Annotated in this window: 222 protein-coding genes, 20 tRNA genes, 14 rRNA genes, 1 other RNA gene, 1 riboswitch and 3 other annotated features (1 of these 261 only partly in view); of the genes, 235 read left to right on the top strand and 22 right to left on the bottom strand. The window is 43.3% G+C overall.

The window, feature by feature from the left end; translation table 11 throughout:
* A 23S ribosomal RNA gene (locus AUO94_RS08725) occupies positions 1 to 1,059 on the top strand (it extends 1,874 nt beyond the left edge of the window).
* 139 nt (positions 1,060 to 1,198) lie between these two features.
* Positions 1,199 to 1,314: ribosomal RNA gene (gene rrf, locus AUO94_RS08720) — 5S ribosomal RNA — on the top strand.
* Positions 1,315 to 1,330: 16 nt separating this feature from the next.
* Here the strand turns inward: rrf (AUO94_RS08720) and AUO94_RS08715 are convergent.
* Positions 1,331 to 1,774 carry an IS30 family transposase gene (locus tag AUO94_RS08715; RefSeq protein ID WP_237150095.1) on the bottom strand — a complete coding sequence of 148 codons (444 nt, stop codon included), beginning with the start codon at positions 1,772 to 1,774 and terminating at the stop codon, positions 1,331 to 1,333.
* 69 nt (positions 1,775 to 1,843) lie between these two features.
* Complete coding sequence (locus AUO94_RS08710) at positions 1,844 to 2,209, bottom strand: helix-turn-helix domain-containing protein (RefSeq protein ID WP_058383844.1); 366 nt, start codon at positions 2,207 to 2,209, stop codon at positions 1,844 to 1,846.
* A gap of 212 nt (positions 2,210 to 2,421) precedes the next feature.
* Between AUO94_RS08710 and guaB the strand changes: the two genes are divergently transcribed.
* Both guaB and AUO94_RS08700 read left to right on the top strand, forming a co-directional pair.
* A complete protein-coding gene (guaB, locus tag AUO94_RS08705) occupies positions 2,422 to 3,885 on the top strand; it encodes an IMP dehydrogenase (protein WP_058383843.1) in 1,464 nt (487 codons plus the stop codon).
* A gap of 107 nt (positions 3,886 to 3,992) precedes the next feature.
* On the top strand, positions 3,993 to 5,351 hold the full coding sequence (locus tag AUO94_RS08700) for a serine hydrolase (protein ID WP_058383842.1): 1,359 nt from the start codon (positions 3,993 to 3,995) through the stop codon (positions 5,349 to 5,351).
* 41 nt (positions 5,352 to 5,392) lie between these two features.
* Here AUO94_RS08700 and pdxR read toward each other — a convergent pair whose 3' ends face one another.
* Entirely contained in the window at positions 5,393 to 6,787 is a 1,395-nt protein-coding gene (gene pdxR / locus AUO94_RS08695; protein ID WP_058383841.1) for a MocR-like pyridoxine biosynthesis transcription factor PdxR, read from the bottom strand.
* Positions 6,788 to 6,891: 104 nt separating this feature from the next.
* Here pdxR and pdxS point away from each other — a divergent pair, with 104 nt between their 5' ends.
* The 4 genes from pdxS (at position 6,892) to AUO94_RS08675 (ending at position 10,950) form a co-directional block, all read left to right on the top strand.
* Positions 6,892 to 7,776 (top strand): pyridoxal 5'-phosphate synthase lyase subunit PdxS, encoded by an 885-nt coding sequence (pdxS, locus tag AUO94_RS08690; protein ID WP_058383840.1) that lies wholly within the window; start codon positions 6,892 to 6,894, stop codon positions 7,774 to 7,776.
* Between the two features lies 1 nt (position 7,777).
* Positions 7,778 to 8,392, top strand: coding sequence for a pyridoxal 5'-phosphate synthase glutaminase subunit PdxT (gene pdxT / locus AUO94_RS08685; protein WP_058383839.1), 615 nt, complete (start codon positions 7,778 to 7,780; stop codon positions 8,390 to 8,392).
* An 11-nt stretch (positions 8,393 to 8,403) separates the two neighbouring features.
* Positions 8,404 to 8,610 (top strand) — a binding site (T-box leader).
* Positions 8,611 to 8,672: 62 nt separating this feature from the next.
* Complete coding sequence (gene serS / locus AUO94_RS08680) at positions 8,673 to 9,947, top strand: serine--tRNA ligase (protein WP_058383838.1); 1,275 nt, start codon at positions 8,673 to 8,675, stop codon at positions 9,945 to 9,947.
* 142 nt (positions 9,948 to 10,089) lie between these two features.
* On the top strand, positions 10,090 to 10,950 hold the full coding sequence (locus AUO94_RS08675) for an alpha/beta fold hydrolase (RefSeq protein WP_058383837.1): 861 nt from the start codon (positions 10,090 to 10,092) through the stop codon (positions 10,948 to 10,950).
* Between the two features lie 12 nt (positions 10,951 to 10,962).
* On the opposite strand, the gene tadA is transcribed toward AUO94_RS08675, so the two are convergent.
* On the bottom strand, positions 10,963 to 11,454 hold the full coding sequence (gene tadA / locus AUO94_RS08670) for a tRNA adenosine(34) deaminase TadA (RefSeq protein ID WP_149457279.1): 492 nt from the start codon (positions 11,452 to 11,454) through the stop codon (positions 10,963 to 10,965).
* 123 nt (positions 11,455 to 11,577) lie between these two features.
* Between tadA and AUO94_RS08665 the strand changes: the two genes are divergently transcribed.
* The 3 genes from AUO94_RS08665 to AUO94_RS08655 all read left to right on the top strand — a co-directional run bounded on the left by AUO94_RS08665 (position 11,578) and on the right by AUO94_RS08655 (position 13,837).
* Positions 11,578 to 12,438, top strand: a complete 861-nt coding sequence (locus AUO94_RS08665; protein ID WP_058383836.1) for a YitT family protein — start codon at positions 11,578 to 11,580, stop codon at positions 12,436 to 12,438.
* 95 nt (positions 12,439 to 12,533) lie between these two features.
* On the top strand, positions 12,534 to 13,172 hold the full coding sequence (locus tag AUO94_RS08660; RefSeq protein WP_058383835.1) for a deoxynucleoside kinase: 639 nt from the start codon (positions 12,534 to 12,536) through the stop codon (positions 13,170 to 13,172).
* On the top strand, positions 13,169 to 13,837 hold the full coding sequence (locus AUO94_RS08655) for a deoxynucleoside kinase (protein WP_058383834.1): 669 nt from the start codon (positions 13,169 to 13,171) through the stop codon (positions 13,835 to 13,837). Before AUO94_RS08660 ends, AUO94_RS08655 begins: the two co-directional genes overlap by 4 nt.
* 130 nt (positions 13,838 to 13,967) lie before the next feature.
* Here the strand turns inward: AUO94_RS08655 and AUO94_RS08650 are convergent.
* Positions 13,968 to 14,060 (bottom strand) — tRNA-Ser (locus tag AUO94_RS08650).
* 373 nt (positions 14,061 to 14,433) lie between these two features.
* Between AUO94_RS08650 and ffs the strand changes: the two genes are divergently transcribed.
* The 18 genes from ffs (at position 14,434) to rsmI (ending at position 33,757) form a co-directional block, all read left to right on the top strand.
* An RNA gene (gene ffs / locus AUO94_RS08645) (signal recognition particle sRNA large type) lies at positions 14,434 to 14,699 on the top strand.
* Positions 14,700 to 14,862: 163 nt separating this feature from the next.
* Positions 14,863 to 16,596 (top strand): DNA polymerase III subunit gamma/tau, encoded by a 1,734-nt coding sequence (gene dnaX / locus AUO94_RS08640; RefSeq protein WP_058383833.1) that lies wholly within the window; start codon positions 14,863 to 14,865, stop codon positions 16,594 to 16,596.
* Positions 16,597 to 16,620: 24 nt separating this feature from the next.
* Complete coding sequence (locus tag AUO94_RS08635; protein ID WP_410477420.1) at positions 16,621 to 16,944, top strand: YbaB/EbfC family nucleoid-associated protein; 324 nt, start codon at positions 16,621 to 16,623, stop codon at positions 16,942 to 16,944.
* A 12-nt stretch (positions 16,945 to 16,956) separates the two neighbouring features.
* Positions 16,957 to 17,553, top strand: coding sequence for a recombination mediator RecR (recR, locus tag AUO94_RS08630; RefSeq protein WP_008497656.1), 597 nt, complete (start codon positions 16,957 to 16,959; stop codon positions 17,551 to 17,553).
* A gap of 551 nt (positions 17,554 to 18,104) precedes the next feature.
* Positions 18,105 to 19,654 (top strand): 16S ribosomal RNA (locus AUO94_RS08625).
* 198 nt (positions 19,655 to 19,852) lie between these two features.
* Positions 19,853 to 22,785 (top strand): 23S ribosomal RNA (locus AUO94_RS08620).
* A gap of 77 nt (positions 22,786 to 22,862) precedes the next feature.
* Positions 22,863 to 22,978, top strand: a 5S ribosomal RNA gene (rrf, locus tag AUO94_RS08615).
* Together the 16S, 23S and 5S rRNA genes form the textbook arrangement of a ribosomal RNA operon.
* Before the next feature lie 148 nt (positions 22,979 to 23,126).
* Positions 23,127 to 24,569 carry an aminotransferase class I/II-fold pyridoxal phosphate-dependent enzyme gene (locus AUO94_RS08610; RefSeq protein ID WP_058386804.1) on the top strand — a complete coding sequence of 481 codons (1,443 nt, stop codon included), beginning with the start codon at positions 23,127 to 23,129 and terminating at the stop codon, positions 24,567 to 24,569.
* Positions 24,570 to 24,619: 50 nt separating this feature from the next.
* Positions 24,620 to 26,146 (top strand): exopolyphosphatase, encoded by a 1,527-nt coding sequence (gene ppx, locus AUO94_RS08605; protein WP_058386803.1) that lies wholly within the window; start codon positions 24,620 to 24,622, stop codon positions 26,144 to 26,146.
* Between the two features lie 77 nt (positions 26,147 to 26,223).
* A complete protein-coding gene (locus tag AUO94_RS08600; RefSeq protein WP_058386802.1) occupies positions 26,224 to 28,335 on the top strand; it encodes an RNA degradosome polyphosphate kinase in 2,112 nt (703 codons plus the stop codon).
* Positions 28,336 to 28,456: 121 nt separating this feature from the next.
* Positions 28,457 to 29,107 carry a dTMP kinase gene (tmk, locus tag AUO94_RS08595; protein ID WP_058386801.1) on the top strand — a complete coding sequence of 217 codons (651 nt, stop codon included), beginning with the start codon at positions 28,457 to 28,459 and terminating at the stop codon, positions 29,105 to 29,107.
* Positions 29,108 to 29,208: 101 nt separating this feature from the next.
* Positions 29,209 to 29,538, top strand: a complete 330-nt coding sequence (locus AUO94_RS08590) for a cyclic-di-AMP receptor (protein WP_058386800.1) — start codon at positions 29,209 to 29,211, stop codon at positions 29,536 to 29,538.
* A 94-nt stretch (positions 29,539 to 29,632) separates the two neighbouring features.
* Positions 29,633 to 30,625, top strand: a complete 993-nt coding sequence (gene holB / locus AUO94_RS08585; RefSeq protein WP_058386799.1) for a DNA polymerase III subunit delta' — start codon at positions 29,633 to 29,635, stop codon at positions 30,623 to 30,625.
* Between the two features lie 3 nt (positions 30,626 to 30,628).
* Positions 30,629 to 31,441, top strand: a complete 813-nt coding sequence (locus AUO94_RS08580) for a PSP1 domain-containing protein (protein ID WP_058386798.1) — start codon at positions 30,629 to 30,631, stop codon at positions 31,439 to 31,441.
* Between the two features lie 10 nt (positions 31,442 to 31,451).
* Positions 31,452 to 31,811, top strand: a complete 360-nt coding sequence (gene yabA, locus AUO94_RS08575; protein ID WP_008433090.1) for a DNA replication initiation control protein YabA — start codon at positions 31,452 to 31,454, stop codon at positions 31,809 to 31,811.
* A gap of 86 nt (positions 31,812 to 31,897) precedes the next feature.
* A complete protein-coding gene (locus AUO94_RS08570) occupies positions 31,898 to 32,635 on the top strand; it encodes a tRNA1(Val) (adenine(37)-N6)-methyltransferase (protein WP_058386797.1) in 738 nt (245 codons plus the stop codon).
* Positions 32,622 to 32,891, top strand: coding sequence for a GIY-YIG nuclease family protein (locus AUO94_RS08565; protein ID WP_058386796.1), 270 nt, complete (start codon positions 32,622 to 32,624; stop codon positions 32,889 to 32,891). Before AUO94_RS08570 ends, AUO94_RS08565 begins: the two co-directional genes overlap by 14 nt.
* Positions 32,888 to 33,757: a 16S rRNA (cytidine(1402)-2'-O)-methyltransferase gene (rsmI, locus tag AUO94_RS08560; RefSeq protein WP_058386795.1), complete on the top strand. Its 870-nt coding sequence runs from the start codon at positions 32,888 to 32,890 to the stop codon at positions 33,755 to 33,757. The genes AUO94_RS08565 and rsmI overlap by 4 nt, the downstream gene beginning before the upstream one ends.
* Before the next feature lie 238 nt (positions 33,758 to 33,995).
* On the opposite strand, the gene AUO94_RS08555 is transcribed toward rsmI, so the two are convergent.
* Entirely contained in the window at positions 33,996 to 34,280 is a 285-nt protein-coding gene (locus tag AUO94_RS08555; protein ID WP_269465414.1) for a transition state genes transcriptional regulator AbrB, read from the bottom strand.
* A 328-nt stretch (positions 34,281 to 34,608) separates the two neighbouring features.
* Here AUO94_RS08555 and metG point away from each other — a divergent pair, with 328 nt between their 5' ends.
* The 18 genes from metG (at position 34,609) to AUO94_RS08465 (ending at position 54,885) form a co-directional block, all read left to right on the top strand.
* Complete coding sequence (gene metG / locus AUO94_RS08550; protein WP_058386793.1) at positions 34,609 to 36,564, top strand: methionine--tRNA ligase; 1,956 nt, start codon at positions 34,609 to 34,611, stop codon at positions 36,562 to 36,564.
* 201 nt (positions 36,565 to 36,765) lie between these two features.
* The gene (locus AUO94_RS08545) at positions 36,766 to 37,533 is read left to right on the top strand and encodes a TatD family hydrolase (protein ID WP_058386792.1); all 768 of its coding nucleotides are present in this window, start codon (positions 36,766 to 36,768) and stop codon (positions 37,531 to 37,533) included.
* Between the two features lie 86 nt (positions 37,534 to 37,619).
* Positions 37,620 to 38,948: a resuscitation-promoting factor gene (locus AUO94_RS08540; RefSeq protein WP_058386791.1), complete on the top strand. Its 1,329-nt coding sequence runs from the start codon at positions 37,620 to 37,622 to the stop codon at positions 38,946 to 38,948.
* A 114-nt stretch (positions 38,949 to 39,062) separates the two neighbouring features.
* Positions 39,063 to 39,620, top strand: a complete 558-nt coding sequence (rnmV, locus tag AUO94_RS08535; RefSeq protein ID WP_058386790.1) for a ribonuclease M5 — start codon at positions 39,063 to 39,065, stop codon at positions 39,618 to 39,620.
* Positions 39,620 to 40,498: a 16S rRNA (adenine(1518)-N(6)/adenine(1519)-N(6))-dimethyltransferase RsmA gene (gene rsmA, locus AUO94_RS08530; RefSeq protein ID WP_058386789.1), complete on the top strand. Its 879-nt coding sequence runs from the start codon at positions 39,620 to 39,622 to the stop codon at positions 40,496 to 40,498. The genes rnmV and rsmA overlap by 1 nt, the downstream gene beginning before the upstream one ends.
* Before the next feature lie 163 nt (positions 40,499 to 40,661).
* Positions 40,662 to 40,925 carry a biofilm formation stimulator Veg gene (gene veg / locus AUO94_RS08525; RefSeq protein WP_006830753.1) on the top strand — a complete coding sequence of 88 codons (264 nt, stop codon included), beginning with the start codon at positions 40,662 to 40,664 and terminating at the stop codon, positions 40,923 to 40,925.
* Between the two features lie 148 nt (positions 40,926 to 41,073).
* Complete coding sequence (gene ispE / locus AUO94_RS08520) at positions 41,074 to 41,937, top strand: 4-(cytidine 5'-diphospho)-2-C-methyl-D-erythritol kinase (protein ID WP_058386788.1); 864 nt, start codon at positions 41,074 to 41,076, stop codon at positions 41,935 to 41,937.
* 57 nt (positions 41,938 to 41,994) lie between these two features.
* A complete protein-coding gene (gene purR, locus AUO94_RS08515; RefSeq protein WP_058386787.1) occupies positions 41,995 to 42,822 on the top strand; it encodes a pur operon repressor in 828 nt (275 codons plus the stop codon).
* Entirely contained in the window at positions 42,823 to 43,200 is a 378-nt protein-coding gene (locus AUO94_RS08510; protein WP_058386786.1) for a RidA family protein, read from the top strand.
* 235 nt (positions 43,201 to 43,435) lie between these two features.
* Positions 43,436 to 43,720: a septation regulator SpoVG gene (gene spoVG / locus AUO94_RS08505; protein ID WP_058386785.1), complete on the top strand. Its 285-nt coding sequence runs from the start codon at positions 43,436 to 43,438 to the stop codon at positions 43,718 to 43,720.
* 244 nt (positions 43,721 to 43,964) lie between these two features.
* The gene (gene glmU / locus AUO94_RS08500; protein WP_058386784.1) at positions 43,965 to 45,338 is read left to right on the top strand and encodes a bifunctional UDP-N-acetylglucosamine diphosphorylase/glucosamine-1-phosphate N-acetyltransferase GlmU; all 1,374 of its coding nucleotides are present in this window, start codon (positions 43,965 to 43,967) and stop codon (positions 45,336 to 45,338) included.
* A gap of 15 nt (positions 45,339 to 45,353) precedes the next feature.
* On the top strand, positions 45,354 to 46,316 hold the full coding sequence (locus AUO94_RS08495; protein ID WP_058386783.1) for a ribose-phosphate diphosphokinase: 963 nt from the start codon (positions 45,354 to 45,356) through the stop codon (positions 46,314 to 46,316).
* A 112-nt stretch (positions 46,317 to 46,428) separates the two neighbouring features.
* The gene (locus tag AUO94_RS08490; RefSeq protein ID WP_058386782.1) at positions 46,429 to 47,073 is read left to right on the top strand and encodes a 50S ribosomal protein L25/general stress protein Ctc; all 645 of its coding nucleotides are present in this window, start codon (positions 46,429 to 46,431) and stop codon (positions 47,071 to 47,073) included.
* 166 nt (positions 47,074 to 47,239) lie between these two features.
* Entirely contained in the window at positions 47,240 to 47,803 is a 564-nt protein-coding gene (gene pth / locus AUO94_RS08485; RefSeq protein WP_058386781.1) for an aminoacyl-tRNA hydrolase, read from the top strand.
* Positions 47,804 to 47,872: 69 nt separating this feature from the next.
* Positions 47,873 to 51,406, top strand: coding sequence for a transcription-repair coupling factor (gene mfd, locus AUO94_RS08480; RefSeq protein ID WP_058386780.1), 3,534 nt, complete (start codon positions 47,873 to 47,875; stop codon positions 51,404 to 51,406).
* A 122-nt stretch (positions 51,407 to 51,528) separates the two neighbouring features.
* Positions 51,529 to 53,133: a putative polysaccharide biosynthesis protein gene (locus tag AUO94_RS08475; protein ID WP_082707514.1), complete on the top strand. Its 1,605-nt coding sequence runs from the start codon at positions 51,529 to 51,531 to the stop codon at positions 53,131 to 53,133.
* Positions 53,130 to 54,593, top strand: a complete 1,464-nt coding sequence (gene yabN, locus AUO94_RS08470) for a bifunctional methyltransferase/pyrophosphohydrolase YabN (RefSeq protein WP_058386779.1) — start codon at positions 53,130 to 53,132, stop codon at positions 54,591 to 54,593. The genes AUO94_RS08475 and yabN overlap by 4 nt, the downstream gene beginning before the upstream one ends.
* Position 54,594: 1 nt before the next feature.
* On the top strand, positions 54,595 to 54,885 hold the full coding sequence (locus AUO94_RS08465) for an RNA-binding S4 domain-containing protein (RefSeq protein WP_058386778.1): 291 nt from the start codon (positions 54,595 to 54,597) through the stop codon (positions 54,883 to 54,885).
* Between the two features lie 49 nt (positions 54,886 to 54,934).
* On the opposite strand, the gene argF is transcribed toward AUO94_RS08465, so the two are convergent.
* The 3 genes from argF to AUO94_RS08450 are packed head-to-tail and all read right to left on the bottom strand — an operon-like array spanning position 54,935 to position 60,046.
* A complete protein-coding gene (argF, locus tag AUO94_RS08460; RefSeq protein ID WP_058386777.1) occupies positions 54,935 to 55,888 on the bottom strand; it encodes an ornithine carbamoyltransferase in 954 nt (317 codons plus the stop codon).
* Complete coding sequence (locus AUO94_RS08455) at positions 55,885 to 58,983, bottom strand: carbamoyl-phosphate synthase (glutamine-hydrolyzing) large subunit (RefSeq protein ID WP_058386776.1); 3,099 nt, start codon at positions 58,981 to 58,983, stop codon at positions 55,885 to 55,887. The genes argF and AUO94_RS08455 overlap by 4 nt, the downstream gene beginning before the upstream one ends.
* A complete protein-coding gene (locus AUO94_RS08450) occupies positions 58,976 to 60,046 on the bottom strand; it encodes a carbamoyl phosphate synthase small subunit (protein ID WP_058386775.1) in 1,071 nt (356 codons plus the stop codon). The genes AUO94_RS08455 and AUO94_RS08450 overlap by 8 nt, the downstream gene beginning before the upstream one ends.
* 239 nt (positions 60,047 to 60,285) lie before the next feature.
* On the opposite strand from AUO94_RS08450, the gene AUO94_RS08445 reads away from it, so the two are divergent.
* Complete coding sequence (locus AUO94_RS08445; RefSeq protein WP_237150198.1) at positions 60,286 to 60,750, top strand: FtsB family cell division protein; 465 nt, start codon at positions 60,286 to 60,288, stop codon at positions 60,748 to 60,750.
* Positions 60,751 to 60,866: 116 nt separating this feature from the next.
* Positions 60,867 to 61,289 carry a S1 domain-containing RNA-binding protein gene (locus AUO94_RS08440; protein ID WP_058386773.1) on the top strand — a complete coding sequence of 141 codons (423 nt, stop codon included), beginning with the start codon at positions 60,867 to 60,869 and terminating at the stop codon, positions 61,287 to 61,289.
* Between the two features lie 164 nt (positions 61,290 to 61,453).
* Here AUO94_RS08440 and AUO94_RS08435 read toward each other — a convergent pair.
* Positions 61,454 to 61,527: transfer RNA gene (locus AUO94_RS08435), tRNA-Met, on the bottom strand.
* A gap of 126 nt (positions 61,528 to 61,653) precedes the next feature.
* Here AUO94_RS08435 and tilS point away from each other — a divergent pair.
* The 26 genes from tilS (at position 61,654) to AUO94_RS08305 (ending at position 81,232) form a co-directional block, all read left to right on the top strand.
* The gene (gene tilS / locus AUO94_RS08430; RefSeq protein ID WP_058386772.1) at positions 61,654 to 63,051 is read left to right on the top strand and encodes a tRNA lysidine(34) synthetase TilS; all 1,398 of its coding nucleotides are present in this window, start codon (positions 61,654 to 61,656) and stop codon (positions 63,049 to 63,051) included.
* A gap of 25 nt (positions 63,052 to 63,076) precedes the next feature.
* Positions 63,077 to 63,628: a hypoxanthine phosphoribosyltransferase gene (gene hpt, locus AUO94_RS08425; protein WP_058386771.1), complete on the top strand. Its 552-nt coding sequence runs from the start codon at positions 63,077 to 63,079 to the stop codon at positions 63,626 to 63,628.
* Positions 63,629 to 63,749: 121 nt separating this feature from the next.
* Complete coding sequence (gene ftsH, locus AUO94_RS08420) at positions 63,750 to 65,768, top strand: ATP-dependent zinc metalloprotease FtsH (protein WP_058386770.1); 2,019 nt, start codon at positions 63,750 to 63,752, stop codon at positions 65,766 to 65,768.
* A 115-nt stretch (positions 65,769 to 65,883) separates the two neighbouring features.
* Positions 65,884 to 66,651, top strand: coding sequence for a type III pantothenate kinase (locus AUO94_RS08415; protein ID WP_058386769.1), 768 nt, complete (start codon positions 65,884 to 65,886; stop codon positions 66,649 to 66,651).
* A 17-nt stretch (positions 66,652 to 66,668) separates the two neighbouring features.
* The gene (gene hslO, locus AUO94_RS08410; protein ID WP_058386768.1) at positions 66,669 to 67,550 is read left to right on the top strand and encodes an Hsp33 family molecular chaperone HslO; all 882 of its coding nucleotides are present in this window, start codon (positions 66,669 to 66,671) and stop codon (positions 67,548 to 67,550) included.
* Complete coding sequence (locus AUO94_RS08405; protein ID WP_058386767.1) at positions 67,534 to 68,475, top strand: peptidyl-prolyl cis-trans isomerase; 942 nt, start codon at positions 67,534 to 67,536, stop codon at positions 68,473 to 68,475. Before hslO ends, AUO94_RS08405 begins: the two co-directional genes overlap by 17 nt.
* A gap of 131 nt (positions 68,476 to 68,606) precedes the next feature.
* A complete protein-coding gene (gene cysK, locus AUO94_RS08400; RefSeq protein WP_058386766.1) occupies positions 68,607 to 69,548 on the top strand; it encodes a cysteine synthase A in 942 nt (313 codons plus the stop codon).
* Positions 69,549 to 69,674: 126 nt separating this feature from the next.
* Positions 69,675 to 70,487: a dihydropteroate synthase gene (gene folP, locus AUO94_RS08395; protein ID WP_058386765.1), complete on the top strand. Its 813-nt coding sequence runs from the start codon at positions 69,675 to 69,677 to the stop codon at positions 70,485 to 70,487.
* The gene (gene folB, locus AUO94_RS08390; protein ID WP_058386764.1) at positions 70,487 to 70,852 is read left to right on the top strand and encodes a dihydroneopterin aldolase; all 366 of its coding nucleotides are present in this window, start codon (positions 70,487 to 70,489) and stop codon (positions 70,850 to 70,852) included. The genes folP and folB overlap by 1 nt, the downstream gene beginning before the upstream one ends.
* Positions 70,849 to 71,349 (top strand): 2-amino-4-hydroxy-6-hydroxymethyldihydropteridine diphosphokinase, encoded by a 501-nt coding sequence (gene folK, locus AUO94_RS08385; protein ID WP_058386763.1) that lies wholly within the window; start codon positions 70,849 to 70,851, stop codon positions 71,347 to 71,349. The genes folB and folK overlap by 4 nt, the downstream gene beginning before the upstream one ends.
* A gap of 168 nt (positions 71,350 to 71,517) precedes the next feature.
* Complete coding sequence (gene lysS / locus AUO94_RS08380; protein WP_058386762.1) at positions 71,518 to 73,002, top strand: lysine--tRNA ligase; 1,485 nt, start codon at positions 71,518 to 71,520, stop codon at positions 73,000 to 73,002.
* Between the two features lie 375 nt (positions 73,003 to 73,377).
* Positions 73,378 to 74,927: ribosomal RNA gene (locus AUO94_RS08375) — 16S ribosomal RNA — on the top strand.
* Positions 74,928 to 75,125: 198 nt separating this feature from the next.
* Positions 75,126 to 78,058: ribosomal RNA gene (locus AUO94_RS08370) — 23S ribosomal RNA — on the top strand.
* Between the two features lie 138 nt (positions 78,059 to 78,196).
* Positions 78,197 to 78,312: ribosomal RNA gene (gene rrf / locus AUO94_RS08365) — 5S ribosomal RNA — on the top strand.
* Positions 78,313 to 78,322: 10 nt separating this feature from the next.
* Positions 78,323 to 78,398 (top strand) — tRNA-Val (locus AUO94_RS08360).
* A 12-nt stretch (positions 78,399 to 78,410) separates the two neighbouring features.
* Positions 78,411 to 78,486, top strand: a tRNA-Thr gene (locus AUO94_RS08355).
* Between the two features lie 7 nt (positions 78,487 to 78,493).
* A tRNA-Lys gene (locus tag AUO94_RS08350) sits at positions 78,494 to 78,569 on the top strand.
* Between the two features lie 20 nt (positions 78,570 to 78,589).
* A tRNA-Leu gene (locus AUO94_RS08345) sits at positions 78,590 to 78,674 on the top strand.
* Positions 78,675 to 78,679: 5 nt separating this feature from the next.
* A tRNA-Gly gene (locus AUO94_RS08340) sits at positions 78,680 to 78,754 on the top strand.
* Positions 78,755 to 78,783: 29 nt separating this feature from the next.
* Positions 78,784 to 78,872, top strand: a tRNA-Leu gene (locus AUO94_RS08335).
* 31 nt (positions 78,873 to 78,903) lie between these two features.
* Positions 78,904 to 78,980: transfer RNA gene (locus AUO94_RS08330), tRNA-Arg, on the top strand.
* Positions 78,981 to 79,006: 26 nt separating this feature from the next.
* Positions 79,007 to 79,083: transfer RNA gene (locus AUO94_RS08325), tRNA-Pro, on the top strand.
* 6 nt (positions 79,084 to 79,089) lie between these two features.
* Positions 79,090 to 79,165 (top strand) — tRNA-Ala (locus AUO94_RS08320).
* A 235-nt stretch (positions 79,166 to 79,400) separates the two neighbouring features.
* A 16S ribosomal RNA gene (locus AUO94_RS08315) occupies positions 79,401 to 80,950 on the top strand.
* Positions 80,951 to 81,071: 121 nt separating this feature from the next.
* A tRNA-Ile gene (locus AUO94_RS08310) sits at positions 81,072 to 81,148 on the top strand.
* A gap of 8 nt (positions 81,149 to 81,156) precedes the next feature.
* Positions 81,157 to 81,232: transfer RNA gene (locus AUO94_RS08305), tRNA-Ala, on the top strand.
* On the opposite strand, the gene AUO94_RS17695 is transcribed toward AUO94_RS08305, so the two are convergent.
* Positions 81,203 to 81,334 (bottom strand): hypothetical protein, encoded by a 132-nt coding sequence (locus tag AUO94_RS17695; RefSeq protein ID WP_257721246.1) that lies wholly within the window; start codon positions 81,332 to 81,334, stop codon positions 81,203 to 81,205. The two genes, AUO94_RS08305 and AUO94_RS17695, sit on opposite strands and share 30 nt — an antisense overlap.
* 19 nt (positions 81,335 to 81,353) lie before the next feature.
* Here AUO94_RS17695 and AUO94_RS08300 point away from each other — a divergent pair.
* From AUO94_RS08300 to AUO94_RS17795, 3 genes are all read left to right on the top strand, one after another.
* A 23S ribosomal RNA gene (locus AUO94_RS08300) occupies positions 81,354 to 84,286 on the top strand.
* Positions 84,287 to 84,425: 139 nt separating this feature from the next.
* Positions 84,426 to 84,541: ribosomal RNA gene (gene rrf / locus AUO94_RS08295) — 5S ribosomal RNA — on the top strand.
* Between the two features lie 316 nt (positions 84,542 to 84,857).
* Positions 84,858 to 85,004: a hypothetical protein gene (locus AUO94_RS17795; RefSeq protein ID WP_156423935.1), complete on the top strand. Its 147-nt coding sequence runs from the start codon at positions 84,858 to 84,860 to the stop codon at positions 85,002 to 85,004.
* A gap of 29 nt (positions 85,005 to 85,033) precedes the next feature.
* Here the strand turns inward: AUO94_RS17795 and AUO94_RS17790 are convergent, their stop codons facing one another.
* On the bottom strand, positions 85,034 to 85,297 hold the full coding sequence (locus AUO94_RS17790) for a hypothetical protein (protein ID WP_169793168.1): 264 nt from the start codon (positions 85,295 to 85,297) through the stop codon (positions 85,034 to 85,036).
* Between the two features lie 484 nt (positions 85,298 to 85,781).
* Between AUO94_RS17790 and AUO94_RS08285 the strand changes: the two genes are divergently transcribed.
* From AUO94_RS08285 to AUO94_RS07860, 87 genes are all read left to right on the top strand, one after another.
* Positions 85,782 to 86,252, top strand: a complete 471-nt coding sequence (locus tag AUO94_RS08285; RefSeq protein WP_058386761.1) for a CtsR family transcriptional regulator — start codon at positions 85,782 to 85,784, stop codon at positions 86,250 to 86,252.
* Positions 86,253 to 86,264: 12 nt separating this feature from the next.
* Positions 86,265 to 86,798, top strand: a complete 534-nt coding sequence (locus AUO94_RS08280; RefSeq protein ID WP_058386760.1) for a UvrB/UvrC motif-containing protein — start codon at positions 86,265 to 86,267, stop codon at positions 86,796 to 86,798.
* Positions 86,788 to 87,879 carry a protein-arginine kinase McsB gene (locus tag AUO94_RS08275; RefSeq protein ID WP_058386759.1) on the top strand — a complete coding sequence of 364 codons (1,092 nt, stop codon included), beginning with the start codon at positions 86,788 to 86,790 and terminating at the stop codon, positions 87,877 to 87,879. The genes AUO94_RS08280 and AUO94_RS08275 overlap by 11 nt, the downstream gene beginning before the upstream one ends.
* Positions 87,876 to 90,338, top strand: coding sequence for an ATP-dependent Clp protease ATP-binding subunit (locus tag AUO94_RS08270; protein ID WP_058386758.1), 2,463 nt, complete (start codon positions 87,876 to 87,878; stop codon positions 90,336 to 90,338). The genes AUO94_RS08275 and AUO94_RS08270 overlap by 4 nt, the downstream gene beginning before the upstream one ends.
* A gap of 61 nt (positions 90,339 to 90,399) precedes the next feature.
* Positions 90,400 to 91,776: a DNA repair protein RadA gene (gene radA / locus AUO94_RS08265; RefSeq protein ID WP_058386757.1), complete on the top strand. Its 1,377-nt coding sequence runs from the start codon at positions 90,400 to 90,402 to the stop codon at positions 91,774 to 91,776.
* Between the two features lie 93 nt (positions 91,777 to 91,869).
* Positions 91,870 to 92,949, top strand: coding sequence for a PIN/TRAM domain-containing protein (locus tag AUO94_RS08260; RefSeq protein ID WP_058386756.1), 1,080 nt, complete (start codon positions 91,870 to 91,872; stop codon positions 92,947 to 92,949).
* A gap of 30 nt (positions 92,950 to 92,979) precedes the next feature.
* Complete coding sequence (gene ispD, locus AUO94_RS08255) at positions 92,980 to 93,675, top strand: 2-C-methyl-D-erythritol 4-phosphate cytidylyltransferase (protein ID WP_058386755.1); 696 nt, start codon at positions 92,980 to 92,982, stop codon at positions 93,673 to 93,675.
* Complete coding sequence (gene ispF / locus AUO94_RS08250) at positions 93,672 to 94,172, top strand: 2-C-methyl-D-erythritol 2,4-cyclodiphosphate synthase (RefSeq protein WP_058386754.1); 501 nt, start codon at positions 93,672 to 93,674, stop codon at positions 94,170 to 94,172. Before ispD ends, ispF begins: the two co-directional genes overlap by 4 nt.
* 40 nt (positions 94,173 to 94,212) lie before the next feature.
* On the top strand, positions 94,213 to 95,676 hold the full coding sequence (gltX, locus tag AUO94_RS08245; RefSeq protein WP_058386753.1) for a glutamate--tRNA ligase: 1,464 nt from the start codon (positions 94,213 to 94,215) through the stop codon (positions 95,674 to 95,676).
* A gap of 42 nt (positions 95,677 to 95,718) precedes the next feature.
* Positions 95,719 to 95,936: a binding site (T-box leader), on the top strand.
* Positions 95,937 to 95,988: 52 nt separating this feature from the next.
* The gene (gene epsC / locus AUO94_RS08240) at positions 95,989 to 96,651 is read left to right on the top strand and encodes a serine O-acetyltransferase EpsC (protein ID WP_058386752.1); all 663 of its coding nucleotides are present in this window, start codon (positions 95,989 to 95,991) and stop codon (positions 96,649 to 96,651) included.
* On the top strand, positions 96,648 to 98,051 hold the full coding sequence (gene cysS, locus AUO94_RS08235; RefSeq protein ID WP_058386751.1) for a cysteine--tRNA ligase: 1,404 nt from the start codon (positions 96,648 to 96,650) through the stop codon (positions 98,049 to 98,051). Before epsC ends, cysS begins: the two co-directional genes overlap by 4 nt.
* 1 nt (position 98,052) lies before the next feature.
* Complete coding sequence (locus AUO94_RS08230) at positions 98,053 to 98,472, top strand: Mini-ribonuclease 3 (protein WP_058386750.1); 420 nt, start codon at positions 98,053 to 98,055, stop codon at positions 98,470 to 98,472.
* Positions 98,469 to 99,224 carry a 23S rRNA (guanosine(2251)-2'-O)-methyltransferase RlmB gene (rlmB, locus tag AUO94_RS08225; RefSeq protein ID WP_058386749.1) on the top strand — a complete coding sequence of 252 codons (756 nt, stop codon included), beginning with the start codon at positions 98,469 to 98,471 and terminating at the stop codon, positions 99,222 to 99,224. The genes AUO94_RS08230 and rlmB overlap by 4 nt, the downstream gene beginning before the upstream one ends.
* A 4-nt stretch (positions 99,225 to 99,228) precedes the next feature.
* A complete protein-coding gene (locus tag AUO94_RS08220) occupies positions 99,229 to 99,738 on the top strand; it encodes an NYN domain-containing protein (protein ID WP_058386748.1) in 510 nt (169 codons plus the stop codon).
* Positions 99,739 to 99,809: 71 nt separating this feature from the next.
* Complete coding sequence (sigH, locus tag AUO94_RS08215; RefSeq protein ID WP_058386747.1) at positions 99,810 to 100,460, top strand: RNA polymerase sporulation sigma factor SigH; 651 nt, start codon at positions 99,810 to 99,812, stop codon at positions 100,458 to 100,460.
* 69 nt (positions 100,461 to 100,529) lie between these two features.
* Complete coding sequence (gene rpmG, locus AUO94_RS17025) at positions 100,530 to 100,676, top strand: 50S ribosomal protein L33 (RefSeq protein WP_078080010.1); 147 nt, start codon at positions 100,530 to 100,532, stop codon at positions 100,674 to 100,676.
* Between the two features lie 58 nt (positions 100,677 to 100,734).
* Complete coding sequence (secE, locus tag AUO94_RS08210) at positions 100,735 to 100,920, top strand: preprotein translocase subunit SecE (protein WP_058386746.1); 186 nt, start codon at positions 100,735 to 100,737, stop codon at positions 100,918 to 100,920.
* 103 nt (positions 100,921 to 101,023) lie between these two features.
* The gene (gene nusG, locus AUO94_RS08205; RefSeq protein WP_058386745.1) at positions 101,024 to 101,557 is read left to right on the top strand and encodes a transcription termination/antitermination protein NusG; all 534 of its coding nucleotides are present in this window, start codon (positions 101,024 to 101,026) and stop codon (positions 101,555 to 101,557) included.
* A gap of 164 nt (positions 101,558 to 101,721) precedes the next feature.
* Complete coding sequence (gene rplK, locus AUO94_RS08200; protein ID WP_006828906.1) at positions 101,722 to 102,147, top strand: 50S ribosomal protein L11; 426 nt, start codon at positions 101,722 to 101,724, stop codon at positions 102,145 to 102,147.
* 105 nt (positions 102,148 to 102,252) lie between these two features.
* Positions 102,253 to 102,951, top strand: coding sequence for a 50S ribosomal protein L1 (rplA, locus tag AUO94_RS08195; protein WP_058386744.1), 699 nt, complete (start codon positions 102,253 to 102,255; stop codon positions 102,949 to 102,951).
* 42 nt (positions 102,952 to 102,993) lie between these two features.
* Positions 102,994 to 103,142 (top strand) — a sequence feature (ribosomal protein L10 leader region).
* A 31-nt stretch (positions 103,143 to 103,173) separates the two neighbouring features.
* On the top strand, positions 103,174 to 103,674 hold the full coding sequence (rplJ, locus tag AUO94_RS08190) for a 50S ribosomal protein L10 (RefSeq protein WP_058386743.1): 501 nt from the start codon (positions 103,174 to 103,176) through the stop codon (positions 103,672 to 103,674).
* Positions 103,675 to 103,731: 57 nt separating this feature from the next.
* Positions 103,732 to 104,091, top strand: a complete 360-nt coding sequence (gene rplL, locus AUO94_RS08185; RefSeq protein ID WP_058386742.1) for a 50S ribosomal protein L7/L12 — start codon at positions 103,732 to 103,734, stop codon at positions 104,089 to 104,091.
* A 124-nt stretch (positions 104,092 to 104,215) separates the two neighbouring features.
* Positions 104,216 to 104,818 (top strand): class I SAM-dependent methyltransferase, encoded by a 603-nt coding sequence (locus AUO94_RS08180; protein WP_058386741.1) that lies wholly within the window; start codon positions 104,216 to 104,218, stop codon positions 104,816 to 104,818.
* Positions 104,819 to 105,032: 214 nt separating this feature from the next.
* Positions 105,033 to 108,587 (top strand): DNA-directed RNA polymerase subunit beta, encoded by a 3,555-nt coding sequence (rpoB, locus tag AUO94_RS08175; protein WP_058386740.1) that lies wholly within the window; start codon positions 105,033 to 105,035, stop codon positions 108,585 to 108,587.
* A 107-nt stretch (positions 108,588 to 108,694) separates the two neighbouring features.
* Positions 108,695 to 112,300: a DNA-directed RNA polymerase subunit beta' gene (gene rpoC, locus AUO94_RS08170; RefSeq protein WP_058386739.1), complete on the top strand. Its 3,606-nt coding sequence runs from the start codon at positions 108,695 to 108,697 to the stop codon at positions 112,298 to 112,300.
* A gap of 138 nt (positions 112,301 to 112,438) precedes the next feature.
* Complete coding sequence (locus AUO94_RS08165; RefSeq protein ID WP_058386738.1) at positions 112,439 to 112,687, top strand: ribosomal L7Ae/L30e/S12e/Gadd45 family protein; 249 nt, start codon at positions 112,439 to 112,441, stop codon at positions 112,685 to 112,687.
* 98 nt (positions 112,688 to 112,785) lie between these two features.
* On the top strand, positions 112,786 to 113,205 hold the full coding sequence (gene rpsL / locus AUO94_RS08160) for a 30S ribosomal protein S12 (RefSeq protein ID WP_058386737.1): 420 nt from the start codon (positions 112,786 to 112,788) through the stop codon (positions 113,203 to 113,205).
* A 44-nt stretch (positions 113,206 to 113,249) separates the two neighbouring features.
* A complete protein-coding gene (rpsG, locus tag AUO94_RS08155) occupies positions 113,250 to 113,720 on the top strand; it encodes a 30S ribosomal protein S7 (RefSeq protein ID WP_058386736.1) in 471 nt (156 codons plus the stop codon).
* Positions 113,721 to 113,771: 51 nt separating this feature from the next.
* Positions 113,772 to 115,850, top strand: a complete 2,079-nt coding sequence (gene fusA / locus AUO94_RS08150; protein ID WP_058386735.1) for an elongation factor G — start codon at positions 113,772 to 113,774, stop codon at positions 115,848 to 115,850.
* A 114-nt stretch (positions 115,851 to 115,964) separates the two neighbouring features.
* Positions 115,965 to 117,152, top strand: a complete 1,188-nt coding sequence (gene tuf, locus AUO94_RS08145) for an elongation factor Tu (protein WP_058386734.1) — start codon at positions 115,965 to 115,967, stop codon at positions 117,150 to 117,152.
* Positions 117,153 to 117,477: 325 nt separating this feature from the next.
* A complete protein-coding gene (gene ilvE, locus AUO94_RS08140; protein WP_058386992.1) occupies positions 117,478 to 118,377 on the top strand; it encodes a branched-chain-amino-acid transaminase in 900 nt (299 codons plus the stop codon).
* Between the two features lie 354 nt (positions 118,378 to 118,731).
* Positions 118,732 to 120,459, top strand: coding sequence for a biosynthetic-type acetolactate synthase large subunit (ilvB, locus tag AUO94_RS08135; RefSeq protein WP_058386733.1), 1,728 nt, complete (start codon positions 118,732 to 118,734; stop codon positions 120,457 to 120,459).
* Positions 120,456 to 120,968 carry an acetolactate synthase small subunit gene (ilvN, locus tag AUO94_RS08130; protein WP_058386732.1) on the top strand — a complete coding sequence of 171 codons (513 nt, stop codon included), beginning with the start codon at positions 120,456 to 120,458 and terminating at the stop codon, positions 120,966 to 120,968. Before ilvB ends, ilvN begins: the two co-directional genes overlap by 4 nt.
* Before the next feature lie 28 nt (positions 120,969 to 120,996).
* Positions 120,997 to 122,031 carry a ketol-acid reductoisomerase gene (ilvC, locus tag AUO94_RS08125; protein ID WP_058386731.1) on the top strand — a complete coding sequence of 345 codons (1,035 nt, stop codon included), beginning with the start codon at positions 120,997 to 120,999 and terminating at the stop codon, positions 122,029 to 122,031.
* Positions 122,018 to 123,559 (top strand): 2-isopropylmalate synthase, encoded by a 1,542-nt coding sequence (locus AUO94_RS08120; protein ID WP_058386730.1) that lies wholly within the window; start codon positions 122,018 to 122,020, stop codon positions 123,557 to 123,559. The genes ilvC and AUO94_RS08120 overlap by 14 nt, the downstream gene beginning before the upstream one ends.
* 30 nt (positions 123,560 to 123,589) lie before the next feature.
* On the top strand, positions 123,590 to 124,690 hold the full coding sequence (gene leuB / locus AUO94_RS08115) for a 3-isopropylmalate dehydrogenase (RefSeq protein WP_058386729.1): 1,101 nt from the start codon (positions 123,590 to 123,592) through the stop codon (positions 124,688 to 124,690).
* A gap of 18 nt (positions 124,691 to 124,708) precedes the next feature.
* Positions 124,709 to 126,127 carry a 3-isopropylmalate dehydratase large subunit gene (gene leuC / locus AUO94_RS08110; RefSeq protein ID WP_058386728.1) on the top strand — a complete coding sequence of 473 codons (1,419 nt, stop codon included), beginning with the start codon at positions 124,709 to 124,711 and terminating at the stop codon, positions 126,125 to 126,127.
* Between the two features lie 25 nt (positions 126,128 to 126,152).
* Positions 126,153 to 126,740 carry a 3-isopropylmalate dehydratase small subunit gene (leuD, locus tag AUO94_RS08105; RefSeq protein WP_058386727.1) on the top strand — a complete coding sequence of 196 codons (588 nt, stop codon included), beginning with the start codon at positions 126,153 to 126,155 and terminating at the stop codon, positions 126,738 to 126,740.
* Positions 126,741 to 126,888: 148 nt separating this feature from the next.
* Positions 126,889 to 128,211 carry a Na+/H+ antiporter family protein gene (locus tag AUO94_RS08100; RefSeq protein WP_058386726.1) on the top strand — a complete coding sequence of 441 codons (1,323 nt, stop codon included), beginning with the start codon at positions 126,889 to 126,891 and terminating at the stop codon, positions 128,209 to 128,211.
* A gap of 255 nt (positions 128,212 to 128,466) precedes the next feature.
* Complete coding sequence (rpsJ, locus tag AUO94_RS08095) at positions 128,467 to 128,775, top strand: 30S ribosomal protein S10 (RefSeq protein ID WP_006828927.1); 309 nt, start codon at positions 128,467 to 128,469, stop codon at positions 128,773 to 128,775.
* A gap of 47 nt (positions 128,776 to 128,822) precedes the next feature.
* Positions 128,823 to 129,452 (top strand): 50S ribosomal protein L3, encoded by a 630-nt coding sequence (gene rplC, locus AUO94_RS08090; protein WP_058386725.1) that lies wholly within the window; start codon positions 128,823 to 128,825, stop codon positions 129,450 to 129,452.
* Between the two features lie 29 nt (positions 129,453 to 129,481).
* A complete protein-coding gene (rplD, locus tag AUO94_RS08085; RefSeq protein ID WP_058386724.1) occupies positions 129,482 to 130,105 on the top strand; it encodes a 50S ribosomal protein L4 in 624 nt (207 codons plus the stop codon).
* Positions 130,105 to 130,389, top strand: a complete 285-nt coding sequence (gene rplW / locus AUO94_RS08080; protein WP_058386723.1) for a 50S ribosomal protein L23 — start codon at positions 130,105 to 130,107, stop codon at positions 130,387 to 130,389. The genes rplD and rplW overlap by 1 nt, the downstream gene beginning before the upstream one ends.
* A 46-nt stretch (positions 130,390 to 130,435) precedes the next feature.
* A complete protein-coding gene (gene rplB, locus AUO94_RS08075) occupies positions 130,436 to 131,266 on the top strand; it encodes a 50S ribosomal protein L2 (protein ID WP_058386722.1) in 831 nt (276 codons plus the stop codon).
* 60 nt (positions 131,267 to 131,326) lie between these two features.
* Positions 131,327 to 131,605, top strand: coding sequence for a 30S ribosomal protein S19 (gene rpsS, locus AUO94_RS08070; protein ID WP_006828932.1), 279 nt, complete (start codon positions 131,327 to 131,329; stop codon positions 131,603 to 131,605).
* 19 nt (positions 131,606 to 131,624) lie between these two features.
* Positions 131,625 to 131,966 carry a 50S ribosomal protein L22 gene (gene rplV / locus AUO94_RS08065; protein WP_008432509.1) on the top strand — a complete coding sequence of 114 codons (342 nt, stop codon included), beginning with the start codon at positions 131,625 to 131,627 and terminating at the stop codon, positions 131,964 to 131,966.
* Between the two features lie 3 nt (positions 131,967 to 131,969).
* Positions 131,970 to 132,626, top strand: a complete 657-nt coding sequence (rpsC, locus tag AUO94_RS08060; protein ID WP_008497438.1) for a 30S ribosomal protein S3 — start codon at positions 131,970 to 131,972, stop codon at positions 132,624 to 132,626.
* 1 nt (position 132,627) lies between these two features.
* On the top strand, positions 132,628 to 133,062 hold the full coding sequence (gene rplP / locus AUO94_RS08055; protein WP_006828935.1) for a 50S ribosomal protein L16: 435 nt from the start codon (positions 132,628 to 132,630) through the stop codon (positions 133,060 to 133,062).
* Entirely contained in the window at positions 133,052 to 133,252 is a 201-nt protein-coding gene (gene rpmC / locus AUO94_RS08050) for a 50S ribosomal protein L29 (protein WP_006828936.1), read from the top strand. The genes rplP and rpmC overlap by 11 nt, the downstream gene beginning before the upstream one ends.
* A 24-nt stretch (positions 133,253 to 133,276) precedes the next feature.
* Positions 133,277 to 133,540 (top strand): 30S ribosomal protein S17, encoded by a 264-nt coding sequence (gene rpsQ, locus AUO94_RS08045; RefSeq protein WP_008432511.1) that lies wholly within the window; start codon positions 133,277 to 133,279, stop codon positions 133,538 to 133,540.
* 47 nt (positions 133,541 to 133,587) lie between these two features.
* Positions 133,588 to 133,956, top strand: coding sequence for a 50S ribosomal protein L14 (rplN, locus tag AUO94_RS08040; protein ID WP_006828938.1), 369 nt, complete (start codon positions 133,588 to 133,590; stop codon positions 133,954 to 133,956).
* Between the two features lie 35 nt (positions 133,957 to 133,991).
* Entirely contained in the window at positions 133,992 to 134,303 is a 312-nt protein-coding gene (gene rplX / locus AUO94_RS08035) for a 50S ribosomal protein L24 (protein ID WP_058386721.1), read from the top strand.
* Positions 134,304 to 134,330: 27 nt separating this feature from the next.
* Positions 134,331 to 134,870 (top strand): 50S ribosomal protein L5, encoded by a 540-nt coding sequence (rplE, locus tag AUO94_RS08030; RefSeq protein WP_006828940.1) that lies wholly within the window; start codon positions 134,331 to 134,333, stop codon positions 134,868 to 134,870.
* A gap of 19 nt (positions 134,871 to 134,889) precedes the next feature.
* Positions 134,890 to 135,075 (top strand): 30S ribosomal protein S14, encoded by a 186-nt coding sequence (gene rpsN, locus AUO94_RS08025; RefSeq protein WP_006828941.1) that lies wholly within the window; start codon positions 134,890 to 134,892, stop codon positions 135,073 to 135,075.
* A 29-nt stretch (positions 135,076 to 135,104) separates the two neighbouring features.
* Positions 135,105 to 135,503: a 30S ribosomal protein S8 gene (gene rpsH / locus AUO94_RS08020; protein WP_006828942.1), complete on the top strand. Its 399-nt coding sequence runs from the start codon at positions 135,105 to 135,107 to the stop codon at positions 135,501 to 135,503.
* A gap of 30 nt (positions 135,504 to 135,533) precedes the next feature.
* Positions 135,534 to 136,073, top strand: a complete 540-nt coding sequence (gene rplF, locus AUO94_RS08015) for a 50S ribosomal protein L6 (protein ID WP_058386720.1) — start codon at positions 135,534 to 135,536, stop codon at positions 136,071 to 136,073.
* A 33-nt stretch (positions 136,074 to 136,106) separates the two neighbouring features.
* Entirely contained in the window at positions 136,107 to 136,469 is a 363-nt protein-coding gene (gene rplR / locus AUO94_RS08010) for a 50S ribosomal protein L18 (RefSeq protein ID WP_058386719.1), read from the top strand.
* Between the two features lie 21 nt (positions 136,470 to 136,490).
* Positions 136,491 to 136,991: a 30S ribosomal protein S5 gene (rpsE, locus tag AUO94_RS08005; protein ID WP_008497444.1), complete on the top strand. Its 501-nt coding sequence runs from the start codon at positions 136,491 to 136,493 to the stop codon at positions 136,989 to 136,991.
* 13 nt (positions 136,992 to 137,004) lie between these two features.
* On the top strand, positions 137,005 to 137,187 hold the full coding sequence (rpmD, locus tag AUO94_RS08000; protein WP_058386718.1) for a 50S ribosomal protein L30: 183 nt from the start codon (positions 137,005 to 137,007) through the stop codon (positions 137,185 to 137,187).
* A gap of 33 nt (positions 137,188 to 137,220) precedes the next feature.
* Entirely contained in the window at positions 137,221 to 137,661 is a 441-nt protein-coding gene (gene rplO, locus AUO94_RS07995; RefSeq protein WP_058386717.1) for a 50S ribosomal protein L15, read from the top strand.
* Positions 137,661 to 138,956 (top strand): preprotein translocase subunit SecY, encoded by a 1,296-nt coding sequence (secY, locus tag AUO94_RS07990; RefSeq protein WP_058386716.1) that lies wholly within the window; start codon positions 137,661 to 137,663, stop codon positions 138,954 to 138,956. Before rplO ends, secY begins: the two co-directional genes overlap by 1 nt.
* A gap of 61 nt (positions 138,957 to 139,017) precedes the next feature.
* The gene (locus tag AUO94_RS07985) at positions 139,018 to 139,671 is read left to right on the top strand and encodes an adenylate kinase (protein WP_058386715.1); all 654 of its coding nucleotides are present in this window, start codon (positions 139,018 to 139,020) and stop codon (positions 139,669 to 139,671) included.
* A gap of 398 nt (positions 139,672 to 140,069) precedes the next feature.
* Positions 140,070 to 140,288: a translation initiation factor IF-1 gene (gene infA, locus AUO94_RS07980; RefSeq protein ID WP_006828950.1), complete on the top strand. Its 219-nt coding sequence runs from the start codon at positions 140,070 to 140,072 to the stop codon at positions 140,286 to 140,288.
* Between the two features lie 37 nt (positions 140,289 to 140,325).
* Positions 140,326 to 140,439, top strand: a complete 114-nt coding sequence (gene rpmJ / locus AUO94_RS07975; protein ID WP_058386714.1) for a 50S ribosomal protein L36 — start codon at positions 140,326 to 140,328, stop codon at positions 140,437 to 140,439.
* A gap of 23 nt (positions 140,440 to 140,462) precedes the next feature.
* Entirely contained in the window at positions 140,463 to 140,828 is a 366-nt protein-coding gene (gene rpsM / locus AUO94_RS07970; protein WP_006828952.1) for a 30S ribosomal protein S13, read from the top strand.
* Positions 140,829 to 140,853: 25 nt separating this feature from the next.
* Positions 140,854 to 141,243, top strand: a complete 390-nt coding sequence (gene rpsK, locus AUO94_RS07965) for a 30S ribosomal protein S11 (RefSeq protein ID WP_006828953.1) — start codon at positions 140,854 to 140,856, stop codon at positions 141,241 to 141,243.
* Between the two features lie 130 nt (positions 141,244 to 141,373).
* A complete protein-coding gene (locus tag AUO94_RS07960) occupies positions 141,374 to 142,318 on the top strand; it encodes a DNA-directed RNA polymerase subunit alpha (protein WP_058386713.1) in 945 nt (314 codons plus the stop codon).
* 45 nt (positions 142,319 to 142,363) lie between these two features.
* Complete coding sequence (rplQ, locus tag AUO94_RS07955; RefSeq protein WP_008432531.1) at positions 142,364 to 142,738, top strand: 50S ribosomal protein L17; 375 nt, start codon at positions 142,364 to 142,366, stop codon at positions 142,736 to 142,738.
* A gap of 398 nt (positions 142,739 to 143,136) precedes the next feature.
* Entirely contained in the window at positions 143,137 to 143,985 is an 849-nt protein-coding gene (locus tag AUO94_RS07950) for an energy-coupling factor ABC transporter ATP-binding protein (protein WP_058386712.1), read from the top strand.
* Entirely contained in the window at positions 143,961 to 144,833 is an 873-nt protein-coding gene (locus tag AUO94_RS07945; RefSeq protein WP_058386711.1) for an energy-coupling factor ABC transporter ATP-binding protein, read from the top strand. Before AUO94_RS07950 ends, AUO94_RS07945 begins: the two co-directional genes overlap by 25 nt.
* Complete coding sequence (locus AUO94_RS07940; protein ID WP_058386710.1) at positions 144,830 to 145,627, top strand: energy-coupling factor transporter transmembrane component T family protein; 798 nt, start codon at positions 144,830 to 144,832, stop codon at positions 145,625 to 145,627. The genes AUO94_RS07945 and AUO94_RS07940 overlap by 4 nt, the downstream gene beginning before the upstream one ends.
* Before the next feature lie 11 nt (positions 145,628 to 145,638).
* The gene (gene truA, locus AUO94_RS07935; protein WP_058386709.1) at positions 145,639 to 146,382 is read left to right on the top strand and encodes a tRNA pseudouridine(38-40) synthase TruA; all 744 of its coding nucleotides are present in this window, start codon (positions 145,639 to 145,641) and stop codon (positions 146,380 to 146,382) included.
* 193 nt (positions 146,383 to 146,575) lie between these two features.
* A complete protein-coding gene (rplM, locus tag AUO94_RS07930) occupies positions 146,576 to 147,013 on the top strand; it encodes a 50S ribosomal protein L13 (protein ID WP_058386708.1) in 438 nt (145 codons plus the stop codon).
* A 29-nt stretch (positions 147,014 to 147,042) separates the two neighbouring features.
* Positions 147,043 to 147,435, top strand: coding sequence for a 30S ribosomal protein S9 (gene rpsI / locus AUO94_RS07925; RefSeq protein WP_058386707.1), 393 nt, complete (start codon positions 147,043 to 147,045; stop codon positions 147,433 to 147,435).
* 111 nt (positions 147,436 to 147,546) lie between these two features.
* A complete protein-coding gene (locus AUO94_RS07920) occupies positions 147,547 to 147,981 on the top strand; it encodes a VOC family protein (protein ID WP_058386706.1) in 435 nt (144 codons plus the stop codon).
* Between the two features lie 176 nt (positions 147,982 to 148,157).
* Positions 148,158 to 149,222 (top strand): Mrp/NBP35 family ATP-binding protein, encoded by a 1,065-nt coding sequence (locus AUO94_RS07915; RefSeq protein WP_058386705.1) that lies wholly within the window; start codon positions 148,158 to 148,160, stop codon positions 149,220 to 149,222.
* A 193-nt stretch (positions 149,223 to 149,415) separates the two neighbouring features.
* Positions 149,416 to 150,081 (top strand): KinB-signaling pathway activation protein, encoded by a 666-nt coding sequence (locus tag AUO94_RS07910; protein ID WP_058386704.1) that lies wholly within the window; start codon positions 149,416 to 149,418, stop codon positions 150,079 to 150,081.
* 508 nt (positions 150,082 to 150,589) lie between these two features.
* Positions 150,590 to 152,139 (top strand): 16S ribosomal RNA (locus AUO94_RS07905).
* A gap of 198 nt (positions 152,140 to 152,337) precedes the next feature.
* A 23S ribosomal RNA gene (locus AUO94_RS07900) occupies positions 152,338 to 155,270 on the top strand.
* Positions 155,271 to 155,347: 77 nt separating this feature from the next.
* Positions 155,348 to 155,463, top strand: a 5S ribosomal RNA gene (gene rrf, locus AUO94_RS07895).
* A 42-nt stretch (positions 155,464 to 155,505) separates the two neighbouring features.
* Positions 155,506 to 155,578 (top strand) — tRNA-Thr (locus tag AUO94_RS07890).
* A gap of 52 nt (positions 155,579 to 155,630) precedes the next feature.
* Positions 155,631 to 155,705: transfer RNA gene (locus tag AUO94_RS07885), tRNA-Glu, on the top strand.
* Positions 155,706 to 155,709: 4 nt separating this feature from the next.
* Positions 155,710 to 155,785: transfer RNA gene (locus tag AUO94_RS07880), tRNA-Val, on the top strand.
* Positions 155,786 to 155,805: 20 nt separating this feature from the next.
* Positions 155,806 to 155,889 (top strand) — tRNA-Tyr (locus tag AUO94_RS07875).
* 19 nt (positions 155,890 to 155,908) lie between these two features.
* A tRNA-Gln gene (locus AUO94_RS07870) sits at positions 155,909 to 155,983 on the top strand.
* 10 nt (positions 155,984 to 155,993) lie between these two features.
* Positions 155,994 to 156,066, top strand: a tRNA-Lys gene (locus AUO94_RS07865).
* A 31-nt stretch (positions 156,067 to 156,097) separates the two neighbouring features.
* A tRNA-Ala gene (locus AUO94_RS07860) sits at positions 156,098 to 156,170 on the top strand.
* Positions 156,171 to 156,240: 70 nt separating this feature from the next.
* On the opposite strand, the gene AUO94_RS07855 is transcribed toward AUO94_RS07860, so the two are convergent.
* Positions 156,241 to 157,320 carry a citrate synthase/methylcitrate synthase gene (locus AUO94_RS07855; protein ID WP_058386703.1) on the bottom strand — a complete coding sequence of 360 codons (1,080 nt, stop codon included), beginning with the start codon at positions 157,318 to 157,320 and terminating at the stop codon, positions 156,241 to 156,243.
* Positions 157,321 to 157,424: 104 nt separating this feature from the next.
* Here AUO94_RS07855 and AUO94_RS07850 point away from each other — a divergent pair, with 104 nt between their 5' ends.
* The 10 genes from AUO94_RS07850 to AUO94_RS07805 all read left to right on the top strand — a co-directional run bounded on the left by AUO94_RS07850 (position 157,425) and on the right by AUO94_RS07805 (position 168,892).
* Positions 157,425 to 158,306, top strand: a complete 882-nt coding sequence (locus AUO94_RS07850) for a LysR family transcriptional regulator (protein WP_058386702.1) — start codon at positions 157,425 to 157,427, stop codon at positions 158,304 to 158,306.
* Positions 158,307 to 158,321: 15 nt separating this feature from the next.
* On the top strand, positions 158,322 to 158,885 hold the full coding sequence (locus AUO94_RS07845) for a GNAT family N-acetyltransferase (RefSeq protein WP_058386701.1): 564 nt from the start codon (positions 158,322 to 158,324) through the stop codon (positions 158,883 to 158,885).
* A 70-nt stretch (positions 158,886 to 158,955) separates the two neighbouring features.
* Positions 158,956 to 159,864, top strand: a complete 909-nt coding sequence (gene rocF / locus AUO94_RS07840; protein ID WP_058386700.1) for an arginase — start codon at positions 158,956 to 158,958, stop codon at positions 159,862 to 159,864.
* Between the two features lie 471 nt (positions 159,865 to 160,335).
* Positions 160,336 to 160,899 carry an RNA polymerase sigma factor SigW gene (gene sigW / locus AUO94_RS07835; protein ID WP_058386699.1) on the top strand — a complete coding sequence of 188 codons (564 nt, stop codon included), beginning with the start codon at positions 160,336 to 160,338 and terminating at the stop codon, positions 160,897 to 160,899.
* A gap of 12 nt (positions 160,900 to 160,911) precedes the next feature.
* Positions 160,912 to 161,535, top strand: a complete 624-nt coding sequence (locus AUO94_RS07830) for a zf-HC2 domain-containing protein (RefSeq protein WP_058386698.1) — start codon at positions 160,912 to 160,914, stop codon at positions 161,533 to 161,535.
* Positions 161,536 to 161,637: 102 nt separating this feature from the next.
* Positions 161,638 to 162,474 carry a diadenylate cyclase CdaA gene (gene cdaA, locus AUO94_RS07825; protein ID WP_058386697.1) on the top strand — a complete coding sequence of 279 codons (837 nt, stop codon included), beginning with the start codon at positions 161,638 to 161,640 and terminating at the stop codon, positions 162,472 to 162,474.
* Complete coding sequence (locus tag AUO94_RS07820; protein WP_058386696.1) at positions 162,467 to 163,471, top strand: CdaR family protein; 1,005 nt, start codon at positions 162,467 to 162,469, stop codon at positions 163,469 to 163,471. Before cdaA ends, AUO94_RS07820 begins: the two co-directional genes overlap by 8 nt.
* Before the next feature lie 70 nt (positions 163,472 to 163,541).
* Entirely contained in the window at positions 163,542 to 164,891 is a 1,350-nt protein-coding gene (gene glmM / locus AUO94_RS07815; RefSeq protein WP_058386695.1) for a phosphoglucosamine mutase, read from the top strand.
* 1,122 nt (positions 164,892 to 166,013) lie between these two features.
* Positions 166,014 to 167,816: a glutamine--fructose-6-phosphate transaminase (isomerizing) gene (gene glmS, locus AUO94_RS07810; RefSeq protein ID WP_058386694.1), complete on the top strand. Its 1,803-nt coding sequence runs from the start codon at positions 166,014 to 166,016 to the stop codon at positions 167,814 to 167,816.
* Positions 167,817 to 168,073: 257 nt separating this feature from the next.
* Positions 168,074 to 168,892, top strand: coding sequence for an STAS domain-containing protein (locus AUO94_RS07805; RefSeq protein WP_058386693.1), 819 nt, complete (start codon positions 168,074 to 168,076; stop codon positions 168,890 to 168,892).
* An 80-nt stretch (positions 168,893 to 168,972) separates the two neighbouring features.
* Here AUO94_RS07805 and AUO94_RS07800 read toward each other — a convergent pair whose 3' ends face one another.
* A complete protein-coding gene (locus tag AUO94_RS07800) occupies positions 168,973 to 170,739 on the bottom strand; it encodes a putative bifunctional diguanylate cyclase/phosphodiesterase (protein ID WP_237150197.1) in 1,767 nt (588 codons plus the stop codon).
* A gap of 467 nt (positions 170,740 to 171,206) precedes the next feature.
* Here AUO94_RS07800 and AUO94_RS07795 point away from each other — a divergent pair, with 467 nt between their 5' ends.
* The 22 genes from AUO94_RS07795 (at position 171,207) to flgL (ending at position 189,773) form a co-directional block, all read left to right on the top strand.
* Positions 171,207 to 172,637 carry a purine-cytosine permease family protein gene (locus AUO94_RS07795; protein ID WP_058386691.1) on the top strand — a complete coding sequence of 477 codons (1,431 nt, stop codon included), beginning with the start codon at positions 171,207 to 171,209 and terminating at the stop codon, positions 172,635 to 172,637.
* Between the two features lie 466 nt (positions 172,638 to 173,103).
* Positions 173,104 to 174,255 carry a GAF and HD-GYP domain-containing protein gene (locus tag AUO94_RS07790; protein WP_058386690.1) on the top strand — a complete coding sequence of 384 codons (1,152 nt, stop codon included), beginning with the start codon at positions 173,104 to 173,106 and terminating at the stop codon, positions 174,253 to 174,255.
* Complete coding sequence (locus AUO94_RS07785; RefSeq protein WP_058386689.1) at positions 174,252 to 174,596, top strand: DUF3307 domain-containing protein; 345 nt, start codon at positions 174,252 to 174,254, stop codon at positions 174,594 to 174,596. The genes AUO94_RS07790 and AUO94_RS07785 overlap by 4 nt, the downstream gene beginning before the upstream one ends.
* Positions 174,597 to 174,598: 2 nt before the next feature.
* Complete coding sequence (locus AUO94_RS07780) at positions 174,599 to 176,431, top strand: adenylate/guanylate cyclase domain-containing protein (RefSeq protein WP_237150195.1); 1,833 nt, start codon at positions 174,599 to 174,601, stop codon at positions 176,429 to 176,431.
* A 103-nt stretch (positions 176,432 to 176,534) separates the two neighbouring features.
* Positions 176,535 to 176,990, top strand: coding sequence for a flagellar assembly protein FliW (gene fliW / locus AUO94_RS07775; protein WP_058386687.1), 456 nt, complete (start codon positions 176,535 to 176,537; stop codon positions 176,988 to 176,990).
* A gap of 3 nt (positions 176,991 to 176,993) precedes the next feature.
* Positions 176,994 to 177,218 (top strand): carbon storage regulator CsrA, encoded by a 225-nt coding sequence (gene csrA, locus AUO94_RS07770; RefSeq protein ID WP_058386686.1) that lies wholly within the window; start codon positions 176,994 to 176,996, stop codon positions 177,216 to 177,218.
* Positions 177,219 to 177,449: 231 nt separating this feature from the next.
* On the top strand, positions 177,450 to 178,601 hold the full coding sequence (locus AUO94_RS17730; protein ID WP_058386685.1) for a flagellin N-terminal helical domain-containing protein: 1,152 nt from the start codon (positions 177,450 to 177,452) through the stop codon (positions 178,599 to 178,601).
* 321 nt (positions 178,602 to 178,922) lie between these two features.
* Positions 178,923 to 179,057, top strand: a complete 135-nt coding sequence (locus tag AUO94_RS07760; RefSeq protein WP_058386684.1) for a flagellin — start codon at positions 178,923 to 178,925, stop codon at positions 179,055 to 179,057.
* A gap of 428 nt (positions 179,058 to 179,485) precedes the next feature.
* Positions 179,486 to 179,662, top strand: a complete 177-nt coding sequence (locus tag AUO94_RS17020) for a YjfB family protein (RefSeq protein WP_082707513.1) — start codon at positions 179,486 to 179,488, stop codon at positions 179,660 to 179,662.
* 155 nt (positions 179,663 to 179,817) lie between these two features.
* Positions 179,818 to 180,558 carry a glucosaminidase domain-containing protein gene (locus AUO94_RS07755; protein ID WP_058386683.1) on the top strand — a complete coding sequence of 247 codons (741 nt, stop codon included), beginning with the start codon at positions 179,818 to 179,820 and terminating at the stop codon, positions 180,556 to 180,558.
* A 312-nt stretch (positions 180,559 to 180,870) separates the two neighbouring features.
* A complete protein-coding gene (flaG, locus tag AUO94_RS07750) occupies positions 180,871 to 181,215 on the top strand; it encodes a flagellar protein FlaG (protein WP_058386682.1) in 345 nt (114 codons plus the stop codon).
* An 18-nt stretch (positions 181,216 to 181,233) separates the two neighbouring features.
* Positions 181,234 to 182,721, top strand: coding sequence for a flagellar filament capping protein FliD (gene fliD, locus AUO94_RS07745; protein ID WP_058386681.1), 1,488 nt, complete (start codon positions 181,234 to 181,236; stop codon positions 182,719 to 182,721).
* A complete protein-coding gene (locus AUO94_RS07740) occupies positions 182,721 to 183,110 on the top strand; it encodes a hypothetical protein (RefSeq protein WP_058386680.1) in 390 nt (129 codons plus the stop codon). Before fliD ends, AUO94_RS07740 begins: the two co-directional genes overlap by 1 nt.
* A gap of 16 nt (positions 183,111 to 183,126) precedes the next feature.
* Positions 183,127 to 183,504 (top strand): flagellar export chaperone FliS, encoded by a 378-nt coding sequence (gene fliS / locus AUO94_RS07735; protein WP_058386679.1) that lies wholly within the window; start codon positions 183,127 to 183,129, stop codon positions 183,502 to 183,504.
* Positions 183,505 to 184,264: 760 nt separating this feature from the next.
* A complete protein-coding gene (gene motA, locus AUO94_RS07730) occupies positions 184,265 to 185,062 on the top strand; it encodes a flagellar motor stator protein MotA (RefSeq protein ID WP_049693886.1) in 798 nt (265 codons plus the stop codon).
* Positions 185,052 to 185,816, top strand: coding sequence for a flagellar motor protein MotB (gene motB / locus AUO94_RS07725; protein ID WP_237150194.1), 765 nt, complete (start codon positions 185,052 to 185,054; stop codon positions 185,814 to 185,816). Before motA ends, motB begins: the two co-directional genes overlap by 11 nt.
* 10 nt (positions 185,817 to 185,826) lie before the next feature.
* Positions 185,827 to 186,252, top strand: a complete 426-nt coding sequence (locus AUO94_RS07720; RefSeq protein ID WP_058386678.1) for a flagellar basal body-associated FliL family protein — start codon at positions 185,827 to 185,829, stop codon at positions 186,250 to 186,252.
* Between the two features lie 70 nt (positions 186,253 to 186,322).
* Positions 186,323 to 186,748: a hypothetical protein gene (locus AUO94_RS07715; protein ID WP_058386677.1), complete on the top strand. Its 426-nt coding sequence runs from the start codon at positions 186,323 to 186,325 to the stop codon at positions 186,746 to 186,748.
* 38 nt (positions 186,749 to 186,786) lie between these two features.
* Positions 186,787 to 187,056, top strand: coding sequence for a flagellar biosynthesis anti-sigma factor FlgM (flgM, locus tag AUO94_RS07710; RefSeq protein ID WP_058386676.1), 270 nt, complete (start codon positions 186,787 to 186,789; stop codon positions 187,054 to 187,056).
* A 28-nt stretch (positions 187,057 to 187,084) separates the two neighbouring features.
* Positions 187,085 to 187,570 (top strand): flagellar protein FlgN, encoded by a 486-nt coding sequence (locus tag AUO94_RS07705; RefSeq protein WP_058386675.1) that lies wholly within the window; start codon positions 187,085 to 187,087, stop codon positions 187,568 to 187,570.
* A gap of 25 nt (positions 187,571 to 187,595) precedes the next feature.
* Positions 187,596 to 188,864, top strand: a complete 1,269-nt coding sequence (gene flgK / locus AUO94_RS07700) for a flagellar hook-associated protein FlgK (RefSeq protein ID WP_058386674.1) — start codon at positions 187,596 to 187,598, stop codon at positions 188,862 to 188,864.
* Between the two features lie 27 nt (positions 188,865 to 188,891).
* The gene (flgL, locus tag AUO94_RS07695) at positions 188,892 to 189,773 is read left to right on the top strand and encodes a flagellar hook-associated protein FlgL (protein WP_058386673.1); all 882 of its coding nucleotides are present in this window, start codon (positions 188,892 to 188,894) and stop codon (positions 189,771 to 189,773) included.
* 384 nt (positions 189,774 to 190,157) lie between these two features.
* Here the strand turns inward: flgL and AUO94_RS07690 are convergent, their stop codons facing one another.
* Both AUO94_RS07690 and AUO94_RS07685 read right to left on the bottom strand, forming a co-directional pair.
* Positions 190,158 to 191,000, bottom strand: a complete 843-nt coding sequence (locus AUO94_RS07690) for a flagellar hook-basal body protein (protein WP_058386672.1) — start codon at positions 190,998 to 191,000, stop codon at positions 190,158 to 190,160.
* A 14-nt stretch (positions 191,001 to 191,014) separates the two neighbouring features.
* Positions 191,015 to 191,851: a flagellar hook-basal body protein gene (locus AUO94_RS07685; protein ID WP_058386671.1), complete on the bottom strand. Its 837-nt coding sequence runs from the start codon at positions 191,849 to 191,851 to the stop codon at positions 191,015 to 191,017.
* Between the two features lie 222 nt (positions 191,852 to 192,073).
* A riboswitch (cyclic di-GMP riboswitch) is annotated at positions 192,074 to 192,160 on the top strand.
* A gap of 79 nt (positions 192,161 to 192,239) precedes the next feature.
* Here AUO94_RS07685 and flgB point away from each other — a divergent pair.
* From flgB to AUO94_RS07515, 34 genes are all read left to right on the top strand, one after another.
* Positions 192,240 to 192,641: a flagellar basal body rod protein FlgB gene (flgB, locus tag AUO94_RS07680; protein WP_058386670.1), complete on the top strand. Its 402-nt coding sequence runs from the start codon at positions 192,240 to 192,242 to the stop codon at positions 192,639 to 192,641.
* A 5-nt stretch (positions 192,642 to 192,646) separates the two neighbouring features.
* A complete protein-coding gene (gene flgC, locus AUO94_RS07675; RefSeq protein WP_058386669.1) occupies positions 192,647 to 193,102 on the top strand; it encodes a flagellar basal body rod protein FlgC in 456 nt (151 codons plus the stop codon).
* Positions 193,103 to 193,497: 395 nt separating this feature from the next.
* Positions 193,498 to 193,794: a flagellar hook-basal body complex protein FliE gene (gene fliE, locus AUO94_RS07670; protein ID WP_058386668.1), complete on the top strand. Its 297-nt coding sequence runs from the start codon at positions 193,498 to 193,500 to the stop codon at positions 193,792 to 193,794.
* A gap of 25 nt (positions 193,795 to 193,819) precedes the next feature.
* Positions 193,820 to 195,460 (top strand): flagellar basal-body MS-ring/collar protein FliF, encoded by a 1,641-nt coding sequence (gene fliF, locus AUO94_RS07665; RefSeq protein ID WP_058386667.1) that lies wholly within the window; start codon positions 193,820 to 193,822, stop codon positions 195,458 to 195,460.
* An 11-nt stretch (positions 195,461 to 195,471) separates the two neighbouring features.
* Positions 195,472 to 196,485, top strand: coding sequence for a flagellar motor switch protein FliG (gene fliG / locus AUO94_RS07660; RefSeq protein ID WP_058386666.1), 1,014 nt, complete (start codon positions 195,472 to 195,474; stop codon positions 196,483 to 196,485).
* The gene (locus AUO94_RS07655; RefSeq protein ID WP_058386665.1) at positions 196,478 to 197,275 is read left to right on the top strand and encodes a FliH/SctL family protein; all 798 of its coding nucleotides are present in this window, start codon (positions 196,478 to 196,480) and stop codon (positions 197,273 to 197,275) included. Before fliG ends, AUO94_RS07655 begins: the two co-directional genes overlap by 8 nt.
* Entirely contained in the window at positions 197,256 to 198,572 is a 1,317-nt protein-coding gene (gene fliI / locus AUO94_RS07650; RefSeq protein WP_058386664.1) for a flagellar protein export ATPase FliI, read from the top strand. Before AUO94_RS07655 ends, fliI begins: the two co-directional genes overlap by 20 nt.
* Positions 198,535 to 199,044 carry a flagellar export protein FliJ gene (gene fliJ, locus AUO94_RS07645; RefSeq protein ID WP_237150193.1) on the top strand — a complete coding sequence of 170 codons (510 nt, stop codon included), beginning with the start codon at positions 198,535 to 198,537 and terminating at the stop codon, positions 199,042 to 199,044. Before fliI ends, fliJ begins: the two co-directional genes overlap by 38 nt.
* A 4-nt stretch (positions 199,045 to 199,048) precedes the next feature.
* On the top strand, positions 199,049 to 200,368 hold the full coding sequence (locus tag AUO94_RS07640) for a flagellar hook-length control protein FliK (protein WP_058386663.1): 1,320 nt from the start codon (positions 199,049 to 199,051) through the stop codon (positions 200,366 to 200,368).
* Positions 200,369 to 200,384: 16 nt separating this feature from the next.
* Complete coding sequence (gene flgD, locus AUO94_RS07635) at positions 200,385 to 200,840, top strand: flagellar hook assembly protein FlgD (protein WP_058386662.1); 456 nt, start codon at positions 200,385 to 200,387, stop codon at positions 200,838 to 200,840.
* Between the two features lie 42 nt (positions 200,841 to 200,882).
* On the top strand, positions 200,883 to 201,671 hold the full coding sequence (gene flgF / locus AUO94_RS07630) for a flagellar basal-body rod protein FlgF (protein WP_058386661.1): 789 nt from the start codon (positions 200,883 to 200,885) through the stop codon (positions 201,669 to 201,671).
* A 23-nt stretch (positions 201,672 to 201,694) separates the two neighbouring features.
* Positions 201,695 to 201,910 carry a flagellar FlbD family protein gene (locus AUO94_RS07625; RefSeq protein WP_058386660.1) on the top strand — a complete coding sequence of 72 codons (216 nt, stop codon included), beginning with the start codon at positions 201,695 to 201,697 and terminating at the stop codon, positions 201,908 to 201,910.
* Between the two features lie 13 nt (positions 201,911 to 201,923).
* The gene (fliM, locus tag AUO94_RS07620; RefSeq protein ID WP_058386659.1) at positions 201,924 to 202,907 is read left to right on the top strand and encodes a flagellar motor switch protein FliM; all 984 of its coding nucleotides are present in this window, start codon (positions 201,924 to 201,926) and stop codon (positions 202,905 to 202,907) included.
* Positions 202,897 to 203,928, top strand: a complete 1,032-nt coding sequence (gene fliN, locus AUO94_RS07615; RefSeq protein ID WP_058386658.1) for a flagellar motor switch protein FliN — start codon at positions 202,897 to 202,899, stop codon at positions 203,926 to 203,928. Before fliM ends, fliN begins: the two co-directional genes overlap by 11 nt.
* 26 nt (positions 203,929 to 203,954) lie before the next feature.
* The gene (locus tag AUO94_RS07610) at positions 203,955 to 204,602 is read left to right on the top strand and encodes a flagellar biosynthetic protein FliO (RefSeq protein ID WP_058386657.1); all 648 of its coding nucleotides are present in this window, start codon (positions 203,955 to 203,957) and stop codon (positions 204,600 to 204,602) included.
* Complete coding sequence (gene fliP / locus AUO94_RS07605; protein WP_058386656.1) at positions 204,599 to 205,288, top strand: flagellar type III secretion system pore protein FliP; 690 nt, start codon at positions 204,599 to 204,601, stop codon at positions 205,286 to 205,288. The genes AUO94_RS07610 and fliP overlap by 4 nt, the downstream gene beginning before the upstream one ends.
* Positions 205,289 to 205,305: 17 nt before the next feature.
* On the top strand, positions 205,306 to 205,575 hold the full coding sequence (fliQ, locus tag AUO94_RS07600) for a flagellar biosynthesis protein FliQ (RefSeq protein ID WP_049693911.1): 270 nt from the start codon (positions 205,306 to 205,308) through the stop codon (positions 205,573 to 205,575).
* Between the two features lie 6 nt (positions 205,576 to 205,581).
* A complete protein-coding gene (gene fliR, locus AUO94_RS07595) occupies positions 205,582 to 206,361 on the top strand; it encodes a flagellar biosynthetic protein FliR (protein WP_058386655.1) in 780 nt (259 codons plus the stop codon).
* On the top strand, positions 206,362 to 207,450 hold the full coding sequence (gene flhB / locus AUO94_RS07590; RefSeq protein WP_058386654.1) for a flagellar biosynthesis protein FlhB: 1,089 nt from the start codon (positions 206,362 to 206,364) through the stop codon (positions 207,448 to 207,450).
* A 22-nt stretch (positions 207,451 to 207,472) separates the two neighbouring features.
* Positions 207,473 to 209,512: a flagellar biosynthesis protein FlhA gene (gene flhA, locus AUO94_RS07585; RefSeq protein ID WP_058386653.1), complete on the top strand. Its 2,040-nt coding sequence runs from the start codon at positions 207,473 to 207,475 to the stop codon at positions 209,510 to 209,512.
* Positions 209,509 to 210,609 (top strand): flagellar biosynthesis GTPase FlhF, encoded by a 1,101-nt coding sequence (gene flhF, locus AUO94_RS07580; protein ID WP_058386652.1) that lies wholly within the window; start codon positions 209,509 to 209,511, stop codon positions 210,607 to 210,609. Before flhA ends, flhF begins: the two co-directional genes overlap by 4 nt.
* Positions 210,602 to 211,471, top strand: coding sequence for a MinD/ParA family protein (locus tag AUO94_RS07575; RefSeq protein ID WP_058386651.1), 870 nt, complete (start codon positions 210,602 to 210,604; stop codon positions 211,469 to 211,471). The genes flhF and AUO94_RS07575 overlap by 8 nt, the downstream gene beginning before the upstream one ends.
* Before the next feature lie 35 nt (positions 211,472 to 211,506).
* Positions 211,507 to 212,265, top strand: coding sequence for a FliA/WhiG family RNA polymerase sigma factor (locus tag AUO94_RS07570; RefSeq protein WP_058386989.1), 759 nt, complete (start codon positions 211,507 to 211,509; stop codon positions 212,263 to 212,265).
* A gap of 30 nt (positions 212,266 to 212,295) precedes the next feature.
* The gene (locus tag AUO94_RS07565; RefSeq protein WP_237150192.1) at positions 212,296 to 212,724 is read left to right on the top strand and encodes a DUF6115 domain-containing protein; all 429 of its coding nucleotides are present in this window, start codon (positions 212,296 to 212,298) and stop codon (positions 212,722 to 212,724) included.
* Positions 212,725 to 213,162 carry a YaaR family protein gene (locus tag AUO94_RS07560; protein ID WP_058386650.1) on the top strand — a complete coding sequence of 146 codons (438 nt, stop codon included), beginning with the start codon at positions 212,725 to 212,727 and terminating at the stop codon, positions 213,160 to 213,162.
* 20 nt (positions 213,163 to 213,182) lie between these two features.
* The gene (locus AUO94_RS07555; protein WP_058386649.1) at positions 213,183 to 213,533 is read left to right on the top strand and encodes a PilZ domain-containing protein; all 351 of its coding nucleotides are present in this window, start codon (positions 213,183 to 213,185) and stop codon (positions 213,531 to 213,533) included.
* A gap of 365 nt (positions 213,534 to 213,898) precedes the next feature.
* Positions 213,899 to 214,633, top strand: coding sequence for a hypothetical protein (locus tag AUO94_RS07550; protein WP_058386987.1), 735 nt, complete (start codon positions 213,899 to 213,901; stop codon positions 214,631 to 214,633).
* Complete coding sequence (locus AUO94_RS07545) at positions 214,630 to 215,301, top strand: HAD family hydrolase (RefSeq protein WP_058386648.1); 672 nt, start codon at positions 214,630 to 214,632, stop codon at positions 215,299 to 215,301. Before AUO94_RS07550 ends, AUO94_RS07545 begins: the two co-directional genes overlap by 4 nt.
* A gap of 35 nt (positions 215,302 to 215,336) precedes the next feature.
* Positions 215,337 to 215,807, top strand: coding sequence for a hypothetical protein (locus tag AUO94_RS07540; RefSeq protein WP_058386647.1), 471 nt, complete (start codon positions 215,337 to 215,339; stop codon positions 215,805 to 215,807).
* Between the two features lie 248 nt (positions 215,808 to 216,055).
* Positions 216,056 to 216,880: a transporter substrate-binding domain-containing protein gene (locus AUO94_RS07535; RefSeq protein ID WP_058386646.1), complete on the top strand. Its 825-nt coding sequence runs from the start codon at positions 216,056 to 216,058 to the stop codon at positions 216,878 to 216,880.
* 83 nt (positions 216,881 to 216,963) lie between these two features.
* On the top strand, positions 216,964 to 218,127 hold the full coding sequence (locus AUO94_RS07530) for a saccharopine dehydrogenase family protein (RefSeq protein WP_058386645.1): 1,164 nt from the start codon (positions 216,964 to 216,966) through the stop codon (positions 218,125 to 218,127).
* Between the two features lie 30 nt (positions 218,128 to 218,157).
* Positions 218,158 to 218,814 (top strand): amino acid ABC transporter permease, encoded by a 657-nt coding sequence (locus tag AUO94_RS07525; protein ID WP_058386644.1) that lies wholly within the window; start codon positions 218,158 to 218,160, stop codon positions 218,812 to 218,814.
* 67 nt (positions 218,815 to 218,881) lie between these two features.
* Positions 218,882 to 219,640 (top strand): amino acid ABC transporter ATP-binding protein, encoded by a 759-nt coding sequence (locus tag AUO94_RS07520; protein WP_058386643.1) that lies wholly within the window; start codon positions 218,882 to 218,884, stop codon positions 219,638 to 219,640.
* Positions 219,641 to 219,703: 63 nt separating this feature from the next.
* A complete protein-coding gene (locus tag AUO94_RS07515) occupies positions 219,704 to 220,330 on the top strand; it encodes an NUDIX hydrolase (protein ID WP_058386642.1) in 627 nt (208 codons plus the stop codon).
* Between the two features lie 172 nt (positions 220,331 to 220,502).
* Here the strand turns inward: AUO94_RS07515 and AUO94_RS07510 are convergent, their stop codons facing one another.
* A complete protein-coding gene (locus AUO94_RS07510; RefSeq protein WP_058386641.1) occupies positions 220,503 to 220,859 on the bottom strand; it encodes a DUF3899 domain-containing protein in 357 nt (118 codons plus the stop codon).
* Positions 220,860 to 220,994: 135 nt separating this feature from the next.
* Here AUO94_RS07510 and AUO94_RS07505 point away from each other — a divergent pair, with 135 nt between their 5' ends.
* From AUO94_RS07505 to AUO94_RS07490, 4 genes are all read left to right on the top strand, one after another.
* The gene (locus tag AUO94_RS07505; RefSeq protein ID WP_058386640.1) at positions 220,995 to 222,635 is read left to right on the top strand and encodes a peptide ABC transporter substrate-binding protein; all 1,641 of its coding nucleotides are present in this window, start codon (positions 220,995 to 220,997) and stop codon (positions 222,633 to 222,635) included.
* A 173-nt stretch (positions 222,636 to 222,808) separates the two neighbouring features.
* Positions 222,809 to 223,738 (top strand): ABC transporter permease, encoded by a 930-nt coding sequence (locus tag AUO94_RS07500; RefSeq protein ID WP_058386639.1) that lies wholly within the window; start codon positions 222,809 to 222,811, stop codon positions 223,736 to 223,738.
* Positions 223,735 to 224,793 (top strand): oligopeptide ABC transporter permease, encoded by a 1,059-nt coding sequence (gene opp3C, locus AUO94_RS07495; protein ID WP_058386638.1) that lies wholly within the window; start codon positions 223,735 to 223,737, stop codon positions 224,791 to 224,793. The genes AUO94_RS07500 and opp3C overlap by 4 nt, the downstream gene beginning before the upstream one ends.
* Positions 224,794 to 224,806: 13 nt before the next feature.
* Complete coding sequence (locus AUO94_RS07490) at positions 224,807 to 225,838, top strand: ABC transporter ATP-binding protein (protein ID WP_058386637.1); 1,032 nt, start codon at positions 224,807 to 224,809, stop codon at positions 225,836 to 225,838.
* A 50-nt stretch (positions 225,839 to 225,888) separates the two neighbouring features.
* Here the strand turns inward: AUO94_RS07490 and AUO94_RS07485 are convergent, their stop codons facing one another.
* From AUO94_RS07485 to AUO94_RS07465, 5 genes are all read right to left on the bottom strand, one after another.
* Positions 225,889 to 227,094, bottom strand: coding sequence for an NRAMP family divalent metal transporter (locus AUO94_RS07485; RefSeq protein ID WP_058386636.1), 1,206 nt, complete (start codon positions 227,092 to 227,094; stop codon positions 225,889 to 225,891).
* A gap of 22 nt (positions 227,095 to 227,116) precedes the next feature.
* The gene (locus AUO94_RS07480) at positions 227,117 to 227,887 is read right to left on the bottom strand and encodes a LamB/YcsF family protein (protein WP_058386635.1); all 771 of its coding nucleotides are present in this window, start codon (positions 227,885 to 227,887) and stop codon (positions 227,117 to 227,119) included.
* Positions 227,884 to 228,864, bottom strand: coding sequence for a 5-oxoprolinase subunit C family protein (locus AUO94_RS07475; protein ID WP_058386634.1), 981 nt, complete (start codon positions 228,862 to 228,864; stop codon positions 227,884 to 227,886). Before AUO94_RS07475 ends, AUO94_RS07480 begins: the two co-directional genes overlap by 4 nt.
* A complete protein-coding gene (pxpB, locus tag AUO94_RS07470) occupies positions 228,848 to 229,546 on the bottom strand; it encodes a 5-oxoprolinase subunit PxpB (RefSeq protein ID WP_058386633.1) in 699 nt (232 codons plus the stop codon). The genes AUO94_RS07475 and pxpB overlap by 17 nt, the downstream gene beginning before the upstream one ends.
* A 232-nt stretch (positions 229,547 to 229,778) precedes the next feature.
* Positions 229,779 to 230,627, bottom strand: a complete 849-nt coding sequence (locus AUO94_RS07465; RefSeq protein ID WP_058386632.1) for a transporter substrate-binding domain-containing protein — start codon at positions 230,625 to 230,627, stop codon at positions 229,779 to 229,781.
* Positions 230,628 to 230,686: the final 59 nt, after the last annotated feature.

Here is a 230,686-nt window from a genome sequence, read left to right as displayed (position 1 = left end):
TGCTGGAAGGTTAAGAGGAGTGCTTAGCGCAAGCGAAGGTGCGAATTGAAGCCCCAGTAAACGGCGGCCGTAACTATAACGGTCCTAAGGTAGCGAAATTCCTTGTCGGGTAAGTTCCGACCCGCACGAAAGGCGTAACGATCTGGGCACTGTCTCAACGAGAGACTCGGTGAAATTATAGTACCTGTGAAGATGCAGGTTACCCGCGACAGGACGGAAAGACCCCGTGGAGCTTTACTGTAGCCTGATATTGAATTTTGGTGCAACTTGTACAGGATAGGTAGGAGCCTGAGATTCCGGAGCGCTAGCTTCGGAGGAGGCGTCAGTGGGATACTACCCTGGTTGTATTGAAATTCTAACCCACAAGCCTGATCGGCTTGGGAGACAGTGTCAGGCGGGCAGTTTGACTGGGGCGGTCGCCTCCTAAAGAGTAACGGAGGCGCCCAAAGGTTCCCTCAGAATGGTTGGAAATCATTCGTAGAGTGTAAAGGCAGAAGGGAGCTTGACTGCGAGACGTACAGGTCGAGCAGGGTCGAAAGACGGGCTTAGTGATCCGGTGGTTCCGCATGGAAGGGCCATCGCTCAACGGATAAAAGCTACCCCGGGGATAACAGGCTTATCTCCCCCAAGAGTCCACATCGACGGGGAGGTTTGGCACCTCGATGTCGGCTCATCGCATCCTGGGGCTGTAGTCGGTCCCAAGGGTTGGGCTGTTCGCCCATTAAAGCGGTACGCGAGCTGGGTTCAGAACGTCGTGAGACAGTTCGGTCCCTATCCGTCGCGGGCGCAGGAAATTTGAGAGGAGCTGTCCTTAGTACGAGAGGACCGGGATGGACACACCGCTGGTGTACCAGTTGTTCTGCCAAGGGCATCGCTGGGTAGCTATGTGTGGCCGGGATAAGTGCTGAAAGCATCTAAGCACGAAGCCCCCCTCAAGATGAGATTTCCCATTGCGCAAGCAAGTAAGATCCCTCAAAGACGATGAGGTAGATAGGTTCGAGGTGGAAGCGTAGCGATACGTGCAGCTGACGAATACTAATCGATCGAGGACTTAACCAACACACTGTATGCGAAAAACTTGCTTGTTTCACCCGTCGTTTATCCAGTTTTGAAAGAATAAGCCCAAGTTTTTGTAAAAAAAGCTTGAAAAACATCAGTACTACTGGTATAATAAATCTTGTCTTTCAAAACCAAATAGTCCAGTGATGATGGCAAAGAGGCCACACCCGTTCCCATCCCGAACACGGCAGTTAAGCTCTTTTGCGCTGATGGTAGTTGGGGGTTTCCCCCTGTGAGAGTAAGACGTCGCTGGGCACATGAAAAAAAGTCGTTACCGATTCCGGTAACGGCTTTTTTGTATGGAAAAATCAGGACATACTAAATGAATGACGATCAAGAGAAAGTATAGGGTCTCTTTCTGTATCATGCGGCTGAAGTCAGTTCCTTTTGGATACGTGCGCCGAATACGACCGTTACTGTTCTCATTCGTGACACGCTGACCAGAAACACCCGGATCCGAAAAGTAAAACGGGATCTCCAACGCTATCTCCACTTCGATCCAGCCGTGAAATTCCGTGCCTCGGTCGGCGGTAATGGATTTCACCACTTTTTTTGGCAGGTTTTTCAACACATGGATGATGGCCTGTGCGGTTTCACTTGTCGTTTTCGCAGCTAACTTATAGCTCCTCTCAAAACGGGTGGTACGTTCCGTCAATGTGAGAATCAGGCTCTTGTGCGACTTGCCGATGACGCTATCGATTTCCCAATGTCCCACTTGGCTTCGAGGCGCCAAACGTGCATGGATTTTTTTCAGACAAAGCAGCTTGCCTCGTGTTTCACCTCGTTATTCTTTAACTTTTTTGCGGATCAGTAGCTTTTGGGACAGGTTGAACAAGCCGAGAGCCGCGTACCGGTAACGCTCGAAACACGGATGGGAAAAGTTTTTTGATGCATTTTCCAGTACCGTCACGAGGCATTCTGGTGACCAGTCGAGCTTTAGTTTGGATAGGATATAATCGTCTAGTTCAGGTCTGGCCTCGTAATCAGCCTGTGCCAACAGAGCGTCGCAAAGCTTACAGCGTTTCACTTCATAGTGGATGGTGCTTTTGCTTCGTTCTAGCTGTTTCGCTATATAGGACAGTGATTTTTCTTTCAGGCAATAACACTCGATTCGCACACGTTCCCGTGATATCATTTGAGCATCGCTCATTTGGGGATACTCCTTTAGTTGATTCGCGTTAACTACGGTGTACCCACTTGAGCTGTTTTTGTTTTCTAGCCTTCTGACTTACTATGATAATCTACAAAAAAATTATATTTTACTATTCTAAATAATTTTTCTTTTAACAGTTTCTTGACACACCATATCTACGCTGATAACCTTACAATAATATTTAAAGGAAGCAGGAGGCGCGTCTACTTATGTGGGAATCAAAATTTGTAAAAGAAGGCTTAACGTTTGATGATGTATTGCTTGTACCAGCCCATTCGGAAGTTTTACCAAAAGACATTGATTTATCAGTTGAATTGACACCAACCCTTAAGTTAAAAATTCCAGTGATCAGTGCAGGTATGGATACAGTAACGGAAGCTAAAATGGCTATTGCTATGGCTCGCCAAGGCGGATTGGGAATTATCCATAAAAACATGAGTATTGAAGAACAGGCTGAACAAGTCGTTACTGTAAAGCGTTCAGAAAATGGCGTGATCACCGATCCTTTCTTCTTAACTCCTGAGCACCAAGTTTACGATGCAGAGCATTTAATGGGAAAATACCGAATTTCAGGTGTACCTATTGTTAACAACGAAAGTGAATTAAAACTTGTTGGAATTATCACAAACCGCGATTTACGGTTTATCCAAGATTATTCTTTGAAAATTAATGATGTAATGACAAAAGAGCAATTAGTAACTGCTCCTATTGGAACTACCTTAGAAGATGCTGAAAAGATTCTTCAGCAATACAAGATTGAAAAGTTACCAATTGTTGATAACCAAGGCGTGTTAAAAGGGTTAATTACGATAAAAGATATTGAAAAAGTAATTGAATTTCCTAATGCTGCGAAAGACCAGCACGGTCGTTTGTTAGCAGGCGCTGCTGTAGGCGTTACTTCAGACACAATGAAGCGCGTTGAGCATTTGGTGAAGGCTTCTGTTGATGTCATTGTACTGGATACAGCTCATGGTCATTCAGAAGGCGTTTTAGGAATGGTAAAGCAGATCCGGGCAACTTATCCAGAATTAACGATTATTGCTGGAAACGTAGCCACTGCTGCTGGAACAAAAGCATTGATTGAAGCGGGTGCAGATGTAGTTAAAGTTGGAATCGGTCCTGGTTCGATCTGTACAACTCGTGTTGTCGCAGGTGTTGGGGTTCCTCAGATTACAGCGGTATATGACTGCGCAACAGAGGCACGTAAGCATGGCAAAGCCATTATTGCTGATGGTGGAATCAAGTATTCTGGAGACATCATCAAAGCCTTAGCAGCGGGCGGACATGTTGTAATGCTTGGTAGTTTGTTGGCGGGGACGACTGAAAGTCCAGGAGATACTGAAATCTTCCAAGGTCGTCGCTTTAAAACCTATCGTGGTATGGGATCAATCGCTTCTATGGAAAAAGGCTCGAAAGACCGCTATTTCCAAGATGATGCAAAAAAATTAGTGCCAGAAGGAATCGAAGGTCGCTTGCCATACAAAGGACCACTTTCTGATACAATTCATCAATTACTAGGTGGTATCCGTGCAGGAATGGGTTATTGCGGAACTAAAGATTTACAGGTGTTACGTGAAGAAGCACAATTTATTCGTATGACTGGAGCAGGATTACGCGAAAGTCATCCGCATGATGTTCAAATTACTAAAGAATCTCCAAACTACTCCATTTAAGTTTATAAGACATCTTGCTCTTCATTTAATCGAAGAGCAAGATGCCTTTTTATGTTTTCGTTTTTAAGCATAATGAATGTGATAAAATAGCATGTGGAATCTTATAGATGGAGGTGTTCAAATACGTGAAGAATTTTTTAACTAAAGGACTACTTATAGCATTACTCGTCATACTTACTGTGCTAGCAATTGTTCCGCAGCAAGCCTATGCGGAAGACGCATTAACTATAATGGCCGAAGCCGCTATTTTGGTAGACGCTGAAAGTGGCAAGATTCTTTATGAAAAAAATGCGGAAGCGCCTTTAGGGGTAGCTAGCATGACCAAAATGATGACAGAGTATTTATTATTTGAAGCGATTGAAAATGGTAAGGTTACGTGGGATCAAGAGTATGAAGTGACGGATTACACGTACAAAATTTCTCAGGACATGCGTTTAAGCAATGTGCCATTTCGTGAAGACGGCTCTTACACCATTAAAGAAATGTATGAAGCGATGGCTATTTTCTCAGCTAACGCAGCAACAATCGGTATTGCCGAGACGATTGCAGGGACAGAAAGTAAATTTGTTGACCTAATGAACGATAAAGCAAAAGAAATGGGCTTAGAAGAAACGACTTTTGTCAATTCAACGGGCCTTAGTAATTCAAGCTTGATGGGCATGCATCCAGAGGGCACGAAAGAAACAGATGAAAACATTATGCCGGCGCGTTCAGTTGCCAAACTAACGAAACGCTTATTGGATGATTATCCAGAAGTGTTAGAAACGACTAAAATTCCGGTAAAATTATTTCGTGAAGGAACGGCAGACGAAACGCGTATGGAAAATTGGAATTCGATGCTTCCTGGGCTAATTTACGAATACGAAGGTATGGACGGATTAAAAACCGGCAGCACAGATTTTGCTGGTTATGCGTTTGCAGGGACAGCAAAGCGTGACGATACCCGGTTGATTGCTGTGGTTATGGGAGCAGTAGATAATAAAGGGGCCGGTTCGTATAAAGCTCGCTTTGATGCGACCCGTACTTTATTCGATTATGGTTTTGGTGAATTTACAACAGAAGAGGTTATTCCTGCAGGCTATCAATTTGAAGGTCAGAAAACGCTTGCTGTTGAAAAGGGATTAGAAGAAAAAGTAGCGATTGCGGTCAAAGAGCCAGTAAAGATGATGATTCCGATAGCGGATAAAGAATTGTATCGACCGGAATTACTGTTAGACGATTCAGTAGTTAAGAACGGCAAACTAGAAGCAGGTGTGGAAAAAGATTTAGTTGTAGGAACGCTACAGCTTAAGAAAACAGATGGCACGGAATATGGCTATTTGAGCGGCAGTACGGAAAAAGTTGAAATCGTGACTACTGAAGCTGTAGAACGTGCTAACTGGTTGTCTTTATCGATGCGCAGTACAGGAGAGTTCTTGTCTTCTTTGTGGGATGATGCAGGTAGTTTTGTAAGAGGGTTATTTTAATAATAAAAAAGCTGTTCATCCAAATAGATGAACGGCTTTTTTTATTGTATTTTCCAACAAGCCATCAATTCAATAATTCCTAAATGAATTTCTTCTTCGGATAGACCACCGAACCCGAGCACAATTTTTGGGTAAATTCCAGATTTTTTGTGGACATCATAAGAGTGTAGACCTGTGACACGAATGCCCGCTTGTTTAGCGCGTTGTACCAGTTCTTCTTCGCTTGACGAGGTTTGGATGGTTAGCACGATATGCATACCTGCTTGTTCACCGGAAACCGTGACGACCGGAGAGAATAAAGCGAGCGACTGACTCAGTTGTTTGATTTTCTTCTGATAGAGCTTGCGCATGCGGTTCAAGTGGCGCGAAAAATGACCATCTTTCATGAATTTGGCGACTAGTTGTTGATCATGTCTGGGTACCGATGAAGAGTAATGAAGAAACGTTTGCTGATAAGCCCGTAGCAGTTGTTTAGGCAAAACCATATAAGCGAGACGCAAAGAAGGCATGAGCGATTTAGAAAAAGTACTAATGTAAATAACACGGTCGCTTAAGTCCATGCTTTGTAGCGCGGGAATGGGGCGGCTAGTGTATCGAAATTCACTGTCGTAATCGTCTTCAATAATATAACGTTCAGGCTTAGCGACAGCCCAGTTCAGTAATTGCGCACGTTTGGTGGCACTCAAGACCGAACCTGATGGAAATTGGTGTGATGGTGTGACGTAAGCTACATCTACGTTAGATTCTTCTAACTGACTAACGTTGATGCCGTCTTGTTCGAGTTCAATCGGAATAGACTGGCGGTCGTGATGACTGAAAATGCTATGGGTCAATGCATAGCCAGGATTTTCATAGCCGTAAACCAGTTTTTTATTAAGTAGACGAATGAGTAAGGGCATTAATTGTTCTGTACCAGAGCCAATCACGATTTGTTCTGCATCACAAACAACTCCGCGAGACTGGTACAAATAACGGGCAATTTCTTGGCGCAAGGCGTCGTCTCCTTGAGGATGCCCAGATAGTAATAAGTGATGATTAGAGTCATCTAAAATGTCACGTGTCAGTTTGCGCCACGTTAAAAATGGAAAAGAACGTGTATCAATACTGGCCGAGTTGAAATCTATTTTGTAAGCAGTCGTTTCTTTGACGATAGGCTCGTCATGCGGAATATCCAAGTACGCCAGTTCTTCGACGGGTTGAGCATAAAATCCTTTACGTGGTCTAGATTCAATAAATCCTTCAGCGACAAGTTGAGAATACGCCAGTTCGACGGTCGTTTGACTAATTTGCAGATAATCTGCTAATTTGCGTTTGCTTGGTAATTTTGCCTCTATGCCGATTGTGCCGTTTATAATGGCTTCTTTTATTTCTTGATACAACTGTTTGTATAACGGGGTTTGTGACTGTTTTTGCAGTTGAAACATTAGCATATCCATGTGAATTCCTCCAACTGACCTGATTGAAATGATTGTAACTGAGTCTTTTTATATGGTCAATCTCTATTATACTGAATTTATTAATGAATAGGGGGAATTAGTAAATGACTCAACATGGAACAAATCGTGTAAAAAGAGGAATGGCTGAAATGCAAAAAGGTGGCGTGATCATGGATGTGGTTAATGCAGAACAAGCACGTATTGCAGAAGCTGCAGGCGCAACGGCTGTCATGGCACTTGAGCGAGTGCCTTCTGATATTCGTAGAGACGGTGGAGTTGCACGTATGGCGGACCCACGTATCACAGAAGAAGTGATGAAAGCTGTATCGATTCCAGTGATGGCAAAAGCGCGTATTGGTCATATTGTGGAAGCGCGTATTTTAGAAGCGATGGGTGTCGATTATATCGATGAAAGTGAAGTGCTGACGCCAGCCGATGAAGAATTTCATTTATTAAAAAACCAATACACGGTTCCTTTTGTTTGCGGGTGTCGCAATTTAGGTGAAGCGGCACGCAGAATTGGTGAAGGCGCTTCGATGCTACGGACAAAAGGCGAACCGGGCACAGGAAATATCGTCGAAGCGGTCCGTCATTTGCGACAAGTAAATGCAGAAATCCGTAAAGTGGTTGCGATGAGCGAAGATGAATTAATGACAGAAGCGCGTAATTTAGGAGCTTCTTATGAGTTTTTAAAAGAAGTTAAAAGTTTAGGGCGTTTGCCGGTAGTTAATTTTGCAGCTGGCGGAATTGCCACACCTGCAGATGCTGCGTTAATGATGGAATTAGGAGCAGACGGTGTGTTTGTTGGATCAGGTATTTTCAAATCAGACAACCCTGAACGATTTGCACGTGCGATTGTGGAAGCGACGACACATTACCAAGATTACAAATTAATCGCTGAACTGTCAAAAGACCTGGGCATTGCAATGAAGGGCATTGAAATTTCAACCATTGCTGCCGGTGAACGTATGCAAGAGCGAGGGTGGTAACATGAAACGAGTGGGAGTTCTTGCGTTGCAAGGAGCTGTTCGTGAGCATATCAAGTCGGTTCAAGCGTGCGGAGCGGAAGCGATTGCTGTTAAATGGCCGAAAGATCTTGAAAATTTGGATGGCTTAATCTTACCGGGCGGAGAAAGTACGACGATGCGCCGTTTAATCGATCGTTATGGCTTGATGGAACCGTTAAGAGAGTTTGCGCAAACAGGAAAACCGATGTTTGGTACATGTGCTGGGTTGATTTTGCTTGCTGAAACAGTCGTTGGTAGCGACGATGCGCATTTAGGTGTGATGGACGTTACAGTGGAACGAAATTCGTTTGGTCGACAAGTGGATAGTTTTGAAGCACCGCTTGCGATTAAAGGTATTGATGGACCTTTTGAAGCCGTCTTTATCCGAGCGCCCCATATTGTTAGTGTCGGAGAAGAAACCGAAGTGTTATGCGTGCATAATGGCAAAATTGTGATGGCGAGAGATGGCCAATTTCTCGGATGTTCGTTCCATCCCGAATTGACCGACGATCACCGCATTACCGCTTATTTTTTAAGCATGATTCAAGACAAGTCAGACCTTCTCTTGCCAAACCCATCAACTTATAGTAAAGTATGATTAATTTAAAAGACGAAACGTTGATGGGAATTAGTAAAATGACTGTTTTTCCAAAGAGAGCCGGTGGTTGGTGCGAACCGGTGAAAAACACATTTGAATCCACCCCGGAGTTGCATGGCGAAAAAAGCCATTGCCGGTTTTAATGCCGTTATGTGATGAAGAGGATTGGCTTTTGCCGATCAATCAGGGTGGCAACGCGGGTAGCTCTCGTCCCTTTACCAAGGGATGGGGGCTATTTTTGTTGTCTTTTTTTGTTATTAAAACTTGAGGAGGAAACGGTATGTTAGATATTCGTTTTGTACGTGCCAATTTTGAAGAAGTAAAAACAAAGCTTGCGAAGCGTGGAGAAGATATTTCCGTGCTTGATGATTTTGAAGGGTTAGATGTAAAACGTCGCGAATTGATTGCGCAAACTGAAAAGTTAAAAGCAGAGCGCAACGAAGCGTCTCAAAATATCGCAGCGATGAAACGTGCAAAAGAAAATGCAGACGAAGCCATTACAAAAATGCGTGAAGTTGGCGATCAAATCAAAGTGATTGATGAAGAGTTAAAAGCAGTTGAAGAAAGCTTGCACTATATTATGATGCGTGTTCCAAATATTCCGCACGATAGCGTGCCGTTTGGCGATTCTGAAGATGATAATGAAGAAATCCGCACATGGGGCGACAAGCCTGCATTTGACTTTGACGTTAAGCCACACTGGGATTTAGGAACGGATTTAAACATCATTGATTTTGAACGCGCAGCGAAAGTAACGGGCAGCCGGTTTGTCTTTTACCGTGGACTTGGTGCTCGCTTAGAACGCGCATTGATCAACTTTATGATGGACCTCCACCAAGAAGAGCATGGCTATGAAGAAATGTTGCCTCCTTATATGGTTAACCGCGAAAGCTTGACAGGCACTGGCCAATTGCCGAAGTTTGAAGAAGATGCATTCTTGATTGAGAAAGAGGATTATTTCCTCATTCCGACTTCTGAAGTACCGGTAACTAACTTTTACCGTGATGAAATTTTAACGGCAGATATGTTGCCACAAGCCTTTGCGTCTTATAGCGCGAATTTCCGCTCTGAAGCGGGTTCTGCAGGGCGTGACACACGTGGGTTAATCAGACAGCACCAATTCAATAAAGTGGAGCTCGTACGCTTTGTAAAGCCAGAGGATTCTTATGATGAACTAGAGAAATTGACCGGACATGCGGAAAAAGTACTTCAGCTTTTAGGGTTGCCGTACCGCGTATTGAAGATGTGTACCGCCGATTTAGGATTTACAGCTGCCAAGAAATACGATATTGAAGTATGGATTCCAAGCCAAGAAACATATCGTGAAATTTCTTCTTGTAGTAATTTTGAAGATTTCCAAGCAAGACGTGCAAATATTAAATTCCGTCGTGAAGCGACAGGCAAGCCAGAATTTGTTCATACATTGAACGGCAGCGGACTAGCCATTGGTCGTACAGTAGCAGCCTTGCTTGAAAATTATCAGCAACAAGACGGTTCAATCAACATTCCAGAAGTATTGCAGCCTTATATGGGTGGCAAAAAGACTATTGGATAAAGTAGCTTTCATTTTTTCTTCACGGCTTTTAAGCAGTGGAGCGATTTAATAAAAAGACTCAAAAGCAATTTTGCTTTTGAGTCTTTTTTTAGAGAAAAAGGGTAAAGAGAAGTTAAGGAATCTGAGCGAAGGAGTTGTTTTTATGGAAAACCTAAGCTTTCAAATTATAGAAACAAACGGTATCCATCTTCATATAGCTGTAGCGGGACCAGCAAATGGACCGTTAGTTATCTTGTTGCATGGCTTTCCGGAATTTTGGTTTGGTTGGAAAAATCAAATTCAACCTTTAGCAGAAAAAGGGTACCGGGTCGTGGCGCCTGACCAGCGCGGCTATAATTTGAGCGATAAGCCAAAAGGAATCGATAATTACACCGTGGATTATTTACGTGATGATGTGATTGGCATCATTGAGCACTTTCAAAAAAAGACAGCTATTATTATCGGACATGACTGGGGCGGAGCAGTAGCTTGGCATTTGGCAGCCACGCGACCCGAGTATGTGGAAAAATTGATTGTCTTGAACATCCCACATCCCAAAGCCATGCCAAAAGTACTCAAAAAAAATCCACTACAATGGATGAAGAGTGCCTACATTGCGTTTTTTCAGTTACCTAACCTGCCTGAGAAGGCTCTTGGCATGAGGGAATTTAAAGCTATGCAGCAAGGAATTGAACAGTCTAGCAAGCCGACTGCTTTTTCAAAAGACGAACTTGAACTATACAAAGCAGCGTGGTCACAGTCTGATGCATTAACAGCGATGCTCAATTGGTACCGGGCAATCCGGAGAGGCAGCTTTAGGCAAGTGCCGGATACGAAAATCAAAGTACCAGTCCGCATTATTTGGGGAGTGGGCGATCAGTTTCTGTCACCTATGCTGGCAAAGGAAAGCATGTCTTTTTGCGAAGAAGTCAATTTGGCCTTTGTCGGAGAAGCAACGCATTGGATTCAACACGAGCAACCGGAGATTGTTAATCACTTGATTGTTCAATTCATTAACGAATAAAAGCGGAAGACCCTATAACTGGGTTTTCCGCTTTTGCTTCTTGGCTTCTCGAAGATTTCGGAAAAACTGCGTTAGCAGCTGTCCACATTCTTCAGCAAGAACGTTTTCGGTTACTTGGCATTGATGATTAAAGCGCTCATCATTCAGCAAACGGTACAAGGAATCTACACTGCCCGCTTTCGCATCGCGCGCGCCATAAACAACGTGGGGAATCCGAGACTGCAAAATGGCACCTGCACACATGGGGCAAGGCTCTAACGTAACGTAAATCTTTGTGTCTTCGAGTCGCCAGTTGCCGAGATGCAGACAAGCTTCTTGTATAGCTAGTAGTTCGGCGTGTGTTACAGCGTTTTGTGTCGTTTCACGTAAGTTGTGTGCACGCGCAATAACTTGGTCTTTGTAAACAATAACAGCACCAATGGGTACTTCTCCTTTTGCTCCTGCTTTATTGGCTTCGTCAATCGCCATATTCATGTAATAATGATCTTTTTCCATCCCGTTCATGATGCATCGCTCCTTAAATCTAGTGTATCATTTTCTACCAATTAAAAAAGTCGAGCAGACAAAAATCATTGAACAGCGTAAACTAAAGAAATTAGCTACTAAACAGTGAGGGGTGTTCGAAGAATGAAACAACATAAAAAAGAAAAACCTCTTCATTTTACTCTACGATTTGTTTTTATTTTTATTGGAGCTACGTTGGCGGCGGCAGCTATTGAATTATTTTTAGTTCCGAATTCGATTATTGATGGTGGTATTATTGGCGTTTCTTTAATCTTGAACTATTTAACGGTTGTTCCTTTTGGCGTATTGATGGTCGCAATCAATTTGCCGTTCCTTTATTTTGGTTATAAGCATATTGGTCGTAACTTTTTTGTCTCTTCTATTTTTGCTATTGTGACCCTAGCGTTAATAGCAATTCCGATGCATAAAATCGAACCTTTTGTGGGAGATCCACTTCTTGCTACAATATTTGGCGGGTTACTTCTTGGTGTGGGGGTTGGACTGGTCATTCGGAACGGTGGCGCACTTGATGGAACCGAGATTCTCGGGATTTTATTGACGAAAAAATTACCGTTTTCCATTGGTGAGTTTGTTATGTTTTTCAATGTCTTTATCTTTGGATGGGCTGCTTTTGTTCTTGGACTGGAGCAAGCGATGTATTCGGTTTTGACGTACTATATTGCTTCTAAAACGATTGATGTGGTCATTCAAGGTCTTGAAGATACAAAAGCCGTACTAATTGTATCAGAAGAATACGAAGAAATTGGTTCAGCGATTAATGATCGTCTTGGTCGAAGCTTTACTAAGCTGCATGGTCAAGGAGGCTATTTGAATACTCCTAAAGATGTTATTTATGTGGTAGTTACTCGTCTGGAACTAACCAAGCTCAAACAAATTGTCACAGATGTTGATTCGAAAGCCTTTTTAACGATTATGGACACTCAAGAAGTTCACGGGGCAACCTTTAAAAAACCGATTCATTAATAAAGCCTTCGATTTTCTGCTCTACTTTTCGCTTGAGTGGTGTGTTAAAATAAATGGCATTGCAATTTACTTGAAACCAAAAAGGAGGACTTCGCATGCCGGTACCATTCATCACGGTAGAAGGTCCGATTGGTGTAGGCAAAACGTCGCTGACGAAAGCGCTCGCCGATCAAAATCAATTTCAGTTGTTAAAAGAAATTGTTGACGAAAACCCATTTTTAAATAAATTCTACGAAGATATAGAAGAGTGGAGCTTCCAAACAGAGATGTTCTTCTTATGTAATCGCTATAAACAGTTGGCGGACATCCAGAAGAAATTTATTTCAAAGCGGGAACCAGTCGTAGCAGATTATCACATTTTCAAAAACCTCATCTTTGCTAAGCGTACATTGCCAGCGGCAGAATATGCTAAATACGAAGCCATCTATAAAATTCTGACGGTGGATATGCCAAAACCGAACATGGTCATTTATTTACATGCTAGCTTGGATACCTTAATGAAGCGTATCAAGTTACGAGGTAGAGAATTTGAACAGATGATTACGCCGGAATACATGCAACAGCTAGCAGCTGACTATCACGAATTTATCGAACGTTTTGAACGCGAGCATCCGGAAATTCCTGTATTGCGCTTTAATGGAGATGAAATCGATTTTGTTCAAAACGATGACGATTTGCAGCTTATTTTGGATAAAGTGGATGGAACTTTACAAAAAAGGAGTTTGACTTTATGAATTTACGTGAAAAATATGGCATTCCACAGAATGCGGTAATTACAATAGCGGGTACAGTAGGTGTCGGGAAGTCAACGATGACTAAAGCTTTAGCGGATGCATTGCAATTCCGAACGTCTTTTGAAAATGTTGATACCAACCCGTATTTAGATTTGTTTTACAATGATTTTGAGAAATGGAGTTTCCATTTGCAAATCTATTTCCTGGCAGAGCGTTTTAAAGAACAAAAGCGGATGTTTGAATATGGCGGAGGTTTTATTCAAGACCGTTCGATTTATGAAGATACCGGGATTTTTGCGAAAATGCATTGGGATAAAGGCACGATGAACAATGTAGATTACGAAACCTACACAAATCTGTTTGAAGCGATGGTCATGACGCCTTATTTCCCGCATCCAGATTTATTGATTTACTTGGAAGGATCGATTGAGGATATCCTTTCACGTATTCAAGAGCGTGGACGTGCTATGGAGCAACAGACACCAGTAGATTACTGGCTAGAGATGCACCAGCGCTATGAGAGTTGGATCAATTCCTTTAATGGGTGCCCCGTACTGCGTTTAAATATCAATGACTACGATCTTCTGACAAATCCGGAGTGTTCGGAACAAATTGTTGAACGCATTGGTGGTTTTATGCAACAAGCTTCAATTCTTCGCAAATAAACAAATCCCTTGAGCTCAGGCTTAAGGGATTTTTCGTATTTCCCGGGAAATACGAAAGATACAAAAAAACCGGAAAGCCTAAGCTTTCCGGTTTGCTATATCGAAGTTATAAATTAGTTGGATTAAAAAATGGAGGAGGAAGAGGGATTCGAACCCCCGCGGGATTTGACTCCCCTGTCGGTTTTCAAGACCGATCCCTTCAGCCAAACTTGGGTATTCCTCCGTATCAGACAAGAACTAATTTATCATGGATGAACAATAGCTGTCAACCGTTTTTCAGTTCTTTTTAATTTATTCATCTAAAAATGTGAGATATGAGTAGTAGTACGGGTAAGGATTAATCGTTATTTCGTGTTTTACCTCTTCAGATTCCTAAGTATTTACGCAGTAGAGGTAACTTAATTATATGAGAAAAATCCAAGGAATCGTGATCGTGGTGCCCTGAACAACACGCTTTGTTGCAAGCGTTGGATAGACGCTGGTATCTTTGGTTTGGCTCATATCGTATTTCTACATCAATTGAGTTCAAAAGAAATTATCGTCAAAGGAAGGTTACGGATTGATTTTTTTGTGATTCATTTGTATACTAGTAAATGCCGTGCTAGGTGGGAAGATAGCGGTGTCCTGTAACCTGCAATCCGCTTTAGCAGGACTGAATTCCTTTCTGAGGCTGTTTGTATGTAAGGTCTGCCTCTTGCACGTAGTGTTGACATCTGGGTCCTGCGCAATGGGATCCCATGAACCATGTCAGGTCCGGAAGGAAGCAGCATTAAGTGGAATATTCCATGTGCCGCGGGATCGCCTAGATCGAGCCAGCGACAAGGGTAACGCTTATGTACAGCAGTCGAAGAAAGGTGCACGGCAATAATCGTAAATTCAAACCTGTCCGCTCTTGCAGCGGACAGGTTTTTTATTGTTCTGTTCGTAAAATCCGTGTATATGAAGCAGGGAAACGTTCAGAAAAAACGAGCTTTTATGCTATAATGATAGGATGAAAAACAGATTAGTTAAAAGGAGAGAATAAGTTGGCGTATCAAGCTTTTTACCGTGTTTACAGACCGCAGTCCTTTTCTGAAATGACAGGTCAAACGCATGTCAAACAAACCCTCCAAAATGCTCTCCTTTACAATAAGACAACACATGCTTATTTGTTCTCAGGGCCAAGGGGGACAGGGAAGACCAGTGCCGCTAAAATATTTGCCAAAGCATTAAACTGCGAACAAGCTCCTGCTTCGGAACCGTGCAACGAGTGTGCTTCTTGCAAGAGTATTAACGAGGGATCGAATACGGATGTTATTGAATTTGATGCAGCGTCTAATTCACGTGTAGAAGAAATGCGAGAAATCATTGAAAAGGTTCGTTTTTCACCAGCAAATTCGCGGTTTAAAATTTACATCATTGATGAAGTGCATATGTTATCAAACAGTGCCTTTAATGCGTTATTAAAAACATTAGAAGAACCACCAGAACATGTAGTTTTCATTTTGGCGACGACTGAACCGCATAAATTGCCACTGACTATTATTTCTCGTTGCCAGCGCTTTGATTTCAAATCACATACACAAATTGATATTGTGGCACGTATGGTCGAAGTCTTAACAGATGCTGAAATTCCGTACAATGAGCAAGTGCTTAAACTTATTGCACAAGCGGCTGCAGGTGGAATGCGTGATGCATTGAGTCTATTAGATCAAGTGGTATCGTTTAGTGGCGATGAAATGACGATTGAAGATGCTTTGTTAGTTACAGGTTCTGTTAGTCAGGATGTATTTTATGGCATTGCCGAAGCATTACTCGCTAAGGATGTCGGAAAATCGTTAACATTGTTAGAACAATTGGTACGCGATGGCAAAGATCCTGTTCGCTTGGTTGAAGATTTTATTACCTTTTATCGTGATTTGCTGTTGATCCAAACGGCTCCAGATCTTCATGATATGTTGGAGTTGGTCACGCATGAACCGCGATTTGAAGAGTTGGCCAATCGATTTGAACCGGCAACATTGTACACGTGGATTGATATTTTATCTAAAACGCAACAAGAAATGCGTTTTTCAAATCATACCAAAATCTATATGGAAACAGCTTTATTGAAAATGGCTCAAGCAGATGTACCGGTTCAAAGCGGGGCTTCTGCAGTATCGCCCGAGCTAGAAGCAAAAGTGATCCAGTTGGAAAATTTAGTACGCGAGCTACAACAACAGGTTAAAAATGGCGTAGCTAATGGTGCGCAAGCAGCACCGGCTGAGCAGAAAAAACGTCAGCGCGTTCAAAGTAGCTTTAAAATACCGACAGGACGTATTCAAGACGTCTTGAAAAATGCCACTAAAGTGGATATACAAGCGATTAAAACCAATTGGGCAACAGTCATGAGCCAATTGCAGCGATCGCATTCAGCTTTATTGAATGATGCGGAGCCAGTAGCAGCCTCAGCGGATGCATTTGTGTTAAAATTCAAGTATGATATTCATTGCCAGATGGCTTCTGACAATCAGACCTTTGCTGCTACATTTAGTCAATTGCTGGAGCAGTACGCAGGCAAAGCGTATACGCCGGTTTTTGTTCCGGACGTCAGTTGGCTGAAAATCCGTGAAGAGTTTATTAAGAAAAGTGGATTGAAGGCGGGCACTGAAGAAAAACAGTCAGAGTCTGAAGAAGAAAATCCGTTTTCGGGTGAAGGAGCAGTAGCGGAAGAAGATCCGTTTGTTTCAGAAGCTGAACGGCTTTTCGGAAAAGACTTTGTCGAAGTTCATGACGACTAAAATGAAAATTCTAAGGAGGAACTAATTATGCGCGGTGGAGGAAATATGCAAGGTATGATGAAACAAATGCAGAAAATGCAAAAAGAGATGGCAGTTGCCCAAGAAGAACTTGGAACTTTAAAGTTTGAAGGAACAGCAGGTGGTGGCATGGTTAAAGCTACTGTGTCCGGTCATAAAGAAGTGTTGGATATCGTACTTGATCCTACAGTAGTAGATCCAGAAGATATTGAAATGCTGCAGGACTTACTGGTTGTAGCAACAAATGACGCATTTAAAAAAGCGGACGATCACGCGAATTCCACAATGGGGAAATTCACGAAGGGCTTGAACATGCCAGGAATGTTCTAGGAGGCAATAACGATGCATTATCCAGAACCTATTTCGAAATTAATGGAGAGTTTTATGAAACTGCCAGGGATTGGGCCGAAAACAGCGGCCCGTCTGGCGTTTTTTGTGCTCGGAATGAAAGAGGACACAGTGCTTGATTTTGCTAAAGCCTTGGTGGATGCGAAACGGAACTTAAGCTTTTGCTCGGTGTGCGGCCATATTACGGATGTAGATCCATGTCATATTTGCCAAGATCAGCAACGTGACCGCACGACGATTTGCGTAGTACAAGATCCGAAAGATGTCATTGCGATGGAGAAAATGCGTGATTACAAAGGTTTGTATCATGTTTTACAAGGGGCAATTTCTCCGATGGATGGTATTGGTCCGGAAGATATTAACGTGCCGTCTTTGCTGAAACGTCTTCAAGATGAAGAAGTAGAAGAATTGATATTAGCGACAAACCCGACAATTGAGGGAGAAGCGACAGCGATGTATATCTCTCGACTCGTAAGACCATCAGGAATCAAAACGACTCGGATTGCACATGGACTGCCAGTAGGTGGCGATTTGGAATACGCTGATGAAGTGACTTTATCGAAAGCGTTAGAAGGGCGACGTGAGCTCTAATACAGCAACAGCTATCAGGAACTGCCAGTTTTCGCTTCTGAAAAAATGGAAAATATTCTGATTTATTATGTTCTTCATATAATTATTGAGAAAAGAAAGCTTGTTGGTAATAGAGAAGCAAAAGAAAGAAGTCGAGTAGAATGGCTTTTGATAGCTAGTTTTTCGATTTCTTTTTTTATGCTCTTCTATAGAAGGAAAAGATAATTCAAAGAAGAATGTTTTATAAATATAATTTTATTTGCCAAAAGTGTTGACAGTCTGAAGTTTATGCTTTAGTATCATAGGAGTCGTAAAGAACGACAACAATAACACAAACAATACAACAACTTGAACCTTGAAAACTGAACAGCAAAACGTCAACGAAAGACGTCACGAGCACTTCGGTGCGAGAACGGCTTTTGCGAAGTTTGCCTTATGGCAATCAGAGTGAAGTTGTTTTCCTTCTCGGTGTTCGTGACTACAACTTACTGATCAGCATCACGCAGATCAAAGCGAATCGTGCGTCTTCGGACGGCGATACGCCAGCAGTATTGAGCAATCAACACTACTCTATAATGGAGAGTTTGATCCTGGCTCAGGACGAACGCTGGCGGCGTGCCTAATACATGCAAGTCGAGCGGAACTTTGGGAGCTTGCTCCCATTGTTTAGCGGCGGACGGGTGAGTAACACGTGGGCAACCTGCCCTGCAGATCGGGATAACTCCGGGAAACCGGTGCTAATACCGAATAGTTTGCGGCCTCTCCTGAGGCTGTACGGAAAGACGGTTTCGGCTGTCACTGCAGGATGGGCCCGCGGCGCATTAGCTAGTTGGTGGGGTAATGGCCTACCAAGGCGACGATGCGTAGCCGACCTGAGAGGGTGATCGGCCACACTGGGACTGAGACACGGCCCAGACTCCTACGGGAGGCAGCAGTAGGGAATCTTCCGCAATGGACGAAAGTCTGACGGAGCAACGCCGCGTGAGTGACGAAGGTTTTCGGATCGTAAAACTCTGTTGTGAGGGAAGAACAAGTACCAAGTAACTACTGGTACCTTGACGGTACCTCACCAGAAAGCCACGGCTAACTACGTGCCAGCAGCCGCGGTAATACGTAGGTGGCAAGCGTTGTCCGGAATTATTGGGCGTAAAGCGCGCGCAGGCGGTTCCTTAAGTCCGATGTGAAAGCCCACGGCTCAACCGTGGAGGGTCATTGGAAACTGGGGAACTTGAGTGCAGAAGAGGAAAGTGGAATTCCATGTGTAGCGGTGAAATGCGTAGAGATGTGGAGGAACACCAGTGGCGAAGGCGACTTTCTGGTCTGTAACTGACGCTGAGGCGCGAAAGCGTGGGGAGCAAACAGGATTAGATACCCTGGTAGTCCACGCCGTAAACGATGAGTGCTAAGTGTTAGGGGGTTTCCGCCCCTTAGTGCTGCAGCTAACGCATTAAGCACTCCGCCTGGGGAGTACGGCCGCAAGGCTGAAACTCAAAGGAATTGACGGGGGCCCGCACAAGCGGTGGAGCATGTGGTTTAATTCGAAGCAACGCGAAGAACCTTACCAGGTCTTGACATCCCACTGACCGGTGTAGAGATACGCTTTTCCCTTCGGGGACAGTGGTGACAGGTGGTGCATGGTTGTCGTCAGCTCGTGTCGTGAGATGTTGGGTTAAGTCCCGCAACGAGCGCAACCCTTGATCTTAGTTGCCAGCATTCAGTTGGGCACTCTAAGGTGACTGCCGGTGACAAACCGGAGGAAGGTGGGGATGACGTCAAATCATCATGCCCCTTATGACCTGGGCTACACACGTGCTACAATGGACGGTACAAAGGGCTGCAACCCCGCGAGGGCAAGCCAATCCCAGAAAACCGTTCTCAGTTCGGATTGCAGGCTGCAACTCGCCTGCATGAAGCCGGAATCGCTAGTAATCGTGGATCAGCATGCCACGGTGAATACGTTCCCGGGCCTTGTACACACCGCCCGTCACACCACGAGAGTTTGTAACACCCGAAGTCGGTGAGGTAACCCTTGTGGAGCCAGCCGCCGAAGGTGGGACAGATGATTGGGGTGAAGTCGTAACAAGGTAGCCGTATCGGAAGGTGCGGCTGGATCACCTCCTTTCTAAGGATAAATTCGGAACCGAGCTTGGCTCGGGGTTGACGTTTTGCGTTCAGTTTTGAAGGTTCACCTTCAGGCGGCAACGCCTTTTTTTGTGACTTTCACTCTTGTTCTTTGAAAACTGGATAAAACGACATTGAAACAAATGCAAGTAATTCAAGTACGCGTGACGATTTCGTCACAACTTTTTAATTAACCAGTGGTTAAGTTAGAAAGGGCGCACGGTGGATGCCTTGGCACTAGGAGCCGAAGAAGGACGGCACTAACACCGATATGCTTCGGGGAGCTGTAAGTGAGCTGTGATCCGGAGATTTCCGAATGGGGGAACCCACTGCCTTTAATCGGGTAGTATCCATGTGTGAATCTATAGCACATGAGAAGGCAGACCCAGGGAACTGAAACATCTAAGTACCTGGAGGAAGAGAAAGCAAATGCGATTCCCTGAGTAGCGGCGAGCGAAACGGGATCAGCCCAAACCAAGAGGCTTGCCTCTTGGGGTTGTAGGACACTCTATACGGAGTTACAAAAGATAGGATTAGGCGAAGCGACCTGGAACGGTCCGCCGCAGCGGGTAACAGCCCCGTAGCCGAAAACCCTATCCCTCCAGAGTGGATCCTGAGTACGGCGGAACACGTGAAATTCCGTCGGAATCTGGGAGGACCATCTCCCAAGGCTAAATACTTCCTAGTGACCGATAGTGAACCAGTACCGTGAGGGAAAGGTGAAAAGCACCCCGGAAGGGGAGTGAAATAGATCCTGAAACCGTGTGCCTACAAGTAGTCAAAGCCCGTTAATGGGTGATGGCGTGCCTTTTGTAGAATGAACCGGCGAGTTACGATTGCATGCAAGGTTAAGCTGAGAAGGCGGAGCCGCAGCGAAAGCGAGTCTGAATAGGGCGACAGAGTATGCAGTTGTAGACCCGAAACCAGGTGATCTACCCATGTCCAGGGTGAAGGTAAGGTAACACTTACTGGAGGCCCGAACCCACGCACGTTGAAAAGTGCGGGGATGAGGTGTGGGTAGCGGAGAAATTCCAATCGAACCTGGAGATAGCTGGTTCTCTCCGAAATAGCTTTAGGGCTAGCCTCAAGATTGAGAATCCTGGAGGTAGAGCACTGTTTGGACTAGGGGCCCATCCCGGGTTACCGAATTCAGACAAACTCCGAATGCCAGTGATTTATGCTTGGGAGTCAGACTGCGAGTGATAAGATCCGTAGTCAAGAGGGAAACAGCCCAGACCACCAGCTAAGGTCCCCAAATATCCGTTAAGTGGAAAAGGATGTGGCGTTGCTTAGACAACCAGGATGTTGGCTTAGAAGCAGCCATCATTTAAAGAGTGCGTAATAGCTCACTGGTCGAGTGACACTGCGCCGAAAATGTACCGGGGCTAAACGGATTACCGAAGCTGTGGATGGATCTCGTTAGAGATCCGTGGTAGGAGAGCGTTCTAAGGGCGTTGAAGTCAGACCGGAAGGACTGGTGGAGCGCTTAGAAGTGAGAATGCCGGTATGAGTAACGAAAGACGGGTGAGAATCCCGTCCACCGAATGCCTAAGGTTTCCTGAGGAAGGCTCGTCCGCTCAGGGTTAGTCGGGACCTAAGTCGAGGCCGATAGGCGTAGACGATGGACAACAGGTTGATATTCCTGTACCACCTCCCCGCCGTTTGAGCAATGGGGGGACGCAGAAGGATAAGGAGAGCGTGCCGTTGGTTGTGCACGTCCAAGCAGTGAGGCGTGAAATGAGGCAAATCCCATTTCTAATACGTTGAGCTGTGACGGCAAGAGGGTTTACCCTTGAGTCCCTGATTTCACACTGCCAAGAAAAGCCTCTAGCGAGGCGGGAGGTGCCCGTACCGCAAACCGACACAGGTAGGCGAGAAGAGAATTCTAAGGTGAGCGAGTGAACTCTCGTTAAGGAACTCGGCAAAATGACCCCGTAACTTCGGGAGAAGGGGTGCTCTGGTAGGGTGAATAGCCCGAGAGAGCCGCAGTGAATAGGCCCAGGCGACTGTTTAGCAAAAACACAGGTCTCTGCAAAACCGTAAGGTGACGTATAGGGGCTGACGCCTGCCCGGTGCTGGAAGGTTAAGAGGAGTGCTTAGCGCAAGCGAAGGTGCGAATTGAAGCCCCAGTAAACGGCGGCCGTAACTATAACGGTCCTAAGGTAGCGAAATTCCTTGTCGGGTAAGTTCCGACCCGCACGAAAGGCGTAACGATCTGGGCACTGTCTCAACGAGAGACTCGGTGAAATTATAGTACCTGTGAAGATGCAGGTTACCCGCGACAGGACGGAAAGACCCCGTGGAGCTTTACTGTAGCCTGATATTGAATTTTGGTGCAACTTGTACAGGATAGGTAGGAGCCTGAGATTCCGGAGCGCTAGCTTCGGAGGAGGCGTCAGTGGGATACTACCCTGGTTGTATTGAAATTCTAACCCACAAGCCTGATCGGCTTGGGAGACAGTGTCAGGCGGGCAGTTTGACTGGGGCGGTCGCCTCCTAAAGAGTAACGGAGGCGCCCAAAGGTTCCCTCAGAATGGTTGGAAATCATTCGTAGAGTGTAAAGGCAGAAGGGAGCTTGACTGCGAGACGTACAGGTCGAGCAGGGTCGAAAGACGGGCTTAGTGATCCGGTGGTTCCGCATGGAAGGGCCATCGCTCAACGGATAAAAGCTACCCCGGGGATAACAGGCTTATCTCCCCCAAGAGTCCACATCGACGGGGAGGTTTGGCACCTCGATGTCGGCTCATCGCATCCTGGGGCTGTAGTCGGTCCCAAGGGTTGGGCTGTTCGCCCATTAAAGCGGTACGCGAGCTGGGTTCAGAACGTCGTGAGACAGTTCGGTCCCTATCCGTCGCGGGCGCAGGAAATTTGAGAGGAGCTGTCCTTAGTACGAGAGGACCGGGATGGACACACCGCTGGTGTACCAGTTGTTCTGCCAAGGGCATCGCTGGGTAGCTATGTGTGGCCGGGATAAGTGCTGAAAGCATCTAAGCACGAAGCCCCCCTCAAGATGAGATTTCCCATTGCGCAAGCAAGTAAGATCCCTCAAAGACGATGAGGTAGATAGGTTCGAGGTGGAAGCGTAGCGATACGTGCAGCTGACGAATACTAATCGATCGAGGACTTAACCAACACATTGTATGCGAAAAACTTGCTTGTTTCACCTGTCGTTTATCCAGTTTTGAGTGAACAAACACTCAACCAAATAGTCCAGTGATGATGGCAAAGAGGCCACACCCGTTCCCATCCCGAACACGGCAGTTAAGCTCTTTTGCGCTGATGGTAGTTGGGGGTTTCCCCCTGTGAGAGTAAGACGTCGCTGGGCACATGAAAAAAGTCGTTACCGATTCCGGTAGCGGCTTTTTTGTATGGAAAAAATTAATAACATAGTTAGGCTATTCAGGCTCCGACTCACCGTTCTTGGCTGGAGTTGCTATAATGAAAGTAATTAATCAATGTGAGGATGAAAATTTATGACGCAACGACGCCCAATCGTAGATGCATTAATCCAATTTCAAAAAAGACAGCCTGTTTCTTTTCATGTACCCGGCCATAAGCATGGGATTTTATCAGGATTACCAGAAGAAATCCAATCAGCACTGTCCTACGACGTGACGGAACTGTCAGATTTGGATGATCTGCATTATCCACAAGGCATCATTCAAGAAGCGCAGCTTTTATTGGCGGAGGCTTATGGAGCGAAAAGGAGCTTCTTGTTGGTAAACGGCTCGACTGTAGGAAATTTGGCCATGGTTCATGCAGCGTGTGAAGAAGGGGATGTCGTTATTGTTCAGCGCAATTCGCATAAGTCCATTTTTCATGCACTGGAGCTTGCATGCGTGCGTCCAGTTTACGTTTCACCACAATGGGACGAAGAGTCTATGACGGCCGCTGCGGTCTCTCTTAACGCAATAGAATCAGCGCTAGAGGAATATCCGGAAGCAAAGGCAGTCGTGCTGACCTATCCCAATTACTACGGAATTGTATCCCGAGAGCTTGCTGCTATTATTTCTCTGTGCCACGAGAAAAACATTGCGGTTTTAGTAGACGAAGCGCACGGTGCTCATTTTCAAGTAGGATTACCGTTCCCGACTTCAGCTTTAGAATTAGGTGCAGATGTAGTAGTCCAGTCAGCGCATAAAACCTTGCCAGCGATGACAATGGGATCATTTTTGCATATGGGTAGTGACCGCATAAATGTAAAAAAAATTCAAAAATATTTGCGAATGTATCAATCAAGCAGTCCGTCTTATTTGATCCTGGCTTCTTTGGATGATGCACGCTCATATCTTCAAAACTATTCGCAACCGGATATCCGAATGTTTAATGAAAAGCGCGATCGCTTTCTTAGCAGCTTGCGTATGATTCCACATCTAACAGTGGTGGAGTCCGGTGACCCATTGAAAATTATGATGCGAGTAGATCATCATAGTGGCTATCAATTAAAACAAAAACTAGAGCAAGTTGGAATCGAAGTGGAATTGGCTGATCTTTTTCAAGTGCTCCTAATTTTACCATTGTTAAAGCAGTGGCATACTTACCCGTTTGCAGAAATTCGTAGTCGTTTAAAAGAAGCTATATCAATGCTTGAAGATGAAGAAAGGCAAGAAACAAAATTAGGACTAACAAAATTCGTCGATGTAACGGTTCCGGAATTGTCTTTTGAAGAAATTGATGTGGCGGACCAAGAGTGGGTTTCGTATACACAAGTGATTGGTCGAATTGCTGCAGGTATGGTGATTCCATATCCACCCGGAATTCCACTCATAGTCGCTGGTGAAAAGTGGACATTGGCCAAAGTGGAAGAGTTGATGAATCATCTGGCTTCAAATGCGCAAATTCAAGGAGATCATCGTTTAGAGTCTAAGCAATTATCGGTACTTCAACAAGGAGATCCAGTAATAAGTAAGGGATAGAGGGTATACTGTACTATCATTTTAAATAGAGTAGGATGAGGGGGATTTTCATGGCTCAAGAAAAATACGCAATTATTGATATTGGTTCAAATACCATCCGACTTGTTATCTATACACGAGACAAAAGTGGTCGTTTTACTGAAAGTGAGAACGTGAAGGCCGTGGCTCGTCTCCGCAGCTACTTGAACGAAGAAAATATTTTAGAACAAGAAGGAATCGATATACTAATCAAGACCCTGAAAAGTTTTCAAGGAGTTACGCGCCATCATCAACTTGAAGCTATCAAATGTGTGGCTACAGCAGCAGTTCGTCAAGCAGTAAATCAAGATGACATTATAAAGGCAGTACAGAGCGAAACCGACTTTTCAATCCGTATCCTTTCTGAATTTGAAGAAGCGAATTATGGATACCTAGCAGTCGTCAACTCGACACCATTTACTAGTGGCATCACGGTAGATATCGGTGGAGGTAGTACAGAGATTACGTACTTTAAGAATCGCCAGCTGATTTACTTTTATAGTTTTCCATTTGGTGTGTTGTCCTTGAAAGAGCAATTTATTGAAGGGGATATGCCGACAAAAGAGGAATTGCGTGAGTTACGATCGTTTTTAAAAGAACAGTTTGATCAGTTAGAATGGCTAAATGACAAACGCTTACCGCTGATTGGAATTGGAGGAAGTGCTCGAAATTTAGCACAAATCCATCAGGAGCACATTGAATACCCATTTTCTGGCGTTCATCAATATGTCATGAGTAAAGACGATGTTGAGGACATTAACGAGTTGTTCAATTCTCTTGAGTTTTCGGAATTGCAGCGACTAGAGGGATTATCAAAGGATCGTGCGGATATTATCATTCCAGCTGTAGAAGTATTTCGTTACTTAATGGAATTGATTGATACAAAGCAGTTTGCTCTTAGTAGAAAAGGGTTGCGAGATGGTGTTTTCTATGAAGAGACGACCAAGGGCTTCGATTTATCCGTATTCCCAAATGTCGTGGAAGAAAGTTTCCATGAGCTGGCTGTCGATTATGACATTAATTTAACACATGCATTTCATGTCAGCACGAGTGCAATGCTAATTTCAAAAGAGCTAGAGAAATTGGGCTTGTTATCGTTGGACGAGCAGGATGACAAACGCTTAAAGTTAAGCAGCGCCTTATATAATTTGGGCAGTTACATCGATTCAGAATCGAGTCACCAGCATACATTTTATCTATTGAGTAACAGGACCATTGATGGCTTGCTTCATAAAGAACGAGTCATTATCGCATTGATGGCTTCGTTTAAAAATCGAAATGTCTTTAAGCGCAATGTGGCTCTTTACGAAGAGTGGTTTACCAAAGATGAATTAGCCAAATACACGCTGCTCGGAGCTATTATTAAAGTGGCTTATAGTTTAAATGCGACGAAACGAGACATTGTGGAGACGATCGCAGTAGAAGAAAAAGATGACGTGCTTGTTTTTTCTGTTCACTGTCGTGAAGACTGGAAACCGGAGCAATACCAAGTAGAAAAACAGAAAAAGCATGTGGAAAAACAACTGAAAAAATCAGTAGAATTTAAATTTGATAGCTAATCAATCGTTTAAAGGTGAATCTCATTTTAGTACAAGGGATAGTCTGAATAAAATATAAGTAAAAAGGAGATTCAAAATTGGAGACGCAGAAAAAAAAGAACGTCGAACTCAAAAATCCGGCTTATTATAATAATCGTGAGTTGAGCTGGCTTGCTTTTAATGAACGTGTTCTACAAGAAGCATTCGATAAAAAAAATCCTTTACTTGAACGGCTTAAATTTTTGGCGATTTTCAGCTCTAATTTAGATGAATTTTTTATGGTTCGTGTAGCAGGTTTGCAGGATCAAGTGAAAGTTGGATTTACGAAGCCTGAAAATAAAGCTGGAATGACCCCTAAGCAACAACTAAATGAAATCGCAAAAAAGACTCATCAGCTTGTCGAGTTACAATATGAAGCTTTACAAAACACGTTATTGCCAAAGCTTCAAAAAGAGCATGTGGAATTTGTGAAAACAGCAGACTTAGACACCAATCAGTTGGACGAATTAGAACGATACTTTGAAGAATATATTTTTCCAGTACTGACGCCTATGGCCATCGATGCTTATCGAACTTTTCCAATGCTGTTGAACAAAAGCATCAACTTAGCGGTGAGGTTGGAAGACGAGGAAAAAAGAGACGAAGAAGGACAGAAAATTGCCATCGTTCAAGTTCCTGCTGTATTAGAACGATTTGTCCGTTTACAGTCAGAGAAAGGCAGTTTAAAATTTGTTTTGTTAGAAGACGTTATTAGTTTCTTTATTCGCAAGCTTTTTCATGGCTTTAAAGTAGTATCGGTATCGGTGTTTCGGATTACCCGTAATGCCGATATGACCATTCACGAAGAAGGCGCGCGCGACTTGCTGAAGGAAATTGAAGAGGAACTCCGTAAACGAAAATGGGGAGCGGCTGTCCGTCTGGAAATTCAACAACCTGGATTTGATGACGTTATTTTAGACTACTTGACAGACGAGTTAGAGGTCGATAAAAAAGATGTCTACTTCATTGAAGGTTTTTTAGATGTAACGGTTTTTTTCAACTTTTATAAACAGATGGCCCCTACTTGGGAGCAGTTGGTTTTTGAAGGAAAGGTATCGCAGCTGCCGGTAGGAATGGAAACTGGCAAACAAATTTTTCAAAAAATTAGCGAGCAAGACGTTTTTCTTCATCACCCATACGAATCCTTTGAGCCCGTCGTTCAATTTATTTCAGAAGCTGCAGATGATCCGAACGTACTGGCGATCAAACAAACTTTATACCGTGTTAGCGGAGATTCACCAGTTATCAAGGCATTAAAAAGAGCGGCAGAAAATGGCAAGCAAGTAACGGTGCTAGTAGAATTAAAAGCGCGTTTTGATGAGGAAAACAATGTGCAATGGGCAAAAGAGCTGGAGAAAGCAGGATGTCATGTTATTTACGGCATGACTCACTTGAAAACCCACAGTAAAATCACGCTAGTAGTCCGAAAAAAAGAAGATAAAATTGAACGCTTTGTTCATTTAGGTACGGGGAATTACAATGACCAAACGGCTAAAATCTATACTGATATGAGTTTGTTCACGTCGAAAAGACAGTTCGGAATTGATGCGACTAATTTTTTCAACTATTTGAGCGGCTATACGGAAAAACCTGAGTTCCATTATTTATCGGTAGCGCCTTTTACAATTCGTACAGACATTATTGACTTGATTGATGCTGAAATCCGCTTTCAAAAAAAGCATGGAACCGGTCGGATTATAGCGAAGATGAACTCATTGACAGACAAACTCATTATTATGAAACTGTATGAAGCATCGAATGCTGGAGTGAAGGTCGAGTTAATCGTCAGAGGAATTTGCTGTTTACGACCAGGTATTTCAGATGTCAGCGAAAATATTCAAGTACGAAGCATTGTAGGGAGCTTATTGGAACATAGCCGCATCTATTTTTTCAATCATAACGGCAAAGAAAAGACGTTTTTATCCTCAGCTGATATGATGACGCGGAATTTGAACAACCGTATCGAAATTTTGTTTCCAATAGTTGATGAAACGATTAAAAAACAAGTTAAAACCATACTTGAATTGGGACTTGCGGACAATGTTAAAGCGAGAAGGCAGGATGCGACTGGTGTATATCATTACGTATCACGAAAAAATGATGAGCCGGCAATAGATAGCCAAAAAGAGTTATTCCGAAGAGCTTATCAAGTGGCAGAAGATGAAGAATAAAGCTGTTGTTTAGTTATATCGTCATTACTGGTCACTATAAAAGGAGTACTTTTTCGTGTATAGTATAAAGAGCTCAAAACAGCAACTGAAGATTAATTTCATGAAATAAGGTGAATAGGAAATGAGTTATTTGATCAATCTGGAAGGCGGAGAGGGATCAGGCAAGTCGACGGTCTTAAAAATGCTAGCAGATGCACTAATAGAAAAAGGATTTTCCGTTGTCTGCACAAGAGAACCAGGAGGCATTGATATTGCCGAACAAATCCGTGAGGTCATTTTAAATCGACAAAACACTGCGATGGATGCGCGAACAGAAGCTTTGCTATATGCTGCAGCGAGAAGACAGCATTTAGTTGAAAAAATTATTCCCGCACTTGAAGCAGGAAGCATCGTTTTATGTGATCGTTACATCGATTCAAGTCTCGCGTACCAAGGCTATGCACGAGGAATCGGGATGGAAGAAATTTTTGCTATCAACAAATTCGCCATTGATGCGTACATGCCAGATTTAACTCTTTACTTTGACGTTAATCCGAAAGTAGGGATGGCCCGTATTGAAAAGGATGCACACCGGGAAATAAATCGACTAGATGTAGAGTCGATGAAGTTCCATTATAAAGTAAGAGAAGGTTACCTTTTGCTATTGAGTCAAAATCCAGAGCGTATTCGCTTGATCAATGCGGAAAATGAGCTAGAGAACGTTTTTTCAGATGCATTAGAAACAGCTATACGATTTATAGAAGAACGGCAAACGGCAGTTGATCCTTCTTGAGGAGCAGCTGTTTTTTTGTCAAACAGCTGTAAAGATGTACAGCGCGTAGCTTTGTTCATGTTATACTTATATAGAAGAAAGATAAAAAGGAGTGGATACTGATGAAACTCGTAGTAGCAGTTGTACAGGATCAAGACAGTAACCGATTATCCAATGCGTTAACAAAAAATGATTTCCGGGCTACAAAGCTTGCCAGTACAGGAGGGTTTTTGCGCTCAGGGAACACGACCTTTTTAATCGGTGTAGAAGATGATCTCATACCGAAGTTATTAGACTTGATTCGTGAAAATTGCCGATCACGCGAACAGATGGTAGCACCAGTGTCACCAATGGGCGGAAATGCTGACTCATATATTCCTTATCCAGTGGAAGTTGAAGTCGGAGGCGCAACTATTTTTGTCTTGCCGATCGAACAATTCCATCATTTTTAATCGATAAAAGACACGTGAATTTCCTAGCACCATAAATAATACCCGTGCTCCAATCGGAACACGGGATTTTTTACAAAGTCTGAAGGTGAAATTGATGCAAAAAACAACCGATGAATTTTTGGAAATGCAACCGGTAGTTATGAAACGACTACAAGGTGCTTATTCAAAAGAACGTCTAGCACATGCTTATCTATTCGAAGGGCCTGCAGGTTCAGGTAAAAAAGAGATTACTCATTTTTTCGTTAAGCTGCTGTTATGCGAAATACCTATTCAAAATGTTCCATGTGAAACATGTCGAAGTTGCCAACTTTATAATTCAGGCAATCATACAAATGTTATATTCATCGAACCGGATGGTCAAAACATTAAAATCGACCAAATCCGTGAGTTGATTTTCAAGTTGAATAAAACGGGCTTGAATACAGGCCGTAAAATATACGTAATCGAGCAGGCAGATCGGATGAATAATTCTTCTGCCAATGCTTTGCTGAAATTCTTGGAAGAACCAGAGTTTAACGTCACGGCAATTTTGTTGACGGAGCGACTGAATGCACTGATGAGTACAATCCGTTCTCGGTGTCAGTTAGTCTCGTTTCGTCCGTTGTCGCGACCAAAGTTAATGGAGAAGTTAATGGCTGAAGGAATGACTGAATCGATGGCTGCAACTGTCAGCATGCTAACACAAAGCGAAGAAGAAGCATTTACTTTAAGTCAGGATGAACAATTTGCACAAGCTAGAAAAACAGTGTTGAAACTAGTAGAAGTCGCTAGTATCAACGTTCATGAAGCTCTTTTAATGCTTCAGTCTGACTGGTTGCCATTATTTAAAGAAAAAGAAGATGCCGAAAGAGGCCTAGACATGTTATTATTTGCATATCGGGACATCGCTTCGGTAAAAGCAGGTCTTGAGACTGCACGAACATATCCAGACATGGAAGAAACTTGGAAGCAGATGGCTCTCCAACGCTCCTTTACGGTATTGTCCAAGCAGTTGCAGGCTATATTACAAGCCAAACAACAATTGCCGCGCAATATGAACCGGACGCTGTTGATGGAGCAGTTAATGCTGAATCTGCAGGAGGGGTAGCAATTGTATAATGTGATAGGTGTCCGCTTTAAGAAAGCGGGTAAAATATATTATTTCGATCCAGCTGAATTAGGAATCGAAAAAGACGATTACGTCATTGTGGAAACAGCAAGAGGCGTAGAGTATGGGAAAGTAGTCGTGCCAACAAAAACAGTTGGAGAAAACGATGTTGTTTTGCCTTTAAAACAAGTGGTGCGCATAGCAACTGAACGCGATCGCCAACAAGTAGAGGAAAACCGATTAGAAGCAAGTCGTGCCTTTGAAATGGGCACTGAAAAAATTGAAGAACATCAATTGGATATGAAGCTAGTTGATGTTGAATACACGTTTGACCGCAACAAAGTGATTTTTTACTTTACAGCAGAAGGTCGTGTGGATTTCCGGAACTTGGTCAAAGACTTGGCTTCCATTTTCCGTACACGCATCGAACTTCGCCAAATCGGTGTTCGAGATGAAGCAAAAATGCTCGGTGGCATAGGACCTTGTGGTCGTATGTTATGCTGTTCAACGTTTTTAGGTGATTTTGAACCCGTATCCATTAAAATGGCGAAAGATCAAAATTTATCGTTAAATCCTTCAAAGATCTCAGGCTTATGTGGCCGTTTGATGTGCTGCTTAAAATATGAGAACGATGAATACGAAACAGCGAAAAAAGAAATGCCAGACGTTGGTACACGAGTAACCACACCAGATGGCGATGGTCGTGTTGTTGGCATGAATATTTTAGAACGAGTGTTAAAAGTTCGTTTAACTGAGCAGGAACAAACACTTGAATATACATTAGATGAGATAATGGGCCAAGGAACGAGAGCGTGAGGTGGTTTAAGTGAAGGAAAAGAATTTTTTGGATACGGTTATGGAGTTTGAACAACAACTTCAATCCATGCAAGAGCAATTCAGCGAATTAAAAGCAGTCGTAGCTCGGACGATGGAAGAACATCATGCGCTGCAATTGGAAAATCATCATTTGCGTTCACGCTTAGATGAATTTCATAAAGCAGTACCTGAAGTAGCAGCTGTAGATCCTGTAAAATTAAAAAAAGCTGTTATGGACATCGGTGAAGGTTACGATAACTTAGCGCGTTTGTATCATGAAGGCTATCATGTCTGTAATGTACATTTCGGCAGTTCCCGAAAAGGTGACGATTGCCTGTTTTGTTTGTCATTCTTGAACAAGCAAAACTAAAAAGAACGTATTATCCAAATTTTAAAGAGAAAGGCTTCCGACACTCCGTGTGGCGGCAGCCTTTTGTTATGCTAGGAGTTGAATAAATGTTAGTGGATGATGAACGACTTGATTATTTATTAGCGGAAGACTTACGGATTATTCAAAGTCCATCGGTGTTTTCGTTTTCGTTAGACGCTGTTTTATTGGCACGATTTGCTTATGTTCCGTTAAAACGAGGCACAATTGTAGATTTGTGTACAGGCAATGGGGCAATTCCTTTGTTTCTGAGCGCCCGTACAGAATCTCGGATTATTGGTGTGGAACTGCAAGAGCGCCTCGTTCATATGGCACGCCGCAGTGTCGCTTACAACGAGTTAGAAAGTCAGATTGATATTATTGAAGGCGACGTTAAAGATATGCCAAAACAATTAGGGTTTGAAAAATACGATGTCGTGACGTGTAACCCTCCTTATTTTCCAGCACACGAAATGAGTGATAAAAACATCAGTGAGCATATGGCAATTGCACGGCACGAACTATATCTAACATTAGATGAAGCCATTTTATCAGCGAGCCAATTGCTCAAGCAAGGCGGAAAAGCAGCATTTGTTCACCGTTCAGGCAGATTGATTGATTTGATTTCGGCAATGCGGGCAAATCGCTTAGAACCAAAACGGATTCGACTGGTCTATCCAAAAGCCGGCAAAGAAGCCAATACCCTCTTAATTGAAGGAATCAAAGATGGCAAGCCGGATTTGAAAATCTTGCCACCGCTTATTGTTTACGGAGAAGACGGGGAATACACTGAAGAAGTGCGTGAGTTATTGTATGGCGACAAATAAGCATTTTTTTTACGTTTTAGAATGTGCAGATCAATCGTACTATGCAGGTTATACTAATGATCTTGAAAAGCGACTAGCTGCACACAATGCTGGAAAAGGTGCAAAGTACACACGTGCTAAAGGACCGTCGAAGCTGATTTATCATGAATGCTTTGAGACAAAACAAGAGGCAATGAAAGCAGAATATGCCTTTAAGCAATTAACTAAAGGTAAAAAAATTCGTTATATTGCTGAAGAGAAGGAGAGCGGCAAATGAAATCTCAAAAAAGTTTTCAGCACAAAGAAGCAACACTGTATCTAGTAGCAACGCCTATTGGCAATCTAGAAGACATGACGATGCGCGCATTACGTATTTTAAAAGAAGTCGACATTATTGCAGCAGAAGATACGCGTAACACCAAAAACCTCTGCAATTACTTTGATATCCAAACAAAATTAGTTAGTTACCACGAGCATAATCAAGAAAGTGGCGGTTTTAAAATATTGTCTTATTTAGAACAAGGCAAATCTGTGGCGTTAGTTAGTGATGCAGGTATGCCCTGTATATCGGACCCAGGCGAAGATATTGTGAAACGAGCAGTTGCAGATGGCTTCCCTGTAGTGCCAATCCCAGGAGCCAATGCAGCACTCAGTGCGTTAATCGCTTCTGGAATTTCACCACAGCCGTTTTTATTTTACGGGTTCTTGTCACGCAATAAAAAGGATCGGCTAACTGAGCTGGAAGTACTAAGCCAAAAAGAAGAAACGCTTATTTTTTACGAAGCGCCGCACCGATTAAAAGAAAGCTTGAAAAGCATGCAAAAAGCAGTAGGTAACGAACGAAAAATTGTCTTGGCACGAGAAGTAACCAAGAAATTCGAAGAGTTTATAAGAGGCACAGTTGGAGAAGCTATTACATGGGCAGAAGAAAACGAAATTCGTGGTGAATTTTGTTTAGTCCTTGAAGGGAATGCCGACCCGGATCCTGTAGAAAACGTCAAATGGTGGGAAAACTTGTCCATTGAAGAACATGTTGATCAGTTGATGGAAACCAAAAGCCTGACATCGAAAGAAGCAATCAAAGAAGCAGCCATCGAGCGCCAATTATCAAAAAGAGAAGTATACCAGGCCTATCATACTTAGAAAAGCGCAAGCACCCATGTAGCTCTGCCGGGCGTAAGCCAGTCTGGCGAAGTGGCGTATTTTCAGCCGCACAGTCAGAATGGCTTACGACCCAAAGAGCTGGGTGCTGGAGTCTGGACAAAGAAAAGCGCAAGCACCCATGTAGCTCTGCGGGGCGTAAGCCAGTCTGGCGAAGTGCAAATACTTTCTATTTAGCAAATAAAAAACCGGATGCGCGGGCATCCGGTTTTTTTGAATATTACTTGTTTAAGTTGTTTTGAATTTCTTTTACTAACATTTCAGCGCCTTCAGAGCTTAAGATCAATTTACCGCCAACTAATTTCATGTTTTCGTCTGATACTTCGCCTGTCACTGCACACGTCATGTTGGGTAAATACTTTTTCAAGATAATCTTGTCGTCATCTACATATATTTCCAATGCGTCTTTCTCAGCGATTCCTAGAGTACGACGCAATTCGATTGGAATTACCACACGTCCTAACTCATCTACTTTACGAACAATACCTGTTGATTTCATAATAATAGTCCTCCTTTTAGTTTGTCAGTTAGATTCGTCAAAATTCGACATTTTCCACTTCTTGTAATAAATCATACCAACTACTGTCAATTAGGTCAATAAAAAACTATCGAAAAGATAATAAAAATTTATATTTAGTATTAATTTCATCTAGATTAGTTGAAAAAACGCTATTAATTAGACAAAGTAGCCCCAAAAGTAAAAAATTCCATTATAGACATGTTTAGTAACATGAAAACTTTACTTAAAAATGACTTTGTCGAATTGAAAGATTGTACAAAATTAGGGACTTGGTTAAAATAAGAACTATACAAAAAAACTGGAGGAATTTTTCGTGACTGCTAACAACACATTTTATTTGACTACACCGATTTATTACCCAAGCGGAAAATTTCACATTGGAACGGCGTATACGACAGTCGCTTCTGATGCCATGGCTCGCTATAAGCGATTGCGTGGATTTGATGTTCGATTTTTAACTGGAATGGATGAGCATGGTCAAAAAATCGAAGAAAAAGCGATAGAAGCAGGAAAAGCACCACAAGAGTTTGTGGATGAGATGGCAGAAGCTGCGAAACACGTTTGGTCGGTTATGGATATCACATACGATGATTTTATTCGCACGACAGAAAATCGCCATAAAGAAGGCGTGGAACGAATTTTTAAAACATTCCTCGACAACGGCGATATTTATAAAGGTCAGTATGAAGGCTGGTATTGTACACCTTGTGAATCGTTCTTCACGGAAAATCAGTTAGAAAACGGCAATTGTCCAGACTGTGGACGTCCGGTTCACAAAGTAAAAGAAGAATCGTATTTCTTTAATATGAAAAAATACGCTGCACGTCTTCTTGACTACTACGAAAACAATGTTGAATTTATTGAACCAGAATCGCGTAAAAACGAAATGATCAATAACTTCATCAAACCGGGATTAGAAGATTTATCGGTTTCACGAACTTCTTTTGACTGGGGCATTCCGGTTCCTGGGGATCCGAAGCACATTATTTATGTGTGGGTCGATGCTTTGTCGAATTACATTACGTCGCTTGGCTACGGTTCAAAAGACGATAGCTTATTTAATAAGTATTGGCCAGCTGATGTTCATGTAGTAGGGAAAGATATTGTTCGTTTCCACACGATTTATTGGCCGATTTTCTTAATGGCTTTAGATTTGCCATTGCCGAAAAAAGTTTTCGCACACGGTTTTATTATGATGAAAGACGGTAAAATGTCGAAATCCAAAGGCAATGTCGTCTATCCAGAAATGCTTGTTGAGCGCTATGGATTAGACGCCACACGTTATTTCCTTTTACGTGAATTGCCATTCGGTTCTGATGGTGTCTTTTCACCAGAATCCTTTATTGAACGAACCAATTATGATTTGGCGAATGACCTCGGGAATTTATTGAATCGTACCGTATCCATGATCAATAAATACTGCGATGGTGCTGTGCCACAAATCAATGGTTTGCAGACGGAATTTGATGCACCGTTACAACAAGTAGCTGAACAGACGGTAAAAGTCTATGAGCAACATATGGAAAGAATGCAGTTTAGTATTGTGTTGAGCGAAGTATGGACATTGATTTCGAGAACCAATAAGTATATTGATGAAACACAGCCGTGGGTATTGGCAAAAGATGAAAGCGCAAAAGAACAATTGGATTCAGTTATGGCTCATTTAGCAGAAAGTCTTCGCATGACTGCGGTTATGTTACAGCCGTTCTTGCCAAATGCACCTAAACAAATTATTGAACAGTTAGGCTTAACGGAAGACTATTTGACGTGGGATAGCTTACAAGGCTTTGGTAAAATTCCAGCTGGCATTCAAGTAGTGTCAAAAGGAACGCCAATCTTTCCCCGTCTTGAAGTAGAACCAGAAGTAGCTTATATTCGTGAACAAATGCGCGGTTCAGTAGTACCTGTTGCAGAAGAGCCGGCAATCGTGGAAGTTCCAGATGTACCAGAAATTGCGATTGAGGATTTTGCAAAAGTCGATTTACGTGTAGCGACTGTTACAAATTGTGAAGCTGTACCAAAAACTTCTAAGTTATTAAAGTTGCAGCTAGATATGGGTTACGAGCAGCGACAAGTGGTTTCAGGAATTGCAGAGCACTATAAACCAACAGATTTAATCGGAAAAAAAGTGGTCGTCGTAGCAAACTTAAAACCTGTAAAATTACGTGGTGAACTGTCCCAAGGAATGATTCTTGCTGGTGAGAAAGATGGATATTTAACTTTGGCATCGGTTGCAGAGCAGCTTCCAAACGGCTCAAAAATCAAATAAGACTACTAAAAAAGACCTGTTTTGACCCACTTTCACCGGTGGGTCTTTTTTTGGTTTTGTAGTGTTTTTTACCTAATATTACAGAGAAATAAATGATTTTGACACTAAACTAACATGTTTTGTTACTCAATTGTAATGTTGTTGTGAAGAAAGACACGGGAAGAACCATTAGAATAAAGCTTAATGTGAGGAGAATGATTGATGTTTATCGATACCCATGTACATTTAAATGCAGATCAATATGATGAGGACCTGGTACAAGTCATTGAGCGCGCACAAGAAAACCATGTGGAGAAAATGGTAGTCATCGGCTTCGACCGAAAAACGATCGAACGAGCCATAGAATTGGCCGAAACCTATGAATTCATCTTCGCAGTAGTTGGTTGGCACCCCGTTGATGCCATCGACTGTACTGAGGAAGACTTGGAATGGATTGAAGAGCTTGCAGCTCACCCGAAAGTAGTGGGAATCGGGGAAACCGGATTGGATTACTACTGGGATAAATCACCGAAAGAAGTACAACAGGAAGTTTTTCGTAAGCAGATTCGGTTGGCTAAAAAAGTAGAGCTACCGATTATTATTCATAACCGAGAAGCAACTGAAGACGTTTTGAGAATTCTCAGAGAAGAAAATGCAAAAGAAATTGGCGGTGTCATGCATTGTTTTAGTGGCAGTGTAGAAACAGCCCGTGAAAGTATAGAAATGAACTTTATGATTTCTCTTGGAGGACCAGTAACATTCAAAAATGCTAAAAAACCAAAAGAAGTCGCTGAATTAATTTCACTTGATCATTTAATGATTGAAACAGACGCCCCGTATTTGGCGCCACATCCACATCGTGGAAAACGAAATGAACCTTCTTATGTGCCGCTAGTGGCAGGAGAAATTGCACGATTAAAAGGAATTTCAATAGAAGAAGTAGCAAAAGCTACAACTGAGAACGCTAAAAGGTTCTACAAATTTTCTTAAAAAAAGATAAATGATGAAATTAGTATCTGTTGATAGCTTAAACGTGAATCTATATAATCACTCAGGTGAAGAAGGAGGAGTTATTTTTGTCAAACAAAACAAGTAATACCTATTCAACAAAATTATTCAAAGGTAAATCATTGGCGGTAACAATTGCAACTGTGTTGTTGTTCGCGGCGGTTTTAACTTTTGCTATATACGAAGGAACAAAAAATACAGTAACGGTAACAGCAAACGGTGAAAAAGAAGAAGTAAGAACACATGCAGAAACAGTAGGTGCCTTTTTAAAAGAACAAGACATCAAAACTGGAGAACATGATTTCGTTAGTCATTCAGCGGAAACAGTTATTAACAAAGACATGGCTGTTGAATGGGATGCAGCAGAACAATATGCTGTGACAGTTGATGGGAAATCAACCTCAGCTTGGACGACTAAAAACACGGTATCAGAAATTTTGGAAACAGCTAAAATTGAACTAACTAAACACGATAAAGTAACACCAGCGTTAGATGAACAAGTAAATGAGGATACAAAAATCTCAGTTGAAAAAGCATATGAAGTTACGATTCAAGACGGTGTTGAAGAAAAGAAAGTATGGTCAACTTCAACAACAGTGGCTAATCTCTTAAAAGAAAATCAAGTTACTTTAGGTAAACTAGATCGTGTTGAAAGCGAAATGGACGAATTGGTTTTACCGAATTCTGAAGTCAAAGTAGTTCGTGTTGAAAAGCTAACTGACGTAGTCGAAGGTTCTGTAAAATATGCAGTCGAAACTAAAAAAGACGAAACACTTCTTAAAGGCAGTGAAAAAATCGTTCAAAAAGGTAAAAATGGCGTAGTCAAAAAAACGTATGAAGTAGTAAAAGAAAATGGCAAAGAAGTAAAGCGCGACCTTAAAACAGAAAAAGTTGTTACAGAGCCAACGAAACAAGTAACAGCTGTTGGAACAAAAACGATGGTTGCTAGCGTTTCACGTGGTACTCAACAAAAAACAACACCTGTACAGCAAAAACAACAAGTAACGCCTCAAAAAGCGGTGGCTAAAACAGCTTCAACAGAAAAAGCAGCGCCTACTAAAACAGTAGCTGAAAAAGCAACACCTGTTCAAGCAGAGCCAGCTGGCGGAAAAGAATTTTATGTATCTGCGACAGCCTACACAGCTAGCTGCACAGGATGTTCAGGAATTACTGCTACAGGCATAAACTTAAAAACGAATCCAGGCCTAAAAGTAATTGCAGTAGATCCTAGTGTGATTCCATTAGGTTCTAAAGTATGGGTTGAAGGATACGGTAATGCGATTGCAGGCGATACAGGCGGAGCAATCAAAGGAAATAAAATTGATTTATTTATGGCTAATAAATCTGATGCTTTGTCATTCGGACGCAAGCAAGTAAAGGTTAGAATTCTGAACTAATCGATTGTTAGTTTAACTGCAAGCTTTCTTGGGATATTTCCCGGGAAAGCTTTTTACATGTTTATAGGCAAACGTGTAGAATAAACAAGAAGCTTGAAAAGAGGAAAATTATAAATGAAGATAAATGAGATTATAGTAGTTGAAGGAAAAGATGATACGGTAGCAATCAAACGTGCGGTTGATGCAGATACGATTGAAACAAATGGTTCAGCCATTACAGCAGAAACACTCGTACGAATCGCTCATGCACAGCAGAAAAGAGGCGTCATCGTTTTTACGGATCCGGATTATCCTGGAAGACGCATACGTGCTATTATTGAAGAACATGTGCCACTGGCTAAACACGCATTTTTGGCGAAAGAAAAAACCATTGCTAAAAACGGCAAAGGCCTAGGAATCGAACATGCCTGCGATGAAGATATTCGTGAAGCTTTGCACGCAGTTTATACGCCGCTACAGGAAGAGCGTGCAGTAGAAATTACGATGGAAGATTTAATTGATGCAGGTCTTGTGGCTCATCCAAAAGCAAAGCAGCGCCGTATTCAAATGGGCAATGACTTGCAGATTGGCTATACGAACGGCAAGCAGCTTCAAAAACGGCTCTATATGTTCGGTATATCCAAAGCTCAGTTTATTAAAGCGGTACAAGCGTTAACTCAGGAGGAAAACTAATGACTAAAGATATTGCCACACCTATTCGAACGCAAGAAATTATGGCGAAATATGGGTTGAAAGTAAAGAAAAGCTTAGGACAAAACTTTTTAATCGATCCGAATATTTTGCGTAAAATTGTTGGGCAAGCGAAATTGACCAAGAAGTCTGCAGCAATTGAAATCGGTCCAGGAATTGGTGCTTTAACAGAACATTTGGCAAGAGAAGCCGGAAAAGTATTAGCTTTTGAAATTGATCAACGATTATTACCGGTGCTCGAGGATACTTTATCGCCTTATGATAACATTGCCATTATTCATTCGGATATTTTAAAAGCAGATGTCCAAGCAGCGATTGATCGTGAACTGGAAGGGTACGATGACATCGTGGTCGTGGCCAACTTGCCCTATTACGTAACGACACCGATTATTTTAAAGTTATTACTCGAAAAGCTGCCAATTCGCGGCATGGTCGTTATGTTGCAAAAAGAGGTCGCTGAGCGCATTACAGCTAAACCAGGTACAAAAGCTTATGGATCACTTTCTATCGCTATCCAGTACTACACACAGGCTGAAATGGCATTGACTGTTCCTAAGTCTGTATTTTTGCCGCAACCCAATGTTGATTCGGCTGTTATCCGCATGACCAAACGCGACGTGCCAGAAGTCGTGGTAATTGATGAAGACTTCTTCTTTACCGTTACGAGAGGGTCGTTCGTACAACGCAGAAAAACCATTTTGAACAATCTTCAAGTTGCTATGCCTTTAGGTAAAGAGAAAAAAGAGTTGATTTTAACAGCATTAGCAGAAGCAGAAATTGATCCAACAAGACGTGGAGAAACGTTAACGATTAAGGAGTTTGGACTGTTGGCAGATAAATTGTATGCATATTTCGGATGAAATGGTTATTCTGTTACAAAATCGGCACAACTTCTTTCGGGTTAAAGAAATTTCGAATAAATAAATATTGACAGCGACTAAGGTTGGTTGATAAAATTATAAATTTGCTTGACAATTCCATCAAATTATGGTAGAATTATATCCATAGTGAGGTGTAGACAAAATGCCCAAAACTTTGGCGGATATTAAAAAATCGTTAGACCTACATTTAGGAAAACGATTGCTTTTGAAGGCAAACGGAGGTCGTAAGAAAACGGTAGAACGTGCCGGAATCCTACGCGAGACCTATCACTCCGTGTTCGTGATTGAGCTAGATCAAGAAGAGCATGCATTTGAACGCGTGTCTTACAGCTACGCAGACATCTTAACTGAAGCAGTAGAAATTACTGTGTACGAAGGAACTGAAGATGCACTTGTTGTGAAATAATTGAATTATATTTATAAGTTACTCCAAAACTTGCTACTGCTGATCTAAGCGGAAGGCGAGTTTTTTTGTTTCTATCGATACTTTACTTTCCATTATCTTGCGGTATGTTAAAATAGTGTTCATTAGAATATAAAAAGGAGGCAGTGGGATGCTCTACGTAAAAGCGCCTGCCAAGATCAATTTAACATTAGATGTTTTGCACAAACGTCCAGATAATTACCATGAAATTGAAATGATTATGACCACTGTGGATTTGTCGGATCGTATTGGACTGATGGGCACAGCCAAAGGCATACATATTCAATCAGCAGACCGGTTCGTGCCAGACGATTCCCGCAACCTCGCTTACCAGGCGGCGCAATTGATTAAAGATACCTTTAATATCAAAACTGGAGTTATCATTTCACTGGATAAAAAAATCCCGGTCGCTGCAGGCTTAGCTGGAGGCAGCAGTGACGCTGCAGCGACATTAAAAGGATTAAACAAACTTTGGCAGCTTAATCTGTCACTCGATGAACTGGCGGAACTGGGTGCTAAAATTGGTTCAGATGTTTCTTTCTGCGTTTATGGCGGTACAGCATTAGCCAAAGGTCGTGGAGAAATCATTCAACAATTACCGACGCCACCGAATTGCTGGGTCATTTTAGCAAAACCTACACTTGGCGTTTCTACAGCCGATGTTTATGGCGCATTCGATGTTCAAACCGCTCAACATCCAAATACAGGTGCCATGATTCAAGCACTTAACGACGGTGACTACGACGCTATGTGCGCTAACCTTGGTAATGCACTTGAAAGCGTTACGTTAAAGTTATATCCCGAAGTTGAACAAATTAAAGAGCAGATGAAGAAATTTGGAGCGGACGCTGTACTTATGAGTGGGAGTGGACCAACAGTGTTTGGTTTGGTGCACCAAGAAGCGCGTATTCCACGTATATACAATGGCTTGCGTGGCTTTTGCTCAGAAGTATACGCTGTGCGCTTGATTGGCGAACGGGAGCCACTTGCCTAAATACGGACATTTATGGTAAGTTTTCTATAAATCATTCGTGTTTAGGAGAGGGTAGTTTTGAAGTGGAAGCGCAGTGAACGGCTTGTTGATATGACGCATTTTTTATTGGAACATCCGCATAAATTGATTCCACTAACTTATTTTTCGGATCTGTACCAATCGGCCAAATCGTCTATTAGTGAGGATTTGGGGATTGTTAAAGAGACATTTGAAGAAAAAGGAATTGGCTTGTTGATGACAGTTCCTGGAGCAGCAGGTGGCGTGAAATATGTACCTAAGCTTCAAGAACGTGAAATCAGAGCAGTAATGGCTGATTTGATGGAAGAGCTAAGTCACTCAGACCGGCTATTGCCGGGTGGCTATTTGTACATGACCGACGTGCTAGGTAATCCGGAAATGATGAATCGTGTCGGTAAAGTGTTTGCTACAGCATTTGCTAAAGAAAAAATTGATGTCATCATGACGGTAGCTACAAAAGGCATTCCGATTGCCCATGCCATTGCGCGCCACTTAAATGTGCCCGTGGTAATTGTCCGTAGAGACAGTAAAGTTACTGAAGGATCTACAGTTAGCATCAATTATGTCTCGGGTTCTTCTCGTCGAATTCAAACGATGGTCTTGTCAAAGCGTAGTATGAAAAGCGGTCAACGCGTACTAATTACGGATGACTTTATGAAAGTCGGCGGCACGATGAATGGTATGAAAAATCTACTGGAAGAATTTGAATGCACATTAGCAGGTGTTGCTGTATTAGTAGAATCGGAACATTCGGATGAACGGCTCGTAGAAAAGTATTTATCTCTTGTTAAATTGCATGAAGTTAGCGAAAAAGAACGTACGATTGCATTAGAAGAAGGCAATTACTTTGAAAATGGGGGAATTTGAATGAATTACGTAGCGACAGATAAAGCGGCAGCCGCAATTGGACCATACTCACAAGGTGTGGTCTCGGGTGGAATTCTTTACAGTTCAGGTCAAATACCTTTAACAGCAGCAGGCGAATTGGTTGAAGGCACAATCTCTGAGCAGGCGCATCAAGTATTTTCAAACTTGAAAGCGGTTCTTGCAGAAGCCGGTTCTTCTTTTGGAGATGTCATTAAAACAACTGTTTTTATCAAAGACATGAATGACTTTGCAGAACTAAACGAGATTTATGCAACTTATTTTGGCGATCATAAACCAGCGCGTTCAACTGTTGAAGTAGCGCGGTTGCCAAAAGACGTAAAAGTAGAAATCGAAGTGATCGCAAAAGTTAACCAGTAAACTAGAATGAGTTATAGCAATGCAGGTCGCCTCGTTAAATACGAGGCGATCTGCATTTTTTCATAGAGAGAATAAAAAAATATGTTCAAGCGTGAAGTGTATGTCGTTTCGGTCATTAGTTCCATTAAGTAAATTTTCTAATAAGTTTTGCAATTTATGAAGGATAATAGTCCCTTTTAGCGAATACCCATAATTAGGGTTGAAATACTGCGGCTGAGAGGAGGGGGACGAGAGAATGGAAGTAACAGATGTAAGACTACGACGCGTACAAACCGATGGCCGAATGAGAGCAATCGCTTCCATCACGCTGGACGATGAGTTTGTTATTCATGATATTCGAGTAATCGATGGAAATGATGGCTTATTCGTCGCAATGCCAAGTAAAAGAACACCTGATGGAGAGTTTCGTGATATTGCACATCCCATCAACTCAAGCGCACGCACTAAGCTTCAAGAAGCTGTCTTAACTGCATATAAACAAAGCGAAAGTGAATCGGTATTGGAAAATGCCAACGTTTAACGGAGCTGAATCAAGAGCCTTCTACATTGAAATGGCTCTTTTTTTATTTGGCTTTTTTTTGTCATGGTATTGTCATGCTTTGGAACCTTGAAAAATCAAGGTTTTTCCGCTATAGTCAATAAGGAAAAGCAAATTTTTAATTGACATAGCCAGTGTGAGACTGGGTCTATCAATTGATAGAATAAATGAATGGATAGAACCAGTAACAAGAGTTCTTATCAAATCAAGAGTGGAGGGATAAGAAGTGGCAAATACATACGCAGTAATTTTAGCAGCAGGACAAGGCACACGGATGAAGTCAAAATTGTACAAAGTGCTTCATCCAGTCTGTGGCATGCCAATGGTTGAACATGTAACGGGCAATGTCGAGCAACTCGGAGTTGAAAAAATCGTTACTGTCGTTGGTCATGGTGCTGAAAAAGTTCAGCAGCAACTAGGTGACAAAAGTGAATATGCCTTGCAGGCAGAACAACTTGGAACAGCTCACGCCGTGCAACAAACAGCGTCATTGATTGAAGGTCTTAAAGGAACGACTTTGGTGGTTTGTGGAGACACGCCACTGATTCGACCAGAAACCATGCAGTCATTGCTTGATCAGCATGCCGAAACTGGTGCAAAAGCGACGATCTTGACGGCAATCGCTGATAATCCGACAGGTTATGGACGGATTCTCCGCAACGATGCGGGCATCGTCGAAAAGATTGTCGAGCAAAAAGACGCGTCTTTAGAAGAGCAACAAGTAAAGGAAATCAATACCGGTACTTATTGCTTTGATAACGAAGCGTTATTTGAGGCGTTGAAATTAGTTTCAAATGATAACGTTCAAGGTGAATATTATTTGCCTGATGTGATTGAAATTCTGCAAAAGCAAGGCGAAATTGTAGCTGCCTATGCAACAGATAGCTTTGACGAAACGCTTGGTGTAAACGACCGTGTGGCATTGAGCCAGGCCGAAAACATTATGCGCAAGCGAATTGCTGAAAAACATATGAGAGCTGGCGTTTCGATTATCGATCCTGCTACTGCTTATATTAGTGCACAAGCCCGAATCGGAGCGGATACGATTATTCACCCGAACGTGACAATTGATGGTTTAACACAAATTGGGGAAGATTGCATTATTTCTTCGAACAGCCATATCGTCAATAGCACCATTGGAGATCGTACAACAATTCGCAGTTCAGAAATTCATGACAGCAGCATTGGAACGGATACAGCTGTAGGACCGTTTGCGCACATTCGTCCTCAAACCGTTTTAGGCAACGATGTGAAAATCGGCAACTTTGTTGAAGTGAAAAAAGCAGAAATCGGCAACGATAGCAAGGTTTCTCATTTGAGCTATATTGGCGATGCTCACGTCGGCACAGGTGTTAATATCGGTTGCGGTACCATCACCGTGAACTATGATGGCAAAAACAAATTCCAGACTGTCATTGAAGATGATACGTTTATCGGCTGCAATTCAAATCTGATTGCACCTGTCACTGTAGGAAAAGGATCTTACATCGCTGCAGGATCTACTATTTCAAAAAATGTACCTGAGGATTCATTGGCAATCGCACGCGCGCGCCAGGAAAATAAAGAAGGCTATGCAAGTAGATTAAACGGAAGAAAATAGGAGGGTTCACACCTAATGGGCTATCAAAATGCAAACTCGAAATTGAAAATCTTTTCATTGAATTCGAACCAAGAGCTAGCTGAGGAAATTTCAGAACACGCGGGTATTCCGCTTGGAAAAAGTTCGGTGACACATTTTAGTGATGGTGAAATCCAAATTAATATTGAAGAAAGTATTCGTGGCTATGATGTGTTTATCGTCCAATCGACTTCCCAGCCAGTAAATGAGAACTTGATGGAGTTATTGATCATGATTGATGCAGTTAAACGTGCTTCTGCTCGTACAGTTAACGTCGTAATGCCTTATTACGGTTATGCGCGTCAAGATCGCAAAGCTCGTTCACGTGAGCCGATTACAGCAAAATTAGTAGCGAATTTATTGGAAACTGCTGGTGCAACGCGTGTAATCGTACTCGATTTGCATGCTCCTCAAATCCAAGGATTCTTTGATATTTTGATTGATCACTTAGTAGCTGTACCTTTGCTTTCTGACTACTTCCTAAATGAAAGTGGCATTGATCTTGAAAATGTCATTATTGTTTCGCCGGATCACGGCGGGGTTACACGTGCACGTAAAATGGCAGATCGCTTGAAAGCACCGATTGCCATCATCGATAAGCGTCGTCCGCGTCCAAACGTAGCGGAAGTTATGAATATCGTCGGTAATGTAGAAGGGAAAACGGCGATCATCATTGATGACATCATTGATACTGCTGGAACAATTTCAATTGCTGCTAGTGCGTTGATTGAAAGTGGCGCGAAAGAAGTTTACGCGTGCTGTACACACCCTGTTCTTTCAGGTCCTGCTGTACAACGTATTAACGACTCAGTAATCAAAGAATTGATTATCACTAATTCGATTGCATTGCCTGAAGAAAAGAAATCTCCTAAAATCAAACAATTGTCTGTAGCACGTCTATTGGCTGAGACGATTGTCCGTGTTCACGAACAAAAATCTGTCAGCACTCTTTTTGATTGATCAGCAGCAACAACTTTTCATGCTCTAGGTTTCATTAAGACAAGACATGGGTATATATATATTATGTACTTATCGTGACTACGTACTTTAATATAACTGGAGGCTGAAAGCAATGACTGTAAAAATGACAGCACAAAAAAGAGAAAGCAACAATAAGAATTCGGCGTTAACTGAACTTCGTGCAAAAGGCGATGTGCCAGGAGTAGTTTATGGCTTTAAAACGGAAACTACACCGGTGACTGTATCTGAAATTGAATTGATTAAAACTTTACGTGAATCTGGACGTAACGGTGTAATCAGCCTTGAAATCGATGGCACATCTAAAAATGTTGTGTTAAGTGATTATCAAATGGATGCTTTAAAAGGTAGCTTTAAGCATGTTGACTTTTTAGCAATTAATATGTCAGATGAGCTTGAAGTGGCTGTAGCAGTTCACTTGACAGGCGAATCAGCAGGCGAAAAAGAAGGCGGATTCATCACTCAGCCAAACCGTGAAGTGAATGTTCGTGTAAAACCTTCTGACATACCTGATGCACTAGAAGTAGATACTACTGAACTGGCGATTGGCGAAACAATCACAGTCGGCGATATCCGCGGAACGGTATCTTATGAAATTTTAGATGAAGACGACTTTATCCTTGTATCTGCAACAGCTCCGCGTACTCAAGATGAGTTGGATGAGCTGGAGACTGTATCTGATGAAGATGCAGAACCAGAAGTGGTTGGCAGCGAAGATTCTAAAGAAGAAGAAAAATAAAGTTAAATACAAAGAACGAGCAAGAGGTTGTCGAGAGACAGTCTCTTGTTTTTTTGTTTTTAAATTGTAAATTGGTTGTCCATCAAATCAAGGAGACCGCTTATGTTCTTCTTATCAAATGATTATGGTAAAATAGAAGTCACTGAAAAAGCAAAGGAAGATGGGTATGAAATTGATTATTGGCCTGGGAAATCCGGGGAAAGCATACGAAGATACGCGCCATAATATTGGTTTTAAGGTAATCGATTATTTAGCAAGTCAATGGAATACACCCTTGACGCAGTCTAAATTTAGAGGCATGTATTCTATTAGTCATCGACCTGAAGGCAAAGTGATGCTATTAAAGCCACTGACTTATATGAATTTATCTGGCGAGAGTGTAGGTGCGCTGATGGAATACTACGATATTGATATAAAAGACATTATTGTTATATACGACGACCTTGATTTGCCAGCAGGTCAATTACGATTGCGGCAAAAAGGGAGTGCAGGTGGCCACAACGGCATTAAATCACTGATTCAGCATTTAGGAACACAAGAATTCAATCGTTTGCGTATTGGCATTAGTCGCCCACCAGCAGGGATGAAAGTGCCAGATTACGTACTGCAGCGTTTTTCAAAAGAGGAAAGACCTGAGGTAGATGACGCCATCAAAAAAAGTGCGGCAGCTTGTGAAAACTGGTTATCTAAACCGTATCTCGAAGTCATGAATCAATTTAATGGAGCATAACCGCTTTGACGCATTCGGCGTTCAGAGCTTTTTTCTGTTTCTTGTATTTTGTTGAAAGGAGGAAGTTGAATGAACCATATTTTACAGATTTTTTCGGAGGATACCCACACACAAAAATTTATCGCTGATTTGAAGAAAGGGCAGGACCATCAGTTGATTTCTGGTTTGTCTGGTAGCGCGCGGCCTATTTTTTACCAAACCATTTGGTCTGAAATGGAAACACCGCTATTGATTGTGACGCCTAATTTATTGCATGCACAGCGCGTCTATGATGACTTGGTTCGTTTGATGGGTGAACAGCAAGTCCACCTTTACCCAGCGGAAGAGTTAATCGCAGCAGAGGTGTCTTTTTCAGGACCTGAACTGCGAGCTCATCGCATTGATACGCTTGATCATATGAAGAGTGTAGGCAAAGGAATCTACATTACACCAGTTGCGGGAATGCGTAAATTATTGCCAACGAAAGAACAATGGGATTATGCTACCTTGCGGATTGCTGAAGGGGAAGAACTCGATACGGACGAATGGCTGTTAAAGTTGGTGGCGATGGGCTATTCTCGTACTCCAATGGTAACGACCCCGGGCGAGTTTGCGCTTCGTGGAGGCATACTGGATGTTTATCCACTGAACTTTGAACATCCGGTGCGTATCGAGCTATTTGATACGGAAGTGGATTCGCTACGGCTATTCTCTGCAGAAGACCAGCGTTCACTCGAAAAAGTTCATTCACTGTGCATATTGCCTGCTAGCGAATTAGTGTTATCAAAAGACCAACGGGTCCAACTAGCTGGGAAATTGGAAACGAACCTTGCAGCTAGCTTAAAGAAATTAAAAGCTGACGATACGAAAGCTTTGATGCACCAGCATATTCAGCATGATATCAATCAATTAAAACAAGGCGAAACACCAGAACAGCTAGCTAAATATGCTTCCTTGATTGATACGCAATCAGCTTTTCTAGGCGATTATTTCCCGGGAAATGGACTGGTTTTTTTCGACGAACTCGGACGAATTCAAGAAATGACAGATACATTAGAACGCGAAGAAGGCGACTGGATTGTGTCATTGCTTGAAGAAGGGAAGTTTCTTCACGATGTTTCTTTAACGTATACGTTCCGTGAAATGATGACGAAATTGGAGCAGAAAGTAACGTTTCTGTCTTTATTCGTTCGGACATTTCCAATGGTATCGGTCAAAAAATCATTGGCCTTTTCTTGTAAGCCGATGCAGTCATTCCATGGTCAGATGCATTTGCTAAAAGCGGAAATGGAGCGCTGGGTTTTAGGGAAGTCGCAGATTTTTATCGTAGCGCAAGGCGAGGAGCGTTTAGAGAAAGTACGTTCGGTCCTTGCCGACTACGATATGAAAGCTGAAATCGCAGTTCCTTCGACAGAAATCCAAGGTGGTAACATTTATTTGGTTGATGGAGAGCTAGCGACTGGTTTTGAAATGCCGCTGCAACGATTAACTGTTATTACGGATTCTGAATTATTTAAGCAACAACCGAAAAAGAAAACGCGGTCTCAAAAGCTGACGAATGCAGAACGTATTAAGAGTTATTCCGAAATCAAACCGGGTGATTATATTGTTCACATCCATCACGGGATTGGTCGTTTTATCGGTATTGAAACTTTAGAAACCGGTGGGGTTCATAAAGATTACCTCCATATCGTTTACAAAGCCGACGATAAATTATTTGTACCGGTCGATAAAATTGACTTGATTCAAAAATACGTGGCTTCTGAAGAAAAAGAACCAAAGCTGCATAAAATGGGCGGCGCAGAATGGAAAAAGACACGTACAAAAGTGTCGGCTGCTGTTCAAGACATTGCGGATGATTTGATCAAGCTTTATGCAGAAAGAGAAGCGTTACGAGGCTTTGCCTTTTCTGAAGAGCAGGATATGCAGCGTCAATTTGAGGCGGAGTTTCCATACGAAGAAACTGTCGATCAATTGCGTTCAATCAATGAAGTCAAACGGGACATGGAAAACGAGCGACCGATGGACCGTTTGATTTGCGGGGACGTAGGTTATGGTAAAACGGAAGTGGCAATCCGAGCCGCGTTTAAGGCGGTACTCGATGGCAAGCAAGTGGCGTTTTTAGTGCCGACAACGATATTGGCACAACAGCATTTTGAAACGATGAGCGAGCGGTTCAAAGATTACCCAATTACAGTCGGCTTGATGAGTCGTTTCCGTTCTAAAAAACAGCAAACGGAAACCGTTAAAGGACTGAAAAATGGATCGATTGATGTTGTCGTTGGCACGCACCGAATTTTGTCGAAGGATATGCAATACAAGGATCTGGGCTTACTGATTATTGACGAAGAACAACGTTTTGGTGTTACTCATAAAGAAAAAATCAAACAAATGAAGACAAACGTTGATGTTTTAACGCTGACAGCGACACCAATCCCACGTACGCTTCATATGTCGATGATTGGCGTTCGAGATTTATCTGTTATCGAAACACCACCAGCAAACCGCTTTCCTGTACAAAGCTATGTAATGGAGCACAATGGCGGTCTCGTACGCGAAGCGATCGAACGCGAAATGGCGCGCGGTGGGCAAGTGTTTTATTTGTATAACCGTGTCGATGATATGACGCGAAAAGTGGAAGAAATTCAACAATTAGTACCAGAAGCTCGCGTTGGTTATGCTCATGGACAAATGAGTGAAACCGAACTGGAATCAGTCATTTTAGGTTTCCTAGATGGCGATTACGATGTCTTGGTGACGACCACTATTATCGAAACCGGCATTGATATTCCAAACGTTAATACCTTGATTGTTTACAATGCTGACCGAATGGGCTTGTCACAGCTGTATCAATTGCGTGGACGCGTCGGACGCTCGAGTCGTGTCGCGTATGCTTATTTTATGTATCAGCGTGACAAAGTGTTAACTGACGTTGCAGAAAAACGCTTGATGGCAATAAAAGAATTTACGGAACTTGGATCGGGGTTTAAAATTGCCATGCGTGATTTGACGATTCGCGGAGCAGGAAATCTGCTCGGTTCACAGCAGCACGGCTTTATTGATTCTGTCGGTTTTGATCTTTATTCGCAAATGCTGCAAGAGGCAATTGATGAACGTCAGACCGGTATCAAAAAAGAAGTAGTGCCTGAAATCGAGATTTCACTCGATATTGATGCGTACATTCCAGATTCCTATGTCAGTGATGGCTACCAGAAAATCCAAATGTACAAACGTGTCAAAGGTGTCGATACGGTAGAGGAAATGACTGAGCTGCAGGATGAGTTAATCGACCGTTTTGGGGACATGCCGAATGAAACGGACAGCTTGTTGCGCATTGCCCGCATGAAAGTATGGGCGCGCCAAGTAGGTGTCGAATCCATCAAACAAACGGGTAAAATTGTGACAGTTCGACTTAGTGAAAAAGGGACCGCTAGTATCAATGGCGGCAAAGTCGTAGAGGAATCTGCTGTATATGGGCGCGCCGTTGGTTTTAGTATGGCCGGTCAACAGTTAATGATGTCTATTGATGAAAATAAAACGAAAAAACAACATCCATTTGATGTGTTAGAAGGCATGATGAAATTATTACCAGAATCACTTCGAGAAGAAAAAGTGGTTTTGTAACTTCAGGCAATGAATTTTAGAGCGGATATTCCACCATATAGCTTCGTACTTGGCAATTGTCACCGGACTTATCGGCCGAATAATTAGAGTTAGTTCATATCAGTAAGAGGTGAGTGAGTCCTTTGAACAATGAAGGCACAATGAAAACATTTATGAAAGGTGCGGTCTTGCTGACGATTGCAGGGTTTATCGTTAAGTTGCTGAGTGCAATTTACCGAGTACCTTTTCAAAATCTTGTAGGAGACCAAGGCTTTTACATTTACCAACAAGTGTATCCGTTTGTTGCGATTTTTGGCATTTGGACTTCTTACGGTTTTGCCATTGCTATTTCCAAATTATTAGCAGACTATAATTCGCAATCACACAGAGCGATTCTTCGCATCGCTGCCATTTATGTAGCAGGCATTTCTGTCGTGATCTTCGTTGTCATGTTTTCAGGTGCCGAATTATTGGCAGGTTGGATGGGGGATCTGCAGTTAAATCCATTACTAAAAGTCGGTGCGTTTTCGGTACTATTGATGGCGCCACTGGCAGTGCTGAAAGGTTATTTTCAGTCCGCCAACAACATGGCGCCAGTTGCATATGCTCAAGTATTGGAACAAGGAATCCGTGTCACCGTTATTTTGGCTGGTGCTTGGCTGGTTGTCTCGAATGGGTTTTCCTTATACGTTGCTGGACAACTGGCAATGCTTGGCGCGGCCATTGGTGGACTTGGTGCAGTTATTTTACTACTGGTTTACTTTAACAGAGGTTTAAAAACGCAGAATCAGATGTTACCGGTTCGTGCTTGGCCCATTATTAAGGAAATGACGGCAGTGAGTTTGAGCGTCAGCATGAGCTCGTTAATTTTGGTACTGTTTCAGCTAGTGGATTCGTTTACGGTTTTTCGTCTGCTCGAGGAAAGCGGCATGGGACGGTTTGTTGCGATGGAGCAAAAAGGGATTTACGATCGAGGGCAACCGCTTGTACAATTCGGTATTTTAATCGCTACTTCACTAACGTTAGCGATTGTTCCCCTAGTCGCAAGAACTTCTAAAAAAGACAGTGGTCGACCAGCTGAAATGTACGCACGTTTAGCTTTTCGTGTCTCGTTTTTATTTGCGTTTGCAGCGGCAGTTGGGCTGACGTTCGTTATGCCATACGTTAATGAAACCTTATTTCAAACGCGTGAACGATCTGGAGCGTTAATTATTTTCAGTTGGCAAATCGTCTGGATGTCACTCCTACTCATTATGACAGCGATGCTTCACGGACTCGGTAAGGTCAGAGTTCCAGCTTTATTGCTAGTGACGGGAATGGTTGTGAAAGTTATCGGTAATTGGTTACTATTGCCTGTCTGGGGAGTAACTGGCGCGGCTGTTGCTGGAAACATTGGTTTGATGGTCGTAGTAATGGGCTTATTGCTTTATTTTAAGCGGGTATGGCCAATAACATTTGCGCCACTTTCCTATTATGGCTGGCTTTTCGGTGCTGCGCTGGCAATGTCTGTCGTAGTATTCGGCTGGTCAATTTTAGCTGATAACTATTTGTTTGATCACTTATCTAGTCGTTTCGGTGCTTTTCTAACAACGGCTACAGCCATTCCACTTGGTGCTTTAATCTTTATGGCAATCATCGGAAAAAGTCGAATCATCACAGAAAAGGAATGGTACATTATTCCGTTCGGCCGCAAACTAGCCAAATTACAATTAGCAATAAATTCAAAGAAAAAAGGTGAAAAGCGATGAATACAATTCACATTATTGGCCTCGGTGCAGGAGATTTAGACCAATTGCCGCTCGGTGTCTATAAAAAATTAAAAGCGGCAGTTGACTTATATGTACGAACCGAGGATCACCCTGTATTGACAGAACTTGTCCAAGAAGGCGTAGCGTTCACAAGTTTCGATGCGGTTTATGAAAAACACGATAGCTTTAGTCCGGTATATGCAGAAATTGCAGAAACCTTGATCGACTTGTCTGAAAAAGAATCAGTCATTTATGCAGTGCCAGGTCATCCATTGGTTGCCGAGCAAACAGTGCAAAATTTGATTGAGGCAGAAAAAGCGGGACGTTGCCAATTGGTTATTGAAGGCGGGCATAGTTTCTTAGATTCTTTGTTTGGTGCGCTTCGTATTGACCCAATCGAAGGTTTTCAATTGATGGATGGCACCGAAATGACCAGCGACCAAGTAAATATGACGCAGCATTTATTGATCGCACAAGTATATGACAGCTTTAGCGCCTCTGAAGTAAAGTTAACGCTGATGGAAAAATACCCGGATGAGTATCCAGTAACGATTGTGACGGCTGCCGGTTCTAAAGATGAAGTGCTACAGACCGTACCGCTTCATGAATTAGACCGCGTAGCAGAAGTGACGAATTTGACGACTGTCTACGTACCGCCAGCTGCACAACAAACGCAGCGCTTAAAAGAATGGCAAACTTTCCGCAGTATTGTTGCGAAACTGAGAAGCCCTGAAGGCTGTCCGTGGGACCGCGAGCAGACGCATGAGTCCCTAAGTCCATATTTGATCGAAGAAGCGCATGAGCTGCTTCAGGCAATTCAAGAAGGTGATGATGAAGCGATTGCTGATGAATTGGGCGATGTATTGCTGCAAGTGTTCTTGCATGCTCAAATCGGTCAAGATAACGGCTATTTCCAATTAGAAGATGTACTTGAAGCGGTTAGTGCGAAAATGATTCGTCGTCACCCGCACGTTTTTGGTGATGTTTCGGTTGACGATTCCGAGCAAGTTATCGCTAATTGGCAAGAAATCAAAGCACAGGAAAAACCGGCAGCAGATTCTGTATTAGAAGGCCAAGAGCGATTTAGTTCTTCTTTAACAACGTCATTTAATTATCAAAAAAAAGCAGCGAAGATCGGATTCAGTTGGCCGGATGCAGCAGCAGCTTGGGATAAATTTCAAGAAGAATTGAAGGAGTTCCAGCAAGAAATAGCGAATGGTTCCAAAGCTCGTCAATTAGATGAATTGGGTGATTTACTGTTTACCTTAGTGAATCTTGCACGATTCTTTGATTTGTCACCGGAAGAAGCGATGATGCAAGCGAATCAGAAGTTCAAAAGTCGTTTCCATTATGTTGAACAGCAAGTAACACAAGGAACCGGTGATTTTAGTGATTATTCGCTAGAGCAGTTAGCTGCATTTTGGAACCAAGCCAAATTATTGGCAAGAAAGGAAGACTGAAATGAGATTAGATAAATTTCTAAAAGTATCTCGGTTGATTAAACGCCGTACGTTAGCCAAGCAAGTAGCTGACCAAGGTCGCATACTAGTAAATGGCAATAAAGCGAAAGCCAGCTCAGTTATTAAAGAAAATGATGAACTGCAAATTCGTTTTGGTCAAAAAATCGTAACGGTACGTATTGATCGGCTGAAAGAAATAGCGAAAAAAGAAGAAGCTGTTACGATGTACACCATCTTAAAAGAAGAAAAGCTAGAAAAAGTTGAGCCTGAATTTATTGATGACGAAGCGTAAAAACAGAAAAAGCCTTAGGAATCCAATGATTCCTAAGGCTTTTTTCTGCTTATTTATCAGCCATCAATGCAACGAGAATTGCTTTTTGTGCATGCAACCGATTTTCAGATTGCTGGAAAATGACGGAGTGCGGACCTTCTAAAATAGCAGTGGTCACTTCTTCCTCACGGTGAGCGGGCAAACAATGCATGAAGATGTAATCGGTCTTAGCGTGTTTGACGAGGTTTTCGTTTACTTGAAAGCCTTGGAAATGTTGGAAACGTTCAATGGTTTCCTGCTCTTGTCCCATACTTGCCCAGACATCCGTATAAATGGCGTCACTTCCACTAACTGCTTGTTCTGGGTTGTCTGTAATTTCAATGGTTGAACCGGTGTATTGTGCGATCTGTTTTGCTAAAGCGATCATTTCTGGTTTTGGAGCATAGGCGATTGGAGAAGCAATGCTTATATCCATGCCGACTTTAGCGGCACCGATCATTAACGAGTTAGCTACATTATTGCCGTCTCCGATATAGGCCATTTTTTTACCTTTTAAGGTACCGAAATGCTCAAGTATCGTCATCAAATCAGCCATCACTTGGCACGGATGATAGTCATCAGTTAATCCGTTAATGACAGGAATTGAACTAAAATCTGCTAGTTCTTGAACGCTAGATTGATGAAACGTACGAATCATTAGCCCGTCTAAATAACCTGACAAAACACGTCCGGTATCAGCAATGGTTTCTCCACGTCCAAGTTGTGTGTCTTGTGAACTCAAGAACATAGCGTTGCCACCAAGTTGAAGCATACCAGCTTCAAATGAAACACGCGTACGCGTCGAAGATTTTTCGAAAATCATGCCCAGCACTTTGCCTTGTAACAGCGGTAAATATTTGTTTTCAGGTTTTTTTAATTCAATGGCGAGATTTAGTAAATCCATAATTTCATCTGTGCTGTAATCTTTCAAAGACAAGAAATTTTCCTGGATAATCGATGGTGCAAATGGGGTGGTCATTGTCATTTTGCAAGCACTCCTTTTGATAGTGAGAGAATGGATGAATAGGTTCCGTTAAAGGCAGCCACTGTTTCAGGACGTGTCCACACGTGGAGACGGTGAATGGCTGCTTGCTTCGCATTCGTGCTTTCCGGGTCAGGGGCAAAGTCGATATAAGCTTTTTTCGATTCCGTTTTCAACCAGTCCTCAAAAGGCATAACGGTCTCGGTGACAATACGAAAGCCCAGTGCTTGCCAGGTAGCGAGATCTACGTAATCGACTGACTGTTCTGCAACAAAAATCGTCCCACCGGAAGAGAGCTCCGCCAATTGAACGGAAGCGCCGTTTAAGGCTTTTGCTAAGGCAGTATCTAAATTTGGGCTTGTTCCAATCACTTCACCTGTCGACATCATTTCAGGTGACAAGATAGGAGAGAGACCCGGCAATTTAATATGAGAAAAGACTGGTGCTTTAACCGTATACTCGGGCTGTCCGTTATAGGTTTTTCCGATAGCTAGTTTTTCAAAAGGCACTCCGAGCAATAAAGCCGTGGCGTGTTGAACGAGTGGCACATCGGTCACTTTGGAGCTAATGGGAGCTGTACGAGAGGCCCGTGGGTTAATTTCCATGACAAATAATTGTTCGTTTTCGTAAACGAATTGAATATTGAATAAGCCGGTATAATCCATATTTCTAGCGACATGCGTCGCAGTGTCAGAAAGTTCTTGTAGTGCCTTTTCCGATAACGATACAGGTGGCGTTATCGCGATGCTATCGCCCGAGTGAACGCCGGTTCCTTCAACATGTTCAAACAAGGCAGAAATCCAGACATGTTCGCCATCGGTTAAGATGTCGGCTTCGACTTCTTTACCGGTAATAAAATGATCTACTAGTACAGGGAATGTCATCGTTGTTTGTTGCAACCATTTGGTAAGTTCGGTTTCGTTGTGCAAAACAATCATGCCGCGTCCACCGATAACATAGGATGGTCGCAGTAGCACTGGGAAGCCGAGGGCGCGAGCAGCTGGAATGACAGCAGCAGCATCAAGTGCTGTTTTACCAGGGATTGTCGGTAAGTCGATCGATTCTAGGAAGGCATAAAAACGATCACGGTCTTCCATTTGATCTAACAAATCAACTGTCGATCCAAGAACTGTAATGCCTGCTTCTTGCAAGGCCGCCGCAACGTTTAGTGAAGTTTGCCCACCGAATTGAAGAATTACTTGAGTAATGCCTTCAAAATCCAAGACATTGAGAATATCTTCGGGTGTGATGGGCTCAAAATAAAGAGCGTCTGCCACTTCGTAATCAGTGCTAACCGTTTCCGGATTGTTGTTAATCATAATGGCTTCGTAGCCTAGCTTTTGTGCAGCCAGAACACTATGCACACAGCAATAGTCAAACTCAATGCCTTGTCCGATTCGGATGGGTCCAGAACCCACAACTGCTACTTTTTTCTTGTGATGAGCCCGTGTAACGTCTGAAACGCCTTGCCATGTCGAATAAAAATAATTTGTATCCGATTGGAACTCAGCGGCACACGTATCGATCATTCGATAAGCGGGTGTTACTTGCCAAAGTCGGCGTTGTCCCCAAATCTCTGAACAAGGAATCGTCCATAAGTCAGCCAATTGCTGATCACTGAAACCGAGCTTTTTGGCCTTCAAAAGACGAGTGCGCGTCATGCTGTTCCAGTCCAATTGCTGAAGCTCTTGCCATTCTGTGACGATAGTAGCCATTACAAACAAGAAGTAGGGTGTGATGCCTGTAAGGTTATGAAGCGAGTCGGTGGACTTGCCGCGTAGTAGCAATTCGAAGAGTACGAACAAACGACGATCATCGGCTTTATTTGCTAATTCGCATAAATATTCTGTAGAAAATTCCGAAAGTGCTACCAGGCGAAAGCCATCAATTGGCAATTCAAGTGAACGAATCGCTTTTTGCAGGGCCGCTTCCATGGACCTTTCGATTGCCATTACTTCGCCAGTCGCTTTCATTTGAGTGCCGAGTACGCGATCCGCTTGTGGAAATTGATCGAAAGGCCAGCGCGGGATTTTGACCGCCACATAATCCAATGCGGGTTCGAAACTGGCGAATGTCGTGCCGGTTACTGGGTTTTTCAATTCGGCCAATGTATAGCCAATTGCTAATTTCGCAGCGATTCGAGCGATTGGGTAACCGGTTGCTTTTGAAGCGAGAGCAGAAGAACGGCTGACCCGCGGATTGACTTCGATTAAATAATAAGCCGAAGTTTCCGGGTGTAGCGCAAACTGCACATTGCAAGCGCCGATAATACCGAGGGCTTCAATAATGTGAATAGACGCGCTACGCAGCATATGGAAATCTTTGTCGTTCAAAGTTTGACTGGGTGCTACTACAATTGAGTCACCGGTATGTACACCAACAGGATCTAGATTTTCCATATTGCAGATAGTGATGCATGTGCCATCTACGTCGCGCATTACTTCATATTCGATTTCTTTATAACCGGCAATGCTGATTTCTACTAAACATTGTTTAATAGGACTGGCACTTAATCCTTGCTTGACCAGCTTGATGTAGGTTTTTTCATCTTCGGCAATTCCACCACCAAAGCCGCCGAGCGTATAAGCAGGACGCACGATGAGAGGGTAACCGGCTGAAGTCGCAAATGCTAATGCCCCTTCAACTGAATAAATGATGTCACTGTCTGGAACAGGTTCACCTAACTGCTTCATTAACGAGCGAAACTGCTCACGGTCTTCGGCTTGCTTGATGGCTTTCATGTCAGTGCCAAGCAAAGTGACGCCATATTGAGTCAGGATGCCCGAATCAGATAAAGTCATCGCCAAGTTTAAACCGGTTTGACCGCCAACTGTTGCAAGCAATCCATCGGGACGTTCTTTTTCAATAATGGCAGTAATGCTATCCAAAGTCAGTGGCTCAAAGTAGACTCGATCGGAAATGGATTTGTCGGTCATAATCGTTGCGGGATTATTGTTGATTAAAATGACAGAGATGCCTTCTTCTTTTAAAGCAACACAAGCCTGTGTACCCGAATAATCGAACTCTGCTGCCTGGCCGATAACGATAGCACCAGACCCAATGACTAACACTTTTTTGATTTGTTGCTGTTTAGGCATATAGTTTCGCTCCTTCTTGCTGGTGAATCACCGCCAAAAATTGCTGGAACAATTCAAGGTGATCAGTGGGACCAGGTGCTGCTTCTGGATGAAATTGAACAGTAGTTATGGGCAAAGTATCGTGAATGAGCCCTTCAATGCTGTCGTCGTTGACGTTCTTATAAAGTACAGAAAAAGGGATAGTGGTTAAACTATCGTTTTCGACCACATAGCTATGGTTTTGTGAACTCATGCTGACACGTTTTGTCTGCATGTTCATAACCGGATGATTGGCTCCGCGATGACCATAGACAAGCTTAGTTGTTTTCGCGCCAAATGCCGAAGCAAGTACTTGATGACCGAGGCAAATACCGAGACTTGGATAGCGCTCAGCCCAGTCGCGATAGATAGGCAACAACTGTTGAAGAGCGGCGGGGTCTCCGGGACCATTGGAGAAAAGTAAGCCATCAAGCTCTAGTGAATCAAGCTTTTCTGTCGGCGTTGCGTAAGGCACAATGGTTACTTTACAATCCAATTTCAGCAGCTCTTTTAAAATGGAGGATTTGTAATGAAAATCAATCAATCCTATATGGATAGAGCCACAGCCGATCGTTTGAATTTCTTCAGTTTCTTCAATAGGTGAAAAAAAGTGGGTTTTTATAGCTTGCCACTCTAGCTCAGACGAGGAATCGTGAATTAATTGCGACTGCATGGTTCCGGAGTCGCGAACATGTTGAATAAGGGTACGTGTATCGACGTCGCTGAAAATCGGAACTTCATGACTACTAGCAAACTCTGCAAGTGAAATCGCCCCATCAGGGAGTGGTCCTTCGTACAATCCTGAAACAATGATGCCAGCTACTTGAATAACGTCAGACTGTGCATACAGAGATTGAATTCCGTATTGACCAATAAGTGGAAAGGAAAATACAATGATTTGGTCTTTATAAGACGGATCTGTTAAAACTTCTTCATAGCCAGTCATGCCTGTGAAAAAGACGATTTCTCCTTGAATAGCAGAAGCTTTACCGTACCAATGTCCTTTAAATGCTGTCCCATTCGATAATGTCAATAAACCTGTCATTTATTCCCCTCCAAATTTTATTCATTGATTATGTATATTTATAAAATGAAAATTAAAAGTTAAACTAAAAATCATCCGTTAGAATAGATAAAAAGATAATGATTAGTATTATATGTCTGTATAAAAATTAAGTCAACTGTATTTTTATGATACCAAAAAATTGTGTTTCGCCGATTAATGGAGGAAAGAAGTGAAAATAGGGAAAATTATTGAAAAAGCTTATCATATCAAGGGATTTCATGTATAATAATGACAAAGTTAGTATGGAAGGAGAGCGGGTCATGAGTTTGAAGAGAGACAACAAGGCGGAAAAGCGCGAAGTCACCTCAATTCGCAATGACTATGTCCGTTCGGTAGAAGTAGAGGAAGCACGCAAATCGGCTCACAGAGTACGATTATTTAGAAGACTGTCAGTTTTTGGATTAATGATTCTGGTGGCTACGATTTGGATTGGTTCGACTATTTATGCACAAACACAAACAATCTCTGAAAAAGCACAACTTCGTGAGGAAGCACTGATGGAACTTAAAGAAGTTGAAAAGCAGCAAGATCAGCTACAAGAACAGATTTTGTTATTAAATGACGAAGAGTATTTAGCTAAGCTGGCACGTAAGGATTACTTTCTTTCAGAAGAAGGAGAGATCATTTTTACCACGCCACATGATGAAAATAAAGATGAAGAAAAACCAGCAGAAAAAGAGTAGTCAGTTGACACTCTTTTTTTGATGGTTATAATAAAAAGTGGGACAAGTCCCGCAAAATGACAGCGTGACCTAGAATTTTGGAGTCACCTTAATTTTTAAGGAGGAGCATTTTTTTTATGTCGATTGAAGTAGGCAGCAAGTTAGAAGGTAAAGTCACAGGTATTACAAACTTTGGAGCATTTGTTCAGCTTCCAACTGGTGCAACAGGCCTCGTGCATATAAGTGAAGTCGCTGACAACTATGTAAAAGATATTAACGATCATCTTAAAGTTGGCGAAATGGTAGAAGTGAAAGTCATGAATGTAGAAGCAGACGGTAAGATCGGCCTTTCCATTCGTAAAGCGAAGCCACAACCAGCAGGCGGCACAGAACGACCACAACGCCCACGCCCAAGCAATAATCGTTCATTTGAACGCGCTCCAAAAGAGAACTTTGAAACGAAAATGGCAAAGTTCTTGAAAGACAGCGAAGAAAATATGACGACTTTGAAGCGCGCTACTGAATCTAAGCGCGGCGGCAGAGGGGCAAAAAGAGGCTAACTTGCTAGCTGTTTTAATAGTATAGGGAAATGCTTCAACACAGCTAGAAATTGATATTGAAACGCTTCTCACCATGGGGAGCGTTTTTTTTATGTCTGGGTATTGATTTTTTGAAACAAAAAAAGCAGCACCCTTGAAGGGTACTGCTTTAAAGTAAACTATGATGGCGGCAGAGGGGATCGAACCCCCGACCTCACGGGTATGAACCGTACGCTCTAGCCAGCTGAGCTACGCCGCCTTGTTTAAACGAACATTCAATAGCATACTATTGAATGTTCGGTCTGTCAATTACTAATTCAAAACAATTTAGTCCACTTTCTCAATAAATGTATTAAAAGTGGAGATAGGCAGGTGAAATGAAGAAATGAAAAACTTTCAAGAGTTACTGATGCACTATAGTAAAAAGCATAAGTTATTTCAAGAAGGAGACAAGGTGCTTGTCGGTTGTTCAGGTGGAATCGATTCCATGGTGTTACTTCATTTTTTGAATGCACAAAAAGAGGAACTGGGTATTTCAGTTGTGGCAGTTCATGTAGACCATATGCTAAGAGGCGAAGAATCGCATCAAGATCATCTGTTTACACAAGCAACAGCTATGCGGTGGGGAGTTGAATGCTTTAGTCGAGCTATTCCGATTCTAAAAATTTTAGAAGAACAAGGCGGCAATAAGCAGCAATTGTGCCGATCCGAACGCTATGCCTACTTCTTGAAAATCATGAAGCAGACGGGCGCCAATAAGTTTGCTACAGCGCATCATGCAGACGATCAACTTGAGACAATCCTCATGTCAGGGTTGAGAGGCAGTCTTCAAGATGGTGCTTTTGGCATTCAAGCGAGCCGGCCTTTCGGAGACGGTTTTTTAATTCGTCCTCAATTGGCGGTAGATAAAGAGCGAATTTTAGCTTACGCCAATTTTTATGAAATTCCGTACCGAGAAGATTCGAGTAATAGTGAAATAACATATGCACGGAATCGCTTGCGCAAGCGGATTTTACCACTTCTCAAAGAAGAGAATAAAGAAGTCTCTCAGAATTTCGTAGAACTCGCTGAAGACATGCAGCAAGATCAGCAATTTCTTCAGGAGTTGACTAAAGACAAACTGCAACGGTTGATTCAGAGAAGAGATGGAGCAATTATGTTGTCTGCCAAAAGTTTCAGAGTTGAAGCGCGTGCTTTACAAAAAAGAATGGTTCTACTACTATTAAACTATCTATATAATCCGAAGCGAGTTCCTGTGACGAGACAACTGGTCGAACAACTGCAGGAAATGATGCAAAGTTCATCTGGCACTGTCTTTTTGCATTTGCCGCAAAATTATATAGCAACACGTCAATACGATTTAGTTGTCTTCAAACAGCAATCGCTAAGGCAACAGGATACACTCGCACCTATTGCTATTGAAGCGGACTGGACACCCGTTTACAGCGGATATCGTTACAAAATAATGCCTACTGCGCAATTTGGAAAAGTTGAAAACGCCGTAATTTGGTATTTTCAAGCACCAAAAGATTCTACATTCTTTTTGCGGAGCAGAGAACCGGGTGATCGGATTCAGCTAGCTGGGATGGATCAGCCAAAAAAACTGGCACGTTTAATGATTGATGAAAAAATCCCTACGCCTAGGAGAGAAAATTGGCCTGTCATTGCGACGGACACAAATGAACTGTTATTAGTGCCAGGCTTACGGTCATCTTCCGTAATTAGTCAGCATAAGCGCGGTGGAGATAATTGGGTACTAATTGAACAATTATATAGCATGTAAAACAAGGAATATTAGGAGGTCCACTATGTTACAGAACGATATTAAAGAAATATTGATTAGCGAAGAACAGCTACAGGACAAAGCACGTGAACTGGGAGCTATGTTAACAGAGGATTACAAAGATAAATATCCATTAGCTATTGGGGTATTAAAAGGTGCAATGCCGTTCATGGGAGATTTGATGAAGCGCATTGATGGTTTTGTTGAAATGGATTTCATGGACGTCTCGAGTTATGGGAATGCCACTGTTTCTTCTGGGGAAGTTAAAATCGTTAAAGATTTGAACGCTAGTGTCGAAGGACGCGATCTGCTAATTATTGAGGACATCATCGATAGTGGAAAAACACTTAGCTATTTAGTGGACCTATTCAAATACCGCAAAGCAAAATCGATTAAAATCGTTACCTTGTTGGATAAACCAACTGGACGAAAAGTAGATTTGAAAGCTGATTACGTTGGGTTTGAAGTGCCGGATGCATTTGTTGTAGGTTATGGACTGGATTTTGCAGAAAGATACCGGAATCTGCCTTACATCGGTGTTTTAAAGCCATCGATTTACGCTGAACAAGAAGAATAGACAATGATCGTTCACAGTCTGGGGATTTAACGGCGAGAATAAGGGCTTTTCGTTGTATGCTGAAATGTTCCTATGGTAGTATTTAGTATAGTTTTAGGGAAACTTTATGAGGAGGCGCGGGATGAATCGGATATTTCGATACACCATATTTTATTTACTGATTTTCCTAGTTATTATCGGGATTCTGGGTACTTTCAACAATAGCAACCAGCCGACTGAAAATATAGGATATAACGAATTTTTAGAAGCACTTGAAGATGGCAAAATTGAAGAAGTCAAAATTCAGCCAGATGCAATGGTCTATGAAGTGACAGGGAAAATGACTGGATATAAAGACGGTCAGTCGTTTGTTACGAATATTCCGCTAGAAAATGAAGCGTTGACTGCTGAAATTGATGCAGTTGCAAAAACGCAAGACGGTGTTGAAGTTGAATATGTGAAAGCTCCACAAACGAGTGGTTGGGTTTCATTTTTCACAGGTATCATCCCGTTCATTATCATCTTTATTCTTTTCTTCTTCTTACTTAACCAATCACAAGGTGGCGGAGGCGGCCGTGTGATGAACTTTGGTAAAAGCAAAGCGAAGTTATATGATGATCAGAAACAAAAAGTTCGTTTTAATGATGTAGCAGGCGCAGATGAAGAAAAACAAGAACTTGTCGAAGTTGTTGACTTCTTGAAAGATCCGCGTAGATTTGCTGACATCGGCGCTCGCATTCCAAAAGGAATTTTGCTTGTTGGACCTCCGGGTACTGGTAAAACCTTGTTGGCACGTGCTGTTGCTGGAGAATCAGGTGTTCCTTTCTTCTCTATCAGTGGTTCAGATTTTGTTGAGATGTTCGTTGGTGTCGGAGCTTCTCGAGTTCGTGATTTATTTGAAAACGCGAAGAAAAATGCACCTTGTATTATTTTCATCGATGAAATTGACGCAGTTGGACGCCAACGTGGCGCTGGCCTCGGTGGTGGACATGATGAACGTGAACAAACATTGAACCAGTTATTGGTAGAGATGGATGGCTTTGGTGTAAACGAAGGCGTCATCATTGTTGCTGCAACAAACCGTCCAGACATTTTGGATCCGGCTCTACTTCGTCCAGGTCGTTTTGACCGTCAGATTACTGTAGGTCGTCCAGATGTTAAAGGTCGCGAAGAAGTTCTTAAAGTACATGCGCGCAACAAACCGCTTGAAGAAAACGTTGATTTAAAAGCAATCGCTCAACGTACTCCTGGATTCTCAGGTGCGGATTTAGAGAATTTATTGAACGAAGCAGCACTCGTTGCAGCTCGTCGCAATAAACTTAAAATTGATATGTCCGATCTTGACGAAGCATCTGACCGTGTTATTGCGGGTCCTGCTAAGAAAAATCGTGTCATTTCGAAAAAAGAACGCAATATCGTGGCGTTCCACGAAGCAGGTCATACAGTCATCGGATTAACGCTTGATGATGCTGAAACAGTCCATAAAGTAACCATTGTTCCCCGTGGGCAAGCTGGCGGCTATGCGGTCATGCTACCAAAAGAAGATCGTTACTTTATGACGAAACCTGAACTGCTTGATAAGATTTCCGGTTTACTAGGCGGACGTGTAGCTGAAGACATCATGTTCGGTGAAGTATCTACCGGCGCTCATAACGATTTCCAACGTGCGACGGCAATTGCCCGCAGCATGGTAACGGAATACGGAATGAGTGACAAGATTGGTCCAGTTCAATTCGGTACAGCACAAGGCGGTAACGTATTCTTAGGGCGTGACTTTAACTCTGAACAAAACTATTCAGATGCCATTGCCTTTGAAATCGATCAGGAAATGCAACGAATCATCAAGGAGCAATATATTCGCACAAAAGAAATTCTGACTGAGAAGAAAGAACTTCTTGAATTGATTGCGACTACATTGCTTGAAGTGGAAACTTTAGATGCAGGTCAGATTTTGCATTTGAAAGATCACGGTACACTTCCTGAACGTGATTACGAAACATTAAACGGTGATTTCGGAGACGACAGCAAACCCGATTTGACTAAAGACAGTGACGTTTCGGAAGCTGTAGGTGCTCCGTCTGACCCTTCAGCAGGAGATTTACCATCTGCAGAAGGCGAAGCGGCTCCTGTAAGAGATTCGATTCAAGAAGAACGTAAATAACAAAAACAACAAGCTGGTTGCCCATTCCCTTTTGAGGGGACAGGCAATCAGCTTTTTGCTTTCTTTAAATTATGGTATGATGTTTTGGAAATTCGTCAACAAGTGAGGGTAAATGATGATACTCGTATTAGATGCTGGAAATACAACGATTGTTCTGGGCGTTTACGACCAGGATCAGCTATTGCACCATTGGCGTATGGCAACTCTTCGCCACAAAACAGAAGATGAATACGGAATGCAAATCAAAGCATTTCTAGATGAAGCAGGATTAACGTTTTCATCAATAAATGGTATTATTATGTCTTCTGTTGTGCCGCCGATTATGTCTATGTTAGAGCGTATGTGTCGAAAATATTTTCGGGTAACGCCGATGATTGTTGGACCTGGTGTCAAAACAGGTCTCAATATTAAGTATGACAATCCTCGTGAAGTCGGTGCCGACCGGATTGTCAACGCGGTAGCCGCCATTCACGAATACGGTGGTCCGTTAATTGTTGTGGACTTTGGTACGGCCAACACCTTCTGTTATATTGATGAAAAGCAGCAGTATATGGGAGGTGCCATTGCGCCTGGCATTAACATTTCAACAGAGGCGCTATATGCTCGTGCCTCTAAATTGCCGCGGATTGAAATCGCTACTCCAGATCATGTAGTAGGCAGAAATACCATTTCCGCTATGCAAGCTGGTATTGTCTACGGTTACGTAGGTCAAGTAGAAGGAATCGTGACGCGAATGAAAAAGCACAGCAAAGAAAAGCCGATAGTGATTGCGACGGGTGGTATGGCTTCTTTAATTGCTAGCGAAACAACAGTCATCGACTATGTAGATCCTTTTTTAACAGTAAGAGGACTGTATTTAATTTACAAACGCAACCAAGCGTAAAGAAAGGAACGATAAATGTGTCAGATTATTTAGTTCGCGGCCTCGGTTTTAATGGGAGCGTCCGTGCATTTGCGGTAGATAGTACGAAAACAGTAGGAGAAGCGCAGCGTCGTCACATGATGTGGCCAACCGCGTCAGCGGCATTAGGACGTGCCATGACAGGTGGCGTTATGCTAGGAGCTATGTTAAAAGGTGACGATAAAGTAACTATCAAAATTGAAGGTGGCGGACCAGTTGGCGCGTTGCTAGTCGATAGCAATGCCAAAGGTGGCGTTCGTGGATATGTCTCTAACCCGCAAACTCATTTCGATTTAAACGCACAAGGGAAATTGGATGTTAGTCGTGCAGTTGGTACAACCGGCATGATGTCAGTCGTGAAAGATTTGGGAATGCGCGATAATTTTACAGGTCAAACGCCAATTGTTTCGGGAGAAATTGCAGAAGATTTCACTTATTATTTTGCTACATCTGAACAAGTACCGTCGTCAGTTGGGCTGGGTGTATTGGTAGATACAGACAACTCAATTTTGGCAGCGGGTGGATTTGTTATTCAATTGATGCCAAATGTTGACGATGAAACAATCACGCAAATCGAAGAACACCTGGCCGGTATCGAGCCTGTGTCGCATATGATTCAGCGCGGCTTATCACCAGAAGAAATTCTTGAAGCGGTTCTTGGAGAAGGAAATGTTCAAATTCTTGATAAAATGCCGGTACATTTCGACTGCAATTGTTCCAAAGATCGTTTCGCAACAGCTATTCTAGGGCTTGGGAAAAAGGAAATCCAAGACATGATCGATGAAGACGGAATGGCAGAAGCGCAATGCCATTTCTGTTTAGAAACGTATCATTATTCCAAAGAGGAACTTGAGTCGTTTATTAATGAGCTCCAATTATAATAACCGTCGACCTGTATCACCGGCAGATACAGCGAAGCCGAAAAGACATTTAAAAACGAAGCCGGTACTGATGATCATAGGGATCTTGCTATTAGCTAATTTTTTGTGGTTTATTGCTTGGTTAATTCCAAATGGTACCGGAAAGGCAGAAGAAGTCGCTTCAGTTAACGGACAAGCCGTTACACGTGAGCAATGGCTGGCTTCTATGGAAGAACAGCATGGTCGCGAAGCGTTACTCGAGTTGGTCAACGAAAAAGTCATGGCAACAGCAGCTAAGGATTATGGAATTGAAGTAAGTGATAAAGAAATTGACTTGGAATTGGCGCTTCTTCGATCATCACAAGACGGTACGGAAACAGCGTTGTATGCAGCAGACGAAACGCGTCAACGCGAAAAAATAAAAGCGCAATTGATTTTAGAAAAAGTGCTGACAAAAGACGTCGTTATTGAAGATGATGAAATCAAGGCGTTTTACGACGATAATCAATCACTTTATGATGTTAAAAATTCATACCGTACGCAAATGATTGTCTTAAATTCATCAGCAGAGGCGGAAGAAACCATTGCAGAGCTCGAAAAAGGCTCTTCATTTGAAGCGACTGCTCGTGAACGTTCCATCGACAGTGCAACTGGAAACCTTGGTGGCGACATTGGTTATATTTCTAATGGCGAACCGGGGGTAGATGCCAATATTGCCAAAGCGGTTACAAAAGTAGAGGTAGGTGGATGGTCATCTCCGCTGGCGCTTGAAAATGGCAAAACAGCCATTATTTCTGTTACAGAAAAAGTAGATGGCCAAACGTTTTCTTATGAGGATGTGGCAGGTCACATTAGCCGTGAGCTAGCGCTTGAGCAATTGCCGCAATCGGTATCTCCAGAAGCTTTTTGGCAAGAGTTTGATGCTACTTGGTTTTACGGAGAATAGATTTTCACTAGACGTTTCGTGATGAAACGTCTTTTTTTATGAATTCACGAAGTTTGACAAAGGGTCTACAGTATTGCTAACATTAACTTTATTAAAGTCGACAAATTTACTAGGGATTAGGAGTGTTGGAGATGGCGAGAGTGGGAAATTCAATTACCGACTTGATTGGGCAAACACCAATCGTAAAATTAAATCGCTTAACGGGTCCTGAAGATGCTGATGTTTATTTGAAATTAGAATACTTCAATCCTGGTAGCAGTGTTAAAGATCGTATAGCGCTTGCAATGATTGAAGCGGCTGAGAAGTCCGGTGAGTTAAAAGAAGGTGATACCATCATTGAACCGACAAGTGGCAACACCGGAATTGGCTTAGCGATGATCGCGGCAGCGAAAGGTTATAAATCTGTGTTAGTGATGCCGGAGACAATGAGTATGGAGCGCCGTAATTTATTGCGTGCCTATGGAGCAGACTTGATTTTAACACCAGGTCCAGATGGTATGAACGGTCCAAATGGTGCGATTAAAACAGCTGAAAAAAATGCAGCTGAACACGGATGGTATATGCCGCAACAATTCAATAATGAAGCAAACCCGGAAGTGCACCGGTTAACGACAGGTCCTGAAATCGTTGAAACGATGGGCGATCAATTGGATGCTTTCATTGCAGGGATTGGGACAGGCGGTACGATTACGGGCGCAGGCCAAGTGTTAAAAGAAAAATATCCTGAAATAAGTATAGTGGCAGTAGAACCTACGGATTCTGCAGTTTTGTCAGGTGGTAAGCCAGGACCACATAAAATTCAAGGTATTGGAGCTGGCTTCATACCATCTGTGCTAAACACCAAAGTCTATGATGAAATTATCCAAGTAACCAACGATCAATCATATGCAACAGCTCGTCAAGCAGCGCGTGAAGAAGGCATTCTCGGAGGGGTATCTTCCGGTGCTGCCATCTACGCTGCACTTCAAGTTGCTAAACGATTGGGTAAAGGCAAAAAAGTATTGGCGATTATTCCGTCTAATGGAGAACGCTACTTAAGTACACCACTGTATCAATTTGACGAATCAAATTAAAAGATAAAAAGAGCAGGCCTATGCTGCTCTTTTTTTATGGGAAAAAACTGATCAATTGAGGTAAAATGAAGGCGTGCTTGCATTTTCAAGAAGCAATACATATTCCAAGTTTGGACGTGAACGTTTATGGAAATCAATTTTACGAATAAAACGCTCGTCATGGGTATATTAAATGTCACACCAGATTCTTTTTCTGATGGTGGTAAGTACGCGGGTGTCGAACAGGCATTGAGTCACGCTAAACAGATGGTAGAAGAGGGTGTGGATATTATTGACGTAGGGGGTGAATCTACACGCCCGGGCCATGTCCGGATTTCAGATCAAGAAGAAATTGAGCGGATTGTGCCAGTCATCAAAGCTTTACGAGAACATTTTGATGTATTGATCTCTGTCGATACGTACAAATCGCGTGTAGCGGATGCGGCTATTGCTGCTGGAGCCCATATTATAAATGATATTTGGGGGGCGAAGTTTGATCCGTTAATTGCGAGTGTGGCTGCTAAATGGAACGTCCCTATGATTCTTATGCACAACCGACATCATGCGTCCTATTCGAATTTCCGAGAAGACATGATGCAGGATTTAAGTGAAAGTATTGAAATTGCTTTAGCTGCCGGCGTGCGTAAAGAGCATATTTGGCTCGATCCCGGTGTTGGTTTTGCTAAAACAGTAACGCAAAACCTCCAAGCGATTCAGTTGGTTGAGCAAATGGTGGAATTGGGTTATCCCATTCTTCTGGGTACCTCAAGAAAGTCATTCATTGGAAAGATTCTAGACACCACTGTTGAAGAACGCTTAGAAGGTTCGCTCGCAACGATTTGTTGTGGCATAAGTCACGGATGTCACGTAGTTCGTGTGCACGATGTAAAAGAAACGGTGCGCACAGTTCGAATGATGGACGCGTTAACGGGCAAGCGCCCGTATAAGGAGGAGAAATAATGGATTTTATTCACGTAAACGATATGGAATTTTATGGTTACCACGGTGTATTTCCTGAAGAAACAAAATTAGGTCAACGATTTCGTATGACGGTTTCATTGGCAGTGGACCTTCAGCAAGCTGGAGAGACTGACGCTCTAGAACATACAGTGCATTACGGAGAAGTCTATGAAGCTTGCCGTTCAATTGTCGAAGGAGAGCCGAAGAAATTGGTGGAAGCTGTAGCGGAAAGTGTAGCTAGCCGAATTCTAACAGATTTTCCTTTAGTGCAAGGCGTTCGTGTACAACTAATCAAACCAGATCCACCGATTCCCGGTCACTATAAATCCGTGGCCATTGACTTAACGCGAGGAAAGTTCGCATGAACCAAAGTTATTTATCACTCGGCTCAAATATGGGTGACCGTTTCGAAATGTTAAGACAAGCTGTCTTGCAACTTTCAACATTCCCGTCCATTACAGTTACGCGCATTTCTTCTCTGTATGAAACGGATCCTGTGGGATATAAAGAGCAAGAGCCTTTCTTAAATATGGTTGTCCAACTCGAAACGGAATTAAATGCAGTCAAATTATTGGATGTTTGCCAGAAGATTGAACAAAATTTAAATCGTAAGCGCCTTATTAGGTGGGGGCCACGGACAATAGATCTTGATATTTTATTGTATAATCAAGATAATATAAAAAATGACAGACTTATTGTTCCGCATCCACGAATGGATGAACGGGCTTTCGTTATCGTGCCGCTACTCGAAATAAACCAGGAATTTAAAGTGGAAGATAATTTCGAAGTAGACGGTGTTCGTTTATGGAAGTCCTACAAAGACATTGAAATGTTTTTGCAAGACGTACGAATGGAGTTGTAACAGAAATTCCGTTCGGAAGAATTGGTGGACTCAAAAGCTTTTCGCAACACAGTAAAAAAGCTGCCACAAATTCGTGGCAGCTTTTTTATGTAGTATGGTAAGAAATTGTGTACAATAGAGAAATACATGAATGAGATTTAGTGTTAAACAGATAAAGGAGTGTAGGGCATGTCAGAAGAATTAAACGATCAATTGGTAGTTAGACGTCAAAAAATGCAGAACTTCCGAGACAACGGAATGGATCCATTCGGTGGACGATTCGAACGGACGCACTTGTCGCAAGAAATCATTGAGCAATATGGAGAGTTTTCTAAAGAAGAGTTAGAAGAAGCATCGTACGAAGTAGTTATTGCCGGACGAGTTATGACCAAGCGTGGAAAAGGGAAAGCTGGATTTGCCCATATTCAAGACTTAAAAGGCCAAATTCAAATTTACGTTCGTAAAGATGCTATTGGCGAAGAAGCTTACGAGTTTTACAATACAGTTGATCTAGGAGATATCCTAGGGATTAAAGGGATTGTATTTAAAACAAATGTAGGAGAACTCTCTATTAAAGCAAAAGAAGTGGAATTCCTTACAAAGGCATTACGTCCTTTACCTGAAAAATTCCATGGCTTAAAAGATATAGAGCAACGTTACCGTCAACGTTATTTGGATTTGCTGACAAGCGAATCTAGCAAAGAGACCTTTATCCTTCGTAGCCGCATCATTCAATCTATGCGCCGCTATTTAGATAACGCAGGATTTTTAGAAGTGGAAACGCCTATGCTTCATTCAATCGCAGGAGGAGCGGCTGCAAAACCATTCGTAACTCATCACAATGCGTTGGATATGGAATTGTATATCCGCATTGCAATTGAACTTCATCTAAAGCGATTAATTGTTGGTGGTTTAGAGAAAGTATATGAAATTGGTCGTGTTTTCCGTAACGAAGGAATATCAACTCGTCATAACCCGGAATTTACGATGCTGGAACTATATGAAGCTTATGCAGATTATAATGACATTATGGCTCTTACTGAAAATTTAGTTGCGCATATTGCCCAAGAAGTGCTTGGAACAACTACGGTACAATATGGAGAAGATGAAATTGACTTAGCGGTGGGCTGGAAACGACTACACATGGCTGATGCAGTGAAAGAATACACAGGTGTTGATTTCTGGAAACAGATGACGAAAGAAGAAGCTCAATCTTTAGCAAAAGAACATAGCATTGATATTAAACCTACAATGGAAGTAGGGCATATCTTAAATGAGTTTTTTGAGCAAAAAGTAGAAGAGCAATTGGTTCAACCAACCTTTGTTTACGGACATCCTGTTGAAATTTCGCCTTTAGCTAAAAAGAATCCTGATGATGAACGTTTCACTGATCGCTTTGAATTGTTCATCGTACGACGTGAGCATGCGAATGCTTTCACAGAATTGAATGATCCTATCGATCAACGTCAACGTTTTGAGGCGCAATTGATTGAGAAGTCAGAAGGAAACGATGAAGCTCATGAAATGGATGAGGATTTTATTGAGGCGCTAGAATACGGATTGCCGCCAACTGGTGGATTGGGAATTGGTATTGACCGTTTAATCATGTTGTTGACGAATTCTTCATCTATTCGAGACGTGTTATTATTCCCTCAAATGCGACCTAAAGAATAAGAGAGTGTTTCAAAAAAACCGGTTTAAAGGGGTTTAACCTTTAAATCGGTGATTTTTTAAAAAAGTACTTGTATCTATTTCGAAACGATGCTATACTATTTCTTGTCGCGTTTTTCATAATAAAAGATGCGAAGAAAACATTAACAAAAAAGTTGTTGACTTCTGAATGAGAAGTTGGTAATATTGAAAAGTCGCCATTACAGAAACGGCGAACAACTTGAACCTTGAAAACTGAACAGCAAAACGTCAACAAATAGCAACGGCCGCGCAAAACGGCCCGCGCAAAACTTACTGATCAGCATCACGCAGATCAAAGCGAATCGTGCGTCTTCGGACGGCGATACGCCAGCAGTATTGAGCAATCAACACTACTCTATAATGGAGAGTTTGATCCTGGCTCAGGACGAACGCTGGCGGCGTGCCTAATACATGCAAGTCGAGCGGAACTTTGGGAGCTTGCTCCCATTGTTTAGCGGCGGACGGGTGAGTAACACGTGGGCAACCTGCCCTGCAGATCGGGATAACTCCGGGAAACCGGTGCTAATACCGAATAGTTTGCGGCCTCTCCTGAGGCTGTACGGAAAGACGGTTTCGGCTGTCACTGCAGGATGGGCCCGCGGCGCATTAGCTAGTTGGTGGGGTAATGGCCTACCAAGGCGACGATGCGTAGCCGACCTGAGAGGGTGATCGGCCACACTGGGACTGAGACACGGCCCAGACTCCTACGGGAGGCAGCAGTAGGGAATCTTCCGCAATGGACGAAAGTCTGACGGAGCAACGCCGCGTGAGTGACGAAGGTTTTCGGATCGTAAAACTCTGTTGTGAGGGAAGAACAAGTACCAAGTAACTACTGGTACCTTGACGGTACCTCACCAGAAAGCCACGGCTAACTACGTGCCAGCAGCCGCGGTAATACGTAGGTGGCAAGCGTTGTCCGGAATTATTGGGCGTAAAGCGCGCGCAGGCGGTTCCTTAAGTCCGATGTGAAAGCCCACGGCTCAACCGTGGAGGGTCATTGGAAACTGGGGAACTTGAGTGCAGAAGAGGAAAGTGGAATTCCATGTGTAGCGGTGAAATGCGTAGAGATGTGGAGGAACACCAGTGGCGAAGGCGACTTTCTGGTCTGTAACTGACGCTGAGGCGCGAAAGCGTGGGGAGCAAACAGGATTAGATACCCTGGTAGTCCACGCCGTAAACGATGAGTGCTAAGTGTTAGGGGGTTTCCGCCCCTTAGTGCTGCAGCTAACGCATTAAGCACTCCGCCTGGGGAGTACGGCCGCAAGGCTGAAACTCAAAGGAATTGACGGGGGCCCGCACAAGCGGTGGAGCATGTGGTTTAATTCGAAGCAACGCGAAGAACCTTACCAGGTCTTGACATCCCACTGACCGGTGTAGAGATACACTTTTCCCTTCGGGGACAGTGGTGACAGGTGGTGCATGGTTGTCGTCAGCTCGTGTCGTGAGATGTTGGGTTAAGTCCCGCAACGAGCGCAACCCTTGATCTTAGTTGCCAGCATTCAGTTGGGCACTCTAAGGTGACTGCCGGTGACAAACCGGAGGAAGGTGGGGATGACGTCAAATCATCATGCCCCTTATGACCTGGGCTACACACGTGCTACAATGGACGGTACAAAGGGCTGCAACCCCGCGAGGGCAAGCCAATCCCAGAAAACCGTTCTCAGTTCGGATTGCAGGCTGCAACTCGCCTGCATGAAGCCGGAATCGCTAGTAATCGTGGATCAGCATGCCACGGTGAATACGTTCCCGGGCCTTGTACACACCGCCCGTCACACCACGAGAGTTTGTAACACCCGAAGTCGGTGAGGTAACCCTTGTGGAGCCAGCCGCCGAAGGTGGGACAGATGATTGGGGTGAAGTCGTAACAAGGTAGCCGTATCGGAAGGTGCGGCTGGATCACCTCCTTTCTAAGGATAAATTCGGAACCGAGCTTGGCTCGGGGTTGACGTTTTGCGTTCAGTTTTGAAGGTTCACCTTCAGGCGGCAACGCCTTTTTTTGTGACTTTCACTCTTGTTCTTTGAAAACTGGATAAAACGACATTGAAACAAATGCAAGTAATTCAAGTACGCGTGACGATTTCGTCACAACTTTTTAATTAACCAGTGGTTAAGTTAGAAAGGGCGCACGGTGGATGCCTTGGCACTAGGAGCCGAAGAAGGACGGCACTAACACCGATATGCTTCGGGGAGCTGTAAGTGAGCTGTGATCCGGAGATTTCCGAATGGGGGAACCCACTGCCTTTAATCGGGTAGTATCCATGTGTGAATCTATAGCACATGAGAAGGCAGACCCAGGGAACTGAAACATCTAAGTACCTGGAGGAAGAGAAAGCAAATGCGATTCCCTGAGTAGCGGCGAGCGAAACGGGATCAGCCCAAACCAAGAGGCTTGCCTCTTGGGGTTGTAGGACACTCTATACGGAGTTACAAAAGATAGGATTAGGCGAAGCGACCTGGAACGGTCCGCCGCAGCGGGTAACAGCCCCGTAGCCGAAAACCCTATCCCTCCAGAGTGGATCCTGAGTACGGCGGAACACGTGAAATTCCGTCGGAATCTGGGAGGACCATCTCCCAAGGCTAAATACTTCCTAGTGACCGATAGTGAACCAGTACCGTGAGGGAAAGGTGAAAAGCACCCCGGAAGGGGAGTGAAATAGATCCTGAAACCGTGTGCCTACAAGTAGTCAAAGCCCGTTAATGGGTGATGGCGTGCCTTTTGTAGAATGAACCGGCGAGTTACGATTGCATGCAAGGTTAAGCTGAGAAGGCGGAGCCGCAGCGAAAGCGAGTCTGAATAGGGCGACAGAGTATGCAGTTGTAGACCCGAAACCAGGTGATCTACCCATGTCCAGGGTGAAGGTAAGGTAACACTTACTGGAGGCCCGAACCCACGCACGTTGAAAAGTGCGGGGATGAGGTGTGGGTAGCGGAGAAATTCCAATCGAACCTGGAGATAGCTGGTTCTCTCCGAAATAGCTTTAGGGCTAGCCTCAAGATTGAGAATCCTGGAGGTAGAGCACTGTTTGGACTAGGGGCCCATCCCGGGTTACCGAATTCAGACAAACTCCGAATGCCAGTGATTTATGCTTGGGAGTCAGACTGCGAGTGATAAGATCCGTAGTCAAGAGGGAAACAGCCCAGACCACCAGCTAAGGTCCCCAAATATCCGTTAAGTGGAAAAGGATGTGGCGTTGCTTAGACAACCAGGATGTTGGCTTAGAAGCAGCCATCATTTAAAGAGTGCGTAATAGCTCACTGGTCGAGTGACACTGCGCCGAAAATGTACCGGGGCTAAACGGATTACCGAAGCTGTGGATGGATCTCGTTAGAGATCCGTGGTAGGAGAGCGTTCTAAGGGCGTTGAAGTCAGACCGGAAGGACTGGTGGAGCGCTTAGAAGTGAGAATGCCGGTATGAGTAACGAAAGACGGGTGAGAATCCCGTCCACCGAATGCCTAAGGTTTCCTGAGGAAGGCTCGTCCGCTCAGGGTTAGTCGGGACCTAAGTCGAGGCCGATAGGCGTAGACGATGGACAACAGGTTGATATTCCTGTACCACCTCCCCGCCGTTTGAGCAATGGGGGGACGCAGAAGGATAAGGAGAGCGTGCCGTTGGTTGTGCACGTCCAAGCAGTGAGGCGTGAAATGAGGCAAATCCCATTTCTGATACGTTGAGCTGTGACGGCAAGAGGGTTTACCCTTGAGTCCCTGATTTCACACTGCCAAGAAAAGCCTCTAGCGAGGCGGGAGGTGCCCGTACCGCAAACCGACACAGGTAGGCGAGAAGAGAATTCTAAGGTGAGCGAGTGAACTCTCGTTAAGGAACTCGGCAAAATGACCCCGTAACTTCGGGAGAAGGGGTGCTCTGGTAGGGTGAATAGCCCGAGAGAGCCGCAGTGAATAGGCCCAGGCGACTGTTTAGCAAAAACACAGGTCTCTGCAAAACCGTAAGGTGACGTATAGGGGCTGACGCCTGCCCGGTGCTGGAAGGTTAAGAGGAGTGCTTAGCGCAAGCGAAGGTGCGAATTGAAGCCCCAGTAAACGGCGGCCGTAACTATAACGGTCCTAAGGTAGCGAAATTCCTTGTCGGGTAAGTTCCGACCCGCACGAAAGGCGTAACGATCTGGGCACTGTCTCAACGAGAGACTCGGTGAAATTATAGTACCTGTGAAGATGCAGGTTACCCGCGACAGGACGGAAAGACCCCGTGGAGCTTTACTGTAGCCTGATATTGAATTTTGGTGCAACTTGTACAGGATAGGTAGGAGCCTGAGATTCCGGAGCGCTAGCTTCGGAGGAGGCGTCAGTGGGATACTACCCTGGTTGTATTGAAATTCTAACCCACAAGCCTGATCGGCTTGGGAGACAGTGTCAGGCGGGCAGTTTGACTGGGGCGGTCGCCTCCTAAAGAGTAACGGAGGCGCCCAAAGGTTCCCTCAGAATGGTTGGAAATCATTCGTAGAGTGTAAAGGCAGAAGGGAGCTTGACTGCGAGACGTACAGGTCGAGCAGGGTCGAAAGACGGGCTTAGTGATCCGGTGGTTCCGCATGGAAGGGCCATCGCTCAACGGATAAAAGCTACCCCGGGGATAACAGGCTTATCTCCCCCAAGAGTCCACATCGACGGGGAGGTTTGGCACCTCGATGTCGGCTCATCGCATCCTGGGGCTGTAGTCGGTCCCAAGGGTTGGGCTGTTCGCCCATTAAAGCGGTACGCGAGCTGGGTTCAGAACGTCGTGAGACAGTTCGGTCCCTATCCGTCGCGGGCGCAGGAAATTTGAGAGGAGCTGTCCTTAGTACGAGAGGACCGGGATGGACACACCGCTGGTGTACCAGTTGTTCTGCCAAGGGCATCGCTGGGTAGCTATGTGTGGCCGGGATAAGTGCTGAAAGCATCTAAGCACGAAGCCCCCCTCAAGATGAGATTTCCCATTGCGCAAGCAAGTAAGATCCCTCAAAGACGATGAGGTAGATAGGTTCGAGGTGGAAGCGTAGCGATACGTGCAGCTGACGAATACTAATCGATCGAGGACTTAACCAACACACTGTATGCGAAAAACTTGCTTGTTTCACCCGTCGTTTATCCAGTTTTGAAAGAATAAGCCCAAGTTTTTGTAAAAAAAGCTTGAAAAAACCAGTACTACTGGTATAATAAATCTTGTCTTTCAAAACCAAATAGTCCAGTGATGATGGCAAAGAGGCCACACCCGTTCCCATCCCGAACACGGCAGTTAAGCTCTTTTGCGCCGATGGTAGTTGGGGGTTTCCCCCTGTGAGAGTAGGACGTCGCTGGGCAATATATATCGGAGGATTAGCTCAGCTGGGAGAGCATCTGCCTTACAAGCAGAGGGTCGGCGGTTCGATCCCGTCATCCTCCACCATTTATTTCTTTTGCCGGAGTAGCTCAGTTGGTAGAGCAACTGACTTGTAATCAGTAGGTCGAGGGTTCGACTCCTTTCTCCGGCACCACTTTTTCGAGCCATTAGCTCAGCTGGTAGAGCATCTGACTTTTAATCAGAGGGTCGAAGGTTCGAATCCTTCATGGCTCACCATTTTAATTTTATATTGCCACGCGGGTGTGGCGGAACTGGCAGACGCACTAGACTTAGGATCTAGCGCCTTCGGGCGTGGGGGTTCGACTCCCTTCACCCGCACCATTTTTGCGGAAGTAGTTCAGTGGTAGAACGCCACCTTGCCAAGGTGGAGGTCGCGAGTTCGAACCTCGTCTTCCGCTCCATATTTATTTGCACGTGATACCGACCCTTAGCCGGGGTGGCGGAACTGGCAGACGCACAGGACTTAAAATCCTGCGGTAGGTGACTACCGTACCGGTTCGATTCCGGTCCTCGGCACCATCTTTTCACGAAATAGTGAATAGCATCATATGCGCCCGTAGCTCAATTGGATAGAGTACTTGACTACGAATCAAGCGGTTAGAGGTTCGAGTCCTCTCGGGCGCACCATATTTTTATACTCAGCAACTCAAGTTCGGGAAGTAGCTCAGCTTGGTAGAGCACTTGGTTTGGGACCAAGGGGTCGCAGGTTCGAATCCTGTCTTCCCGACCAAACAATGGGGCCTTAGCTCAGCTGGGAGAGCGCCTGCCTTGCACGCAGGAGGTCAGCGGTTCGATCCCGCTAGGCTCCACCAATTATTTAACTTTGAACCTTGAAAACTGAACAGCAAAACGTCAACGAAAGACGTCACGAGCACTTCGGTGCGAGAACGGCTTTTGCGAAGTTTGCCTTATGGCAATCAGAGCAAAGTTGTTTTCCTTCTCGGTGTTCGTGACGACAACTTACTGATCAGCATCACGCAGATCAAAGCGAATCGTGCGTCTTCGGACGGCGATACGCCAGCAGTATTGAGCAATCAACACTACTCTATAATGGAGAGTTTGATCCTGGCTCAGGACGAACGCTGGCGGCGTGCCTAATACATGCAAGTCGAGCGGAACTTTGGGAGCTTGCTCCCATTGTTTAGCGGCGGACGGGTGAGTAACACGTGGGCAACCTGCCCTGCAGATCGGGATAACTCCGGGAAACCGGTGCTAATACCGAATAGTTTGCGGCCTCTCCTGAGGCTGCACGGAAAGACGGTTTCGGCTGTCACTGCAGGATGGGCCCGCGGCGCATTAGCTAGTTGGTGGGGTAATGGCCTACCAAGGCGACGATGCGTAGCCGACCTGAGAGGGTGATCGGCCACACTGGGACTGAGACACGGCCCAGACTCCTACGGGAGGCAGCAGTAGGGAATCTTCCGCAATGGACGAAAGTCTGACGGAGCAACGCCGCGTGAGTGACGAAGGTTTTCGGATCGTAAAACTCTGTTGTGAGGGAAGAACAAGTACCAAGTAACTACTGGTACCTTGACGGTACCTCACCAGAAAGCCACGGCTAACTACGTGCCAGCAGCCGCGGTAATACGTAGGTGGCAAGCGTTGTCCGGAATTATTGGGCGTAAAGCGCGCGCAGGCGGTTCCTTAAGTCCGATGTGAAAGCCCACGGCTCAACCGTGGAGGGTCATTGGAAACTGGGGAACTTGAGTGCAGAAGAGGAAAGTGGAATTCCATGTGTAGCGGTGAAATGCGTAGAGATGTGGAGGAACACCAGTGGCGAAGGCGACTTTCTGGTCTGTAACTGACGCTGAGGCGCGAAAGCGTGGGGAGCAAACAGGATTAGATACCCTGGTAGTCCACGCCGTAAACGATGAGTGCTAAGTGTTAGGGGGTTTCCGCCCCTTAGTGCTGCAGCTAACGCATTAAGCACTCCGCCTGGGGAGTACGGCCGCAAGGCTGAAACTCAAAGGAATTGACGGGGGCCCGCACAAGCGGTGGAGCATGTGGTTTAATTCGAAGCAACGCGAAGAACCTTACCAGGTCTTGACATCCCACTGACCGGTGTAGAGATACACTTTTCCCTTCGGGGACAGTGGTGACAGGTGGTGCATGGTTGTCGTCAGCTCGTGTCGTGAGATGTTGGGTTAAGTCCCGCAACGAGCGCAACCCTTGATCTTAGTTGCCAGCATTCAGTTGGGCACTCTAAGGTGACTGCCGGTGACAAACCGGAGGAAGGTGGGGATGACGTCAAATCATCATGCCCCTTATGACCTGGGCTACACACGTGCTACAATGGACGGTACAAAGGGCTGCAACCCCGCGAGGGCAAGCCAATCCCAGAAAACCGTTCTCAGTTCGGATTGCAGGCTGCAACTCGCCTGCATGAAGCCGGAATCGCTAGTAATCGTGGATCAGCATGCCACGGTGAATACGTTCCCGGGCCTTGTACACACCGCCCGTCACACCACGAGAGTTTGTAACACCCGAAGTCGGTGAGGTAACCCTTGTGGAGCCAGCCGCCGAAGGTGGGACAGATGATTGGGGTGAAGTCGTAACAAGGTAGCCGTATCGGAAGGTGCGGCTGGATCACCTCCTTTCTAAGGATAAATTCGGAACCGAGCTTGGCTCGGGGTTGACGTTTTGCGTTCAGTTTTGAAGGTTCATTTTTAATGGCGACATTGAATTGATCTTCTATCAGTATTACAATTATACTCAAGAGGGCCTATAGCTCAGCTGGTTAGAGCGCACGCCTGATAAGCGTGAGGTCGATGGTTCGAGTCCATTTAGGCCCACCATTCTTCTTGGGGCCTTAGCTCAGCTGGGAGAGCGCCTGCCTTGCACGCAGGAGGTCAGCGGTTCGATCCCGCTAGGCTCCACCAATCATTTTGCAAGTAGAAATGATGACTTTGTTCTTTGAAAACTGGATAAAACGACATTGAAACAAATGCAAGTAATTCAAGTACGCGTGACGATTTCGTCACAACTTTTTAATTAACCATTGGTTAAGTTAGAAAGGGCGCACGGTGGATGCCTTGGCACTAGGAGCCGAAGAAGGACGGCACTAACACCGATATGCTTCGGGGAGCTGTAAGTGAGCTGTGATCCGGAGATTTCCGAATGGGGGAACCCACTGCCTTTAATCGGGTAGTATCCATGTGTGAATCTATAGCACATGAGAAGGCAGACCCAGGGAACTGAAACATCTAAGTACCTGGAGGAAGAGAAAGCAAATGCGATTCCCTGAGTAGCGGCGAGCGAAACGGGATCAGCCCAAACCAAGAGGCTTGCCTCTTGGGGTTGTAGGACACTCTATACGGAGTTACAAAAGATAGGATTAGGCGAAGCGACCTGGAACGGTCCGCCGCAGCGGGTAACAGCCCCGTAGCCGAAAACCCTATCCCTCCAGAGTGGATCCTGAGTACGGCGGAACACGTGAAATTCCGTCGGAATCTGGGAGGACCATCTCCCAAGGCTAAATACTTCCTAGTGACCGATAGTGAACCAGTACCGTGAGGGAAAGGTGAAAAGCACCCCGGAAGGGGAGTGAAATAGATCCTGAAACCGTGTGCCTACAAGTAGTCAAAGCCCGTTAATGGGTGATGGCGTGCCTTTTGTAGAATGAACCGGCGAGTTACGATTGCATGCAAGGTTAAGCTGAGAAGGCGGAGCCGCAGCGAAAGCGAGTCTGAATAGGGCGACAGAGTATGCAGTTGTAGACCCGAAACCAGGTGATCTACCCATGTCCAGGGTGAAGGTAAGGTAACACTTACTGGAGGCCCGAACCCACGCACGTTGAAAAGTGCGGGGATGAGGTGTGGGTAGCGGAGAAATTCCAATCGAACCTGGAGATAGCTGGTTCTCTCCGAAATAGCTTTAGGGCTAGCCTCAAGATTGAGAATCCTGGAGGTAGAGCACTGTTTGGACTAGGGGCCCATCCCGGGTTACCGAATTCAGACAAACTCCGAATGCCAGTGATTTATGCTTGGGAGTCAGACTGCGAGTGATAAGATCCGTAGTCAAGAGGGAAACAGCCCAGACCACCAGCTAAGGTCCCCAAATATCCGTTAAGTGGAAAAGGATGTGGCGTTGCTTAGACAACCAGGATGTTGGCTTAGAAGCAGCCATCATTTAAAGAGTGCGTAATAGCTCACTGGTCGAGTGACACTGCGCCGAAAATGTACCGGGGCTAAACGGATTACCGAAGCTGTGGATGGATCTCGTTAGAGATCCGTGGTAGGAGAGCGTTCTAAGGGCGTTGAAGTCAGACCGGAAGGACTGGTGGAGCGCTTAGAAGTGAGAATGCCGGTATGAGTAACGAAAGACGGGTGAGAATCCCGTCCACCGAATGCCTAAGGTTTCCTGAGGAAGGCTCGTCCGCTCAGGGTTAGTCGGGACCTAAGTCGAGGCCGATAGGCGTAGACGATGGACAACAGGTTGATATTCCTGTACCACCTCCCCGCCGTTTGAGCAATGGGGGGACGCAGAAGGATAAGGAGAGCGTGCCGTTGGTTGTGCACGTCCAAGCAGTGAGGCGTGAAATGAGGCAAATCCCATTTCTAATACGTTGAGCTGTGACGGCAAGAGGGTTTACCCTTGAGTCCCTGATTTCACACTGCCAAGAAAAGCCTCTAGCGAGGCGGGAGGTGCCCGTACCGCAAACCGACACAGGTAGGCGAGAAGAGAATTCTAAGGTGAGCGAGTGAACTCTCGTTAAGGAACTCGGCAAAATGACCCCGTAACTTCGGGAGAAGGGGTGCTCTGGTAGGGTGAATAGCCCGAGAGAGCCGCAGTGAATAGGCCCAGGCGACTGTTTAGCAAAAACACAGGTCTCTGCAAAACCGTAAGGTGACGTATAGGGGCTGACGCCTGCCCGGTGCTGGAAGGTTAAGAGGAGTGCTTAGCGCAAGCGAAGGTGCGAATTGAAGCCCCAGTAAACGGCGGCCGTAACTATAACGGTCCTAAGGTAGCGAAATTCCTTGTCGGGTAAGTTCCGACCCGCACGAAAGGCGTAACGATCTGGGCACTGTCTCAACGAGAGACTCGGTGAAATTATAGTACCTGTGAAGATGCAGGTTACCCGCGACAGGACGGAAAGACCCCGTGGAGCTTTACTGTAGCCTGATATTGAATTTTGGTGCAACTTGTACAGGATAGGTAGGAGCCTGAGATTCCGGAGCGCTAGCTTCGGAGGAGGCGTCAGTGGGATACTACCCTGGTTGTATTGAAATTCTAACCCACAAGCCTGATCGGCTTGGGAGACAGTGTCAGGCGGGCAGTTTGACTGGGGCGGTCGCCTCCTAAAGAGTAACGGAGGCGCCCAAAGGTTCCCTCAGAATGGTTGGAAATCATTCGTAGAGTGTAAAGGCAGAAGGGAGCTTGACTGCGAGACGTACAGGTCGAGCAGGGTCGAAAGACGGGCTTAGTGATCCGGTGGTTCCGCATGGAAGGGCCATCGCTCAACGGATAAAAGCTACCCCGGGGATAACAGGCTTATCTCCCCCAAGAGTCCACATCGACGGGGAGGTTTGGCACCTCGATGTCGGCTCATCGCATCCTGGGGCTGTAGTCGGTCCCAAGGGTTGGGCTGTTCGCCCATTAAAGCGGTACGCGAGCTGGGTTCAGAACGTCGTGAGACAGTTCGGTCCCTATCCGTCGCGGGCGCAGGAAATTTGAGAGGAGCTGTCCTTAGTACGAGAGGACCGGGATGGACACACCGCTGGTGTACCAGTTGTTCTGCCAAGGGCATCGCTGGGTAGCTATGTGTGGCCGGGATAAGTGCTGAAAGCATCTAAGCACGAAGCCCCCCTCAAGATGAGATTTCCCATTGCGCAAGCAAGTAAGATCCCTCAAAGACGATGAGGTAGATAGGTTCGAGGTGGAAGCGTAGCGATACGTGCAGCTGACGAATACTAATCGATCGAGGACTTAACCAACACATTGTATGCGAAAAACTTGCTTGTTTCACCTGTCGTTTATCCAGTTTTGAAAGAATAAGCCCAAGTTTTTGTAAAAAAAGCTTGAAAAAAACCAGTACCACTGGTATAATAAACCTTGTCTTTCAAAACCAAATAGTCCAGTGATGATGGCAAAGAGGCCACACCCGTTCCCATCCCGAACACGGCAGTTAAGCTCTTTTGCGCTGATGGTAGTTGGGGGTTTCCCCCTGTGAGAGTAAGACGTCGCTGGGCACATGAAAAAAAGTCGTTACCGATTTCGGTAACGGCTTTTTTGTATGGAAAAAATTAGAGCGCGATAAAAAATGGTAGTTGATAAGTTAAGTATGTTTATTGAAGAAAATGAAGAATGATGCCTTCATCTTTATTGGGTCTACTGATAGTACTTCAATAAGAAATGTAGCTGATATTTCGAAATAGAACAGTGACTAAAGAGTCTTGAAGCTGAATTGCTTCAAGGGTTTTTTAAAAATTGATTCCGTTAGTCAGTCATCGTAGAAATGATTAATCCATCTGCCTGCAATCCATCTTTACAAAGGAGTTCATTGGAATGTTCATTCAAGGCGCGCTGGGAAGGCGGGCCAATATCCGCAAAATAAATCGATATGTCGTACCGGTCGCACTATGGTTCCAATTGGAAAATTCCTTGCCACAATCAAACTTGATGGAATTAAACAAATTTCTTGGAACTCTTTGAAACCATTTATTCAACGGGGATTTAGTACCTCACGGCTTACGTCCTGCAGGTACCAAGGTGATGATCACTTTCGTCAGTCTTTCAACCCGTGTGATTACTGCACTTTTGTGGGGAGCGCCTGCAATGGTGTTGCCTCGGATATGCTCGAACTTTTTCTGGAACGAAGGATAATTGGCTTTTCTTTCAGAAATATGCCGTTGGAACGCCTTTTGCATCGGCGTTCCTGGTAGCCGTTGAGCTTTCGTTTCCCTTGTATTGGGTGCGGCAACATCAAGAAACCGCCTTTTGAACATGCGCTAGAGCGTGCGAATGGAATCATCTCTGCGTGGCCTAGAGTGACTTCTAGTGTTCAGTCCTGAGCTACCAAGTTTCTGATATAGATTTTTTATTACTTCGGTAAAGCAACTAAAAGGCGCCCACAGAGTTTCTTGTTTTTGGGACTAGGTTTAATAATCGCGGGTTGAGTGGCTCGGTTTCAGGAAATTGATGACATTGTAATTGGCTGCAGGAAGCGATTCAGACGTTTGGCAATTTGCGCCACAGGTAGGCTTCCATCACCGGTTCATCCGTGATCGCTCCTCCATTTTTCTTTGGTCGGAAAATACATAGTGAATTTACTACGAATGGCTTTTTTAGTTGTCGAACTTAAGTTTACAATCGGTGTGAGTAATCCTTTCGATACTTACTATTTGATATCTCTAAAAAGCTTGGTGTATAATTAAGTCAAATATAGTCAAAGTCAATTTCATCATATTATGTATTAAAGAGGTGAAGACGGTGCGAAACATTTCGGATGTAATTGAAGGTTATTTAAGACAAGTTATCGAATTAAGCGAGAGAGATCATATTGAAATTAAACGCAGTGAAGTTGCTGAAAAATTTCAATGTGTTCCTTCTCAAATAAATTATGTCATTAATACTCGATTCACTGTTGATCGTGGGTATTTAGTAGAAAGTAAGCGTGGCGGCGGTGGATATATTCGTATTAAGAGAATTAGACTTCATCAAAAATCAGACGTAATTGCAGAAGTAATACAGAGGTTGGAACATGGAGCTACTCAAGTAATGGCAGAAGACATTGTTTTTAGGCTACTGGATGAAGAGATTGTTTCTAAACGAGAGGCAAAACTAATTCTAAGCGCAGTAGATCGTTCAACTCTTCTGTTGGCTCTTCCGATACGTGATGAAGTCCGTGCACGGATTCTTATAGCGATGCTTTTTACAATTAAATATGAATCGAACACTTAAAGAGGTGAAAAGATGATTTGTACCCAGTGCGGAGAACGTTCTGCATCAGTAATAGTGAAAAAACAGCAGCTAGGACAGGTGATGGAGCTTCAGTTATGCCATATCTGTGCTGCTGAAAATCATAGTATCAATATTGCTTTTGAACAGGATCCATTAGCTATTCACCAACTATTATCGAATTGGTTCCCTAATTCGCAAGCGACTATTAGCAGGCCCAAAAAAGAAGTGGCTATTTGTCCTTCTTGTGGCTTTACTTTTTCACATTTTCTAAAGCTTGGAAAATTTGGATGTGCTTCCTGTTATGATACATTTTCGTCACAACTCAATGAAATATTCAAGCGATTTCATAATGGCAATACAGAACATACGGGAAAAATACCCGCTTCTTACGGATCAACGTTAAAAATTAAAAAAGAGATTGAAAAACTTCGAAAGCAAATGCAGGTATCAATTCAAGAAGAAGAATTTGAAGAAGCTGCAAGATTAAGAGACGAGGTAAAACGATTAAACGTAACGCTTGAGGGAGGTTCACCAGATGGCAGTTGAACGGTTTCTCCAACCTCGGGCAAGCAGCTGGATGGCCAATGATGGTAGCAATGTAGATATTGCAATGAGTACAAGAATTAGATTAGCTAGAAATTTGAATGATTTTAAGTTCCCGTATGCCTTTACAGAAGACGAAGCACTTAAAGTGGATAAAGAAATTTCCTCTGTATTATTAGATAAAGGTAGTGAGTTAGATTATACTTTTAGCCATATCAATATTGACGAACTTGCCCAATTACAAAAAGAAGTACTTGTAGAAAAACATTTAATTAGTCCTTACCTTATGAATAGCTATCACCCGGGCTCTGTTTTATTGTCTGAAAACGAAGAGTTGAGTATTATGGTAAATGAAGAAGATCATTTGCGGATTCAAAGCTTGCAATCTGGATTTCAGCTTCAAAAAGCTTATCAAATAGCAAGTGAACTAGATACGTTACTAGAAAAGAATTTGTCTTATGCCTTTCATGAGAAGTATGGGTATCTGACTAGCTGTCCGACCAATGTTGGCACTGGAATGAGAGCTTCGGTTATGCTTCATTTACCGGCTTTGACTATGTCTCATCAGATTCAACGGATTATTCCCGCGATCTCAAGGCTTGGTATGGTAGTACGTGGCATTTATGGAGAAGGTAGCGAGGCGTTAGGAAATGTTTATCAAATATCCAATCAATTAACGCTTGGTAAATCAGAATATGAAATTCTTCAAGATTTGGAGAATATGACAGAACAGATTATCCAGCAAGAACGTAAAGCACGTGAAGCCATATTGTTAAACTCACCTTTAATGTTAGAGGACCGGGTGTATCGTTCGCTTGGTGTTCTTACCCATTCGAGACTGCTGACGACGGAAGAAGCTGCGACTTGTCTGTCAGATGTTCGATTGGGTATTGATTTAAAGATGATTCAAAATATGAATATGTCGATTTTGAATGAATTAATGATTTTTATGCAGCCAGCATTTCTGCAGCAATATGCAGACAAGCCACTGCAACCGAAAGAACGTGACTTTGCCCGGGCAAAGTTGTTCCGGGAGCGATTGAATAAAATAGATATGAATAGTGAAGGAGAGGATCTTGCATGATGTTTAATCGATTTACACAACGCGCACAAAAAGTTCTTCAATTAGCTCAAGAAGAGGCCATTCGCATGAAACATGAATCAATCGGTACAGAGCATATTCTTCTCGGTTTGATTCGTGAAGGTGGCGGTATTGCCGCAAAAGCTCTAGAAGCGATTGAAGTGAACACACAGTTGATCGAAGAAGGTGTTAAAGAATTAGTGGGTGTTGGCGAAAAAGACGTTGGTCCAATCGTTCATTACACGCCAAGAGCAAAAAAAGTGATTGAGTTGTCAGTTGATGAGTCCCGTAAATTGGGCCATTCTTATATAGGTACAGAGCATTTACTGTTAGCGCTTATTCGTGAAGGAGAAGGCGTTGCGGCTCGTGTGTTAGGAAATGCAGGTGTTAGCTTGAATAAGGCGCGCCAGCAAGTGTTGCAGCTTCTAGGGAGCAATGAGCAGGCATCAACAGGTACGAGTCCGAATGCTTCGGCAAACACACCAACTTTAGACGGCTTAGCTCGTGATTTAACGCAAGTCGCTCGTGAAGGTGGATTAGATCCTGTAATCGGCAGAAGTGATGAGATTACACGTGTCATTGAAGTGTTGAGCCGTAGAACAAAAAACAACCCGGTGTTAATTGGTGAGCCTGGTGTTGGTAAAACAGCGATTGCTGAAGGATTGGCTCAGCAAATCGTTAACAACGAAATTCCAGAAACGTTGCGCGACAAGCGCGTTATGGTTTTGGATATGGGGACAGTAGTTGCTGGAACAAAATACCGTGGTGAATTTGAAGATCGATTGAAAAAAGTGATGGATGAAATTCGTCAGGCAGGGAATGTGATTCTGTTTATCGATGAGCTTCATACATTAATCGGTGCTGGCGGTGCAGAAGGTGCAATTGATGCATCTAATATTTTAAAACCGTCACTATCACGCGGGGAACTTCAGTGTATTGGTGCGACAACGTTAGATGAGTACCGCAAATACATTGAAAAAGATGCAGCTCTTGAGCGTCGTTTCCAGCCAATTCAAGTAGATGAGCCTTCAGTAGAAGAATCAATTCAAATTATCCGTGGCTTGCGTGATCGTTATGAAGCGCATCACCGTGTGAAAATTACCGATGAAGCAATTGAAGCAGCAGCTAAAATGTCGGATCGCTACATTTCGGATCGTTTCTTGCCGGATAAAGCGATTGACTTGATTGATGAGGCTGGATCGAAAGTAAGACTTCGTTCGTATACGACTCCACCAGATTTAAAAGAGTTGGAATCTCGATTAGAAGCAGCACGTTCTGAGAAAAATGAAGCAGTTCAAAGCCAAGAGTTTGAAAAAGCGGCTTCGCTACGTGATGCTGAACAGAAATTGCAAAACCAATTAGATAAAACGAAAAAAGAATGGAAAGAAAAACAAGGCAAAGAAGAGTCTGAAGTGACAGTAGAAGATATTGCGAAAGTCGTGTCTATGTGGACCGGTATTCCGGTATCGAAACTAGCACAAACAGAATCGGATAAATTATTGAACTTGGAGTCTATTCTTCATAATCGTGTGATTGGACAAAATGAAGCCGTGACGTCTATTTCAAAAGCTATCCGACGTGCCCGTGCAGGATTGAAAGATCCAAAACGTCCAATTGGATCGTTCATTTTCCTTGGACCAACCGGTGTTGGTAAAACGGAATTAGCACGTGCCCTAGCTGAGTCTATGTTTGGCGATGAAGAAGCGATGATTCGTATCGACATGTCTGAATACATGGAAAGACATTCGACTTCTCGTCTAGTCGGTTCGCCTCCAGGTTATGTGGGTTATGAAGAAGGCGGACAGTTGACGGAGAAAGTTCGCAGAAAGCCTTATTCAGTCGTCCTGCTTGATGAAATTGAAAAAGCTCATCCAGATGTCTTCAACATTCTATTGCAAGTTCTTGAAGATGGTCGATTGACGGATTCAAAAGGTCGCAGAGTCGATTTCCGTAATACGGTCATTATTATGACTTCAAACGTCGGGGCAGAAGAGCTAAAATACAATAAATACGTTGGCTTTAATTTGGATGATGCAAAAACGGATTATAAGGACATGAAAGGGAAAATGCTTGCTGAATTGAAAAAAGCATTCCGCCCAGAGTTCTTAAACCGTGTAGATGACATGATCGTCTTCCATTCTCTTGAAAAAGAAAACTTGAGAGAGATTGTGACGTTGATGACAAAACAATTGGTCGATCGCTTGAAAGAGCAGGATATCGATTTGGAGTTAACAGAAGCAGCGCTTGAAAAAGTGGCGAAAGAAGGATATGACCCAGAGTATGGAGCTCGTCCACTGCGTCGTTCACTTCAAAAACACGTAGAAGATCGTTTGTCAGAAGAGCTATTAAAAGGCACGGCTCTGTCAGGTCAAAAAATGATTTTTGATGTAGAAGGTGATGAATTTGTCGTTCGTACAAGTGAGTCTGAAAAAGAAAAAGAAGTAGTAATAGAAAAACAATAAGAACATTCCGCTCTCCGGAGTCACTTTCCGGCGAGCGGTTTTTCTATTTAAGGAGGTACACATGGCTAAGAAAAAGACGAAATTTATTTGTCAGTCGTGTGGCTATGAATCGGCTAGATGGATGGGGAAATGTCCGGGCTGTGCAGCGTGGAATACGATGACTGAAGAAGTAGAAGTGGCTGCTCCTAAAGGGACGCGTGGTGCTTTTCAGCATAGTGCGGCGGTTCCTCAAAAAGCGATACCGATTAATGCCATTGAAACGCAAGATGAACCACGAGTAGAAACAGAGCTCAGCGAATTAAACCGTGTGCTGGGTGGTGGGATTGTACCTGGATCACTGGTACTTATTGGAGGAGACCCCGGTATCGGGAAATCAACGTTGCTGTTGCAGGTTTCTGCGATGCTTGCAAATAGTGGGAACCGGGTATTATATATTTCCGGAGAAGAATCGATTAGACAAACTAAATTGCGTGCAGAGCGTTTAGATGCATCATCTTCTGAGTTATTTATCTACGCTGAAACAAATCTTGAATTGATTCATCACACGATTGAAGATGTAGCACCTGATTTTGTTATTATCGATTCAATTCAGACTGTTCACCACCCAGAAGTCACCTCTGCACCGGGGAGTGTGACGCAAGTAAGAGAAAGTACGGCAGAATTAATGCGAATCGCTAAAACAAAAAATATTGCCATTTTTCTAGTGGGACACGTAACCAAAGAAGGGCAAATTGCAGGACCTCGGATTTTGGAACATATGGTAGATACGGTGTTGTATTTTGAAGGCGAACGCCACCATACATACCGCATTTTACGCAGTGTGAAAAACCGTTTTGGTTCAACAAATGAAATCGCGATTTTTGAAATGCTTCAAAGTGGATTAAAAGAAGTGTTGAATCCATCAGAACTATTTTTACAAGAGCGGTCGAGTGGTTCGGCAGGCTCAACAGTCGTCGCTTCAATGGAAGGAACACGGCCGATTTTAGTTGAAATTCAAGCATTGGTGACTCCTTCAAGTTTTAATTATCCGAAACGGATGGCGACGGGAATTGACGTCAATCGAGTGACCTTATTGATGGCGGTTCTAGAAAAGCGCGTTGGTATGCTTTTGCAAGCGCAAGACGCGTACATTAAAGTTGCAGGTGGCGTAAAGCTTGACGAACCAGCGATTGATTTGGCTGTATTGGCAAGTATTGTTTCAAGTTTCCGAGACAAAGCGCCAAACGTTTATGATTGTATTATTGGAGAGGTCGGATTGACTGGTGAAGTTAGACGCGTATCGCGTATTGAGCAGCGCGTTCAAGAAGCAGCAAAACTAGGCTTTAAGCGTGCGATTATTCCAGCATCTAATTTAGGTGGTTGGGATTATCCAGAAGGAATTCGCGTAGTCGGTGTAGAAAGTGTTAACGATGCATTAAAAGAAATTTTTCCACAGTAAGGAGGCGATTTTGCCTCCTTTTATTTCTAAACAGGTGTCATTGGAGCGTTCTCGTTTTAAAATGTGTATAATTAAAAAAAGGAGGTGGAGCTTATGCTAAGACCTATTATTCAAATTATGTTTTTACTTATTGGTGCGACAATCGGAATTTTATTATTGCCATCTGCATTTGAACTTATTCCCCTTCTCGACAATCCGTGGATCAGCAACCCTTACGTAGCGGCAATTGTGGGGGCTCTTGTTTTTTTCTTACTGTCTTTATTATTTGTCGATTCGCTAATCAATTTTATGAAATGGATGGAAGAGAAATTGCTACGTACTCCAACACCGGATCTGTTGTTCGGGACGATAGGAATGGTCATTGGTCTTGTAGTAGCTTTCCTAGTTGGCTTTGCACTGAGTACGGTTGATATTCTTCTAGTTGCGACAGTGGCACCTTTAGTGCTTTCTGTAGTACTTGGCTATTTAGGTTTCCAGGTAGGATTTAAAAAACGTGAAGAAATGTTGTCTATGTTGACGCCGGCTAGATTTGCACCAGCGAAAAAGCCAGAGCCAGAAGAGCCTGTTGAAAAAGTTTCTTATAAATTGCTTGATACGAGTGTCATCATCGATGGTCGGATTGCCGATATCTCAGCAACCGGTTTTATGGAAGGTACGTTTGTTGTGCCGCAATTTGTGTTGTCTGAGCTGCAACATATTGCCGATTCTTCCGATACCTTAAAACGTACGCGAGGCAGACGTGGGTTGGATATTTTAAAACGGCTTCAAAGCGAACGTGTCGATGCGATTATGATCACAGAAGAAAGTTTTGACGAAGTGAGCGAAGTCGATTTAAAATTGATGCGCGCTGCGAAGAAAATGGGCGGCAAAGTCGTGACCAACGATTTTAACCTCAATAAAGTGTGTGAACTTCATAATGTTCCTGTTTTGAATATTAATGATTTAGCTAATGCTGTAAAACCTGTCGTGATTCCAGGAGAAGATATGCACGTCGTGGTTATTAAAGACGGCAAAGAGCAAAATCAAGGTGTCGCTTATTTAGACGATGGGACAATGATTGTCATTGAAGGCGGCAAAGGATTTATTGGTCAGGCGATCAATGTGACAGTAACGAGTGTATTGCAGACTTCTGCAGGACGAATGATTTTCGCCAAACCGCGTGAAGGCAAATAACGTGCAACATAAGGATAAGGATGTTTTTCGATGAATTATACAGTGGTCTTACCTGCTGCTGGCAGTGGGAAACGAATGAAAGCTGATAAAAATAAATTACTACTCGAACTTTTTGGCAAGCCCATTTTTCTTTATACGTTAGACGTTTTTCAGCAAGATCCCAATTGTGATGCTATTTGGCTGGCGGTCAAAGAGCAGGAGCAGGAATTGATAGAGGACTATGTAAAACGCTACAATCTGACAAAAGTACAAGGTTACGCTACAGGGGGAGTAGAACGGCAAGATAGCGTTAGAGCCTGTCTTGAAGTGATTCCACCTTGTGGCGTTGTTTTGGTTCACGATGCAGCACGACCTTTTATCGATCAAAAAGTAATTGCGCAATTAGCAGAAACGGCCCAACAATCAGGAGCGGCTATTGCTGCTGTACCGGTAAAAGATACGATCAAGAAAGCCGAAAACGGTGTAATCACAGAAACAGTTGACCGCAATCAATTATGGATGATTCAAACACCGCAGGCATTCCGCTACTCGTTGATCTTAGAAGCAGCACGCATAGCCCACAAAGATGGATTTATGGGAACTGATGAGGCGATGCTTGTTGAGCGTTTAAACCAACCCGTAGCGATTGTTGAAAGTACATACGAAAATATTAAAATGACGACGCCAGATGATTTGATTTATGGAAAAGCTATTCTGGAAAGTCGCTTACAGGAGGAACAAAAATGATTCGAATTGGACAAGGTTATGATGTGCATCAATTAGTTGAAGGACGCCCATTTATTTTGGGGGGTATTGAAATTGAACATCACAAAGGATTGCTTGGTCATTCAGATGCGGATGTTTTATTGCATACCATCACAGATGCAGCACTTGGCGCGATAGGTGGAGGCGACATTGGCAAGCATTTCCCAGACACAGATCCAGAATTTAAAGATGCTGATTCCCGCAAACTGTTAACGCATATTTGGGAATATGTGAAAGAACAAGGCTATGAGCTCGGCAATATCGATTGCACAGTTATTGCGCAAAAGCCGAAATTGGCCCCTTACATTGAGCAAATGCGTGAATCGATTGCGACCTTATTAGAAGCTGATGTTTCGCAGGTAAACGTCAAAGCCACGACTTCAGAGCATCTTGGATTTACTGGACGTGAAGAAGGAATTGCTTCATTAGCAGTGATTTTGTTAACAAAACGTCCGGTTTCACTTGATGTCCCGGAGTGATAGAATAGCAGAAGGATAAGACATTTTAGGAGGAAATTAAATGACACAAGAAGTACGCGTACGTTATGCACCGAGTCCTACAGGTCACCTGCATATTGGAGGCGCCCGTACAGCTCTATTTAACTATTTATTTGCACGCCACAATAATGGTAAATTCATTATCCGTATTGAAGATACAGATACGGCTCGTAACATTGAAACCGGGATCATGTCGCAGTTGGATAATTTAAAATGGTTAGGTATTGAACACGATGAATCAATTGATATTGGCGGAGAATATGGTCCTTACCGTCAAATGGAACGGTTGGATACGTATCAAGAGCATTCTGAGAAAATGCTTGAAAAAGGATTGGCTTATAAATGTTTCTGTACGCCTGAAGAGTTGGAAACAGAACGCGATGCACAAAAAGCATCTGGTATTGCAGCACCACAATACAGTGGCACTTGTCGCAATTTAACAGCCGAAGAAGTTGCTGAAAAAGAAACAGCAGGAAAAACATTCACTCTTCGTGCAAAAGTTCCGGCTAATACTACGTATGAGTTTAATGACTTAGTGCGTGGGCAAATTTCATTTGAGTCAAAAGATGTTGGCGACTGGGTCATGGTTAAAACGAACGGTATTCCTACGTATAACTTTGCGGTTGTTATCGATGATTATTTGATGAAAATCTCACATGTCTTCCGAGGCGAAGAGCATTTGTCGAACACACCAAGACAAATGATGATTTACGATGCATTTGGCTGGGACTACCCGAGTTATGGTCATATGACGTTAATCATCAACGAAGACCGCAAGAAATTATCGAAGCGTGACGAGTCGATCTTGCAGTTTATTTCGCAGTACAAAGATTTAGGGTACATTCCAGAAGCCTTATTTAATTTCTTTGGGCTACTTGGTTGGTCTCCAGAAGGTGAAGAAGAGATTTTCTCGAAAGAAGAATTTATTCGGATCTTTGATGTGGAGCGCTTATCTAAATCACCATCAATGTTTGATAAACAGAAATTAATGTGGATGAACAACCAATACATCAAGCAATTGCCGCTTGAAGAAGTCGTGAAATTGTCTCTACCGCATTTGCAAAAAGCAGGCAAACTGCCAGAAGAAATGACGGATGAGCAAACAGAATGGGCTAATAAGCTAGTTGCTTTGTACCACGATCAAATGAGCTATGGTGCAGAAATCACTGAGCTGTCTGAACAGTTTTTCACTGACGAATTGACGTATGGCGAAGCGGAGAAAGAAATTTTGGCTGCTGAGCAAGTGCCAGAAGTGATGACGGCTTTTAAAGAACAGCTAGCTGCACTTGAAAATTTTGAGCCAGCTGAAATCAAAGCAGCAATCAAAGCCGTTCAAAAAGCAACAGGGCATAAGGGCAAAAACCTATTCATGCCGATTCGTGTAGTGATCACCGGACAAATGCACGGACCTGAATTGCCAGACTCTATTTCTTTATTAGGTAAAGACAAAGCCATCGCCCGTGTTTCACAATATGCAGGTGCCTAACATTGACTTATTAGGCTGACGGTGTAAAATAGATTTACCATCTATAAAACGTTGACGAGAAGAAGTACATGCAGCAAGCTCTCAAGAGAAGATCCTCATCGGCTGAAAGGGATCCGGGCCGCTGCCGCATCGAAATGCCTCTCCGAGTGCTGAGTCGAATCAAGTAGACCAGACGTTTTGCCTGCGTTATAGGCTTTCGAGAGAAAAGGACGAGCTGTTCTTTTAATCAGAGTGGAACCGCGCAACTAAGCGTCTCTGTCATGTATATGACAGGGGCGCTTTTTATTTTGGATCAGAAAGGAAGCGAGACAAATGTTTAAGTTATTGAAAGATGATGTGGATGTCATTTTTGAACAAGACCCGGCGGCGCGTAATTATTGGGAAGTTATGTTAACTTATTCCGGTCTCCATGCTATTTGGGCACATCGATTAGCACATTTCTTTTTTAAGAATAAATTGTTTTTTATTGCCCGTGTGATCTCGCAAATTAGCCGCTTTTTTACAGGCATCGAAATTCATCCAGGTGCCGTTATTGGCCGCAGGTTTTTTATTGACCATGGTATGGGTGTTGTTATTGGAGAAACTTGTGAAATCGGTGATAATGTTACTTTGTATCAAGGTGTCACATTAGGTGGTACAGGTAAAGAACGTGGTAAACGTCATCCGACATTAGAAGATAATGTTTTAGTTGCGACAGGCGCCAAAGTGTTAGGTTCTATTATTATTGGTGCTAATTCCAAAGTTGGAGCCGGATCGGTCGTTTTAAAAAATGTCCCGATGAATTCTACGGTAGTCGGAATTCCAGGCAAAGTGGTCATTCAAAATGGTATGAAAGTAAAACAAGATTTAAACCATCAACATATGCCAGACCCTGTTATGGATAAATGTGATGGGATGGAAGCAAAAATTGCTAAATTGCAACAGGAAATCGAACAACTAAAACAAGTAACACAGGAAGAAGGGCGTCGTTTATGACAATCCAAATTTTTAATTCATTATCCAGACAAAAAGAAACCTTTATTCCATTAGAAGAGGGTAAAGTGAAAATGTATGTCTGCGGACCGACTGTTTATAATTATATTCACATTGGTAACGCGCGTCCGGTCATCGTTTATGACACCGTTCGTCGTCATTTAGAATACCGCGGTTATGACGTGAAGTATGTATCCAATTTTACAGATATAGACGACAAATTAATCAAAGCAGCAAATGAACTGGGTCAGGAAGTTCCTGAAATTGCAGAGCGTTTCATCGCTGCTTATTTTGAAGATACACAGGCACTGGGGTGTGCAGAAGCAGATGTTCATCCGCGAGTAACCGATCACATGGTGCAAATTATTGAGTTTATCGAGGCATTGATTGAAAAAGGCTATGCTTATGAGTCTCAAGGCGACGTTTACTATAGAACGCGCAAATTTGAAGGTTATGGCAAGTTGTCTCATCAATCAGTTGATGAGTTGAAGATTGGTGCTCGTATTGAAACAGGGGATAAAAAAGAAGATGAGCTAGATTTCGTGCTATGGAAAGCGGCCAAACCAAAAGAAATTTCATGGGATAGCCCATGGGGGAAAGGGCGTCCAGGTTGGCACATCGAGTGCTCGGTAATGGCGCGCGAACATTTGGGTGATACGATTGATATTCACGCAGGTGGACAAGATTTAACGTTCCCGCATCACGAAAATGAAATTGCTCAATCTGAAGCGTTCACTGGCAAGCCATTTGCGCGTTATTGGATGCACAACGGGTATATCAATATTGATAATGAAAAAATGTCGAAGTCGCTGAATAATTTTGTGTTGGTAACCGATATATTAAAAGAGATGGACCCACAAGTGCTACGTTTCTTTATGTTGTCGGTTCATTACCGTCACCCAATCAACTACTCGCAGCAATTAGTAGAAGATGCAGTTGCTGGACTAGAGCGACTGCGTACAGCTTATGCTAACTTAAATCACCGATTGAGTGTGTCTGCTGACCTCGGCGACCATTCAGATAGTTGGATTAACAAAATCGACACGATTAAAGCGGCGTTTATTGAAACAATGGATGATGACTTTAATACAGCAAATGCGATTTCTAGTCTTTTCGACTTATCTCGCTTATCCAATACGTATTTATTGGAAAAACAAACAGCAACAACGGTTTTGGAAACATTCCTCGCAGTGTTTGATGAGTTGGCTGGTGTTTTAGGCTTACCGTTCAGTCAGAAAAAAGAACTGCTAGACGAAGAAGTAGAAGCTTTGATGATCGAACGCATTGAAGCGCGTAAAAATCGTGACTTTGCACGGGCAGATGAAATCCGTGATTTATTCAAAGAAAAAAATATCATTTTAGAAGATACAGCGCAAGGGACACGCTGGAAACGAGGGCAATAAATTGACTATTTTACGAAAAAACGATGTAGATCAACTCAATGCACTTGCTCTTGCCTATATGGGAGATGCGGTTTATGAGCAAGCAGTACGTGAGCATTTATTGCGCTCTGGCCGTTCAAAACCGAATATTTTGCATCGCCAATCAACTACTTTCGTTTCTGCTAAAGCGCAAGCAGTGGTGTTAAAGCGGCTGACAGAAGAAGGGTTTTTAACAGAAGCCGAATTGGCGATCATGAGAAGAGGACGCAACGCCAAGTCTGGGTCCGTACCAAAAAATACCGATGTACAAACTTATAATTTCAGTACCGCTTTTGAAGCGGTACTGGGCTGGTTGTATTTAAAAGAAGAACAAGCGCGTGTGGACGAAATCATTTCCTATGCGATTGAGATCATTGAAGAGCTGGGAGGCGGATTGAAATGACTGAAGAAGAGTTGGCACCGGAAATAATTGGCGGTAAGAACCCCGTACTCGAAGCGTTACGAGCAGACCGGGATATTAATAAAATCTGGATTGCTGAAGGTGTCCAGAAAAAAGGCATTACTGAATTATTGCAGTTGGCAAAAGACAGAGGCGTCATTGTCCAGTCAGTTCCAAAGAAAAAAATTGACGGTTTGACGGATACTAATCATCAAGGAATCGCAGCAGCAGTAGCTGCTTATAATTACGCAAGTCTGGATGATTTGTTTGACGCAGCTTCGGCAAAGAGTGAAGATCCATTTTTCTTGATCTTAGATGAGCTAGAAGATCCGCATAATTTAGGGTCTATCATGAGAACAGCGGATGCAATTGGCGTTCATGGTTTGATTATTCCAAAGCGTCGTGCAGTTGGTTTGACTGGGGTTGTGGCAAAAGCTTCAACGGGCGCGATTGAGCATGTGCCAGTCGTGCGCATTAATAACTTGTCACAAACTGTAGATGAACTAAAAAAGCGCGGGGTATGGATTGCCGGTACTGATGCAAAAGAGTCGGTTGATTACCGAAAAATGGATGCATCTTTGCCACTAGCCGTTATTATTGGTAGCGAAGGCAAAGGCATGAGTCGGATTTTGCGTGAAAAATGTGATTTTCTTTATCAATTGCCTATGGTAGGTCATGTCACGTCGCTTAATGCGTCAGTAGCAGCAAGCTTGTTGATGTACGAAGTTTATAGAAAGCGCAATCCATTGGATTAATGCCATGAATATTCTGCTGGTTGATGGATACAATATCATTGGAGACTGGGTCGAACTGCAGGAACTGAAAAAAGATAAATTGGCGAATGCCAGAGATCGTCTTATTGAGCGGATGGCTGAATACCGGAGCTATAAGGGATGGCGTGTTATCATCGTTTTTGACGCTCATCTTGTTCCGGGAATTGAAGCCAAAAATCTGCACCACGATGTTGAAGTCATTTACACAAAAGAAAGCGAAACGGCAGATGAACGGATCGAAAAATTGGCGACAAGCTTGCATACTCGCCGCGACCAAGTTTATGTAGCGACTTCGGATTTAACAGAGCAATGGGTTATTTTTGGTAAAGGAGCTCTACGAATTTCAGCAAGAGAACTAGAAATTGAAATGACTGAAATACAGGAGAACATCACTAAAAAAGTAAAAGAAATCCAGGAGCAGCGCGGGATTTCAAAAATACCGCTGTCTGGAGAAGTAGCGGAAATTTTCGAAAAATGGCGAAGAGGCTTGAAATGAACGGTTGACGCTCATTTTTTTCTTCCTGTATACTGAAGATATCGAGGCTCACGCAATCGGAGGGATCACCCGTGGAAAATCATGATCAAGTTCAGCCCCAACGATTCACCGGTATGACAGATGAGGAACTTGTCAGTTTAGTCCACAGTGGAAATACGGAAGCACTGGATTTTTTGATTACAAAGTTCCGTCCTTTTGTTCGAATGAAAGCCCGCTCGTATTTTCTGATCGGCGCTGACAAAGAAGACATTATTCAAGAAGGCATGATTGGTTTATACAAGGCGATTCGGGATTTTAAAAGTGATAAATTATCTTCGTTTCGTGCATTTGCGGAATTATGTATTATTCGTCAAATCATCACCGCTATTAAAACAGCAACTCGACAGAAGCATATTCCGTTAAATTCGTATATCTCGTTGGACAAGCCAATTTACGATGAAGAGTCTGACCGGACTTTAATGGATGTACTGACGGGCAATGGCGTAGACGATCCGGAAGATTTGGTCATTCATAACGAAGAGTTTCAGTATATGGAAGAAAAAATGGGAGAAGTACTAAGTGAACTGGAACGTGAAGTGTTAGCCCTTTATTTAGATGGTCAATCTTATCAAGAAATTTCAGAAAAGCTTGAACGCCATGTAAAATCAATTGATAACGCATTACAGCGAGTCAAGAGAAAACTTGAGCGTCACTTACAGATCAATGAGATGCCAAGCTCCTGAAGTGCGGTTGACAGGGCTGTTTTAAGGTGATAACCTTGAAAAAGCTTTAAATATAAATAAGGTGATACTGTGGTCAAAAAAATTGTATTAAGCTGCTCAAAATGTGCATCTCGTAATTATACGGTTCCTGCGAAAGCAGAAGCTAGCACACGTTTGGAACTCAAAAAATTCTGTGCTCATTGCAATGAGCATACCGTGCATAAACAAACGATATGAATTTAACTGAATGCCGGGCGATATAGAGTGATTTTGAAATTCGGAGGTTTTTAAAATAATGGGTAACATTAGCGGTTTCTTTAAAAATGTCGTTTCGGAAATGCGGAAAGTAAGCTGGCCGAAACGAAAAGAACTAACTCGTTATACAATCGTTGTTCTTTCTACTTGTATTTTTATGGCTCTCTTTTTCACAATAGTCGATGCAGGCATCTCGGAATTATTCCGTTGGTTCGTAGCATTATAAGTTGTTCGATAAGAATAACGCATAAAAAATAGCCCGTCATTCTATGAGAACGGGTTTTTTCATTTGGTTAAAAAGGAGGGATGGACGTTTAGTCCGCACGATTATGGAGAAAAATTGGTATGTAGTCCACACGTATTCCGGGTATGAAAACAAAGTTAAAGCAAATTTAGAAAAGCGTGTCGAAACAATGGGTATGGAAGATCTGATCTTTCGCGTCATCATTCCCGAAGAACAAGAAACAGATTTTAAAGATGGTAAAAAGCGTACAGTAATGCGTAAGACCTTCCCGGGATATGTTTTGGTTGAATTGATCATGACAGATGAATCTTGGTATGTAGTCAGAAATACACCGGGTGTTACAGGATTTATCGGTTCATCAGGTGGAGGAGCAAAACCAACGCCGTTATTAGATGAAGAAGTTGAATTTATCTTGAAACAAATGGGTATGACAGAACGCAAAGTGGACATTGACTTTGCGGTTGCGGATACAGTTGAAGTAATGGAAGGGCCATTTGCTAATTTCCAAGGAAAAGTCGAGGAAATTGATGATACAAAAGGCAAAGTAAAAGTAGCGATTGACATCTTCGGTCGCGAAACCAAAATGGAACTGGATTTCGAGCAAGTTCAAAAAGTATAAAAGTCCCTTGCTATTCTGAATTATTAATGGTATTATTTCAAAGGTCAGACTGTCATAGGACACTCTGTACAATTTAGCTAATTCTATCAACATCGTTGACAGACAGATATTGAGTGGGAGGGGCAACCCTATTACCACATCACGGACTTAAGGAGGTGTGTTTCGTGGCTAAAAAAGTTGTTAAAGTTGTAAAATTGCAGATACCTGCAGCAAAAGCTAATCCAGCGCCACCAGTTGGTCCAGCATTGGGTCAAGCAGGTGTTAACATCATGGGATTCTGTAAAGAGTTTAACGCGCGTACGGCAGATCAAGCAGGACTGATCATTCCAGTTGAGATTTCAGTATTTGAAGATCGTTCATTTACATTCATTACGAAAACTCCGCCCGCAGCTGTTCTATTAAAAGTAGCAGCCGGTATTGAATCAGGTTCAGGCGAACCGAACCGCAATAAAGTAGCGACTGTGAAACGCGACAAAGTTCGCGAAATAGCAGAAACTAAAATGCCAGATCTAAATGCTGCTTCAGTAGAAGCTGCAATGTTGATGGTTGAAGGTACTGCTCGCAGTATGGGCATTACAATCGAAGACTAATTCTAGTAGTTGTTTTTGGATGGGTTGCGCAGTTCATCATGAACCGCGCAGCCTTTAATCGTGGGAGGTTCATTCCGTTATACCACAACAAGGAGGACGTTTAAAATGGCTAAAACAGGCAAAAAATTGCAAGACGCACAAAAATTAATCGACCGCTCAAAACAATACGAAGCGAAAGAAGCAATCGAACTTGCGAAAAAAGCAAGCACGGTGAACTTTGACGCTACAGTGGAAGTGGCTTTCCGTCTAGGAATCGACACGCGTAAGAACGACCAGCAAATCCGTGGGGCAGTAGTACTTCCAAACGGAACTGGTAAAACTCAAAGCGTATTGGTTTTTGCTAAAGGCGAAAAACTTAAAGAAGCTGAAGCAGCTGGTGCTGATTTCGTAGGCGACGCTGAATATATCCAAAAAATCCAACAAGGATGGTTTGACTTCGACGTGATCGTTGCAACTCCTGACATGATGGGTGAAGTTGGTAAACTTGGACGCGTTTTAGGACCAAAAGGCTTAATGCCAAACCCTAAAACAGGTACAGTTACTTTTGACGTAACGAAAGCTGTTCAAGAAATCAAAGCGGGTAAAGTGGAATACCGTGCAGACAAAACAGGTATTATCCATGCGCCAATCGGGAAAGTTTCTTTTGATGACAGCAAACTTGCTGAAAACTTAGAAGCGATCTATGACGTAGTATTAAAAGCGAAGCCATCTTCTGCTAAAGGTACGTACATCAAATCATTAAACGTTACTACTACAATGGGGCCTGCTGTTAAAGTGGATCCATCTAAAGTAGTTGCTAAATAATATATTGACATCGTATTTCTGCTCTGCTATACTAGCGGAGTTGTGAAATACCCATTTGTACCGCAGACAGTAGGGGCGCTAGTCGCTTAATTTATCCCTGCCGAGGACATGATGAATTCAGTAAACATCTTTTTGATGCTGATTTTATGCCTCTGTGTCTGTAATGGACCAGAGGCTTTTCTTATGGACGGTATAAATGAAAAATCTATAGGAGGTGCCAAAATGAGCAAAGCAGTTGAAACGAAAAAAGTTGTCGTGCAAACAATCGCTGATAAATTCAATGCTGCAGCGTCAGTTGTAGTTGTTGATTACCGTGGATTGAACGTTGCACAATTAACAGAACTTCGTAAACAGCTTCGTGAAGCAGGCGTTGAGTTTAAAGTTTACAAAAACTCAATGACTCGTCGTGCGACTGAAATGCACGGACTTGAAGCAATCAACGAACACTTTACAGGACCAAACGCAATTGCATTTTCTAACGAAGATGTAGTAGCACCAGCAAGAATCATCAATAACTTCGCTAAAGCGAATGAAGCGCTTGAAATCAAAGCGGGCGTTATTGAAGGCGTAGTCGCATCTGCTGACGATATGAAAGCATTGGCAGAACTTCCATCACGTGATGGCTTGCTATCTATGCTACTCAGCGTACTACAAGCTCCAATCCGCAACTTTGCAGCTACAACAAAAGCAGTTGCAGATCAAAAAGAAGAACAAGGCGCTTAATAAGTTAGCCGGCTAAGCAAGACAAAAAATATTACCTATCAATAGGAGGAAACTATAATGACACAAGAACAAATCTTAGACGCAATCAAAGAAATGACAGTTCTTCAACTAAACGACCTAGTAAAAGCAATCGAAGAAGAGTTCGGCGTAACTGCTGCTGCTCCTGTTGCTGCTGCTGGTGCTGGCGCTGCTGCTGAAGAAGAACAAACTGAATTTGACGTTATTCTTACTTCTGCAGGCGATTCAAAAATCAAAGTAATCAAAGCAGTACGCGAAATCACTGGTCTTGGTCTTAAAGAAGCGAAAGCACTTGTAGACGAAGCTCCTAAAGCAATCAAAGAAGGCGTATCTAAAGAAGACGCTGAAGAAATGAAGGGCAAACTTGAAGAAGTTGGCGCTTCAGTAGAAGTTAAGTAATTTCATGAATTCATAAAAAAGAAAGGAAAGCTCGTCAGTGTATACCGACGGGCTTTTCTTCTTTTTAAATTTATTTGCAGGGCGGACATTGTCCGTAATAAGGTGAATGCAAGGAGGACGTTATATGTCTCAACATTATTATTCTAAAAATCCTCAAATAAAAAGCAATCCTCGAGAGTGGACAGATGTGTTACGCGGCGAAAAATTCCGATTCCAAACCGATACAGGAGTTTTCAGCAAAAGTGAAGTCGATTTTGGTTCGCGTTTATTAATCGAGGCATTCAGAGAAGCTGATATTGATGGACCTATGCTGGATGTGGGTTGTGGTTACGGGCCGATCGGGATGGCAATCGCAAAAGCATTTCCTCAAAAACAAGTTCATATGATAGATGTGAATACACGAGCTATTGAACTAGCGAAAACAAATGTTGAAAAAAATGAGATCTCCAATGTCCAGATTTATGAAAGTGACGGATTAGCTGCGGTTGAAATTGATGATTTCTCAGCTATCCTAACAAATCCGCCAATTAGGGCTGGAAAAGAAACTATTTTCCGTTTTTATGAAGAAGCAGCTGCAAAGTTAATGGATGGTGGATCATTGTGGGTAGTTATTCAGAAAAAGCAGGGTGCTCCTTCTACACAAGTGAAATTAGAAGAACTTTTCGGAGAAGTAAGAGTGGTTGATAAGAAGAAAGGTTACTTTATTTTTGAAGCCAGAAAAATTTGACTTGACAAAACGCCTGTGTTATTATAATGAAATGCAAAATTTATTATTTTGAGGTCGTTTGCCCTTTTTCGGGCTTGGCATGGCGACAGAGCTAATCACGTGTAAACCGAAAATGAGCTATTTTAGCCTCGTTTTCTTTTTGTCTTTTCGATATCATACACTATTTTGTAGAAATCGCAAAGACCTATAATCGTTTTATTGAGGGGTGAATAAGTTGGTAGGTCAACTAGTTCAGTACGGTCAACATCGTCAACGCAGAAGTTTTTCGAGAATCAGTGAAGTGCTGGATCTTCCGAACTTGATCGAAATTCAATCATCATCTTATGAATGGTTTCTCGAAGAAGGGCTTCGCGAAATGTTCCGAGATATTTCACCGATTGAAGATTTCACAGGGAATCTATCACTCGAGTTTGTTGATTACAGTCTCGCGGAACCGAAGTATCCAGTCGATGAATCGAAAGAGCGCGACGTTACTTACGCAGCACCTTTGCGTGTTAAAGTGCGTCTGCACAACAAAGAAACAGATGAAGTAAAAGAGCAGGATGTCTTCATGGGAGATTTCCCATTAATGACAGAAACGGGTACTTTCGTCATCAATGGCGCAGAACGCGTTATCGTTTCCCAGTTAGTTCGTTCGCCAAGTGTTTATTTCCACGACAAGACAGATAAAAATGGTAAAAAAGGCTTTGGAGCAACTGTTATACCTAACCGTGGAGCATGGTTGGAGTACGAAACAGATGCGAAAGATGTCGTGTATGTCAGAATTGATCGTACACGTAAATTGCCAGTAACAGTTCTTTTAAGAGCTCTTGGATTTGGATCAGACCAAGAAATCATTGATTTGCTTGGAGATAACGAATTCCTTCAAAACACACTTGAAAAAGATAATACAGAGAGCACAGAAAAGGCGCTTCTTGAAATTTATGAACGCTTGCGCCCTGGTGAGCCACCAACGGTTGAAAGTGCGAAGAGCTTACTATATTCACGCTTTTTCGACCCAAAACGCTATGACTTAGCAAATGTTGGTCGCTACAAAATGAACAAAAAGCTCCATATTAAAAACCGTCTTTTCAACCAAACAATTGCCGAAACATTGGCAGATCCTGAAACAGGTGAAATTTTAGTTGAAGCAGGGACATTAATTGATCGTCGTGTACTGGATCGTTTAATTCCAAACTTAGAAAACGGTGTTGGTTTCCATACGGTTTCTCAAGTAGGTGGCGTTCTAGAAGGTGAAGTTACTTTACAGTCGATTAAAATTTATGCGCCGAACAACGAAGATCAAAAAGAAATCACTGTGATTAGTAATGCTTATATAGAAGATAAGATTAAAAATGTAACGCCAGCGGATATTATTTCTTCTATTAGTTACTTCTTTAACCTTCTTTACGGTGTTGGAAACACAGATGACATTGATCATCTTGGTAACCGCCGTTTGCGTTCAGTAGGTGAGCTTTTACAAAACCAATTCCGTATTGGTTTGTCTCGTATGGAGCGCGTCGTACGTGAGCGTATGTCGATTAACGATACACAAGCCATCGTACCTCAACAATTGATCAATATCCGCCCGGTTATTGCATCAATTAAAGAGTTCTTCGGTAGTTCTCAGCTTTCTCAGTTTATGGATCAAACGAATCCACTTGCTGAATTGACACACAAACGCCGTCTATCGGCTCTTGGGCCCGGTGGTTTAACGCGTGAACGTGCAGGTTTTGAAGTGCGTGACGTTCACTATTCACATTATGGCCGTATGTGTCCAATTGAAACCCCTGAGGGCCCGAACATTGGATTGATCAATACACTTTCAACATTTGCGAAAGTGAATAAGTTCGGTTTCATTGAAACTCCTTATCGTCGTGTAGATGGTGAAACTGGCTTAGTTACACAGCATATTGATTACTTGACTGCGGATGAAGAAGATAACTATGTAGTCGCTCAAGCCAACTCGAAATTAAATGACGATGGATCATTTGTTGAAGAAGGCATTGTGGCACGTTTCCGCGGGGAAAACACAATTTACAAACGCGGCAGCATTGACTATATGGATGTTTCTCCGAAGCAGGTCGTTTCCGTAGCAACAGCTTGTATTCCGTTCCTAGAAAACGATGACTCCAACCGAGCATTAATGGGAGCGAACATGCAACGTCAAGCAGTTCCTTTGTTAAATCCGGAAGCTCCTTTTGTAGGAACTGGAATGGAACATTTGGCGGCACGTGATTCTGGTGCAGCTGTGGTGGCAAAAAATGACGGTATTGTAGAGTTTGTGGAAGCAAAAGAAATTTCAGTTCGCCGCATCGAAGTTGTGGATGGCAATGAAGTTAAGGGTGACTTGGATGTCTACAGATTGCAGAAATTCGTTCGTTCGAACCAAGGGACAAGTTATAACCAACGCCCAATCGTTAAAGTTGGAGACCGTATTTCTAAACGTGATATTCTAGCCGATGGACCTTCAATGGAGCGCGGAGAGATGGCATTGGGAAGAAACGTACTGGTAGCCTTCATGACGTGGGACGGCTTTAACTACGAAGATGCGATCATCATGAGTGAACGTTTAGTGAAAGACGATGTTTACACATCTGTCCACATAGAAGAGTACGAATCTGATTCACGTGATACAAAACTTGGGCCAGAAGAAATTACGCGCGATATTCCGAACGTAGGGGAAGATGCATTACGTAACTTGGATGACCGTGGAATTATCCGTGTCGGAGCTGAAGTAAAAGATGGAGATATTCTAGTTGGTAAAGTAACACCTAAAGGCGTTACTGAATTAACTGCTGAAGAACGTCTTCTTCATGCTATTTTTGGTGAAAAAGCACGCGAAGTTCGCGATACATCGTTGCGAGTTCCTCACGGTGCTGGCGGTATTGTATTAGACGTTAAAATCTTCAACCGTGAAGATGGAGATGAGTTACCACCGGGTGTTAATCAGCTAGTCCGCGCATACATCGTTCAGAAACGTAAAATTTCTGTGGGTGATAAAATGGCCGGTCGTCACGGAAACAAAGGTGTTATTTCAAGGATTTTACCTGAAGAAGATATGCCATTCATGCCTGATGGCACGCCAGTCGACATTATGTTGAACCCACTGGGTGTACCGTCTCGTATGAATATCGGTCAGGTGCTTGAATTGCATCTTGGAATGGCTTCTCGTTCACTTGGAATTCATATGGCTTCATCTGTATTTGATGGAGCGAATGAAGAAGATGTGTTGGAAACAATGGAAGAGTCAGGTATGCCACTTGATGGTAAGACGATTCTCTATGATGGCCGTTCTGGGGAAGCGTTCGATAACCGTGTGTCTGTAGGGATCATGTACATGATCAAACTTGCTCACATGGTTGACGATAAATTGCATGCCCGTTCAACTGGACCTTACTCATTGGTTACTCAACAACCACTGGGTGGTAAAGCACAATTCGGTGGACAGCGTTTTGGTGAGATGGAAGTATGGGCACTAGAAGCATATGGTGCTGCACATACATTACAAGAAATCTTAACAGTCAAGTCGGATGATGTTGTAGGTCGTGTGAAAACGTATGAAGCAATTGTTAAGGGCGAAAGTGTACCGGAACCAAGTGTACCGGAATCATTTAAAGTTCTAATCAAAGAGCTTCAAAGTTTAGGTATGGACGTTAAGATGTTGACGATTGATGATGAAGAAATTGAATTACGCGATTTGGATGAAGAAGAAGATCTTCAGCCTGCGGATTCATTAAATATCCTACCAATCGCAGATAAAGAAGCACCGGTTGGAACAATTGATTAATAACGATTGGATTCGAACGGCTGTAACCGGCCGTTCTCCATTTATTCGCTTAGCCATTACCGAGGAAGAGCCGTACAGAAACTCGAGACAAAAGGGAGGTAGGCTCCTTGATAGATGTTAATAATTTTGAGTATATGAAGATCGGATTAGCGTCACCCGATAAAATTCGCTCATGGTCTTATGGAGAAGTCAAAAAGCCAGAAACAATCAATTACCGTACACTAAAACCTGAAAAAGATGGTTTGTTCTGCGAACGTATTTTCGGTCCTACGAAGGATTGGGAATGTCATTGTGGTAAATACAAACGTGTTCGTTATAAAGGTGTTGTCTGTGATCGTTGTGGCGTTGAAGTTACACGTTCAAAAGTTCGCCGCGAGCGCATGGGGCATATTGAATTAGCTGCTCCAGTTTCACATATTTGGTATTTCAAAGGAATTCCGAGCCGCATGGGACTTATCTTAGATATGTCACCGCGTTCACTTGAAGAAGTAATTTACTTTGCTTCTTATGTAGTAATCGATCCTGCAGATACACCACTTGAAAAGAAACAGCTTTTATCTGAAAAAGAATACCGCGCTTACCGTGATAAGTTTGGCAAGAAATTCCAAGCGGCTATGGGAGCAGAAGCAATCAAACGTCTGTTACAAGAAATTGACCTTGAGCGCGAAACGGATTCTTTAAAAGAAGAGTTAAAAACGGCACAAGGTCAACGTCGTACTCGTGCGATTAAACGCCTTGAAGTCGTTGAGTCATTCCGTAACTCAGGAAACAACCCTGATTGGATGATTTTAGATGTGCTTCCTGTTATTCCACCTGAACTTCGTCCGATGGTTCAATTAGATGGAGGCCGCTTTGCGACTTCCGATTTAAATGACCTTTATCGTCGTGTAATCAACCGGAACAACCGTTTGAAACGTCTTTTGGATCTTGGTGCACCAAGCATTATCGTTCAAAACGAAAAACGCATGCTTCAAGAAGCTGTTGATGCATTAATTGATAATGGTCGTCGTGGCCGTCCGGTTACTGGACCTGGTAACCGTCCATTGAAATCTCTTTCTCATATGTTAAAAGGTAAACAAGGACGCTTCCGTCAAAACCTTCTTGGTAAACGAGTAGATTATTCAGGCCGTTCAGTAATCGTAGTTGGACCTAACTTGAAAATGTACCAATGTGGTTTGCCAAAAGGAATGGCAATTGAATTGTTTAAACCTTTTGTGATGAAGGAATTGGTTGAACGTGGATTGGCTCATAACATTAAGAGCGCAAAACGTAAAATCGAACGTCTTCATTCTGAAGTTTGGGATGTACTGGAAGATGTTATCAAGGAGCATCCGGTTCTATTGAACCGAGCACCAACTCTTCACAGACTAGGTATTCAGGCATTTGAACCAACGTTAGTTGAAGGAAAAGCAATTCGCCTTCACCCGCTTGTATGTACTGCATACAATGCCGATTTCGATGGTGACCAAATGGCTGTTCACGTACCTTTATCATCTGAAGCACAAGCAGAAGCAAGACTACTAATGCTTGCAGCTCAAAACATTTTGAATCCAAAAGACGGAAAACCTGTTGTAACACCATCTCAGGATATGGTTTTAGGAAACTATTACTTAACACTTGAGCGTAAAGGTGCTACAGGAGAAGGCGCTACTTTCTCAGGACCTGAAGAAGTCATGATCGCTTATCAAACAGGCCATGTGCATTTGCATACACGTATTGCGATTCAAGCTGGAGCTGTTAACAACCCGACGTTCACAGAAGAACAAAACAAAATGCTTTTGTTGACATCTGTTGGTAAAATTATTTTCAATGAAATTCTGCCGAAGTCATTCCCATATATCAATGAACCGACTGACTTTAACTTGCAGGTGGAAACGCCAGCGAAATACTTTGTTGCTACAACAACGGATATTCGCAAGCATATTGAAGAAGCCGAACTTGTAACGCCATTTAAAAAGAAAATTCTCGGAGAAATTATTGCTGAAGTATTTAAACGTTTCCATATTACGGAAACTTCAAAAATGCTAGATCGCATGAAGAGTCTTGGATTTAAGTATTCGACACAAGCCGGCATTACTGTTGGTGTGTCAGATATTGTAGTTCTTCCAGACAAGGGAGAAATTTTAATTAGCGCACAAGAAAATGTAGACAAAGTAATGAAACAATTCCGTCGTGGATTGATTACAGAAGAAGAACGCTATGCACGTGTCATTTCGTATTGGAGTAATGCAAAAGATATCATTCAGGGCAAACTGATGGCATCTCTTGATAACTTAAACCCAATCTTTATGATGAGTGATTCCGGAGCTCGTGGTAATGCTTCCAACTTTACACAGCTTGCTGGTATGCGCGGATTGATGGCCAACCCGGCTGGGCGTATTATCGAACTTCCGATCAAATCATCCTTCCGTGAAGGATTGACAGTACTTGAATATTTCATCTCAACTCACGGTGCTCGTAAAGGTCTTGCCGATACAGCACTTAAAACAGCCGATTCTGGTTACTTAACTCGTCGTTTAGTAGATGTTGCACAAGATGCAATTGTTCGCGAAAATGACTGCGGAACTGATAGAGGCTTGTTGGTAGGGGCGTTAATGGAAGGCACAGAAGTGATTGAAGAGCTGCACGAGCGTATCGTTGGTCGTCATGCTAAGAAAACAATTCGCCATCCGGAAACTAAAGAGATTATTGTAGCGAAAGATGAACTGATCACACAAGACTTGACTCGTCTCATTCTTGAGGCAGGCATTAAAGAAGTGACAATTCGTTCTGCGTTTACATGTAACACAAAACACGGTATTTGTAAGAAATGTTACGGAACGAACTTGGCAACTGGAGACGAAGTTGAAGTGGGCGAAGCAGTTGGTATTATTGCGGCTCAATCAATCGGAGAACCAGGAACTCAGCTTACGATGCGTACATTCCATACAGGCGGTGTTGCAGGAGACGATATTACACAAGGTCTTCCGCGTATCCAAGAAATATTTGAATCGCGTAATCCGAAAGGTCAAGCCGTTATTTCTGAAATTACAGGTACCGTTACTGAAATTGACGAAATTCGCGAAGGCCAAAAAGAAGTAACGATTCAAGGTGACGTTGAAACGCGTAAATACTTAGCACCTTATAATGCTCGTATCAAGGTTCAAGTAGACGATGCTATTGTTCGAGGCGAAGTATTGACAGATGGTTCAATTGATCCGAAACAATTGCTACAAGTAAAAGACGTTCAAGCTGTTCAAGTTTATCTATTGAAAGAAGTTCAAAAAGTATACCGTATGCAGGGTGTTGAAATCGGCGATAAGCACGTAGAAGTTATGGTTCGTCAAATGTTCCGTAAAGTTCGCGTAATTGAAGCCGGTGATACTGAATTGCTACCAGGTTCACTTTTGGATATTCATCAATTTACTGAAGCTAATGTTAAAGCGGTTCTAGAAGGTAACTTACCAGCGACAAGCCGTCCCGTAATTCTAGGGATTACAAAAGCTTCTCTTGAAACAGAATCATTCTTATCAGCCGCATCTTTCCAAGAAACGACTCGCGTCTTAACAGATGCAGCGATTAAAGGGAAACGTGATGAGCTTCTAGGATTGAAAGAGAACGTTATTATCGGTAAACTTGTTCCAGCTGGAACAGGAATGCAGCGTTACCGTCAAATCAGAATTGCTCAAAGCGAAAAAGCGGCGAAGCAAGAAAGTGTCGGTACAGAGTCATAAAATGAATGTATTAGATTCCGGGGAGGTTCTAAATAATCTCCTCGGGATTTTTTAAGAATTCAGTTGACAGCATTAGCATAGAATGATAACATGTTAAGGGTTGATGGTTAACGGTCTAACGCTTTGGAGGATATGTGAATGTCTAATGAAAAAGTAAAACAGACAAGTGAAATGATCATCGGTACAAAGCAGACAGTAAAAGCAATAAAAAGCGGTATTGTCCAAGAGATAATAGTGGCAAAAGACGCAGACGATCGAATGACCGAACAGATTATCCAACTAGCTTTAGAAAAAGGTATTCGGATCGGATTTGCAGATTCACGATTGAAGCTTGGCAAAGCATATGGCATTAATGTCGGTGCAGCTGCTGTGGCGATTACTGGATAACAGTTTTTGTGTAAATCACAAAGACTTTGTTTTTTACCCAAAAATGAACCACCTGGATATGTGGTATTAGAACACCTTTTGAGAGGAGGAAAAAATCGATGCCTACAATTAACCAATTAGTTAACAAGCCTCGTAAACCGAAGACTACTAAATCGGGTTCACCAGCGCTAAACAAAGGGTATAACAGCTTCAAAAAGGCTCAAACTAACGTGACATCACCACAGAAACGTGGAGTATGTACTCGTGTTGGTACAATGACACCGAAAAAACCAAACTCCGCATTGCGTAAATATGCGCGTGTACGTTTGACAAACCAAATTGAGGTTAATGCTTACATCCCTGGAGAAGGTCACAACCTTCAAGAGCACAGTGTAGTTCTTCTTCGCGGCGGACGCGTAAAAGATTTACCGGGTGTACGTTACCATATCGTACGTGGAGCACTTGATACAGCTGGAGTAAACGGCCGTATGCAAAGCCGTTCTAAATACGGAACTAAACGTCCTAAAGTAAAAAAATAATATCTTAAATTAACGAAGAGAATTCGTTGAAAGGAGGAACATACATGCCTCGTAAAGGTCCTGTAGCTAAACGTGATGTGTTGCCAGATCCAATTTATAATTCAAAATTGGTGACACGCTTAATTAATAAAATGATGGTTGACGGAAAAAGAGGTACTTCACAAAAAATCTTATACGGAGCGTTTGAGTTAGTTAAAGAACGCAGCGGTAAAGATCCAATTGAAGTATACGAACAAGCTTTGGCTAACGTTATGCCAGTTCTTGAAGTACGCGCTCGCCGTGTTGGTGGTGCAAACTACCAGGTGCCGGTTGAAGTTCGTCCAGAACGTCGTTCAACTCTAGGTCTTCGCTACCTTGTAAACTATTCACGTCTTCGTGGAGAGAAAACAATGGAAGAGCGTTTGGCTAATGAAATTTTAGATGCTGCTAACAACACTGGTGCAGCTGTTAAGAAACGCGAAGATATTCATAAAATGGCGGAAGCAAATAAAGCATTTGCTCACTATCGCTGGTAATTTCTTTCGAGATGTTTACATCTTAATCCGAAACGGAAGGAGAAAAACAACATGGCTAGAGAGTTCTCCTTAGACAAAACACGTAATATCGGGATCATGGCACACATCGATGCTGGTAAAACGACTACTACGGAGCGTATTTTATACTACACTGGTAAAATCCACAAAATTGGGGAAACGCATGAAGGTGCTTCTCAAATGGACTGGATGGAGCAAGAGCAGGAGCGCGGAATTACAATTACGTCTGCTGCTACAACGGCTTCATGGAAAGAACACCGTGTTAACATTATTGATACTCCAGGACACGTAGACTTCACTGTTGAAGTTGAACGTTCGTTGCGCGTACTTGATGGTGCGGTTACAGTTCTTGATGCTCAATCAGGTGTTGAGCCTCAAACTGAAACTGTTTGGCGTCAAGCTACAACTTACGGAGTTCCACGCATCGTATTTATCAACAAAATGGATAAAATCGGCGCGGACTTCTTATACTCTGTAGGTACGTTGCATGAGCGTCTACAAGCTAATGCTCACCCGATTCAGTTGCCAATCGGCGCAGAAGATAACTTTTCAGCAATCATTGATTTAGTTGAAATGAAAACACATTTCTACGCTAACGATTTAGGAACTGAAATTACTGAAGGTGAGATTCCTGAAGATCACAAAGAACTTGCTGAGGAATGGCACACTAAATTAGTGGAAGCTGTTGCTGAGCTTGACGAAGATTTGATGGAAAAATACCTTAGTGGCGAAGAAATTACTGTTGAAGAACTTAAAGCTGGTATCCGTAAAGGAACACTAGACGTTGAGTTTTATCCAGTAGTTTGCGGAACTGCATTTAAAAACAAAGGGGTTCAATTAATGCTTGATGCAGTAATTGATTACCTACCATCTCCATTAGACGTACCACCAATGACTGGTGTTCTTCCGGACTCAGACGAAGAAGTATTACGTAAACCTAGCGAAGACGAGCCATTCTCAGCGCTTGCGTTTAAAGTAATGACAGATCCATATGTTGGAAAGTTAACTTTCTTCCGTGTGTATTCTGGTTCTCTTAAATCTGGTTCATATGTTCAGAACTCTTCTAAAGGTAAGCGTGAGCGCGTTGGACGTATCCTACAAATGCATGCAAACTCTCGTGAAGAAATCGCTGAAGTATATTGCGGAGATATTGCTGCTGCTATCGGCCTTAAAGATACATCAACAGGTGATACGTTAAGTGACGAGAAACAACAAGTAATTCTTGAGCGTATGGTATTCCCAGAACCAGTTATTTCACTTTCTGTGGAGCCTAAATCTAAAGCCGATCAAGATAAAATGGGTCAAGCCCTTGCTAAATTGCAAGAAGAAGATCCAACTTTCCGTGCGCATACTGACCAGGAAACTGGCCAAACAATCATCGCGGGTATGGGTGAACTTCACCTTGATATCCTAGTTGACCGTATGCGTCGTGAATTCAACGTAGAAGCTAACGTGGGTGCACCTCAGGTATCTTACCGTGAGACATTCCGTCAGTCTGCTAAAGTTGAAGGTAAATTCGTGCGCCAGTCAGGTGGACGTGGACAATTCGGACACGTTTGGATTGAGTTCTCTCCAAACGAAGAAGGAGCAGGTTTTGAATTTGAAAATGGTATCGTTGGTGGTGTTGTTCCGCGTGAATACATCCCAGCAGTTGAAGCGGGTCTTCGCGACTCTCTAGACAACGGTGTTATTGCCGGATATCCTTTGATCGATATCAAAGCTCGTTTGTTCGACGGATCTTACCATGATGTTGACTCGAATGAAATGGCATTTAAAGTAGCTGCTTCTATGGCACTTAAAAATGCAATTTCTAAAGTTAATCCAGTTCTTCTTGAGCCTATCATGCGCGTTGAGGTTGTTATTCCTGAGGAATACCTTGGGGATATCATGGGTGACATTACGTCACGCCGAGGCCGCGTAGAAGGTATGGACGCTCGCGGAAACGCACAAGTTGTTCGTTCTATGGTACCTCTTGCACAGATGTTCGGTTATGCAACTTCATTGCGTTCAAATACGCAAGGCCGTGGTGTGTTCTCAATGCACTTCGATCACTATGAAGAAGTACCGAAATCAATTTCTGAAGAAATCATCAAAAAAAATAAAGGTCAATAATTGAATTTTGATCTTTAATCACGTATAAATAGTTTGTATGCTGAGAATAATAGGGCCCTATTATTCCGGCACTTCAAACAAACATTCACTTACATTTCGAGGAGGATTTTTCTAATGGGAAAAGCTAAATTTGATCGCTCTAAAACACACGCAAATATTGGTACAATTGGTCACGTCGATCACGGTAAAACAACTTTGACTGCAGCAATCGCTACAGTTCTTGCTAAAAAATCAGGCGGAGAAGCTCGTTCTTACGCTCAAATCGATAACGCACCTGAAGAAAAAGAGCGCGGTATCACAATCAATACTTCACACGTTGAGTATGAAACTGAATCTCGCCACTACGCACACGTAGATTGCCCTGGACACGCCGATTATGTTAAAAACATGATTACTGGTGCTGCTCAAATGGACGGCGGAATCTTAGTAGTATCTGCTGCTGACGGCCCAATGCCACAAACTCGTGAGCACATCCTTCTTTCACGTCAAGTTGGTGTTCCTTACCTAGTTGTATTCATGAACAAATGCGATATGGTAGATGACGAAGAACTTCTTGAACTAGTTGAAATGGAAGTCCGCGATCTTCTTTCTGAATATGACTTCCCTGGCGATGACATTCCTGTCATCAAAGGATCTGCTCTTAAAGCTCTTGAAGGAGAAGCTGAGTGGGAAGACAAAATCGTTGAATTAATGAACGCGGTTGATGAGTATATCCCTACTCCACCACGTGATACTGAAAAACCATTCATGATGCCTGTTGAGGATGTATTCTCAATCACTGGCCGTGGAACTGTTGCTACTGGACGCGTTGAACGCGGACAAATCAAAATCGGTGATAACGTTGATATCATTGGTCTTACTGAAGAACCAAAATCTACAACTGTAACTGGTGTAGAAATGTTCCGTAAATTACTTGACTATGCTGAAGCTGGCGACAACATTGGCGCACTTCTTCGCGGAGTTTCTCGTGATGACGTTCAACGTGGACAAGTATTGGCTAAACCAGGCACAATTACTCCACATACTGAATTCAGAGCTGAAGTTTACGTTCTTTCAAAAGAAGAGGGTGGACGTCACACTCCATTCTTCACAAACTACCGTCCACAGTTCTACTTCCGTACAACTGATGTAACTGGTGTTTGTAACCTTCCTGAAGGTGTAGAAATGGTTATGCCTGGAGATAACATCGAAATGATCGTTTCTCTAATCTCTCCTATCGCACTTGAAGAAGGAACTAAGTTCTCTATCCGTGAGGGTGGACGTACTGTAGGCGCTGGCGTTGTTGCTACAATTACTAAGTAATAACTGCTAAGTGTTAAAAAAGACCCTATCTCATTACTAATGAGATAGGGTCTTTTTTGCGTTGTCACCATGAATAATAGAGATTTATTGCTTAAATAGCTAGTTGTTCGTAAAATATTCAAACTTTTTAATTAATGTTACAAATGCAGTATTAGCAACAATGAAAACGGATACATTTATTGTTAATATTCAAAATTGGCTAAAAACTTCAATTAAGCTCATTGACACGCTTCTTAATAGACGATATGATAGCAACAATTTACAAAACACATACAGAATTCGATATATTGCATATTATAAAATTTCTGAGAAAGAAGTGGACATCATGAGTGGACAAGTAATTTATATGAATGGCGAATTCGTAAAAAAGGAAGACGCTAAAATTTCAGTTTATGATCATGGATTTTTGTACGGTGATGGAGTATTCGAAGGAATCCGTTCTTACAATGGAAATGTTTTCCGGCTGGAAGAACATCTGGAACGACTCTTTGATTCTGCAAAATCAGTAATGCTTGAGATTCCACACACTTTCGAAGAAATGACCAATATTGTTGTTCAAACACTTAGAGAGAATAAGTTTAAAGACGCTTATATTAGACTCATCGTTTCAAGAGGGGTGGGCAACCTTGGGTTAGATCCTTACAGTTGTTCTCATCCAAGTGTAATTGCAATAGCTGAACCCCTATCCCTGTTTCCGAAATCAATGTATGAAACAGGAATCGAAATTGTTTCAGTGGCTACACGAAGAAGTCGTTCAGACGTACTGAGTCCAAAAGTTAAGTCCTTGAATTACATGAATAATATTTTAGTAAAACTTGAAGCTAACCTTGCAGGCGTTTCTGAAGCGCTTATGTTAAATGACCAAGGTTATGTAGCTGAAGGTTCAGCTGATAACATCTTTATTGTTCGAAAGGGAAAAATAATCACTCCTCCGGGTTATGTAGGAGCGCTTGAAGGAATTACACGAAATGCAATTATGGATGTAGCTGCTCAAAAGGGCTATGACATGCAAGAAGGTGTTTTCACAAGACATGATGTGTATGTTGCAGATGAAGTATTTTTAACAGGAACTGCTGCTGAAGTCATTTCTGTCATCAAAGTAGATGGTCGAGTAATCGGTGAAGGAAAACCAGGTCCAATCACGAATGATTTGTTGGAATCATTCAGAGAACTTGTTCAGAACGACGGCGTGAAAGTTTATGAAGATCATCTAAACGTAGTTTAAACAGAATTTCTAGAATCAAATATACGTTCAACTCAATGACGAGGTTAAAGCAAATGGAATCCGTATTTACAGAGAGCCGGTACAGGTGGAAGCCGGTAATACAACCATTTGCGACATCCCCTCTGAGTGGATTGCTGAAAAGCTTCGGCTGTTTAGGTAGTCCCGGTGACTTGCAAGTGAAAAGTCATCGTTATCAATGGATAAGCATTGCTTATCCATGAGGCTGCGGTTGCGCAGTGAAATAGGGTGGTACCATGAAACTTTTTCATCCCTATACGAAGAACATGTTTCTTTGTGTAGGGATGAAAAAGTTTTTTTTATTTCACAAGAAACTTAAAAAAGGAGGCGGAAAGATTGGGAGTAAACGTACAGGTTAGAGAAGAAGTTAAACAGGAATTGACAGGCAGTGGTGCAGACATACTGATTCAGTCTTTAAAAAATCAAGGCGTAGAAATCATATTCGGCTATCCTGGAGGCGCGGTGCTACCGATTTACGATGCCTTACACAAAAATCCGATACGCCACATCTTAGCAAGGCATGAACAAGGCGCTATTCACGCAGCTGAAGGATATGCAAGGGTATCAGGTAAAACAGGCGTTGTACTTGCAACATCTGGTCCCGGTGCTACGAATTTAGTGACAGGAATTGCAGATGCTATGCTGGATTCCTTGCCGTTAGTCATTTTTACGGGTCAGGTGGCGACTTCAGTCATCGGAACCGATGCTTTTCAGGAAGCTGATATCATCGGCATCACACAACCGATTACAAAGCATAATTATCAAGTGAAAAAAGTAACGGATCTACCAAGAATTATTAAAGAAGCTTTCTACATTGCTTCTACTGGACGTCCAGGGCCGGTTCTAGTAGATATACCGAAAAACATTGCGACGGAATTGTTCTTATCTACTAAAGAAGAAGAGGCAGTCTATCTGCCGGGATATCAGCCGACGACTAGCCCTAATTTTTTACAAATTCAAAAAGCTGCGCAAGTGTTGTCACAATCAAAAAAACCTTTGATCTTAGCGGGGGCTGGCATACTTGCTGCTAAAGCGACAGAAGAGCTAAAGAAATTCTCAGAAAAACATCAAATTCCAATTACTAATACGTTACTCGGGCTAGGAAGTATTGGAGGCGAACACGAATTATTCCTCGGAATGGCGGGGATGCACGGTACCTATACAGCCAATACAGCAATTTGTGATTGTGATGTGTTATTAAACATTGGCGCCAGATTTGATGACCGGCTAACTGGTAACCTGGCTAACTTTGCACCAAATGCTCAAGTTATTCATATCGACATTGATCCAGCAGAAATCGGCAAAAATGTACCGACCGCAATTCCGATTGTTGCAGATGCAAAAGAGGCGTTGGTCCAGTTGCTCAATCAATCATTTGAAAGTCCGAATACTACGGAGTGGCTAGGGGAATTATTCGAGAATAAAGCAGAATATCCACTTCAGTATCATGTAAAAGGTCGGGAAGGTATCCTTCCTCAACAAGCGGTAGAGCTGATTCATCGTTTGACTAGAGGCGATGCAGTGGTAACGACTGATGTTGGTCAGCATCAAATGTGGGCAGCTCAATATTATCGTTTCAATAATCCACATAACTGGGTAACTTCAGGTGGCTTAGGTACAATGGGCTTCGGTTTTCCGGCAGCGATTGGTGCGCAACTAGCAAAACCCGATGAGCAAGTAATTTCTATTGTTGGAGATGCTGGATTCCAAATGACTTTGCAAGAACTGTCCTTGCTTCAAGAGCTTCGTCTTCCGGTGAAGATTGTCATTTTAAACAATCAAAGCTTAGGAATGGTAAGACAATGGCAGGAAACGTTTTATGAGAGTCGCTATTCTCAATCGTTGATGCCCGTTCAACCTGATTTTGTGAAACTGGCTGAAGCGTATGACGTTAAAGGTTACAAAGTAGAAACGATGGAAGAAGCAGAAGTGGTGTTTGCAGAAGCAATTAATTCAAACGAGCCGGTTTTGATCGATTGTCGGGTGGTGCAACTAGAATGTGTTTATCCTATGGTAGCGCCAGGCAAAGGCTTGAATGAAATGATCGGAGTGAAAGGTGAATGAAACGAGTCATTACAACGACGGTAATCAACCAAAGTGGTGTGTTAAATCGCGTCACGGGTTTGCTTATGAAGCGGCAGTTTAATATCGAAAGCATCTCTGTTGGTCATACAGAACAGCCTGGCATATCAAAAATGACTTTTGTCGTCAATGTAGAAGATAGAGGGAAATTAGAACAATTACTAAAACAACTACAAAAACAAATTGATGTACTTAAAGTGAATGATATTACAGATAAAGCTATGGTCATGAGAGAGCTTGCACTAGTAAAAGTAGTTGTACCACCAGCAGTCAGAAATGAAGTGCTCAGTATCGTTGAGCCGTTTCGAGCAACAGTGGTTGATATGAGCAAAAATGTAACAACATTTCAAGTGACAGGCGACCCGGAAAAGATTGAAGCATTTATTGATCTGATGAGACCTTATGGTGTCAAAGAGCTGACCCGAACCGGTGTATCAGCTTTTGTCAGAGAAACACAAAAAACGCAGGCACCCCAATTAAACATCCTATAAAAAACCAAACTCGAGGAGGAAATTAAAAATGGCAAAAATGTATTATAACCAAGACGTAAACGAACAGGTACTTAAAGGCAAGACAATCGCGGTAATTGGCTATGGTTCACAAGGTCACGCACACGCACAAAACTTAAAAGAATCTGGTTTTGACGTAGTAGTTGGCGTGCGTCCTGGTAAATCATTCGAGCAAGCAGAAAATGACGGCATGAAAGTAATGGCAGTAAAAGACGCGGCAGACGCGGCAGACGTGATCATGGTCTTAGTACCAGATGAAAAACAAACACAAATCTACAATGCAGACATTAAGCCTTCACTAAAAGCAGGCAAGTCACTTGTTTTTGCTCATGGCTTCAATGTTCACTTTAACCAAATTGTTGCACCTACAGATGTAGATGTATTCCTAGTAGCTCCTAAAGGACCGGGACATCTTGTGCGTCGTACATACGAAGCGGGTGCTGGTGTACCAGGGTTAATTGCGATTCACCAAGATGTGTCAGGTCAAGCTAAAGAAGTGGCGCTTGCTTATGCAAAAGGAATCGGAGCTACGCGTGCAGGTGTTTTAGAAACAACATTTAAAGAAGAAACGGAAACGGATCTATTCGGAGAACAGGCTGTTCTTTGCGGCGGTGTAACGTCTCTAGTAAAAGCTGGATTTGAAACACTTGTTGAAGCGGGATACCAACCGGAACTTGCGTATTTCGAATGCATGCACGAATTAAAACTAATCGTTGACCTAATGTATGAAGGTGGCTTGTCTGGAATGCGTTACTCAATTTCAGATACTGCGCAGTGGGGAGATTTTGTATCAGGACCACGTATTGTCGATGCAGATACAAAAGCGCGTATGAAAGATGTTCTGACAGATATCCAAACAGGGAAATTCGCAAAAGGGTGGTTGCTTGAAAATCAACTAAACCGTCCAGAATTTACGGCAATTGAAAAAGCAGAAGAATCGCATCAAATCGAGCAAGTTGGACGTGAATTACGTGCCATGATGCCATTTGTCAATGAAGGTAAGAAAACTAAACAAAAAGAGGTGGTCGCCAATGTCACAAATTGATATTTTCGATACGACATTACGAGACGGAGAACAGTCAGCCGGGATCAACTTGAATACAGCAGAGAAAATCGAAATCGCCCGTCAACTTGAACGTCTGGGAGTGACGATTATCGAATCAGGGTTTCCAGCTTCATCTCCAGGAGACTTTGATGCTGTGCAGCGAATTGCAGGCACGGTAAAGAATTCAATTGTGACGGGTTTGGCCCGTTCGATACAAAGTGATATTGACCGCACGTGGGATGCGTTAAAAGGAGCGGAACAGCCGCATATTCATATCTTTTTAGCTACCTCGCCTATTCATATGGAAACAAAGTTATTTAAAACACCTGAGCAAGTGGTTGAACTTGCTGTAGAATCCGTGAAATACGCGCGTAAGTTCTTTCCGCTAGTTCAGTGGTCAGCGGAAGATGCTTCTCGTTCAGATCCGGAATTTCTGGCGCATATTATCCGTAAAGTAATTGAAGCGGGAGCCACAACTATTAACCTTCCGGATACAGTTGGTTATGCAACACCTCATGAGTACGGTGCGATGTTCAAATACATGACGGACAACGTAGCGGGAATTGAAAAAGTGAAACTGTCTGCACATTGCCATAACGACTTGGGGATGGCAACTGCTAATACACTAGCCGCAATCGAGAATGGTGCGACACAAATCGAAGGAACTATAAATGGTATCGGAGAACGCGCTGGTAACGTTGCACTAGAAGAAATTGCAGTTGCTTTGCATATTCGAAAACAAATTTTTAATGTTGAAACGGGTATTAAATTGAACGAAATTAAGCGCACTAGCCAATTGGTGAGTCAATTGACAGGTAGCTTGATTCAACCGAATAAAGCGGTCGTCGGTAAAAATGCTTTTGCCCACGAATCGGGAATTCACCAAGACGGTATGCTGAAGAATCCGTTGACTTATGAAATCATTACTCCGGAATTGATTGGTGATGTAGCAACAGAATTGGTACTAGGTAAACATTCTGGGCGTCACGCCTTTAAAGACCGTGCTATCAAAATGGGCTTTGACTTATCTGAAGAAAAGTTGAACAATGCATTTGTTGAATTTAAAAAGCTAGCTGACCGTAAAAAAGAAATTGTGGAAGACGATCTTTATGTATTACTAACAGATCAGCAAATTCACGATGATGAAACGCCAGTCTACAAGTTGGAAAGTGTCCAAGTACAGTACGGTACGGCGAACATTCCGACGGCTACTGCTTCTGCCTATCACCCGAGTGGTGAGCTAATTAGTGAAGCAGCTACTGGAGCAGGATCTGTTGAGGCGATTTTTAATACATTGGAGCGGATTGTGGAAGGCAAAGTTCACATTTTAGATTACCGTGTGACTTCTATTGGTAAAGGGCGTGACGCATTAGGCGAAGCGGTTATCAATATGAGTTATAACGGTGAGACGGTAACGGGGCGCGACGTTGCACAAGACGTTTTGGAAGCGACGGCAAAAGCCTATTTGAATGCAGTTAATCGTCAACTTGTTCAAGTAGGAAAGAAAGTTAGGATGTCAGCGGTATAGAAGAACAATTCAAACGAGGAGGAATTTAAAATGAAAAAAACAATAGCGGTATTGCCAGGGGACGGAATTGGACCGGAAGTGACAGATGCAGCGGTAAAGGTGTTGCAATCCATCGCAATGCGTTATGGACATACTTTTCATTTAAAGCACGCGGTAATCGGAGGCGCGGCGGTTGATCAATTTGATAACCCGCTACCTCAGCAAACCATTGATGTTTGTGATGCGAGTGACGCGATTCTCCTCGGTGCGGTCGGAGGAACGAAATGGGATAACAACCCCGCTCATTTGCGTCCTGAAAAAGGACTTTTGAACATCCGGAAGCATTTCGATTTGTTTGCAAACATTCGTCCAGTTAAAGCAATCCCCGCATTGCTGACTTCTTCTCCATTAAAAGAAGAAGTGGCGAAAGAAGTCGATATGGTCATTGTTCGCGAATTGACGAGTGGGTTGTATTTCGGTGAACCGAAACGTCGGTCAGAAAAATCAGCGGTTGATACGTTGGTTTATACGAGAGAGGAAATTGAACGCATTGTAAATCAGGCGTTTGAAATTGCTCGTACGCGAAGAGGCAAAGTAACGTCGGTTGATAAAGCCAATGTATTAGAAACGAGTAAGCTATGGCGTGAAGTTGTAGAAGAACGTAAAGCAGCCTATCCAGATATTGAAGTAGAACATATGCTAGTTGATTCGGCAGCGATGAAGCTGATCACGAATCCACGCACTTTCGATGTTGTCGTAACTGAGAATATGTTTGGAGATATCTTGAGTGACGAAGCATCCGTTATTACTGGGTCACTTGGCATGCTGCCATCTGCTAGCATCCGTTCAGACGGCTTCGGTCTTTACGAGCCCGTACATGGTTCGGCGCCTGATATCGCGGGGCAAAACAAAGCCAACCCATCTGCTGCTATTTTGTCGGTTGCCATGATGTTTAAGCATTCATTTGGTCTCCACACAGAAGCGGCAGCCGTTGAACAAGCTGTAATGAGCGTTTTGGAAGATGGTTACTGCACAGGAGACTTAGCTGGTAGTGGGAAGCGTGTGGTTTCAACAGAACAATATGTAACGAAAGTGATAGAAGAACTAGAACGAGAATTTGTATCAGAACATATCATGTATTCTTATGTGTAAGTAAAAGGAGCGGTTGGCATGGCAAAAACCATCATAGAAAAAATTTGGGAACAACATATTGTCTTCGAAGAGCAAGGAAAGCCGGACCTGCTGTATATTGATCTTCACTTACTGCATGAGGTGACTTCTCCGCAAGCATTTGAAGGACTTCGGTTAAACGGGCGTAAAGTCCGTCGACCGGATTTGTGTTTTGCGACTATGGATCATAATGTCCCAACAAGAAACCGAGATACCATCACAGATCCCGTCTCGCGTAAGCAAATCAAAACCTTACAAGACAATTGCGATGAATTTGGTGTGCCGCTTGCGGGTATTAATCATCCCGACCAAGGAATTGTGCACGTTATTGGACCGGAACTTGGATTGACGCAACCAGGTAAGACGATTGTTTGCGGGGACAGTCATACTTCGACACATGGTGCATTTGGTGCTTTGGCGTTTGGTATTGGTACAAGTGAAGTTGAACACGTTCTATCTACGCAAACATTGTGGCAATCAAAACCCAAAACAATGGAAGTTCGAATTGATGGCAAGTTGGGCTTTGGTGTTACCGCTAAAGATGTCATCCTGGCGATTATTTCAAAATTCGGAATCGATATGGGAACCGGATATGTTATGGAGTATACGGGCGAAGCGGTTCGTAACTTAACGATGGAAGAGCGTATGACCATTTGCAATATGTCCATTGAAGCTGGTGCACGTGCAGGTTTAATTAGCCCAGATCAAACGACAATCGAGTATTTGAGAGGACGTAGACATGTCCCTGAAGGAGACGCGTTTGAACAAGAAGCTGATCGTTGGCTAGCTCTTGCAACAGAAGAAGGTGCAGAGTATGATGCGATCGTTTCGATTCATGCAGATGAAATCTCTCCATTCGTTACGTGGGGAACGAATCCATCAATGGGTTCAGGTATTGCTGAACATGTTCCGTCTGCTGCAGATTACGAGAAACAGTCAGATAAAGACGCATTAAAACAAGCTTTAGCTTATATGCACTTAGAAGAAGGAATGCCGCTTTCTTCCATTGCGATCCAACATGTGTTTATCGGTTCTTGTACCAATGCACGTCTAGGCGATTTACGTGCGGCAAGTAAAATCATTAGAGGGAAGAAAGTGCATCCGTCCGTAACGGCAATTGTCGTTCCTGGATCTGAAACGGTTAAACGTGCAGCTGAACAAGAAGGCTTAGATCAAGTGTTTCTCAAAGCGGGCTTTGAATGGCGTGAGACAGGTTGCAGTATGTGCTTAGCGATGAACGAAGACTCGGTACCTGCAGGTGAACGTTGTGCATCTACTTCTAACCGGAATTTTGAAGGTCGACAAGGAGCGGGCTCAATGACGCACCTAGTAAGTCCTGTCATGGCAGCAGCGGCTGCGATTGAAGGTCATTTAACAGATGTCCGTAACTACATGGAAGAGGCTGTAGCGTCTGTATGACAAACGAAAGTGAGGAGACCCTTCGATGAAACCGATAAATAAAATTTCAAGCGTACTGACGCCACTAGAACGAAAAAACGTCGATACGGACCAAATCATTTCGAAAGAATTTCTAAAGCGTATTGAACGAACGGGATTCGGCAAATATTTATTTTATCATTGGCGTTTTCATGCAGATGGTACACCCATAGAAGACTTTGTTTTGAATGATCCTCGATTCGAAAACTCCGAAATTCTAGTCGCACAAGAAAATTTTGGCTGCGGTTCTTCTCGTGAACATGCTCCGTGGGCTATTTTAGATTACGGATTTCGTGTAGTCATTGCACCTAGCTATGCAGACATCTTCTATAACAACTGCGTGAAAAACGGCATTTTGCCAATTCGCTTGAAAGACCAAGAAGTAGATGAGTTGATTAGTAAAGGTCAACAACAAGATTTTAAGTTAGAAATCAACTTAGAAGACCAATCTGTTACCGGACAAGACGGTACGCGTTATGAATTTGAAATCGATCCTTATTGGAAAGAAATGCTGCTGAAGGGCTGGGATGAAATTGCGTTAACCTTCCAGTACGATTCGTATATTGCAGCTTATGAAGAAAAACAACGTGCTTAATCTGTGTGGAAGACCTTTTACTTAACCGTAAAAGGTCTTTTTTTCGTTTTGAAATAAAAGAGTAATCGTCTGTTGACAACTATTTTTTATTTTGTTAATTTTAAATATGTACTTTAACACTTTAGCAAACTAAAGGAGAGTTTATTATATGAATGCAGTTATTATCGCTGTCTTGGTCATGCTCATATTGAGCTTATTGCGTGTGAATGTCGTTTTTGCCTTATTGATCGGCGCGTTAGCAGGAGGATTGAGTGGCGGGTTGTCACTTACTGATACAATCACATCGTTTACAGACGGTTTAGGGGCGGGAGCGACCATTGCATTGAGTTATGCTATGCTGGGTGGATTTGCCGTAGCTATATCGCGTACAGGGATTCCAGAGTTACTGGTCTCCGGAGTGCTGAAGTTAGTGAACAAAGATGGGAAAGCAACAAGACAAAATTTAGCAAAGGCTCTAATTATTATCGCATTACTGACGATGGCAATTTTATCGCAGAATGCCATTCCAATCCATATCGCTTTTATTCCTTTACTAGTTCCACCGATTTTGCATATTTTAAACGAACTACGAATTGACCGTCGGTTGATCGCGGCAGTATTGACGTTCGGCCTGACAGCTCCTTATATTTTATTGCCGTATGGCTTTGGCTTGATCTTCCATGAGATTGTTTACAAGCAAATGGAGCTAGCGGGATTATCGATTGACATGGCGGATATTCCAAAAGCAATGGCGATTCCAGTTTCCGGCTTACTAGTCGGCTTGATCATTGCGGTGTTCTTTTCTTATCGTAAGCCGCGTGATTACCATACAAATGTTTCTTCTATAGAAGAAACTGTGAAAAAGAAAGCATCAACTAAAGATGTGTTGGTGACAATTATTGCGTTGGTTGCAGCGTTGTACGGGCAAGTCCAAACAGATTCCATGATCATTGGAGCACTAGCTGGTATCTTGGTGCTGTACGTTTTTGGCGCGATGAAGTGGCGCGAGGCTGACGCAGTCTTAACAGAAGGCATGCAAATGATGGCGTTCATCGGTTTTGTGATGATCACAGCGAACGGTTTTGCGGCTGTGATCCAAGCAACAGGAGCTATCGAGCCGTTAGTTGCCAGCGTATCAGATCTTTTCGCAGGCAATAAAGCAATCGCGGCACTAGCGATGCTGATCGTTGGATTGTTTGTGACGATGGGCATTGGTTCATCGTTTGCCACAATCCCAATCATTGCTGCTATTTTTGTGCCACTGAGTCTGGAGTTCGGATTTTCCACCATGGCGATTATTGCATTGATCGGAACTGCAGGAGCACTCGGTGACGCCGGTTCACCAGCTTCTGACTCAACACTTGGACCAACTGCCGGACTGAACGTTGACGGACAGCACAATCACATCTGGGATACGTGTGTGCCAACCTTCCTTCACTACAATATTCCGTTGGTGATATTCGGTTGGGTTGCAGCGATGTTCTTGAGCTAGGCTTGAAATGTTCGGACTATTTTCATCTCGCTTGAAGTTCTGAAATATCCTGTTATACTAATAAAAGCGAATTAAAAAGAATTTCGTGGAAACACTTGCGGAATTCTTTTTTATTCTGTATAATATCTAATGTTGGTCTTTTGACTGCGATGAAGCGAGAGGTTACCGATACACCCGGCCGCTTTGCCATGGCGAGTGATTGGAAAATTTTCGTGGAGAATGTCTATCAAAAATAGGCGAAAAGGAGGGAAAATAATGGCAAAACAAAAAATTCGTATCCGTTTAAAAGCGTATGATCATAGAATTCTTGATCAGTCTGCTGAGAAAATTGTTGAAACTGCAAAACGTTCAGGTGCAAGTGTATCGGGTCCGATACCGTTGCCAACTGAAAGATCGGTTTACACAATCTTGCGTGCTGTTCATAAATACAAAGATGCTCGTGAGCAATTTGAAATGCGCACACACAAACGTCTAATCGATATCGTTAACCCAACACCACAAACTGTTGATGCGTTAATGAAACTTGATTTACCGTCAGGCGTTGACATTGAAATTAAACTTTAATCGGCAACGAAATAGAAAACACAAATAATCACAGGAGGTGTGACAACATGACCAAAGGAATCTTAGGTAGAAAAATCGGTATGACGCAAGTTTTTGCTGAGAACGGTGATTTAATCCCTGTAACTGTTATTGAAGCTTCTCCAAACGTAGTGCTTCAAAAGAAAACAGTTGAGGTTGACGGCTACGAAGCAATCCAATTAGGTTTTGAAGACAAGCGCGATAAGCTTTCAAACAAACCTTCTAAAGGACACGTAGCAAAAGCAAACACTGCTCCTAAGCGCTTCATTCGCGAACTTCGCAATGTAAACTTAGCTGATTACGAGATTGGTCAAGAAGTCAAAGTAGATGTATTCGCAGAAGGCGATGTAGTAGATGTAACAGGAACAACAAAAGGTAAAGGTTTCCAAGGTGTTATTAAACGCCACGGACAATCTCGCGGACCAATGACACACGGTTCACGTTACCACCGTCGTCCTGGTTCAATGGGTCCGGTTGCTCCTAACCGCGTATTCAAACAGAAGAAATTACCTGGTCAAATGGGTGGCACAACAATTACGATTCAAAACCTTTCGATCGTGAAAGTAGATCTTGAGCGTAACTTGCTTCTTGTTAAAGGTAATGTTCCTGGTTCTCGCAAAGCATTGATCCGTGTTAAAACGGCAACTAAAGCGAAATAATATATTTTTAGAGAAAGGAGGAAACAAGAATGCCTAAAGTAGCTTTATTAAATCAAACAGGTTCACAAGTGGGCGACATCGAATTGAACGACTATGTATTCGGTATCGAGCCAAATGAATCAGTACTATTTGACGCAGTAGTGTCTCAACGCGCTTCACTACGTCAAGGTAACCATAAAGTAAAAAACCGTTCTGAAGTAGCTGGTGGTGGTAAAAAGCCATGGCGTCAAAAAGGAACTGGACGTGCTCGTCAAGGGTCGATCCGTTCACCACAATGGCGCGGAGGCGGTATCGTATTCGGTCCAACTCCACGTAGCTATAGCTACAAGCTTCCTAAGAAAGTCCGTCGCTTAGCTTTACGCTCTGCACTTTCATCTACAGTAGTAGGAGAAAACTTGATGGTACTTGAAGGATTGACATTTGATGCACCAAAAACAAAAGCATTTAACCAGTTGATCGCTGATCTTTCAATTGGCAAAAAAGCATTGTTCGTAACTGCTGACCTTGATGAGAACGTTGCAAAATCTGCACGTAACCTTAAAGGTATGACAGTAGTAGCAGCAGATGGTATTAACGTATTAGACTTGCTTGGACATGACAAAATTGTTATGACAAAAGCAGCGATTGAGAAAATTGAGGAGGTGCTTAGTTAATGGAAGCACGTGATGTAATAAAACGTCCGGTCATTACTGAGCAATCATCTGAAGTAATGGCAGAGAAAAAGTACACTTTTGAAGTGGACACTCGCGCAAATAAAACACAAGTTAAACAAGCTATACAAGAAATCTTTGGCGTGAAGGTTGAGAAAGTCAACATCATGAACTACAAAGGCAAATTCAAACGTATGGGCAAACATGCAGGATATACAAACAAGCGCCGTAAAGCGATTGTTAAATTGACTGCTGAATCTAAAGACATCGAGTTATTCGAAATTTAATTTTCTATAAGTTCTTATAGGACTATTAAAGAAGGAGGGAAATAACGTGGGGATCAGAAAATACAAACCTACCACTAACGGTCGTCGTAACATGACGAGTTCAGATTTCGCTGAAATCACTACGAACAAGCCTGAAAAATCGCTTCTACAACCTGTAAAGCGCAAAGGCGGCCGTAATAACCAAGGTAAAATTACTGTACGCCATCACGGTGGTGGACATAAACGTCAATACCGTGTGATCGATTTCAAGCGTAACAAAGACGGCATTCCAGGACGCGTTGCTACAATCGAGTACGATCCTAACCGTTCTGCGAACATCGCATTGATTCATTATGCTGATGGTGAAAAACGTTACATCCTAGCTCCTAAAGGAGTCGAAGTTGGAACTCAAATCATGTCAGGTATTGAAGCAGACATCAAACCAGGTAACGCTTTGCCGTTATCAAACATCCCAATGGGTTCTACAATCCACAACATTGAATTGAAAACAGGCGGCGGCGGACAATTAGTTCGTTCAGCAGGAACTTCAGCTCAAGTATTGGGTAAAGAAGGAAAATACGTAACAGTTCGTTTGCAATCAGGCGAAGTTCGCATGATTCTTGCTACTTGCCGCGCAACTATTGGCGCTGTAGGGAATGAGCAACACGAATTAATCAACATTGGTAAAGCAGGTCGTAACCGCTGGAAGGGCAATCGCCCAACTGTACGTGGATCTGTAATGAACCCTAACGATCACCCACACGGTGGTGGTGAAGGACGTTCGCCAATCGGACGTAAATCACCAATGTCTCCTTGGGGTAAACCAACTCTTGGATACAAGACACGTAAGAAAACGAACAAGTCAGATAAATTTATCGTGCGTCGTCGTAAAAAATAATTTGATTCCGCTACGGTTCACTAAAAGAACCGTGGTGCGATCACGAAGGGAGGATCCCACATGGGCCGCAGCTTGAAAAAAGGACCTTTTGTTGATGATCATCTTATGAAAAAAGTTGAAGCACAAAAGGATTCTGAGAAAAAACAAGTGATCAAAACTTGGTCTCGCCGTTCTACAATTTTCCCGACATTCATCGGACAAACAATCGCAGTATACGATGGTCGTAAGCACATCCCTGTATACGTGACTGAAGACATGGTGGGCCATAAACTAGGCGAATTCGCTCCAACGCGTAAATACGCTAGTCATGGTGCAGACGATAAGAAAACAAGACGTTAAATGAGAGGAGGATTTCCCTATGCAAGCAAAAGCTGTCGCTAGAACAGTACGTATTGCTCCTCGTAAAGTCCGTTTAGTAGTAGATTTAATCCGAGGCAAGCAAATTGGCGAAGCTGTTGCGATTTTGAACCATACTCCAAAAGCAGCATCTGTTGTTGTTGAGAAGTTATTGAAATCTGCAGCTGCTAACGCTGAACACAACTACGAAATGGACCTGAATGACCTAGTCATCAGCGAAGTATTCGTTGACGAAGGACCAACACTTAAACGTTTCCGTCCACGTGCAATGGGACGCGCAAGCGCAATTAATAAACGCACAAGCCACATTACATTAGTGGTATCTGACCAGAAGGAGGGATAATTCGTGGGACAAAAAATACATCCAATTGGGATGCGTATCGGAATCATTCGTGATTGGGAGTCTAAATGGTACGCTGAGAAAGATTATGCGACACTTCTTCACGAAGATATTAAAATCCGTGAATATGTTGAAGCACGTTTGAAAGAAGCTTCAGTTTCTAAAATCGAAATTGAGCGCGCTGCAAACCGTGTTAACGTAACTATTCATACTGCGAAACCAGGTATGGTAATTGGTAAAGGTGGATCTGAAGTAGAAGTACTTCGCACACAACTTAATTCTATGACTGGCAAGCGTGTACACATCAACATCATTGAAATTAAACGAGCTGACCTTGATGCAAGATTGGTTGCTGAAAGTGTTGCACGTCAATTGGAAAACCGAGTATCATTCCGTCGTGCACAAAAACAAGCGATCCAACGCACTATGCGTTCTGGCGCTAAAGGAATCAAAACTCAAGTATCTGGACGTCTAGGCGGCGCTGACATAGCGCGTGCTGAACACTACAGTGAAGGTACTGTTCCGCTCCATACGCTCCGCGCTGACATTGATTATGCGCATGCTGAAGCAGACACAACTTATGGTAAGCTTGGCGTAAAAGTATGGATCTACCGCGGTGAAGTCCTTCCAACTAAGAAGAAATCTGAGGAAGGAGGCAAATAATATGTTAATGCCTAAACGCGTTAAATATCGTAGAGAGCACCGAGGCAAGATGCGCGGAGAAGCTAAAGGCGGTAAAGAAATTGCATTCGGCGAATTTGGTCTCCAAGCACTAGAATCATCTTGGATCACTAACCGTCAAATCGAAGCAGCACGTATTTCCATGACTCGTTACATGAAACGTGGCGGTAAAGTCTGGATTAAAATTTTCCCTCATAAGCCATATACGAAAAAGCCTCTAGAGGTACGTATGGGATCTGGTAAAGGTTCACCTGAAGGCTGGGTAGCCGTTGTCAAAACTGGTAAAATCATGTTCGAACTTGGTGGAGTAACTGAAGAAGTGGCACGCGAAGCATTACGCCTTGCATCTCACAAACTTCCAATCAAAACGAAGTTCGTAAAACGCGAAGAAATTGGTGGTGAATCGAATGAAAGCTAATGAAATCCGTGACCTAACCACTGCTGAGATTGAACAAAAAGTGAAATCACTGAAAGAAGAGCTTTTCAACCTTCGCTTCCAATTGGCTACTGGTCAATTAGAAAACACTGCTCGCATCCGCGAAGTACGTAAAGCGATTGCCCGTATGAAAACTGTGATTCACGAAAGAGTACTCAGTGGCAATAACTGATAAATCGAGAGGAGGTTTGCAAGTATGACTGAGCGTAACCAACGCAAAGTATACACAGGCCGTGTTGTGTCTGACAAAATGGACAAAACCGTTACAGTAATGGTTGAAACTCAAAAGAAGCATGCATTCTATGGCAAACGTGTAAAATACTCTAAGAAATATAAAGCTCATGATGAGCTAAACGAAGCGAAAATGGGCGACGTAGTTCGCATCATGGAAACTCGTCCGTTATCAGCTACAAAACGTTTCCGCGTATTGGAAATTGTAGAAAAAGCGGTTATCATTTAATTTAAATAATTTCGGAACCTAAGAAATTCCGGAGGGAGGTTACCTAAGTGATCCAACAGGAAAGTCGTTTAAAAGTTGCAGACAACTCGGGTGCTCGTGAAGTACTAACGATTAAAGTACTTGGTGGTTCTGGTCGTAAGACTGCAAACATCGGAGACGTAATCGTTTGTACCGTGAAAAAAGCAACACCAGGTGGCGTTGTTAAGAAGGGTGAAGTCGTTAAGGCTGTCATCGTTCGCACGAAAAGCGGAGCTCGCCGTAAAGACGGTACTTATATCAAATTTGATGAAAACGCATGTGTCATTATCCGTGACGACAAAGGTCCACGCGGAACTCGTATTTTCGGACCTGTTGCCCGCGAACTTCGCGATAACAGCTTCATGAAAATCGTATCACTTGCTCCTGAAGTTCTTTAATAAATCAATGTGCCATACCAAGGAGGTGCGACAGAATGCATGTTAAAAAAGGCGATACAGTTAAGGTAATCTCAGGCAAAGACAAAGGCAAAACAGGTGTTGTTTTGACTGCTTTACCTAAGAAAGACCGTGTGCTTGTTGAAGGTGTAAACATCATTAAAAAGCATACAAAACCGAACCAGGCAAATCCACAAGGTGGAATTGTCAGCCAAGAAGCAGCAATTCACGTTTCTAACGTAATGTTACTTGACCCTAAATCCGGCGAGCCGACTCGTGTAGGATATAAGGTTGAAGATGGTAAAAAAGTTCGTGTTGCAAAAAAATCCGGCGAAAAATTAGATAAATAAAATTCCTGAATGAAGGGAGGTACACACATGAACCGCCTAAAAGAAAAATATGTCAATGAAATCACTCCTGCTCTAGTGAGCAAGTTTGAATATAAATCGGTAATGCAGGCACCTGAAGTAAACAAAATCGTCATCAACATGGGTGTAGGCGAAGCTGTTCAAAACACTAAGTCACTTGACTCTGCTGTTGAAGAATTACAAACGATCACTGGTCAAAAACCAGTTATTACTAAAGCTAAGAAATCTATCGCTGGCTTCCGTCTACGTGAAGGTATGCCAATCGGATGTAAAGTTACACTACGCGGAGAGCGTATGTATGACTTCCTGGACAAATTAATTGCTATCTCACTTCCACGTGTTCGTGATTTCCGTGGCGTATCGAACAAATCGTTCGACGGCCGTGGTAACTACACACTTGGCGTGAAAGAACAGTTAATCTTCCCAGAAATCGATTATGATAAAGTTTCAAAAGTACGCGGTATGGACATCGTAATTGTAACGACTGCGAACTCTGATGAAGAAGCTCGTGAGTTATTAACACAATTCGGAATGCCGTTCCAAAAGTAAACGTGAGGGAGGCGTAAACGTGGCTAAAAAATCTATGATCGCAAAACAAAAACGCACGCCAAAGTTTAAAGTACAAGAGTACACACGCTGTGAACGATGCGGACGTCCGCATTCAGTATTACGCAAATTTAAACTTTGCCGTATTTGTTTCCGTGAACTTGCATATGTGGGACAAATTCCTGGCGTCAAAAAAGCCAGCTGGTAATCCCCTAATTTGGGAAGGAGGTAAAAGTAATGACAATGACAGATCCGATTGCAGATATGCTGACACGCATTCGTAACGCAAACATGGTTCGTCACGAGAAATTAGAGCTTCCAGCTTCTAATGTGAAAAAAGACATCGCTGAAATCCTTAAGCGTGAAGGTTTCGTTCGTGACGTAGAATACGTTGAAGATGATAAACAAGGCATGATCCGAATTTTCCTTAAATACGGAGCTAACAATGAGCGCGTTATTACTGGATTGAAACGCATTTCAAAACCAGGACTACGTGTTTATGCAAAAACTAATGAGGTGCCACGTGTACTAAACGGTCTTGGAATCGCTTTAGTCTCAACATCACAAGGTTTAGTAACTGATAAAGAAGCCCGCGCGAAACAAATCGGCGGAGAAATCATAGCATACGTTTGGTAATAAGCAACAAACGAATGGAGGTGCAAAAGAATGTCACGTGTAGGTAAAAAACCAATCGAGGTTCCTGCTAACGTTACAATCACTCTTGGAGACAAGAATGCTGTAACTGTTAAAGGACCTAAAGGCGAGTTAACTCGCGAATTCCACAAAGATATTACAATCGCTCTTGAAGATAACGTGCTAACATTGACACGTCCTTCGGATTCTAAAGATCACCGCACAAACCACGGTACAACTCGTGCTTTGCTTGCAAACATGGTTACTGGAGTTTCAGAAGGATTCCAACGCACACTAGAACTAGTAGGTGTTGGTTACCGTGCTCAATTACAAGGTGAAAAATTGGTTCTTAACGTAGGTTACTCTCACCCGGTTGAATTCACACCGGAAAACGGAGTATCAGTTGAAGTTCCAGCAAACACAAAAGTTATTGTAAAAGGTATTGATAAAGAACGTGTTGGAGCTCTTGCTTCGAACATTCGCCAAGTACGTCCACCAGAGCCATATAAAGGCAAAGGGATCCGTTACGAAGGAGAAGTCGTTCGCCGCAAAGAAGGTAAAACAGGTAAATAATGCTGCTTAGGCAGGCTGAAAGGAGTGACCTCAGTGATTACGAAACTCGACAAAAACGCATCTCGTAAAAAACGTCATGCTCGCGTACGTTCTAAAATTACGGGTACAGCACAACGCCCACGTTTAAACGTATTCCGTTCAAATAAATACATCTACGCTCAATTGATCGACGATATGAATGGCGTTACACTTGCAAGTGCATCATCTATGGAGAAAGATTTCTCAGTAGAATCTACTGGCAACGTGGAAGCAGCAACTAAAGTCGGCGAAACAATCGCAAAACGCGCTACTGAAAATGGCTTAAAATCGGTTGTTTTCGACCGCGGTGGTTATTTATATCATGGACGTGTAAAAGCATTAGCAGAAGCTGCACGTGAAAATGGTTTACAATTTTAAAAAGAAGGAGGGACACATTTCATGCGTCGTATTGATCCAAACAAACTTGAACTTGAAGAACGCGTAGTTACGATTAACCGCGTAGCGAAAGTTGTAAAAGGTGGACGTCGTTTCCGTTTCTCTGCATTAGTTGTTGTAGGCGACAAAAATGGTAATGTTGGTTTTGGTACTGGTAAAGCTCAAGAAGTTCCAGATGCTATCCGCAAAGCTATTGAAGATGCGAAGAAAAACCTAATCGAAGTACCAATGGTTAAGGGTACAACTCCACACTTAGTAATCGGTCGTTTTGGTGCAGGCCAAATTCTTATTAAACCTGCTTCTCCGGGTACTGGTGTAATTGCTGGCGGACCTGTTCGTGCGGTACTTGAATTAGCTGGAGTACAAGATATTTTATCTAAATCTCTAGGTTCAAGCACACCAATCAACATGGTACGTGCAACTATTAACGGTTTAACTCAATTGAAAAGTGCTGACCAAGTTGCAAAACTTCGCGGCAAATCAATAGAAGAACTGTTAGGATAGGAGGGAAAATCACATGGCAACTAAATTGGAAATTACCCTCACAAAATCTGTGATCGGTACTAAACCGACACAACGTAAAACTGTTCAATCATTGGGATTGCGCAAAATGCATCAAACTGTTGAGCACCAAGATAATGCAGCCGTTCGCGGAATGCTCGTTAAAGTCGCTCACTTAGTAACGATTAAAGAAGTTTAATTACGGATTTCTATAGAAGGAGGTGCCAACTAAATGAAACTTCATGAATTAAAACCGGCAGAAGGTTCACGCAGCTCAAGAAAGCGCATCGGACGCGGTATCGGTTCAGGTACTGGTAAAACAGCAGGTAAAGGTCATAAAGGTCAAAACGCACGTTCAGGCGGCGGTGTTCGTCCTGGATTTGAGGGTGGTCAAAACCCATTATTCCGTCGTTTGCCAAAACGTGGATTTACCAACATTAACCGTAAAGACTATGCAGTTGTAAATATTGAAGTGCTAAACCGTTTCGACGAAGGCACAGAAGTAACACCTGCATTGTTGATTGAAACAGGTGTTGTGAGCAATGAACGTTCTGGAATCAAAATTCTGGGCAATGGTAGCTTAGAAAAGAAATTGACAGTAAAAGCTCACAAATTCTCTGGATCAGCTAAAAAAGCGATTGAAGCTGCTGGCGGACAAACCGAGGTGGTTTAATGTTTCAGACAATCTCTAATTTTATGCGCGTGACTGATATTCGAAATAAAATATTCTTTACATTATTGATGCTCATCATTTTCCGTATTGGAACTTTTGTTCCAGTACCGAATGTTGATGCTTCAGTTTTGCAAGCTACTGACCAGATGGGTCTGGTTGGATTCTTAAATACTTTCGGTGGAGGTGCCCTTGCTAACTTTTCGATTTTAGCGATGGGAATTATGCCATACATTACAGCATCAATCATCGTGCAATTATTGCAGATGGATGTTGTACCGAAATTTGCAGAGTGGGCGAAACAAGGGGAAGTCGGAAGACGGAAACTTGCTCAATTCACTCGCTACTTCACAATCGTTCTTGCCTTTATTCAAGCAATCGGTATGTCTTACGGATTTAACCAAATGTACGGCGGTTCTTTAATCCAGAATGACACGATTTCAACTTACGTTGTCATCGCTATTGTCTTGACTGCTGGTACGGCGTTTCTACTGTGGCTTGGTGAGCAGATTACGGCAAAAGGTGTGGGGAACGGTATTTCGATTATCATCTTCGCAGGGATTGTCGCTGCAGTACCAGGTGCTATTAATCAACTATATGCACAGCAGATCCAAGGAGCTGGAGATCAGCTGCCGATCAACATTGCCATTATGGCATTGCTTGCATTAGCTGTTGTTGCCATTACGGTTTTGGTTATTTATGTTCAACAAGCGTTGCGTAAAATACCGATTCAGTATGCAAAACGAGTTGCTGGCCGTGGTCAGACAACAAGTGGGCAGCAAACGCATTTACCTTTGAAAGTAAACGCGGCCGGAGTTATCCCGGTAATCTTTGCAGTAGCGTTTATTATTACGCCACAAACCATTGCTTCTTTCTTTGGTGCCAACGCGTTTACAGAAGCGATTCAGAGTACGTTTGATTATACGCGTCCGGTCGGCATGATCATTTATGTCGCTTTGATCGTAGCATTTACGTATTTCTACGCTTTCATTCAGGTTAATCCTGAGAACGTGTCGGATAACTTAAAAAAACAAGGTGCATACATTCCGGGAATCCGTCCGGGTAAAAATACGCAAGATTACTTAACAAGTGTGTTATACCGATTGACATTCGTTGGTGCCATTTTCTTAGCAGTTATTGCTGTTCTACCGATTTTCTTCATTAACATTGCGAATTTACCGCAATCGGCGCAAATCGGCGGAACAAGTCTTTTAATTGTTGTAGGGGTAGCACTAGAGACGATGAAGCAATTAGAATCTCAACTTGTGAAACGTCATTATAAAGGCTTTATGAAATAATCAGTAGGATATAAAGAGACGTGAAAGCGTCTCTTGTCCAATTGTTTGAGGGGGACAACGTATGAATATCGTATTAATGGGTCTACCGGGTGCCGGAAAAGGTACTCAAGCAGACGAAATTGTTAAGAAGTACGACATCCCTCATATTTCTACAGGTGACATGTTCCGTGCTGCTATAAAAGGTGGAACGGAACTGGGCTTGAAAGCTAAATCATTCATGGATCAAGGTGCTCTAGTGCCTGATGAAGTGACAATCGGCATTGTCCGAGAACGACTAAGTGCGAAGGATTGTGAAGAAGGCTTCTTATTAGATGGCTTTCCACGTACTGTCCCTCAAGCTGAAGCGTTGGAATCTCTTCTGGCTGATCTTGATAAGCGAATCGAGCATGTCGTAAATATTCAAGTCGAACAAGACGAATTGATTGCACGTTTAACAGGCCGATGGATCTGTAAAGTTTGTGGAACTGCTTACCATACTGTGTTTAACCCACCGGCTAAAGCTGGCGTGTGCGACAAAGATGGCGGAGAACTCTATCAGCGTGAAGATGATAAGCCTGAAACCGTCACGAAGCGTCTAGAAGTAAATATGCAACAAACACAGCCGCTTCTTGATTTCTATGAAAGCAAAAACGTGCTGCAAAATATAGATGGACAGCAGGACATCAAAAAAGTATTTGCTGACATTGATGCTCTTCTAAAGGGCGACCGAGGCTAAATCCCCGGCGCCGGGCGCAGTTAGTTGCCTCCATGTGGCTTTAAAGGGGCACCGGAGATATGAATTTTCGAGAGCTGCAAAAGCAAACAAGGCTCAGGATACAAATATTGTTGCAAATGCACTTTAGTGCAATTATGCACCGATGCTAGTATAATGAGTTTCGTGGAAGCATCTGTGTAACGGGTTTGGAACTCATCCAAGGCAGTCCGGGCAGTCGAGGATACATGAGACAGACTGGCTTTGCCGGATTAACCCCGGCCCGCTAGACTGCGGGGCTCGGAGAATATCTTCGAATGTCACTCATGCATTTCTCGTGAATGAATGTACTACACTATTCAATCAGCAAATACTGTTTGAAGATGAGAACCTGATTTGTATACAGAAGGGAGACTGGGTCGATGGCGAAAGACGATGTAATTGAAATCGAAGGAACTGTCGTTGAGACTTTGCCTAACGCGATGTTTAAAGTAGAATTGGAAAACGGTCACACGATTCTCGCGCACGTATCTGGCAAGATTCGCATGCATTTTATCCGCATTCTGCCAGGAGATAAAGTGACAGTAGAACTTTCTCCTTATGATTTAACACGCGGTCGTATCACATACCGTTTTAAATAATCTTTTGCACTCCGGACCACTAAGGAGGTTGGGTTAGATGAAAGTGAGACCATCTGTAAAACCGATCTGTGAAAAATGTAAAGTTATTCGCAGAAGCGGTAAAGTAATGGTAATCTGTGAAAATCCGAAACACAAACAAAGACAAGGCTAATTTGAAGGAGGTGCATCGCACACATGGCACGTATTGCTGGTGTTGACATTCCGCGCGACAAACGCGTTGTTATTTCATTAACATATATTTTCGGTGTTGGTAAAACAACTGCACAGAAAGTTCTTTCTGCTGCTGGTATCTCTGAAGAGACACGCGTTCGTGATCTTACAGAAGACGAGTTGAACAATATCCGTGAACAATTAGATCAATACAAAATCGAAGGTGACCTTCGCCGTGAAGTTTCAATGAACATCAAACGCTTGATGGAAATTGCTAGCTTCCGAGGGATTCGCCATCGTCGTGGACTACCTGTTCGCGGTCAAAATACGAAGAACAATGCGCGTACGCGTAAAGGTCCTCGTAAAACTGTAGCTAACAAGAAAAAATAATCAGTAAAGGAGGTTTCTTCTTAACATGGCACGTAAACAACAAACTCGTAAGCGTCGTGTGAAAAAGAATATCGAATCTGGTATTGCTCACATCCGCTCAACATTTAATAACACAATCGTTACTATCACTGATATGCAGGGTAACGCTGTTTCATGGTCAAGTGCAGGGGCTCTAGGATTTAGAGGTTCACGTAAATCTACTCCTTTCGCTGCGCAAATGGCTGCTGAAACTGCTGCTAAAACATCAATCGAACACGGTCTTAAAACTCTAGAAGTTACAGTTAAAGGTCCTGGTTCAGGTCGTGAAGCTGCTATCCGTGCGCTTCAAGCTGCCGGACTAGAAGTTACAGCGATTAAAGATGTAACTCCAGTACCTCATAACGGTTGCCGTCCGCCAAAACGCCGTCGCGTATAATCGTTAATCTGAATAGGATTTTTGAACATCACGACTTACTGGATGGGTTCTGAATCGTAGCGAAAGTCTGTGACTATCGAATTCTTGATGACACGAAAAAAAACCGACGTTTTGAAGGAGGGTAAACTGAATGCTCGAAATAGAAAAACCAAAGATTGAAACGGTTGAGATCGATAACAATTCCAAATTCGGAAAATTTGTTATTGAACCTCTTGAGCGTGGATATGGAACCACTTTAGGAAACTCCTTACGTCGAATCTTACTTTCATCTTTACCTGGCGCAGCTGTTACTTCAATTCAAATTGATGGCGTACTGCATGAATTCTCCACTGTCGAAGGTGTAGAAGAAGATGTAGCAACAATCATTTTGAATATTAAGAAGCTGGCTTTGAAAATTTACTCTGACGAAGAAAAAGTCATTGAAATTGATATAAAAGGTGATGGAACGGTTACGGCTGCAGATATCACGCACGATAGTGACGTGGAAATTCTGAATCCGGATCTATATATTGCAACAATCGCTAAAAATGGTCACCTACGTATGCGTATGTATGCGAACAGAGGCCGTGGATACGCTCGTGCAGATCAGAACAAACGTGAAGATCTTCCGATTGGTGTTATCCCGATTGACTCTATTTACACTCCAGTTTCACGCGTTAACTTCCAAGTGGAAAATACTCGTGTGGGCCAACTGGCTCATTTCGATAAATTATCTCTTGATGTTTGGACAGATGGCAGCATTGGTCCAAAAGAGGCAATTGCGCTTGGAGCTAAAATTTTTACTGAGCATTTAAATATCTTCGTAGGATTAACAGATGAGGCACAAACGGCTGAAATCATGGTTGAAAAAGAAGAAGACCAAAAAGAAAAAGTATTAGAGATGACTATCGAAGAACTTGATCTTTCGGTTCGATCTTACAACTGCTTAAAGCGTGCGGGTATCAACACGGTACACGAACTGGCAAGCAAGTCGGAAGACGACATGATGAAAGTACGCAACCTTGGACGCAAATCACTTGAAGAAGTTAAAGTGAAGTTGGAAGATTTAGGTCTTGGACTTCGTAAAGAAGACTGAGATTAAGATCGGATCCGAACTATTCAACAAAGGAGGGAAACTTCAATGAGAAAGCTTCAACGTACAAGTTCTCAACGTAAAGCACTATTACGTGACCTTACAACAGACTTAATCGTACATGAACGCATTCAAACGACTGAAGCTCGTGCGAAAGAAGTGCGTTCGACTGTAGAAAAAATGATTACGCTTGGTAAACGTGGAGATCTTCACGCTCGCCGTAAAGCAGCAGCATGGATGCGCCGTGAGTTGGTTACAACTGCAGACGCTGAAGGCAACGAAACGACAACTTATGCATTGCAGAAATTGTTTGATGACGTTGCACCACGTTACGCTGACCGTCAAGGCGGTTACACTCGTATTATGAAAATGGGGCCTCGTCGCGGAGATGGCGCACCTATCGTTATTATCGAATTGGTTTAATTTGAATCAATAGATTCAAATTAAAGCCTCCGGCGGATGTCACGGATTTTGAAAGGAATTAATTGCGCTAGCGCAATTCAAAATCCGGACGCAATTATGCCGAGGCATAATTGATTTACTTGAAGGGGGTCAATAGCCCTCTTCTTTTAGCATTATGATTTATACGACAATATGAAAAGCTGAGTGTTATGATGAGCGAGCCGAAAGGCGGCGTCTCGTCTAGCTCTACGCACCTCATTCAACCCTGGCTTAAGCAACCGGGGAAGCCATAGAGACAGAAAAGCGCATTTCTCTGAATGAGGTGCGCGCTTTTTTTATTTATTTTAGGTTTTACAAACGCGCATAAAAACCAGTAGAGTAGAGAAGAGTTAAGCAAGTGTTAGAGGAGGTTAGCTGAGATGAATTCGACTATCTTGTCATTCGAAAATGTGACATTTACATATACGCAAGAAGACGAGTCGGTAAAACCCGCTGTAGCAGATTTGTCATTCTCCATTCAAGATGGGGAGTGGATTGCCTTAGTGGGTCACAATGGCTCTGGAAAATCGACAATTGCTAAATTGATGAACGGCTTATTATTTCCGCAAACCGGTCAAGTATCAGCCATGGGCAAATTGATGGCTGAGGAGAGTTTGTGGGACATCCGTTCCCAAATGGGCATGGTTTTTCAAAACCCAGATAATCAGTTTGTCGGAGCAACGGTTCAAGATGATGTTGCTTTTGCATTGGAGAACAACGGTGTGCCACATAAAGAAATGGTGGTTCGTGTCAAAGAGGCTTTGCACCAAGTGAAGATGGACGATTATCTTGATCATGAACCTCATCATTTGTCGGGTGGCCAAAAACAGCGTGTGGCGATTGCGGGTGCACTGGCGCTCCGTCCACGTTTATTGATTTTGGATGAAGCAACTTCGATGCTCGATCCGCAAGGGCGTATGGAAGTGATTGAAACCATTCGTGAACTTCGGGAAGCAACAGGTTTGACGGTAATATCCATTACGCACGACCTGGAAGAAGCAGCACTTGCTGATCGTATTCTTGTAATGAACGCAGGCCATAAGCAGTTAGAAGGAATACCAGAATCTGTGTTCCTTTCGGGTAATGAATTAACAACTTTGGGTTTAGATTTGCCGTTTTCGATGCGCATGACGCATTTGTTGCGAGAAGCGGGTCTGGCGTTACAAGGAGAACATATGACAGAAGAAGAATTGGTGGATGAGTTATGGACATTTTACTCCAGGAAGTAGGATATAGTTACGCGAAAGATACGCCCTTTGAAAAGAGAGCACTGACGGATGTATCGCTGCATATTCCTTCTGGTTCCTATACGGCTATTATTGGCCATACTGGGTCTGGCAAATCAACTGTTCTTCAACATCTCAATGCGCTCTTAAAACCAACTGAAGGGTCCGTTACGATTGGTGACCGTAAAATCGAAGCTGGTGTAAAAGCAAAGAATTTGCGTGATGTTCGGCGACAAGTAGGGATTGTCTTTCAGTTTCCTGAGCAACAACTGTTTGATGAGACGGTCTTAAAGGATATTATGTTCGGACCTTTAAATTATGGTGTGCCAGAAGAAGAAGCGAGCCGCCGGGCGCATGAATTAGTCGAACAGCTTGGGTTGCCTGCAGAAGTTTTGACAAAATCGCCGTTTGACTTGTCCGGTGGGCAAATGCGTCGCGTGGCTATCGCTGGCGTGTTGGCGATGGAACCAGATGTATTGGTGTTAGATGAACCGACAGCAGGCCTTGACCCACGTGGTCGCCGTGAGATTATGGACTTGTTTTACCGTTTGCATATTGAAAAAGGACTAACAACGGTGCTGGTGACGCACAGCATGGAAGATGCGGCGCGTTACGCAGATAATGTGGCGATTATGCACAATGGTCGCTGTGTGGTCACAGGAGAGCCAACAGCAATCTTTTCAAATGAAGAGCAACTGAGAGATTACCGTTTGGAACCACCGCGGACCATTCGGTTGCAACGAAAATTTGAAGCCAAAACAGGAATTCAACTGGGTGTTGTTTCATTGACAGAAGAAGCGTTGGCTCAAAACATTGCATCCGCATTATTGGAAGGGCGTGATTCCGAATGATGGAGAAAATGATTTTTGGTCGATTTATTCCTGGTGATTCTGTTATTCACCGAATGGATCCACGGGCGAAAATTTCATTTGTTTTTGTGTTTATTGCCATCGTGTTTATTGCGAATAGCGCAGTGACTTATGGGATTTTGCTAGGATTTACTTTGCTGGTAGTATTCTTATCCAAAATTCGTTTGTATTTCTTGATAAATGGATTGAAACCAGTCTTTATATTGTTGATATTCACTTTTTTATTGCATATTTTCTTTACGCGTGAAGGTGATATATTAGTGGATTTTGGTTTTATTGAAATTTATGAAGAAGGTTTGCGGCAGGGGATATTCATTTCGATTCGCTTTTTAGTACTGGTGTTTATTACTAGTATTTTAACCTTGACGACTTCACCGATTTCTATTACAGACGGGATTGAAGTACTGCTTGGTCCATTTAAACGAATCAAGTTGCCGGTCCATGAACTGGCGTTGATGATGTCGATTTCGTTGCGGTTTATCCCGACGCTTATGGACGAGACTGGGAAGATTCTCAAGGCGCAAATGGCCAGAGGTTCTGACATTGGCTCAGGGCCGATTAAAGAGCGCATTAAGGCGGTTGTGCCCTTGCTGATTCCGCTGTTCGTCAGTGCCTTTAAACGGGCAGAGGACTTGGCTACAGCGATGGAAGTTCGTGGCTACCGCGGTGGCGAAGGGAGAACGCGCTATCGCCAACTCAATTGGCGTTCTATCGATAGCTTGAGCCTGCTTGTGCTAGCGGGGCTCGCGGGAATGCTTTGGTATTTCCGGGTATAAGGAGAGAAATTATGAAACGATTAAAAGCGACCATTGCGTATGATGGTTCTGGATTTGCAGGTTATCAAGTGCAGCCAGACAAGCGCACGGTCCAGCTCGAATTAATGAACGTGTTAAAAACCATTCATAAAGGAAAAGTTGTGCAAGTCGTGGCAAGCGGACGGACAGATGCCAAAGTCCATGCTACCGGACAAGTCATTCATTTTGATACAGCGTTTTCCATCCCGATGACGGGTTGGTTAAAGGCTTTGAATGTGCTATTGCCACAAGACATCCGCGTGAACGCGATTGAAGAAGTCGATGCGTCTTTTCATGCGCGGTATCATACGACAGGTAAAACTTATCGTTATAAATGGAATCGCAGTCAAATCATCAGTCCGTTCACGCGCAATTTGATGGTTCACATCAAGCAACCACTCGATGTAGAAGCAATGACCATAGCGGCACAGGCATTGATTGGCACTTACGATTTCTCCAGTTTTTGTGCGGCGAATACCGCAGTAGTCGATAAAGTGCGAACAGTTCGACGCCTGGAGTTTGAAGAACATGGTGACGAATTGCATATGATTATTGAAGGATCTGGCTTTTTATACAATATGGTTCGCATTATTGCAGGGACCTTAACGGAAGTCGGTACCGGCAAAAGAGCAGCTGACGAACTTAGTCGAATTGTGGCTGCAACGGACCGGGACGCCGCTGGAAAAACAGCGGCAGCACATGGGCTTTACTTGGAAAGCGTGATGTACGAGAGCTGAAGCAACTTTTCCTGGTGTTTTTAGAAAACCCCTTGACTTTTTAGCACTTTCGTTATAACATGATGTATGGTATTTTCATTACCCCCACGATATGCCCCGGAAGGTTATTTGTGTTAAGGGATAACGAAAAAACGGAACAGCGGAACACTGTAAAAGAACTTAAAAGAGACGATATATTAGGAGGACAATATACATGCGTACAACATTCATGGCTAAGGGTCACGAAGTAGAGCGTAAATGGTTAGTTGTCGATGCAGAAGGGCAAACTCTTGGACGTTTAGCTTCTGAAGTCGCTTCAATCTTACGTGGAAAATATAAACCAACATTTACACCAAACGTTGACACTGGTGATCACGTGATCATTATCAACGCTGAAAAAATTCACCTTACAGGTAACAAACTTGCAGACAAGATCTATTACCGTCACACACAATACACGGGTGGACTTAAACAACGTACTGCACTTGAAATGCGCACAAAATACCCAACGAGAATGCTTGAATTGGCTATTAAAGGGATGCTTCCAAAAAACTCTTTAGGTCGTCAAACGTTTAGAAAGCTGCATGTCTATGCTGGCCCTGAACACAACCACCAAGCACAACAACCAGAAATCTATCAACTACGCGGTTAATAATTAGTAAATTAGAGGAGGATACACCTTTGGCACAAGTTCAATATATTGGGACAGGTCGTCGTAAAAACTCAACAGCTCGCGTACGTTTAGTACCGGGTGACGGCACAATTACAATCAACAAACGTGACGTAGCGGACTACGTTCCTTACGAAACACTACAACAAATTATCAAACAGCCACTAGTTGCTACGGATACTCTAGGAAGCTACGACATCCTAGTAAACGTAAACGGCGGTGGATTCACAGGCCAAGCCGGAGCAATCCGTCACGGTATCGCACGCGCTCTACTAACTGTAGACCCTGCATTCCGTCCTGCGTTGAAATCTGCTGGGTTGTTAACACGTGACCCACGTATGAAAGAACGTAAGAAACCAGGTCTTAAATCAGCACGTCGTGCACCTCAGTTCTCAAAACGTTAATTTCGATTTTCGTTTACAAAGCACTTTCCGAAGAAATTCGGAAAGTGCTTTTTTTATGTTCAAATGGAGGTTCGAACAGGTAAAATAGAAGGAAATGGGGGGGATGCCGAAATGAACCGGATCAATTTAATTTGCCTGGGTGTGAAAGACATGGGAACATCCGTAAAGTTTTACAGAGATGGCCTCGGCTTTAAAACGACGGAAAAAGGGAACAATCCTGAAATCGTGTTTTTCAATTCGGCTGGTACGAAACTGGAGTTGTATCCATTGGAGGACTTAGCGAAAGATATCGATGAAAAGAACCCGCCAAGTGGCAGCGGATTTTCAGGCATTACGCTGGCCTATAACGCAAAGTCTAAAGAAGAAGTGGATAGAGTGATGGCTCTTGCGGAAGCGGCTGGAGGAAGGATTATCAAAGAACCAAAAGAAGTTTTCTGGGGAGGTTATTCAGGTTACTTCACCGATCCCGACGGCTATTACTGGGAAGTAGCATGGGGTCCGGACTTTACGTTCGATGAAAACGATATGCTGGAAATTGATTCGTAAGTTTGGCTCTTGGCCACGCCAGTTATTCTGTTGAAGAAACACCACTTCGCCCGAGCTCTCATAGCCACCGGAGCGCAGTGGCTTTTTTCATTTTTCTTATAAGACCGAATAGATTAAAAATAAGATTTGCTGTGCTATACTTTATGGTGAGCAAAATTGATAGGGAGTGTATCGATATGTTAACTGAAGTACAAGTACGCGAATTACTCGGAGCGTTAGAAGATCCGTTTTTACATAGATCGTTAACTGAAACAGATGGCATTACGTCTGTAACGATTAAGGAAGAGAAAAAACACGTCAGTGTCAAATTGGCAATTGCTAAAACAAATACACCTGAACAAATGCAGTTACAGATGAAAGTTGTCGATGTATTAAAAGGAGCGGGAGCGGGTTCTGTCGGAATTCGTTTTGAAGAGCTCTCAACAGAAGCTTTAGCAAAATTCCGTGGCACAGCTGATGAATCAGAAGCGCAGGATTTGTTATCTCCATTGAACAAAGTTGAATTTATTTCAATTGCCAGCGGTAAAGGTGGGGTTGGTAAATCGACGGTATCTGTTAACTTAGCAATTGCATTGGCGCGTTTAGGCAAAAAAGTGGGCTTAATCGATGCAGATATCTACGGTTTTAGTGTGCCAGACATGATGGGCATTGATAAATCGCCAGTCGTTCGTGGTCAAACAATCATTCCAGTAGAGCGCTTCGGCGTAAAAGTAATTTCGATGGGCTTTTTCGTAGAAGACAATATGCCAGTCGTTTGGCGTGGCCCGATGCTCGGCAAAGTACTTGATCAATTTTTCCGCGATGTAGAATGGGGAGATTTGGATTACCTTCTATTGGACTTGCCACCAGGTACAGGGGACGTTGCACTCGACATTCACCAAATGCTACCGGCATCTAAAGAAATCGTTATCACCACACCACACCCGACTGCAGCGTTTGTTGCGGCACGTGCTGGAGCGATGGCGCTTCAAACCAATCACGAGGTGTTGGGTGTTATTGAAAACATGTCATGGTTTGAAAGCCAAGAAACGGGTAAGAAAGAATTTCTTTTCGGACAAGGTGGCGGACCGAAACTTGCAGAAGAGTTGCAAGCGCCGCTACTTGGACAAATTCCACTGGGTCAGCCTGACTGGAACGAAGCTGACTTTGCACCGTCTGTTTACTTGGCGGATCATCCGACAGGGAAAATCTACGAAGACATTGCGCAGCAAGTACTTAAACAATTTGCTGACAAAAAATAAGATAGTGAGCAGTCCGGAAGCCATAATCGGTTTCCGGGCTTTTATTTTGTGCAATCCTCAGGAGGATATGGCGATTCAGTAACAAAGATTCGACTTTCAAGCTTTGTTCACAATCTATCGTGTACAGTGAATGGATTTTTTAATAGCCGGTTGGTACAATCGTAAAAGAACTTTAAATAACGGAGGCATTCAATTGACAATACGAAATTGGGTTAAGTTTTTCTTGAAAGCTTTATTAATTGGTGGAGCGGTAACTGGCGTACTCGGTTTATTCGTTCGCTGGGATGATATATTTTCACAACCGTTTCATGCAGGACACTGGGGCGAATTCTTGGCAGGATTTGTCTGGCTCGTTATTATTGGCTTAACGATGAGCATTATTAGCCAATTGTGTTTCTTTGCTTACTTGACGGTGCATCAGATTGGGATGAACATATTCCGTACATTGCGTTTGTGGAATTGGATTCAACTTTTGATTATCGTCGTAGTCGTTACAGATTTGATTTTATTCCGCTTTGCGCCAAACGCAGAAACGACTGAACAGGTTTGGTTATATGGAATCTTATTAACAATCTTGATCGTTACCGGAGTGGTTACGGCATATGTGAAAGCAAAATGGACCAATAAAGAAACATTTATTTCTGCATTGTTCTTCATGATTGTTATTACGACGGTTGAATGGCTGCCGGCGTTGATGGTAGAAGAAGGGAATATCGACAGCTGGGTTACTTTATTGCTGTTCCCATTCTTAGCAGTAAATGCGTATCAGTTATTGGTGTTGCCGAAATACAACGCACAATCAGATATTGATCGCCAGAAATTAGAAGAACGACGTGCTGCAAGAAAAGCAAAAGCGTAAGCATTGTTTCGTAAGAAAAATCATTTAACCGCTTGTTTCAACAAAGTGGCTAAATGATTTTTTGTTTTAATAAAATCAATTGCACGATGAGCGAATGTAGATGGCTGTAAGGGAGCGGGATGCTTTTTCAACTTTTTAAAGAGAGAATACAGAAGGGAAAACAGGGTTTTAAGAAAAACTTTTACGAAAGTGTTGACAGAAATGTAATCATGCTTTAATATAATAAAAGTCGCCAAGCAACAACGAACAACACAAACAAAACGGCGGCAACTAAACACAACAACTTGAACCTTGAAAACTGAACAGCAAAACGTCAACGAAAGACGTCACGAGCACTTCGGTGCGAGAACGGCTTTTGCGAAGTTTGCCTTATGGCAATCAGAGCAAAGTTGTTTTCCTTCTCGGTGTTCGTGACTACAACTTACTGATCAGCATCACGCAGATCAAAGCGAATCGTGCGTCTTCGGACGGCGATACGCCAGCAGTATTGAGCAATCAACACTACTCTATAATGGAGAGTTTGATCCTGGCTCAGGACGAACGCTGGCGGCGTGCCTAATACATGCAAGTCGAGCGGAACTTTGGGAGCTTGCTCCCATTGTTTAGCGGCGGACGGGTGAGTAACACGTGGGCAACCTGCCCTGCAGATCGGGATAACTCCGGGAAACCGGTGCTAATACCGAATAGTTTGCGGCCTCTCCTGAGGCTGTACGGAAAGACGGTTTCGGCTGTCACTGCAGGATGGGCCCGCGGCGCATTAGCTAGTTGGTGGGGTAATGGCCTACCAAGGCGACGATGCGTAGCCGACCTGAGAGGGTGATCGGCCACACTGGGACTGAGACACGGCCCAGACTCCTACGGGAGGCAGCAGTAGGGAATCTTCCGCAATGGACGAAAGTCTGACGGAGCAACGCCGCGTGAGTGACGAAGGTTTTCGGATCGTAAAACTCTGTTGTGAGGGAAGAACAAGTACCAAGTAACTACTGGTACCTTGACGGTACCTCACCAGAAAGCCACGGCTAACTACGTGCCAGCAGCCGCGGTAATACGTAGGTGGCAAGCGTTGTCCGGAATTATTGGGCGTAAAGCGCGCGCAGGCGGTTCCTTAAGTCCGATGTGAAAGCCCACGGCTCAACCGTGGAGGGTCATTGGAAACTGGGGAACTTGAGTGCAGAAGAGGAAAGTGGAATTCCATGTGTAGCGGTGAAATGCGTAGAGATGTGGAGGAACACCAGTGGCGAAGGCGACTTTCTGGTCTGTAACTGACGCTGAGGCGCGAAAGCGTGGGGAGCAAACAGGATTAGATACCCTGGTAGTCCACGCCGTAAACGATGAGTGCTAAGTGTTAGGGGGTTTCCGCCCCTTAGTGCTGCAGCTAACGCATTAAGCACTCCGCCTGGGGAGTACGGCCGCAAGGCTGAAACTCAAAGGAATTGACGGGGGCCCGCACAAGCGGTGGAGCATGTGGTTTAATTCGAAGCAACGCGAAGAACCTTACCAGGTCTTGACATCCCACTGACCGGTGTAGAGATACGCTTTTCCCTTCGGGGACAGTGGTGACAGGTGGTGCATGGTTGTCGTCAGCTCGTGTCGTGAGATGTTGGGTTAAGTCCCGCAACGAGCGCAACCCTTGATCTTAGTTGCCAGCATTCAGTTGGGCACTCTAAGGTGACTGCCGGTGACAAACCGGAGGAAGGTGGGGATGACGTCAAATCATCATGCCCCTTATGACCTGGGCTACACACGTGCTACAATGGACGGTACAAAGGGCTGCAACCCCGCGAGGGCAAGCCAATCCCAGAAAACCGTTCTCAGTTCGGATTGCAGGCTGCAACTCGCCTGCATGAAGCCGGAATCGCTAGTAATCGTGGATCAGCATGCCACGGTGAATACGTTCCCGGGCCTTGTACACACCGCCCGTCACACCACGAGAGTTTGTAACACCCGAAGTCGGTGAGGTAACCCTTGTGGAGCCAGCCGCCGAAGGTGGGACAGATGATTGGGGTGAAGTCGTAACAAGGTAGCCGTATCGGAAGGTGCGGCTGGATCACCTCCTTTCTAAGGATAAATTCGGAACCGAGCTTGGCTCGGGGTTGACGTTTTGCGTTCAGTTTTGAAGGTTCACCTTCAGGCGGCAACGCCTTTTTTTGTGACTTTCACTCTTGTTCTTTGAAAACTGGATAAAACGACATTGAAACAAATGCAAGTAATTCAAGTACGCGTGACGATTTCGTCACAACTTTTTAATTAACCAGTGGTTAAGTTAGAAAGGGCGCACGGTGGATGCCTTGGCACTAGGAGCCGAAGAAGGACGGCACTAACACCGATATGCTTCGGGGAGCTGTAAGTGAGCTGTGATCCGGAGATTTCCGAATGGGGGAACCCACTGCCTTTAATCGGGTAGTATCCATGTGTGAATCTATAGCACATGAGAAGGCAGACCCAGGGAACTGAAACATCTAAGTACCTGGAGGAAGAGAAAGCAAATGCGATTCCCTGAGTAGCGGCGAGCGAAACGGGATCAGCCCAAACCAAGAGGCTTGCCTCTTGGGGTTGTAGGACACTCTATACGGAGTTACAAAAGATAGGATTAGGCGAAGCGACCTGGAACGGTCCGCCGCAGCGGGTAACAGCCCCGTAGCCGAAAACCCTATCCCTCCAGAGTGGATCCTGAGTACGGCGGAACACGTGAAATTCCGTCGGAATCTGGGAGGACCATCTCCCAAGGCTAAATACTTCCTAGTGACCGATAGTGAACCAGTACCGTGAGGGAAAGGTGAAAAGCACCCCGGAAGGGGAGTGAAATAGATCCTGAAACCGTGTGCCTACAAGTAGTCAAAGCCCGTTAATGGGTGATGGCGTGCCTTTTGTAGAATGAACCGGCGAGTTACGATTGCATGCAAGGTTAAGCTGAGAAGGCGGAGCCGCAGCGAAAGCGAGTCTGAATAGGGCGACAGAGTATGCAGTTGTAGACCCGAAACCAGGTGATCTACCCATGTCCAGGGTGAAGGTAAGGTAACACTTACTGGAGGCCCGAACCCACGCACGTTGAAAAGTGCGGGGATGAGGTGTGGGTAGCGGAGAAATTCCAATCGAACCTGGAGATAGCTGGTTCTCTCCGAAATAGCTTTAGGGCTAGCCTCAAGATTGAGAATCCTGGAGGTAGAGCACTGTTTGGACTAGGGGCCCATCCCGGGTTACCGAATTCAGACAAACTCCGAATGCCAGTGATTTATGCTTGGGAGTCAGACTGCGAGTGATAAGATCCGTAGTCAAGAGGGAAACAGCCCAGACCACCAGCTAAGGTCCCCAAATATCCGTTAAGTGGAAAAGGATGTGGCGTTGCTTAGACAACCAGGATGTTGGCTTAGAAGCAGCCATCATTTAAAGAGTGCGTAATAGCTCACTGGTCGAGTGACACTGCGCCGAAAATGTACCGGGGCTAAACGGATTACCGAAGCTGTGGATGGATCTCGTTAGAGATCCGTGGTAGGAGAGCGTTCTAAGGGCGTTGAAGTCAGACCGGAAGGACTGGTGGAGCGCTTAGAAGTGAGAATGCCGGTATGAGTAACGAAAGACGGGTGAGAATCCCGTCCACCGAATGCCTAAGGTTTCCTGAGGAAGGCTCGTCCGCTCAGGGTTAGTCGGGACCTAAGTCGAGGCCGATAGGCGTAGACGATGGACAACAGGTTGATATTCCTGTACCACCTCCCCGCCGTTTGAGCAATGGGGGGACGCAGAAGGATAAGGAGAGCGTGCCGTTGGTTGTGCACGTCCAAGCAGTGAGGCGTGAAATGAGGCAAATCCCATTTCTAATACGTTGAGCTGTGACGGCAAGAGGGTTTACCCTTGAGTCCCTGATTTCACACTGCCAAGAAAAGCCTCTAGCGAGGCGGGAGGTGCCCGTACCGCAAACCGACACAGGTAGGCGAGAAGAGAATTCTAAGGTGAGCGAGTGAACTCTCGTTAAGGAACTCGGCAAAATGACCCCGTAACTTCGGGAGAAGGGGTGCTCTGGTAGGGTGAATAGCCCGAGAGAGCCGCAGTGAATAGGCCCAGGCGACTGTTTAGCAAAAACACAGGTCTCTGCAAAACCGTAAGGTGACGTATAGGGGCTGACGCCTGCCCGGTGCTGGAAGGTTAAGAGGAGTGCTTAGCGCAAGCGAAGGTGCGAATTGAAGCCCCAGTAAACGGCGGCCGTAACTATAACGGTCCTAAGGTAGCGAAATTCCTTGTCGGGTAAGTTCCGACCCGCACGAAAGGCGTAACGATCTGGGCACTGTCTCAACGAGAGACTCGGTGAAATTATAGTACCTGTGAAGATGCAGGTTACCCGCGACAGGACGGAAAGACCCCGTGGAGCTTTACTGTAGCCTGATATTGAATTTTGGTGCAACTTGTACAGGATAGGTAGGAGCCTGAGATTCCGGAGCGCTAGCTTCGGAGGAGGCGTCAGTGGGATACTACCCTGGTTGTATTGAAATTCTAACCCACAAGCCTGATCGGCTTGGGAGACAGTGTCAGGCGGGCAGTTTGACTGGGGCGGTCGCCTCCTAAAGAGTAACGGAGGCGCCCAAAGGTTCCCTCAGAATGGTTGGAAATCATTCGTAGAGTGTAAAGGCAGAAGGGAGCTTGACTGCGAGACGTACAGGTCGAGCAGGGTCGAAAGACGGGCTTAGTGATCCGGTGGTTCCGCATGGAAGGGCCATCGCTCAACGGATAAAAGCTACCCCGGGGATAACAGGCTTATCTCCCCCAAGAGTCCACATCGACGGGGAGGTTTGGCACCTCGATGTCGGCTCATCGCATCCTGGGGCTGTAGTCGGTCCCAAGGGTTGGGCTGTTCGCCCATTAAAGCGGTACGCGAGCTGGGTTCAGAACGTCGTGAGACAGTTCGGTCCCTATCCGTCGCGGGCGCAGGAAATTTGAGAGGAGCTGTCCTTAGTACGAGAGGACCGGGATGGACACACCGCTGGTGTACCAGTTGTTCTGCCAAGGGCATCGCTGGGTAGCTATGTGTGGCCGGGATAAGTGCTGAAAGCATCTAAGCACGAAGCCCCCCTCAAGATGAGATTTCCCATTGCGCAAGCAAGTAAGATCCCTCAAAGACGATGAGGTAGATAGGTTCGAGGTGGAAGCGTAGCGATACGTGCAGCTGACGAATACTAATCGATCGAGGACTTAACCAACACATTGTATGCGAAAAACTTGCTTGTTTCACCTGTCGTTTATCCAGTTTTGAGTGAACAAACACTCAACCAAATAGTCCAGTGATGATGGCAAAGAGGCCACACCCGTTCCCATCCCGAACACGGCAGTTAAGCTCTTTTGCGCCGATGGTAGTTGGGGGTTTCCCCCTGTGAGAGTAGGACGTCGCTGGGCTATTCTATGTTTATTTTTTATTCCTAATGATTCTTTTACCTTGCTTCCATAGCTCAGCAGGTAGAGTGCTTCCATGGTAAGGAAGAGGTCACCGGTTCGAATCCGGTTGGAAGCTTTTATTCTTTTGAGAGTTTCTGAATAGGAAGTTAACTAGACAATTTTACCAAGGCCCCTTGGTCAAGCGGTTAAGACACCGCCCTTTCACGGCGGTAACACGGGTTCGAATCCCGTAGGGGTCACCATTTTGGAGGATTAGCTCAGCTGGGAGAGCATCTGCCTTACAAGCAGAGGGTCGGCGGTTCGATCCCGTCATCCTCCACCATTTTTTTCGCAAATTCATACGGTGGGGTAGCGAAGTGGCTAAACGCGGCGGACTGTAAATCCGCTCCTTCGGGTTCGGCAGTTCGAATCTGCCCCCCACCACCAGTTTTCTTATAGTTATGAATGGGGTATAGCCAAGCGGTAAGGCAACGGGTTTTGATCCCGTCATGCCCTGGTTCGAATCCAGGTACCCCAGCCATTTTTACTATGAGCCATTAGCTCAGCTGGTAGAGCATCTGACTTTTAATCAGAGGGTCGAAGGTTCGAATCCTTCATGGCTCATTCTTGTAACATCCTTGCGCCTGTTCAGCGCGGGGCCTTAGCTCAGCTGGGAGAGCGCGTCGCTGGCAGTGACGAGGTCAGGGGTTCGAGCCCCCTAGGCTCCATTGTTCCATGTGTATTTGTACTATCCATGTGTAAAAACCCCGTATCCATTAACTTGGATACGGGTTTTTTTTAGGTTCCGATGTATTCGGATTGAGGACGGAAAATCACGTTATGGTCTTGCTGCTCGAGTGCGTGTGCCGTCCAGCCGATAATTCGCGCGACGCTAAACGTTGGCGTAAATAATTGTGTCGGCATCGCAATGGATCGCATAATTGCCGCCGCATAAAATTCGACGTTGGTATAGAGTGCCCGTCCTGGTTTACGGGCATTCAACCCTTTAATGATATGACTTTCAGCAGCAATTGCTAAATCAAGCCACGAATCTTCTCCTTGGAGTTCCAAGCATTTTTTTCGGAGGACGATTGACCGCGGATCTTCTGTTCGGTAAACACGGTGACCAAAACCCATGATTTTTTCACCTCGGTCTAGCTTGTCTGCAATAACGGCGTTGATTCGATCTTTTGTTTGAATGGTATCCAGTAAATCAATGACCCCTGATGGAGCCCCTCCGTGAAGCGGTCCTTTCATGGTACCAAGAGCTGAGACAACTGCAGATACGAGGTCGGATTCAGTGGAAATGGTAACGCGTGCTGCGAATGTCGAAGCGTTCATGCCATGTTCCATTGTTAATTTTAAATAAGTTTCGAGCGCTTGCGTTTGCCCATTTGTGGGTGGCTGTCCGGTGATCATCCATAAGTAATTGGCTGTATGACCAAGATCGTCTCTTGGGCTAAGGGCTTGCTGCCCGTTTTGAAGGCGATAAAAGAGCGCAGTCATTACCGGTAGTGCGGCAGTTAGCGCAACTGCTTGTTCTGCAGAAGGCAAGGTTTGAAATTCACTATGTGTGTAAGCCGATACCAATGTCCGTGAAGCATCCATTAGCGAAGTTTCTTTTGGCAGCAACTGAGCCATTTCAACAATATGTGCCGGCAATTTTCGATAACTCAGCAATTGGTGTTGGAGGTTTTCCACTTGAACATCGTCAGGCCATTGCCCATACCATAAAAAATAGGCAGTTTCTTCAAATGACCTGCCGCGTATGACGGTCTCTACCAATTGTCCACGGTAGCGTAATTCCCCTATATCTCCATCCACAGAAGCAATCGCTGTTTGAACAGCGACAACACCTTTTAATCCAGGCTGAAACATCATAAACTCCTCCTTTTCTTTTAGTTTACGCTCTCTATTTGATAATAAAAATTAAAGATATATAATTGAGGCAATTAAGAAAAGTAATCGAGACGAGGGATGTTATGGAAGTCCAGTGGTTGAGAACCTTTGTGGACGCTGCAGAAACCTTAAATTTTAGAATAAGTTCAGAACGGCTGATGATGTCGCAACCCAGCGTGACTGTTCACATTCGGTTACTAGAAGAAAATTTGGGTCTTCTGTTATTCAAGCGCAGCCACAACCGGGTGTCGTTAACAGAAGAAGGCAGGTATTTTAGAGACAAAGCCGAAAAAGTATTAGAACAATTAGATGACAGTGTTGAAGAATTGCATTCCTTTGCTCAAGGGTACCGGAAGATATGGACGCTTGCTATTTCCCCGTTGATGGCGGAAACAATTTTGCCTTATGTGCTGAAATCATTTATTCGTGAGCATACGGAAGTAGAGTTGGTAATTCGTGTGGAAGAATCGGAAAAAATCGAAGCTTTAGTCGAATCGGAGCAAGTATCGGCTGGAATTTCTGCTTTACCGCCTACGGGTCGAAGCATTGCGCAAGTTGTTGTTTACAACGATCCAATCCTGTTCGTTTTGCCGAGAGATGCTTATGATGACGAGACTGGGCCGCAAGTTTCAGTGGAAGATACTTTGCGGAATTCCGTACTGTTTACACATCATCACCCTGTTTTTTGGGAAGAGCTATTAGGAAAGTTGCGTTTGCACGTGCCGGGAATTCGAACGATGAAAGTGACGCAAGCTCATATCGCCAAGCGCTTTATACAAGAGGGTCTCGGGGCATCCTTTTTACCAAAATCAATGGTTCGCCGGGAATTGGTGGAAGGACGTTTAATGGAAGCGCATTTTGAGTTGTTTCCATTGCCCGTCGTGTCCACTTACTTTTTAACAAAACATATGGGGATACTCGAAGAGGATTTTATGCGACGTATTCAATCGGTATACTTTACGTGAAAAGGGGAGAGGGCAATGATTATTGAGTCAGGTGGCATTCGGTTACGCTTATTGAAAAGAGATGATTTTGAAGCCTTATGGACGCTATACACACCGGAAATTTTCGAACACATGCTCAGCCAAGTAGCGGTTTTTGAAGACTTGGTAGCGTGGCTAGAAGCTGGGCTTAATCAGTCCAATGTCCTTATTTTTGTGGTGGAAAATCCACAAACAGCAGAAATCATCGGCACAACGCGCATATATGCAATTGACGAAGCGAATAAAAGCTGTGAAATCGGTGCGACATTCTATGCGCAATCCGCGCAGCGAACGCATGTCAACACAGCAGTTAAGCTTGCTTTACTTAGTTATTGCTTTGAAGAACGTGGCATGATTCGGGTCCAATTCAAAACAGATGCCGATAATATCCGTTCACAGAAGGCGATTGAACGCATTGGCGCAGTGAAAGAAGGCGTGCTTCGCAATGAACGCATTCGCTCAACCGGCAAGCCGAGAGATGCAGTGGTGTATTCACTAATTGACAAAGACTGGCCAACAATAAAAAAAGAGCTGACGAAAAAAGCGAATAAATATGCGTGATTTTGTCTAGTTGAGCCAAAGAGACCTTAGCGGTTACAATAAGTCTATCTTGCTAAGGGGGTATAGAATAATGAATAAATTAACTATTTCTATTATCGGAGTTCCAATGGACCACGGACAAAATCGTCGCGGTGTCGATATGGGACCAAGCGCGATCCGCTATGCGGGCGTAGTAGACCGCATTGAAGAGTTGGGCCATACGGTTACGGATGAAGGGGACATCCAAATTGGTCAAGCAGACGGAAGCGTCGATACATCCACAAACTTACGTAACTTAAAAGCAATCACAGAAGCGACAGAAACGCTTGGCGATAAAGTATTTGAAGTAGCACAAGCTGGGAACTTCCCGCTCGTATTAGGCGGCGATCACAGTATTGCAATCGGTACACTCGCTGGGATTTCTGAGCGTCATGAAAACTTAGGCGTTATCTGGTACGATGCACACGCTGACATGAACACAAGCGACACGTCACCATCAGGCAATATCCACGGCATGCCACTTGCAGCAAGCTTTGGACACGGCCACGAGAAATTGACGAATATTCGCGGCTATTCACCAAAAGTAAAACCTGAAAACATTGTCATTATCGGGGCTCGTTCAGTTGACCCAGGTGAGCGCGAACTGATCAAAGAACACGGCATCCGCGTTTACAGCATGCACGAAATTGATAAAATGGGCATGCATGCCGTCATCGAAGAGTCGATTCAGTATTTAAAAGAAGAGCGCAAAACAGATGCAGTTCATTTGTCACTCGATCTTGATGGCATCGACCCAATGTACACACCAGGTGTTGGTACTCCAGTTCCAGGCGGCATTAGCTACCGTGAAAGTCATTTAGCAATGGAAATGTTATATGATGCAGACATTATTACTTCTGCAGAATTTGTAGAAGTGAATCCGATTCTTGACGAGAAAAACAAAACAGCGGATGTTGCGGTTGCGTTGATTGGTTCATTATTCGGCGAAAAATTATTATAAGCAAAAACAAGCGAAAGCCTGTTCAGACTGTAGACAAACTCGATTTATTCGAATTGTCTACAGTTTTTTTATTGAATACATCGCTCCGGTCGCTTCATCTTGTGTATACAGGATTCTGCGCTTCATGCGACACTTTCCGCGGATGAAGCTAGTGCACGATACAGGAGCATCTCTTTGCCCTTCGCCGGAACAACGGAAGCTGAAGTTGAGCCCGCAAAAAGCAAAGTGGCTAGACTGATTGGGTTGTGAATCGTTATTTATTTTAATTCGAATTTTTCTGCATTCTGAATAGGCGAAAGCCTGTTTTTTGTTTCATCAGTTAGTAAACTTCCTTAAATGAAAAAACTTGTAAAAAATAGTTGGATTTATTTGGGTACTGTCTGCTACGATAGAATAAGAAAAATAAATGAAACTTTTTCAATCGAGATACGTATACAAAGTACAGCCGCATAGGCGGAGGGAAATGAGATCATGGATGCGTTAGTCAATAAACGAATAGCGAAAGTAATAAAAGGCGATCAGAACGCATTCGCCGAAATCGTGGAGCTTTACCAGCACCAGCTGTATCATATCTGTTACCGCATGCTTGGCAACAAGCAAGAAGCAGAAGATATTGCTCAGGAAGCTTTTATGCGTGCTTATGCAAATATCCGCACGTTTGACCAGAACCGCAAATTTTCCACCTGGTTGTACCGCATCGCTACCAATTTGTGCATCGACCGGATTCGGAAGAAAAAACCGGATTACCACTTAGATGCGGAAGTGCGCGGAGCGGAAGGCTTGAATATGTATTCAAAAATTGCCAATGACGATGAGCTTCCAGAAGAAGAGTTAATGCGGATGGAAGTTCAGGAGCGGGTGCAGTATGAAATTAGTCGCTTGCCAGACAAGTATCGTGCCGCTATTGTATTAAAGTATATTGAAGAATTGCCGCTAGCGGAAATCAGTGAAATTTTAGATTTGCCGTTGGGAACGGTGAAGACGCGTATACACAGAGGCCGAGAAGCTCTTCGCAAGCAATTGAGCAATTTGTAGGAGGCGATCACGATGAATGCGTGTCCGGAAAACATTATCCAATTAATGAACGATCACCTCGACGGCGATACAAGCCCGAGCGAGGAACAACAATTAAAAGAATACTTGGAGAGCTGTGAGGATTGCCGAGAACAATACCAGGCATTAAGTAAAACCGTTGCATTTATCCAAAGTATTTCCCATATACAAGCGCCACCCAATTTTGTCCAAACAACAATGGAGCGCTTGCCGAAAGAAAAGCAGCGGGCTGGGGTTCAGCGTTGGTTAAGAAAACACCCAATGCTCGCAGCAGCGGCTTTGTTTTGCGTATTGATGAGCACAGCGTTGTTTACGAACTTTAACAACGAACAACAATTTTCTTTTACCAATCAACCGAATCTTGTTATAGAAGGACAGACTGTCGTTGTTCCAGAAGGACAAACAGTTGTGGGTGATATGACCATACGTAATGGAGATCTACGTGTAGAAGGCGAACTTGAAGGAAACGTGACCATTGTGAATGGCGAGTACATGGCATCGAGTGGAGTCATTACCGGTGAAATTGAGGAAATCGACCAAGCGTTTGAATGGCTATGGTATACCATTAAAAACGGCTTTAAAGACGCAGCTACTATTTTTGACAAAAATGAAGATTAAACCCTTCCTCTCCTAAAGGATGGGTTTTTTCTATGAAGGCAAGCCCAATTCACTTATGCTATAATAAATGCATATGCAGATGTAGAAAAGCGAGGGTTGCAGATGCCTTTTTTTGAAAATTTAACCGACCAAACATCATTTAGACTTCTAGCAAACATCATCGACATTTTATTGGTGTGGTTTGTTGTTTATAAATTGATCACCGTTATCAAAGGAACAAAAGCGGTTCAATTGTTAAAAGGGATCTTTGTTATTATTATCGCGCGCCTCGTGACACAAGCACTTAACTTGGAAACGTTAGGCTGGATTATGCAACAAGTATTAGAATGGGGCTTTTTAGCCATTATTATCATTTTCCAACCGGAATTGCGTCGCGCACTTGAACAGCTCGGGCGTGGCAAATTGTTCTCTAGCAGTACATTAAACGAAGAGTCCGAACGCAACCGATTGATTGAAGCGATGTCCAAGTCCGTTAGCTATATGGCGAAACGACGCATTGGGGCATTGGTATCGATTGAACGCGAAACAGGATTGAGTGAATACATTGAGACCGGCATTCCAATGAACTCAGATTTAACATCTGAATTAATGATCAATTTATTCATTCCAAACACACCACTGCACGACGGAGCGGTAATTGTTCAAAAAAACCGAATTGCCGCTGCGGCTTGTTATTTGCCGCTGTCTGAAAGTCCGTTCATTTCAAAAGAACTCGGAACGCGTCACCGTGCTGCTCTTGGCATTAGTGAAGTGACGGATGCGATTACCATTGTCGTGTCAGAAGAAACAGGCGCCATCAGCTTAACAGCAAATGGCGATTTGCACCGTAATTTATCACTTGAAGACTTTGAAGTAAAGCTTCGCCGAATCTGGTTTGGCGCAGAACAGCAAGAAGTCACTCTTCCTTGGTGGAAGTGGAGGGGGAAAAAGAATGGATAAGATGATGGACAATCGCTGGTTTTTACGGATTACGGCGCTGTTATTAGCCTTCCTTTTATTTTTCTCGGTACAGGCAGACGATAATTCCGCGGTGACAACAGATACTAGCCGTGTGTCGGAAGTGATTGAAGAAGTAGAGCTTGAGGTCTACCATGACAATAGTTTGATGGTTAGCGGTGTCCCAAAAACCGCTGATTTGCATTTGAGCGGCCCTGTGAGTGTCGTACAAACGGCACGCCAATTAGAAGACTTCACCTTATTCGTGGATTTGCGTAATTTGCCGATGGGCGAGCACCAAGTCCCGATTCAAACTGAAAATCTTTCTGAACAATTAACGGTTCGAGTCGATCCGGCGTTTGTTAATGTCGTCATTGAAGAGCGGGTGTCGCAAGAATTCCGTGTAGATCCAGAAATCAATGAGCGGATGTTAGCGGATGGTTATATTTTGGATAACGTATCAGTCGATCCAGAAACGGTCATTGTAACGGGTCCTAAAAGCATGATAGACGCTATCAGCTTTGTCAAAGCTACGGTTTCTGGTGAGCAAGGCGTCAAGGAATCCTTCAACACCGCCGCCCGCGTTCGGGTGCTGGCAGAAGATTTGACGAAGCTGGAAAGTGCAGAAATCGAACCGGCAGAAGTGGAAGTCGCGGTTGAAGTTGTTGAATACAGCAAAACCGTGCCGGTAAGAATTGAACCGACTGGCAAAGCCGGTACCGGCATTACCATTAAAAATTGGACGACAACGACGGAAGAAATCCAAATTTTCGGCCCCAAAAGTGTCGTAGATGAAATTACCGAATACGTCGTTGAAGCAGACGCTGCACTGGTCACGGCTAAAGATAGTACCTTAGAGGTAGAACTGGACATTCCTGCGGGAGCTTCTGCGGTGTCACCAGGACAAGTAACGGTAGAAGCCGAAACGGTAATTGACGATTCTGCAAAACGACCGACAGATCAAAAAGATTCAGAAGTGGTCGATAATACAGAGTCATAAATGCTTTAGACATGAAAGAAGCATCAAATAAACTAAATTGAAGCAATTGACTGAAGGAGCGAGTATGGTAATGGGAAAATATTTTGGAACAGATGGAGTACGTGGAGTTGCAAACAGTGAGTTAACACCTGAATTGGCGTTTAAATTAGGTCGCATTGGCGGATACATTTTGACAAAAAGTGCGAAAGACAAGCCGAAAGTGCTAATCGGTCGTGATACACGAATTTCAGGCGAAATGCTAGAAGGTGCTTTAGCAGCAGGACTACTTTCTGTAGGTGCAGAAGTGATGCGTCTTGGCGTTATTAGTACACCTGGTGTCTCTTATTTAACACGCGTCATGAGTGCAGAAGCGGGCGTTATGATTTCTGCTTCACACAATCCAGTAGAAGACAACGGCATCAAATTCTTTGGTTCAGACGGTTTTAAACTGTCGGATGCACAAGAAGCGGAAATTGAAGCATTATTGGATAGCGCTGAAGATCTATTGCCACGTCCAACGGGTGGCGATCTTGGTAGCATTACCGATTATTTCGAAGGCGGACAGAAATACCTTCAATACTTAAAACAAACGGTTGATGAAGAATTCGAAGGCATCCTGGTAGCACTTGACTGTGCACACGGTGCCACATCTACACTGGCAACGCATGTCTTTGCTGACTTAGATGCTGACATTACGTCAATGGGTGCGTCACCAAATGGCTTGAACATTAACGCAGGTGTAGGTTCTACACATCCTGAGAAATTAGCAGAACTGGTACTTGCTAAAGGCGCAGACATTGGTTTGGCATTTGACGGAGACGGCGATCGTTTAATCGCAGTCGATGAAAAAGGGCAAATTGTAGATGGCGATCAAATTATGTATATTTGTGCGAAGCACTTGCATTCAGAAGGCCGTTTGAAAAAAGATACGGTCGTATCGACTGTTATGAGCAACATGGGCTTTTACAAAGCATTAGAAAGCCACGGCATGAAGAGCAACAAAACCGCTGTTGGTGACCGTTATGTAGTCGAAGAAATGAAGAAAAATGATTACAACTTGGGCGGCGAACAATCGGGTCATATTATTTTCCTTGATTACAATACGACAGGCGATGGCTTATTAACAGGTCTTCAACTAGTAAATATTATGAAAATTACCGGCAAGAAATTGTCTGAACTGGCGTCTGATATGACGATTTTCCCTCAAAAACTTGTGAATATTCGTGTAACGGATAAACACGCAGTAACAGACAACGCGAAAGTTGCAGACGTCATTTCTGAAGTTGAAAAAGAAATGAATGGCAACGGCCGTGTGCTTGTCCGTCCATCGGGCACAGAGCCACTTGTCCGCATTATGGTAGAAGCCGCTTCATCAGAGGACTGTGAAAGCTACGTAGAACGTATCGCAGAAGTGGTACGTTGCGAAATGGGCTTAAACTAATCAGATCAACTAGTCCTAATCCGTAAGCATCTTGCTTACGGACTTTTGTTTGTTTAGAAAGTTTTGGATAACCGTAATTGGAGAAGCTTTTTTGTCAGATTGGTTCTATGATCGAGTTTTGGGGTAAATGAGTGGAAAGAGAGAAACGAAGAAAGCATAATAGACGGACGCTTTCTTATCTGTGGTCAAGCATTTTTCTGTTTTTCAAAGGAATGAGCATGGGGAATGAGCATAAGGGTGGCTGCTTTCCGTTCCAGTGCTCGCTTTCCGCGGGCACGGCCTCAGCCGCTTCACTCACTGTGTTCGCTCCAGGGTCTTCGCCACGCGCTGGTCCCGCAGGAGTCGAGCACTTGCACTTCAAGCAGTTGCTGAGATTCCCGACAGAAAAAATAGGCGCATCGCAGCCGTTTGTATGTTCGCTTCTAACGGATTTAATCGAGTGTCAGGATCGTTGAACGGTGTGAAGCGAGTCGGTTTCCTGGTTCGGATTCTGAGACCCCCGCGTCCGTACGATCTCAATTCTCTAGCTATGGAGCAAACTAGCGGAGACTCCCGCGGGACAGCGAAATACCGAAATCCACTCGGGCGCATAGCCCGAGTTAGTTCGGTGCAAGCCCGCAGGAAAGCGGAGCTAGTTTGCAGAATAGCTCGTGGCTGGAGAACCATAAGAGTTTTAAAAAGCGATAAACCTACCAACTGTTTGATTTACATCAAAATTGTAAAGTGTTGAAAATGTATTTTTACAGATAAATCAACCAGTATACGGAAAAAAATGATGAAATAGACCTAAATAACTATTTGCTTTAATTGACGGGATTGTGTGGACACTGTATGATAGTAGAGTTGGTTTACGACCGCAGAAAAAGGAGGATCGAAGTAGCTGCGAGGAAAACAATTATAGCGCCTGTACTGAAGAAATGGACGGACAAGTCATCTTCAGTAGACGAGGAGAAGGAGTATCGAGATTTCGGCGGATCCCTTCCGGCCATGAAGCCTGGTCGTTATGTCTATTCTTAAAACAGTCGAGTGATCGATTGGACAACAAGATGGATGGGCTCAAAACAAAGGTGTTTGCGTAAGAGCAAACGCTTATTTGACTTAGACAAATGGAGGAATTACATTATGTGTGGAATAGTAGGATATATTGGTGAGAATGATTCAAAGGAAATTTTGTTGAAAGGCTTAGAGCGTTTAGAATACCGCGGTTATGATTCAGCTGGAATTGCGGTTCGTAACGGCAGTGGCGTCAAAGTGTTTAAAGAAAAAGGACGTATTGCTGATTTACGTGGCGTTGTAGACGAAGAGGTTATGGGTTCTACAGGAATCGGCCATACACGCTGGGCGACACACGGCAAGCCAACACGTGCCAACGCGCACCCGCACCAAAATACATCGGACCGTTTTACACTTGTGCATAACGGTGTGATTGAAAACTATCATCATATTCAGCGCGATTATTTGGCTGGTGTGGAAATGGAGTCGGATACGGATACCGAGATCATTGTTCAATTGATTGGGAAATTCGTTGAAGAAGGCCAGTCTACACAAGATGCTTTCAGTAAAGCACTAACTTTACTGAAAGGTTCGTATGCCATTGCGTTATTAGACGCAGAAGAAGAACAAACAATTTTTGTAGCGAAAAACAAGAGCCCGCTACTTGTCGGTCTGGGTGAAGATTTTAACGTTATCGCATCAGACGCTATGGCGATGCTGCAATTAACAGATCAGTTTGTGGAATTAATGGACAAAGAAATCGTCATCGTTCGTAAGGACAGCGTCGATATTTTAACGTTGGATGGCCAATCGGTAAGCCGTATGCCATTTACTGCTGAAATCGATATGAGCGATATTGAAAAAGGCACATACCCACATTATATGTTGAAAGAAATTGACGAGCAGCCAGCGGTTGTCCGCAAGATCGTTCAAGCATACCAAAACGAACACGATAAATTGACCATCCAACCAGAAATTCTAGAAGCGATGCAAGCAGCTGACCGCATCCACATTATCGCGGCGGGTACGAGCTACCACGCAGGATTGATTGGCAAAGAGTATATTGAAAAATTAGCGGGTATCCCAGTTGAAGTGCATGTTTCAAGCGAATTTGGCTACAATATGCCATTGCTATCGGAAAAACCATTGTTCATCTTTATTTCGCAATCAGGTGAAACAGCGGATAGCCGTCAAGTATTGGTGAAGATCAAAGAAATGGGTCACGCATCGTTAACCATTACAAACGTTGCAGGATCTACGTTGTCACGTGAGTCTGACCATACCTTATTGTTGTTTGCAGGTCCTGAAATTGCGGTTGCGTCAACAAAAGCGTATACAGCACAACTCGCGGTCTTGTCGATTTTAGCTGCTGTAACGGCAGAAGCACGCGGCATTGATATCGGTTTTGATTTGGTTCAAGAGCTAGGAATTGTTGCAAATGCGATTCAAGCACAAGTCGATTCAAAAGAAGAAATGGAACAAATTGCGACGGAATTCTTGTCGACAACTCGCAATTGTTTCTTTATCGGCCGTGTCATGGATTATTTCGTGGGACTTGAAGGTTCATTGAAATTAAAAGAAATTTCGTATATCCAAGCAGAAGGTTTTGCTGGTGGCGAATTGAAGCACGGAACAATTGCCTTGATCGAAGAAGGCACACCGGTTATCGCACTTGCCACGCAAGAAGCGGTGAACTTGAACATCCGTGGAAACGTTAAAGAAGTAGCGGCACGCGGGGCACACACGTGCATCATTTCGATGGAAGGCTTACAAGAAGAAGGTGATAGCCTGGTCTTGCCGAAAGTAAACGAATTGCTGTCACCGCTAGTATCGGTTATCCCAATGCAGCTGATCAGCTATTACGCAGCGCTTCACCGCGACTGTGACGTTGATAAGCCGCGTAACTTGGCGAAGTCGGTAACGGTTGAGTAAAGCGTGTTAAATGCATTAACTGTCGATTGACAGCCTCTAGCAGGTGAGCCTAGCTGTTTGGCTTTCTATTTTCATGAACTACTCAAAAATGCCCCCTTCGGATGGAAATCCGAAGGGGGCATTTTTGAGTTGATGAGCTTAGCTAGATTTTTGAAAAACACTACTTCAAAAATTCTCCACACAGTAGTGGTTAAATTTCTATCCGCTCCCTGCCCAATGGTATAATCAAAGCAATATAAGAAAAAGGTGTGAGATAGATGTCTTCTTTTAAAGAATTTTCCAAATACATAAGTGAAAACGCTGAACTATTGTCAGCAGAAGTAGTCGATTCAGTGATGCAAGAAGCGAGCTTGGATATTCCGGATTGGGAAAGAGAACGAGCAACTGCAATGTACATTGAATTGCTTGGGTTTTTTGGTTACTCTCTTCTTGAAGGTCAACAAGTTGAAGTGCCAGAAGCTTTAATCGAATGGAGCAAAAAAAATGCTGAAATTCAAGTTTCTTCAGGAGGGCAAATTTCAGCAATTGTTATTCGTTATCCGGTAACGCGTGAAGTGTTTTCAGAGATTTTTACACGTCTCAGTTTGCAATTCGACTTGTCTGTTGTCGAGAGCATGAAAGCGATCAAAGCGATCAATGCTATGTTAGATGTTAGTTTAAATGAGACCTTTTATGCATTTGAACGACTTACTGAAAGGCATCAGGCAGAAACGCGCGTTGAGCTAATCAGTTTATCAGCACCGATTGTACCGGTTTTAGAAGACGTCGTCGTGTTGCCGCTAATTGGGGTAATGGATAGTTACCGAATCGCGCATATTATGAACAACGTCATTCCAAGAATTGCAGAAATGGACACCAATCACGTCATTGCAGATTTTTCAGGTGTCTTGACAATCGATGACCACATTGCGCAGTCTCTCCAACAAATTGGAGGAACGCTCCGGTTGATGGGAATTCATGTGATTATTGCGGGATTGCGGCCTGACTTGGTTCAAGCCATCGTCCACAGCGGCATTGATATGCTTGATGCGGAGACCTATGCGACTGTAAAGCAAGCGTTAGAAAGCGTGAAATAACTGAAACAACAATAAAGCCACGTCCCGCAATTTATTGCGGGACGTGGCTTTATTTCATTAACTCGCTCATTAGGTGTGCATCAACTGTGAGAAGACGATTGTGCAGGTCGGTAAAGTCGTTCAATTTCTGTAGGAGGCAGCGGGCGATTAAAGTAGTACCCTTGCGCTTGGTTGCACTGTTTTTGTTTCAAAAATTGAAATTGTTCAGCTGTTTCAACACCTTCAGCAATGACGTTTAACTGAAGGTCATTAGCCATCCGGATGATAGTCGCGACAAGTGCGGCGTCTTTTAGATCGGTAATAATATTCCGAATAAAATATTGATCGATTTTCAGCGTATCAATCGGGAATAGTTTCAAATAACGAAGCGACGAATAACCGGTGCCAAAGTCATCAATCGACAAATAAATGCCCATGGTTTTTAGTTCGTTCATCGTCGCAATAGCTGTAGAAGAGCTTTGAATAATGCTTTCTGTCAGTTCGAGTTCCAAATAACGAGGTTCAAGTCCCGAATCTATTAATGCTGCATGGACCGTTTCCGTCAAATTGGATTGCGAAAACTGGTGAGAAGAAATGTTGACGGCTACACGAAATTTCGGCAATCCTGCTCGTTGCCAAGCTTTGTTTTGTAGACAAGCTTGACGCAAGACGTATTCACCAAGTTGAACGATGCTTCCGGTATCTTCAGCAATCGGAATAAACTCAGCAGGTGAAATTGTGCCCCATTCCGGGTGATTCCAGCGAACTAAAGCTTCCAAGCCAACTAGTCGTTCGGTTTTCAAATCAATTTGTGGCTGGTAATGAATAAAGAATTCCTCATGCTCCAAGCCTTTTCTCAAATCAATGGCCAATTTAGACTTTCTTAAAACCGATTGATTAATGTCTTCTGTGAAAAACTGGAAATTGTTTTTGCCTCGTGCTTTTGCTTGATACAGCGCGATATCTGCATTTTTTACTAAAGTATCCAAATCGGTTCCATCAGCTGGGTACACACTGATGCCGATAGAAGGCGTGACAAATAATTCTTCCGGCTGGAAACGAAAAGGTTTTTTAAAGAGCTCTAAAATCATGCGCGCATGATTTGCCGCTTCGGCCTTATCTGTATTTTGCAATAACATAATGAACTCGTCTCCGCCTAACCGCGAAATGGTGTCATGTTCATGTGCGATGGTGTGAAAACGCGTAGCCACTTCCATTAACAATTGATCTCCTGCAGAATGGCCGTACGTGTCATTCACCATTTTGAAATGGTCCAAATCGATATACAGCAGAGCGAAGTTTTGTTTGTTGTCGACGTTAAGTATCGAAACCAAATGGTCATTAAACAGTCGCCGATTGGGTAAACCGGTTAAGGAATCTTTGTAGACAAGGCTGTGAATTTTTTCTTCCGCATCTCGTCGTTTGGTGATGTCGCGAATGATGCTGCCGAAAAAGACAACTTTATCGGTTTTCCATGTGCTGAGAGACATTTCAATCGGAAATTCACTGCCATCTTTACGCTCACCAATCAATTCAAGTCGCTGACCAATCACGCGCGGAACAGCAGTGTCAATATAGCGTTGTAAGCCTTTTTGGTGTGCTGCTACAAAGGACCCGGGGATAATGATTTCAAGATTAGAACCGAGAGCCTCTTCTTTGCTGTAACCGAAAATGGATTCAGCACCTGAATTCCATTGCAGAATGGTACCTATTTGATCAGCTACAATGATGGCATCTGTCGTCGATTCGAAAATGGATTCAAATTTCTTTTCTGATTCAGCGGAGCTAGCCTTCAGGTTAAAATCCTGACGATTCCGTAAATAGACAAACAGTGAAATCAGCAAAAAAATAAAAACAATTGATAGCATCAGGACTAAAAAATGAGTGGGTAGTGAAAAATTGTCCATGGAGTAAGCAAGGTCTCCTTTATAAAAAATTTAATAAAGCTAGTCAGTGTTAAAGGGATTGTTTACACATCATAGCACAAAAATATACATTAATTGCTAAAAAAATCTTCTTTAACAGTAGTCATAAAACGATTTTTTTCTATGAAGTAGAGCTTTATCCGTTTAGGGGAGCTGAATCGGTCAGATGGGTCGGTTGTAGAAAAACAGAAAGCGTACAACTGTTATGTTACAATAGGAAGGAACGTGATTCTTTCCGCTGCAGCAACACTCTTGAGCGGAGAAAATTCGTTTTTTTGTCTTTTTATGAGTGATGTACAAGCTTCGATGCCCTTCTCCTGTCCCTTTTTCTTTTACAAATGAACGGAAATAGACAAACTACTATCTTTTCCAAAAGACAGTAAAAACTGAATACGAAAGGAATGGATTAAATGAGATCTGAGATTACCGCAGATCAACAATTGATTGGCAAGAAAAAAAGCTATGGAGATGAATCCACAGGCGATTATACGTTTGACCGTGTTCCACGCGAAGAACGTAAAATGGGCTGGTTGAGTATCACCAATATTACGTTCGGCATCGCAACCGCTATTTTTTACTTCCAAATGGGAAGTGTCATGGCTTTGCAATTTGGAGCGGCCAATGCCATCATTTCCGCCATCTACGCGATACTCGTCGCAGGCATCCTCGGAACCATCATCGTTTACCTATCGGCCAAATCCGGCATGAACGTCAATTTACTATCCCGCGGAGGGTTCGGTTACATCGGGGCCTCGTTAACTTCCTTAATCTACGCATCGAACTTTATCATGTATTGTGCGTTTGAAGGCATGATTTTGGTCACTGCTGTCCATGCTTATTTCCTCGCCATCCCCACATGGCTCTTGATCGTTGTATTTGGAACAGTTGTCATTCCGTTAAATTGGTTTGGCATTAAACAATTGGATAAATTGCAAAAATGGTCATTGCCATTGTTTGCGCTATTCTTAATAGTGGCCATCGTCGTTGCGTCCAAGTACACATCTACGTACGATGGCAACTTTTGGACGTATATGCCAGAAGGTGTCCAAATCGGTGGAACGGCCTTGCTGTTATGTATTGGTATGCAACATGGCATTATGGGATTAACGGCGTTGATCGCCTCTGATTACGCGCGTTTCTTAAAGCCAAAAGATTTGAAAATCGGCTCTATTGCTATTGGGTTTATTCCGCAGATTTTCTGTTTCGGGGTTATGGGTGGTCTCGGTATTTGGTTTGGCGTAACACTCGGTGAATCAAATCCTGGCATTTACATTGTTGTCTTACTCGGACTTGGCGGTGTATTGTTTACGATGCTGACGCAAATCCGCATCAACATTACCAATATCTACAGCAGCTCACTATCCCTATCGAGCTTTTTTGAAAATATGTTTGGCTTTACACCCGGGCGACGTTTTTGGGTAGTGGTCTCAGGTGTCGTCGCGATGATGCTCATGCTTGGCGGAATCGTTGACCATTTAGATACGGCAATGACGTTCCAAGGTGTGGCGCTGATGAGCTGGGCTTCGATTTTAGTGACGGACGCATTGGTCGTCAAAAAATGGCTGAACATCGGTCCGGGCTATTACGAATCGAGGCAGAAAAATCTATACAAATGGAATCCAGTCGGCGTCGTGTCATTGCTCGTGCCAACTGCCATCGGAACAATCGCAGCACTCGGCTACATGGGAACTTTCCTGCAAAGCACAGCCGCATTTTTCGCATTGGTTTTAGCCTCGATTTTAACAGTGGTTTTAGCGGTAGCTACAAAAGGCCGTTATTATTTGAAAAAAGAAACAACCGATATTCCGAAAGAAGATTGGATTGCCGAATCAAAAATCTAAAGCTTAGTAGAAGCAATAAGTAAGCGTCTATTTCCACTTAGAAGGAAGTACAAGAGCTCAAGCAAAAAGGCTCGAGCTTAACGTCCGAGAAGGTGCGGCAGTTGGTGGGAAAAAATAGCAAACACGACCGCAACCTCTCAAAATCGGAGAGGTTGCGGTTTTTTTAAGCCGAATTACTAAGAATGTCAAATTGAGTAAAGAAAAATAAAATAATTTGGGTAATATTGCATAATGGCAAATTCCGCGCTATGATCGACAAGAAACAATAAAACGATAGATAGTGAACGAAGGAAACGAACTTTTCATCATCGCCTCGCCGGTGCAAAGAGACGGAGTCCAGTGAAAAACGAAATTTTTCTACTGGTTTCCTAAAAAGGATGCAAATTAGCAGGCGAAACGCATGAATTCAATAGATGCAACCTAAAATAAAATGTTTTTGATTCGGATCAGCTATCGGAGGAAGTTCATGACACAACTAAAAGAGTTAGAATCCCAAGTTCGCGAACTGGTGATGTTACTGGAAGCTTCTAAGCAGCTCAATTCAAACTTGGAAATGGGTGAAGTGCTGGAAAGCATCTTGCTGCAGATGGTACAAGTGGTGGGAGCCGAAGCAGGAACCTTGTGGGTACTGGACGGAGAGCGCCAAACGATCAAAGCGGACGCGGCGTACGGACCTTCTTCAGCGGATATTCTCAACATCGAATTAAAGAGAGATGAAGGCATTGTCGGCAAAGTGATCGAAACAGGCAAAGCCGAGTTGATCGAAAACGTCGCATGGCATCCAAACTGGGCAAATCGTGTAGACGACTCGAGCGGCTTTATCACCAAGTCGATGATCACCGTTCCGTTAGCAGTGAAAGGCAAGGTGCTAGGTGCTTTGCAGTTATTAAACAAAAAAGACATCGCTTTTTTCTCCGAACAAGACATCCGTTTAGCAGTAGCACTTGCCAACCAATCGGCGCTGGCACTCCACAACAGCCAAATGTACGACGAACTGCAGCGCATGTTGCTCAGCATGATACGAACACTGGCGAAAGTACTAGATGCGCGTGACCCATATACAGCGGGTCATTCAGAGCGAGTGGCGAAATATTCGTTGTGGATTGCCGAAAAACTCGGAATGGATGCGCAAAGCTGTGAAGAATTATACAAAGCCGCTCTTTTGCACGACATCGGAAAAATCGGTATACCGGACAACATTTTAAGAAAGTCTGAACGACTAACAACGGATGAATATACCACTATTAAACAACATACGGTGATCGGTGCAGATATCTTGTCCAATATCGAACCAAAAGAAGCCATGGTTCATGCCATTGAAACGGCGTTGTCGCATCACGAGCGACTTGATGGCACCGGCTATCCGCATGGCTTGGCAGGCGAAAACATCCCGTTGTTTGCTAGAATCGTTGGAGTTGCCGATGCATTTGACGCCATGACCACAGCGCGTTCTTATAGCGCAGGTGCTTCTTTCGAGTCGGGAGTGGAAGAGTTGCAGCGCTGTAAAGGGAGCTTGTTCGACAGCCGAGTCGTTGATGCATTTGCAGCGATTTTACAGGGTTGTAATTACCAAATCGAGCAATACGAAGCACAGCAGGAGAGAGGCTACCGACTATGAATCAGTTTGATGTGTTATTGCTTGGTCATTTAATCGGAGACTTTTTACTGCAAACGAGTTGGATGGCCAAATACAAAGCGACCAAGTGGCTGCCGTTATTCACGCATGTGTCGGTTTACACAGCGGTGATTGCCGTCTTTGGCATGTTATCAGGTGGATTGTCTTTGCCCGCACTGGCGATTGTGTTTGTTGGTCATCTTGTATTAGACCGGAAAACCTTCGTCATGTTCTGGGTGGAACGGATCCAAACCGCGAAAGGTCCAGAAAAAGTGTGGTTGTCGATTGTGGCTGATCAAATTTTCCATGTGATTTTACTGGCCATTGCCATTGCGATTTCCTAGGAGTGAAACGATTGAAACCGAAAACCTACATACTTGAAAAAGAATACGCACTGGACCGGAAAACCGTTTGGCAATTGCTTGCGGACAACAACCGCATGAATTTGTCTATTGGCTTGTTTCCGGTCCGTTTTAGTCCGGCTAAGCAAGACGGGGCGGACGTGTTTTACCGAGAAGCTCATGCCAAAGTGCTCGGACTTGTGCCAATCAGTTGGCAAGAGTTTCCGTTTCAGTGGCAAGAACACGAGAGCTATACGGTCGAACGCCGTTATCTTACCGGACCGATGAAGCATTACACGTTGACAGTCGAGCTATTCGACAACGCGGAAAACGGAACCCGGGTCAAGCTGACCGCTCGCTTTGTGCCGCTTAACGTAATCGGCTACGGAGCGATTTGGGTAACTGCTCTGCCCGCTGTCAAAAAAATCATGGGGTATGTCGATGATTACTTACAGTCTGGAGCAACGACTGTTTTGGAAGCACCACAAAAAACAAGCAAGGCGAACATCAACTTACCCGAACTCGAGCGGCTATCGGCCCTACTCGCAAAGTCACCGGTCAACGGAGACTATGTGGAGTTGTTGCATCGTTATTTAGCGGATAAAGGCGATCACGACGTCGCGCAAATCGAGCCCGTGCAAGTCGCTAAGTTGTGGAACGTCGATTTGGACGAAGTGTTGCGCGTCTTGCTGTATGCCACAAAAGCAGGATTACTAAATCTCAGCTGGAACATCATTTGTCCGAACTGCCGCGTTTCGAAAGTCGAACACGGTTCACTCGCACAGCTAGAGCAGCAATTTCATTGCGATTTATGTGGCATTAACTATGACGCTAATTTTGATCAGTTTGTCGAGTTGAATTTTTCAGTTCACCCAACGGTGCGTCAAGCTTATGCGGAAGTCTATTGTATCGGCGGCCCAATGATTACCCCGCACGTTAAAGCGCAGCAAGTGATCGAAATAGGGAAGACCGCCAGCTTTTCAGTTTCGGTAGGCGAAGACGCGCTACGTTTTCGCGTGCTTCAGGCAAATGACCATGTGTCTGTGAACAGTGAAATAAAATCAAACCAGCTTGTTTACACGGATCTTGGCTGGTCACAAAGTGCAGTGAATGGCTCTCGAAACGTCGCAATCACAAACACCAGCAGCGCAGACATCGTTGTCGCATTAGAACATGCCGATTGGAACAAACAAGCAGTAACGGCCGCTAAAGTCACTGCCATGCAAGAGTTCAGGGATTTGTTTTCTTCGGAAGTGCTGTCACCCGGACAGAAACTCGGCATCGATCACGTGACGATCTTGTTTACCGATTTAAAAGGCTCCACACTGCTGTATGAGACGGCCGGTGACTCGAGTGCCTACGGACAAGTGCGCAATCATTTTGACTTTCTGACGGGTCATATTGCCCGAAATTCCGGCAGCGTCGTGAAAACCATTGGCGACGCCGTCATGGCGGTTTTCCACAAGCCAGAAGACGGGCTGAAAGCGGCGCTCGCCATTCAAAAAAACCTAGCAGTGTTTAACAAGACAGCGAAAGAAAACTTGGTGTTGCGACTCGGCTTGTACAGCGGAGCGGCCATCGCGGTTAATTCCAACGACCGCCTCGATTATTTCGGACGTACTGTGAACATTGCCGCACGCATTCAAGGGCAAGGCGAAGGCGGGGACATTGTCCTTAGTAAAGACGTACTCGCGCTACCGGAGTCAGTCGAGTTGTTGAACAGCGCGGACGTGCAACTAGAAGAGTTTTCGGCCGAGTTAAAAGGCATAGACGTGGCAGTCGAGTTGGTACGGGTTCGGTTAGCGGAGAATTTAGTGGTGGAAGAACGGGTCGTTTGAGTGCTTTCCACTAGATGGAATCGATAAAAATTGATTGTCAATAAATGCCTCGTAAGATATCTTTATCTTACGAGGCATTTAGTTGTTACGGAAGGAGTCGGACATGAAAATTCAAACAGAACAATTCGGAGAAGTCGAACTAGCAAAAGATCGCGTCATAACGTTTGATAAAGGAATTCCAGGATTTGAAGAGGTTAAAGACTATGTATTAATCCCCGCAGACGCAGAAGGCGAGTCGCCATTCTTTTTCTTGCAGTCGGTAGAACAGGTGGAAGTGAGCTTCTTTTTAGTTGATCCGTTTACGTTTTTCAAAGACTATGACATTAAGTTAGAAGAGCAAATGGTGGAGCGGCTGCAGCTAGAAGAGCCGACGGATGCCATCGTACTCACGACGGTAACGGTCAAAGGCGACATCAGCAGTGCAACAACGAACTTAAAAGCACCACTCGTCATTAACAATAAAAAACAACGAGGCATGCAAATCGTGTTGAACAACAAAGACTATCAAATCAAGCAGGCGTTATTTCAAGCAGACAACACCGCTGCAAGGCAGGTGTAGAAGATGCTAGTACTCGGACGCAAAAAAGGCGAAACCATCGTCATCAACGACGACATTGAAATTACGGTAACATCGATCGAAGGCGACATGGTGCGTCTCGGCATTACCGCACCAAAGCAAATTACCATCCACCGAAAAGAAGTGTACTTGGAAATTCAAGAAGAAAACAAACAAGCAACATCAAAAGTTATTAACTTGAGTGATTTTTTGAGTATGAGAAAGAAATAGCCCAAAGCCTGCAAATTCTGCAGGCTTTTTCTATGCTTATCGCGCCACGGTGGCAGACTCAATTGTTCTTCAAATTGTGGCTGCCGCGGGGGCGCAAAAAATAATCTAAATCTTTTTTCAAAAAACACTAAACATTTGGTAAAGCCCTCCGATAATAATATATGTAAGGCAGTGCAAAAGGATTTGGACGCTTACAAAAAACAAAAAAACATTACACGGAGGTAATACACAATGATTATCAATCACAATATCGCAGCACTTAACACACACAGACAAATGGGCTCAGCTCAAAGCGCACAAATGGACAGCATGGAGAAATTGTCTTCAGGACTTCGCATCAACAGCGCAGCAGATGATGCAGCAGGCCTTACAATCTCTGAAAAAATGCGTGGACAGATTCGTGGATTAGAGCAAGGTTCTCGTAATGCTCAAGATAGTATTTCTTTGATTCAAACTGCAGAAGGTGCTTTAGGTGAAACACAGGATATTCTTCAACGTATGCGTGAATTGGCTGTTCAAGCTGCCAACGATACTAATGCAGGTACTGATAGAAAAGTACTAGAAGAAGAGATGGGTCAATTAGTAAAAGAAATTGATAGGATTTCAACTTCTACAGAGTTTAATACGCAAAAGCTAACAGATGGTTCATTCAAAGGTTCTTTCCAAATTGGGGCAAATGAAAATCAAAAGTTGGATTTATCCATTAACGCTATGAACTCATCAAGTCTCGGATTAGTAACAGGAGTAGAAGTTGAAACAGGTGTTGCAGTTGGTGCCACTACAACTGCTGCATTAACTGAAGGGACGTATAGTGTTAAAGGTGGCGATTTGGTAGATGCTGCAGGTCAAAAAGTAGCTAAACTTACTTTAGCCACGACTTTAACTACTGCAGGAGGAGCCACATATACATTTAAGGCGATTGATGCTGGGGATACAGTAACAATTGGTTCAGATGGGAAAGCTTCGCTTACAAAAGATTTAGCAACTGGACAATCTAATACACAATTAGCATCAGGTACTTATAAGTTCACTACTACTGACGTTTTTAAAGATGATCAGAAAATTGGAACGCACGATGATGCTGGCGAAATTACATTTAACGACGGTACTACAATGGATCTTACAACTGTCTTTGGAATGACTGCACCAACAGATGGGGATGCCATGACAGTAAAAGGTGTAGGTGTTTCAAGTCATGAACAGGCTGCTGCAACGATTACTGCAATCAACAATGCAATCGAAACTGTGTCATCTGAACGTTCTAAACTTGGTGCAACTCAAAACCGTTTAGACCACACAATCAACAACTTGAACACATCAGCTGAAAACTTAACGTCCGCAGAATCACGAATCCGTGACGTTGATTATGCCAAAGCCGCGTAAGCGAGTGGAGGTACAGTCGTCCTGGCCGGTAACAGCCAGAGATTACGACCGGGTGAATTGCTGGAAAGCCCTTAAGCTTTTATTGCCACAACGTAGTTGGAAACGACAAGCGTGATGGCCCTGAAAAAATAAAAGATTGGGCAATCAGCAGCCAAGCTCCTGTCTCGAAAGAGTGGAGAAGGTTCAACGACTAGGATAGACCATCTAAGGCGTAAGCTATGGTGATGAAATCCGTAGGTGAGGCAGTATACATCAGTACTGTGGATCCGAAGTGCCCGGCCCCTACTAATACTAGAGGGTGAAGATATAGTCTAGTCATTTATGAAAGTAAATGTTCGCACGATGGCGAAAGAAATGATGGAACAAACGAAGAACTCGATTCTTGCACAAGCATCACAAGCAATGCTGGCTCAAGCAAATCAGATGAATCAATCAGTATTACAACTGTTGAGATAACTGATTTTAGGGCGTCTAACTTGGTAACGAGTTAGAGTATAACTGGGTGAATTGCTGGAACTTCCTAAAGCTTCATCAACCACAACGTAATTGGAAACGGTCGGCGTGACGGTTTGAAAATGATGAGGATGCACCAATGGATAATCAGCAGCCAAGCTCCTGTGAGGAAACTCTGGGGAAGGTTCAACGACTAGGATAAACCGTCTAAGGCACAAGCTATGACGATGAAATCCGTAGGGCGGCAAGCGCCGTTCGAAGTGCCCAGCCCCTCGAAAATGAGGGTGAAGATATAGTCTATTCTATGATCGAAAGACATAGTGGCAAAGCAAGCCAACCAAGCACCACAGCAAGTACTACAATTGCTACGTTAATTTTAAGAAATCGAGGAGCCTGAGTTTAGGCTCCTTTTTCTATAAGGAGGCGCGTCTATGGATATCGCTGCGTTATCAATGGCAATGAGTCAGGCAAGCGTAAGAACTGAAGCGAATGTATCGATTATGAAAAAGACAATTGATCAAGCGGAGACAAATGGTCAAGATGTTGTAAAAATGCTGGAGCAATCTGTTCGGCCACATATTGGGAGTCGTCTAGATATTAGAGGATAAGCAAATAAGAAAGCCTGTGACTATCAAAGGTCACAGGCTTTCTTATTTTTAATTGTAAAAATATTTCGTTCTCTCCCACAATTATCCTATTCTTTTTTCATCCATAATCTTGTACACTAAACAAGATTACCTCGAGCAAAGGGTGTGACAACTGAATGACCAGTCCAATTTCTTCTAATTTATTTTTATATAACACGATCGCGACGATGGCCAAATCGATGCCGGCTATGGGACAAACTGGTAGTGACAGTAGTTCTATCGGCAGTTCGACAAGTCCGAGTACGTTTTTTGCGATGCTGATGAACGCGATGATGGAAAATATGGAGCAAACAAATACCGGCGTGACACAGCAAACAGGCGCTCAAGTTTCACTGCCTACTTTGACGACACCGTTAACGGCACCACTCGCCAATTCTTATAACCCGGCCATTTCAATACCGCCGCTCAATACGCAAGAAGTGCCAACTGCTGCGACAGATACGAGTGACTTGAAGTTTAAGCCGACGCAATTTATCAAACTAGACAATACACTAGAAGGTAAATTAGATGGGACGGCCGCTCACTTTATCAATGCGGGGAAAAAATACGACTTGGATCCGAATTTATTGTCAGCGATTGCCATTCACGAAACGGGCAATGGCTCGTCGCGCGCAGTTAACGACAAAAACAATGTCGCCGGCATGATGGGCAAAAATGGCTTGCGGAGCTATGCTTCTGTAGAAGACAGCATTTTCGACATGGCGCGCAATTTGCGTCAAAATTATTTGAATGAAGGCAAAGATACGATTGCGAAAATCGGTGCGAAATACGCGCCCGTTGGAGCCGCGAACGACCCAACCGGATTAAACAACCACTGGACACAAGGTGTCAGCAACCACTATTCCAAACTGACATAAAATAAGTTGGGTTTTAAAACGTGAAGTGTATAGACAGAAGAGGTATTGGGACGAACTTGTTCCACTACCTCTTCTTTGTGTTCTTTAACCTAGACGCGAGCGTTGGCGCACCCACGGGGTAGACAGAGCAAGAAGACAGTGGATTTTACTGGCTTCTTGGGGGGAGTCATCCCCAAAGCGACCAGCACGGTTTTATTTTCACAAACTTGTCTTATATTTTTTTTTGCTTTTTTACTAAAAAAATCTGCTATTCTGCCGATAACTACTATATAGAACCCTTTAGTCAATCTGAAGGACGAGGAGTGTACCGACATGGAAATAACAAAACTGCCTTCGATAGAATTTCCGAGAGTGAGCGAACCAACCCCAGTAATACCGAAACAACCCATCGCTCCAGAAGAAAACCAACACCAAGAAGCGGATCAACCCATTACGAAAGAAGCCATTACCGATAAAGTCGACAGCATGAACACATTTTTAGAATCAGCTCAAACCAATGTGAAATTTCAGTTTCATGAAGAAATGAATGTTTATTACGTTCAAGTAATAAATTCGTTAACAGAGGAAATTTTACGCGAAATTCCAAACAAGAAATTTTTAGATATGTATGCCTCGATGGCCGATATGGCAGGCCTCATGGTGGATGAGAAACTATAAGATCGGAGTGAATACACTATGCGTGTTGGTGGATTAGCATCAGGGATGGACACCGAATCAATTGTGAAAGACATGATGAAAGTCCAAAAACTTCCTTTAGATAAATTAATGCAACAAAAAGTATTCACGGAGTGGCAACAAGAAGCATTTCGCGATACCAACCTGTCAATGTCGAATCTCCGGACGAGTGCGAGCAATATGCGACTTCAGTCGTCGTTCAACTCTTACAGTGCAACGTCATCAAACCCGACAAGCTTCACAGTCGCTACGACACCAACTGCGATGAGCGGTTCGTATAAAGTGGAAGTCGTGAATGTTGCGAGTGCGGGGAAGTTAAATTCAACCCTTGGCGTCAGTACAACAGCCGCTGATGGCAAAGTAAATCCAGCAAAATCGACAGACCAGATCGGCGTAGCCGGAAAAATAAAAGTCGGCACCATTGAAATTGAAGTAGCGAGTACGGATACGTTTGAAGGCGTTGCTAAAAAACTTCAGGATGCCACAGCAGCATCCGTTCCAGCGCTTCGAGCAAGTTTCGATAACACGACATCCCGTTTTTTTATCGCCACAAAAGGAATGGGCAGTGAACAAGCTTTTACAATGGAGTTTACGGACGCGAACGGAGCAGCCAGTACCGCACTGGCCGACAAAATTATTAATAACGGTACCGCTACAGCAACGGCAGATGGAGCTACAGATGGCTTGATCAAGTTTGACGGCATTGAAATTAAAAATTTAAAAACCAATCAAACCGTAGTGAATGGAATTACGGTCAACCTTCTGCAAAAAGGTGCCGAAACAATCGTTAACGTCCAGTCGAACCCTGAAAAGCCATTAGCCATGATCAAAGACTTTGTCGATAAATACAATGCATCCATCGAGACATTGCAAAAGCAAATCATCGAAAAGCGCTATCCCGATTTCCAGCCTTTGTCTGACGAACAGAAAAAGGATTTAACGGAAAAAGAAATCGAATTATGGGAAGAAAAAGCGCGCAGTGGCTTGCTTCGCAACGATCCAGTGTTGAAAAGCGCCATGCAAGATTTGCGTAGAGCATTTATGGACAAAGTATCCGGTATTGCAGATGGCAACATCAATCACTTGTCGCAAATTGGCATTAACACCGGCTCTTATACAGAAGGCGGTAAGTTGTTCATTGATGAAAAAAAACTGAGCGAAGCGTTAGCGAACAAACCCGATGAAGTAATGGCGTTATTCACGACGCGAGACGCTGCGGGCAACGGAGTCGGCGTACGTGTCTACGATACCTTGAACGCCGTCGTTAAAAACCTTAGTGCCAAAGCAGGCAGTGCTTCGGTTAGCATTGACAATAGCACGCTTGCTAAAAACATCAAACAAATGGACGAAGAAATCAGCCGCTGGCAAGATCGTCTGACGCGCGTTGAAGATCGTTATTGGAAACAGTTCACAGCCATGGAGAAAGCACTCAGCCAGATGAACTCACAAAGTACCTGGATGCAACAAAGCTTATTCGGTGGCGCGTAATGATGACGTCCAAAACGATTATGTATGCTTTTTTGAAACAAACATACGATCTTTATGAAAAAGCGCAGCAGATCAATTCGCGCATGGAAGCAAACGAAGAAGGAATCGTTGAGTCGCTCGAAATGTTATTTGCTAACAGGCAAGAATCAATTCGGCAATTAGAGATATTCATGAAGCAAAGAAACTTTAAATGGACAGCAGAAGAACTTTCGATTATTGCCCAGTTAAAAGAAATTGATCAACAGCTCCAGCCACTGATCATTAACTTGCACCAATCTTTTTTTACGCAGATCAAGCGCATTACAGAAACAAAAGAAATTTCCAAAAAATACAGCGGTGCTTATCAGGGGATGGTCACCGCCGGTTCATTTATCGACAAGCGCAACTAAGCAAGGGGGAAAAAGAGTGGCAATCATCAATCCGTACCAAACCTACCAACAAAACTCAGTCATGACAGCATCACCTCAGGAACTAACGTTAATGCTTTACAGCGGCTCTGTAAAATTCATAAAACTAGCAAAACGAGCAATGAACGACAAGAACTTCCAAGAAAAAAACACCAACATCATTAAAGCTCAAAACATCATCCAAGAACTACGCAGCACCTTAAACGCGGACATCGACATGTCGACAGATCTTGAGCAAATGTACGAATACATGTACAGCCGTCTACTAGAAGCCAACATGAAGAACGATTTAGAAGCACTAGAAGAAGTGGAAACACTCATGATAGACATGCGCAGCACCTGGAAACAAGCCATGGCGTTAGCCAAAAGCAACTAACTTCTAATCCGCATCGGGCTTAGCTCCTGGACGGGTCGACGCTTAGTACTAGAGTGAATGTAAAGCTAGAGCGGTTTCTCAGTGCTTTCATAAAGAAATGAACTCCACTGGTTACACTCTACAAACTATAAGAACTTGAAAAATAAGAACAAAGAGTGTAAGGCGGCGAAGGGCAAAGATGTGCTCCTGCATCGCTACGCTAGCTTCGTCGCAAAGACTTGCCCTCGCAAGCTTCGGTCAATGTCTTTCCTGCGAGAACAGCACGACCCGCGGCAGCTAGCACCGCGACGTCCTGTCGCGCTAGCTGCATGACTCACATCGTGTGAGCCCGAAAGCGTCCGCCTGAAGCGATTTCTTCTAGAACCTTTCACTTTAACAAAAAAATATGAAATTCACTATTTTTAGAAATAAGATATGGAGCAAAACAACGGAGACTCCCGCGGGATTTCCACGCAAGCCCTTGGCAACTGGCACCGCGACGTCCTGTCGCGTCAGTTGCATGACCCACATCCTGTGGGCCCGAAAGCATACGTCTAAAATAATTCTTTTAAAATTTCACCCTAACTAAAAAAGAAATTTATTATATTCAAAAACTAGAAGAATGAGCGGAAGACGGCGACTCCTGCGGGAATAGCACGAGCTGGAGCCACTGGACTGAGCAGAGCGAGGGAAGCGGCAGAAGCCGTGCCCGCGGAAAGCGTCCGTCTGCAGCGAATTCTTCTAAACCAACTACACCCGCAAAAAGAAATGAGGTATAAACGTGGATAAGACGTCATGGATAGGAGTCATAATGGGATTTGCTGTGTTGATCGGTGGGATGATCTTGAAAGGGTCAAACCCGATCGCTCTGTACAATCCAGCGGCACTCGTCATCATCTTTGCCGGCACCGTCGCCTGTCTGCTCGTTGCCTTTCCGATGGACGAAATCAAGAAAATCCCCAGCCTGTTCAAAGTAATTTTCAGCGATCAAAAATCAGTCTCGATCAGAGAAATGATTCCCATGTTCACGGGATGGGCGATGCTCGCACGAAAAGAAGGGTTGCTGGCGCTCGAAGAAAAAGCAGAAGAAGTAGAAGATGCATTTTTGCAGCGCGGCTTGAAAATGGTCGTGGATGGCCAGTCGCAAGAACACATTCGCGACTTGATGGAAGAAGAAATCGCCGCGATGGAAGAACGCCATGAACTGGGTGCGAAAATTTTCGCGCAAGCCGGTACATACGCCCCGACGCTCGGTGTACTCGGTGCCGTTATTGGACTCGTTGCGGCACTCGGTCACTTAGACGACGTAGCGCTTCTCGGTAAATCAATTTCCGCCGCCTTTATCGCCACGCTATTTGGAATTTTCTCCGGCTACGTATTATGGCATCCATTCGCCAACAAGCTCAAGCGAAAGTCAGAAGCAGAAGTGAAAACGAAAATGATTATGCTAGAAGGCTTGCTCGCTGTGCAGGAAGGCCTGCCTGTCCGCACCGTAGAAGAAAAACTACTAACGTACTTACCGACGAAAGACCGTGTACTTGAATCTAATGAGGAGAGTGGTGTTCAAGTTGAAGCGTAAAAAAAAGCATGAAGAACATGTCGATGAAGCTTGGCTCTTGCCTTATGCCGATATTTTGACGCTTCTCTTGGCTTTGTTCATCGTATTATTTGCTTCCAGCCAAGTCGATGCCCAAAAATTCAATGCCATTGCCGAATCGTTTAACAGCGAACTGCAAGGCGGTACCGGTGTACTGGACGAACAAGCACCAGTTGAAAGTTTTGATACTTCACCAACCGCCGAGCTGAGTGAAGACCCGCCATCAGGCGAAAGCCCAGAAGAAATATTAGCGGCTAAAGATCAACAGGAACTGCAAGAGTTCCAAACAAAAATTGACGCTTATATTGATGAAAAAGGGTTATCGCCTCGACTCCAAACTGAAATGACCGTAAAAGGCTTGATGATTACCATTAAAGAAGGCGTATTATTCGAGTCAGGCAGTTCGGATATGCGAAGCGGGTCCGAGACCATTGCGAATGAAATTTCAAATTTATTGATTTCCGATCCGCCGCGGATGATTTTTATCGAAGGACACACAGATAATATTCCGGCAGGGACAAAAGAGTTTCCAACCAACTGGGAATTGAGTTCTGCACGCGCTGTTAATTTCATGCGAATTTTGCTTGAAAACGATGAGCTCGACCCGCAGAAATTCAGCGCTTCTGGTTATAGTGAATACCATCCAGTTGCCTCAAATGATACACCTGAAGGACGAGCGGAAAACCGCCGCGTAGAAGTGCTGATTTCACCTTATGAAAAAGAAACTGACGAGTAAGAGGTGTAACATGGGGAAACTAAAGAAAATTATGGGTGTGGTGATTATTGCCATCGTTATTGGAGGCGGAGCCGCATTTTACTTCCTGCAAAAAGATGCTGGAGCTGAAGAAGAAACGTCGTTAAGTGCTGAAGAAATAGCAGAACTAAGCATTGACACCGACATTATTACGACCAACCTAGCATCTTCCGGAAATTTCGGAGTGGTGCAGTTTAATATTTTACTGAGTGATAAGGACACAAAAAAAGAAGCTGAAAAACGGACAGCCGAAGTACGCGCGGCTATTATTGCAACAGTTGCTAGCTTTACGAAAGAAGAATTGATTGGAGAAAGCGGCATTACGATGATCGAGGAAGAACTTGTAAAGCGGTTAACCGAAGTTTTTGAAAAAGGTACAGTCGAACGTGTATTAGTGACCGAATTTAAATTGCAATAATCACAAATTCCGCTAAACATTTTGTGGAATCTGCCGATATAAATTTATAGAGAAGGTCAGGTGGGTGCATATGAAAGCAAATCAGCTGGATAATTGCCGAATTTGCGGTACGTTATTCTTTAAAGACTACACTGACTATTGCCTGGACTGCTACAAGGAAATCGAAGATGAATTCAAGTTGGTCAACAATTTTTTGAAAATCGAAGCCAATCGCTTTGCGGATATTCAAGAAGTCAGCGAGTCGACGACGGTCTCTGTCAAACAAATTGCCGAATTTATTCGTGACGGCCGTATTTACGCAGAGGACTTCGCCAATTTGGGTTACCCGTGCAAGCATTGTGGTAAAGTAATCAAAAGGCAGATCCTGTGCAGTGACTGTTTCGAGGATTTTTCAGCGAAAATTGATGCGACATTAAAAAATGATAAATTCTTAGAAGAAACCGGAAGAAAACGAGTCAGGCCAAAGGTCAACGCACAGTATTGGAAAATACGGTGATCGAACGAAACTAAATTACACTAGAGGGTGGTGAAGGAATGAATATCGATAAGACCAATAGTTCTTCCTTTATTCAATCTTACCAAAAAATGCAAGTGGCTCCTGTTGCAAAAACAAAGCCATTGCAAAAAGAAGACGAGCTGCAAATTTCAAATGAGGCAAAAGCCATGTTCGAAAAAAATGCCAGCGTGGACGTTGAAAGACAAGAAAAAATTCAGTTGCTGAAAGCTCAAGTGGCATCAGGTGAGTACCAGGTAGACGCAGAAAAAGTAGCAGATAAAGTGCATCAATTCTGGTTTGATAAATAAGTAAAGCGCGCAAAAGAGGAGGAGACGGATGCTGAACTTAGTAGTAAATACGCTGGACGAACTAATCAGCATACAAAAACAGCTTATCCGTTATGCCGAACGCAAGCAGACGGTGTTGATCGAACGAAAAGTCGATGAGCTAACCGAGCTTGTAAAAGAAGAAACCAAGCTAGTCAAACAACTTGGCCAATTAGAAGACGAACGGCAGCAACTCGTAGCCGACGTGTTGGAAGAGCATCCGGGTTTAACCTTTAGCCAGTTTGCCGAACAAATTCCAGATGAAGAGATAAAACAAGAGCTCTACTCACAATTGACAACGTTACAAATGCTGTTGACCGAGCTTCAAGCAAAAAACAAAACGAACGAAAAAATTCTTGAAGACTCGGTAAGCTTTGTTCAACATATGATTACCCAAGTAACAAAATCAAAACAACAGCATTTTAATTATCAATCACCGGCAAGTCAGCAAAAACCACCAACAAACAATCAAGGCTTTTTTGATACAAGAGCTTAGGAATTGTTAGAGAGCGGGGAGAATTATGGTTTCAACATTTCACGGATTAGAATTAGGAAAACGCGGATTATCCGTCGGCCAGGCAAGCATTGCGACGACTGGACAGAATATCGCCAATGTTAATACAAAAGGCTATTCACGCCAGCAAGTCAACTCAAGCTCGTCGCCATCTTTAGATATTTGGACAGGCCAAGGTGCTCATACAGGCCAACTCGGAACCGGTGTCACGATTGATTCGATTACACGTGTAAGAGACCGTTTTCTCGATCAGCAAGTACGCGATCATTCCGAAACACTCGGACAGTGGCAAGCCAAGCAAACAACATTGGACCGCTTAGAAACGATCGTCAATGAACCGAGTGATAGCGGCTTAAGTAGCGCGATGGACGGATTGAAGAACGCGTGGCAAGACTTAGCTAACGAACCGGATAGTTTATCTGCACAAGCCGTTGTAAAAGAACGTGCACAAGGCTTTATCGACGTAGCACAATCAATGAACAAATCACTAGACAGTTTGAAAAGTGAACTGACACAACAATCTACCGAAACAGTGGCCGAAGCAAACGGCTATTTAAAACAAATCGCTGAGCTCAACAAAAGCATCGTCCGCGATGGCAGTCAATCAAATGACTTAAAAGACAAACGGGACGCGCTAGTAGAAGATCTTTCGAAATTGATGTCTGTAAAAGTAGAAGAAAAAGCAAATGGTAGTTACTCGATCAGCCTCGCTTCCAACAACCAAGCGCTGGTCACAGGTGAAGCAGTTTCTGAAATCACAGCCGAGGATGCAACGAATACCCCTCAAAAATTTGGTGGGAAATTAGCAGGGTTGGACGAATCCTTAAATACTGCAACAAAATATCAGGAAAACTTAACAACTGTAGTTCGCGATTTTGTCCAAGCAAATGGCATGTCGGGAACGAGTGGTAAGGATCAAGCTTTATTCATTGGCGATGCCGCAAACTTTAAACTGTCTGAGCTAAAAGTGAATTACGAAGCAGATCCTTTGGAACAACAAGCAGCAACAGGGAAAACAAGCGCCGATGCACAAAGTGATTTCAGAAAACTGGTCAGTCAACTCGGTGCAGAAAGTCAATCAGCGACCAACTCGGTTGCCAATCATAGTGCAGCACTTCAAGCGACAGAAAACCGCAGGCAATCCGTAACGGGTGTTTCGCTCGATGAAGAAATGGCCAATTTGATCAAGTACCAGCATTCCTATAATGCGGCAGCGCGGTTAGTATCAATGACGGATCAAATGCTGGATACCATTATTAACCGAATGGGTAGCTAATAGCAGAAGCAACGTGGAGGGGAAAACATGAGAGTCACGCAACAGATGCTAAACCAGAATTCCATACGCAATATGAGCCAAAACTTGAGCCGCTTTGAAAAAATCAATAACCAAGTAGCGAGTGGCAAACTGCTTCACCGCCCATCGGACGACCCCAATGGTGTCAGTAAAGCGATGAACCTAAAAAGTACGCTTGCCACCAATGCACAATTCGAGCGAAACACAGGCGAAGCCAAACTGTGGATGGACGAAACCGGTCAAAACATCGACTCCATGGTCAATGCCATGCAGCGGGTGCGCGAAATAGCGGTTCAAGGAAATAATGGTACGTATTCAGAGCTGGATCAGACAGCAATGGCCGCTGAAATAGAAGAATTGACAGAGCACATGCGGCAACTGGCAAATGCTAAAGTCAATGGCAAGTCCTTGTTTAATGGTCAAAAAACCGGCGAATTGCCTTTCCCTGAAAAAGGAGACATGACGCCAAGTAGTGCGGACTTAGTCGCTAAAACCTTTACGATCGGAGAAGGCATCAGCATTCAATCGAGTGTTTTGCCCGAGCAGTTGTTTGGCGCTTCAGCTGATGCGGCGAACCTCTTTAACACACTGGAAAGCATGTCCGCCAATTTAAAGGCTGGAACTGCCATCGATTTGGAAAAAATGGATGCCGGAATTGACCGGTTGTTGACAGTGGGCGCTGAAAACGGTGCACGACAAAATCGTCTAGAAGCCGTTGAAAATCGCTTGCTTGCCAGCAATCTTGAAATCAAATCGATGTTGTCAAGAGTGGAAGATATCGATTACGCAGAAGCCGTTATCAAGTTAAAGAGCGAAGAAAGCATCTACCAAGCCAGCCTCGCCGCAACATCAAAAATCATCCAGCCAAGTTTGATGGACTTTTTGAGATAAGAAGTTATGCTGATATTACACAAACCAGCTCCGCTTTCCTGCGGGCGAGCGCCAAGCCGCTTCGTCGCTACGCTCCTGCAGGGTCTCGGCTGTCTCGCTTTCCCGCGGGAGTCTCCACTGGTTTGCTCCATATCTTAAATAAGTCGAACTGGTTATTGATGATAAAGATTGCTACTAATCATTTGTTACCATGCTTCCTAGAAGAAAGAGCGGAAGGCGGCGACTCCTGGGGGATCAGCGCGAGCTGAAGACCCTGGACTGAGCAGAGCGAGGGAAGCGGCTGAAGCCGTGCCCCCCGGAAAGCGTCCGCCTGGAGCGATTTCTTCCGCACAAGCTACATAGAAAAAAGAGCAGGCACCCCGCGGGGTGCCTGCTCTTTTTTTGTTATCCCTTAATGGTATTAACTAATCCCATCATGTCATCTGCGTAGGAAATCGCTCTTCCTTGTGATTGAAATAGCCGTTGCGTGGAAATCAATTCCGCCATCTCGTCAGTCAAATCAACATTGGACATTTCCAACGCGCCTTGTTTGATGCCAATCGTTCCATCCGTTTGCTGGGACAAATCGATTAACTGTAAATTGCCATTTGCGAGTTGTTCAGCTTCAGTACCGGTCAGGCGAAAAAGATTGCCACCTATTTTTTCGAGTGAGCCTTGCCGGTTTATCTGGGCAACACCCATTTGGATTTCAGTAGGTTGCTTAGTGGCATCGGTATAAGAAATTTCCAAAGTGCCATTCCCGCTTAACTGAATATCCTTATAATCAGCATCGAAAACGATGGGCTGATTGGTAGCTCCGAGTACCGCATCCCCGTTCGAGGTAACCAAACTCACTTGATTGGAGTTGGGAACTGGTTGAACTTGAAAAGATCCGTCTTTTGTATAAAAAGTATTGCCCTCAGCGGCAATGCGGAAGTAGACGGATTCCCCTTGGATCATAAAATCGAGAGGGCGATCGGTTTGGCGAATCGAACCTGGCTCATTGCGAACAGCGGTTTGGGACAGAATCGCGCCGGCGCCAATCCGTAAACCGTAAGGCGTGGTTCGTCCAATTTCATTTTGTTGGCCGACTTGTTTTTCGATAGACTGGACGAGTGCATCTGAAAAACTCGCTTCTTGCCGTTTATAGCCATTGGTGTTGACGTTGGCAATATTGTTGCCAATCAAGTCGATTTTCTTTTGCAGTTCACTCATCGTGTTACTCGCAGTATTCATTTGGATATTCAATGGTTCACTTCCTCCTAAACGCGTCCGATTTCATTGACGGCTTTTTCCATGCTGCGGTCGTATGCTTGAATTACTTTTTGGTTGGATTCGAAGCCGCGGTATGTCGTCATCATGTCTGTCATGGTTTTGGTCAAGTCCACATTCGATTGTTCAATAAATCCTTGTTTTAAAAAGCTGTTTGTGCCAGCAAGTCGAGCAACATTATCGATAAACTGAGGAGCAGCTTCTGCATCTCCCGTCCAGCGTAAAAGATTCTGACCTTCTTTTACAAATTGCTGTGGGTTGTCCGTGTGACCAATCCACAAGCGATCGCCTTGTGTACCATCTGCTAGAATAAGTTGGCCATTGTCTTGGACAGTAAAATCGGCTGAACCAACTTGAATGGGTTGTTGGTTTTCGCCGAGAACAGGAAAGCCGTCACTAGTCGTTAAAAATCCTTCAGTGTTTACTGCGAAAGAGCCATTTTTTGTGTAACGCATCTCACCGTTTTCAGCAGTCACTGCGAAAACCATCGACCCTTTTTGTTGGGTATCCGTGTTTAGTGGTAATAATTCATCCAACAACGCCATATCTGTTGAATTTCCAGTTTCTCGTAACGGACCTTGAAGAAAAGACGGAATACCCTCCTGTGTATATACTCCTGTAGTCAAACTACCGATATTTTGGGGGACTATTGTACCTTTTTTTCCGTTTTCGATCGCTACGATGAGTTGGTCTGGAAATGCGCGTAAGACGGCTTTGTCTTCTTTAAATCCTGGAGTATTGGCGTTTGATAGGTTATTTGTCAATATTTGTTGATTCCTATTATTGGCCATCATCCCTGATGTAGCAGTATATAATCCGCGAAACATAGGTTTTTCTCCTTCTTATTAACATAATGATAGATATCGCGTAGCATAACATTAACGAATGAATAAAAATAGTGTCTTATTGATTAATATGGAAGAAATATCATTTTATATTTATAAAAAGAAAAATATACAAAATTATTGAAACATGATACTATCACTTTGTTATTAATTTTTGAAAATAGTACAAAATGATGAGTTTAATAAAAAAATAATAGAATATCATGATGAAAATGGCAAACTTACTCGAAAGGTAAAGACGCAAAGCTACGGGCCTAAATACACAGTGTACAAGGCAGCCGGGTTACCTAAGTGGTATATTTGATAAAAATCCACTTTTTTTAAGTGGGTTTTTATTAGCATATTGATTGTAAAAAAAAGGAGTTTATCGATGAATATATTCCCTAAATCTCTAGAGACCATGGAACAAGCTTTATCGGCTTCTACACTTAAACAGCGAGTTCATTCAGCGAATATCGCCAATGTAGACACGGCTAATTACAAAAGCAAAAAAGTAGATTTCCAAGCAGCGCTCGATACAGCGATGAATCAGCAAAGTCTTTCAAGCTATAAAACAGACAATCGCCACCTGTCGTTTAGCAATGAAGCGGCTGTAGGATCGACTAAAGTTTTAACAAACAACTCAACCCAATATAATAACAATGGCAATAATGTCGACATGGATGTCGAGATGGCTGAACTGGCAAAAAACCAATTATGGTACAACGCCGTAACCGAACGGGTCAACGGCAAACTCAATAGTCTTAGCTCTGTTATTAATGGAGGGAGATAACAAAAATGAGTTTATTCAGTGGATTTAATATTAGTGCTTCAGGGCTGACGGCTAACCGAATGCGCATGGATGTGGTCTCTGCGAACATCGCAAACGCCAATACGAACCGTGCCGAATTAGTGGACGGGGAATGGGTGCCGTACCGAAGAAAATCAGTTGAGTTGTCTCAAAGTGGAACCTCGCCTTTTGCCAATCAATTGCAGTCGGCAATGAATAGGGGAAACACTGCAGTGACAGGTGTTAACGTGTCGGAAATTAGAGAAGACCAGACGCCTTTTACACTAACGTATGATCCGGAACATCCAGATGCTGGAGAAGACGGCTATGTTCGTTCATCCAACGTGGATCCACTAAAAGAAATGGTCGATTTGATGTCGGCAACCCGTTCGTACGAAGCAAACGTCACGGCATTGAATGCATCAAAAAGCATGTTTATGAAAGCTTTGGAAATCGGCAAATAACTCACTTTACTTAAGGTGAAAGAAATTGCTCCAGGCGGACGCTTTCCAAGAGATGGTCCAAAGGAATTTGGACCATCTCTTTGCGACGAAGCTAGCGCAGCGATGCAGGAGCAGCGGTTTCCTAGTGGCACCTACTTAAAATAGTCGGCGCCTTCCGCTTTTTCTTCTAAGAGTCGTGAAGTCACTTATTACTAAATGCTTGATTAGTGAATAACAATTAAGATATGGAGCAAAACAACGGAGACTCCTGCGGAATAGCGAGACGACCAAGACCCCGCAAGGAGCAGAGCGACTGAGGAGGCTTGGGTGCGAGCCCGCGGAAAGCGCAGTTGGTTTGCGGAATATCTCCAGAAAAATGACAAAGCTAAACCTACTATAACTACCTAGGAGGCACCATGGAAAAAATCAGCGGGATTCAAACGCCTTTTATTCAAAACCAATTATTCGACAAAGTGAAGCCGGATAACAAAGTTGAAGGGTTCGGAGAAATATTCAAAGATGCATTAAAAGGAGTAAGCAAAGCACAAAACGAATCAGATAAATTGACCAATCAATTGGTGACAGGAGAAGTTCAGGATGTTCATGAAGTAATGATCGCTTCGCAAAAGGCCAGCTTGTCGTTGCAAATGACGATGCAGGTACGAAATAAAGTGGTTGAAGCTTATCAAGAAGTGATGAGAATGCAAGTATGATTGAAACCGGCAGGATGATGATGAAATGAAAGAAAAGCTTTTAGTATTCAAAACGAAAATGAGCGAATCATGGACCAGTTTTTCTCCTGTAACGAAATGGTCTGTTATCGGCTCTTTTTTTATCACATTAATGATTTTAGGAATCTTCGTTTTCTTTAGCAATCAATCTAATTTTTCTGTATTGTATTCTGATTTGACGGCGGCCGAAGCTGGTGAAATCAAGACGGCGATTGAAGAACAAGCGATTCCTGTGGAAGTGTCGGCAGATGGTAAAACGATCAGTGTGCCTGAAGAGCATTTGGCTAATTTGAAAGTAAGTTTAGCAGCTGAAGGCATTCCGAAAAACGGCAATGTCAATTACGGTACGTTTAGTGAAAATATGGGACTCGGGATGACCGATCGTCATTTTGATGTGGTTGAACGGGATGCGATGCAAAATGAGTTAGCGTATTTGATTGAGCAAATTGACGGAGTGACAGAAGCCAATGTCATGATTACGTTGCCAAAGGAAAATATTTGGATTACCGACGAAGAGCAAACGTCAACGGCTTCGATTGTGGTTCAAGGTGATTCGACTTTGCAGTTGGATCAAAAGCAAATTAATGGCTTGTATCATTTAATCAGTAAATCAGTGCCAAGTTTGCCGCCAGAACAAATTGTGATTATGGATCAAAACGGCCAAGTGTTTGAAGTGCAAGATGCCAATCAAGCAGATACCAATTTGTCGGTTTACCAGCAGCATCGTGAAATTCAAAAAGGCATTGAACAAGATATTCAGCGAGAGTTGCAACAAATGCTTGGCTTATTATTAGGTCAGGATAAAGTGGTTGTTTCTGTTATGACGAATATCGATTTCACTAAAGAAAAACGAGAAGAACAATTAGTGGAACCGGTTGATGTTGAAAATAACGAAGGCTTGGATATTAGTGTTGAACGAATTGTTGAAACGTATTCAAGTGAAGGAACAGTTATTGAAGATGCAGCGGGAACCGGAGAAACGGAAGTGGCTAATTATCCAGGTGTAGACGGTGCTGGAAACAGTGAATCTGAACGAACAGAAGAACGCATTAACAGCGAAGTCAACCGAATCAATCGCCAAATTGAAAAGAGCCCATATGTCGTTGATGACATTACAATCAACGTTGGTGTAGAGCCGCCGATTCCGGATAACCCGGCAAGTTTGACGCAAGAAAACATTGCGGATATCAGTAATTTATTGAAAAATGCAGTGAGTACATCGCTAAGCATGAATGAATTTCAAGCGACAGATGTTGAATTGGAAGATCGAATTTCCGTTTTTGCAACCGAATTCCAAGGACGTCCAGCTGTTGAAGATGAAAAGCCAGAAGTGACATTTTTCGCTGGTATTCCTAATAATCTTCTGCTAGTAATTGGAGCGGCAATTGTGCTGGTAATTGTGATTATTGTTGCCTTGTTATTCCTTCGTAGAAAGAAAAAAGTGGATATAGAAGAAGAAGAATATAGTTTTGAAGGGTTCGAACAGGCATTAGCCAAATCAAATTTACTAGAACCCGAAGAGGAAGAAATCGATTTGTCTGAGTTTAGTAATCGATCCAATCCGAAGCGAAAAACGATTGAAAAGCTTGCCAAAGGACGACCTGAAGACTTTACGAAATTGTTGCGGTCATGGATGGCAGATGACTAGGAGAGTGTCTAATGGTTAGAGGAATACATGATTTAACAGGGATTCAAAAGGTAGCCATTTTATTGGTTGGTTTGGGACCTGAAGTTTCTATTGAGATATTCAAGCAATTGACCGAGCCAGAAATTGATCAACTGACGATGGAGATTTCCAATGTTCGGCAGTTGAAAAACAGTCAAACGGAAAGAGTCATTAATGAATTTTATGAAATGATTTTGGCGCAGGATTATATGAATGAGGGTGGGTTGGTTTATGCCCGAAACATTCTCGAACAAGCGCTGGGGAAAGACAAAGCAATGGACACGATTAGTCGTTTGTCGAACCGACTTCAAGTAAAACCGTTTAGTTTTGCTCGAAAAGCAGACCCTAATCAGATTTTAAACATTCTTCAACACGAACAAGCGCAAACCATTGCGTTAGTGCTGTCTTATTTAGATGCGAAACAATCCTCTAAAATTTTGTCTGAGCTACCAAGTAGCAAACAAGTGGAAGTTGCAAGACGTATTGCTTTAATGGAAAGCACTTCCCCAGACGTTATCCATCAAGTCGAGCAAATTTTGGAACGGAAGCTGACTGCGACTGGCAGCCAAGATTACACCGCGACTGGAGGAGTTGAAGCCATTGTTCGCGTGTTGAGCAATGTGGACCGCAGTACAGAAAAATCCATTTTGGGCGAACTTGAAAAAGACAATGCCGAACTGGTTTCAGAAATCAAGAAACGGATGTTTGTCTTTGAGGACATCGTCAAACTTGAAAGTCGTTCTGTTCAACGAATTGTCCGTGAAGTTAGCGATGCTGATTTGACATTTGCATTAAAAGTAGCAAGCGAAGAAGTGAAAAACAGCATTTATCAAAATATGTCGACACGTCGAGCAGAGGCTATCCATGAAGAAATCGAAGTTATGGGTCCAGTAAAACTGAAAGATGTAGAAAATGCGCAAACAAATATTGTTGGCTTGATTCGTAGTATGGAAGAAAAAGGAGAAATTGATGTATCGCGTGGAGGAGGAGAAGAAATAATTGTCTAATATTATTCGACTTTCCCAGCCTCTTTCTGAAGAAATGAAAATTATTCAGACACGCAAAATTGAGACTCAAAAACCTGTTTTTACTGATCCCAAAATAGATCCGAGGCAACAGCAACAGCAGTTGCTTCAAGAAATCAATGAATTGGAAGCTAAGCGAGAGCAATTGCAGGCTCAACTCGTAAACGATCAGCAAAATGCACAACGAGAAATCGATGAGTGGTGGCAAGAAAAGCAACAAGAATCACAACAGCATGCGCAAAGAGTCGAACAACAAGCAAAGCAACAAGGGTTTCAGGCTGGATTTACAGAAGGACTGGAACAAGCGGAGCAAGACAGCGTTGAAAAACGAGCAGAAATGACTCGTTTACTGGAAATAGCCTATGAAGAAAAGGCCACTATTATTCAGCAAGCCGAACCTTTCTTGCTGTCACTGAGTGTGACGATTGCCGAAAAAGTGATCCATAACGAACTGATACAAGATAGACAGCAGTTATTGAGCATTATTCAGCACGCATTAAAGCAAGTAGAAGAAGCTGAAGACGTCACGATGCAAGTTTCTCCCGAAGATTACTCGGTCATTATTCCCTTTTTAGAGGAGTTAAAAACCTATATCAAAGCCGATTCAGAATTAAAACTAGTTCCTGTAGCGAATCTGACATCAGGTGGCTGCAGAATTCATACAGCGAGTGGATCTTATGATGCGATGATTGATCATCAACTAGAAGAAATCAAAAATCAATTGCTCGCTTACTGTGAGGAGAAAACCAACGATGAACTTGTGGGAAGATGAATACCTGGAATTGCTGAGTGACATTGAACCGATCAAAAAGCACGGGAAAGTGATTCAAGTAATTGGTTTGACGATTGAATCACGAGGACCTAATGCAAAAATTGGTGAATTGTGTTTGCTTTACCCAAATCGCAACGAGCCACCGATTGAAGCCGAAGTTGTTGGATTTAAAGAAAACAGAATCATGCTCATGCCACTTCAGGATCTTTCGCAAGTTGGACCCGGTTGTTTAGTCGTCGCCACGGGAGGGCCACTGCAGATTAAAGTGGGGCCTTCTATTTTAGGGAAAGTTTTGGACGGAACGGGGATGCCACTTGATGAAAGCTTATTGCCTCGGGGGTTGAAAAAATATTCTACTAATAATGCCCCGCCGAACCCGTTAAAGCGCCCGAGAATCGATAAACCTTTAGAAGTCGGAGTTCGTGCCATTGACGGTTTGCTAACTGTTGGCCAAGGTCAACGCATTGGGGTATTTGCCGGAAGTGGTGTTGGGAAAAGTACGTTGATGGGCATGATTGCTCGCAATACAGAAGCAGATATTAATGTCATTGCGCTCGTTGGAGAACGTGGCCGTGAAGTTCGTGACTTTATTGAACGTGATTTAGGTCCTGAAGGGCTGAAGAAATCCGTCGTCGTCGCAGCAACCTCCGATCAAACACCCATGCAGCGCATTAAAGCCGCACTAACCGCAACAGCGATTGCTGAATATTTCCGGGACCAAGGAAAAAACGTCATGTTGATGATGGATTCGGTGACGCGTTTTGCGATGGCACAACGTGAAGTGGGGCTCGCAGTAGGCGAACCACCAACGAGTAAAGGCTATACCCCAAGCGTTTTTGCATTGTTACCGAAATTACTCGAACGCTCGGGTACTTCCAGTAAAGGGACGATCACCGCTTTTTATACTGTTTTAGTAGATGGAGACGATATGAACGAACCGATTGCCGATGCGGTGCGCGGAATTTTAGATGGACATATTGTGTTGGACCGAAAAATTGCTCAAAAAGGTCAATTTCCAGCGATCAATGTAATGGCGAGTGTTAGCCGGGTGATGCACGAAGTGGTATCAGAAGAACATCAACAAGCCGCACGAGATTTCAAACGTCTGTTAGCAGCTTACGAGACTTCTGAAGATCTGATTAATATCGGAGCCTACAAGAGTGGTGCAAATAAAGAGATTGATGACGCCATTCGAGCGTATCCATTGATCCGAGAATATTTGCAGCAAGACATTTACGAGAAAGCCAAAATAGAAGAAAGTGTTGAACGGCTATCCGCACAATTTGGAGGGATTTAAACTGACACAATTCAACTTTCGATTTCAAAAGATATTGGATTTAAAAGAAAATGAAAAGGGCTTTGCGCAGATCCAAATGGCTGAAGCTATCAAACAACATGAAGTAGGACATCAGCAAAAAAGAATGATTCAAAAGAAAATCTCAGATGCTGAGTTATTAAAAAATGCCAAACAGCAAAGTGGCGTCAACATTTCAGAACTTCGCATGTTAGAAGACTATATTTATCAGCTTCAAGGTCAATCGCTTTCTTCCGAAAGAGAATTGGAACATTTACAGAAAAAAGTTTCAGCGTCTCAAGGTGTATTGCAAGAAAAAGCGAAAGAAGAAAAAACGTGGGAAAACTTAAAGCAACAAAAGTTAACACATTTCCAAGAAGAAAACAAAGCGGCCGAACAAAGCTTTTTTGACGAAATGGCCAGTACGCGGTTTTATCGCTTAGCTAAGGCAAATAACTTGGCGGAAGGGACTTGAACGTATGGAAGCTTTAAAGCCGACGTTTCAACAAACCATTAGCCCTGTCACAAAAACAACTTCGAAACCTGTTGTGAATCAAGCGGCATTTGCTTCTTTACTGGAATCATTGGCACTTCCACCTGTTAGCGAACCACAAGCACCTACAGAAAACCTGTTGGAAAACGTGGAATCTGTGCTAGCGTCTTTACAAGAACTACTAGTTGAAGAGCCAACAACTGAGCAGCAGGAAATTCAATACGCCATTCTGCAGTTGCAGCAACTGCAGGCTGACAACAAGCCAACTGGTTTGGCAGCGCCCGGTCAGGTAGCTGCGAATGCATCAGAAGATCCTAGTCAACTCGTTCCACTGCTTCAGAAAATACAACAGCAGCTCCAAATTTTAGTCGAACAATCAGCTGGAGAAACTGTGAAATCCCTGATGCTGAACGAGGTAGAAGGAAAAGCGAATAAGACAAGCGTTAATGGCCTAACACAACTTTCTAAACAACTCGATGATTTGTTGGGGATGCTTGAAAAACAACAAGCCCTAATCACTACGAGTCTTCAACTAAAGCCGGTTATAGCGTCTAGTGAAGAAAGTCGTGCGGTAAAGGATATTCCCACACTTGTTGGTGAATTACTGAAGCCAGTGAGCAACAGTTCTAAGGTGTCTGTTGAAATGCAAGAGGCGTTAAAAGAACTTGAAGCAGGAGAAGGGAAGGTTGTTCCGAAGCTCCAAAGTGGAGAAGAACTTCAAACTCCCAAAGAATCCATAGAAGTGAAAGCGACTCCAGATCTAGCTGCGCAGCCTTTAACGATGACAGCAGATGCTGGAAAGGTTGCCGGGACTCTTGTAAAAGCAGAAGCCAGTCTACAGCCAGTTCCATTAGTACGTTTACCCAATCTTCTAGAAGACCTCGGCGGGATGTTGAAAAATTCAATGCGCTTAGTCGACGGCCAAGAAGGTATGAAAATGCGTGTTAATATTTTCCCGGAACATTTGGGACACCTTGAAATCTTATTGACATCAACCAATGGCAAGCTAGCCGCTCAAATTATGGCAAGCACACCGATGGCAAAAGAAGCGATTGAACTTCAGCTAAATCAGTTGAGAACTTCATTGATTCAACAGGGTGTGGAAGTTGAAAAAATTGAAGTGCTCGAACAAAGCCCACAGCAGCCTTTTAATCAGCAACAACCTCATGCAGAACAGCGGTTTACGCAACAACAAAGTAAAAATTCGCGTAGTGGTCATAGCTATTTTCAGTCTGAAGAAGACGTAGTTAAAGAAACAACAAAGCGATTGCCTGAAGGCTTACCAAAAGTAGATTACACCGTATAGAAGAAAGGGTGTTTGGATGAACATTTCGACAGCGACAACGGGAGCGGCTACTGCCGCAGCGCCAGTGGCCAAGACGGCACCAACAAATGCACTTGGACAAGATGCATTCCTTAAAATTCTAGTGACTCAAATGCAACACCAAGATCCGATGGAGCCGTTAAAGGACACCGAATTTATTGGCCAAATGGCTCAATTTACAAGCCTCGAACAATTGACCAATCTAAATAAAACGATGACGCAATTCGTCAACAATCAAGGAAATTCGTCATTGGCAGATTATGCGCATTTAATCGGAACATCGGTTAAGTGGCAGTCCGAAACAGCGTCAGGTGAAGGAATTGTCAAAGCCTTGTCCAGTAAAAACGGAGAAGTAATGGCAGAGCTTGAAGGATCAGATGTAAAAGTGCCAATCAACTCAATCATTCATATTGAAAAAACGACAGCACCAGCTAATAAACAAGAAACTGTGTAATCCATGGTGGATGAAACGCGGTTCTTGAAAGGGGAAAATTAAATGTTACGTTCAATGTACTCAGGTGTGTCAGGTATGAAAAACTTCCAAACAAAGTTAGATGTTATCGGGAATAACATTTCTAACGTTAATACAGTCGGCTACAAAAAAAGCACCATTAATTTTCAAGATTTGTTAAGCCAGAATATGTCGAGTAGTGGTGCGAATCCGATGCAAGTGGGTCTAGGTTCGGTAACTTCTTCCATCAACGTCAATCACAATGCAGGTTCATTAATGTCTACGGGGGTGGGAACTGATCTTGCCATTATGGGAGACGGCTTTTTCGTTGTGCAAGACCCAGAAGCTACTGGTACGGCAGGACGATACTTAACGCGTGCAGGAAATTTCACGGTAACAGCTGCAGGCGACTTAGTAACAGCTCAAGGGTATAAGGTTTTGAACAATGCCGGAAACGCGATTAACATTGATGCGAAAACCTATGAATCATTTAGTATTAATCGATTGGGTGAAGTGATTGGTAAAGCGGCAAACGGTAATGAAACAACTATTTCTTCTATCGGCGTATCAAAACCTGAAAATCCTTCAGGTCTTCGCAAGTTTGGTGGCTCACTATACGAGATGACGGAAATAGCGAGTGCGGGTGGTTTAGTTTTACAAACAGCTACAGCCGCTAAAACAGAAATCGGTTCTGGCATGCTCGAAATGTCCAACGTTGACCTAACGGAAGAGTTTACGGAAATGATTATAGCGCAACGCGGATTCCAAGCTAACTCAAAAACCATTACCACTTCTGATGAAATTTTACAGGAAATTATGAACCTAAAACGTTAATGGAAGGAGCTTAGTCCATCGAAATGATTAACTTAACTAGGTTAAACCGTTCATCTATCGTATTAAACGCAATCTATATCGAGCGACTAGAATCGACACCGGATACAGTGGTGACGTTAACAACCGGTAAGAAAGTCCATGTACTGGAAACTGTAGAGGAAGTTATGGACAAAGTAACCGATTATTACCGGAAGCTGAACATTTTACCTCGTTTGCATGAGCCGAACCTAGACGAATGAGGAGGCAATCAAGTTGACAGACGTTTTATCAAATGAAAATATCGAAACCATCCTTTCGGCAATGGGCAATCAAGAACCGAAAGTGATTGATAAAAAAAGAAATGTTCAAGCATATGATTTCAAGAAAGCGTTACGTTTTTCACAAGATCAAATCCGTACCTTATCGCGTATCCATGAGAATTTTTCGCGCTTGTTGACTTCTTATTTCTCGGCACAGCTTCGAACATTTGTTCAAGTGACCGTTGAAAAAGTTGAAGAGGTTTCTTATCAAGAATTTGTTCGAAATGTCCAAAAAAAATCGATGTTGGGTGTTTTTGAAGCAACACCGCTACAGGGCAGCATGGTGATGGATTTTTCTCCAGAGGTGGTATATGTCATGTTTGACCGGCTACTGGGCGGGCAAGGCAATCTCTTGCAGAAGGACAGTGAGTTGACTGAAATTGAAATCAGCGTCATTGAACGGGTGTTTTCAAAATCACTGGATTGTTTTGAAGAAGCCTGGTCATCTGTAGTGAAACTGTCTCCAGAACTCAGAGAGATTGAAGTGAATTCACAATTCCTAACCACTTCTCCTCCAAACGAAACGGTCATTTTAATCAAGTTGCAAACAAAAATTGGACACGCAGAAGGCATCATCAATATCTGTTTGCCTCACACAGTGCTCGAGCAAATTTTGCCGAAGCTGTCAGCGAAACATTGGCTGGCAAACCAAAAAAAGGCTGTTGAAACACATGAAATGGAAGCGTTAGAAGAAAAGCTGCAAAGCACCAAAATGGAAATCAAAGCGGTACTGGGAAAATCAACGATCGAACTTGGAGATTTCCTGAACCTGAAAAATGGCGATGTCATTCGTTTGGACGAATCTTACGAGTCACCTGTCACGCTTCAAGTAGACAACAAATTAAAATTTTATGCCCAACCTGGTGTTTCAAAAGGTCGGATGGCTGTACAGGTAACAGAACTATCGATTCAAGGAGTTCAATTTGATGACGACTAATCATCATTCTCCAGAAGAACGTAAAAATTCTTCGGATTACCAGAAGACAGGAGGAAAGGCGATGCCTGAAAACGCATTATCAAAAACAGAGACAGAAGCTATCATCGAATTATTGAACACGTCTCTAGGAGGTTCGGCTGCTTTACTCACGTCGTTGCTTGCAGAACAGGTTTTTGTCACTTCTCCAACGCTAACTGTGACCAGTCGAGATGCTGTATTTGGTTCTATCGGCGCACCGTTTTATGTGGCGCTTGGTGAATATACGGGTTCAGCTAGCGGAATGCAGGTTCTTGCTGTTTCTAAAAAGGACATGGATGCTGCATTAAAGACTACAGAGGACCAAACAGAATTTCAAGCGGTTCAAGAGTTGGTTAGTAAAATGTTTGATTCAGTGGCACAGTCGATGTCAGCGCTGTTAGAAAAAGAACTTGCTTACTCTTTGTCGGGTATGGACGTTGTGGACCAAACGGGTGAATTTTCGTTAGCTAACTTTACGAAAGAGCAGTGGTTTACAGAGTCGGAATTTCAGTTGAATGTTAGCGGAAAGCAAAACATCCGTTTTTGTTTATGTTTGCCTCTACCACTTGCAAAAACCTTGGTGGAGATTTTAACGGCACCGTTTAATCCGCAAGAACTAAAGGAGACAAGTGAAATGCCAAAGCAATCAGATGATGGGCTAAATGAGCAGGCTCAAGCAACACCGACCGTACAAAATGTTCAGTTTTCAAGCTTCGACAATACGGAAACAGCGCCATCTGCACCGAATAATTTGAATATGTTATTGGATATTCCGCTCCAAGTCACTGTGGAGCTAGGCCGTACAAAACGAGTGGTCAAGGAAATACTGGAAATCTCGCAAGGGTCTATTATTGAATTGGATAAATTAGCAGGAGAACCCGTTGATATCTTAATCAATAATAAATTGATTGCAGTTGGAGAAGTAGTTGTCATTGATGAGAACTTCGGTGTCCGGGTAACAGATGTATTGAGCACAGCTGAACGCATCTCAAAACTACGTTAATGATGGATAAAAGGAGTTTACTAAGAGTGCCTAAGTCAAGTTATATGTGGATGCCATTGCTCTTAGCGCTGTTGTTTTTGAGCGCAATGTCGGTACCACTAGCTGTTCAAGCCAGTCCGAATGTGGTGGAATGGCTAAATAATGAAGATCCGGTAGAAAAAACACCCGTTGATGATGTAGAAAGAGCACCGGTAGAAGAAAAAAGCTTAGCCGGTATTATTGTTCAATTAATCTTTTATACGTTGTTGATTGTGGTGATGATTTATGGACTTATTAAGTTTTTAGCGGCACGTCAGAAAAACCTGCAACCGAACCAAGCCGTTAAACTGATGGGTGGTACGCCGCTGGGCAATAACAAGTCGCTGCAAGTGGTGAAAATTGGCAGCCAGATGTACTTACTTGGCGTGGGTGATGAAGTAACGCTCATCAAGGAATTTTCAGATGCGATGGAAATTAACAACATTGAAAAAGACTTTGAGCAGCAACAACCCGCATTATCGAAAAACTTGTTTGATTTAACAAAGAAAAAGATGGAAGGTTTTTCAAAAAAAGCGCAAAAAAATGGCTTTGATCAGTTATTTAAGCAAAGCTTAAACAAACAAAAAGCCCAACAACAAGCGCTTGAAGATGAGTTTGAAAAAGAAACGCAAGACAAGGAAGGACGTCCGCTATGATTCCGGAAATCTTATCTGCTATTAATATTCCGGGCATTGATTTTGGCGCAGAGTCCCCTGAAGATGTCTCAACAACGCTTCAATTATTCTTCCTGCTAACGATTTTGTCTTTAGCTCCAGGAATTCTAATTATGATGACTAGTTTTACGCGGATCATCATCGTTTTGTCATTCGTGCGAACTGGACTCGGTACACAGTCGATGCCACCGAACCAAGTATTGGTTGGCTTGGCACTATTTCTAACATTTTTTGTCATGTCTCCTATCGTAGTAGAAATGAATGAAACTGCACTTCAACCGTATTTAGATGGCGACATGGCGCAACAAGAAGCACTGGATACCGCTATTGTGCCATTAAAAGAATTTATGGCAAAAAATACAAGAGAAAAAGATTTGGCTTTGTTTTTTAAATACGCGGAGCTAGAAAAACCTGACAGCATTGAAGAGATTCCGCTAACTTCATTGGTTCCGGCATTTGCTATTAGTGAGATGAAAACTGCTTTTCAAATTGGGTTTGTTATTTTTATTCCTTTCTTAATCATTGATATGGTTGTCGCCAGTACGTTGATGGCAATGGGGATGATGATGCTGCCGCCAGTCATGATATCGTTACCGTTTAAAATATTGCTATTTGTGTTGGTCGATGGCTGGTACTTAATAATCGAATCGCTGCTGGTCAGCTTTTGACGAAAGGAAGAATACGAATGACTCCAGATATGGTGATCAAACTAGCGGAACAATCAATTTTTACAGTGATTCTTATATCCGCTCCAATGCTGCTCATTGCGTTAGCTGTTGGATTATTGGTCAGCGTGTTCCAAGCGATGACACAAATTCAAGAACAAACCTTAGCGTTTATCCCGAAAATACTGGCGGTCTTTATCTCGCTCGTGGTCTTTGGCCCGTGGATGTTGACCTTGTTGCTAGATTACACACGGGACTTGTTTGAGCAGCTGCCAAGAATTATCGGGTAAACGGACATGGACAAAATTTTTGATATCTTGCCTTATTTTTTACTCATGCTCGTCCGTTTAACTAGTTTTTTTCTAATTGCTCCTATTTTCTCAATGCGAGGGGTGCCCGCTCAATTCAAAGTAGGCATCGCAGCATTTTTAGCGTTTGTCGCTGTGTCGACCTTGCCTATGGGCGAAACGATTCTTTTGGACTCGACGTATCTTTTGTTAATTATTAAAGAGCTGGCGACGGGTTTGGCACTCGGCTTCACTGCAGCTCTCGTGTTGTACACGGTTCAAATTGCAGGCGCTTTTATTGATTTTCAAATGGGCTTTTCGATGGCCAACGTGCTGGATCCACAAACCGGTGCGCAAGTGCCGATTATCGGTCATTTCAAGTACATGATGGCGTTGTTGTTCTTGTTAACTGTAAATGGTCATCATTTGATGTTAGACGGTGTGATGCAAAGCCTGCGCGTGTTTCCGGTAGAGCGATTAGCTATTTCGGTGAAAGCTGAAGACATCGCACAATTTATGACGGGCTTGTTTGCAGAAATGTTCTTGATTGCGTTGCAAATTGCCTTGCCAATCGTTGGCGCTTTGTTTTTAGTGGATATTGCCCTTGGTATTTTGGCGAAAACGGTGCCTCAGCTGAATATATTCGCTGTCGGGTTGCCGTTGAAAATTTTTGTCGGTTTTATCATGCTTTTTCTAACCATGCCCGTGTTTTTCTATATCCTGCAGGTTCTCTTTGAGAAACTCTTGGTGAGTATGGCTCAACTGATTCGTTTGTTAGGAGGAACGTAAGTGGCAACTAGATATCCCTTGGATTTGCAATTTTTTGCGGGTGAGAAAACTGAAAAAGCGACACCGCAAAAAAGGCAAGAATCCAAGCGGAAGGGCCAAGTAGCCAAAAGCCCGGAAGTCGCAGCTGCCATGATTATTATCGGGGGGATTGTGCTGCTGAATTCGCTCGGTGGCTGGATGATGGACCGAATTTTAGCTATTTACCGGATTCACTTTACGCAATATATTTCCTGGGAAATAACACCGGCCACCATTCGTACCTTGTTTGAGCAGATGGCCATGAATGCCTTTTTGTTGATGCTGCCTATCATGCTCGTCGGTATGGTCTTCGGCTTTCTCGGAAACTTTATCCAAGTGGGTGTTATTTTCACATCAGACCCCATCATGGCCAAGTTTGAACGACTAGATCCAATCAAAGGGGCAAAGCGAATATTTTCAATGCGCGCTTTAGTCGAGTTAGGGAAGTCCCTTTTGAAAATCGGCATTATCGGCGGCGCTGCATTTGGCGTATTGTGGGTAGGCAAAGATGAGTTATTTACGCTGTCACAAAAAAGCATTGGCTATTCGTTTTCTTTTATCGGTTCATTGGTTTTCCAAATGGGCTTGATTGCAGGACTGATCCTGCTGAGTTTATCTATCCTAGACTACATTTATCAGAAATACGAATTTGAAAAAGGCATCAAGATGTCAAAACAAGACATCAAAGATGAATACAAAAAAGCGGAAGGCGATCCGCTCATCAAATCAAAAATAAAAGACAAGCAGCGACAAATGAGCATGAACCGCATGATACAGGATCTGCCAAGTGCAGATGTGTTAATCACCAACCCCACGCATTACGCTGTCGCGATCAAGTACGATGCCGAAACGATGGAGGCTCCGGTCATCATCGCAATGGGCAAAGATCATTTGGCGCTGAAGATTAAAGAAAAAGCGAAAGAATTTGGAATTGTGACGATGGAAAACAAACCTCTCGCACGAGCACTGTATGCCCAAGTTGAAGTTGGGGATGCTGTACCGGAAGAATTGTTCCTAGCTGTGGCTGAGGTTTTAGCATATATTTACCGATTAAAAGGAAAAATCCGATAACCCGGATAGAGGAGGGACCCGCGTGAAATTCAGAGATTATGCCATCATGGTAGCCGTTATCATGATTGTGGTGATGATGGTCATCCCTCTTCCGCCGCTCTTGTTAGATGTGTTGATTATGATCAATATCAGTTTGGCACTAACGATCTTGTTAGTGGCTATGAATACAAAAGAACCTCTGCAATTTTCTATTTTTCCTACGTTACTGTTGTTAACAACTTTGTTCCGACTGGGGTTAAACGTTTCGACAACGCGTTCGATTTTGACCAATCAAACAGGTGGACAAGTGATTGAGACGTTTGGTTCGTTCGTTGTTGGAGGAAGCGCCATTATCGGGATCTTGGTATTCCTCATCTTAGTGATTATCCAGTTTCTCGTGATTACGAAAGGCTCCGAGCGAGTAGCCGAAGTGGCTGCACGATTTACGCTCGATTCCATGCCGGGTAAACAAATGAGTATTGACGCCGACCTCGGCGCAGGAATGATTTCGGATCAAGAAGCAAAAAGCCGTCGTGAAAAAGTAAGTTCAGAAGCAGACTTTTACGGGGCCATGGACGGTGCGAGTAAATTCGTTAAAGGAGACGCGATTGCCGGAATCATTATTACCCTCATCAACATCATTGGTGGCTTGCTAATCGGTGTCATGGTTCACAAATTGCCATTTGCAGAAGCAGCGCAGCTGTTTACGCTACTGTCTATTGGAGATGGCTTAGTTTCTCAAATTCCAGCGCTATTAATTTCGACAGCGATGGGTATTGTCGTCACACGTGCAGTATCAGACGGCAATTTAGGGTCAGATATCACAAAACAACTTTTCGCCTATCCAAAGATGTTGTATATTGTGGCCGGAACGTTAGTGATGTTTGCAGTTTTTACACCAATCAGTCCAATGCTCGTTGTGCCGATTGCGGGTGTCATCGCTTATGGTGCTTTCCAAATGCAAAAAACCTTGAAATCTGAGGAAAAACAGGAAGTTGAAATAGGCAAAGAAGATAAAGAAATAGCAGGAATGAAAAGTCCGGAAAGTGTCATTGATTTACTGCATGTGGATGCCATTGAATTTGAGTTTGGCTATGGATTAATCCCAATTGCCGACAAAAATCAAGGCGGCGATTTACTGGACCGTGTTATTATGATTCGTCGACAATGCGCGATGGAGCTAGGTATTGTCGTTCCCGTCATTCGGATCCGTGACAACATCCAACTGCAGCCGAATGAATACATGATTAAGATCAAAGGCAACCAAGTCGCATCAGGTGAAATTATGCTTGATCATTACTTAGCCATGAGTCCGGGCATTGACGACGAATCAGTAGAAGGCATTGAAACCGTGGAACCCGCCTTTGGTATGCCTGCTTTATGGGTCGATGAGGACATGAAAGAAGAAGCGGAAATGGCAGGTTACGCCATTGTTGATCCGCCGTCTGTTGTGTCTACTCATTTGACAGAAGTGATCAAACGCCACGCGCATGAATTAATCGGTAGACAAGAAGTAAAATCGCTCATTGAAAATATGCGCGAAACAGCACCAGCAGTAGTCGAAGAGTTAGTACCAAATTTAATGACCATTGGTGAAGTACAAAAAGTATTAATGAAACTTTTGAAAGAAAAAGTATCTATCCGCAATTTATTGGCCATTTTGGAAACGTTGGCAGATTACTCTACGCAAACAAAAGACGCAGATTTGTTGACGGAGTATGTACGTCAATCCCTATCACGTCAAATTACCTTGCAATACGCTACGCCAAAAGAGCCGTTGCAAGTGATTACAGCAGGCGCGAGTCTTGAAAAGAAATTCGCTGACTCTGTGCACCGGACAGAGCAAGGCAATTACTTGTCCATTGATCCAGAATCTTCTCAAACAATTTTCCAAAAGATCACAGAACAAGCGGCGCAACTGCAGCAAACCGGCGTTCAGCCCATTTTACTGACGTCTCCTGCTATCCGTATTTACATGAGACAATTCGTCGAGCGTTTTGCACCCGACCTGCCAGTGCTGTCCTATAACGAACTAGAGCCGGAGATTGAAATTCAAAGTGTTGGAGTGGTGAACGTCTCATGAGGTTGAAAACATATATCGTCAATACGATGGCGGAAGCACTCCCAATGATTAAAAAGGATCTAGGCGAAGATGCGTTGATTTTAAATACCAAAAAAATCAAGACAGGTGGATTTTTAGGTTTTTTCAAGAAAGAAAAATTAGAAATCACAGCTGGCGTTGATCCAATCCCGCCGAAAAAAGGATTGCCTACTGAAGCGAAATCTCCATCAAAGTGGAGTGATCCAAAAGACTCCTCAGCAGAATTGATCCATGAGTTAAAGAATATGAAACAATTTATGATGAAACAGATGAAAGAAGAGGATCTTCCTGAATCTCTTCGGTTGTTGAAAAAGCAATTGATTGCGCAAGAAATAGCGCCGGATATTTTGACAGACTTGCTAGCAAAATTGATCGCAAGAGATGAATTTAACACTGACCAAACGTTAGAGCGTGTTCAGCGCTTTGCTCGTGAAGAATTGGTCGCAATGATGGATTCGCATCAGTGTGATGAAATTACACAACAACCAGAAATTATTTGTTTTATCGGCCCAACAGGGGTTGGGAAAACAACGACAATCGCAAAAATTGCGGCTGGCTATCTGCTTGCAAAGGATAAAAAAGTGGGATTGATTACTGCGGATACTTACCGTATTGCGGCAGTTGAGCAATTAAAAACCTATGGCAGCATCTTGAATATTCCAGTTAAGGTAGTGGAGTCTTCTGCAGATTTAACGAAAGCAATCGAAGATTTTCATGACTGCGATATCATCTTAATGGATACGGCAGGCCGAAATTATCAGCAGACGCAATATATTGAAGACCTTAAGCAGTTACTGCCAACTGATAGTAAGGTACAGATTCACTTAGTATTGAGCTTAACTGCCAAATACGAAGATATGAAAAAAATAATTAATAATTTCCGCTCCATTTCTATGGATGAACTGCTATTGACTAAAAAAGACGAAACCAGTTCTTCGGGCGCTATCGTGAATTTGATTTGCCATTACGACATTCCGATACGCTATATCGCTAATGGCCAAAATGTACCGGATGACATTATGGCCTGCACACCGGAATTAGTAGCGGACTTCATCTTGGGAGAAAAAACTAATGCTTGATCAAGCCAACCAGTTAAGAGAAAAAATGCTGATAAAGCAATCGGATAAGCCTAGCAAAAAAACCGTTAAAAAAACACGAGTATTGGCAATCGCTAGTGGCAAAGGCGGAGTTGGAAAATCAAATTTCGCATTAAATTTTGGCTTAAGCCTTATTGAACAGGATAAAAAGGTATTGATTCTTGATGTTGATATGGGATTCGCTAATATTGATGTGTTACTTGATCAGATTCCACGTGAAACCATTGCTTCCATGATTGAAAAAGATTTGGCTGTTCGGGATATTATTGAAAAAGGTCCAAATGGCTTGCTGTTCATTTCAGGGGGCAATGGTTTTAACGAACTGTTTCGAATGGATGATCACAAACTGCATAAATTTTTTCAGGAACTGGCCACTTTACAGGGTGAAGTAGACTACATCATCTTGGATACGGGAGCAGGTTTGTCCTACGAAAATCTTCGCTTTATCTTAGCCGCTGATGACGTCATCTTAGTTACTACTCCTGAGCCAACGTCGATTACTGACGCCTATTCAGTCGTCAAGATGGTGCATGGCAAAGATCCAAATGTTCATATGAAGTTAGTAGTCAATCAATGCGTCAGTATCAAAGAAGGACAACAAACAGCTGATAACTTTACCCAAGCAGCAGCTCAGTTTTTAGGGAAAGAGATTGGTGCCTTGGGTTCTATCCCAAATGATTTACACGTGCCAGAAGCTGTCAAAAAGCAACAGCCGCTACTGCTGGTTTATCCGAATAGTGAATCGGCAGTGGCCATTCGTCAACTAACGGGTGAATTTCTACATCTCCGTGTTCCTTATAAACTGGGACTGAAAGGGTTTATTATGAAAATATTTTTTAAATAAGAGCGGCTTGACGCTTGGAAATGGTGGTGAAAATCATGCTGAATCCCAAATTATCAAAAGAAGAACTCTCCTGCTGGAGCGATTGGCAACAACACCAAGATCCAGAAGCTGGCGAATACTTGGTTGAACAATATCTTCCTTTGGTTGATTACGTGATTCAACGGTTCATGATCAGTTTACCGAAAACTGTGGAAAAAGATGATGTCCGCAGCTATGCCTATGAAGGATTACTCGATGCCTTAAGTAAATTCGATATCGAAAGAGATTTGAAATTTGAAACCTATGCTTCCTGGCGCATCAAAGGCGCGATTATTGACGGGTTGCGACATAGTGATTGGTTGCCGCGATCCGTTAGAGAAAAAGTAAAGAAAATTGAAAAAGCCTATCTTTTATTAGAGCAGCAAAATAGCGCTTCTGTGTCTGACGAGGAAGTTAGTTTGTATTTGGGTATTACGAAAGCTGAGCTTAATAAGACAGTTTCAGAAGCAGCGCTATCAACAATGATTTCAATGGATGACGAACACTTTGAAGAACGACGAACAGTGAAAAACCATCACGTAGGCTCGCCAGAACGCCATTTATCAGATCGAATGATGAAAGAATCGCTAGTTCGTGCCATTGAACGGTTGCCTGAAAAAGAAAAAATTACGGTGTCATTATGCTATTTTGAAGAAATGAAATTAACCGAAATTGCCGAAATTCTCGGCGTTAGTGTATCAAGAGTTTCACAGCTTCACTCAAAAGCTATGCTTCGACTGCATGCTTCGATTTTATCTGTACACGATCATTATTGAAGTGAAACTACCAAACAGAAGGCTAAGGTGATGGGGATGGAATGGCTATTGATAGCAGTTAGTACGGGGCTAGTGCTAATGAATATACGGCTGATGCTGATAGTAAAAAAACAGCACATAAATAACAGCTCACCTGAAATTCATGAAAAGATGGCCCAGTTTGTGGCCCAACTTGAAGAAGAAAACAATGAACTTTACAATAAATTAACTACTTACATAAAGAACAGCGAAACCCAACTCGTCGAACGCGTTGAACGATTAGAACAAACCAAGATTGAACAAATCGACAGTCCCGAAAAGTCTACTGTAGAAACAGAGAAAATCATTCAGCTGTCTAGACAAGGGTTTTCTTCGAGACAAATTGCTAAAGTGCTTCACGCCGACTTTGGCGAAGTAGAGCTTGTCCTTAATATGAACAATAAGCAGTACAGTAATTTAAAAGAAGAAGAGGTGCTGTAAATGCGTATTGATAGTCAGAGTACGATTCAAAACGACCGGCTGTTGAAACAAACGAATGGTAACAAGCCGAACGAACTTTTCTCAAATGCCATGAGAAAATCTCAGTCAAAGCTGCAAAATGATTCGTTAAATCAGTTGATGAATAATGTGGATACGCAAGGTCAAAAATTAGCCAATCAACGTACACTTGAAAATTTAGTGAATTATAAGCAAGCTGTTAAGCAATTTGTCTCAGAATCTGTGAGTTATGGTTTACATTTATCAGATGAGCAAAGTCTTACATCAGGCGGTAACTTAAAACCCCAACGAATTATCAAAATAATCGATAAAAAACTAATTGAAATTCAAGACGAAGTATTGAATAATGAAGAAGAAGGAATCGGTACTTTAGATCTAGTAGGAGAAATCAAAGGTCTGCTTGTAAATTTGTATATGTGACCGAGGATGGGGAGAGTGAAATGTCGGAAAATCGTCGCGAATTTTTTCGAGTTATTTTCAACCAGGCTTTGAATGGCAAGGTTTCAGTTTACGGAGGTAATTTTTTACCGGTCGAAATTTATGATGTTAGTGCCGGAGGTTTAGTGTTTTCTTCTGTACTTAATATTCCTTTGGGAGAAAGCGTACGCTGTAGTTTTGAACTAGTAGATAGCGCTTTCTTAATAGAAGGGACTGTTGTTCGAAAAGCGACAGGTATCGACGTGGTAGAATGCGGGGTTGAATTTTCTGTGGATCAAGGAACTTCCTCAGAGTTATTCAAGCAACTAAACCATTACCAAATCCGCAACCGAAAAAGTTTTCTGACGGATTAACTCTAGTACTTGATGAAAAGGGGCTATCCCAAAAGGTCATGAGCAATGACTTTTTGGGATAGCCCCTTTTGCCTACTGAAGAACAGTTAGATGTTCAATGCCATCAGCTAGTTTGGAGCTAAAATAAAAGATCATTTTGTAAGTGAAAGCAAAGATCAAAAGAGCCCTTGAATCTGAATCGCTGACGTCAATAGACTGGATATGAAAACTTGTACACCGAGTTCGAAATAGCTTAGTTCTTCTAACAGCAGGAATTTCTACAGAATATAGAGAAGTAATAGCATACAAAAAAGAAAAAGAAGGTGAAGCAAATAAAAGCGCCCGCAGAGATTCTTTCAGTTTGGCAGCAGTTTGATGGATTTCCCATGGAGACTTTGACAAAAGCTTGGTATTATCAGCGATCAGGCGACCAAAAGCAACGCGATGTCGAGCTCATGAAACAGCACCATGACCAATACGGTATCACAGGGAATTGTTTTGACTTGGCAATTTGGCTGTTAGCAGCTTTTGATGACGCACGGGTTAACGCTTATCCAATAGGCAGTAAGCTAGGAACAGTAGATGCTCACGCAGCTATCATAGCTGAAGACAGGGATGGGCGCAGATTTCTATGTGATTTGGGTGATCAGTGGATCCAGCCCATCTTAATAGATGGAGACAGTCAGAATTTTACAAGCAGTCAATTGTCTGGGTATTTTCCAGGAGCAGAAGTGCAAGTAAAGTCGGTTGGTCAAGAGGTTGAGATGGTCTATTACCGACCCAATGGCAAACAATCCCGTCAACTCTACAAGGTAAAGCCAGTGGAACGTCTCCAGTTTTTAGCGGCAGCTGAGTATTCTCAACATCATATCTCTCCTGAGCCGCTGGTCGAAGTTCGGCTGTATGAAAAAGGAGAGACGCGCCACTGGGAGTTTGATAACTGGAACAGTTTTTTGAGTACAAACACGGGACTTTATCACGATGAGCCGTTAGAAAATCTGGAGGATTGGGTAGATAGAATTCATGAGAAAACAAAGTATGATAAAGCATTTTTATTAGCATCTTTAGGGTTTTATGAGAAGCTGAATCTAGAAAGTAGCGAGACAGGAGAAGTCGAATGATCAAAGTGGTTATTTTTGATTTGGATGGCACATTATTGGACCGGGATAGTTCGCTGTTAGCGTTTGTAGATGAACAATACAACCGGTTAGATGAACACGTAAAGCATGTACCTAAGGCTCTTTTTAGTAATCGCTTTATCGAATTAGATGCCAAAGGATACGTTTGGAAAGACCGTGTTTATCAACAATTAATTGAAGAGTTAGAGATTGAAGGGATAACTTGGCAAACCTTATTAGAAGACTATGTAACCAATTTTAACAAGCATTGCGTACCGTTTCCGAATTTGACTGTGGTGCTTAAGAACTTAGCGAAGCAGTCGCTACGTTTAGGGATGATCACCAACGGCAGGGGACAGTTTCAGTTAGATAATATTCTGTCACTAAAAATTAGCGAGTATTTTGAAGAACTTTTGATTTCTGAATGGGAGGGAATGGCCAAACCCAATCCGGCTATTTTCCATAAAGCGCTGGCACGTTTCGGTGTTTCTCCGAACGAAGCTGTCTATATTGGAGATCATCCAAAAAATGATATACAGGCTGCAAAAGCAATAGGCATGAAAACGATCTGGAAAAAAAGTCAGCATTGGAGCTGCTTGGAGGCAGATGGAGAAATTGATCATTTACAGGAAATCAGCGAAGTGGTTAGGCGCTTAAATACAGAGAACTAATAGACCGAAGAGAGAACGCGGGAGGTGGCACAAACATGATACCTAAAAAGCAATTGCAATTTGAACTGACCGAATTTAAAGATGACCCAGAGTTTATGCGTATACCCGCTACAGAAAATTACGATTACTGGCTCTTGCTGATGGAGTATTTTTTAGCTAAGTCCGACACTTTTGAAATTCATTGCTTTAATGAGGAAGTGACGGCCATAAGAGAGATCACTTCTGACTTAATGGGATTGTTCGAAAGTAAAGAAAAACAAGGTATGACGATTTTTACAGGCTTTCTATCAGCAGATATCATGAAATTTCTGCTGACACGTCACCTCATAGACCAAAAGAGATTGGCATGGTTTTCAGTATTCTTGATCAGTGGGGACCAGCTTATTTTCACTTCTGAGCATTGGGGAACAGAGTTTTTTGTTCCAGACGTAACAGAAGAAGATTTGCTATTTATCAAACATGTGGCACCGGATGAGACGACATTCGACCATTATGAAGAAAATTAAAACTTCCACAGCTTAGTTGTGGAAGTTTTTTATTTTATGCAAAATATTCTTAAAAATCTGAAATTTGTTTGACTTTACTCCTTATTAAGACAATAATAAGAAGACAATCGTTTCTAAAATATGGAAGTAAACAGGGCGATTGTTACGGGTAATTATGCGTATACAGGTTTTGTCACCGCACGTGCTTTAATCTTCTCGTTTATGTACTAATCAACAGAGACAGCCAATTTGAAGATGGAGGAATGAAAATGAAAAAAACGACGATCAGTGCTATTATTTTCTTATTTATTTTTGGCTTTTTAGCAGCATGTGGGGCTGAAGACACATCAAAACCTGCTTCTGAAGGTGGAACAGAAGGAAAATCTGGCGGAGTGCTGGAACGAATGGAAGAATCTAAAGAATTAAATGTAGCATTTGAAGGTACGTATCCACCTTTTAATTTCATCGATGATAAAGATGAATTCCAAGGATTTGACGTTGATATTTCTAATGAGATTGCAGAACGTCTCGGTGTAAAAGCTAACTTTATCGCAACCAAATGGGACGGTTTGATCGGTGGACTAAAAGCGGATAAATTCGATATCATCATTAGCCAAATGACGGTGACAGAAGAGCGGAAAAAGAGTGTCGACTTTACCGACCCGTATGTAATTTCAGGATCAGTGCTAATTACACGTGAAGACACAAACGATATTACAAAGCTTGAAGACATCAAAGGAAAAAAAGTAGGCGTTGGTGGTGGAACAACTTTTGAAGACGTGGCGAATAGTGTAGAAGGCGCTGACGTGAAATTGTACAAAGCTGTAGGCGATTACATTCAAGATTTAACGAATAAGCGTCTAGATGTCATCATCAATGATCAATTACTGATTAGCTACAACATTAAAGAACAAAATCTTCCGATTAAAATTTCAAGCGATATTTTAAACAAAGACGAAATTGGCATGGCCGTTAACAAAGGCAACGAAGACTTTATCGAAAAAGCCAATGCCGCTTTAAGTGAAATGAAAGAAGATGGGACATACGATGAAATTTATAAAAAATGGTTTGGAACAGAACCGTTAGAAAACTAAACGTTCATTGATTGTCTGGAACAATTTCTTTGTCACAAATTTTGATGTTTTTTGTATAAGCGCCATAAGTGAGGGGTGGAGAAATGCATATCTTCGTTTTAGGGACAGGCATGATTGGCACAACAGTAGTAACAGAATTGGCTAAGTATGCTGGTGTAAAAACCATCACAGCTGTTGATATTAACCAAGCAAGCATCGACAAATGTCTAGCTATCGCTAACGATCCGCAAGTAATTGGTAAAGTAGCCGCATTAGCAACAGAAGCCGATATTGCTGAAGTGCTAAAAGGTGCTGACCTAGCGATTGGCTGCCTTCCTCACTCGTTAAGCTTGCCCGCAATAAAGGCAGCCATTTCTTCAAAATGTCATTTAGTTGATTTGGTGGGATCTCATTTTCCAGAAAAATTGGCATTGCATGAACAAGCACAGCAAGCAGGGGTTTTAATCGTCCCAGGTTGCGGAGTCGCACCCGGCATCACCAATTTCTTGGCGGCACAAGGAATTGAACTATTGGACGAAGCACAAGAAGCAATGCTAGCCTGTGGCGGAATTCCGAGATATCCGGATCCGCCTTTAGGGTATCAGGTCGTCTACCGTTTAGAAAGTCTACTTGGACTTTATACAAAACCAGCAACGATCATTCGAAACGGAAAAATTATGGAATTGGCTCCGCTATCCGACTTGGTAGAAATGACTTTTTCTGAGCCAGTGGGTTTATGTGAAACAGTCATTACCGACGCCCACAGTACGGCCTTTATGCTTCAGGGGAAAGTAGAAAACCTAGTAGAGCGAACTGTTCGGTACCCTGGGCATTGGGACAAAATGAGGGTATTAAGTGAACTCGGATTTCTGGATGAAACGCCGGTTGCTATTGAAGATACAGTCATCAGTCCAAAATTATTCGCTCAGAAAGTTTTGATACCAAAAATGTCAGGCCATTCAATTGAAGATATTACTGTTTTAAGAGTAGAAGTAAGCGGCATCAAGCACGGGGTTTCAACAAAACATACGTGGGAAATGATTGATTTATACGACCACGAACGGAAAATAACATCGATGGCTAAAACGACTGCTATTCCAGCGTTACTCATTTCACAATGGATTACCACTAAAAAAATAACAGAGACAGGCGTTATTCCAATCGAAGGTTTAATCGTTCAGGAACGATTCCATCCTTTTTTAACTGAATTGAGCCAATTAGGCATTGAGATTGAGTATAAAGAAGAAACTTTCGTTGAAAAGGAATAGCGTGTTACTTCTTGTCTAATGGGAGGATTTATGGATTTTACAATTGTGATTGATTCATTGCCATCGTTGCTCAAAGCGACAGGAATGACGATTTTTCTCGCAGCTATTTCAATTCTGATTGCGTTAGTTATCGGCTTCTTGACGGCCATTATTCGTATTTTAAAAGTAAAAGTAGTAAACGAAATTGCGAATGTTTATGTGTCTTTAATGCGTGGAACCCCGTTATTGGTACAAATTTTTGTTATTTATTATGGATTGCCTCAAGTTGGTATCGCCTTAGATCCTATTTCATCCGGTATTTTAGCGCTTAGTTTAAATGCAGGCGCTTATTTATCAGAGTCATTTAGAGCATCTATTTTGGCAGTGGACAACGGGCAAATGGAAGCTTCTATGTCAATGGGAATGACCTATTCTCAAGCATTAAAGCGAATTATCCTGCCGCAGAGCTTGCGGATTGCGATTCCGACATTATCCAATTCGTTTATTGTTTTAATCAAAGATACGTCGTTAGTGTCCGTTATCACGGTGACAGAATTGTTGCAGATGTCGAGCTTGATCATAGCGAAAACATTCGAGCCACTGACCATTTATTTAGTAGCTGCAGCGATTTACTGGATATTGATCTCATTTTTCACGAAATTATTGGATCGTTTGGAAATTCGATCATCCAAATACTTGGTCAGATAACATTTGGTTGCATAAAGTCTGCTCACTGTTAATGGGGAAGACTGGATAAAAGGAGATTGATCGGCATATGATAAAAGTTACTGGACTGGTCAAAAAATTTGGAGCTAACGAAGTGCTCAAAGGAATCGATTTAACCATTGATAAAAGCGAAGTGGTCGTCATTATGGGACCCAGTGGATCAGGGAAATCGACTTTGTTGCGGTGCTTGAATTTTTTAGAAGAGCCAACAGAAGGGCTTATTCAAGTTGGCGAATACAAAGTAAACGCGGGAGGCAAAATTGATCGTCACCGCAAAAAAGTAATTAGGGAATTGCGTAAGAAAACAGGCTTTGTTTTTCAATCGTTTAATCTGTTTCCTCATAAAACAGCGATTGAAAATATTATGGAAGGTCCGATTGCTATACATGGCAAAAGTCCTGAAGAAGCCAAAGCGATTGCTATTGAACTGCTTGCCAAAGTCGGGTTAGCTGATCGGGCTGATCACTACCCAGCACAATTGTCAGGTGGACAGCAACAGCGTGTAGCGATTGCTCGCTCTCTTGCGTTAGATCCTTTAGTGATGCTTTTCGATGAACCAACTTCAGCACTCGATCCGGAACTCGTACGTGAAGTGCTATTGGTTATTAAAAGTTTGGCAGAAGAAGGCATGACCTTGGTCATCGTGACGCACGAAATGAATTTTGCAAAAGAAGTTGCCGACCGCGTCGTGTTCATGGATGAAGGGCTGATTATAGAACAAGGTACTTCCAAACAGATTTTTGAAAATCCAAAAGAAGATCGAACCAAACAGTTTCTATCGAAAGTGGAAGCGATTGTCGCAGACTAAACAAACCCGGCCCGATAGATGGCCGGGTTTGTTATTGTACAATGAAGAAAAGGGAGTATGAAAATGGAAAATGAAAAAATACGTATTTACGATGAGAATGGAATTGCGCAAGGAGTTGCTACACGCCAGACTGTGCATGAAAAAGGGTGTTGGCATGAAACTTTTCACTGCTGGGTAGTAGGTCGTGAGAATAATAAAGATATCATTTACTTGCAGTTGCGTAGTAAAGATAAGAAAGACTTTCCAGGATTATTCGATATTACGGCAGCGGGTCATTTAATGGCGGACGAAGCAGTTCGAGACGGCGTTCGAGAAGTTCAGGAAGAGCTTGGACTCCAAGTCGATTTTGCAGAACTAACCTCTCTTGGAATGATTAAAGATCAAATAAACCTGCTGAACTTTACCGACAATGAGCGCTGTCACTGCTTTTTGTACCGGAAGCAAGACAACAATGACGATGCGTTTGAGTTGCAGACAGAAGAAGTTTCTGGCATAGCGAAAGTGGAATTTGAAGAACTGGCTGAATTAGTTATGGGTAAGAAGGAAGAAGTAGAGGTCGAAGGATTTGTCCCAGTTGCGGGTGAAAGTAGCAGATTTAAGAAGCAGATTGGCTTAAAAGATTTAGTTCCGCACAGTCAGGATTATTTGAAGAAGGTTATAAAGCAGATAGGTCTAGCATTAAAAAAATAGTTCCCAACAAAATTTTTGTGCCGTAAAATGGAGCTGTCTCATAGGCTTCTAAAATAAGACAGGCGGAGAAAAAGAAGTTCTTTTTCTCCGTCTGTTTTATTGAATCGTTGCCGATAATGTTGAACTCTCCGATACGACCGGACACGCTTTCTCCATCGATTTTGCATGGAGATTAAAAGAAGGAAACCAACAGACTGCCAATACAAAAAAACAAACCAATTTGCAAAAAAGATTTTCGGTTCGGGAATTCTCTGCGATAAGTGAGAGGAATGAGAGAGCGTTTTTCACTTTCTTGAATCACCTGATCTTTTTTATTTGTTTTTGCAAAAAAGTTTCGAGTACTCGTTAAGAAAGCTGTGAAAAACTGACCTTCGATTAAAATCATCATCGAATAGATCATAATTAATAGCAGTCCAACCAAGAACAAAGCATTGGCCCAGTTAATAAGAGACCAACTTTTATACAGAAAAAAAGATAACAGCATTGATGTGCTCAATGACGTTAGCAATAAAATAGCTTTGAAATTCATAGGTATTGATCCTTTCTTTTCATATCTAAACATTACCACGTAATTTATATTTTTGAAAATTTAAACATCTTGTTGCCTATTTATGCAATAACAATTATGATTAAATAGAATTATCAAAAAAATGGGGGTAGGAAAATGGGGAGAACGAGAAATACGCAAATTTTCATGATTCTGATTGCATTTGTTTTATTCTTATCGGGGTGCAATTTCAATTCTTCGGAAAGTTCGAAAGAAGAAAATGCAACAGAAGGAGAAGCTAAACAAGTACTTAATATTTCGACCACAGCAGACATTCCTACCTTAGATTCTACAAAAGCACACGATGGAATCGCCTTTACTGTATTGAATAACGTTAACGAGGGTCTTTACCGTCAAGATGAAAACAATGAACCAATTGAAGCGTTAGTAACAGACCACACAGAGAACGAGGATCAAAGCGTTCATACGTTTACTTTGCGCGATTCTAATTGGAGTAACGGTGATCCGGTTACCGCTCAAGATTTTGAATATGCTTGGAAACGCGTTATGAAAGATGCAAGCCCGTATAACTTCATGTTCGTAACAGCTGGAATCAAAAATGCTGAAGCCATCATGAATGAAGAAATGGATGCGGAAGAATTAGGAGTTAAAGCAATTGATGAGAAAACATTGGAAGTTACATTAGAAGCAGCGAACCCGTTGTTCCAGTCACTAATGACGTTCCCAACATTCTTGCCGCAAAATCAAAAATTTGTTGAAGAGCAAGGCGATCAATATGCACTAGAAGCAGAAAATATCCTTTTCAATGGACCATTCACATTAGTTGACTGGACGCATGAACAAGGGTGGAAATACGAAAAGAACGCAGACTACTGGGACGCAGACACGGTTAAACTTGACGCAGTCAACGCTTATGTTGTCAAAGACCCAGCAGCAGGGATTAACTTATACGAAACGAACAAAGTGGATCGCATTGTCTTGAGTTCAGAGGCAGTTGATCAAAACAAAGACGACGCGAACTTTGACACAATTTTAGAGCCGGAAATTATTTTCCTTCGCTTTAATCATAATCATCCAGTACTCGGCAATAAAAACATTCGTCAGGCAGTAAATATGGCGATTGATAAAGCGAGCTTAACAGATGTTATTTTGAAAAACGGTTCTACTGCATTAAATGGCGTGGTTCCAAAAGGCTTTTTCAAGTCACCATCGGGTGAAGATTTCCGTGACTTGAATGGAGATTTCAATACAGGAACAGTAGAAGAAGCTCAGAAGCTTTGGACAAAAGGGTTAGAAGAAACAGGAGCAACAGAAGTAGCCATCTCGATTAACATTGCCGATTCAGAAGACCATAAAAAAGTAGCTGAGTACATTCAAGCCCAGTTGGAAGACAATCTTCCAGGACTTAAATTGGATATCAAAGCAGTGCCATTCGCTCAGCGTTTGGAAATCGAAAAAGCCATTGAATACGATTTGTCTCTATCTTCATGGGGCCCAGATTATAGCGATCCGATGACTTACTTGGATATGTGGTTAGAAGGTGGATCGGCTAACCGTATGGATTATTCAAATCCTGAATTGGAAAAACTAGTAGCAGCAGCAAGAACGGAAACGGACCTTGAAAAACGTTACCAAATGCTATTAGATACTGAGAAAATTCTATTAGAAGAAGACGCGGCGATCGTACCACTTTATCAAGAAGGTGCTGCTGTCTTAATGAGAAGCAAAATCAAAAATCTATTGGTGCATCCAACGGGAGCTTCATTCTCTTATAAATGGGTGACGATCGAAGAATAAAACAGGTTTGCAGCTTATAGATACGAGGGTGTAGCCGATTAACGGGACATCCTCGTATTTTTAATGGCTCTAAGATGGCTCAGCATTTCGGCGTTATTACAGCCTTTGCCACTTCGCCAGAGCTACACGGGTGCTTGCGCTTTTCTTTCACATTATAGAACTGAGGTGTTCTTATGAAACGTTATTTATTGCAGCGGATTGGCTTTATGCTTCTTACGTTGTTCATTATTGTGACAGCGACTTTTTTCTTGATGCAGCTGTTACCCGGTACACCGTTTACTAATCCGGAAAAGTTAACGGATAGCCAATTAGCGATTTTAAATGCCAAGTATGGATTGGATCAACCTGTCGCCATTCAATACATACAGTATATTGGAAACTTACTTCAAGGTGATTTGGGTTATTCGTTCCAACACGAAGGACGAACGGTGACGAGTATGATCAGCGATCGGATTGGTCCATCGGCATTTATTGGCTTACAAGCATTAATTTTTGGTGCAATTGTTGGACTGGTTCTCGGAATCGTTTCAGCCTTAAAACATAATTCTATTTTGGATTATGGTTCCGTGACCTTGGCTGTATTGGGGATGTCGATACCGTCATTCGTTTTTGCGGCGTTGCTGCAGTATTATGTTGGTGTGAAATTGGAGTGGCTACCGGTTGCCTTGTGGGAAGGATATTCCAGTACACTGTTACCGTCGATTGCTTTATCGGTAACGGTTACTGCAACTGTCGCTCGGTTTATCCGCAGTGAAATGCTGGAAGTTATCGGTCAGGATTACATTATTACTGCCAGAGCGAAAGGCTTGAAAGAACAACAAGTTATTGTCAAGCACGTTATCCGCAACGCGCTGATTCCGGTTGTGACGATGCTTGGACCACTTGCCGTATCGATTATGACAGGTACCTTGGTTATTGAAAAAATATTCGCTGTACCGGGACTTGGTGAGCAGTTTACGTTATCGATTTTGGTATTGGATTATAGCGTCATTATGGGAATCACTATTTTCTACAGTGCGCTGTTTATTTTTGTGGTCTTTGTGGTCGATATTATTTATAGTTTCTTAGATCCACGCATCAATTATAAGGGGGATTCAGCATGACAAAAAAACCTTCGAAAATCCCCTCACATCAAGATTTGCAGGTGCAAAACCAGTATGCTTATGATGAAATTCCGTCAGACTTATTTGTTAAAGCACCACTGGATCAACGAAAAAGTGAAGAAATTGGTACACCGTCAGTATCTTTTTGGAAAGAAGCTTTTCAGCGTCTTATTAAAAACAAAGGTGCAATGATTTCATTGATCATGCTTGTATTACTAATTGTTTTAGCGCTAATCGGACCTGGAATGAATGACTTTTCCTATCGCGAACAAAACTTAGTGCATTCCAATATGCCGCCGAAAGTGCAAGGCTTGGAATGGCTTGGATTTAACGGTCAGAATTCCCAAGGTGTCGATCAATATGCCGAACGTGATGTCCAGATTAATTATTGGTTTGGAACAGATGAATTTGGTCGAGATTTGTGGACACGCGTTTGGAAAGGGACACAAATCTCGCTGTTTATAGCATTGGTGGCAGCCTTTTTGGATTTAGTGATTGGCGTCATTTATGGCGGTATTTCTTCTTTTTACGGAGGACGCATTGATAATGTGATGCAGCGCATTATCGAAATTCTCATGGGGATTCCAAACTTGATTGTCATCATTCTCTTTATCTTGGTGCTAGAACCGGGCATTACCTCTATTATTTTGGCGATGGTCATTACTGGCTGGGTTGGAATGGCACGTGTGGTTCGTGGCCAAGTGCTGCAATTAAAAGGGCAGGAATTTGTTTTGGCTTCGCGAACACTGGGTGCTTCAAATCCGCGTTTGATCTCAAAGCATTTGTTGCCGAACGTGATGGGTCCAATTATTGTTACCGTGATGTTCACCATTCCAACTGCTATTTTCTTTGAAGCATTCTTAAGCTTTATCGGTCTTGGCTTGCAGGCACCACTGGCGTCGCTTGGTGTATTGATTGAAGACGGCTATAAATCGATGCGTTATTTTCCTTATAAATTGATTTTCCCGGCGTTAGTGATCAGCATTATTATGATTTCTTTCAATCTGCTTGGTGATGGACTGCGTGATGCATTAGATCCGAAAATGAGAAAGTAGGGGAGGGCCCATCATGAGCAATACTATTTTGACGGTTGATAATTTACATGTAGCGTTTAAAACCCAAACCGGTAAACTGACAGCTGTACGAGGTGTAAACTTCGAGTTGAAAAAAGGGGAAACATTAGCGATTGTGGGAGAATCGGGTTCGGGGAAATCCGTAACCGCCAAATCGATTATGCAGTTATTGCCAACAGCTACTACCGAAGTGACAAAAGGCGACATTGTTTATAATGGTGAAAGTTTGTTGAAGATGTCGAAAAGCCAAATTACCAATTTGCGTGGCTCGGAAATTTCGATGGTCTTTCAAGATCCCATGACTTCACTAAACCCAACGATGAAAGTCGGTAAACAAATTATGGAAGGTGTTCAGCGTCATGAGCGACTAACAAAAGCTCGTGCCCGTGAACGTGCGCTGGATATGCTAAAGCTAGTTGGAATTCCGCAAGCGGAAAAACGGCTGGATAATTACCCGCATCAGTTTTCTGGAGGAATGAGGCAGCGTGTGGTCATTGCGCTGGCACTTGCCTGTAATCCGAAAGTATTGATCGCGGATGAACCGACAACTGCGCTCGATGTAACAATTCAAGCACAAATTCTTGAATTGATGAAAGATCTGCAAAAGAAAACGGATACGGCCATTATTTTAATCACACATGACTTGGGTGTAGTCGCCAATATGGCAGATCGCGTAGCTGTTATGTATGGCGGCAAAATCGTTGAGCAAGGGACGGTGGATGAAATTTTCTACAATTCGCAGCATCCGTATACGCTCGGACTGTTGCAATCCATGCCGAAGTTAACTGAAGATCGTGAGCAGCCGTTACTGCCGATTGCCGGGTCGCCACCTAATCTGGCAACACTAGGAGAAGGCTGTGCGTTTGCGGCAAGGTGCCCGCATACAATGACGGTATGCCATACGTATACACCGCAAGATACGGTATCTGAAACAGGGCATTCTGTGGCTTGCTGGCTTCAGGACTCACGGGTTACCACATCATCTGATCGCTCTGAATTTGTAGAAGCAGGACATTCTTCATCTTAAATGCAAAAAACCAGTAAAGCCGAAGTTGGCCTTACTGGTTTTTTTATATTTTATTTGAACAAGGCGGGAATACCGTTCATTAAGGTGTAAACACCCATCCAAGACATGGCTACCACAATGATGAGTCCAAAAATGGTCATCCATAAAGGATGTTTATAGTCACCAACGATTTTGACTTTATGCGCAGCAATTAGCATAACGCCGAGTGCAATGGGTAAAATCAATCCATTTACAGACCCGACAAGAACCAATATGACTACAGGCTTACCAATAATGACGAAAACAAGTGTAGAAATAAGGATAAAGCTGATGGTTAATGCACGATGATATTTTTCAAGAAGTGGACTGAATGTCCGAATAAATGATACCGAAGTGTAAGCTGCTCCTACAACGGAAGTGACAGCTGCAGCCCACATCACAATTCCAAACATTTTATAGCCGACATTCCCCGCTGCTAACTGGAAAACCGAAGCGGGTGGATTAGACGGATCCAATGAAAGTCCTTGAGAAACAACACCGAGAACTGCTAGAAACAGAATGATGCGCATAAGTGAGGCAATAGCAATGGCGTAAATTGAGCTTCTCGTTACTTCGGGCAATGCTTCTTTACCAGTCAATCCTGCGTCCACTAAACGATGTCCACCGGCGAAAGTGATGTATCCACCAACTGTTCCACCGACCAACGTAACAATCGCAAAGATATCAATCGTATCTGGAATAAATGTTTTCGTAATGGCTTCACCGATCGGCGGTTGTGCAGTGATCATCACATAAACGGTTAACCCGATCATAACAAAGCCGAGGACTTGCGCGAAGCGGTCCATTGCTCGTCCGGCTTCTTTTACGACAAAAATACCGATGGCGAGCACACCACTTAAAATGGCGCCGGTTTTCGGATCGATTCCAAATAACACGTTTGTGCCGAGTCCAGCTCCACCGATGTTCCCAATATTAAAGGCCAGTCCACCCATCACTACTAGTAAAGCCAGAAAATAGCCAAGGCCCGGTAAGACGTCATTGGCGATATCTTGAGCGCGTTTTCCAGACACGGCAATGATGCGCCAAATATTCGTTTGTGCACCAATATCAATAATGATGGAAATTAAAATAACAAATCCGAAAGAAGCCAATAAGGTTTCGGTGAAAACGGTTGTTTGTGTTAGAAAGCCAGGTCCAATCGCGGAAGTGGCCATTAGGAAAGCCGCACCAAGCAAAACGCTACGATTCGTATTCTTCATCTTCTTTACATTATTCATCAAAATCCCCCCTTAGTTTGTCTTAAACAAAGTCGCCTATTTTCACAATATGAATGTCCGATTCTTTTAAGGATTTTGAAATCTGAAGGGCAAAAGCAAGTGCGTTGATGCCGTCTCCGTGTATACAAATCGTCTCTGCTTCAAGTGCAACATCGGTCTGTTCAACAGTGGCGACTTTGTTTTCTTTAACCATGCGAACGACTTGATTGATGGCGATTTGTGGATCGGTAATTAAGGCATGGCTCTCAGTTCTTGGTGTTAACGAGCCGTCAATTTGATAAGTTCGGTCTGAAAAGACTTCATTCGCAGTGCGTAAGCCGATTTTTTCTCCTGCTTTAATAATTTCACTGCCCGACAGTCCGAACAGTACCAATTCCGGATCGATTTTATAGACAGCTTCTGCAATCGCTTCAGACAATGACGCGTTTTTGACCGCCATGTTGTAAAGGGCACCGTGCGCTTTGACGTGCTGCAACTGGCCCCCTTCAGCTTTTACAAAGCCGGATAAAGCACCGATTTGGTAAACGACCAAATCGTAAGCTTCTTGAGGAGACAGAGCCATGTTGCGACGTCCAAACCCTACTAAGTCTTGAAGCCCGGGATGAGCCCCCATGCCGACGTTTTTCTCGAGCGCCAGTTTAACGGTTTTTCGCATAGTTGAAGGGTCACCAGCATGAAATCCACAAGCGATGTTTGCTGATGTTACGTAATCAAGTATTTCCTCGTCATTGCCCATCTGGTAAGCGCCAAAACTTTCACCCATGTCGCAGTTTAAATCTACTTTAAAAGTCATGTCCATTCCTCCTGTTTTAATTGAATTGCGGCTTTGACTTGCCGAATGTATTGTTCTTGTTCAACCAAGCGCTGTTGCGCATCTAGTAAAGAGATCTCTTTAAAGCGTAGATGTTGCCCTTGTTTCAACTGGCTAATGAGCGGCAAGTCGACAGAGATAATCTGTCCAATTTTCGGATAGCCGCCCGTTGTTTGACGATCTGCAAGCAGGACAATCGGATTGCCGTCGGCGGGAACTTGTACAGAACCAAAAGCCACCGCCTCTGAAATCAATTCGGTGGGATGCCCCAAAGCTAGACCGGCGCCTTCGAGTCGGTAACCCATGCGGTCGGAATCCGAAGAAACGGTAAATACGTCATTAAAAATTCGCTTTTTACTGTCTTCATTGAATAAATCAAATTGCTTTCCTTTGATCATTCGAAGAACGGGTTCTTCAAAATAACGAGTCGGCGGGACTAGCCAGTCGAACTCATTGTCGCTAGTATGCTGGAATGCTAGGGATTGCTGTTGGGTTATGTTTCCTATCGAAATTTCATCCCCTTTTTTTAAGGCACGTCCACAAAATCCACCAATTCCGGCACGCAGATACGTAGATTTGCTGCCCATTATTTCGGGAACATCAATGCCACCAGCTACTGCTAAATAACTCCGCGCGCCAATTATAGGCTTACCAAACGTTAGGGTACTGCCTTTGTTGATCGGGTGCATTCGCCACATAGTTACCGGGGCACCATCTAGTTGAGGGCTCAAATCTCCGCCGCACAGAGCAATGACCGCATTTTCGGTAAATTCAATGGTTGGCCCCACTAATGTAATTTCGAGGGTCGCTGCTTGTTCCGCGTTACCGACTAATAAATTGGCTAGACGGTGTGCGAAAGGATCCATGACGCCGCTAGCAATCACGCCGTATTTCTGAAAACCGGTCCTTCCTAAGTCTTGAACGGAAGTCTGTAACCCGCTTTTAAGGATTTTCAGCATCTGGCTTTTCCTCCCATGCATCATAGTCTTCTTTGGAAATTTCTTTGAAAACAATTTGGTCACCTGCACGAAGTAAACTCGGAACATCGTTTTCAGGAAGAAAGAGTCGAATCGGCGTTCTGCCAATCAATTGCCACCCACCAGGAGTTTCAATCGGGTAGACGCCCGTTTGCAGACCGGCAATGCCGACTGTCCGTTCCGGAATGCGGAGACGCGGAGAATCGCGTCTCGGAGCTGCAATTTTTTCAGACATGCCACCGATAAAGGGAAAGCCGGGTGCAAAACCAATCATATGTACTGAATAAGTGCCGGAAGTGTGGATATCAATAACTTCACGTGGAGTCAGTTTGTTATGTCGCGCTACAAATTCGAGATCAGGCCCAAACTCGCCGCCATAGCACACGGGAATTTCAATGGTGGTGGTTTTGACTGCCAAATCTTCACCTAGATGTAATAGCAGTCTTTCTAGTTCAATTTTTACTTTATCGTAAAGCGCCAAGATGGGATTATAAAAGACCGTTACGGTTACGAACGCAGGAATAAATTCAATCATCCAATCGGGTTTTTGCTTTTCTAGTAAAGTCGATACTCTCCTAACCGCTTGTTTAGTTTGCTCATTGATTTCATGGCCAAACTCGATGACAATTGCTTGGTCGCCGAGTGGCGAAAAAGAAATATTCACCTAGATCTCCTCGTTTCCTGATTATTCTTACTTGTTCATTCTAGTATAGGGGAGGTTGGACAGTATTTGAACGCTTTTGGACAGTATTTTACAAATTTGGACAGTATTTCGGCTAAACTCGACAGTATTTGTGCTGATTCGGACAGTATATCCATTAATTGGAATAAGTTCATCTTTAATTATAAATAAACAACAAAAAAGAAGCCGCTCAAATGACCGCGACTTCTTGCTTTTATTCGTCAATATTCACTTTTTGGGTAGCATCGGCACCGTTAAAGAATTCAGCAGAGATTTCGGCGATTGTGCCATCTTCTAGCATTTCTTCGATAACGCGATCGACGTTCTCAGCTAGTTCGTCGTTGTCTTTGTTCATGACGACGCCAACTTCGGAAGGGCTGTACTTTAGATCTGGATGGATGACGATATCCAGCTCTGGAAACGCTGCAATGGCTAAAGTTTGCAAGTAATAATCATTTAAAATGACATCTGTTCGTCCAATGGCGACGTCACGTAAATACGTTTCGTTTGTCGCGTTGTCGTAGACGACTTCTTCAGCGCCATATTCGCGTGCAGTTTCCATGTAGACAGAAGTTGAAGCACCGGCTGCTTTTTTGCCTTCCAAATCTTCTAATGTCTTGATTCCTGATAAATCTTCTGAACGGACGATTGCTGTTCCGTACGAATATTTAATCGGTGTAGAGAAGATGAAATTTTCTGCGCGGTCTTCTGTGATTTCAATATCATTTGAAGCCAGATCGACTTGTCCTGTTTGAACAGACGTTAACATTTCATCAAAACCAAGCTCTGTGAATTCAATGTCCAATTCCAAGCGCTCACCAATTTCACGAACCACCTCTACTTCAAAGCCAGTTAATTTGTCTGACCCTTCTTCGCGGTAGGATGTTGGAAACAAGGTACCTGATGTGGCAACTGTTAAGCTACCTTTGTCTTGGATTTCATCCCATGCGGATGCCTTTTCTTCAGAAGCTGTATCGTCATTATTTCCACAAGCTGCAAGCAGCGATAATATGGCTAAACCAGCAACTACGGATACTTTTTTACCGAAAGATGAGTTTTTCAATTACTATTCCTCCTATAATTTTTTAGCAATTAAAACATAGCATTATTGAAGAGTAGTGG

The sequence above is a fragment of the Planococcus kocurii genome (genome assembly GCF_001465835.2).
In the GTDB taxonomy this organism is placed as follows: Bacteria; Bacillota; Bacilli; order Bacillales_A; family Planococcaceae; genus Planococcus; species Planococcus kocurii.
Note: the sequence above shows the minus strand (reverse complement) of the source record. Positions and strands in the feature narration are given on the sequence as shown.

What these genes read in the sequence shown, in the direction of transcription:
- AUO94_RS07720 (WP_058386678.1), top strand. Translation starts at nt 185,827, where the DNA reads ATGGGGAAACTAAAGAAAATTATGGGTGTGGTGATTATTGCCATCGTT.
- recR (WP_008497656.1), top strand. Translation starts at nt 16,957, where the DNA reads ATGCATTATCCAGAACCTATTTCGAAATTAATGGAGAGTTTTATGAAA.
- spoVG (WP_058386785.1), top strand. Translation starts at nt 43,436, where the DNA reads ATGGAAGTAACAGATGTAAGACTACGACGCGTACAAACCGATGGCCGA.
- hpt (WP_058386771.1), top strand. Translation starts at nt 63,077, where the DNA reads ATGTTACAGAACGATATTAAAGAAATATTGATTAGCGAAGAACAGCTA.
- folB (WP_058386764.1), top strand. Translation starts at nt 70,487, where the DNA reads ATGGATTTTATTCACGTAAACGATATGGAATTTTATGGTTACCACGGT.
- cysK (WP_058386766.1), top strand. Translation starts at nt 68,607, where the DNA reads ATGGCGAGAGTGGGAAATTCAATTACCGACTTGATTGGGCAAACACCA.
- AUO94_RS07705 (WP_058386675.1), top strand. Translation starts at nt 187,085, where the DNA reads ATGCTGAACTTAGTAGTAAATACGCTGGACGAACTAATCAGCATACAA.
- AUO94_RS07640 (WP_058386663.1), top strand. Translation starts at nt 199,049, where the DNA reads ATGGAAGCTTTAAAGCCGACGTTTCAACAAACCATTAGCCCTGTCACA.
- leuD (WP_058386727.1), top strand. Translation starts at nt 126,153, where the DNA reads ATGAAACCGATAAATAAAATTTCAAGCGTACTGACGCCACTAGAACGA.
- fliN (WP_058386658.1), top strand. Translation starts at nt 202,897, where the DNA reads ATGACGACTAATCATCATTCTCCAGAAGAACGTAAAAATTCTTCGGAT.
- pth (WP_058386781.1), top strand. Translation starts at nt 47,240, where the DNA reads ATGAAATTGATTATTGGCCTGGGAAATCCGGGGAAAGCATACGAAGAT.
- rsmI (WP_058386795.1), top strand. Translation starts at nt 32,888, where the DNA reads ATGAAATCTCAAAAAAGTTTTCAGCACAAAGAAGCAACACTGTATCTA.
- AUO94_RS07740 (WP_058386680.1), top strand. Translation starts at nt 182,721, where the DNA reads ATGATGACGTCCAAAACGATTATGTATGCTTTTTTGAAACAAACATAC.
- rplJ (WP_058386743.1), top strand. Translation starts at nt 103,174, where the DNA reads ATGAGCAAAGCAGTTGAAACGAAAAAAGTTGTCGTGCAAACAATCGCT.
- AUO94_RS08590 (WP_058386800.1), top strand. Translation starts at nt 29,209, where the DNA reads ATGAAACTCGTAGTAGCAGTTGTACAGGATCAAGACAGTAACCGATTA.
- sigW (WP_058386699.1), top strand. Translation starts at nt 160,336, where the DNA reads ATGGATGCGTTAGTCAATAAACGAATAGCGAAAGTAATAAAAGGCGAT.
- argF (WP_058386777.1), bottom strand. Translation starts at nt 55,888, where the DNA reads ATGACAATGACCACCCCATTTGCACCATCGATTATCCAGGAAAATTTC.
- AUO94_RS08180 (WP_058386741.1), top strand. Translation starts at nt 104,216, where the DNA reads ATGTCTCAACATTATTATTCTAAAAATCCTCAAATAAAAAGCAATCCT.
- fliW (WP_058386687.1), top strand. Translation starts at nt 176,535, where the DNA reads ATGAAAATTCAAACAGAACAATTCGGAGAAGTCGAACTAGCAAAAGAT.
- AUO94_RS07790 (WP_058386690.1), top strand. Translation starts at nt 173,104, where the DNA reads ATGACACAACTAAAAGAGTTAGAATCCCAAGTTCGCGAACTGGTGATG.
- rplD (WP_058386724.1), top strand. Translation starts at nt 129,482, where the DNA reads ATGCCTAAAGTAGCTTTATTAAATCAAACAGGTTCACAAGTGGGCGAC.
- pdxT (WP_058383839.1), top strand. Translation starts at nt 7,778, where the DNA reads ATGAAACGAGTGGGAGTTCTTGCGTTGCAAGGAGCTGTTCGTGAGCAT.
- AUO94_RS07960 (WP_058386713.1), top strand. Translation starts at nt 141,374, where the DNA reads ATGCTCGAAATAGAAAAACCAAAGATTGAAACGGTTGAGATCGATAAC.
- AUO94_RS07575 (WP_058386651.1), top strand. Translation starts at nt 210,602, where the DNA reads ATGCTTGATCAAGCCAACCAGTTAAGAGAAAAAATGCTGATAAAGCAA.
- leuC (WP_058386728.1), top strand. Translation starts at nt 124,709, where the DNA reads ATGGCAAAAACCATCATAGAAAAAATTTGGGAACAACATATTGTCTTC.
- AUO94_RS08545 (WP_058386792.1), top strand. Translation starts at nt 36,766, where the DNA reads ATGTTTATCGATACCCATGTACATTTAAATGCAGATCAATATGATGAG.
- rpsE (WP_008497444.1), top strand. Translation starts at nt 136,491, where the DNA reads ATGCGTCGTATTGATCCAAACAAACTTGAACTTGAAGAACGCGTAGTT.
- AUO94_RS08660 (WP_058383835.1), top strand. Translation starts at nt 12,534, where the DNA reads ATGCCGGTACCATTCATCACGGTAGAAGGTCCGATTGGTGTAGGCAAA.
- AUO94_RS07565 (WP_237150192.1), top strand. Translation starts at nt 212,296, where the DNA reads ATGGGGATGGAATGGCTATTGATAGCAGTTAGTACGGGGCTAGTGCTA.
- AUO94_RS07945 (WP_058386711.1), top strand. Translation starts at nt 143,961, where the DNA reads ATGGACATTTTACTCCAGGAAGTAGGATATAGTTACGCGAAAGATACG.
- AUO94_RS07845 (WP_058386701.1), top strand. Translation starts at nt 158,322, where the DNA reads ATGATTATTGAGTCAGGTGGCATTCGGTTACGCTTATTGAAAAGAGAT.
- epsC (WP_058386752.1), top strand. Translation starts at nt 95,989, where the DNA reads ATGTTTAAGTTATTGAAAGATGATGTGGATGTCATTTTTGAACAAGAC.
- AUO94_RS08100 (WP_058386726.1), top strand. Translation starts at nt 126,889, where the DNA reads ATGAATGCAGTTATTATCGCTGTCTTGGTCATGCTCATATTGAGCTTA.
- fliQ (WP_049693911.1), top strand. Translation starts at nt 205,306, where the DNA reads ATGACTCCAGATATGGTGATCAAACTAGCGGAACAATCAATTTTTACA.
- AUO94_RS08405 (WP_058386767.1), top strand. Translation starts at nt 67,534, where the DNA reads ATGAGCTCCAATTATAATAACCGTCGACCTGTATCACCGGCAGATACA.
- AUO94_RS07920 (WP_058386706.1), top strand. Translation starts at nt 147,547, where the DNA reads ATGAACCGGATCAATTTAATTTGCCTGGGTGTGAAAGACATGGGAACA.
- nusG (WP_058386745.1), top strand. Translation starts at nt 101,024, where the DNA reads ATGGAGAAAAATTGGTATGTAGTCCACACGTATTCCGGGTATGAAAAC.
- mfd (WP_058386780.1), top strand. Translation starts at nt 47,873, where the DNA reads ATGAACCATATTTTACAGATTTTTTCGGAGGATACCCACACACAAAAA.
- AUO94_RS08445 (WP_237150198.1), top strand. Translation starts at nt 60,286, where the DNA reads ATGTATAATAATGACAAAGTTAGTATGGAAGGAGAGCGGGTCATGAGT.
- AUO94_RS08120 (WP_058386730.1), top strand. Translation starts at nt 122,018, where the DNA reads ATGTCACAAATTGATATTTTCGATACGACATTACGAGACGGAGAACAG.
- AUO94_RS07520 (WP_058386643.1), top strand. Translation starts at nt 218,882, where the DNA reads ATGATAAAAGTTACTGGACTGGTCAAAAAATTTGGAGCTAACGAAGTG.
- folP (WP_058386765.1), top strand. Translation starts at nt 69,675, where the DNA reads ATGGAAATCAATTTTACGAATAAAACGCTCGTCATGGGTATATTAAAT.
- rplF (WP_058386720.1), top strand. Translation starts at nt 135,534, where the DNA reads ATGTCACGTGTAGGTAAAAAACCAATCGAGGTTCCTGCTAACGTTACA.
- AUO94_RS17795 (WP_156423935.1), top strand. Translation starts at nt 84,858, where the DNA reads ATGTTCATTCAAGGCGCGCTGGGAAGGCGGGCCAATATCCGCAAAATA.
- tuf (WP_058386734.1), top strand. Translation starts at nt 115,965, where the DNA reads ATGGGAAAAGCTAAATTTGATCGCTCTAAAACACACGCAAATATTGGT.
- rpsS (WP_006828932.1), top strand. Translation starts at nt 131,327, where the DNA reads ATGGGCCGCAGCTTGAAAAAAGGACCTTTTGTTGATGATCATCTTATG.
- pdxS (WP_058383840.1), top strand. Translation starts at nt 6,892, where the DNA reads ATGACTCAACATGGAACAAATCGTGTAAAAAGAGGAATGGCTGAAATG.
- ilvN (WP_058386732.1), top strand. Translation starts at nt 120,456, where the DNA reads ATGAAACGAGTCATTACAACGACGGTAATCAACCAAAGTGGTGTGTTA.
- AUO94_RS08610 (WP_058386804.1), top strand. Translation starts at nt 23,127, where the DNA reads ATGACGCAACGACGCCCAATCGTAGATGCATTAATCCAATTTCAAAAA.
- rocF (WP_058386700.1), top strand. Translation starts at nt 158,956, where the DNA reads ATGAATAAATTAACTATTTCTATTATCGGAGTTCCAATGGACCACGGA.
- veg (WP_006830753.1), top strand. Translation starts at nt 40,662, where the DNA reads ATGCCCAAAACTTTGGCGGATATTAAAAAATCGTTAGACCTACATTTA.
- flgK (WP_058386674.1), top strand. Translation starts at nt 187,596, where the DNA reads ATGGTTTCAACATTTCACGGATTAGAATTAGGAAAACGCGGATTATCC.
- ilvE (WP_058386992.1), top strand. Translation starts at nt 117,478, where the DNA reads ATGAGTGGACAAGTAATTTATATGAATGGCGAATTCGTAAAAAAGGAA.
- fliF (WP_058386667.1), top strand. Translation starts at nt 193,820, where the DNA reads ATGAAAGAAAAGCTTTTAGTATTCAAAACGAAAATGAGCGAATCATGG.
- tadA (WP_149457279.1), bottom strand. Translation starts at nt 11,454, where the DNA reads ATGAACGGGATGGAAAAAGATCATTATTACATGAATATGGCGATTGAC.
- AUO94_RS17020 (WP_082707513.1), top strand. Translation starts at nt 179,486, where the DNA reads ATGGATATCGCTGCGTTATCAATGGCAATGAGTCAGGCAAGCGTAAGA.
- AUO94_RS07555 (WP_058386649.1), top strand. Translation starts at nt 213,183, where the DNA reads ATGTCGGAAAATCGTCGCGAATTTTTTCGAGTTATTTTCAACCAGGCT.
- rpsG (WP_058386736.1), top strand. Translation starts at nt 113,250, where the DNA reads ATGCCTCGTAAAGGTCCTGTAGCTAAACGTGATGTGTTGCCAGATCCA.
- AUO94_RS07535 (WP_058386646.1), top strand. Translation starts at nt 216,056, where the DNA reads ATGAAAAAAACGACGATCAGTGCTATTATTTTCTTATTTATTTTTGGC.
- AUO94_RS07915 (WP_058386705.1), top strand. Translation starts at nt 148,158, where the DNA reads ATGTTAACTGAAGTACAAGTACGCGAATTACTCGGAGCGTTAGAAGAT.
- AUO94_RS08490 (WP_058386782.1), top strand. Translation starts at nt 46,429, where the DNA reads ATGACTGTAAAAATGACAGCACAAAAAAGAGAAAGCAACAATAAGAAT.
- fliP (WP_058386656.1), top strand. Translation starts at nt 204,599, where the DNA reads ATGATTCCGGAAATCTTATCTGCTATTAATATTCCGGGCATTGATTTT.
- AUO94_RS08655 (WP_058383834.1), top strand. Translation starts at nt 13,169, where the DNA reads ATGAATTTACGTGAAAAATATGGCATTCCACAGAATGCGGTAATTACA.
- rplE (WP_006828940.1), top strand. Translation starts at nt 134,331, where the DNA reads ATGAACCGCCTAAAAGAAAAATATGTCAATGAAATCACTCCTGCTCTA.
- rplP (WP_006828935.1), top strand. Translation starts at nt 132,628, where the DNA reads ATGTTAATGCCTAAACGCGTTAAATATCGTAGAGAGCACCGAGGCAAG.
- fliI (WP_058386664.1), top strand. Translation starts at nt 197,256, where the DNA reads ATGAACTTGTGGGAAGATGAATACCTGGAATTGCTGAGTGACATTGAA.
- AUO94_RS07850 (WP_058386702.1), top strand. Translation starts at nt 157,425, where the DNA reads ATGGAAGTCCAGTGGTTGAGAACCTTTGTGGACGCTGCAGAAACCTTA.
- tilS (WP_058386772.1), top strand. Translation starts at nt 61,654, where the DNA reads ATGAAAAACTTTCAAGAGTTACTGATGCACTATAGTAAAAAGCATAAG.
- ilvC (WP_058386731.1), top strand. Translation starts at nt 120,997, where the DNA reads ATGGCAAAAATGTATTATAACCAAGACGTAAACGAACAGGTACTTAAA.
- cdaA (WP_058386697.1), top strand. Translation starts at nt 161,638, where the DNA reads ATGCCTTTTTTTGAAAATTTAACCGACCAAACATCATTTAGACTTCTA.
- flgB (WP_058386670.1), top strand. Translation starts at nt 192,240, where the DNA reads ATGAATATATTCCCTAAATCTCTAGAGACCATGGAACAAGCTTTATCG.
- AUO94_RS07560 (WP_058386650.1), top strand. Translation starts at nt 212,725, where the DNA reads ATGCGTATTGATAGTCAGAGTACGATTCAAAACGACCGGCTGTTGAAA.
- tmk (WP_058386801.1), top strand. Translation starts at nt 28,457, where the DNA reads ATGAGTTATTTGATCAATCTGGAAGGCGGAGAGGGATCAGGCAAGTCG.
- lysS (WP_058386762.1), top strand. Translation starts at nt 71,518, where the DNA reads ATGTCAGAAGAATTAAACGATCAATTGGTAGTTAGACGTCAAAAAATG.
- flgF (WP_058386661.1), top strand. Translation starts at nt 200,883, where the DNA reads ATGTTACGTTCAATGTACTCAGGTGTGTCAGGTATGAAAAACTTCCAA.
- rplC (WP_058386725.1), top strand. Translation starts at nt 128,823, where the DNA reads ATGACCAAAGGAATCTTAGGTAGAAAAATCGGTATGACGCAAGTTTTT.
- pdxR (WP_058383841.1), bottom strand. Translation starts at nt 6,787, where the DNA reads ATGGATATGCTAATGTTTCAACTGCAAAAACAGTCACAAACCCCGTTA.
- AUO94_RS07545 (WP_058386648.1), top strand. Translation starts at nt 214,630, where the DNA reads ATGATCAAAGTGGTTATTTTTGATTTGGATGGCACATTATTGGACCGG.
- AUO94_RS07795 (WP_058386691.1), top strand. Translation starts at nt 171,207, where the DNA reads ATGAGATCTGAGATTACCGCAGATCAACAATTGATTGGCAAGAAAAAA.
- AUO94_RS17730 (WP_058386685.1), top strand. Translation starts at nt 177,450, where the DNA reads ATGATTATCAATCACAATATCGCAGCACTTAACACACACAGACAAATG.
- AUO94_RS08455 (WP_058386776.1), bottom strand. Translation starts at nt 58,983, where the DNA reads ATGCCTAAACAGCAACAAATCAAAAAAGTGTTAGTCATTGGGTCTGGT.
- guaB (WP_058383843.1), top strand. Translation starts at nt 2,422, where the DNA reads ATGTGGGAATCAAAATTTGTAAAAGAAGGCTTAACGTTTGATGATGTA.
- opp3C (WP_058386638.1), top strand. Translation starts at nt 223,735, where the DNA reads ATGACAAAAAAACCTTCGAAAATCCCCTCACATCAAGATTTGCAGGTG.
- AUO94_RS08270 (WP_058386758.1), top strand. Translation starts at nt 87,876, where the DNA reads ATGATGTTTAATCGATTTACACAACGCGCACAAAAAGTTCTTCAATTA.
- AUO94_RS08280 (WP_058386760.1), top strand. Translation starts at nt 86,265, where the DNA reads ATGATTTGTACCCAGTGCGGAGAACGTTCTGCATCAGTAATAGTGAAA.
- AUO94_RS08165 (WP_058386738.1), top strand. Translation starts at nt 112,439, where the DNA reads ATGTCTAATGAAAAAGTAAAACAGACAAGTGAAATGATCATCGGTACA.
- rplQ (WP_008432531.1), top strand. Translation starts at nt 142,364, where the DNA reads ATGAGAAAGCTTCAACGTACAAGTTCTCAACGTAAAGCACTATTACGT.
- fusA (WP_058386735.1), top strand. Translation starts at nt 113,772, where the DNA reads ATGGCTAGAGAGTTCTCCTTAGACAAAACACGTAATATCGGGATCATG.
- radA (WP_058386757.1), top strand. Translation starts at nt 90,400, where the DNA reads ATGGCTAAGAAAAAGACGAAATTTATTTGTCAGTCGTGTGGCTATGAA.
- flaG (WP_058386682.1), top strand. Translation starts at nt 180,871, where the DNA reads ATGGAAATAACAAAACTGCCTTCGATAGAATTTCCGAGAGTGAGCGAA.
- flgD (WP_058386662.1), top strand. Translation starts at nt 200,385, where the DNA reads ATGAACATTTCGACAGCGACAACGGGAGCGGCTACTGCCGCAGCGCCA.
- AUO94_RS07820 (WP_058386696.1), top strand. Translation starts at nt 162,467, where the DNA reads ATGGATAAGATGATGGACAATCGCTGGTTTTTACGGATTACGGCGCTG.
- rplV (WP_008432509.1), top strand. Translation starts at nt 131,625, where the DNA reads ATGCAAGCAAAAGCTGTCGCTAGAACAGTACGTATTGCTCCTCGTAAA.
- fliE (WP_058386668.1), top strand. Translation starts at nt 193,498, where the DNA reads ATGGAAAAAATCAGCGGGATTCAAACGCCTTTTATTCAAAACCAATTA.
- AUO94_RS07530 (WP_058386645.1), top strand. Translation starts at nt 216,964, where the DNA reads ATGCATATCTTCGTTTTAGGGACAGGCATGATTGGCACAACAGTAGTA.
- AUO94_RS07755 (WP_058386683.1), top strand. Translation starts at nt 179,818, where the DNA reads ATGACCAGTCCAATTTCTTCTAATTTATTTTTATATAACACGATCGCG.
- fliR (WP_058386655.1), top strand. Translation starts at nt 205,582, where the DNA reads ATGGACAAAATTTTTGATATCTTGCCTTATTTTTTACTCATGCTCGTC.
- AUO94_RS07785 (WP_058386689.1), top strand. Translation starts at nt 174,252, where the DNA reads ATGAATCAGTTTGATGTGTTATTGCTTGGTCATTTAATCGGAGACTTT.
- rlmB (WP_058386749.1), top strand. Translation starts at nt 98,469, where the DNA reads ATGACTGAAGAAGAGTTGGCACCGGAAATAATTGGCGGTAAGAACCCC.
- AUO94_RS07800 (WP_237150197.1), bottom strand. Translation starts at nt 170,739, where the DNA reads ATGCTATCAATTGTTTTTATTTTTTTGCTGATTTCACTGTTTGTCTAT.
- AUO94_RS07475 (WP_058386634.1), bottom strand. Translation starts at nt 228,864, where the DNA reads ATGCTGAAAATCCTTAAAAGCGGGTTACAGACTTCCGTTCAAGACTTA.
- AUO94_RS07525 (WP_058386644.1), top strand. Translation starts at nt 218,158, where the DNA reads ATGGATTTTACAATTGTGATTGATTCATTGCCATCGTTGCTCAAAGCG.
- AUO94_RS08700 (WP_058383842.1), top strand. Translation starts at nt 3,993, where the DNA reads ATGGAGGTGTTCAAATACGTGAAGAATTTTTTAACTAAAGGACTACTT.
- rpsK (WP_006828953.1), top strand. Translation starts at nt 140,854, where the DNA reads ATGGCACGTAAACAACAAACTCGTAAGCGTCGTGTGAAAAAGAATATC.
- AUO94_RS07805 (WP_058386693.1), top strand. Translation starts at nt 168,074, where the DNA reads ATGTCTTCTTTTAAAGAATTTTCCAAATACATAAGTGAAAACGCTGAA.
- AUO94_RS07540 (WP_058386647.1), top strand. Translation starts at nt 215,337, where the DNA reads ATGATACCTAAAAAGCAATTGCAATTTGAACTGACCGAATTTAAAGAT.
- rpsQ (WP_008432511.1), top strand. Translation starts at nt 133,277, where the DNA reads ATGACTGAGCGTAACCAACGCAAAGTATACACAGGCCGTGTTGTGTCT.
- AUO94_RS07510 (WP_058386641.1), bottom strand. Translation starts at nt 220,859, where the DNA reads ATGAATTTCAAAGCTATTTTATTGCTAACGTCATTGAGCACATCAATG.
- gltX (WP_058386753.1), top strand. Translation starts at nt 94,213, where the DNA reads ATGACACAAGAAGTACGCGTACGTTATGCACCGAGTCCTACAGGTCAC.
- rpsL (WP_058386737.1), top strand. Translation starts at nt 112,786, where the DNA reads ATGCCTACAATTAACCAATTAGTTAACAAGCCTCGTAAACCGAAGACT.
- flgC (WP_058386669.1), top strand. Translation starts at nt 192,647, where the DNA reads ATGAGTTTATTCAGTGGATTTAATATTAGTGCTTCAGGGCTGACGGCT.
- rpsM (WP_006828952.1), top strand. Translation starts at nt 140,463, where the DNA reads ATGGCACGTATTGCTGGTGTTGACATTCCGCGCGACAAACGCGTTGTT.
- AUO94_RS07830 (WP_058386698.1), top strand. Translation starts at nt 160,912, where the DNA reads ATGAATGCGTGTCCGGAAAACATTATCCAATTAATGAACGATCACCTC.
- ispF (WP_058386754.1), top strand. Translation starts at nt 93,672, where the DNA reads ATGATTCGAATTGGACAAGGTTATGATGTGCATCAATTAGTTGAAGGA.
- secY (WP_058386716.1), top strand. Translation starts at nt 137,661, where the DNA reads ATGTTTCAGACAATCTCTAATTTTATGCGCGTGACTGATATTCGAAAT.
- rplO (WP_058386717.1), top strand. Translation starts at nt 137,221, where the DNA reads ATGAAACTTCATGAATTAAAACCGGCAGAAGGTTCACGCAGCTCAAGA.
- rsmA (WP_058386789.1), top strand. Translation starts at nt 39,620, where the DNA reads ATGACTAAAGATATTGCCACACCTATTCGAACGCAAGAAATTATGGCG.
- AUO94_RS08415 (WP_058386769.1), top strand. Translation starts at nt 65,884, where the DNA reads ATGATACTCGTATTAGATGCTGGAAATACAACGATTGTTCTGGGCGTT.
- AUO94_RS08665 (WP_058383836.1), top strand. Translation starts at nt 11,578, where the DNA reads ATGAAACAACATAAAAAAGAAAAACCTCTTCATTTTACTCTACGATTT.
- rplL (WP_058386742.1), top strand. Translation starts at nt 103,732, where the DNA reads ATGACACAAGAACAAATCTTAGACGCAATCAAAGAAATGACAGTTCTT.
- yabN (WP_058386779.1), top strand. Translation starts at nt 53,130, where the DNA reads ATGAATACAATTCACATTATTGGCCTCGGTGCAGGAGATTTAGACCAA.
- AUO94_RS07985 (WP_058386715.1), top strand. Translation starts at nt 139,018, where the DNA reads ATGAATATCGTATTAATGGGTCTACCGGGTGCCGGAAAAGGTACTCAA.
- ftsH (WP_058386770.1), top strand. Translation starts at nt 63,750, where the DNA reads ATGAATCGGATATTTCGATACACCATATTTTATTTACTGATTTTCCTA.
- serS (WP_058383838.1), top strand. Translation starts at nt 8,673, where the DNA reads ATGTTAGATATTCGTTTTGTACGTGCCAATTTTGAAGAAGTAAAAACA.
- AUO94_RS07550 (WP_058386987.1), top strand. Translation starts at nt 213,899, where the DNA reads ATGGAGACTTTGACAAAAGCTTGGTATTATCAGCGATCAGGCGACCAA.
- cysS (WP_058386751.1), top strand. Translation starts at nt 96,648, where the DNA reads ATGACAATCCAAATTTTTAATTCATTATCCAGACAAAAAGAAACCTTT.
- ppx (WP_058386803.1), top strand. Translation starts at nt 24,620, where the DNA reads ATGGCTCAAGAAAAATACGCAATTATTGATATTGGTTCAAATACCATC.
- AUO94_RS08275 (WP_058386759.1), top strand. Translation starts at nt 86,788, where the DNA reads ATGGCAGTTGAACGGTTTCTCCAACCTCGGGCAAGCAGCTGGATGGCC.
- AUO94_RS07940 (WP_058386710.1), top strand. Translation starts at nt 144,830, where the DNA reads ATGATGGAGAAAATGATTTTTGGTCGATTTATTCCTGGTGATTCTGTT.
- AUO94_RS08710 (WP_058383844.1), bottom strand. Translation starts at nt 2,209, where the DNA reads ATGAGCGATGCTCAAATGATATCACGGGAACGTGTGCGAATCGAGTGT.
- AUO94_RS07485 (WP_058386636.1), bottom strand. Translation starts at nt 227,094, where the DNA reads ATGAATAATGTAAAGAAGATGAAGAATACGAATCGTAGCGTTTTGCTT.
- ispE (WP_058386788.1), top strand. Translation starts at nt 41,074, where the DNA reads ATGCTCTACGTAAAAGCGCCTGCCAAGATCAATTTAACATTAGATGTT.
- AUO94_RS08565 (WP_058386796.1), top strand. Translation starts at nt 32,622, where the DNA reads ATGGCGACAAATAAGCATTTTTTTTACGTTTTAGAATGTGCAGATCAA.
- rnmV (WP_058386790.1), top strand. Translation starts at nt 39,063, where the DNA reads ATGAAGATAAATGAGATTATAGTAGTTGAAGGAAAAGATGATACGGTA.
- AUO94_RS08675 (WP_058383837.1), top strand. Translation starts at nt 10,090, where the DNA reads ATGGAAAACCTAAGCTTTCAAATTATAGAAACAAACGGTATCCATCTT.
- AUO94_RS07715 (WP_058386677.1), top strand. Translation starts at nt 186,323, where the DNA reads ATGAAAGCAAATCAGCTGGATAATTGCCGAATTTGCGGTACGTTATTC.
- flhF (WP_058386652.1), top strand. Translation starts at nt 209,509, where the DNA reads ATGAGGTTGAAAACATATATCGTCAATACGATGGCGGAAGCACTCCCA.
- glmM (WP_058386695.1), top strand. Translation starts at nt 163,542, where the DNA reads ATGGGAAAATATTTTGGAACAGATGGAGTACGTGGAGTTGCAAACAGT.
- holB (WP_058386799.1), top strand. Translation starts at nt 29,633, where the DNA reads ATGCAAAAAACAACCGATGAATTTTTGGAAATGCAACCGGTAGTTATG.
- rplW (WP_058386723.1), top strand. Translation starts at nt 130,105, where the DNA reads ATGGAAGCACGTGATGTAATAAAACGTCCGGTCATTACTGAGCAATCA.
- AUO94_RS08260 (WP_058386756.1), top strand. Translation starts at nt 91,870, where the DNA reads ATGCTAAGACCTATTATTCAAATTATGTTTTTACTTATTGGTGCGACA.
- AUO94_RS17790 (WP_169793168.1), bottom strand. Translation starts at nt 85,297, where the DNA reads ATGTTCAAAAGGCGGTTTCTTGATGTTGCCGCACCCAATACAAGGGAA.
- folK (WP_058386763.1), top strand. Translation starts at nt 70,849, where the DNA reads ATGAACCAAAGTTATTTATCACTCGGCTCAAATATGGGTGACCGTTTC.
- infA (WP_006828950.1), top strand. Translation starts at nt 140,070, where the DNA reads ATGGCGAAAGACGATGTAATTGAAATCGAAGGAACTGTCGTTGAGACT.
- glmS (WP_058386694.1), top strand. Translation starts at nt 166,014, where the DNA reads ATGTGTGGAATAGTAGGATATATTGGTGAGAATGATTCAAAGGAAATT.
- csrA (WP_058386686.1), top strand. Translation starts at nt 176,994, where the DNA reads ATGCTAGTACTCGGACGCAAAAAAGGCGAAACCATCGTCATCAACGAC.
- AUO94_RS07480 (WP_058386635.1), bottom strand. Translation starts at nt 227,887, where the DNA reads ATGACTTTTAAAGTAGATTTAAACTGCGACATGGGTGAAAGTTTTGGC.
- rpsJ (WP_006828927.1), top strand. Translation starts at nt 128,467, where the DNA reads ATGGCAAAACAAAAAATTCGTATCCGTTTAAAAGCGTATGATCATAGA.
- rpmD (WP_058386718.1), top strand. Translation starts at nt 137,005, where the DNA reads ATGGCAACTAAATTGGAAATTACCCTCACAAAATCTGTGATCGGTACT.
- AUO94_RS07760 (WP_058386684.1), top strand. Translation starts at nt 178,923, where the DNA reads ATGAAAGTAAATGTTCGCACGATGGCGAAAGAAATGATGGAACAAACG.
- AUO94_RS08450 (WP_058386775.1), bottom strand. Translation starts at nt 60,046, where the DNA reads ATGACAGGTTTATTGACATTATCGAATGGGACAGCATTTAAAGGACAT.
- AUO94_RS07685 (WP_058386671.1), bottom strand. Translation starts at nt 191,851, where the DNA reads ATGTTTCGCGGATTATATACTGCTACATCAGGGATGATGGCCAATAAT.
- AUO94_RS08510 (WP_058386786.1), top strand. Translation starts at nt 42,823, where the DNA reads ATGAATTACGTAGCGACAGATAAAGCGGCAGCCGCAATTGGACCATAC.
- truA (WP_058386709.1), top strand. Translation starts at nt 145,639, where the DNA reads ATGAAACGATTAAAAGCGACCATTGCGTATGATGGTTCTGGATTTGCA.
- AUO94_RS07855 (WP_058386703.1), bottom strand. Translation starts at nt 157,320, where the DNA reads ATGTTTCAGCCTGGATTAAAAGGTGTTGTCGCTGTTCAAACAGCGATT.
- rplM (WP_058386708.1), top strand. Translation starts at nt 146,576, where the DNA reads ATGCGTACAACATTCATGGCTAAGGGTCACGAAGTAGAGCGTAAATGG.
- rpmJ (WP_058386714.1), top strand. Translation starts at nt 140,326, where the DNA reads ATGAAAGTGAGACCATCTGTAAAACCGATCTGTGAAAAATGTAAAGTT.
- fliG (WP_058386666.1), top strand. Translation starts at nt 195,472, where the DNA reads ATGGTTAGAGGAATACATGATTTAACAGGGATTCAAAAGGTAGCCATT.
- AUO94_RS08465 (WP_058386778.1), top strand. Translation starts at nt 54,595, where the DNA reads ATGAGATTAGATAAATTTCTAAAAGTATCTCGGTTGATTAAACGCCGT.
- AUO94_RS08495 (WP_058386783.1), top strand. Translation starts at nt 45,354, where the DNA reads ATGGGCTATCAAAATGCAAACTCGAAATTGAAAATCTTTTCATTGAAT.
- flgL (WP_058386673.1), top strand. Translation starts at nt 188,892, where the DNA reads ATGAGAGTCACGCAACAGATGCTAAACCAGAATTCCATACGCAATATG.
- ispD (WP_058386755.1), top strand. Translation starts at nt 92,980, where the DNA reads ATGAATTATACAGTGGTCTTACCTGCTGCTGGCAGTGGGAAACGAATG.
- secE (WP_058386746.1), top strand. Translation starts at nt 100,735, where the DNA reads ATGGGTAACATTAGCGGTTTCTTTAAAAATGTCGTTTCGGAAATGCGG.
- AUO94_RS07950 (WP_058386712.1), top strand. Translation starts at nt 143,137, where the DNA reads ATGAATTCGACTATCTTGTCATTCGAAAATGTGACATTTACATATACG.
- leuB (WP_058386729.1), top strand. Translation starts at nt 123,590, where the DNA reads ATGAAAAAAACAATAGCGGTATTGCCAGGGGACGGAATTGGACCGGAA.
- rpmC (WP_006828936.1), top strand. Translation starts at nt 133,052, where the DNA reads ATGAAAGCTAATGAAATCCGTGACCTAACCACTGCTGAGATTGAACAA.
- flgM (WP_058386676.1), top strand. Translation starts at nt 186,787, where the DNA reads ATGAATATCGATAAGACCAATAGTTCTTCCTTTATTCAATCTTACCAA.
- AUO94_RS08570 (WP_058386797.1), top strand. Translation starts at nt 31,898, where the DNA reads ATGTTAGTGGATGATGAACGACTTGATTATTTATTAGCGGAAGACTTA.
- AUO94_RS07570 (WP_058386989.1), top strand. Translation starts at nt 211,507, where the DNA reads ATGCTGAATCCCAAATTATCAAAAGAAGAACTCTCCTGCTGGAGCGAT.
- AUO94_RS07625 (WP_058386660.1), top strand. Translation starts at nt 201,695, where the DNA reads ATGATTAACTTAACTAGGTTAAACCGTTCATCTATCGTATTAAACGCA.
- AUO94_RS07505 (WP_058386640.1), top strand. Translation starts at nt 220,995, where the DNA reads ATGGGGAGAACGAGAAATACGCAAATTTTCATGATTCTGATTGCATTT.
- AUO94_RS07490 (WP_058386637.1), top strand. Translation starts at nt 224,807, where the DNA reads ATGAGCAATACTATTTTGACGGTTGATAATTTACATGTAGCGTTTAAA.
- AUO94_RS08220 (WP_058386748.1), top strand. Translation starts at nt 99,229, where the DNA reads ATGAATATTCTGCTGGTTGATGGATACAATATCATTGGAGACTGGGTC.
- AUO94_RS07515 (WP_058386642.1), top strand. Translation starts at nt 219,704, where the DNA reads ATGGAAAATGAAAAAATACGTATTTACGATGAGAATGGAATTGCGCAA.
- AUO94_RS08440 (WP_058386773.1), top strand. Translation starts at nt 60,867, where the DNA reads ATGTCGATTGAAGTAGGCAGCAAGTTAGAAGGTAAAGTCACAGGTATT.
- rplX (WP_058386721.1), top strand. Translation starts at nt 133,992, where the DNA reads ATGCATGTTAAAAAAGGCGATACAGTTAAGGTAATCTCAGGCAAAGAC.
- AUO94_RS07500 (WP_058386639.1), top strand. Translation starts at nt 222,809, where the DNA reads ATGAAACGTTATTTATTGCAGCGGATTGGCTTTATGCTTCTTACGTTG.
- rplA (WP_058386744.1), top strand. Translation starts at nt 102,253, where the DNA reads ATGGCTAAAACAGGCAAAAAATTGCAAGACGCACAAAAATTAATCGAC.
- rpsH (WP_006828942.1), top strand. Translation starts at nt 135,105, where the DNA reads ATGACAATGACAGATCCGATTGCAGATATGCTGACACGCATTCGTAAC.
- fliD (WP_058386681.1), top strand. Translation starts at nt 181,234, where the DNA reads ATGCGTGTTGGTGGATTAGCATCAGGGATGGACACCGAATCAATTGTG.